Annotated in this window: 207 protein-coding genes, 4 tRNA genes, 2 pseudogenes and 1 riboswitch (2 of these 214 only partly in view); of the genes and pseudogenes, 107 read left to right on the forward strand and 106 right to left on the reverse strand. The window is 63.9% G+C overall.

Translation table 11 applies throughout. From position 1 onward, the window contains the following. Positions 1 to 367, reverse strand: partial view of a DNA-methyltransferase gene (locus tag E3T51_RS03650; RefSeq protein ID WP_134527655.1) — the 5' end (the start) only. Its footprint begins 509 nt before the window's first position; 367 of the gene's 876 nt are visible here — the first part of the coding sequence; its start codon is at positions 365 to 367; its stop codon lies beyond the left edge, outside the window. A gap of 49 nt (positions 368 to 416) precedes the next feature. Between E3T51_RS03650 and E3T51_RS03655 the strand changes: the two genes are divergently transcribed. After that, positions 417 to 755 carry a GNAT family N-acetyltransferase gene (locus E3T51_RS03655; RefSeq protein WP_134527658.1) on the forward strand — a complete coding sequence of 113 codons (339 nt, stop codon included), beginning with the start codon at positions 417 to 419 and terminating at the stop codon, positions 753 to 755. Between the two features lie 41 nt (positions 756 to 796). Here E3T51_RS03655 and E3T51_RS03660 read toward each other — a convergent pair whose 3' ends face one another. Next, a complete protein-coding gene (locus tag E3T51_RS03660) occupies positions 797 to 1,849 on the reverse strand; it encodes a lipoate-protein ligase LplAB (protein WP_134527661.1) in 1,053 nt (350 codons plus the stop codon). A 4-nt stretch (positions 1,850 to 1,853) separates the two neighbouring features. After that, a complete protein-coding gene (locus E3T51_RS03665; protein ID WP_134527664.1) occupies positions 1,854 to 2,702 on the reverse strand; it encodes an alpha/beta fold hydrolase in 849 nt (282 codons plus the stop codon). A gap of 81 nt (positions 2,703 to 2,783) precedes the next feature. Here E3T51_RS03665 and E3T51_RS03670 point away from each other — a divergent pair, with 81 nt between their 5' ends. Together E3T51_RS03670 and E3T51_RS03675 are read left to right on the forward strand one after the other, a co-directional pair. Next, positions 2,784 to 3,284, forward strand: a complete 501-nt coding sequence (locus tag E3T51_RS03670) for a MarR family winged helix-turn-helix transcriptional regulator (protein WP_134527667.1) — start codon at positions 2,784 to 2,786, stop codon at positions 3,282 to 3,284. Beyond that, positions 3,281 to 4,621: an MFS transporter gene (locus E3T51_RS03675; RefSeq protein ID WP_166806374.1), complete on the forward strand. Its 1,341-nt coding sequence runs from the start codon at positions 3,281 to 3,283 to the stop codon at positions 4,619 to 4,621. Before E3T51_RS03670 ends, E3T51_RS03675 begins: the two co-directional genes overlap by 4 nt. A 74-nt stretch (positions 4,622 to 4,695) precedes the next feature. On the opposite strand, the gene E3T51_RS03680 is transcribed toward E3T51_RS03675, so the two are convergent. Then, positions 4,696 to 6,162 (reverse strand): peptide MFS transporter, encoded by a 1,467-nt coding sequence (locus tag E3T51_RS03680; RefSeq protein ID WP_104191457.1) that lies wholly within the window; start codon positions 6,160 to 6,162, stop codon positions 4,696 to 4,698. A gap of 73 nt (positions 6,163 to 6,235) precedes the next feature. On the opposite strand from E3T51_RS03680, the gene E3T51_RS03685 reads away from it, so the two are divergent. Further along, positions 6,236 to 7,156 (forward strand): 2-hydroxyacid dehydrogenase, encoded by a 921-nt coding sequence (locus E3T51_RS03685; protein WP_134527673.1) that lies wholly within the window; start codon positions 6,236 to 6,238, stop codon positions 7,154 to 7,156. A gap of 15 nt (positions 7,157 to 7,171) precedes the next feature. On the opposite strand, the gene E3T51_RS03690 is transcribed toward E3T51_RS03685, so the two are convergent. After that, complete coding sequence (locus E3T51_RS03690; protein ID WP_241989154.1) at positions 7,172 to 8,440, reverse strand: ABC transporter substrate-binding protein; 1,269 nt, start codon at positions 8,438 to 8,440, stop codon at positions 7,172 to 7,174. Positions 8,441 to 8,553: 113 nt separating this feature from the next. Then, on the reverse strand, positions 8,554 to 9,297 hold the full coding sequence (locus E3T51_RS03695; protein WP_134527679.1) for a dienelactone hydrolase family protein: 744 nt from the start codon (positions 9,295 to 9,297) through the stop codon (positions 8,554 to 8,556). 93 nt (positions 9,298 to 9,390) lie between these two features. Between E3T51_RS03695 and E3T51_RS03700 the strand changes: the two genes are divergently transcribed. After that, positions 9,391 to 10,107: a FadR/GntR family transcriptional regulator gene (locus E3T51_RS03700; protein WP_134527682.1), complete on the forward strand. Its 717-nt coding sequence runs from the start codon at positions 9,391 to 9,393 to the stop codon at positions 10,105 to 10,107. Between the two features lie 12 nt (positions 10,108 to 10,119). Beyond that, positions 10,120 to 11,496, forward strand: a complete 1,377-nt coding sequence (locus E3T51_RS03705; protein ID WP_134527685.1) for an alpha-hydroxy acid oxidase — start codon at positions 10,120 to 10,122, stop codon at positions 11,494 to 11,496. A gap of 39 nt (positions 11,497 to 11,535) precedes the next feature. On the opposite strand, the gene E3T51_RS17405 is transcribed toward E3T51_RS03705, so the two are convergent. The 6 genes from E3T51_RS17405 to ddaH form a co-directional block, all read right to left on the reverse strand. Next, positions 11,536 to 12,015 (reverse strand): acetylxylan esterase, encoded by a 480-nt coding sequence (locus E3T51_RS17405; RefSeq protein ID WP_338145141.1) that lies wholly within the window; start codon positions 12,013 to 12,015, stop codon positions 11,536 to 11,538. Positions 12,016 to 12,019: 4 nt separating this feature from the next. Next, the gene (locus E3T51_RS17410) at positions 12,020 to 12,292 is read right to left on the reverse strand and encodes an acetylxylan esterase (RefSeq protein ID WP_338145142.1); all 273 of its coding nucleotides are present in this window, start codon (positions 12,290 to 12,292) and stop codon (positions 12,020 to 12,022) included. 45 nt (positions 12,293 to 12,337) lie between these two features. Further along, entirely contained in the window at positions 12,338 to 12,757 is a 420-nt protein-coding gene (locus E3T51_RS03715; protein ID WP_134527688.1) for a type II toxin-antitoxin system VapC family toxin, read from the reverse strand. Beyond that, a complete protein-coding gene (locus tag E3T51_RS03720; RefSeq protein ID WP_134527691.1) occupies positions 12,754 to 13,023 on the reverse strand; it encodes a hypothetical protein in 270 nt (89 codons plus the stop codon). Before E3T51_RS03720 ends, E3T51_RS03715 begins: the two co-directional genes overlap by 4 nt. A gap of 127 nt (positions 13,024 to 13,150) precedes the next feature. Beyond that, entirely contained in the window at positions 13,151 to 14,416 is a 1,266-nt protein-coding gene (rocD, locus tag E3T51_RS03725; protein ID WP_134527694.1) for an ornithine--oxo-acid transaminase, read from the reverse strand. Positions 14,417 to 14,451: 35 nt separating this feature from the next. Next, positions 14,452 to 15,306: a dimethylargininase gene (ddaH, locus tag E3T51_RS03730; protein WP_134527697.1), complete on the reverse strand. Its 855-nt coding sequence runs from the start codon at positions 15,304 to 15,306 to the stop codon at positions 14,452 to 14,454. Positions 15,307 to 15,531: 225 nt separating this feature from the next. Between ddaH and E3T51_RS03735 the strand changes: the two genes are divergently transcribed. Beyond that, the gene (locus E3T51_RS03735; protein ID WP_134527700.1) at positions 15,532 to 15,969 is read left to right on the forward strand and encodes an Lrp/AsnC family transcriptional regulator; all 438 of its coding nucleotides are present in this window, start codon (positions 15,532 to 15,534) and stop codon (positions 15,967 to 15,969) included. A gap of 9 nt (positions 15,970 to 15,978) precedes the next feature. Here the strand turns inward: E3T51_RS03735 and E3T51_RS03740 are convergent, their stop codons facing one another. Continuing rightward, entirely contained in the window at positions 15,979 to 16,746 is a 768-nt protein-coding gene (locus tag E3T51_RS03740) for an ABC transporter permease (protein ID WP_134527702.1), read from the reverse strand. Positions 16,747 to 17,024: 278 nt separating this feature from the next. Between E3T51_RS03740 and E3T51_RS03745 the strand changes: the two genes are divergently transcribed. Both E3T51_RS03745 and E3T51_RS03750 read left to right on the forward strand, forming a co-directional pair. Then, positions 17,025 to 17,474 (forward strand): FAD-dependent oxidoreductase, encoded by a 450-nt coding sequence (locus E3T51_RS03745; protein ID WP_134527704.1) that lies wholly within the window; start codon positions 17,025 to 17,027, stop codon positions 17,472 to 17,474. Positions 17,475 to 17,503: 29 nt separating this feature from the next. Beyond that, positions 17,504 to 18,760: an MFS transporter gene (locus E3T51_RS03750; protein ID WP_134527707.1), complete on the forward strand. Its 1,257-nt coding sequence runs from the start codon at positions 17,504 to 17,506 to the stop codon at positions 18,758 to 18,760. Between the two features lie 40 nt (positions 18,761 to 18,800). On the opposite strand, the gene phnE is transcribed toward E3T51_RS03750, so the two are convergent. The 12 genes from phnE to phnG all read right to left on the reverse strand — a co-directional run bounded on the left by phnE (position 18,801) and on the right by phnG (position 29,638). After that, positions 18,801 to 20,522: a phosphonate ABC transporter, permease protein PhnE gene (phnE, locus tag E3T51_RS03755; RefSeq protein WP_241989155.1), complete on the reverse strand. Its 1,722-nt coding sequence runs from the start codon at positions 20,520 to 20,522 to the stop codon at positions 18,801 to 18,803. After that, on the reverse strand, positions 20,523 to 21,401 hold the full coding sequence (locus E3T51_RS03760) for a phosphonate ABC transporter ATP-binding protein (protein ID WP_241989156.1): 879 nt from the start codon (positions 21,399 to 21,401) through the stop codon (positions 20,523 to 20,525). A 10-nt stretch (positions 21,402 to 21,411) separates the two neighbouring features. Beyond that, a complete protein-coding gene (locus E3T51_RS03765; protein ID WP_134527713.1) occupies positions 21,412 to 22,359 on the reverse strand; it encodes a phosphate/phosphite/phosphonate ABC transporter substrate-binding protein in 948 nt (315 codons plus the stop codon). Between the two features lie 204 nt (positions 22,360 to 22,563). After that, positions 22,564 to 23,121 carry a phosphonate metabolism protein/1,5-bisphosphokinase (PRPP-forming) PhnN gene (phnN, locus tag E3T51_RS03770; protein WP_134527716.1) on the reverse strand — a complete coding sequence of 186 codons (558 nt, stop codon included), beginning with the start codon at positions 23,119 to 23,121 and terminating at the stop codon, positions 22,564 to 22,566. Beyond that, on the reverse strand, positions 23,118 to 24,296 hold the full coding sequence (locus tag E3T51_RS03775) for an alpha-D-ribose 1-methylphosphonate 5-triphosphate diphosphatase (RefSeq protein ID WP_134527719.1): 1,179 nt from the start codon (positions 24,294 to 24,296) through the stop codon (positions 23,118 to 23,120). Before E3T51_RS03775 ends, phnN begins: the two co-directional genes overlap by 4 nt. Beyond that, on the reverse strand, positions 24,296 to 24,973 hold the full coding sequence (locus E3T51_RS03780; RefSeq protein ID WP_134527721.1) for a DUF1045 domain-containing protein: 678 nt from the start codon (positions 24,971 to 24,973) through the stop codon (positions 24,296 to 24,298). Before E3T51_RS03780 ends, E3T51_RS03775 begins: the two co-directional genes overlap by 1 nt. Then, positions 24,970 to 25,713 (reverse strand): phosphonate C-P lyase system protein PhnL, encoded by a 744-nt coding sequence (gene phnL / locus E3T51_RS03785; RefSeq protein ID WP_198417837.1) that lies wholly within the window; start codon positions 25,711 to 25,713, stop codon positions 24,970 to 24,972. Before phnL ends, E3T51_RS03780 begins: the two co-directional genes overlap by 4 nt. Positions 25,714 to 25,718: 5 nt before the next feature. Beyond that, the gene (gene phnK, locus E3T51_RS03790; RefSeq protein WP_134527724.1) at positions 25,719 to 26,531 is read right to left on the reverse strand and encodes a phosphonate C-P lyase system protein PhnK; all 813 of its coding nucleotides are present in this window, start codon (positions 26,529 to 26,531) and stop codon (positions 25,719 to 25,721) included. Beyond that, positions 26,528 to 27,400: an alpha-D-ribose 1-methylphosphonate 5-phosphate C-P-lyase PhnJ gene (locus E3T51_RS03795; RefSeq protein ID WP_134527730.1), complete on the reverse strand. Its 873-nt coding sequence runs from the start codon at positions 27,398 to 27,400 to the stop codon at positions 26,528 to 26,530. Before E3T51_RS03795 ends, phnK begins: the two co-directional genes overlap by 4 nt. Continuing rightward, entirely contained in the window at positions 27,397 to 28,527 is a 1,131-nt protein-coding gene (locus E3T51_RS03800) for a carbon-phosphorus lyase complex subunit (protein ID WP_134527733.1), read from the reverse strand. The genes E3T51_RS03795 and E3T51_RS03800 overlap by 4 nt, the downstream gene beginning before the upstream one ends. Further along, a complete protein-coding gene (gene phnH / locus E3T51_RS03805) occupies positions 28,527 to 29,156 on the reverse strand; it encodes a phosphonate C-P lyase system protein PhnH (RefSeq protein ID WP_134527736.1) in 630 nt (209 codons plus the stop codon). The genes E3T51_RS03800 and phnH overlap by 1 nt, the downstream gene beginning before the upstream one ends. Next, positions 29,153 to 29,638, reverse strand: coding sequence for a phosphonate C-P lyase system protein PhnG (gene phnG / locus E3T51_RS03810; protein ID WP_134527739.1), 486 nt, complete (start codon positions 29,636 to 29,638; stop codon positions 29,153 to 29,155). The genes phnH and phnG overlap by 4 nt, the downstream gene beginning before the upstream one ends. A 153-nt stretch (positions 29,639 to 29,791) precedes the next feature. Here phnG and phnF point away from each other — a divergent pair, with 153 nt between their 5' ends. Further along, a complete protein-coding gene (phnF, locus tag E3T51_RS03815) occupies positions 29,792 to 30,541 on the forward strand; it encodes a phosphonate metabolism transcriptional regulator PhnF (RefSeq protein ID WP_134527741.1) in 750 nt (249 codons plus the stop codon). Positions 30,542 to 30,798: 257 nt separating this feature from the next. Further along, positions 30,799 to 31,176, forward strand: coding sequence for a GntR family transcriptional regulator (locus E3T51_RS03820; protein WP_134527744.1), 378 nt, complete (start codon positions 30,799 to 30,801; stop codon positions 31,174 to 31,176). Positions 31,177 to 31,444: 268 nt separating this feature from the next. Here the strand turns inward: E3T51_RS03820 and E3T51_RS03825 are convergent, their stop codons facing one another. The 4 genes from E3T51_RS03825 to E3T51_RS03840 all read right to left on the reverse strand — a co-directional run bounded on the left by E3T51_RS03825 (position 31,445) and on the right by E3T51_RS03840 (position 40,131). Further along, entirely contained in the window at positions 31,445 to 32,434 is a 990-nt protein-coding gene (locus E3T51_RS03825; RefSeq protein ID WP_134527747.1) for an NAD-dependent epimerase/dehydratase family protein, read from the reverse strand. 10 nt (positions 32,435 to 32,444) lie between these two features. Next, the gene (locus E3T51_RS03830; RefSeq protein ID WP_241989157.1) at positions 32,445 to 35,327 is read right to left on the reverse strand and encodes an alpha/beta fold hydrolase; all 2,883 of its coding nucleotides are present in this window, start codon (positions 35,325 to 35,327) and stop codon (positions 32,445 to 32,447) included. A 78-nt stretch (positions 35,328 to 35,405) separates the two neighbouring features. Beyond that, positions 35,406 to 36,428 (reverse strand): 3-oxoacyl-ACP synthase III, encoded by a 1,023-nt coding sequence (locus E3T51_RS03835; RefSeq protein WP_134527750.1) that lies wholly within the window; start codon positions 36,426 to 36,428, stop codon positions 35,406 to 35,408. A 121-nt stretch (positions 36,429 to 36,549) separates the two neighbouring features. Next, a complete protein-coding gene (locus E3T51_RS03840; RefSeq protein ID WP_134528532.1) occupies positions 36,550 to 40,131 on the reverse strand; it encodes a proline dehydrogenase family protein in 3,582 nt (1,193 codons plus the stop codon). Positions 40,132 to 40,288: 157 nt separating this feature from the next. Here E3T51_RS03840 and E3T51_RS03845 point away from each other — a divergent pair, with 157 nt between their 5' ends. Continuing rightward, positions 40,289 to 41,248 (forward strand): LysR family transcriptional regulator, encoded by a 960-nt coding sequence (locus E3T51_RS03845; protein ID WP_134527753.1) that lies wholly within the window; start codon positions 40,289 to 40,291, stop codon positions 41,246 to 41,248. 64 nt (positions 41,249 to 41,312) lie between these two features. Here the strand turns inward: E3T51_RS03845 and E3T51_RS03850 are convergent, their stop codons facing one another. Then, positions 41,313 to 45,059, reverse strand: coding sequence for a choice-of-anchor I family protein (locus tag E3T51_RS03850; RefSeq protein ID WP_134527755.1), 3,747 nt, complete (start codon positions 45,057 to 45,059; stop codon positions 41,313 to 41,315). A 106-nt stretch (positions 45,060 to 45,165) separates the two neighbouring features. Between E3T51_RS03850 and E3T51_RS03855 the strand changes: the two genes are divergently transcribed. From E3T51_RS03855 to E3T51_RS03870, 4 genes are all read left to right on the forward strand, one after another. Continuing rightward, a complete protein-coding gene (locus E3T51_RS03855; protein WP_134527758.1) occupies positions 45,166 to 46,734 on the forward strand; it encodes a phytoene desaturase family protein in 1,569 nt (522 codons plus the stop codon). Between the two features lie 71 nt (positions 46,735 to 46,805). Further along, positions 46,806 to 47,312 (forward strand): SRPBCC domain-containing protein, encoded by a 507-nt coding sequence (locus tag E3T51_RS03860; protein ID WP_134527761.1) that lies wholly within the window; start codon positions 46,806 to 46,808, stop codon positions 47,310 to 47,312. A 246-nt stretch (positions 47,313 to 47,558) separates the two neighbouring features. After that, positions 47,559 to 48,485, forward strand: a complete 927-nt coding sequence (locus tag E3T51_RS03865; protein WP_134527763.1) for a DUF222 domain-containing protein — start codon at positions 47,559 to 47,561, stop codon at positions 48,483 to 48,485. Next, complete coding sequence (locus E3T51_RS03870) at positions 48,485 to 48,703, forward strand: hypothetical protein (protein WP_241989159.1); 219 nt, start codon at positions 48,485 to 48,487, stop codon at positions 48,701 to 48,703. Before E3T51_RS03865 ends, E3T51_RS03870 begins: the two co-directional genes overlap by 1 nt. Positions 48,704 to 48,751: 48 nt before the next feature. Here the strand turns inward: E3T51_RS03870 and E3T51_RS03875 are convergent, their stop codons facing one another. Then, a complete protein-coding gene (locus tag E3T51_RS03875; protein WP_104191425.1) occupies positions 48,752 to 49,309 on the reverse strand; it encodes an acyl-CoA thioesterase in 558 nt (185 codons plus the stop codon). A gap of 131 nt (positions 49,310 to 49,440) precedes the next feature. On the opposite strand from E3T51_RS03875, the gene E3T51_RS03880 reads away from it, so the two are divergent. Further along, positions 49,441 to 50,079, forward strand: coding sequence for a LysE family translocator (locus E3T51_RS03880; protein WP_104191424.1), 639 nt, complete (start codon positions 49,441 to 49,443; stop codon positions 50,077 to 50,079). Here E3T51_RS03880 and E3T51_RS03885 read toward each other — a convergent pair. Further along, positions 50,076 to 51,185: an alpha/beta hydrolase gene (locus tag E3T51_RS03885; protein WP_241989160.1), complete on the reverse strand. Its 1,110-nt coding sequence runs from the start codon at positions 51,183 to 51,185 to the stop codon at positions 50,076 to 50,078. The two genes, E3T51_RS03880 and E3T51_RS03885, sit on opposite strands and share 4 nt — an antisense overlap. A gap of 95 nt (positions 51,186 to 51,280) precedes the next feature. Further along, complete coding sequence (locus E3T51_RS03890) at positions 51,281 to 51,802, reverse strand: YbhB/YbcL family Raf kinase inhibitor-like protein (RefSeq protein WP_134527769.1); 522 nt, start codon at positions 51,800 to 51,802, stop codon at positions 51,281 to 51,283. A 106-nt stretch (positions 51,803 to 51,908) separates the two neighbouring features. Here E3T51_RS03890 and trhO point away from each other — a divergent pair, with 106 nt between their 5' ends. From trhO to E3T51_RS03915, 5 genes are all read left to right on the forward strand, one after another. Next, positions 51,909 to 52,835 carry an oxygen-dependent tRNA uridine(34) hydroxylase TrhO gene (trhO, locus tag E3T51_RS03895; RefSeq protein WP_134527771.1) on the forward strand — a complete coding sequence of 309 codons (927 nt, stop codon included), beginning with the start codon at positions 51,909 to 51,911 and terminating at the stop codon, positions 52,833 to 52,835. 82 nt (positions 52,836 to 52,917) lie between these two features. Continuing rightward, complete coding sequence (locus tag E3T51_RS03900) at positions 52,918 to 54,141, forward strand: cysteine desulfurase-like protein (RefSeq protein WP_134527774.1); 1,224 nt, start codon at positions 52,918 to 52,920, stop codon at positions 54,139 to 54,141. 83 nt (positions 54,142 to 54,224) lie between these two features. After that, positions 54,225 to 55,127: an ATP-binding cassette domain-containing protein gene (locus E3T51_RS03905; RefSeq protein ID WP_134527777.1), complete on the forward strand. Its 903-nt coding sequence runs from the start codon at positions 54,225 to 54,227 to the stop codon at positions 55,125 to 55,127. Further along, a complete protein-coding gene (locus E3T51_RS03910; RefSeq protein ID WP_241989161.1) occupies positions 55,124 to 55,957 on the forward strand; it encodes an ABC transporter permease in 834 nt (277 codons plus the stop codon). The genes E3T51_RS03905 and E3T51_RS03910 overlap by 4 nt, the downstream gene beginning before the upstream one ends. Before the next feature lie 133 nt (positions 55,958 to 56,090). Next, complete coding sequence (locus E3T51_RS03915) at positions 56,091 to 60,035, forward strand: LamG-like jellyroll fold domain-containing protein (RefSeq protein ID WP_241989162.1); 3,945 nt, start codon at positions 56,091 to 56,093, stop codon at positions 60,033 to 60,035. Positions 60,036 to 60,056: 21 nt separating this feature from the next. Here E3T51_RS03915 and E3T51_RS03920 read toward each other — a convergent pair whose 3' ends face one another. The 12 genes from E3T51_RS03920 to hemE all read right to left on the reverse strand — a co-directional run bounded on the left by E3T51_RS03920 (position 60,057) and on the right by hemE (position 70,542). After that, complete coding sequence (locus E3T51_RS03920; RefSeq protein WP_104191419.1) at positions 60,057 to 60,407, reverse strand: hypothetical protein; 351 nt, start codon at positions 60,405 to 60,407, stop codon at positions 60,057 to 60,059. A 130-nt stretch (positions 60,408 to 60,537) separates the two neighbouring features. Continuing rightward, positions 60,538 to 61,911 carry a glutamate-1-semialdehyde 2,1-aminomutase gene (gene hemL / locus E3T51_RS03925; RefSeq protein ID WP_241989163.1) on the reverse strand — a complete coding sequence of 458 codons (1,374 nt, stop codon included), beginning with the start codon at positions 61,909 to 61,911 and terminating at the stop codon, positions 60,538 to 60,540. Next, entirely contained in the window at positions 61,908 to 62,891 is a 984-nt protein-coding gene (hemB, locus tag E3T51_RS03930; RefSeq protein ID WP_134527780.1) for a porphobilinogen synthase, read from the reverse strand. The genes hemL and hemB overlap by 4 nt, the downstream gene beginning before the upstream one ends. Before the next feature lie 56 nt (positions 62,892 to 62,947). Further along, positions 62,948 to 63,736, reverse strand: coding sequence for a uroporphyrinogen-III synthase (locus E3T51_RS03935; RefSeq protein ID WP_134527783.1), 789 nt, complete (start codon positions 63,734 to 63,736; stop codon positions 62,948 to 62,950). Positions 63,737 to 63,740: 4 nt separating this feature from the next. Beyond that, complete coding sequence (gene hemC, locus E3T51_RS03940; protein ID WP_134527786.1) at positions 63,741 to 64,694, reverse strand: hydroxymethylbilane synthase; 954 nt, start codon at positions 64,692 to 64,694, stop codon at positions 63,741 to 63,743. Then, the gene (locus E3T51_RS03945) at positions 64,691 to 65,815 is read right to left on the reverse strand and encodes a ferrochelatase (protein WP_134527789.1); all 1,125 of its coding nucleotides are present in this window, start codon (positions 65,813 to 65,815) and stop codon (positions 64,691 to 64,693) included. Before E3T51_RS03945 ends, hemC begins: the two co-directional genes overlap by 4 nt. Then, the gene (hemQ, locus tag E3T51_RS03950) at positions 65,815 to 66,567 is read right to left on the reverse strand and encodes a hydrogen peroxide-dependent heme synthase (protein WP_134527792.1); all 753 of its coding nucleotides are present in this window, start codon (positions 66,565 to 66,567) and stop codon (positions 65,815 to 65,817) included. The genes E3T51_RS03945 and hemQ overlap by 1 nt, the downstream gene beginning before the upstream one ends. Before the next feature lie 84 nt (positions 66,568 to 66,651). Continuing rightward, positions 66,652 to 66,945: a DUF3618 domain-containing protein gene (locus tag E3T51_RS03955; protein WP_241989164.1), complete on the reverse strand. Its 294-nt coding sequence runs from the start codon at positions 66,943 to 66,945 to the stop codon at positions 66,652 to 66,654. After that, on the reverse strand, positions 66,932 to 67,351 hold the full coding sequence (locus E3T51_RS03960; protein ID WP_134527795.1) for a phage holin family protein: 420 nt from the start codon (positions 67,349 to 67,351) through the stop codon (positions 66,932 to 66,934). The genes E3T51_RS03955 and E3T51_RS03960 overlap by 14 nt, the downstream gene beginning before the upstream one ends. 66 nt (positions 67,352 to 67,417) lie before the next feature. Beyond that, positions 67,418 to 67,801 carry a hypothetical protein gene (locus tag E3T51_RS16680; protein WP_166806367.1) on the reverse strand — a complete coding sequence of 128 codons (384 nt, stop codon included), beginning with the start codon at positions 67,799 to 67,801 and terminating at the stop codon, positions 67,418 to 67,420. 116 nt (positions 67,802 to 67,917) lie between these two features. After that, on the reverse strand, positions 67,918 to 69,411 hold the full coding sequence (locus tag E3T51_RS03970; RefSeq protein WP_134527798.1) for a protoporphyrinogen/coproporphyrinogen oxidase: 1,494 nt from the start codon (positions 69,409 to 69,411) through the stop codon (positions 67,918 to 67,920). Between the two features lie 9 nt (positions 69,412 to 69,420). After that, on the reverse strand, positions 69,421 to 70,542 hold the full coding sequence (hemE, locus tag E3T51_RS03975; protein ID WP_134528550.1) for a uroporphyrinogen decarboxylase: 1,122 nt from the start codon (positions 70,540 to 70,542) through the stop codon (positions 69,421 to 69,423). A 72-nt stretch (positions 70,543 to 70,614) separates the two neighbouring features. Between hemE and E3T51_RS03980 the strand changes: the two genes are divergently transcribed. Beyond that, positions 70,615 to 71,988: a glutamyl-tRNA reductase gene (locus E3T51_RS03980; protein ID WP_134527801.1), complete on the forward strand. Its 1,374-nt coding sequence runs from the start codon at positions 70,615 to 70,617 to the stop codon at positions 71,986 to 71,988. Here the strand turns inward: E3T51_RS03980 and E3T51_RS03985 are convergent. After that, positions 71,985 to 73,025, reverse strand: coding sequence for a zinc-binding dehydrogenase (locus E3T51_RS03985; protein ID WP_134527804.1), 1,041 nt, complete (start codon positions 73,023 to 73,025; stop codon positions 71,985 to 71,987). The genes E3T51_RS03980 and E3T51_RS03985 overlap by 4 nt on opposite strands. A gap of 44 nt (positions 73,026 to 73,069) precedes the next feature. After that, complete coding sequence (locus E3T51_RS03990; protein WP_134527807.1) at positions 73,070 to 74,455, reverse strand: glycine--tRNA ligase; 1,386 nt, start codon at positions 74,453 to 74,455, stop codon at positions 73,070 to 73,072. 163 nt (positions 74,456 to 74,618) lie between these two features. Between E3T51_RS03990 and E3T51_RS03995 the strand changes: the two genes are divergently transcribed. Genes E3T51_RS03995 through E3T51_RS04005 form a run of 3 tightly spaced genes read left to right on the forward strand, consistent with a single transcriptional unit; the run spans position 74,619 to position 78,344 of the window. Continuing rightward, the gene (locus E3T51_RS03995; protein ID WP_134527810.1) at positions 74,619 to 76,892 is read left to right on the forward strand and encodes a carbon starvation CstA family protein; all 2,274 of its coding nucleotides are present in this window, start codon (positions 74,619 to 74,621) and stop codon (positions 76,890 to 76,892) included. Beyond that, complete coding sequence (locus E3T51_RS04000; protein ID WP_134527812.1) at positions 76,892 to 77,119, forward strand: YbdD/YjiX family protein; 228 nt, start codon at positions 76,892 to 76,894, stop codon at positions 77,117 to 77,119. The genes E3T51_RS03995 and E3T51_RS04000 overlap by 1 nt, the downstream gene beginning before the upstream one ends. 28 nt (positions 77,120 to 77,147) lie before the next feature. After that, positions 77,148 to 78,344 (forward strand): hypothetical protein, encoded by a 1,197-nt coding sequence (locus E3T51_RS04005; RefSeq protein ID WP_134527815.1) that lies wholly within the window; start codon positions 77,148 to 77,150, stop codon positions 78,342 to 78,344. 10 nt (positions 78,345 to 78,354) lie between these two features. Here E3T51_RS04005 and xylB read toward each other — a convergent pair whose 3' ends face one another. Beyond that, a complete protein-coding gene (xylB, locus tag E3T51_RS04010; RefSeq protein ID WP_104191505.1) occupies positions 78,355 to 79,758 on the reverse strand; it encodes a xylulokinase in 1,404 nt (467 codons plus the stop codon). 88 nt (positions 79,759 to 79,846) lie between these two features. Beyond that, a complete protein-coding gene (locus E3T51_RS04015; protein ID WP_134527817.1) occupies positions 79,847 to 80,233 on the reverse strand; it encodes a hypothetical protein in 387 nt (128 codons plus the stop codon). 220 nt (positions 80,234 to 80,453) lie between these two features. On the opposite strand from E3T51_RS04015, the gene E3T51_RS04020 reads away from it, so the two are divergent. After that, positions 80,454 to 81,917, forward strand: coding sequence for a hypothetical protein (locus E3T51_RS04020; protein ID WP_134527820.1), 1,464 nt, complete (start codon positions 80,454 to 80,456; stop codon positions 81,915 to 81,917). 263 nt (positions 81,918 to 82,180) lie between these two features. On the opposite strand, the gene mmsB is transcribed toward E3T51_RS04020, so the two are convergent. The 7 genes from mmsB to E3T51_RS04055 all read right to left on the reverse strand — a co-directional run bounded on the left by mmsB (position 82,181) and on the right by E3T51_RS04055 (position 90,283). Then, complete coding sequence (mmsB, locus tag E3T51_RS04025; protein WP_134527822.1) at positions 82,181 to 83,074, reverse strand: 3-hydroxyisobutyrate dehydrogenase; 894 nt, start codon at positions 83,072 to 83,074, stop codon at positions 82,181 to 82,183. Positions 83,075 to 83,145: 71 nt separating this feature from the next. After that, on the reverse strand, positions 83,146 to 84,093 hold the full coding sequence (locus tag E3T51_RS04030; RefSeq protein WP_233205760.1) for a serine hydrolase: 948 nt from the start codon (positions 84,091 to 84,093) through the stop codon (positions 83,146 to 83,148). Positions 84,094 to 84,192: 99 nt separating this feature from the next. Then, positions 84,193 to 86,157 (reverse strand): M13 family metallopeptidase, encoded by a 1,965-nt coding sequence (locus E3T51_RS04035; RefSeq protein WP_134527825.1) that lies wholly within the window; start codon positions 86,155 to 86,157, stop codon positions 84,193 to 84,195. A 67-nt stretch (positions 86,158 to 86,224) separates the two neighbouring features. Next, on the reverse strand, positions 86,225 to 87,166 hold the full coding sequence (locus E3T51_RS04040; protein ID WP_134528553.1) for a 5'-3' exonuclease: 942 nt from the start codon (positions 87,164 to 87,166) through the stop codon (positions 86,225 to 86,227). 225 nt (positions 87,167 to 87,391) lie between these two features. Beyond that, positions 87,392 to 88,813 carry an NAD(P)(+) transhydrogenase (Re/Si-specific) subunit beta gene (locus E3T51_RS04045; RefSeq protein WP_134527828.1) on the reverse strand — a complete coding sequence of 474 codons (1,422 nt, stop codon included), beginning with the start codon at positions 88,811 to 88,813 and terminating at the stop codon, positions 87,392 to 87,394. A gap of 2 nt (positions 88,814 to 88,815) precedes the next feature. Further along, positions 88,816 to 89,166, reverse strand: a complete 351-nt coding sequence (locus E3T51_RS04050) for an NAD(P) transhydrogenase subunit alpha part 2 (RefSeq protein ID WP_134527831.1) — start codon at positions 89,164 to 89,166, stop codon at positions 88,816 to 88,818. A 1-nt stretch (position 89,167) separates the two neighbouring features. Continuing rightward, positions 89,168 to 90,283 carry an NAD(P) transhydrogenase subunit alpha gene (locus tag E3T51_RS04055; protein WP_134527834.1) on the reverse strand — a complete coding sequence of 372 codons (1,116 nt, stop codon included), beginning with the start codon at positions 90,281 to 90,283 and terminating at the stop codon, positions 89,168 to 89,170. 361 nt (positions 90,284 to 90,644) lie between these two features. Between E3T51_RS04055 and E3T51_RS04060 the strand changes: the two genes are divergently transcribed. Further along, positions 90,645 to 91,967, forward strand: a complete 1,323-nt coding sequence (locus E3T51_RS04060) for an MATE family efflux transporter (protein ID WP_134527837.1) — start codon at positions 90,645 to 90,647, stop codon at positions 91,965 to 91,967. A 51-nt stretch (positions 91,968 to 92,018) separates the two neighbouring features. Here E3T51_RS04060 and E3T51_RS04065 read toward each other — a convergent pair whose 3' ends face one another. The 4 genes from E3T51_RS04065 to E3T51_RS04080 all read right to left on the reverse strand — a co-directional run bounded on the left by E3T51_RS04065 (position 92,019) and on the right by E3T51_RS04080 (position 97,624). Further along, positions 92,019 to 93,443 carry an amino acid permease gene (locus E3T51_RS04065; protein WP_134527840.1) on the reverse strand — a complete coding sequence of 475 codons (1,425 nt, stop codon included), beginning with the start codon at positions 93,441 to 93,443 and terminating at the stop codon, positions 92,019 to 92,021. 246 nt (positions 93,444 to 93,689) lie between these two features. Next, positions 93,690 to 94,934 (reverse strand): ABC transporter ATP-binding protein, encoded by a 1,245-nt coding sequence (locus E3T51_RS04070; protein ID WP_241989165.1) that lies wholly within the window; start codon positions 94,932 to 94,934, stop codon positions 93,690 to 93,692. Further along, positions 94,934 to 96,523 carry an ABC transporter permease gene (locus tag E3T51_RS17065; protein ID WP_241989166.1) on the reverse strand — a complete coding sequence of 530 codons (1,590 nt, stop codon included), beginning with the start codon at positions 96,521 to 96,523 and terminating at the stop codon, positions 94,934 to 94,936. Before E3T51_RS17065 ends, E3T51_RS04070 begins: the two co-directional genes overlap by 1 nt. Before the next feature lie 63 nt (positions 96,524 to 96,586). Continuing rightward, positions 96,587 to 97,624 carry an extracellular solute-binding protein gene (locus tag E3T51_RS04080; RefSeq protein WP_134527845.1) on the reverse strand — a complete coding sequence of 346 codons (1,038 nt, stop codon included), beginning with the start codon at positions 97,622 to 97,624 and terminating at the stop codon, positions 96,587 to 96,589. Positions 97,625 to 97,860: 236 nt separating this feature from the next. Here E3T51_RS04080 and E3T51_RS04085 point away from each other — a divergent pair, with 236 nt between their 5' ends. The 9 genes from E3T51_RS04085 to E3T51_RS04125 all read left to right on the forward strand — a co-directional run bounded on the left by E3T51_RS04085 (position 97,861) and on the right by E3T51_RS04125 (position 107,751). Beyond that, the gene (locus tag E3T51_RS04085) at positions 97,861 to 98,670 is read left to right on the forward strand and encodes an SDR family NAD(P)-dependent oxidoreductase (RefSeq protein WP_206751172.1); all 810 of its coding nucleotides are present in this window, start codon (positions 97,861 to 97,863) and stop codon (positions 98,668 to 98,670) included. Between the two features lie 95 nt (positions 98,671 to 98,765). Further along, positions 98,766 to 100,013: an MFS transporter gene (locus tag E3T51_RS04090; protein ID WP_241989167.1), complete on the forward strand. Its 1,248-nt coding sequence runs from the start codon at positions 98,766 to 98,768 to the stop codon at positions 100,011 to 100,013. Positions 100,014 to 100,219: 206 nt separating this feature from the next. Further along, positions 100,220 to 100,759, forward strand: coding sequence for a hypothetical protein (locus tag E3T51_RS04095; protein ID WP_166806376.1), 540 nt, complete (start codon positions 100,220 to 100,222; stop codon positions 100,757 to 100,759). Then, the gene (locus E3T51_RS04100; RefSeq protein ID WP_134527854.1) at positions 100,756 to 101,217 is read left to right on the forward strand and encodes a hypothetical protein; all 462 of its coding nucleotides are present in this window, start codon (positions 100,756 to 100,758) and stop codon (positions 101,215 to 101,217) included. The genes E3T51_RS04095 and E3T51_RS04100 overlap by 4 nt, the downstream gene beginning before the upstream one ends. A gap of 146 nt (positions 101,218 to 101,363) precedes the next feature. After that, positions 101,364 to 105,365 carry a GDSL-type esterase/lipase family protein gene (locus E3T51_RS04105; RefSeq protein WP_134527857.1) on the forward strand — a complete coding sequence of 1,334 codons (4,002 nt, stop codon included), beginning with the start codon at positions 101,364 to 101,366 and terminating at the stop codon, positions 105,363 to 105,365. A 38-nt stretch (positions 105,366 to 105,403) separates the two neighbouring features. Next, positions 105,404 to 105,901: a hypothetical protein gene (locus tag E3T51_RS04110; protein ID WP_166806377.1), complete on the forward strand. Its 498-nt coding sequence runs from the start codon at positions 105,404 to 105,406 to the stop codon at positions 105,899 to 105,901. Next, positions 105,898 to 106,278 (forward strand): hypothetical protein, encoded by a 381-nt coding sequence (locus E3T51_RS04115; RefSeq protein ID WP_166806378.1) that lies wholly within the window; start codon positions 105,898 to 105,900, stop codon positions 106,276 to 106,278. Before E3T51_RS04110 ends, E3T51_RS04115 begins: the two co-directional genes overlap by 4 nt. A 9-nt stretch (positions 106,279 to 106,287) precedes the next feature. Further along, positions 106,288 to 106,983: an endonuclease NucS gene (gene nucS / locus E3T51_RS04120; RefSeq protein WP_134527866.1), complete on the forward strand. Its 696-nt coding sequence runs from the start codon at positions 106,288 to 106,290 to the stop codon at positions 106,981 to 106,983. A gap of 99 nt (positions 106,984 to 107,082) precedes the next feature. Further along, on the forward strand, positions 107,083 to 107,751 hold the full coding sequence (locus E3T51_RS04125; protein ID WP_241989168.1) for an HAD hydrolase-like protein: 669 nt from the start codon (positions 107,083 to 107,085) through the stop codon (positions 107,749 to 107,751). A gap of 599 nt (positions 107,752 to 108,350) precedes the next feature. On the opposite strand, the gene E3T51_RS04130 is transcribed toward E3T51_RS04125, so the two are convergent. Beyond that, the gene (locus E3T51_RS04130) at positions 108,351 to 108,731 is read right to left on the reverse strand and encodes a hypothetical protein (protein ID WP_134527869.1); all 381 of its coding nucleotides are present in this window, start codon (positions 108,729 to 108,731) and stop codon (positions 108,351 to 108,353) included. Positions 108,732 to 108,850: 119 nt separating this feature from the next. Further along, entirely contained in the window at positions 108,851 to 110,593 is a 1,743-nt protein-coding gene (locus E3T51_RS04135) for a hypothetical protein (RefSeq protein ID WP_134527872.1), read from the reverse strand. 230 nt (positions 110,594 to 110,823) lie between these two features. Between E3T51_RS04135 and E3T51_RS04140 the strand changes: the two genes are divergently transcribed. Then, a complete protein-coding gene (locus E3T51_RS04140) occupies positions 110,824 to 111,906 on the forward strand; it encodes a hypothetical protein (RefSeq protein ID WP_134527875.1) in 1,083 nt (360 codons plus the stop codon). A gap of 25 nt (positions 111,907 to 111,931) precedes the next feature. Here E3T51_RS04140 and E3T51_RS04145 read toward each other — a convergent pair whose 3' ends face one another. The 3 genes from E3T51_RS04145 to hxlB all read right to left on the reverse strand — a co-directional run bounded on the left by E3T51_RS04145 (position 111,932) and on the right by hxlB (position 114,820). Then, positions 111,932 to 113,362, reverse strand: a complete 1,431-nt coding sequence (locus tag E3T51_RS04145) for an NAD(P)/FAD-dependent oxidoreductase (RefSeq protein ID WP_134527878.1) — start codon at positions 113,360 to 113,362, stop codon at positions 111,932 to 111,934. 191 nt (positions 113,363 to 113,553) lie between these two features. Further along, positions 113,554 to 114,177: a 3-hexulose-6-phosphate synthase gene (gene hxlA / locus E3T51_RS04150; protein ID WP_104191384.1), complete on the reverse strand. Its 624-nt coding sequence runs from the start codon at positions 114,175 to 114,177 to the stop codon at positions 113,554 to 113,556. 58 nt (positions 114,178 to 114,235) lie between these two features. Beyond that, positions 114,236 to 114,820 carry a 6-phospho-3-hexuloisomerase gene (gene hxlB / locus E3T51_RS04155; RefSeq protein WP_134527881.1) on the reverse strand — a complete coding sequence of 195 codons (585 nt, stop codon included), beginning with the start codon at positions 114,818 to 114,820 and terminating at the stop codon, positions 114,236 to 114,238. Positions 114,821 to 114,933: 113 nt separating this feature from the next. Between hxlB and E3T51_RS04160 the strand changes: the two genes are divergently transcribed. The 5 genes from E3T51_RS04160 (at position 114,934) to E3T51_RS04180 (ending at position 121,416) form a co-directional block, all read left to right on the forward strand. Next, positions 114,934 to 115,791, forward strand: coding sequence for a LuxR C-terminal-related transcriptional regulator (locus E3T51_RS04160; protein WP_134527884.1), 858 nt, complete (start codon positions 114,934 to 114,936; stop codon positions 115,789 to 115,791). Positions 115,792 to 115,817: 26 nt separating this feature from the next. Continuing rightward, a riboswitch (TPP riboswitch) is annotated at positions 115,818 to 115,925 on the forward strand. Further along, positions 115,919 to 117,589 carry a phosphomethylpyrimidine synthase ThiC gene (gene thiC, locus E3T51_RS04165; protein WP_134527887.1) on the forward strand — a complete coding sequence of 557 codons (1,671 nt, stop codon included), beginning with the start codon at positions 115,919 to 115,921 and terminating at the stop codon, positions 117,587 to 117,589. It overlaps the preceding riboswitch by 7 nt. Positions 117,590 to 117,734: 145 nt before the next feature. Then, entirely contained in the window at positions 117,735 to 119,171 is a 1,437-nt protein-coding gene (locus E3T51_RS04170; RefSeq protein WP_241989169.1) for an AfsR/SARP family transcriptional regulator, read from the forward strand. 159 nt (positions 119,172 to 119,330) lie between these two features. Next, complete coding sequence (locus E3T51_RS04175; RefSeq protein ID WP_134527890.1) at positions 119,331 to 120,074, forward strand: response regulator transcription factor; 744 nt, start codon at positions 119,331 to 119,333, stop codon at positions 120,072 to 120,074. A gap of 70 nt (positions 120,075 to 120,144) precedes the next feature. Beyond that, positions 120,145 to 121,416 carry a sensor histidine kinase gene (locus E3T51_RS04180; protein WP_166806379.1) on the forward strand — a complete coding sequence of 424 codons (1,272 nt, stop codon included), beginning with the start codon at positions 120,145 to 120,147 and terminating at the stop codon, positions 121,414 to 121,416. An 82-nt stretch (positions 121,417 to 121,498) separates the two neighbouring features. On the opposite strand, the gene E3T51_RS04185 is transcribed toward E3T51_RS04180, so the two are convergent. From E3T51_RS04185 to E3T51_RS04195, 3 genes are all read right to left on the reverse strand, one after another. Next, complete coding sequence (locus tag E3T51_RS04185) at positions 121,499 to 123,187, reverse strand: multicopper oxidase family protein (protein ID WP_134527897.1); 1,689 nt, start codon at positions 123,185 to 123,187, stop codon at positions 121,499 to 121,501. A 106-nt stretch (positions 123,188 to 123,293) separates the two neighbouring features. Beyond that, the gene (locus E3T51_RS17070) at positions 123,294 to 125,978 is read right to left on the reverse strand and encodes an Ig-like domain-containing protein (RefSeq protein WP_241989170.1); all 2,685 of its coding nucleotides are present in this window, start codon (positions 125,976 to 125,978) and stop codon (positions 123,294 to 123,296) included. A gap of 221 nt (positions 125,979 to 126,199) precedes the next feature. Beyond that, positions 126,200 to 131,974 carry a peroxidase family protein gene (locus E3T51_RS04195; RefSeq protein ID WP_166806380.1) on the reverse strand — a complete coding sequence of 1,925 codons (5,775 nt, stop codon included), beginning with the start codon at positions 131,972 to 131,974 and terminating at the stop codon, positions 126,200 to 126,202. 245 nt (positions 131,975 to 132,219) lie between these two features. Between E3T51_RS04195 and E3T51_RS04200 the strand changes: the two genes are divergently transcribed. From E3T51_RS04200 to E3T51_RS04220, 5 genes are all read left to right on the forward strand, one after another. Then, positions 132,220 to 132,948 carry a TetR/AcrR family transcriptional regulator gene (locus E3T51_RS04200; RefSeq protein WP_134527903.1) on the forward strand — a complete coding sequence of 243 codons (729 nt, stop codon included), beginning with the start codon at positions 132,220 to 132,222 and terminating at the stop codon, positions 132,946 to 132,948. A gap of 71 nt (positions 132,949 to 133,019) precedes the next feature. After that, positions 133,020 to 134,204 (forward strand): acyl-CoA dehydrogenase family protein, encoded by a 1,185-nt coding sequence (locus tag E3T51_RS04205; protein ID WP_134527906.1) that lies wholly within the window; start codon positions 133,020 to 133,022, stop codon positions 134,202 to 134,204. Positions 134,205 to 134,258: 54 nt separating this feature from the next. Continuing rightward, entirely contained in the window at positions 134,259 to 135,902 is a 1,644-nt protein-coding gene (locus E3T51_RS04210; RefSeq protein WP_338145143.1) for an AMP-binding protein, read from the forward strand. A gap of 132 nt (positions 135,903 to 136,034) precedes the next feature. Next, entirely contained in the window at positions 136,035 to 138,560 is a 2,526-nt protein-coding gene (locus E3T51_RS04215; RefSeq protein ID WP_134527909.1) for an excinuclease ABC subunit UvrA, read from the forward strand. Positions 138,561 to 138,776: 216 nt separating this feature from the next. Beyond that, positions 138,777 to 140,228 (forward strand): MDR family MFS transporter, encoded by a 1,452-nt coding sequence (locus E3T51_RS04220; RefSeq protein ID WP_134527912.1) that lies wholly within the window; start codon positions 138,777 to 138,779, stop codon positions 140,226 to 140,228. Between the two features lie 19 nt (positions 140,229 to 140,247). Here the strand turns inward: E3T51_RS04220 and E3T51_RS04225 are convergent, their stop codons facing one another. Continuing rightward, complete coding sequence (locus E3T51_RS04225) at positions 140,248 to 140,883, reverse strand: hypothetical protein (protein ID WP_134527915.1); 636 nt, start codon at positions 140,881 to 140,883, stop codon at positions 140,248 to 140,250. Between the two features lie 115 nt (positions 140,884 to 140,998). Between E3T51_RS04225 and E3T51_RS04230 the strand changes: the two genes are divergently transcribed. After that, positions 140,999 to 142,342, forward strand: coding sequence for a hypothetical protein (locus E3T51_RS04230; protein ID WP_134527918.1), 1,344 nt, complete (start codon positions 140,999 to 141,001; stop codon positions 142,340 to 142,342). Positions 142,343 to 142,351: 9 nt separating this feature from the next. Then, complete coding sequence (locus E3T51_RS04235; RefSeq protein ID WP_134527921.1) at positions 142,352 to 143,128, forward strand: EI24 domain-containing protein; 777 nt, start codon at positions 142,352 to 142,354, stop codon at positions 143,126 to 143,128. Here E3T51_RS04235 and E3T51_RS04240 read toward each other — a convergent pair. The 3 genes from E3T51_RS04240 to E3T51_RS04250 all read right to left on the reverse strand — a co-directional run bounded on the left by E3T51_RS04240 (position 143,125) and on the right by E3T51_RS04250 (position 145,470). After that, the gene (locus tag E3T51_RS04240; RefSeq protein WP_134527924.1) at positions 143,125 to 144,078 is read right to left on the reverse strand and encodes a cytochrome b/b6 domain-containing protein; all 954 of its coding nucleotides are present in this window, start codon (positions 144,076 to 144,078) and stop codon (positions 143,125 to 143,127) included. The genes E3T51_RS04235 and E3T51_RS04240 overlap by 4 nt on opposite strands. 128 nt (positions 144,079 to 144,206) lie before the next feature. Continuing rightward, on the reverse strand, positions 144,207 to 145,178 hold the full coding sequence (locus E3T51_RS04245; RefSeq protein WP_134527926.1) for a bile acid:sodium symporter family protein: 972 nt from the start codon (positions 145,176 to 145,178) through the stop codon (positions 144,207 to 144,209). Positions 145,179 to 145,386: 208 nt separating this feature from the next. Next, positions 145,387 to 145,470 (reverse strand) — tRNA-Leu (locus E3T51_RS04250). Between the two features lie 362 nt (positions 145,471 to 145,832). Here E3T51_RS04250 and E3T51_RS04255 point away from each other — a divergent pair. The 7 genes from E3T51_RS04255 (at position 145,833) to pknB (ending at position 154,673) form a co-directional block, all read left to right on the forward strand. Beyond that, a complete protein-coding gene (locus E3T51_RS04255) occupies positions 145,833 to 146,591 on the forward strand; it encodes an FhaA domain-containing protein (protein WP_134527929.1) in 759 nt (252 codons plus the stop codon). Continuing rightward, entirely contained in the window at positions 146,588 to 147,130 is a 543-nt protein-coding gene (locus tag E3T51_RS04260) for an FHA domain-containing protein FhaB/FipA (RefSeq protein WP_134527932.1), read from the forward strand. Before E3T51_RS04255 ends, E3T51_RS04260 begins: the two co-directional genes overlap by 4 nt. A 3-nt stretch (positions 147,131 to 147,133) precedes the next feature. After that, on the forward strand, positions 147,134 to 148,363 hold the full coding sequence (locus E3T51_RS04265; protein ID WP_134527935.1) for a PP2C family protein-serine/threonine phosphatase: 1,230 nt from the start codon (positions 147,134 to 147,136) through the stop codon (positions 148,361 to 148,363). Then, positions 148,356 to 149,741 carry an FtsW/RodA/SpoVE family cell cycle protein gene (locus E3T51_RS04270; protein WP_338145145.1) on the forward strand — a complete coding sequence of 462 codons (1,386 nt, stop codon included), beginning with the start codon at positions 148,356 to 148,358 and terminating at the stop codon, positions 149,739 to 149,741. Before E3T51_RS04265 ends, E3T51_RS04270 begins: the two co-directional genes overlap by 8 nt. Then, positions 149,742 to 151,193: a peptidoglycan D,D-transpeptidase FtsI family protein gene (locus E3T51_RS04275; protein WP_134527937.1), complete on the forward strand. Its 1,452-nt coding sequence runs from the start codon at positions 149,742 to 149,744 to the stop codon at positions 151,191 to 151,193. Beyond that, the gene (locus E3T51_RS04280) at positions 151,190 to 152,902 is read left to right on the forward strand and encodes a protein kinase domain-containing protein (RefSeq protein WP_134527940.1); all 1,713 of its coding nucleotides are present in this window, start codon (positions 151,190 to 151,192) and stop codon (positions 152,900 to 152,902) included. Before E3T51_RS04275 ends, E3T51_RS04280 begins: the two co-directional genes overlap by 4 nt. Before the next feature lie 76 nt (positions 152,903 to 152,978). Beyond that, complete coding sequence (gene pknB, locus E3T51_RS04285) at positions 152,979 to 154,673, forward strand: Stk1 family PASTA domain-containing Ser/Thr kinase (protein ID WP_134527944.1); 1,695 nt, start codon at positions 152,979 to 152,981, stop codon at positions 154,671 to 154,673. Between the two features lie 156 nt (positions 154,674 to 154,829). On the opposite strand, the gene E3T51_RS04290 is transcribed toward pknB, so the two are convergent. From E3T51_RS04290 to E3T51_RS04295, 3 genes are read right to left on the reverse strand one after another with little or no spacing between them, the layout of a single operon-like run. After that, entirely contained in the window at positions 154,830 to 155,468 is a 639-nt protein-coding gene (locus tag E3T51_RS04290; RefSeq protein WP_134527948.1) for an anthranilate synthase component II, read from the reverse strand. Further along, on the reverse strand, positions 155,465 to 155,626 hold the full coding sequence (locus E3T51_RS16685; protein ID WP_166806383.1) for a hypothetical protein: 162 nt from the start codon (positions 155,624 to 155,626) through the stop codon (positions 155,465 to 155,467). The genes E3T51_RS04290 and E3T51_RS16685 overlap by 4 nt, the downstream gene beginning before the upstream one ends. Before the next feature lie 8 nt (positions 155,627 to 155,634). Further along, complete coding sequence (locus E3T51_RS04295; RefSeq protein ID WP_241989172.1) at positions 155,635 to 156,453, reverse strand: class E sortase; 819 nt, start codon at positions 156,451 to 156,453, stop codon at positions 155,635 to 155,637. Positions 156,454 to 156,533: 80 nt separating this feature from the next. Here E3T51_RS04295 and E3T51_RS04300 point away from each other — a divergent pair, with 80 nt between their 5' ends. Next, positions 156,534 to 156,779, forward strand: a complete 246-nt coding sequence (locus E3T51_RS04300; RefSeq protein ID WP_104191795.1) for a cell division protein CrgA — start codon at positions 156,534 to 156,536, stop codon at positions 156,777 to 156,779. 161 nt (positions 156,780 to 156,940) lie between these two features. On the opposite strand, the gene E3T51_RS04305 is transcribed toward E3T51_RS04300, so the two are convergent. Then, complete coding sequence (locus E3T51_RS04305) at positions 156,941 to 157,783, reverse strand: rhomboid family intramembrane serine protease (protein ID WP_134527954.1); 843 nt, start codon at positions 157,781 to 157,783, stop codon at positions 156,941 to 156,943. A gap of 20 nt (positions 157,784 to 157,803) precedes the next feature. Beyond that, positions 157,804 to 158,343, reverse strand: a complete 540-nt coding sequence (locus tag E3T51_RS04310; RefSeq protein WP_104191793.1) for a peptidylprolyl isomerase — start codon at positions 158,341 to 158,343, stop codon at positions 157,804 to 157,806. A 152-nt stretch (positions 158,344 to 158,495) separates the two neighbouring features. Between E3T51_RS04310 and E3T51_RS04315 the strand changes: the two genes are divergently transcribed. Beyond that, positions 158,496 to 159,023, forward strand: a complete 528-nt coding sequence (locus E3T51_RS04315; RefSeq protein WP_134527957.1) for a hypothetical protein — start codon at positions 158,496 to 158,498, stop codon at positions 159,021 to 159,023. Positions 159,024 to 159,220: 197 nt separating this feature from the next. Here the strand turns inward: E3T51_RS04315 and E3T51_RS04320 are convergent. The 9 genes from E3T51_RS04320 to dnaA form a co-directional block, all read right to left on the reverse strand. Next, positions 159,221 to 159,293, reverse strand: a tRNA-Ala gene (locus E3T51_RS04320). An 87-nt stretch (positions 159,294 to 159,380) separates the two neighbouring features. Next, a tRNA-Ile gene (locus E3T51_RS04325) sits at positions 159,381 to 159,454 on the reverse strand. 141 nt (positions 159,455 to 159,595) lie between these two features. Continuing rightward, entirely contained in the window at positions 159,596 to 160,000 is a 405-nt protein-coding gene (locus E3T51_RS04330; protein WP_134527960.1) for a DUF3566 domain-containing protein, read from the reverse strand. Further along, positions 159,993 to 162,608 (reverse strand): DNA gyrase subunit A, encoded by a 2,616-nt coding sequence (gene gyrA / locus E3T51_RS04335; RefSeq protein WP_420898407.1) that lies wholly within the window; start codon positions 162,606 to 162,608, stop codon positions 159,993 to 159,995. Before gyrA ends, E3T51_RS04330 begins: the two co-directional genes overlap by 8 nt. Before the next feature lie 25 nt (positions 162,609 to 162,633). Further along, the gene (gene gyrB / locus E3T51_RS04340) at positions 162,634 to 164,664 is read right to left on the reverse strand and encodes a DNA topoisomerase (ATP-hydrolyzing) subunit B (protein ID WP_134527966.1); all 2,031 of its coding nucleotides are present in this window, start codon (positions 164,662 to 164,664) and stop codon (positions 162,634 to 162,636) included. A 121-nt stretch (positions 164,665 to 164,785) separates the two neighbouring features. Further along, entirely contained in the window at positions 164,786 to 165,325 is a 540-nt protein-coding gene (locus E3T51_RS04345) for a DciA family protein (RefSeq protein WP_134527969.1), read from the reverse strand. Then, on the reverse strand, positions 165,318 to 166,484 hold the full coding sequence (gene recF / locus E3T51_RS04350; RefSeq protein ID WP_134527972.1) for a DNA replication/repair protein RecF: 1,167 nt from the start codon (positions 166,482 to 166,484) through the stop codon (positions 165,318 to 165,320). Before recF ends, E3T51_RS04345 begins: the two co-directional genes overlap by 8 nt. A gap of 5 nt (positions 166,485 to 166,489) precedes the next feature. Next, the gene (gene dnaN, locus E3T51_RS04355; protein WP_134527975.1) at positions 166,490 to 167,647 is read right to left on the reverse strand and encodes a DNA polymerase III subunit beta; all 1,158 of its coding nucleotides are present in this window, start codon (positions 167,645 to 167,647) and stop codon (positions 166,490 to 166,492) included. 461 nt (positions 167,648 to 168,108) lie between these two features. Then, complete coding sequence (gene dnaA, locus E3T51_RS04360) at positions 168,109 to 169,527, reverse strand: chromosomal replication initiator protein DnaA (protein ID WP_134527978.1); 1,419 nt, start codon at positions 169,525 to 169,527, stop codon at positions 168,109 to 168,111. Positions 169,528 to 170,002: 475 nt separating this feature from the next. Here dnaA and rpmH point away from each other — a divergent pair, with 475 nt between their 5' ends. The 8 genes from rpmH (at position 170,003) to E3T51_RS04400 (ending at position 175,154) form a co-directional block, all read left to right on the forward strand. Further along, positions 170,003 to 170,140 carry a 50S ribosomal protein L34 gene (rpmH, locus tag E3T51_RS04365; RefSeq protein ID WP_010204566.1) on the forward strand — a complete coding sequence of 46 codons (138 nt, stop codon included), beginning with the start codon at positions 170,003 to 170,005 and terminating at the stop codon, positions 170,138 to 170,140. Between the two features lie 86 nt (positions 170,141 to 170,226). After that, the gene (rnpA, locus tag E3T51_RS04370) at positions 170,227 to 170,541 is read left to right on the forward strand and encodes a ribonuclease P protein component (RefSeq protein ID WP_241989173.1); all 315 of its coding nucleotides are present in this window, start codon (positions 170,227 to 170,229) and stop codon (positions 170,539 to 170,541) included. After that, a complete protein-coding gene (yidD, locus tag E3T51_RS04375) occupies positions 170,538 to 170,849 on the forward strand; it encodes a membrane protein insertion efficiency factor YidD (RefSeq protein ID WP_134527983.1) in 312 nt (103 codons plus the stop codon). The genes rnpA and yidD overlap by 4 nt, the downstream gene beginning before the upstream one ends. 8 nt (positions 170,850 to 170,857) lie before the next feature. Beyond that, the gene (gene yidC / locus E3T51_RS04380) at positions 170,858 to 171,832 is read left to right on the forward strand and encodes a membrane protein insertase YidC (protein WP_134527986.1); all 975 of its coding nucleotides are present in this window, start codon (positions 170,858 to 170,860) and stop codon (positions 171,830 to 171,832) included. Between the two features lie 86 nt (positions 171,833 to 171,918). Then, positions 171,919 to 172,440, forward strand: a complete 522-nt coding sequence (locus E3T51_RS04385; RefSeq protein ID WP_134528590.1) for a Jag family protein — start codon at positions 171,919 to 171,921, stop codon at positions 172,438 to 172,440. Positions 172,441 to 172,508: 68 nt separating this feature from the next. Next, positions 172,509 to 173,162, forward strand: a complete 654-nt coding sequence (rsmG, locus tag E3T51_RS04390) for a 16S rRNA (guanine(527)-N(7))-methyltransferase RsmG (protein WP_134528593.1) — start codon at positions 172,509 to 172,511, stop codon at positions 173,160 to 173,162. Positions 173,163 to 173,238: 76 nt separating this feature from the next. After that, complete coding sequence (locus tag E3T51_RS04395; RefSeq protein ID WP_134527989.1) at positions 173,239 to 174,192, forward strand: ParA family protein; 954 nt, start codon at positions 173,239 to 173,241, stop codon at positions 174,190 to 174,192. Next, the gene (locus E3T51_RS04400; protein WP_134527992.1) at positions 174,192 to 175,154 is read left to right on the forward strand and encodes a ParB/RepB/Spo0J family partition protein; all 963 of its coding nucleotides are present in this window, start codon (positions 174,192 to 174,194) and stop codon (positions 175,152 to 175,154) included. Before E3T51_RS04395 ends, E3T51_RS04400 begins: the two co-directional genes overlap by 1 nt. A 286-nt stretch (positions 175,155 to 175,440) precedes the next feature. Here E3T51_RS04400 and E3T51_RS04405 read toward each other — a convergent pair whose 3' ends face one another. From E3T51_RS04405 to E3T51_RS04430, 6 genes are all read right to left on the reverse strand, one after another. Further along, entirely contained in the window at positions 175,441 to 176,397 is a 957-nt protein-coding gene (locus tag E3T51_RS04405; protein ID WP_134527995.1) for a D-alanine--D-alanine ligase family protein, read from the reverse strand. Positions 176,398 to 176,439: 42 nt separating this feature from the next. Continuing rightward, positions 176,440 to 177,804, reverse strand: coding sequence for an aminotransferase-like domain-containing protein (locus E3T51_RS04410; protein WP_420898403.1), 1,365 nt, complete (start codon positions 177,802 to 177,804; stop codon positions 176,440 to 176,442). 104 nt (positions 177,805 to 177,908) lie between these two features. Next, positions 177,909 to 178,232 carry a thioredoxin gene (gene trxA, locus E3T51_RS04415; RefSeq protein WP_134527998.1) on the reverse strand — a complete coding sequence of 108 codons (324 nt, stop codon included), beginning with the start codon at positions 178,230 to 178,232 and terminating at the stop codon, positions 177,909 to 177,911. 10 nt (positions 178,233 to 178,242) lie between these two features. Beyond that, on the reverse strand, positions 178,243 to 179,214 hold the full coding sequence (trxB, locus tag E3T51_RS04420) for a thioredoxin-disulfide reductase (protein WP_134528001.1): 972 nt from the start codon (positions 179,212 to 179,214) through the stop codon (positions 178,243 to 178,245). A gap of 189 nt (positions 179,215 to 179,403) precedes the next feature. Further along, complete coding sequence (murJ, locus tag E3T51_RS04425) at positions 179,404 to 181,029, reverse strand: murein biosynthesis integral membrane protein MurJ (RefSeq protein ID WP_134528004.1); 1,626 nt, start codon at positions 181,027 to 181,029, stop codon at positions 179,404 to 179,406. Then, a complete protein-coding gene (locus E3T51_RS04430; protein WP_134528007.1) occupies positions 181,022 to 183,220 on the reverse strand; it encodes a DUF6049 family protein in 2,199 nt (732 codons plus the stop codon). Before E3T51_RS04430 ends, murJ begins: the two co-directional genes overlap by 8 nt. Before the next feature lie 200 nt (positions 183,221 to 183,420). Between E3T51_RS04430 and E3T51_RS04435 the strand changes: the two genes are divergently transcribed. The 11 genes and pseudogenes from E3T51_RS04435 to E3T51_RS04485 all read left to right on the forward strand — a co-directional run bounded on the left by E3T51_RS04435 (position 183,421) and on the right by E3T51_RS04485 (position 192,874). Then, on the forward strand, positions 183,421 to 184,851 hold the full coding sequence (locus E3T51_RS04435) for a CCA tRNA nucleotidyltransferase (RefSeq protein ID WP_134528010.1): 1,431 nt from the start codon (positions 183,421 to 183,423) through the stop codon (positions 184,849 to 184,851). Further along, complete coding sequence (locus E3T51_RS04440; protein WP_134528013.1) at positions 184,841 to 185,722, forward strand: carbohydrate ABC transporter permease; 882 nt, start codon at positions 184,841 to 184,843, stop codon at positions 185,720 to 185,722. The genes E3T51_RS04435 and E3T51_RS04440 overlap by 11 nt, the downstream gene beginning before the upstream one ends. Continuing rightward, on the forward strand, positions 185,709 to 186,539 hold the full coding sequence (locus tag E3T51_RS04445; RefSeq protein ID WP_134528016.1) for a carbohydrate ABC transporter permease: 831 nt from the start codon (positions 185,709 to 185,711) through the stop codon (positions 186,537 to 186,539). The genes E3T51_RS04440 and E3T51_RS04445 overlap by 14 nt, the downstream gene beginning before the upstream one ends. 43 nt (positions 186,540 to 186,582) lie before the next feature. After that, positions 186,583 to 187,923 (forward strand): ABC transporter substrate-binding protein, encoded by a 1,341-nt coding sequence (locus tag E3T51_RS04450; protein ID WP_134528019.1) that lies wholly within the window; start codon positions 186,583 to 186,585, stop codon positions 187,921 to 187,923. A gap of 152 nt (positions 187,924 to 188,075) precedes the next feature. Next, a pseudogene (gene rpsF / locus E3T51_RS16895) lies at positions 188,076 to 188,444 on the forward strand (30S ribosomal protein S6); the annotation flags it as partial. Between the two features lie 255 nt (positions 188,445 to 188,699). After that, positions 188,700 to 189,218: a single-stranded DNA-binding protein gene (locus tag E3T51_RS04460; RefSeq protein ID WP_104191772.1), complete on the forward strand. Its 519-nt coding sequence runs from the start codon at positions 188,700 to 188,702 to the stop codon at positions 189,216 to 189,218. A gap of 47 nt (positions 189,219 to 189,265) precedes the next feature. After that, the gene (gene rpsR, locus E3T51_RS04465; protein ID WP_035835236.1) at positions 189,266 to 189,529 is read left to right on the forward strand and encodes a 30S ribosomal protein S18; all 264 of its coding nucleotides are present in this window, start codon (positions 189,266 to 189,268) and stop codon (positions 189,527 to 189,529) included. A 9-nt stretch (positions 189,530 to 189,538) separates the two neighbouring features. Further along, positions 189,539 to 189,988, forward strand: a complete 450-nt coding sequence (gene rplI, locus E3T51_RS04470) for a 50S ribosomal protein L9 (protein WP_092110565.1) — start codon at positions 189,539 to 189,541, stop codon at positions 189,986 to 189,988. A gap of 513 nt (positions 189,989 to 190,501) precedes the next feature. Beyond that, on the forward strand, positions 190,502 to 191,875 hold the full coding sequence (dnaB, locus tag E3T51_RS04475; protein ID WP_420898408.1) for a replicative DNA helicase: 1,374 nt from the start codon (positions 190,502 to 190,504) through the stop codon (positions 191,873 to 191,875). Between the two features lie 172 nt (positions 191,876 to 192,047). Beyond that, positions 192,048 to 192,608 carry a hypothetical protein gene (locus E3T51_RS04480; RefSeq protein ID WP_166806385.1) on the forward strand — a complete coding sequence of 187 codons (561 nt, stop codon included), beginning with the start codon at positions 192,048 to 192,050 and terminating at the stop codon, positions 192,606 to 192,608. Beyond that, positions 192,605 to 192,874, forward strand: coding sequence for a hypothetical protein (locus tag E3T51_RS04485; RefSeq protein ID WP_134528025.1), 270 nt, complete (start codon positions 192,605 to 192,607; stop codon positions 192,872 to 192,874). The genes E3T51_RS04480 and E3T51_RS04485 overlap by 4 nt, the downstream gene beginning before the upstream one ends. A gap of 42 nt (positions 192,875 to 192,916) precedes the next feature. On the opposite strand, the gene E3T51_RS04490 is transcribed toward E3T51_RS04485, so the two are convergent. After that, on the reverse strand, positions 192,917 to 193,927 hold the full coding sequence (locus E3T51_RS04490) for an AraC family transcriptional regulator (RefSeq protein WP_134528029.1): 1,011 nt from the start codon (positions 193,925 to 193,927) through the stop codon (positions 192,917 to 192,919). 236 nt (positions 193,928 to 194,163) lie between these two features. On the opposite strand from E3T51_RS04490, the gene E3T51_RS04495 reads away from it, so the two are divergent. The 5 genes from E3T51_RS04495 to E3T51_RS04515 all read left to right on the forward strand — a co-directional run bounded on the left by E3T51_RS04495 (position 194,164) and on the right by E3T51_RS04515 (position 199,898). After that, positions 194,164 to 195,510, forward strand: coding sequence for an ABC transporter substrate-binding protein (locus tag E3T51_RS04495; protein ID WP_134528032.1), 1,347 nt, complete (start codon positions 194,164 to 194,166; stop codon positions 195,508 to 195,510). A 73-nt stretch (positions 195,511 to 195,583) separates the two neighbouring features. Next, positions 195,584 to 196,534 carry a carbohydrate ABC transporter permease gene (locus tag E3T51_RS04500; protein WP_134528035.1) on the forward strand — a complete coding sequence of 317 codons (951 nt, stop codon included), beginning with the start codon at positions 195,584 to 195,586 and terminating at the stop codon, positions 196,532 to 196,534. Further along, complete coding sequence (locus E3T51_RS04505; RefSeq protein WP_134528038.1) at positions 196,534 to 197,346, forward strand: carbohydrate ABC transporter permease; 813 nt, start codon at positions 196,534 to 196,536, stop codon at positions 197,344 to 197,346. Before E3T51_RS04500 ends, E3T51_RS04505 begins: the two co-directional genes overlap by 1 nt. After that, positions 197,347 to 198,840 (forward strand): mannitol dehydrogenase family protein, encoded by a 1,494-nt coding sequence (locus tag E3T51_RS04510; RefSeq protein WP_134528041.1) that lies wholly within the window; start codon positions 197,347 to 197,349, stop codon positions 198,838 to 198,840. 53 nt (positions 198,841 to 198,893) lie between these two features. After that, complete coding sequence (locus tag E3T51_RS04515; protein ID WP_134528599.1) at positions 198,894 to 199,898, forward strand: NAD(P)-dependent alcohol dehydrogenase; 1,005 nt, start codon at positions 198,894 to 198,896, stop codon at positions 199,896 to 199,898. A gap of 58 nt (positions 199,899 to 199,956) precedes the next feature. Here the strand turns inward: E3T51_RS04515 and purB are convergent, their stop codons facing one another. Together purB and E3T51_RS04525 are read right to left on the reverse strand one after the other, a co-directional pair. Then, positions 199,957 to 201,339: an adenylosuccinate lyase gene (gene purB / locus E3T51_RS04520; RefSeq protein WP_134528044.1), complete on the reverse strand. Its 1,383-nt coding sequence runs from the start codon at positions 201,337 to 201,339 to the stop codon at positions 199,957 to 199,959. Continuing rightward, the gene (locus E3T51_RS04525) at positions 201,336 to 201,863 is read right to left on the reverse strand and encodes a low molecular weight protein-tyrosine-phosphatase (protein ID WP_134528047.1); all 528 of its coding nucleotides are present in this window, start codon (positions 201,861 to 201,863) and stop codon (positions 201,336 to 201,338) included. Before E3T51_RS04525 ends, purB begins: the two co-directional genes overlap by 4 nt. 127 nt (positions 201,864 to 201,990) lie before the next feature. Between E3T51_RS04525 and E3T51_RS04530 the strand changes: the two genes are divergently transcribed. Together E3T51_RS04530 and E3T51_RS04535 are read left to right on the forward strand one after the other, a co-directional pair. Further along, positions 201,991 to 202,281, forward strand: coding sequence for a hypothetical protein (locus E3T51_RS04530; RefSeq protein WP_134528050.1), 291 nt, complete (start codon positions 201,991 to 201,993; stop codon positions 202,279 to 202,281). Beyond that, positions 202,269 to 203,735, forward strand: a complete 1,467-nt coding sequence (locus tag E3T51_RS04535; RefSeq protein ID WP_134528053.1) for a hypothetical protein — start codon at positions 202,269 to 202,271, stop codon at positions 203,733 to 203,735. Before E3T51_RS04530 ends, E3T51_RS04535 begins: the two co-directional genes overlap by 13 nt. A 22-nt stretch (positions 203,736 to 203,757) precedes the next feature. Here the strand turns inward: E3T51_RS04535 and E3T51_RS04540 are convergent, their stop codons facing one another. Continuing rightward, positions 203,758 to 204,150, reverse strand: coding sequence for a phage holin family protein (locus E3T51_RS04540; protein ID WP_104191762.1), 393 nt, complete (start codon positions 204,148 to 204,150; stop codon positions 203,758 to 203,760). An 89-nt stretch (positions 204,151 to 204,239) separates the two neighbouring features. Between E3T51_RS04540 and E3T51_RS04545 the strand changes: the two genes are divergently transcribed. From E3T51_RS04545 to E3T51_RS04610, 14 genes are all read left to right on the forward strand, one after another. Continuing rightward, positions 204,240 to 205,346 (forward strand): histidinol-phosphate transaminase, encoded by a 1,107-nt coding sequence (locus E3T51_RS04545; RefSeq protein WP_134528055.1) that lies wholly within the window; start codon positions 204,240 to 204,242, stop codon positions 205,344 to 205,346. Between the two features lie 94 nt (positions 205,347 to 205,440). Next, positions 205,441 to 206,532, forward strand: a complete 1,092-nt coding sequence (locus E3T51_RS04550) for a thiamine pyrophosphate-dependent enzyme (protein WP_233205819.1) — start codon at positions 205,441 to 205,443, stop codon at positions 206,530 to 206,532. Next, complete coding sequence (locus tag E3T51_RS04555) at positions 206,532 to 207,536, forward strand: alpha-ketoacid dehydrogenase subunit beta (protein ID WP_134528061.1); 1,005 nt, start codon at positions 206,532 to 206,534, stop codon at positions 207,534 to 207,536. Before E3T51_RS04550 ends, E3T51_RS04555 begins: the two co-directional genes overlap by 1 nt. A gap of 32 nt (positions 207,537 to 207,568) precedes the next feature. Continuing rightward, on the forward strand, positions 207,569 to 208,936 hold the full coding sequence (locus tag E3T51_RS04560; protein WP_134528064.1) for a dihydrolipoamide acetyltransferase family protein: 1,368 nt from the start codon (positions 207,569 to 207,571) through the stop codon (positions 208,934 to 208,936). Positions 208,937 to 208,999: 63 nt separating this feature from the next. Further along, positions 209,000 to 210,046 (forward strand): metal ABC transporter substrate-binding protein, encoded by a 1,047-nt coding sequence (locus E3T51_RS04565; protein ID WP_134528067.1) that lies wholly within the window; start codon positions 209,000 to 209,002, stop codon positions 210,044 to 210,046. Positions 210,047 to 210,053: 7 nt separating this feature from the next. Continuing rightward, entirely contained in the window at positions 210,054 to 210,851 is a 798-nt protein-coding gene (locus tag E3T51_RS04570) for a metal ABC transporter ATP-binding protein (protein ID WP_241989174.1), read from the forward strand. After that, complete coding sequence (locus E3T51_RS04575) at positions 210,852 to 211,757, forward strand: metal ABC transporter permease (protein WP_134528070.1); 906 nt, start codon at positions 210,852 to 210,854, stop codon at positions 211,755 to 211,757. Next, positions 211,757 to 212,605: a metal ABC transporter permease gene (locus tag E3T51_RS04580; RefSeq protein ID WP_134528073.1), complete on the forward strand. Its 849-nt coding sequence runs from the start codon at positions 211,757 to 211,759 to the stop codon at positions 212,603 to 212,605. The genes E3T51_RS04575 and E3T51_RS04580 overlap by 1 nt, the downstream gene beginning before the upstream one ends. Then, a complete protein-coding gene (locus E3T51_RS04585) occupies positions 212,602 to 213,006 on the forward strand; it encodes a Fur family transcriptional regulator (RefSeq protein WP_134528076.1) in 405 nt (134 codons plus the stop codon). The genes E3T51_RS04580 and E3T51_RS04585 overlap by 4 nt, the downstream gene beginning before the upstream one ends. A gap of 221 nt (positions 213,007 to 213,227) precedes the next feature. Then, positions 213,228 to 213,464 carry a 50S ribosomal protein L28 gene (gene rpmB / locus E3T51_RS04590; protein WP_035835252.1) on the forward strand — a complete coding sequence of 79 codons (237 nt, stop codon included), beginning with the start codon at positions 213,228 to 213,230 and terminating at the stop codon, positions 213,462 to 213,464. Continuing rightward, positions 213,464 to 213,631, forward strand: a complete 168-nt coding sequence (rpmG, locus tag E3T51_RS04595) for a 50S ribosomal protein L33 (protein ID WP_035880539.1) — start codon at positions 213,464 to 213,466, stop codon at positions 213,629 to 213,631. Before rpmB ends, rpmG begins: the two co-directional genes overlap by 1 nt. Positions 213,632 to 213,633: 2 nt before the next feature. Beyond that, positions 213,634 to 213,939: a 30S ribosomal protein S14 gene (rpsN, locus tag E3T51_RS04600; RefSeq protein ID WP_092110538.1), complete on the forward strand. Its 306-nt coding sequence runs from the start codon at positions 213,634 to 213,636 to the stop codon at positions 213,937 to 213,939. Positions 213,940 to 214,260: 321 nt separating this feature from the next. After that, complete coding sequence (locus E3T51_RS04605) at positions 214,261 to 214,548, forward strand: HU family DNA-binding protein (RefSeq protein ID WP_035835256.1); 288 nt, start codon at positions 214,261 to 214,263, stop codon at positions 214,546 to 214,548. Positions 214,549 to 214,697: 149 nt separating this feature from the next. Next, a complete protein-coding gene (locus E3T51_RS04610) occupies positions 214,698 to 216,686 on the forward strand; it encodes a bifunctional copper resistance protein CopD/cytochrome c oxidase assembly protein (RefSeq protein ID WP_134528079.1) in 1,989 nt (662 codons plus the stop codon). A 6-nt stretch (positions 216,687 to 216,692) separates the two neighbouring features. On the opposite strand, the gene E3T51_RS04615 is transcribed toward E3T51_RS04610, so the two are convergent. Continuing rightward, entirely contained in the window at positions 216,693 to 217,775 is a 1,083-nt protein-coding gene (locus E3T51_RS04615; RefSeq protein ID WP_134528082.1) for a hypothetical protein, read from the reverse strand. Between the two features lie 137 nt (positions 217,776 to 217,912). On the opposite strand from E3T51_RS04615, the gene E3T51_RS04620 reads away from it, so the two are divergent. Then, positions 217,913 to 219,265: an ATP-dependent DNA helicase gene (locus E3T51_RS04620; protein WP_174844559.1), complete on the forward strand. Its 1,353-nt coding sequence runs from the start codon at positions 217,913 to 217,915 to the stop codon at positions 219,263 to 219,265. A gap of 58 nt (positions 219,266 to 219,323) precedes the next feature. On the opposite strand, the gene E3T51_RS04625 is transcribed toward E3T51_RS04620, so the two are convergent. The 4 genes and pseudogenes from E3T51_RS04625 to E3T51_RS04640 all read right to left on the reverse strand — a co-directional run bounded on the left by E3T51_RS04625 (position 219,324) and on the right by E3T51_RS04640 (position 221,292). After that, positions 219,324 to 219,896: a hypothetical protein gene (locus tag E3T51_RS04625; protein WP_134528088.1), complete on the reverse strand. Its 573-nt coding sequence runs from the start codon at positions 219,894 to 219,896 to the stop codon at positions 219,324 to 219,326. A gap of 58 nt (positions 219,897 to 219,954) precedes the next feature. Continuing rightward, positions 219,955 to 220,365 carry a DUF4383 domain-containing protein gene (locus tag E3T51_RS04630; RefSeq protein ID WP_104191749.1) on the reverse strand — a complete coding sequence of 137 codons (411 nt, stop codon included), beginning with the start codon at positions 220,363 to 220,365 and terminating at the stop codon, positions 219,955 to 219,957. Positions 220,366 to 220,598: 233 nt separating this feature from the next. Further along, positions 220,599 to 220,835 (reverse strand): annotated as a pseudogene (locus tag E3T51_RS17075) (GlsB/YeaQ/YmgE family stress response membrane protein); the annotation flags it as partial. Positions 220,836 to 221,016: 181 nt separating this feature from the next. Then, positions 221,017 to 221,292 carry a hypothetical protein gene (locus tag E3T51_RS04640; protein ID WP_134528094.1) on the reverse strand — a complete coding sequence of 92 codons (276 nt, stop codon included), beginning with the start codon at positions 221,290 to 221,292 and terminating at the stop codon, positions 221,017 to 221,019. Between the two features lie 283 nt (positions 221,293 to 221,575). Between E3T51_RS04640 and E3T51_RS04645 the strand changes: the two genes are divergently transcribed. Further along, the gene (locus tag E3T51_RS04645; RefSeq protein WP_166806386.1) at positions 221,576 to 222,049 is read left to right on the forward strand and encodes a MarR family winged helix-turn-helix transcriptional regulator; all 474 of its coding nucleotides are present in this window, start codon (positions 221,576 to 221,578) and stop codon (positions 222,047 to 222,049) included. Positions 222,050 to 222,053: 4 nt separating this feature from the next. On the opposite strand, the gene E3T51_RS04650 is transcribed toward E3T51_RS04645, so the two are convergent. Continuing rightward, positions 222,054 to 222,917 (reverse strand): NAD-dependent epimerase/dehydratase family protein, encoded by an 864-nt coding sequence (locus E3T51_RS04650; RefSeq protein ID WP_134528100.1) that lies wholly within the window; start codon positions 222,915 to 222,917, stop codon positions 222,054 to 222,056. A gap of 78 nt (positions 222,918 to 222,995) precedes the next feature. Between E3T51_RS04650 and E3T51_RS04655 the strand changes: the two genes are divergently transcribed. Together E3T51_RS04655 and E3T51_RS04660 are read left to right on the forward strand one after the other, a co-directional pair. After that, entirely contained in the window at positions 222,996 to 223,517 is a 522-nt protein-coding gene (locus tag E3T51_RS04655) for a DinB family protein (protein ID WP_134528103.1), read from the forward strand. 94 nt (positions 223,518 to 223,611) lie between these two features. Next, the gene (locus E3T51_RS04660) at positions 223,612 to 224,574 is read left to right on the forward strand and encodes a hypothetical protein (protein WP_134528105.1); all 963 of its coding nucleotides are present in this window, start codon (positions 223,612 to 223,614) and stop codon (positions 224,572 to 224,574) included. Positions 224,575 to 225,120: 546 nt separating this feature from the next. On the opposite strand, the gene E3T51_RS04665 is transcribed toward E3T51_RS04660, so the two are convergent. Then, positions 225,121 to 225,194 (reverse strand) — tRNA-Gly (locus E3T51_RS04665). A 71-nt stretch (positions 225,195 to 225,265) separates the two neighbouring features. Between E3T51_RS04665 and dcd the strand changes: the two genes are divergently transcribed. Then, a complete protein-coding gene (gene dcd, locus E3T51_RS04670; RefSeq protein WP_134528108.1) occupies positions 225,266 to 225,847 on the forward strand; it encodes a dCTP deaminase in 582 nt (193 codons plus the stop codon). A 76-nt stretch (positions 225,848 to 225,923) separates the two neighbouring features. Beyond that, positions 225,924 to 226,445: a hypothetical protein gene (locus E3T51_RS04675; protein WP_134528111.1), complete on the forward strand. Its 522-nt coding sequence runs from the start codon at positions 225,924 to 225,926 to the stop codon at positions 226,443 to 226,445. A 34-nt stretch (positions 226,446 to 226,479) separates the two neighbouring features. Here the strand turns inward: E3T51_RS04675 and E3T51_RS04680 are convergent, their stop codons facing one another. From E3T51_RS04680 to E3T51_RS04690, 3 genes are all read right to left on the reverse strand, one after another. Next, a complete protein-coding gene (locus E3T51_RS04680) occupies positions 226,480 to 227,280 on the reverse strand; it encodes an isocitrate lyase/PEP mutase family protein (RefSeq protein ID WP_134528114.1) in 801 nt (266 codons plus the stop codon). 119 nt (positions 227,281 to 227,399) lie between these two features. Then, positions 227,400 to 228,149, reverse strand: coding sequence for an SDR family NAD(P)-dependent oxidoreductase (locus E3T51_RS04685; protein ID WP_134528117.1), 750 nt, complete (start codon positions 228,147 to 228,149; stop codon positions 227,400 to 227,402). After that, on the reverse strand, positions 228,142 to 229,014 hold the full coding sequence (locus E3T51_RS04690; protein ID WP_134528120.1) for a fumarylacetoacetate hydrolase family protein: 873 nt from the start codon (positions 229,012 to 229,014) through the stop codon (positions 228,142 to 228,144). Before E3T51_RS04690 ends, E3T51_RS04685 begins: the two co-directional genes overlap by 8 nt. Before the next feature lie 108 nt (positions 229,015 to 229,122). Between E3T51_RS04690 and E3T51_RS04695 the strand changes: the two genes are divergently transcribed. Further along, positions 229,123 to 230,409: an enolase C-terminal domain-like protein gene (locus tag E3T51_RS04695; protein ID WP_134528123.1), complete on the forward strand. Its 1,287-nt coding sequence runs from the start codon at positions 229,123 to 229,125 to the stop codon at positions 230,407 to 230,409. Further along, positions 230,402 to 230,686, forward strand: the 5' end (the start) of a protein-coding gene (locus tag E3T51_RS04700; RefSeq protein ID WP_134528125.1) for an aldo/keto reductase. 672 nt of this gene lie beyond the right edge of the window; 285 of the gene's 957 nt are visible here — the first part of the coding sequence; the start codon lies at positions 230,402 to 230,404; its stop codon lies off the right edge, out of view. Before E3T51_RS04695 ends, E3T51_RS04700 begins: the two co-directional genes overlap by 8 nt.

Raw genomic sequence — 230,686 nt, forward strand, 5'->3', positions numbered from 1 at the left:
GCGCTTCGCGGTAATCGAGGTGCAGGTAGAGCGTGCCGTCGTCGGCGAGCAGGCGCCAGGCCTCGATCAGGCGCGGCTCCAGAAAAGCCCAATAATCCTCGAACTGATCGTCGTAACCGAGCAGGTCACCCTTGATGCGCTCGTAACGCTGGCCCTTGAATCCTGTGATCGTGCCGGCCGCGTGCGCGCCGTCCGCGGAGACCGACCGCACGGAGGTGGTGCTCTGCCGTTTCTGCGACCGGCCGGTGTTGAACGGCGGGTCGAGGTAGATCAGGGTGAAGGCGCCATCGGGCAGGCCCGGCAGCACGTCGAGATTGTTGGCGTGGATGACACGGCTCGGGCTGGTTGGTGTCCACGCGTTTGGCATGTGTCTATTCTTTCAGCCTGCGCACCGCTCATCGGCTTAGTCTGTCGGGATGACTGCTGAATCGACGACCATCCACTCGCAGAATCTGGCCGATGCCGGGGCTGTGGAAGTACGCCACGAACCTGAACAGAGCCGCTACACGGTGTGGCTCGACGGCGAGGCCGTGGGACTGACCGATTACACCACCACGTCGACGGCCGTGCATTTCACCCACACCGAGGTCGATCCGGCACAACGCACGCACGGGCTCGCCAGCATTCTGGTCGAGCAGGCGCTCGACGACGTGCGCCTTCGCACCGAGCTCGCCGTCGCGCCGGAGTGCTCCTACGTGGCGCACTGGATCGACACCCACGCCGAATACCAAGACCTGTTGACACGCGGGCGCTAGCGAATAGCGCATGCTCGCCGCCAGCATCCGCTTTTCGCGGTTTAAGGCACCCGGGTCAGCCAGGCTTCTGTGCTGAATTTGTTCGCGACAAGCTCGGTGGCCTTGGCGTATTCCTCGGCGGTGACGTCACCCTCGCTGGCGCCATACAGGGCGGTGAAGGTCTCTTTCATACGGTCGATGATCGCCGCGCGGGTGAGGCCGGTCTGACTGCGCAGCGGGTCGACGCGCTTGGCGGCGCTCGTGATCCCTTTATCGCTGAGCTTTTCGCGGCCGATGCGCAGCACCTGCACCATTTTTTCGCCGTCCATGTCGTAGCTCATGGTGACGTGGTGGAGCACGGCGCCGCTTCCGAGACGCTTCTGAGCAGCCCCGCCGATCTTGCCCGCGGGGCTCGTGATGTCGTTGAGCGGCACGTAGTGCGCGTCAATACCGAGGGATTTAAGAGCGGTGATGACCCACTCGTCGAGAAAAGCGTAGGAGTCGGCGAAGCTCATGCCCTGCACGAGGTCGGTCGGCGCGTAGATGGAATACGTGATGACCGAGCCGGCTTCCATGAACATGGCGCCGCCGCCGCTGATGCGCCGCACCACGGTGAAGCCATACTTGGCGGCATTCTCGGGGTCGACCTCGTTCTTGAGCGACTGAAAACTGCCGATCACGACGGCCGGTTCGTTCCACTCCCAGATACGGAGTGTGGGCTGTCGACGTCCCTCCCCGACCTCGGTCGCGAGTACCTCGTCGAGGGCCATCTGCAGCACGGGCGCGACGGGCTTCTTTGAGTGGATGATCTGCCAGTCGTAATCCCGCCAGGTGCTCGCCTGCGCAAGCGAACGGCGAATCGCCACGGCCACGGCCTCCGGCGAGAAGCCAAGCAGAACAGCACCGCTCGGGAGCGCGCCGCGCACCGTAGCGGCGATTGTGGCCGCCGCACTGCCGGCGGGGAGGCCGGTCACCGCGGAGTCGATGTCTTCAAGGGCATCGTCGGGCTCGAGAAAGAAGTCCCCGGCCAGTCGAAAGTTGGTTATGACATCATCGACGACATCGAGATCGACGACGACCAGTTTGCCGCCCGGAACCTTATATTCACCATGCATACAGTCAGCCTACGGCGGTAAAGCGGTCGTTGAGCCAGTCCACGAGGTCGCCAATGACGTCGTCGCGGTTGATTTCGTTGAAAACTTCGTGCCGACCGCCCGGGTAGACGATCAGGCGCACGTCCCGCAGCCCGGAACGCTGAACGTAGGCGTTCACCAGTTTGAGCGCACTGCGTTCCCCGCCGACGGTGTCGTCACCACCGACGAGCACGAGCATCGGCAGGTCACCGGGCAGGTCGCGCGCCGGTCGGCCGAACAGGCGGGCGGCCTCGCGAATGCCGAACAGCTTCGCGAGCGGCGTCGCCGTGGTGAGCGGGTCGGCCACGAAGGTCGCGGCGACGGCCGGGTCACGGCTGAGCCACTCGACCCCGGTCGTGCCGAGCGTCTTGTGCTTGCGGTTCAGGTCCCCGCCATCGAGATAGCCGGGCCACCGGTAGGCGGTTCCGGAGAGCACGATGGCGTCGTACTCGGCCGCGTGCGCGTTTACGATCATCTGCACCATGAACGATCCCCAGCTGTGTCCGAGCAGCACGAGTGGCAGGGTCGGTTGCTCTGAGCGGATGATTCCACTCAGCTGGTAGACGCCGGCTACTGCCGCGCGCAGCCCCCCGGCGCCGAGCCGACCCAGCTTGGTATGATCGCCGCCGTGCTGGGCGAGTCCGGTCTGGCCGTGGCCGAGGTGGTCATCGGCGTAGACCGTATAACCGGCCCGATTGAGGTCGGCGGCGAGCGCCGCGTAGCGCTGCGCGTGTTCGCCGACACCGTGGGCGAGCTGAATCACGGCTCGGGGGGCAGGGACCGGCCAGACGTAGTAGGTAATAACCAGGCCAGAGGCATCCGTGTATGTGGGCACGAGGCTAGTCTGCTCCGTTGCAGGCCGCACGCTCAAAAAAATAATGTACTTAGCGAGGCTAATTTGCTATGCTAACGATATATGGAATCGCGAATACCCCCGAAGACCGCAGCCCTTGGCGTCGTCAAGGCACAGCCGCCGGTGAGTTCTGACCAGGCGGCGAGTAACACCTCCGAGATCAGCCACGAATTTCGGCTGGCCAATGGGCGCCTGGCTCGGCGATTGCGGCAGGAGAAAGCCGAGAACGAGTTGGGCAGCGGCCAGTTTTCCGCGCTCGGCGTGCTTTACGTGCACGGTCCGCTGACGCTCACTGAGCTCAGCGAATTCGAACGGGTGACCCCGCCATCAATGACCCGCACGGTCAAATGCCTCGTCGACGCCGGCCTCGTGACCCGCACCGACTCCGCGGTCGATGGCCGCAAGATCGTGCTCACCACAACGGATGCCGCGCGCGAGATGATGACCGAAACTCGCAAGCGTCGAGATGCCTGGCTGGTGCACCGCGTCGCCCAGCTCACCCCCGAACAGCACCGCGTTCTCGCCGACGCAACCCTGATAATGAAGGGCCTCGCCGACAGTTGAGTGCAATGTTCCGCTCGCTGAGCGTCGTCAATTACCGCATCTGGTTCGCTGGAGCTTTGGTGTCGAATATCGGTACCTGGATGCAGCGCACCGCCCAGGACTGGATCGTGCTGACCGAGCTCACCAACTACGACGCCACGGCGGTCGGCATCACCATGGCTCTGCAGCTCGGGCCGCAGCTTCTGCTCATGCCCTGGTCCGGGCTGATCGCCGACCGGTTCAATCGGCGCAAGCTGCTCATCCTCACTCAGGCCCTGATGGGGTTACTGGCCCTCGGCCTTGGCATTCTGACCGTGCTGGGGGTGGCCGAGCTCTGGCACGTCTACCTCTTCGCCTTCGGCCTCGGCGTCGTCGCCGCGATCGATGCGCCGGCCCGCCAAGCTTTCGTCTCCGAACTTGTCGCCGAAGACCAGCTGTCCAACGCTGTCGCACTCAACTCCGCTTCCTTCCACGGTGCACGTTTGATCGGTCCCGCCGCCGCCGGACTGCTCACGGTCGCCGTCGGTGCTGGCTGGGTGTTCATGATCAACGCGGTTACCTTCGCAGCGACCGTCTTCGCCATGACGCTGTTGCGCACGCACCAGCTGCGCCGCCAACCAACGATCTCCCGCGAGCGTGGGCAGCTCCTGGCTGGCTTCCGCTATGTGCGCGGTCGTTCCGACATCGTTGTCGTCATGATCGCGGTCTTTCTGATCGGCACGTTCGGCCTTAACTTCGCCATCTTCACGTCGACCATGGCCACGATCGAGTTCGGCCGGGGGGCTGCGGAATTCGGTCTCCTCAGTTCGATCATGGCCATCGGTGCCGTCATCGGCGCCCTTCTCGCTGCCCGGCGGAGCCGCGCCCGACTGCGCCTCATCGTGCTTGGCGCTGCTCTGTTCGGCCTTGCGTGCGCGCTCTCCGCGATCATGCCAACATATGCCACTTTCGCCATATCTCTCACGCTGGTCGGCCTGTCCTCGCTCACCCTGATGACGACCGCAAACGCGTATGTTCAGACCACGACGCGGCCAGAGATGCGCGGCCGTGTCATGGCGCTCTACATGGCCATCTTCGTCGGCGGCACTCCCCTCGGCGCGCCCCTCGTCGGCTGGGTAGCGGATACTTTCGGCCCGCGTTGGGCGCTCGGCCTCGCCGCGATGTCCGGCCTGTTGGCGGCGGCGGCCGTCTTGTTCTGGATGGTGCGCTATCGCCGGTTGCGGGTGCAGCTGCATCCGTTCTCGGCGCCCAGAGTGCGTGTGCTGCATGCCGGCGACGGGCGCGAGGTGGAACGTGACCTGGACCGCGAGACCGCCACCCGGGAGATCGCGATCGTTGAGGCCACCGCCCCGCGCTAGGCGCTGAGTGGACAACTTCTTGTGGTTGCGGCCTCGCAGTACCGCGCAAAGTTGTCGACTGAGCGGGCTGGCAGTTAGCGCACCCCGCCCATCAGGCGCAGCACCGGGCGGGCGATCAGGGCGAGCATGAGTCCGAGCAGGATCGCGATGCCGCCGAGAACGCCGAAATAGAGTCGCTCGGGCGCCGTCGCATACCAAGTGGCGAGTACCCCGGACACGGCAGAGCCGAGGGCGACGGAGAGAAAGAACAGCGCAACCATTTGGGTCTTGAACACCGCGGGTGCGAGCTTGGTGGCGACGGAGAGCCCGACCGGGGAGAGCAGCAGTTCCGCGACCGTGAAGACCAGCAGGATGCCGATCATCGCCAGCAGCGGCGTCGAATTCGCCGCGCCGCCGGCAAACGGTAGGAACAACAGGAAGGCGGCGCCCATGACCGCGGTTCCGACCGCGAACTTCATCGGCGTAGACGGCTGCCGCGAGCCCCACTTAGTCCACATCGCGGCAAAGATGCCGGAGAGCACGATGATGAAGACGGGGTTGATCGACTGCACCCAGGAAATCGGCATCTCCCACCCGAACAAAGCGCGGTCAAGCCGCTCGTCGGAATAGATCGTGACGACCGTGAATTGCTGTTGGTACAGCGACCAGAACGCGGCGCTGGCCACGAAGAGTGGAATGAAGGCATAGACGCGTTTGCGTTCTACCGGGGTGATCTGCCGGTTCGTGAGAATCACCACGAAATAAGCGACCGTAGCGATGACGGTCAACGCAATCACGATCGTGACCAGGTTGCTTGCGGTAATCACACCGGTCAGCACGAGTACGACGATAACGACGACCGTCAGGATTGCCACGAGGAGATAGCCACGCCAGCGAGACCGCGGGAGGGGATCCGGCACCAATCGGACAGCATCCGGCAGCCGCTTGCGGCCGAACGAGTATTGGGTCAGACCGATCGCCATGCCTACAGCGGCAAGTCCGAAGCCGTAGTGAAATCCAACCCTGGTCTGCAGCAGACCGGTGAGGATCGGCCCGGCAAACGCGCCGAGGTTGATGCCGAGATAGAACAACGAGAAACCGGCGTCGCGCCGGGGGTCGTCCGGGGCGTAGAGCGAACCGACGACGGACGTCGCGTTGGCCTTGAGCCCACCGCTGCCGACGGCGACCAGGATGAGGCCGGCTGCGAGACCGCCGATCCCCGGTACAACCGCCAGCGCGATGTGGCCGATCATGATGACGATGGCGCTGTAGAACAGCACCCGCTCGGAGCCGAGCAGACGATCGGCGACCCAGGCTCCGAGGATTGTCGACAGGTAGACGCCGCCGCCGTACGCGCCGACGATGCCGGCCGCCGTGGTCTGGGGAATTCCGAGGCCGCCGTCCGCGGCCGAGAAGTACAGGTACAACAGCAGAATGCCCTGCATGCCGTAGAACGAGAAGCGCTCCCACATCTCGACGCCGAAGATGTTGGCAAGTGTCCGCGGCTGCCCAAAGAAGGCTCGGTCCTCGTGGACGGCAGCGGGGTCGACGACTTTACTCATTAAACAATGGTAACAACCACACGGGCTAGCACCCGGGAGCTGGACTTCGCACCGGGCGAAGTAGGCTCGGGGAATGAGCTCATTGCTGGTCAGCCTGCCCGATTCCCTTCTGCTCGAGGCGGTTGGTGAACTGCCCGCCGGCGTCGAAGTCGTCGAATGGGCGCTCGACGGCCCGGCTCCCCGGCCGCGGTTCGACATTGTCGTCACGCCGTATATGGGCAAGACCGACCGACTCGCGCACCTCGCCGGCGTCGAGACCCGATTGGTGCAGAGCCAGTCCATTGGCTACGACGGCGTCGATCAGGTTCTACCCGCCGGGCACGTCTTCGCCAATGCTGCGAGCGTGCACGAGACCTCGACCGCCGAGCTCACCCTCGCCCTCATCCTGGCCTCCCAGCGCGGCATCCCTGATTTCGTGCGCGCTGCCGATCGGGGCGAATGGGCGCCAGCCCACCACCCGAGCCTCGCCGACCGCACGGTGCTGCTGCTCGGCTACGGCGGTGTCGGTCAGGCCATCGAGAGCCGGCTGCTCGCCTTCGAGACCACGGTCATCCGCGTTGCGCGCACTGCGCGCAGCGATGAGCGCGGCGCGATCTACGGCTTCGATTCCCTCTCCGAGCTGCTGCCACAGGCTGACATCGTCGTTGTCGGCGTTCCACTGACCATAGAGACGACCCGCCTGGTCGACGACGCGTTCCTCGCCCAGATGCGTGACGGCAGCCTGCTCGTGAACATTGCCCGCGGCCCGGTCGCCGATACAAATGCCCTGCTCGCGCACGCGACGAGCGGCCGCCTCCGGCTTGCGCTCGACGTGACCGAGCCGGAGCCACTGCCGGCCGCCCATCCGCTCTTCACGCTGCCCAATGTGCTCATCTCACCACACGTCGGCGGCGCCTCGAGCGCCATGCTGCCACGCATGGCCCTGCTCGTGCGCGAGCAGATAGAACGAATGCTCCGCGGCGAGACCCCGCTCAACGTCGTCCTAACGACGTAGCCGCTGCGCCAACTTTCAGCCGTCGATGGCCGCATTCGCGGTGGCTTGCGCGGTACGCAGGGCCTGGTCGACCGGAATACGACCCAGGAACATTTCGGCGAAGGTCGACTCGAACGCGGCGGAGGCCTCGGCCCACCGAGCGCCCCGCGGCGCCTGCACGGTGCCGTTAGCAAGTACGTCGATGAACGCGGTCACGTCGATGCCCTGCTTCTGCCACGACTCGACGTAGCTGGCCTGTGCCCCGATCACGGCCGGCGACGCTGATCCGTCGGCGCCGATAGCCGCGCTGCCCTCGGTGCTGCCGAGCCACTCGAGCAGTTTGCGGGTCTGTTCCGGATGCTTCGAGTCGGCGTTACCGGCGGCAATGACGCCGTTGGTGACGCTGATCGCGCCGGCCGGACCCGACGGAATCGCCGCGACACCCCACTCGAAGCCAGCGCCATCGCTCACGTTGCTGAGGTTGTAGACGCCGCTCTGAAACAGGGCCATCTTGCCCTGCAGAAACTGGCCAAGCGCGAAGTCGCCGTTGAGGTTGGTGTCGGCGGCCGACGGGGCTACGTGGTATTTGTTCATCAGGTCGATCACGTACTGGAACGCCTCCTGCCCCGCGACCGTGTCGAAGACGAACTCGTCGCCGTCTTGCAGGGCCGCACCATTCGAACCGAGGTAGTTGAGGTAAATGGCGTTGAGGTCGTTGGCGGCGTTGTAGCCGTACTGCACGATTTGCGAGGGGTCGAACGCTGCGCTGTCGGCGGTGTTGCCGTTGACGTCGACCGTGAGCTTTTGCAGCACGGGCAGCAGGGTGTCTTTGCCGGTGGCCGGCTCCCAGTGCAGGTCGCCGACGCTGCCCGGGTCGATACCGGCTTTCGTGAGGAGTTCCTCGTTGTAATACAGTCCGATCCCCGGATCAGCCAGCTGGGGCACCCCCCAGAGCGCACCATCAAGGGTGTACTGGTCGATGACGCTGGGTTGCCAGTTGGCCTGCGCGTCGGAGCCGAGGGCATCCGTTATATTCATCAGGCTGCCATTGACGGCATAGTCGGCGAAGTTGCCGGCGTTCACCCAGAACACGTCGTCGGCGGTCTCGCCGGCCACGTCGACGCGTAGTTTGGTGAAATAGTCTGCCCACGGCACAACGTTGACGGCAACGTCAATGCCCGGATTGGCTTTCTCGAACGCCGTGAACGACTTTTCGTAGGATTTCGCAACCTGTTCGTCCCAGACCCGTACGCTCAGCGTCGTGTCGGAGCCGGTTTGCGGAGTCAGCGCCAGCGCGGTGGCCACGCCGCCGATAGCGACAACGGATCCGACGGTGACAATGGCAATGATAGTTGAGCGTCTGGCGATGGTGTCCCCTGTTCTTGTTGGAGGCTATCAGTCGCACCCCGCCCCCAACGTTACTGTGACGCCCCGAGGTGCTCGCCGAAGAACTCCTCGATGCGCTTCCAGGCGTCGGCGGCAGCCACCGGGTCGGGGCCAGCGCCGAGGAAGCGTGCCAGGACCGGGCGCAGTACCCGCGGCCCGGTCTCGACATCGTTGAGGAAGGCGTGCCCAGCACCTGGGTATTCCTTGACGTCATGCGCGATCTTCAGCCGGTCGAGAGAGGAATCGAGCCTGGCCGCTGCGCCGATGAGCGAACGGTCGGCGCCGCCGAAGCTGCCGACGATCGGGCAGGCACCGAGCAGGTGGTCGTCGAGTTCTTTTGGCAGTCGACCGTAGTTGACCGAGGCTGCGTCGAAGCCGCGCGTGGCCGTGGCGAGCGCAAAACCACCGCCCATGCATAAGCCGAGCACGCCAATGCGTCCGGTGCAGTCGTTGCGCTCGGACAGGAACGTGCGGGCCGATTCGATATCGACGAAGGCCCGGCCGGCGCCGGCCAACAGTGCCCGAAAGGTAGCCACGAGACATTTGCGCGGACCGCCCTCGGTGAATAGGTCGGGCATGAGGGCCAGATAGCCGGCCTCCGCCACGCGGATGGTCTGGCGGCGCATGACGTCGGTGAGGCCGGATGCCTCGTGGACGAGCACGACACCGGGCCACGGACCGTCACCGGAGGGAATCGCGAGCACGGCTTTCAGGCCGGCGCTGCCACCCGGCCCGTCGGGCAGTTTCAGGTCGATGAGCTGGGGCGCAGCGGTCATGGTCTCTCCCGGGTTGGCTGAAACTGTATCCCGTCAACCCCGCAAAGTCGTGTAGCCTGTGGTCAGACCACATCCCGTCGACGAGAGGACCCCATGACCGCGATTAGCCCTCGTGCCTGGCAGGTCGTGCTCGACGCCGTCGAACTCGATCTGCTCGAGGGGCGCCTCAGCCCGGGCGACCACCTGCCGCCCGAGCGCACCCTCGCGGCCGACCTGGGTGTCGGTCGATCGAGCGTGCGCGAAGCGCTGCGGGTGCTCGAGGTCCTGGGCCTTATTCGCACCGCCGTCGGCTCCGGGCCCTCGGCCGGCGCGATCATCGTTGCTCGCCCCGGCGGCGGCATGTCGGCGCTCATGCGCCTGCAGGTCGCAGCCCAGGGGTTTCCGGTAGCCGACGTGGTGAAGACCCGTCTCGTGCTGGAAGGTGCCATCGTCGCCGAGCTGGCCGAGACGTGCCGTGCAAGCTCTGCCGATCTGACCAGCTCCGACCAAATCCTGACCGCCATGGAAAACCAAGCCCTCACCGAAGCCGAATTCCTCGCCCTCGACGCCCAGTTTCACCTCTCGCTCGCCGAAGCGAGCGGCAATCAGGTCATCACGGCGACCATGGCCGGCCTTCGCAGCGCCATCGAGGGGTACGCCCGGGCGGGCGCGGTGGGTCTGGCAAGCTGGCCGCAAACATCCGCTCGTCTCATGCTCGAGCATCGCGGCATTCTCCGTGCCATTCTGGCCGGTCAAGCGGATGCCGCCCGCCTCGCCGTGCAGGCACACATTTCGGGGTACTACGCCGAGACTCACCTCACCGCACACTAGATAAGGACGACCATGCAACGACGCATCCCCAAGATCAAAGACCTTGCCCCGCTGATGAAATTCAAGAGTCCGGAGCTCAACGCGAAGAAGCGTCGCCTGGCTGCCGCACTCACGATCGCCGACCTGCGCGCCATTGCCAAGAAACGCACGCCGAAGGCCGCTTTCGACTACACCGAGGGCGCAGCCGAAGCCGAGATCTCGCTGGGCCGGGCTCGTCAGGCCTTCGAAGACATCGAGTTTCACCCGTCCATTCTGCGCGACGTGTCGAATGTGTCGACCGGCTGGGACGTGCTCGGCGCCCAGGTTTTGCAGCCCTTCGGCATCGCGCCGACCGGCTTCACCCGAATGATGCAGACCGAGGGCGAGATTGCCGGGGCACACGCCGCAGCCCGTGCCGGGATTCCCTTCGCCCTGTCAACCATGGGCACGACCTCGATCGAAGACGTCAAGGCGGCTAACCCGAACGGCCGCAACTGGTTTCAGTTGTACATGTGGAAGGACCGCGACCGCTCAATGGCGCTCGTCGACCGCGCCGCCAGGGCCGGTTACGACACGCTTCTGGTGACCGTTGACGTGCCCGTCGCCGGCGCGCGCCTGCGCGACAAGCGAAACGGCTTTTCGATTCCGCCAGCCCTCACCCTTGGTACCGTCGTCAACGCGTTTCCGCGCCCGGAGTGGTGGATCAACTTTTTGACCACCGAGCCGCTCTCGTTCGCGAGCCTCGATCGCTGGAGCGGCACCGTGGCCGATCTGCTCGACACGATGTTCGACCCCACCGTCGACTTTGAGGATCTCGCCTGGATCAAGGCGCAGTGGCCAGGCAAGGTGGTCGTCAAGGGCGTGCAAAACCTTGAGGATGCCAAGCGCCTCGTCGACCTCGGCGTTGACGGTATCACCCTGTCGAACCATGGTGGTCGCCAGCTCGACCGCGCACCGATCCCGTTCCATCTGCTGCCGCAGGTTGCCCGCGAGGTCGGCGCCCACACCGAGGTGCACCTCGACACGGGCATCATGTCGGGGGCCGATATCGTCGCCTCGATCGCCCTCGGTGCCCGCTTCACAATGATCGGCCGCGCCTACCTCTACGGCCTCATGGCCGGCGGCGAGGCCGGGGTGGATCGTACGATTGCGATTCTGTCGGAGCAGGTGGCCCGCACCATGCGGCTGCTCGGCGTGAACTCGCTCGAGGAGCTGAACCCCGGGCACGTGACCCAGCTATCCCGGCTCATGCCGATCGGCGCGCCGATAGTCGCGGCCGCCGAAGTTGCACCGGCGCAGAAGGCTCCGGTGCGCCGTACGGCAGCTCCCAAGCAGACGGTCAGTGCCGCCGATGCCGTCTCGGGCTCGCCGGTGAAACGTGCGCCGAAGAAGGCGGCGCCAGCAGCGTAGGAGAGAGAGGGCGTCAGCTGACGGGTATCAGCTCTCGCCTCAGGCGAGGTGCTCGCCGAACGCACGCAGCGCGAGAGCGTCGTCCTCCCAGGCGCCCCCCTCGTGCCCGTTATACGGCCAGACCGTGATCTCCTTCGGCCCGGCATAGTTGTTGTAGGCGGCGAACACGGTCGACGGCGGGCAGATCGGGTCCATCAGCGCGGCCGTCATGGTCACCGGCGCGGTGGCGCGCTTGGCGAAGTTGACGCCGTCGAAGTAGGAGAGCACGTCGTGCACCCGCGCCACCTTCAGCCGGTTGGTCGCGAGATACTGGCCGAGCTCGCGGTACGGCAGCGCGTCGGTGATGACGGATGCCCGCGGAAAGTCACACAGAAAGGGAACCCGCGCGACCACGGCGGCCAGGTCGGGTACGAGTGCGGCCACGGCGAGCGCGATGCCACCACCCTGGCTGGTGCCGGTCACGCCCACCCGGGCGTCGTCGACAAGCGCCAGGCTGCGGGCCGCCGCGACAGCGCGCACGGCGTCAACCGTGAAACTGCACGATGGCCGGAAGCGGGCCAGTTGCAGCGGCGGGAACGCGCAACCACGCCTTGATCGACTGCCCGGCGAACCCCGCGAACGTCACGTCGAACACGTCGAGCGTGCGCAGACCGGCGTTGACCGGCGTGACGGTGACATTGAGCGGATGCTGGTCGGCTTCGGCCAGCGTCTCGGCCCAGAACGCGTCGAAGTCAGCGGGGTCGAGTTGACCGCTGCGGTAGGCACGGAGTTCGGCTTCGGGCAGGTCGGTGTACATACCCGCCAGCCTAGGGGTGCCAGGCCTTCAAGCCCCGGCCAGGCGTCACAGACGTCCAGGTGCTTCGGGCAGTACACGCAGGCCAAGCGCCCGCGCGGCGCGGGCGAGCCGAAAATCAAAGGTCGCCAGGGGCGCCGACTGCGCCAGCGCTACGACCAGCACGCAGCAGTCTGGCATTTTCAGGCCGGTCGTTGTGCGAAGTTCGGCGAGCAACAGGGGCTCGTCAGACGGCGAGGGGATCGGCACAATTCCAACGGATCGAAGATCAGCGAGCATCTGGTGGGCGCGGCCATTCCGCACACCGCCAACAAGAATCTCGGCAATGGTGAGGGGATGCAGCCCGAAGACACTCACCGATTCGGCGGATTTACCGAGTTCGTCGACGATCACTGCTTGTGCGGCGTCGTGATGCGCGTCGTTGGGGTCGAGGAAGGCAATCACGACGCTGGCATCGAGAACGATCATTCCGGCCAGTCGTCGCGCAGGTCGGCGAGGTATCCCGCGCCGAAGGCCTGCGGATAGCTGCCGCCGACCCGCGCGGCCGCGCGGCGGCGGGATTCGAGACCTGCCCGAGAGCGTTCCTGCTCGGCGAGCGCATCACCGCCTGCCTGGATGACTCGGACGATGAGGCGCGACCTAGTTTCTGCGGGCCACTGTTTCACGGCCTCATCGAGGGCGCGCTGCACACCGTCGGTCTCGGTGACCTGGTATCGACGGCGTGCCGTTGGCATGCGAAAAGTGTACCACCGTACCTAAATGTGGTACAGATGCAGCGGGGGCGGTCGGCATGGATCAGATACGAGCGGCCAGCACAGGCGCGCACCCGAAACGGGGCGCGGTCACGCGCGAGGCGAAAGCCTACTTCGCGGCGGCCAGGTCGGCGAGCACGAGGCGCAGCTGCTCGACGGCCCAGTCCACGTCTTCCGCCGACACCACGATCGGCGGCGCGAGGCGAATTGTCGAGCCGTGCGTGTCCTTGGCGAGCACGCCGCGGGCCAGGAGTGCCTCGCAGACCGCGCGGCCAGAGGCGAGCAACGGGTCGATGTCGATGCCGGCCCAGAGGCCCACGCCGCGCACCTCGAGCACTCCGTGACCGATCAGCGCGCTGAGCCCGGCGTGCAGGCGCGCGCCGAGCTCGGTCGCACGCTGCTGGTATTCGCCGGTGGCCAACAGGTTCACAACGGCCATGCCGACGGCCGCGGCGAGCGGATTGCCGCCGAAGGTCGAGCCGTGCTCGCCCGGGCGCAGCACTCCGAGAATGTCGGTGTTGCCGACCACGGCCGAAACGGGAACAATGCCGCCGCCGAGCGCCTTGCCGAGCAGGTAGAGGTCGGGTACGACGCCCACGAGGTCGCAGGCGAAGGTCGAGCCGGTACGGCCGAGGCCCGACTGGATCTCGTCGGCGATGAACAAGACGCCCAGCCGCGTGGTGATCTCGCGCACAGCTGGCAGATAGGCTACCGGCGGCACGACGATCCCGGCCTCGCCCTGGATGGGCTCGAGCAGCACAGCAACGGTGTTCTCGTCGATTGCGGCTTCGAGCGCTGCAGCATCGCCGTAGGGCACGGTGCGAAAGCCGGGCGTGAACGGGCCGAAGTCGGCCCGGGCAGATTGGTCATCGGAGAAGCTGATGATGGTGGTGGTGCGGCCGTGAAAGTTGCCGGCGGCCACGATGATGTTGGCCAGGTCGGGGGCAACGCCCTTGACCCGGTAACCCCAGGCGCGGGCCACCTTGATGCCCGATTCCACCGCTTCCGCGCCGGTGTTCATCGGCAGCACCATGTCTTTGCCGGCGAGCTTGGCGAGCGCGGTCACGAATGGGCCGAGCTGGTCGTTATAGAAGGCACGGCTGGTCAGGGTTATGCGGCCGAGCTGCGCGCGGGCAGCGTCGAGCAGCACCGGGTTAGAGTGCCCGAAGTTCACGGCCGAGTACGCGGCGAGGCAATCCAGGTAGCGGTGACCGGCGACATCCGTCACCCAGGCCCCGTCACCGGACGCGACGACAACCTCAAGCGGGTGGTAATTGTGCGCGGCGTGCACGCTCTCCTGCGCGATCAGGGCAGCGGCGGCCGGCGAAATGGATGCGCCGGCTACGGCCTGCGCGTCGGTCACGTTCGTGGTCATGTCGTACTCCTTCAGGTTCGTGTTGATGGGCGCGGTCATCGGCGCAGTTCGAGCGTGCAGCACTTGACGCCGCCGCCGCCGAGCAGTAGTTCGGACAGGTCGACGCCGATCGGGTTGTAGCCGCGTGCGCGCAGCTGGCGTTCGAAGTCCTTGGCGCGGGCGGCGATGACGACGTTGTAACCGTCGGAGTAAGAGTTAAGGCCGAGAATGGCGGCGTCCTCTTCGGTGACGATGACCGCGTCGGGGTAGCGTTCTTGCAGAATGGCCAGGCTCGGCGCGTCGAAGGCGCTCGGCAGGTAGGCGATGTTGGTGTCGTCGAGCACGGCGATGGCGGTGTCGAGGTGGTAGAAACTCGGGTTGATCAGGCGCAGGGTGATGACCGGGCGGCCGGCGATAATCGAGAGTTCGGCGTGACTGTTCGAGTCGCTGCGAAAGCCGGTGCCGGCCAGGATGACGTCGCCGACCAGCAGAAAGTCGCCCTCGCCCTCGTTGGTCTCGATCGGTACTCGCACGTTGAAACCGTTGGCGCCGAACCAGTCCATGTAGGCGGGGCCCTCGGGCTGGCGCTCGACGTGGGTGAATTTAGCGCCGTAAGCCTGGTTGTCGATCACGAAGCCGCCGTTGGCCGCGTAGACCATGTCGGGCAGGCCGTCGATCGGATCGATCAGGTGGACGTCAAAACCAAGGCCGACGTAGGTGTCGTAGAGGGTCTGCCACTGCTGGACGGCGAGCGAGGTGTCGGTGGGCAGGGCCGGGTCCATCCACGGGTTGATGCGGTAGACCACGGTGAAAAACTGTGGCTTGCACATGAGCACGGTTCGCTTGGTGGCGGTGCGCGCAGAGATGGCCGGTTCTTCGGCGCGAACGGGGGTGGCTGAGTCGATCGACATGAGGCTCCTTTGGGGATCCGCGGGCCTTCGGCCGGCGGAGCTCGGGGTGAATGGCGGACCAGGTCGCTCACGAGAGCCCGGAACGACCAACTCTTGATCGGTCCAGGACGCCGCTCTCAGTCTCACACAGCATGATTCAATGTTTCACGCTGATCTGCGCAAGAAATCTTCGAGATCCACGGTCTGAACGCAATTTTACGTAGAATATCCCCCTAGACTCGGCCCATGGACAACCTCGACCACAGCATTCTCGATCTGCTGCGACAGAATGCGCGCGCCGGCTATGGCGACATCGGTTCAGTAGTCGGGCTGTCGGCATCCGCGGTTAAACGTCGCGTCGATCGGCTGGTGGCCGACAAGGTCATTCGCAGCTTCACCATTCAGGTCGACCCGGCCGTTGACGGCATGAGCACCGAAGCCTACGTCGAGCTGTTCTGCCGGGGTACGGTGGCCCCCGACGAATTGCTGCGCATACTCTCTGGCGTGCCAGAGGTCGTCGATGCCGGAACCGTCACCGGCAGCGCCGACGCCATGGTGCACATTCGCGCGCGGGACATTCCTGGCTTGGAGGCGGCGCTCGAAAAGGTGCGCCTGGCCCCCAACGTCGACCACACACGCAGCGCGATCGTGCTCTCTCGCTTGATCCACCGCTCAATCGGATAGCGCGCTTTTTTACCGGGGTACCGGCTTCTGGCGAACCGGAGAGACCAGGTGCAGCAGGGTGACCGCGGCGATCGAACCCGCACACAGGATGCCGGCAAGCACGACGATCTGAAACCGGCCAGCCTCGAGCGGCGAGGCTCCCCCGAAGATCGCACCCACAAACGCACCCGGCAGCGTCACCAGCCCTGTGGTCTTGGTCTGGTCAGTGGACGGAATGATGGCGAAGTAGACCGCCTGGCGGGCGAGTTCCCGCGTGGACTGCCGCGGTGTGGCCCCGAGCGCGAGCCAGCCCTCGACCTCGTCCCAGTGATCGGCGACCGCCTCGTCGAAGCGGCGTCCACTGAGCGTCGCGATCGACATGGCATTGCCAATGATGATCCCGCCGATCGCGAGCACGTAGCGCGGCGAGAACTCAATCGCCCCGGTCGTGAACACGATGGCGAGCGTGACGGCCACGCCGAGCGCCATCGCCGCGGCGACGCGCACCAGATGGGCGCGGCTGAAGCCAATGCGGCGCGTGACGGTACCGACAGCCGCCGCGAACATAACGAGCAGTCCGACGCCGACCCAGAGCGGATCGTTGATGATGCCGCTGAGAATAAGGCTGATCGCGGCCAGTTGCAGAGTTCCGCGCAGCAGAGCCAGAGCCGGGGCGAACGGATGCTGCGTGCGATAGGCGCGCAGAACCATCACGACCACCGCGAGCAGCAGCAGGACCCCGACCAGGGTCGGCAGCAGCCCGGCCAATTCTGCGGGGAGATCGGCCGGAAAAGTCATGGTTCGAGCCTACGCGGCCACGCGATCAGCATCCTCCCCGCAGCGATCAGGCGCCCACGGAGTAGCGCAGGGCCAGTCCAAACTCTTCCGTGGCGCGTTCGAACGGCAGTGACTGCGTGAACGCAATCTGAACAAACTCCCCTTAGATTGACATGTATCGATGCATTGAGCAGACTGAACGTCGATAGGCATCAATCCAACAGAGATGGTTGAAGTCGTGGCGGAGATTGGGCCAGCCTTCGACGGCGTCAACGTGCACTAACGAGAGAACTCAGATCATGACTATTGCAGAACTGCCGGCGCTCATCGTTCCGTCATCAGAAGTACTCGATGACCTCCCCGTTGCCGTTATCGGAGCGGGACCCATCGGCCTGGCCGCTGCCGCCCATCTGCTTGAACGTGACGTCGATGTTGTCGTCGTCGAAGCAGGCCCGACGGTCGGAACAGCGGTCAAGGCCTGGGGTCATACCCGGCTCTTCTCTCCATGGGAATACCTGGTCGACGCGGCTGGCGGCCGCCTGCTGGATACGGTCGGCTGGCATGCGCCCGACGCACACAAGCTTCCGTTCGGCAGCGAGCTCGTCGCAGAGTACCTCTTACCGTTGGCGGCGACCCCGGAACTCTCTCCGCGCATCCGCTATGGCAGCTCTGTCACCGACGTCGTTCGTCAAGGCATGGACAGCACACGCTCCACCGGACGCGCCACCACACCATTCCTGCTCCGATAAAGGCAATCCTGCATACGCGAGGTCAGGCCGTGTCAGGAAATAAGCCTCGGACTCTCGTTGTCGCTGGCCTCGGGCTGGGGCAAATCCTCGCCTGGGGTTCCTCCTACTACCTCCTCGCCATCCTCGCCGAACCGGTCACCGCGGACACGGGTTGGCCAGCCACCCTCGTCGTCGCTGGCCTCTCGATCGGGCTGGTGACCTCAGCGTTAGTCGCGCCTCGGGTTGGATCACGAATAGGTCAGGGGCACGGTCGTCGCCTGTTGGTTCTCAGTGCGGCCCTCCTTTCCGCTGGGCTCGTGCTCATGGCGGTGTCTCCGGCCCTGTGGGTCTACCTGGCCGCCTGGATTGTAATCGGACTCGGCATGGGGACGGGACTTTACAGCAGCGCCTTTGCGGCCCTGGGACTGCTCTATGGGGAATCCGCGCGAACACCGATTACCGCCTTGACTCTCTTCGGTGGCCTCGCCAGCACCATCTGTTGGCCACTCTCGCTGTACCTCGTCTCTGAAATCGGCTGGCGAGGAACCTGCGGCGTCTATGCCGCCCTCCAGCTCCTCGTCACAATCCCGCTCTACCTCTGGGTATTGCCCCAACGACGTCTCAACGAGCCTGTACGAAAGACCATCGGCGTTGCCGTGAGACCCGTAGACGTGCGGTCGCGACGACCAAGCGGCACGTGCGTCGTGCTCCTGACCTCGATTGTGACCCTGAGCGGACTGATCACCACAACGATGTCGGTACACCTGTTCACGCTCCTTGGCGCGGCCGGATTCGGCATGGCCGCGGCACTCGCCCTCGCCACCCTGGTCGGGCCCTCGCAGGTGGGCATTCGTCTCGTCGAACTCTTGTTCGCCAAGGGTTACCATCCGTTGTGGACAATGGCGGCGTCCGTTCTGCTCGTCGGACTTGGCCTCGGTATTCTTAGCGCCGGCCTACCTCTTTACGCGCTCATTATGATTCTCTACGGAGCAGGCATTGGGCTGGCTTCGGTCGCCCACGGCACCGTCCCGCTTGCTGTTTTCGGCGCAGAAGGCTACGCATCCTTGATGGGAAGGATTGCATTGCCCGCGCTCCTCGCTCAGGCTGCAGCGCCACCCCTTGGAACACTCCTCATCAATACCATCGGTGCCAGCGCGACCTCCATGACTCTCGCGCTGGCCGCCGTGGCGAACATCGGACTGGTCGTCTGGATGATGCTTTTGACCCATTTCCAGTCCGTTCGGGTCCGGGCCGCGTCCGTTCTCACTCCCGGTGCCAGCGGTGGGAAACGCGCAATCATCCACTGAATGAATCCGCCGTTCGGCTGGGAGATGATCGGAACGTTGTCTACCTCAGGACCCGCCGCGTCCACACCGCGACCGCCTCGACGGCCAGCACCGTGACGATCACCATCGCGATGATGAACGCGACCACGTCGAACTCCTGCACGCGGCTCGCGTTGATCAGGAAAAAGCCGATGCCGCCCGCGCCGACGATGCCGAGCAGCGTCGCCGAGCGGATGTTGACATCGAGCTGGTACAGCACGTGTGCGATGATCTGTGGCGCGGTTTGCCGCAGCGTTGCGGCAAAGAACACCTGGATGCCGGTAGCACCGGTCGCCCGTACCGCGTCCTGCACCCGCACGTCGGTCTCCTCGAGCGAGTCGGCAATGAGTTTGCCCAGCAGGCCCACGGATCCGATCGCGAGCGCCAGCGTGCCGGGCACGGGTCCGAGGCCGGTGATGACGATGAACACGATTGCAAGAATCAGCTCGGGCAGGCCGCGGATGATGACGATGATCGTGCGAAACAGGTTCGCGACGCCGACGCTCGGGGCGACGTTGCGCGCGGCCAAGATTCCTATCGGCACAGCGAGCACGAGGCCGAGCAGGGTCGCGGCGAGCCCGATCTGGATCGTCACGAGCATTGCCTCGACTAGTACGTCGAGCAGATCCTGGGGCGATGGGGGAAGGAACATCCCGAGTACTTGCGGCAGCGCGAGCAGGTCATCGAAAAGCGTCGAAAAGTCCATGTCGGCGTACACCGTCGCCAGCGCGACAACCGCGATCGTCAGTGCGACGCCCGCGAATCGACGGATGCGCTCGCTGTCCCACTGCGGCGCGATCCGCATGGTGCCGTGCCGCGTGCGCTGCGGCTCGCTCCCGCCCCGGGGCGCGGTGACCCAGCCCGCCGCAATCCGATCGATGAATCCCAGCAGGCCGCTACGCTCCGTTGACACCCGTCCGAGCAGGGTGGCGCGGATGACGCCGGAAAGCATCTCGACCGCGATGCACAGGAGCAGGATGATCAGAGCGAGCGCGATGCCGCGCTGGTATTGCATGGTGCGCAAGGCATTGGCGAGCTCGAGGCCGAGACCGCCGAGACCGACGTAGCCGAGCAGCACCGACGTTCGCAGGTTGATATCGAAGCGATGCAGGGCCGTCGCGATCAGCTGCGGCATGACCTGCGGGATCACCGTGCTCGTAATCCACTGCACGCGGCTGCCACCCGCTGAGCGCACGGCCTCAGCCGGACCGCCATCCATTTGCTCGATCGCATCGGCGTAGAGCTTACCGATCATGCCGATCGAGTGAAGGCCGAGAGCCAGTATTCCGGGGAATGCACCGAGGCCGAAGATACGAAACAGCACAATCGCGAAGATGAGGTCGGGCACAGCTCGGCACACGACGATGATCGTTCGAGCGACGCCACGCATAACGGGGCCGCTCGTCGTGTTCGCCGCGGCGAAGATCGAGACGGGCAGGCTCAGCACCACCGCGAGGACCGTGGCGACAATTACGATTGCGAGCGTCTGTCCGGTCATGACCAGCAGCTCGCCCAGCGGCGGGAAGTCGAGCGGGAACATACGCGAGAAGAAGTTCGCCGCGTTGTCGAGGCTGCGCACCATCGACGCTACGTTGATCTCGAGGGCTGCGACCGACCAGATCGCTGCTGTGAGCAACACGAAAAGCGCACTCCAGGCCGCGATGCGGTTCACGCTCGGGCGGGGACGAGGGGGGAGGGGAATTTCGGTGTTCGTGGTGCGGGGCGCGCCCATGAGGACGGTCACTTATACGGCAATCTTTACGCGCTCGTCCACCGGCACCGGCGCATAGATGCCGTCGACGTCGTTGTGCGTTAGACCTGCGGCTGGACGGTCAAGCACTACGCGGCCGGCGTTCAGGCCGACGATACGGTCGGCGAACTCGAGTGCGATGTGTACTTGGTGCAGGCTGCAGATCACTGTGAGGTTCTCCTCGCGGCTGATCTGGGCGAGCAGCTCGATCACCCCGGCTGACGACAGCGGGTCGAGCGACGCGACGGGCTCATCCGCTAGTAGCACGGTGGGGCGCTGAATGAGGGCGCGCGCGATCGCGGCGCGCTGCTGCTGCCCGCCGGATAGCGTGCCAGCACGTTGAAACGCCTTATCGGCGAGACCGACGCGGGCGAGCTGCTCCATAGCGTTTTCACGCACGTAGCGGGGGTAACTCCACAACCCAAAGCGCGGCCCGCGCAGCGAACCGAGCTTGCCGGTACACACGTTTTCGAGCACCGACATTGACTCGACGAGATGGAACTGCTGGAAGATCATGCCGACATTGTTACGCAGCGCGCGCAACGTAGTCGGGCTTGCTGAGTGCACCGGAGTACCGAGCGTCCAGACATCACCCGTCGAGGGCTTGTTCAGGCCGTTGATGTGGCGGAGCATTGTCGACTTGCCGGAGCCCGACAGGCCAAGCAGTACGTTGATCTTGTTCGCCGCGAACTCCACGCTCACGTTGTCGAGGGCGGTGATGCTTCCGAATTTCTTGGTCACGTTTTCAAATCGGATGGATCCAAGCTCGGGGATCGTCTTATGCGCGGCGGCGGTCATCGGCAGTTCTCGTTTCTTGTCGGTTGCAGGGACGGAGATGCGGAAGCGGTGTGGATCGAGCCGGGCCCGATCCACACCTGCAGGGTCAGACCCTGCAGGCCGCGGCTTCGGTAACCTTGCACACGGCTCGCACGCCGTCGTAGAGCGAGTCCTCCACGGGGATGAAGCCATATTTCGAGGCCTCGGGGAGCTGGCAATCTGCCGCCGACGAGCAGGCACCAGACTCCACCATGGCCGGCACGTTCAGGTCGTTCGCGAAGATTTCTTTGAGCTGGCTGATCAGGTCGGCGGGCAGCTTGTCGCTTGCGACGTAGGGGCTGCCGGCGATGGTCTCCGACTCCCAGACGACTTCGAGGTCGCCCTCCTTCAGGCTGCCTGACTCGATGAGCTCGGTCGTGACCATGGTGTCGTAGGCGAAGCCCGCGTCGCAGGTGCCGTCAGCGACTGTCAGTGCCGAGGCGTCGTGTCCGCCCGCAAAGATCGGCGTAACGTCGGCCTCGGGATCGATGCCAAGGTCGAGCAGCCCGGCGCTCGGGTAGAGAAAGCCCGAGGTTGAGGTCGGGTCCACGAAGCAGACGGTCTTGCCTGTGAAACCTTCGAGATCTGTGATGTCGCTGCCGGCCGGCACGATGCCGAACGACTTGTAGCCGGGTTCCTCGTCGGGATCATCGACCAGGGACCCGAGCGCCTCGACCCCCGCGCCACCATCTTTTGCGACCATGTAGGAGAACGGGCCCATGCCCGCAATGTCGATCTGGCCGGCACGTAAGCCCTCGATGACCGCTGCGTAGTCGGTCGCCTGCTGTATCTCGACCTCAAGGCCGGTTTCTCGCTCGAGCACCCGGATGATCGCTTCGTTGTCGTCGGCGATGCCCTGGGCCGATTCGCTCGGAATCTGCGCGAAGACGAGCTTTTCAGGTGCCTCGGCCGCGTCAGCCGCGGTGGAGGTGCTGGAGCACGCGGTGAGCGCGGTGAGCGTAGCGAAGAGCGCGACACCGGTTAGGAGCCAACTGGTTCGTGTGCGGAGATGCATCGAAGTTTGCCTTTCATGAGGACGGTCCGACGTTTGTCGGTTGGATGGCTAAGCGATTGTTTCTTCTTATGGTGAACAGTTCGGGCCTAAACGGTGTCCCGGATGGTGACGCAGACGCGAACAGCAGACGACTAAATGTCCACCGGAGCATGGAGCCGTGAGTGCGCTGAGGTCGCGGAGGACTTGCCGCCGGCCCAGATCCGATCAGACCCGCGCGGCATCTCGGACGCGCGTCAGGAACTGAACGAGCGCCGCGCTTGCCGCCTCGAGCGTGCCATCGTTGACGATCTCGAGGTCGACGGGATGATCCGGTGCGGGGTCGATACGCGCTACGCGCGCAGCGGCGGCGGCCTCGTCCTCCCGACCTCGCGCGATAATGCGCGCGAGTCGTATGCCCTCCGGCACAGTGACGCGCGCGACCCGCACGTTCACGAACAAGCTGGGCAACCGCTTGAGCACCCCCCGCGAGACGTTGGCCACGACCACTCCTCCCGACTCGGCGACGTCGATCACGTGAGCCGGGATGCCGTAAGCAAGGCCGTGCGCGTGCCAGGTCAGCGCGAAGTCGCCCCGACATTCGGCAGCGTTGAACTCGTCCGCGCTCACGGGGTAGTGATCCTCCCCTGCGCCGGCGGGCCGAGTGATCTGGCGCTGGGGGAAGACGATCCCGCTGTGGCCGGTCAGGGCCGCCCGCGTGTAATCCATGATCGAGTCCTTGCCCGATCCGCTCGGCCCGACGACCGCGACGAAGGTGCCGCTCATGCGACCCGACGTCCCTCGCGCCAGACGGCGCGCACAATCGGTACGGGTGAGCCGAGTGGGTGCTGGTCGGTCGGGGCCCCCTCATAGGCCTGCACGCGAATGACATCAGCTCGCTTGCCCGGTGCGATCACTCCACGATCGTCGAGACCGGCGGCATGGGCAGGGTTGGCACTCACGAGCGCGGCACCCTGCGGCAGCGTGATATCGCCGCGACTGAAGAGGAGGAAGATCGCCTGGAGGGGGCTGCCAGGCACGTAATCGCTCGACAAGATGTCGAGCAGTCCGAGGCGCAGCAACTCGGTGGCCGAGACGTTGCCCGAGTGCGAGCCGCCGCGCACAATGTTTGGGGCACCCATGACGACGAGCTGGCCGGCAGCGCGAGCCGCTCGGGCCGCCACGATTGTCGTAGGGAACTCGGAGATCCGCACGCCAGCATTCGCCGACTCGTCGACGTGCGCCTGTGTCGCGTCGTCATGCGCCGCCATCGTGATGCCGCGCTCGTTGGCCCTCTCCGCCATCAGGCGGCGATTGTCATCGGAGTACTGCGCCGAGAGCACGTGTAGTTCGGCGACGTGCTGGTCGAACTGCACGTTGGTCATGTTGTGCTTACCCACCATATAGGTGCGGAACGCCTCGACGTCGGCGTACTGGCGCTGCCCGGGTGTGTGGTCCATGAGCGACACCATCCTCACCCGGTTATGCCCGCCCACCTCATCGAAAACGTCAACGACGTCCGGCGTCGCGACCTCGCAGCGCAGATGCACATAGTGGTCGGCGCGCAGCAGGCCGGACTCGGCGGCGTGGATCACGGCCTTCACCAGTGTGCGCGCGTCACCGCTGATGCGATTCTCACCCGGGCCACTGCCGATGCGCATTGCGTCCAGCACGGTCGTCATTCCCGAAGCTGCCATCTGCGCGTCGTGCGCGATGACGGCCGGAATCGGGTCCCAAAACCGCTTGGGGCGCGGCTGGTAGTGCGACTCGACCTGGTCGGTGTGCAGTTCGACGAGGCCGGGCAGCAGGTAGTCCGTTCCCATGTCCAGACCGGGCACGCCGTTGACAACCAGGTGTGGGTCGTCGCAGACCTCGGCGATGACACCGTTCGCGATGCGCACGGATCCGTGCACAACCCGATCGGTGAGCACGATATGGGCGTTATTGAGAACGAGGGACATCAGGCGGTCTCCAGAGCGAATTGATGGGCAAAGGAATAAACGGAGAGAATCTCGAAGTCCGCGCCGGGCTGCGGCTCGACGCTGACCGTGATGCCAGTGAGCGGCACGTTGACGCCGGCTACGTCCGCGAAGTGCTGGGCCAACGCGGCGTCGACCTCTGCGGTGCGCTTTGCTGGCAGCGAATCGGTCAGGGTGAGGTGAAAGTGGAACTCGTCGAAAACGTACGGGTATCCCCAGCGGTCGAATAGCTCGCGCTGGCGCGGCGTGAGACGCGGGACGCGGCGACGGAGAACATCCGCTTCGTTCAACGGCGCGCGGAAGCCGTCGAAGTGCCGCACGACCGATGCGGCGAGGTCATTCAGGCCGTCTTGATCACCGTTGGGAAGCAGCGCGCGAAAACTGCCCATCGCCGCCGGGCTCGGGCCGGGGATCACGACCGGGGTTCGCACTGCCGCGAAAGCCGCGGCCGCCGCCAGCAGCTCGGCCTCGGTGTGTCCCTCGGCGAGGTGGAACGGCGCAGCGAGCGTGGCGTGAAAGCCGTAGCGACGCGCGTTGATGGTGAGGCCCCGCATGTCGTCGCGGGCGTACCAGGTGTCGACTTTGGCTTTGAGTCGCTGTGCTGCTGGCGCATTGTTCTCACCGACCCCGGGTACGGCGTAGATGGCGTATCGCCTCACGCGAGCACCTCTTCACGCACCGGTGTGAATGACTGCACATCAACGGTCAGGTCGGCGACGGCATCCCGCACGTCGGCGTCGTGGAAGATCGCCAACATTCCCGTTCCGTGCCCGAGGCTCTCGCGGATCAGGTCGATCACGACACCGCGATTTCGTCCGTCGAGCGACGCGGTGGGTTCGTCGAGCAAAAGGAGCGGCCGCTCGATGATGAAGCCGCGCGCGATGTTGACACGCTGCTGCTCGCCGCCCGAGAAGGTGGCCGGTGGCAGCTTCCACAGCCGCTCCGGGATGCTCAGGCGGGCCAACAGTTCGCCGGCTCGCTCGCGTGCCGCCGCTCGGTTGACCCCGCGCTCAATGAGCGGTTCGGCGACGACATCGAGGGCGGGCACGCGGGGCACCGCGCGCAGGAATTGACTCACGTAACCCACGGTCTCCCGCCGGGCGGCGAGCACCTGGCGCGGCTGCGCCGTGACCAGATCCATAACCGCGTCCTGATGACTGAGTAGGATGCGACCAGAATCGGCGCCGTAGCTGCCGAAGACCATCTTAATGACGGTGCTCTTGCCAGCTCCGGACTCGCCGCCGAGCACCACGCACGCCCCTCGCGGCACGTCGAAGGTCATTCCGCGCAGCACGGGCAGCTGGTGCGAGTCCTGCAGGTGCAGGGTGAATGTCTTGTCGACGTCTTGGACGGACAGGACTGCGTCCTGAGGCATTCGGTTGGTTGCGTCGTATGTCATGAAGATCAGCCCCGGAGGATCGAAGAGACGAGAAGTTGGGTGTACGCGGCCTGCGGGTCATCGAGCACCCGGTCCGTGAGGCCTGACTCGATGACGGCGCCGTCTTTCATCACCAGCGTGCGGTGTGAGATGAGGCGCGCGACGGCGAGGTCATGCGTAACGATCACGACAGCGAGGCCGAGCTCAGATACGAGCGAGCGGATCAGATCGAGCAGGCGCGCCTGCACGGACACGTCCAGGCCGCTGGTCGGTTCATCCATGAAGACGAGGCGCGGGCCGAACACGAGGTTGCGTGCAACCTGCACGCGCTGGCGCATGCCGCCCGAGAACAGCGTGGGCGCGTCGTCCATACGATCGGTTGGGATCTCCACCCGGCGCAGCCACTCCTCGGCTTCGGCCCGGATCTGGCCGAAGTGGCGCCATCCATTTGCCATCAGCGGCTCGCCGACGTTGCCGCCCGCGCTGACGTGCATGCGCAGTCCATCGGCGGCGTTCTGGTGAACGAAGCCCCAGTCGGTGCGCCAGAGCCGGCGCACTTCGCGTTCACTCAGGGTCGACAGGTCGAGCAGGTCTTCCAACGGGTCGTCCTCCCCGCTCGCACTGGTCTGCCGAGCAGTGCGGTACCGGATAGAACCCTCATCGAGCGCGAGTCGCTGGGCCAGCATGCCGAGCAGGGTGGACTTGCCCGAGCCGGACTCGCCCACGACGGCCAGCACCTCGCCGGGCCACAGATCGAAGCTCACGCCGCGGCATCCGTACCGCTCGCCATACCGATGACTGGCACCGGTCACGCTCAGTAGGGGCGTTTCGTCTTTCATGCGTTCACCTCGGTGATGTGGTCGTGGTCGCCTGTCGTCAGAGTGCGCTCGCAGTGGTCGGTGTCGGAGCACACGAACATGACCCCGCCCTGATCATCGATGAGCACCTCGTCGAGGTACACCTCTGTGGACGCGCAAATCTCACAGGATTGGTCGAAGCGCTGGGGTTCGAACGGGAAATCTTCGAATCCGAGGCTCTCCACGTCGGTGTAGGGCGGGATCGCATAGATGCGCTTCTCCCGCCCCGCACCGAACAGCTGAAGTGCGGGGCTCTGGTGCATCTTTGGGTTGTCGAAGCTCGGGATGGGTGACGGTGCCATGACGTATCGGCCGTTCACGAGCACCGGGTAGTCGTACGTCTTAGCGATGTGCCCATATTTCGCGATGTCCTCGTAGAGTTTGACGTACATCAGGCCGTATTCTTCGAGCGCGTGCAGGCGCCGGGTCTCGGTCTCGCGTGGTTCCAGAAAGCGCAGTGGCTCCGGGATGGGCACCTGATACACCACAATCTGGTTCTCGGTGAGCGGAGTCTCGGGAATCCGGTGCCGGGTCTGGATGATCGTGGCATGATCCGTGCGCGTGGTGCTGTCGGCTCCTGCTACCTTCTCGAAGAAAGCCCGGATGGACACCGCGTTGGTCGTGTCATCGGCGCCCTGGTCGATCACTTTCAGCGTGTCCGCCGGACCGATCACCGATGCGGTGAGCTGCACTCCTCCGGTGCCCCAGCCCCGGGGCATTGGCACCTCACGCGAGGCGAACGGCACCTGGAACCCGGGGATGGCGACGCCCTTGAGAAGCGCGCGGCGCACGACCCGCTTGGTCTGCTCGTCGAGGTAGCCCTCGTTGTACACGATCCGCGGGCCGCTCATGCGTTCGCCTCCATCCGGGTGCTGTTGTCGGCCGCAGGCGCCTCGGACGCCTCGGCGGGGTGGCGCTCCTGGAACTCACGGCGCAGGCTGCGGATCAGCCCGAGTTCCGCCTGAAAGTCGACATAGTGCGGCAGCTTCAGGTGCTCGACGAAGCCGGCGGCCTCAACGTTGTCGGCGTGGGCGATCACGAATTCCTCATCCTGCGCTGGCGACACGATGCGCTCGCCAAATTCCTGGTGCCGCAACGTACGGTCCACGAGCGACATCGACATGGCCTTGCGCTCGGCTCGGCCAAAGACGAGCCCGTAGCCGCGTGTGAACTGCGGCGCCTGATCGGCGCTGCCGACGAACTGGTTGACCATCTGGCACTCGGTCAGCTCGATGCGCCCGATCGGCACGGCGTGCCCGATCTCGGGGGCGTGGAACTCGACCTCGACCTCGCCGACGCGCACCTCGCCCGCGAACGGGTGGTTATTGCCGAAGCCTCGCTGCGTGGAGTAGCCCAGCGACAACAGAAAGCCCTCGTCGCCGCGGGTCAGGGCCTGCAGGCGCTCGGCCCGGCTCATCGGGAAGACGGTCGGCTCGCGGGTCAGGTCGCCCGGATCCGGGTCAGTCCATCCCGCGTCTGGCCGATCGCGCTCGATGAGCGCGTCGGCGCCGAGCAGATCGGTCACCCGGGGCATCGGCTCGTCGATCGGCACGTCCGGGGTTGCTACCTCCGGGGTGTGCAGCTCATCGGCGAGCAGGCGGTGCGTGTAATCGAACGTTGCGCCCAGCTGCTGACCGCCAGGAATGTCCTTGAACGTCGCAGACACGCGCCGCTCTGAGGGCAGGCCGACGGTGTCGACCGCGATGGTGACACCAAACCGAGGCAGCGTTGTGCGATAGGAACGCAGGAGCGTGACCGCTTCAAGCACGTCGCCCTGCGCCTGCAGCAGGGCCTTGGCGGCGAGTTCCGGGTCGTACAGCGAACCCTCGGCCATCACCCGCGAGACGAGCACGCCCATCTGATTGCGAATTTGCGGGTAGTCGATGCGCGGGGCATCGGTGCTGCCCTGTCCGCGCTTGGCGAGCAGCGCGTGCGCGTTGGCGATCGCTTTTTCGCCTCCCTTGACGGCAACGTACATCAGGTGTTCCTCTTCTCGTCAGTGTGGGCATTCAGCGCGGTTGTTCTCGGGAGGCCCCGTACCGTGGTCTCGGCCGCGAGGATGAGGTCAATGCCGCGCGGGAAGATCGAGTGGTTTTCTTGCCACTGAGTGAGGAATTCGTTCGGCAGGCCGGCGCCGTCCCAGTGAGCGACGCCGGGGATGCCGGGGCCGGTCGCTTTCAGCGAACCAATGCCGGGTGCGCAGCACGCATCGATCACGAGTGTCGCTGACCGGTGCGGTTCTTCGTCTGTGCCCCGTGCGAGGTCGGCGAGGCGCGGTGCCGTGGACGGCGCTGACGCAATCGCGAACGCCGCGTCATCCACTTGTTCGACGATGCGCGCGCCGGTGTGAAAGGCGATCCAGGCAGAGACCTCGGGGGCGCCGCGCAGCGCGGGGTCGAGCCAGATGGGAGTCTGCTCGTCGCACAGCGCCAGAATGACTGCCCCGACGGTCACCCCCAGCGGCGCGGGGGGCAGCATGTCAACGTTGACGTGCTGCGGTGTGGTCGGGCGTGCGAGCGCCTCGAGCACGGCGCGGAACACCTGCTGCGCATCGCGCACGGGGTTCGCGAATCCGGGCGTGAGGTTCTGGGGGATTGCGATGCTCATTCATGCTCCCTTGCGACGGTGAAGAAGTCGACGACCGTGCTGCGTGCGTCGGCATTGGCCGCCGTGTCGCGTTTGATCTGTTCACGTTCGAGCGGCTCGATGACGTCGGCGAGTACGCGTTCCCGCTGCATCGGTGCGCTCAGCAGCGCGTCGAAAACGGCGGCGAGACCGGCGTGTTCGGGGTGGCTGCCCAGCACGTACGACGTGCCACTCACCTCGTCGGTGCCGACGCCATGGAGCATCACGGTTGCCCGGGTAACGGTCGCCTCTCCCAGGTTGAAGCGGTCGCCGGTACCGCCGATCCGGCCCTGCACCATAACCAAGCCCGCTTCCGGGCCCCGCAAGTATGCGACCTCGGGCGGCTCCCCCCAAGCCGCCCACAATGCGGCCAAGTCGGCGTGCGAAGCTCCTGCGAGTACTCGCGCGGCGCGACGCCGCTCATCAACGGCGCGCTCATCCGCTGTTCTCTCCTGTGCGCTCACGTTCGATCCCTTCACGCCTAACAAGCTCTCAAGTTGTCTATTTATCTAGACAACCCAAAGATTAAGCCCCTAAGGTTGAAGACAGGGGCCTCCCGGTCGACGCGGAGGCCACCACCAGATGAACGTCCGGTGAACCAACGACAAGGACACTCCGTGACGGATCGCGCACCGGTCGCCCGATCGAGCAGCGGATTCTCGGCCTGGCGTCTGATCTCCGAGGAACTGCGCCTGGACATTGACGGCGGCCGACTGCACACGGGCGACCGCCTGCCCACTGAGAATGTGCTCGCCGAGCGTTTCGGTGTCAACCGGCACACGGCGCGTCAGGCCATCGCCGCACTGGCAGAGGAGGGGCTGGTCGAATCTCGGCGCGGCAGCGGCACCTTCGTGACCGGCCAGGCTGTGCGTCTGCACCGGATCGGTCTGCGCACTCGAATGACAACCAGCCTCGGCGACCAGGGACCCTCGTCGACCAACCGTGTGCTGCACAGCGCCATCGAGGACGCGCCAGCAGAGATCGCCCGGCGGCTCAGGCTTGACGGCAGCCGGGCAATCCGAATCGAGACGACGCGCTCCACGGGTGGGCAGCAGATCTCCGTGAGCACACACTGGTTCGACCTCGAACGTCTGCCCGACATCGCGACCCCACTGCGGCGTACCGGATCAGTAACGGCGGCCTTGCACGCGAGCGGTATCGACGACTACGTGCGCGCGTCGACCGTCGTTGGCGCGCGACACGCCACGGCAACGGAGTCCGAGCTTCTCGCGCTTGGGCCGGGCGCGATCGTGCTCGTCACCGAAGCGCTCGACACCCTGCCCGGTGGCACCCCGCTGCAGCACGTTGTGACGCGCTTCGCGGCGCAGCGCGTACGGCTGGATATCGAGCACCCGCGCGCCGACTGACGGATACGGGCGACGGATACGTTTCCTCCGCCCGCTCGTCGATGACGATCAGGTCGATAAGCGGGGGATCGACCTGTGCTTACTCCAAAATTATGCCGAGAATCGACCCACGAATACCGAGATGGCAATCCGCAGAAGTGCGTAAAGCCAGTTCGACCGCTCCGTCGGTATGTTTTGCCGTAGTGTACGCAGGAACGTAGTTGCAGCATCCGTTATAGCGGGGCAAGATTACCCATAGCGTTTGAACGGAGGGTCCCGTGCCCGCTTCCTTTATTGCCATCGATTCCCAGTCGAGTACGCCGCCGTTCGAGCAGTTGCGCAGCCAGGTGATTGCGGCCGTGCGCTCCGGCGAGCTGGCGCACGACGCCCGCTTGCCGACCGTGCGGGCTCTGGCCGCCGAGCTCGGCCTGGCCACGAACACGGTCGCGCGCGCTTATCGCGAGCTGGAGCGGGACAATGTGATTGAAACGCGAGGTCGATTCGGATCCTTTGTCGCCCCCAACGGCGATTCGGCCGAGCGACACGCGCAGGTTGCGGCCGACGAGTTCGCGACGCGCATCGCGCAGCTTGGTGTGGGCCCGGTCGAGGCGCTCGCGCTGGTCACCGACGCCTTGAATCGCCGCTCCGACGCCTGACCAGCGGCCTTACGCCGCGCATTTTGTATTGCTACTCTGGTGCAGAATTCATACAACAGGGATGTTTTGTGGACACGGTCGCACTGATCCTGATGGCGCTGGTATTGGCAGGTCTCGGCATCCGCTTGATGGATTACGCGCGTGCCCGACCCATGCAAGCGGATGCTGCAGATCTACCCCCGGACGGGGCCCGGGCCCTAAACCCGTGCCCGGGCCCCGTCCCAAGTGGTGGCAGGTCGATGACGGCGCCAGGCGGCGCTAGGGGGCGCTAGGGGGCCTGGCGGTAGTGTGCGGCCAGGCGGGCGAAGCCCTCGTCCAGCGAGACCTCCGGGGTCCAGGCCAGATCGGCGCGGGTGCGACGCTGGTCGAACCAGTGCGCAGTCGAGAGCTGCTCGGCCAGAAAGCGGGTCATGGGTGGCTCATCCGTTCCCGGGCGAGTGCGCCAGATGGCCTCGATGAGCGAGCCAGCTGCGCGGGCAGCGGATGCCGGCACCCGCCAGGCCGGCGCGGCCACGTTGGCCGCGCCGCAGATTCCGGCCAGGAGTTCCGCAATCGGGCGCGGTTCACCGTTGGTGATCACGTAGGACTGGCCGTGAACCGAAGAAGCGGCGTCGAGCGCCGCGTGGATGGCGGAGGCTGCATTGTCGATGTAGGTCGTGTCGATGAGCGCCGCGCCGCGCCCGAGCAGCGGCAGCCGCCCATGGCGGGCGCGATCGACGATCCGGTCGATCAGCTGGGTGTCCCCGGGGCCCCAGACCAGATGCGGGCGCACGGCGACGACGCTGAATCCGGGAGCGTCGGCGGCGAGCGCGAGCAGTTCGGCCCGCGCCTTGGTACGGGCATAGTCGCCACGAGCTTGCCCGGGCGCGGCCGGCAAAGCATCGGAGCCCATGATCGAACTGCCGGCGTGGGCCACCGATGGCGAGGAGATGTAGACGAAACGGGAGACACCGGCATCCTGGGCTGCCTGCAGAACGGTACGGGTGCCCCCGACGTTTACCGCCTCGAACGCGGCCGGGTCACCGGCGAGTGAGACCTTGGCGGCGAGGTGCACAACCGCATCCCTACCGCTCACGGCATAGGCGAGGCCGGCATAGGGGGTGTCGGCGGGCGTCGTGATCGAGCCGTGCACATCCTCAACGCCGGGCACGCCGGATGGCCGGCGTTGAAAGGTGCGTACCTCGTGCCCGGCCGCGCTAATGCGTGCAGCGACGGCACGGCCGAGAAATCCGCTGGCACCGGTGACCAGCACTCTCATGGCGCGCTCCTCACGGCTTAGTCCAGCGACCACCAGAAAGGATGCCGGTGGCCCAGCGCGACAACCGGCTGCGGTCGATCTTGGAGTTGTGCCGAATGTCGGTCGGGAGGCCCGGAACCACGAGCACTGCTGCGACCGGTGTGCCGACCATCGAGCGCACGGCGGCGGCGAGCTTTTCGGGGGCCCGGTGCACCCGGCGGGCTGGCGGCACGGTTTCGAGCACGGCGACCTGCTGCTGGGTGCCGAGGGGGCCGACGCCGACGAACGCCGCACGAAAAACGTCGGGCAGGGTTTCGATGCGCTGCTCCGGGCCGACCGGGGTGACCACGCCGTTGGCCGTCACGATGACGTGCGGCATGCGCCCCTCGACCCAGAGGCGGCCTGCACCGTCGAGGTGGCCGACGTCGCCGGTGCGGTGCCAGCGTTCGCCGGCAACGGCGCCACGCCGCGAGGCCCGCTCGGTGAGCCAGAGCCGGTCGTAGCGGTCTTTCACGTGCGGCGCCGACACCACGATCTCGCCGGTCACGTCGGCTTCCTCCGTCAGCTCACCAACGGATGCCCCACTCGCGTCAAGCGCGCTGATGCGGATGCGCGTGGTCGCGGTCGACCCGCCGACGCAGACTCCCCCTGCCGCGTTCGCCGTCGGGGTCACAGTCAGGGTCGCCACCGGGGTCGCCGTCGGGGTCGCAGTCGGGGTCGCCGTGGCGGGCGGCGCGGGGACCGACTCGCCGTCGTTCGCCACGGCACGCACCGCCTTCGACTCTGCGACACCCGCGGCCGCGGCCCGGATGCCCTCGAGCGTGATGTCGGCCATGAGCAGGCCCTCGGTCATGCCGTACGGCGTGTGCGCGGTCGCTTGCGGCATGAGCGCCGCGGCCTGGGCGAGCAGGCTCTCGGAGATCGGCGCGCCGGCCGAGAGAAAGCGCTGCACCCCGGCGAGGGCTGCGTGGTCGGAGGGAGTGAGTGCCTGCGCGGTCGCAACGACGTTTACGAGGGCGGCGGGTGAAAGAAAGACGACCGTCGCATCGATCGCGTCGACCGCGGCAGCGACCGCACTGGCGGTGAGGGTCTTCGGCGCGGTGACGTCCATATCGGGCGTGACGGAGCGCGCACCGAGGGCCGGGCCGAGCAGGGCGAACGGGGCGAAGCCGGCGACGAGGCCGGTGCCGACGCCGACGCCGTACTGCAGAAAGAGCGCGCGGCTCACCGCAGAGAGTTGGCCGTGCGTGTAGACGACCCCCTTGGCCGGGCCGGTCGAACCGGACGTGAACAGCACGGCGGCCGCATCGGTCGGCGCGGGCTGGGCCGAAAGCGCATCGCCGGCGCTGAGTCGGGCCTGGCCCAGGCTGATCAGTTCGGCGAGGGTGTGCTCGACGCCGAGGAGGCGGGCCATCGGAGAGACAAATCCTGCGACCGAAATCTTACGCCCGGGCCAACCGAGCGCACGGGCGGCCAACAGTCCGGGAGCGGCCCCAATGACGAAGTCGGGGCGGGCGCCGCGAACGGCGCGGGTGAGGCCGGCCAGGCCGAGGCCGGCATCCGCAACGACAACGATGGCGCCGATGCGTACGCAGGCGTAGAGCACCGCGGTGAGGTCGGCGCTGGGCGGTACGAGCAGCGAAACCCGGTCGCCGGGCTTCACCCCGATGTGCACGAGGCCGGCGGCTATCTGCCGCACGCGCAGCGAGAGCAGCCGCCAGCTGACGGTGCGAGGGGTCGGCTGCATGTCGACGAGGGCGGTCTCGTCGGAGTCCTGCAGTTCGTCGAGGTAATGCCAGAGCGGATGCGTCCCCGCGGCGTCCCACGCCGCCTCGCTCGGCGCGACCGATGCCGATTCCGATTCCGATTCCGATTCCGATTCCGATTCCGATTCCGATACATCGAGGGGAGATCTCACGACAGCATCGCCCAGCCAGAGCAGCGCGGCGGCGGCGTAGTCCACATCTTCGGCGAGCAGGTGGCCAGCGCCCTCGAACCGGTGCACGCGGGCGTGCGGCATCCGGTCGACCAGGTCGTCGAGGTAGCGGTCGCTGAAGATCGGGTCGCGTGGACCCCAGAGCAGCAGAGTCGGCACCGCGAGCGTGCGCACGCTCTCGGCGATGCGGTCAAGTTCGGGCCGGCTCTCGTGCGCGAGTGCGACCGGAATGTCGGCGACGAAGCCGCCGATTCCGCTGCGGCGAGCGCTCGTTTGATACGGAGCTCGGAAGCCGCGCTTGACCTCGCTCGACAACGGCGGATGCGCGAGAGCCAGCGTCGTGGCCAGGAACGCCGGCGTGGCAACGGTTGCCGGGCCGAGGATGCCGCGCCCGAGTGCGAGCCGAAGCGGCGCTGGAATTTTGTCGCCAGCGGGCTGGTGCACCGCGGTGTTCAGCAGCATGACGCCGGCCAGCAGCTCGGGGTGGTCGATGGCCCAGCCAAGCGAGACGACGCCGCCCCAGTCGTGGCCGAGAGTGATGACCGGGCCGGCCAGGTCGAGCGCATCGGTGAGATCGTCGAGGTCCTGCACCCGTCGGGCGAGGGGGCGGATATCTGCGGTGCGCTCGGAGAAGCCCATGTCGAGCTGATCGACGGCGATCACCCGCCAGGCCGGCGCGCCCGACGCCGCGGCCTCCGAAGCCGCGGCCAGCAGACTGCGCCACAGGTAGGACCATGTCGGATTGCCGTGCACACACAGAATTGTGCCGACCGGAATCACGCCCAGCGCGTCAAGCTCTGGGCCGTTGTCGAGCAGGTGCCACCCGTGGGTCACATCGCCGGAAGCACCGCTCTCCGCGACGTCGATCAGACGCGACCACCCCGGGTTCAGTCCGGACAGGCCTGACGGCGGCAAGGTCGCCGGCGCCGGCACCGCACGTGGAAGTCGGGAAGCTGGGGTTGCGCGGATTTCAGTCACACTCCTCTTGGGCCCGACAATTCATGGGGCCCAAGTTGGCACCCCGCAGAATTCGACGGTGGTGTCGGACACCCACCATTACCAAACGAGTTCCATCATGGCGGTGTTCAGGCCGGAGCCGACGCCCATGAGCAGCACCCGGTTGCCCGACTGCAGCGTCGGAGCCTCCTGCGCGAGCGTGATCGGAATGGACGCCGGGCCAACGTTGCCGAGGGTGGGAAAGGTCAGCGGAATCTTGGTCTTGTCCATGCCTGTGGCCTTGACGATGGCGTTGGTATGCACGCTTGAGACCTGATGCAGGATGTAGCGATCCATGTTTGACCAGCTCCAGTCCCGTTTAGCTTCGGTCCAGGCTGAAACAACGAGTTCCATACCGCCCCGGAGCAACGCTTTCGCGTCGGTGAACATGCCGTCAACACTGCCGACGCACAGGTCGTTGAACTGGGTTGCCGCGCGGGTGACACCGCCGAGGATGCGGTGTCCAGCGGGGTGGGCATCCGCCGGGCCGAGCACCGCTGCGGCTGCGCCGGAACCGAGGGTGAGGCTCGCAAACTCGCTCATGAAGTCTTTGCGCTTGATGCCCGGGCGGCCGAGGCGCTCGATTGTGTTGGCCTGAATCTCATCGGCGTCTTCGCCGTCGATGATCACCGCGTACTTGATCTGCCCGGAGTCAATGAGCTGCGCTGCCAGAGTCATGCCGTTGACGAAACCGAGGCACGCGTTTGCAATGTCAAAGTTGATCGCCGACGACGGCAAGCCGAGTCCGTGGTGGATGCGCACGGCGACCGAGGGTTCAAGGTGTTTGCGAGTGACCGAAGTGTTGATGAGCAGGCCGACATCGCTCGCCTTGATGCCCGCCTCCCGGAGCGCGATCTCACCGGCCTTGACCGCGGCGTCGTCAAAGGTCTCGTTCGGGCCCCAGTTGCGTCGCTCGTAGACACCGGCCACGCGCTGCAGCAACCCGGTGGGCAGCTTGAGCCGCGTCAAAACAGGCTTTAAACGCCGGTCGATTTCTTCGGACGTCGTAACGAGGGGCGCCATGAGACTGGCTACCGACAGCAAAGCGACGTTCCGATGTGTCGTCGTCGCGTTCCCGTTCAAGCGTCAACCCCTGTCAAATTGTGGACAGCGGTAATCATACGTCCCCTATGAGTTTGCCCCATTAAACTGAATGCCAACCGCACGCGGCCTGTGCGCCCAGTGAAGGCGCACAGGCCGTTCCTCAGATCACTCCCTCCGAGAGCGTGCTCGGGTTGCCAAACCGGTGCGCGGTGATCGAGATGGCCTGTTCGCGCAGGAACGGCAGCACCTCGATACGGCCGGCCTGGGTGACAGCGTTGGAATACAGGGCAATGTCCGGGCTGCCGTTCGTTGCCTCAGCCAGAGCGGATGCCGCCTCCGCCGCACCCAGCACCGGGTCACTGCCGATGAGGCGCACGCGGCTGGCCGTGATCGCGCCCGAGCGAGCCCGAGCAAGCCACTCCTCGTCGCTCTCGATGACCACCAAAATCTCGCGCTCGGCGAGGATATTGCGCACGGCCGGTGGCACCGGAATGGTGCTGGACACGTCGAAGCGCGACGTTGACAGGGTCGCGGCGGCGATCACGCGCAGCAGCTGGGCGAGCGTGCCGGTTTCGGTCAGGCGCACGGTGACCGGCAGCGCGCGGTAGCGGAACAGGTTGCGCTCCACGCCGAGGCCGGTCGCGTCGCGCACGACATTGAACTCCTCGCGCCAGGCGAGGGCGTCGCTCACCGCGGAGCGGCGCAGCACGTCGAAGTCGGCGTAGTCGAGAAACGGCTGGCTGGCCTCGATGATGTCGGTGACGCGCTGCTCGAGACCGCGCAGGTGCAGCGTCGAGCTGTTGCGGCCCGGTTCGTTGACCCAGCTGCCGAGACCGAGCAGGTAGTTCGGTCCGCCAGCCTTGGTGCCCGCGCCCACCGCGGAGCGCTTCCAGCCACCGAAGGGCTGACGTTGCACGATGGCGCCGGTGATCCCACGGTTGACGTACAGGTTTCCGGCCTCAACGGTGTCGACCCAAAGGGCCAGTTCGTCGGCGTCGAGCGAGTGCAGCCCCGTGGTCAGGCCATAGTCGACGGCGTTCTGAAAGCGGATGGCTTCTTCCAGATTGCGCGCGTGCATCACGCCGAGAACCGGGCCGAAGAACTCGGTGAGGTGAAAATACGATCCGGGTGCGACGCCGGTGCGAATGCCAGGCGACCAGAGTTTGCCGGTTTCATCAAGCTGCTTCGGCTCCACCAGCCACTTCTCTTCCGCACCGAGGGTGGTCAGCGCGTGCAGCAGTTTGCCGTCGGCCGGTGACATGATCGGGCCCATCTGGGTGACCGGATCGCTGGCCGGTCCGACCTTGATCGAGGTCGCGGCGTCGACCAGCTGGCCGAGGAACCTCTCCGACTTTGCGACCGATCCGACCAAAATGACAAGGCTCGCGGCCGAGCACTTCTGGCCGGCGTGGCCGAAAGCACTCTTGATGACGTCAGCGGCGGCGAGGTCGAAGTCGGCCGAGGGGGTGACGATGATGGCGTTCTTGCCGCTGGTTTCGGCGAGCAGCGGGAGGTCCCGGCGGAACGAGCGAAACAGCTCGGCCGTCTCGTAACCGCCGGTGAGAATGACCCGGTCGACCGCGGGGTGAGCGATGAGCTTGGCCCCGAGGTCCCGGTCAGGCAGGTTGACGAGCGCGAGAAGTTCACGCGGAATGCCTGCTTCCCAGAGCGCCTCGACGACGACGGCACCGGTGCGCTGGGCTACGGTGGCGGGTTTGACGACGACGCCAGCACCGGAGGCGAGGGCGGCGAGCATTCCACCGGCCGGGATGGCGGTCGGGAAGTTCCACGGCGGGGTGACCACGATGAGTTTGGAGGGCACGAAGATGGCGCCCTGCACGCGGTCGAGGTCCTTGGCTCGTTCGGCATAATAGTTGGCGAAGTCGATGGCTTCACTCACCTCGGCGTCACCCTCCGTGATGGTCTTGCCACACTCGCTCGCCATGACCTCGATCAGGCGATCGCGGTTGGCAGCGAGCGCGAGGGCGGCGCGGTGCAGCACGGCAGCGCGTTCGGCGCCGGTTTTCTGCCCCCAGGCGACTCCGGCGGTCAAGGCACCGTCAATGATCGTGTTCAGCGCGGCCTCGTTTGGAACCGCGGCGGCCTCGATGGTGTCGGTGCCGAGAACGGATGCGTCGGCGCGGGCCAGGATGCGCCGGCCCCAGGCCCGGTTTGCGGGCAGTGACGGGTCGGTGTCCGGCTCATTGCGGAAGCTCGAGTGCACGGGCACCGAGCCGCGGGTGATGCCGAGCAGGGCTTCGGTCAGCTGCGGGTCGGCCTCGGGGGCAGCCTCGATGCCCTGGCTGCGGGCATCCGGTTGAGCGGCGGCTAGGCGATCGAGGTCAAAGCTGCTCGAGCGGTCCTGCACGCGATTCGGGGCCGGAACCCGGTCGTCGAGCGCGTCGAGGGAGGCCTGAAAACGGGCCTTTTCGCGGTTGAACAACTCCGGGCTGCTGGTCAGCTCGAACACGGCCGACATGAAGTTCTCCTGGCTCGCGTTTTCTTCGAGGCGGCGAATGAGGTAGCTGATCGCCACGTCGAAGTGTGAGGGATCGACGACGGGGGTATAGAGCAGCAGCTGCCCGACGTCCTGCCGCACGGCCTGGGCCTGGCCGGTGGCCATGCCCAGCAGCATCTCGAAATCGACCCGGTCATCGACGCCACGGGCGACGCTGAGCAGATGCGCCCAGGCCACGTCGAACAGGTTATGGCCGGCGATGCCGAGTTTGACGGCGTCGGTGTTCTGCGGGGTGAGCGCCCAGCTGAGCACCCGCTTGTAGTTGGTGTCGCTGTCCTGCTTGCTCGAGAACGTGGCGAGCGGCCAGTCGTGCACGGCGGCGTCGACGTGCTCCATGGCGAGGTTGGCGCCCTTGACGAGACGCACCTTGATGGCAGCTCCCCCGGCTGCGCGGCGGTTCTGGGCCCAGTGGGTCAGGCCCTGGATGGCGCTCAGGGCGTCGGGCAGGTAGGCCTGCAGCACGATGCCGGCCTCAAGCTTTGCAAGTTGCGGCTGGTCGAGCAGCCCCTCGAACACCGCGATGGTGAGATCGAGGTCGCGGTACTCTTCCATGTCGAGGTTGATGAATTTCGGGGTGCCGGATGCCGCGGCGAACTCATAGAGCGGCGTCAGCCGTTCGATCACCCGGGCGACGGTCTCGTCGAAGGCCCACATCGACAGCTGGCTGGCGATCGACGACACCTTGATCGAGACGTAGTCGACGTCTGGGCGTTCGAGGATGCGCTTGGTGCCCTCGAGACGTTCGAGCGCTTCCTTCTCGCCGAGCACCGATTCGCCGAGCAGGTTGATGTTGAGGCGGTTGCCGCTCTCTTTCAAATGAGCCAGTGCCGGCCCCAGCTTGTCGGGGGTGGCGTCGACGACAAGGTGGCCGACCATTTGGCGAAGCACCGTACGGGCGGCGGGGATGACTACCCAGGGCAGCACCGGACCGAGGATGCCGCCGAGCCCGATGGCCGCGCGCATGGGCACCGGCAGAAAGCCGGGTGCCTTCTTAGCCACTTTCTGTAGGCTGTAGCCGGCGACCATCTTGTCTTCGGGTCGCATGACGCCGTCCACGAAACCGACAGTGAAGTCGAGGCCGTTCGGGTCCTTCAGCACGCCGGCAAGCCGCTCGGCCGCGGCATCCGCTGGGATGGTGGCGCTTTCGTCGAGCCATTTCTTAACGAGCGCAACGACCTCCGTACTGAAATCCTCGTTGGTGGGGCGGGTGGAGGCGTTGGTCATGGTCACGAGACTAGTCTTTCGTTCGCGGATGGGGTGCTCTGGTGTAACAAGTCTGGGACCAGCCTATATTTAGCAAAAGCAATTGTTTATGCAGGGTATTCGTTACAATTTCTAATGGTTCGGTTTTCGGTGGGCTGATGGGTGTAGGGAGTAGCAAATGCTGGATGTCAGGCGGCTGCGGCTGCTGCGTGAACTGAAAATTCGCGGCACCCTGGCCGGGGTTGCCGCAGCTCTGGCGTACAGCCCGTCGGCGGTGTCGCAACAGCTTGCGCTGCTGGAGAAAGAGGCCGGCGTCGTGCTGCTCAAGAAGGTGGGCCGCCGGGTGCAGCTCACACCGCAGGCCGAGATCCTGGTCGAGCACACCACGCATCTGCTGGAGCGGCTTGAGCTCGCCGAGGCCGACCTGCGTGCCAGCACGACGACCGTGTCGGGCACCGTGCGGGTGGCCGTGTTCCAGTCGGCGGCCCTCGCCGTGATTCCGCGCGCCCTGACCTTTCTTGCCGCAGAGTTTCCAGCGCTGCGGGTCGAAGTGACCGAGCGTGAGCCCGAGCGCGGCCTGTTCGAGGTCGCGGCACGGGACTTCGACCTCGTGCTGGCCGAGCAGTATCCCGGCCATACCCGGGCGCACTGGCCCGACCTCGACCGGGTCAACCTTGCGACGGATGCGTTGCGGCTCGCGGTGCCTCCAGCGGAGAACTCCCGCGTTACCGCCGGCACGCTCGAGGACACGGCTGGCCTGCCCTGGGTGATGGAACCGGTCGGCACGGCCTCGCGCCAGTGGGCCACGCAGCTGTGCCGTTCGGCCGGGTTCGAACCCGACGTTCGGTTTGAGACCGCCGATTTGATCGCACACATCCGCTTGATTGAATCGGGCAATGCCGTCGGGATTCTGCCCGATTTGGTCTGGGCCGGTCGCATGCCGGCCGTGCAGCTGCATGATCTGCCGGGCACACCCCATCGCACCCTGTTTTCGGCCGCGCGTCGGTCGAGTGCGCAGCGCCCCGGTGTGGTCGTGGTGCGCAAAGCCCTCGATCGAGCGGTGAGCAAGGTGGCCAAGCTCACCGAATCCGACCCGCTCGAGCCGCCGCGCCCGTTCGAGCCGCTCGCGCCGGTGTGACACGCCCGCTAAATAACAGACGGATGCCCCGGCCGCGAGAGCCGGGGCATCCGTCTCTAGAACGCTAGGCCGACAGGGCCTGGCGCTTGCGACGAACCAGGATCAAGCCGCCGCCGAGCAGTAAAAGTACCGCGGCGAGGCCGGCCGGGGCGAGTGAGGCACCGAGCGCCGGGATGGCGCTCAAGCCACTTGTTCCCGCGCCCGCGGACCCGGCCGCAACGACGGAGACCGCGATGCTGATCGGCTCGAGACCGATGCAGGTGATCACGAGCGTGTGCGCCCCGATCGGCGTGTTAGCCGGGATCACCGCCGAGAACGTGGCAATTCCAGCGGCGTTGGCCGTGAAGGTGCCGAGGTTCACCGGTGTGGAGTAGAGCGTGCCGGTGATCTCCTGGACGGGGTTCAGCCCGGAGACCGTGATGGTCACGCGCTCGCCCGGGGTGAACACGGCGTCGCCGACCTCGACGCTGGCCCAGTCGGTGCCCGCCAGCACTGCGCGGCCAAGCGGTGCCGGGTCGACGAGCGCGTGCTGCTCGAAGTACGAGACAGTCGCCGCGAGGTCGACCTGGCCAGTATCCGTAGCGTTGATTCCGGCGGCGAAGGTCGTGAATTTATCGCCGCCCGTGGCCAGGAATGAGTTTGTCGTGACACGGAAGACCTCGGCCGGGGAGATCGCCACACCGTTCAGGGACATGCCGACAATGTGCTCACCCGGTGCGGCGTCGGGCTCGTAGAGGTAGCTGAAGCCCTCCGAGACACCGAGGTGCAGCTTCGAGCGGCTGGGCTGCCACTGCTCCTCGAGCACCGCGCGCAGCTGGGCTCCCGTGAGGTCCATCGTGACGAGGGTATTGGCGAACGGCTGCACGGTGGCGACCTCCTTGTAGGTCACCTTTCCGTCTTCGCCGAAGCTGAGGTCGGTGCGCACACCGCCGGGGTTCATGAATGCGATCTCGGCCGGCTCGCCGCCGAAGTCCGCGTTCGAGGTAGCCCAGAGCTGAATGTCAGCGACAAGGTTGCCAAGGGTCGATTCTGAACCGCGATCTTCTGCCACCCCCTTGTAGGCCCGGGTGATGTCGGCGCTGATGGCACCGACTTCGACCGAGCCAACGATATCGGCCTGGGCCTTGGCATCCGCTACGATCTGCGCCACGGTCTGGTCGGCCGGGAACAGGCCGGTCGTGCCGTTGTGCAGATCAACGAGGGAGCTGGTCAGCGAGAGGACCGCCTTGCTGGCCGGGTCGACCGCGATGTTCACCCGGTCGAGGTTCATTCCGTACTGGCCGCTCTGCATCACCGGGCGTTCGAGCCCGTCGGTCCAGCCGTCGACCGGGTAGGAGCAGTTGTAGGTGGCGTGGGTGTGGCCGGAAAGGATCGCGTCGATATTCGCCGATGCACCGCGAATCAGACCGCCGTACAGGGTGTCCGCGGCGCCGATCGCGGCGCAGTCGGTTCCGACGCCACCCTCGTGGGTGAGCAGCACTATGACATCGGCTTCGCCGTTGCCCGTACTGCCGTCCTGCAACTGCGCGGCCACCCGGTTGGCGGCTTCGAGTTGGTCGCCGAACTCAATGTCGGCGATGCCGGCCGGGGAGACCATCGAAGCGGTCTGCGCGGTGACGGTGCCGATGAAACCGACCCGTATCCCGTCGACCTCTTTCACCCAGTACTCACTCAGGGCGGGAGTTTTCGTGCCCTTCAGGTAGACGTTGGCGCCGAGCGCATAACGCGGGTCACCAAACGATGACCTGACCCGGTTCTTAAGGTCGTCCCAGCCCGCGTCGAACTCGTGGTTTCCCACAACGGATGCGTCCAGCCCGGCCGCGAGGAGGGCGTCGATGGTCGGTTCATCCTGCTGTGAGAACGACGTGAAGGTGGAGGCGCCGATGTTGTCGCCCGCGGAGACGAACAGTGTGTTCGGGTTTTCGGTCTTCAGCTGCGCGACGGCTCCAGCGAGCACGGCAGCGCCGGCCTCCTGGTTTCTGGCGTTGGCTTCGAGCCGACCGTGAAAGTCATTGATGCCGAGCACCTGGATCTCGGTGGGAATGGTGTTGATCGAGAAGATCGTGGTGGTTCCGGAGACCTCATTGCCGACGGCGAGCATCGGCTCGCCGGTGGGTGAGTCTACTGCGGAGATGAACGTGACGCCCTCTGGACCGAGGTCGCCAGCCAACGGCAGGTCGGTCGCACCGGTTCCGGCCGTGACCGAGTCTTCCATCGACACCGCGAAATTGCGGTTGTTGAGGTAGGTCACGAACTGGGCGTTAGTCGGGTCCGTGATGTCGTAGGCCATGATGCCGCCGACCCGTTCGAGGCCGATAAAGGCGTAGGTGCGGCCGTCGATGGCGCCGATGGCGAGGTTTTCCGGCTCCGGGCCCTTGTCGTCGCTGCGACCCTCGAGGTTGGACTCACTGTGGGTGGAGTTGAAGTACGCGGGGTTCACCGCAGCGGTGATGCGTTCGAAGTCGTCTCCGGAGTCGAAGGACTGCGTGCCGTCGGTGTTCCAGATCGAGAAGGAGCGCGAGCCGAAGGCGTAGAGCTCGTCGTAACAGTTGCCGACAGTGTTGAATCCGTTTTCCTTGGTCACATTCAGGCGACCCAGGGCGGCATCAGTGTTGAGGCCGAACAGCGGGCTATCGGCGCAGATCGTGAGGTTCTTGGCACGATCACCCTCGACGTAGCTGCCCCACTCGCGGGCGTCACCCTCGTTGGCGGTGACCAGGTAGGTCGCGTCGGTGCCGGTAGTGGCATCCGTCGCCGTATAGGCGTTCATGCCGTCGGGCATGTACATGCCCTTGAGGCCTTCGTAGGTCTTAATGTTGACCGTCGGCGCGTCCTCGGGGTCGCGGTCGGAGGCGTCGATACCGTTGCCGACGAGGCCGTGGTCCTGAAAGCCGAGCGCCCGAACGGAGGTGACTGTGGCGGTCAAAAGATCCACGACGGCGACCGCATTGGCCTCCTGCAGCGCTACGTAGGCCGTGCCGCTGTCACCGTCGATGGCGACGTACTCGGGTTCGAGGTTTCTCGAGACGGGAAAGTCCGTGCCGATGGTCGGTCCGAAGACGCGTACGTCGACGCCGAGCGTCTTCGAGCCGCCGGCCTCGAAGTCATTGAAGTCGGCGGTCGCGACGTCCGTCGAAGCGGGCACGGAAATACTTCCGGGCAGTGAAACGATGCTGACTGAGCCCTCGGGGTCGATCCTGAAGTCGTCGCTCGGCTCGCCCTCGTTGGCGGAAACGGCATACTTGCCGTCGGCTGAGATGCTGACCATGTCGGGCAGGGCGCCAACCGTGACGGCGCCGAGAATTTTGGGCGCCGCTGCGGCGGCGTCGAAGAAGACGAGCCAGCCGGCATCCGTTTTGGTGGGCGATTCGATAGCGATGGCACCGAGGCCGTCGGCGCGCACGGCTACCGAGTTGGCAACCGCACCGGCCGGAATGGTTCCACCACCGTCGATAAGCGCACCCACGGCGCTGAGCGCAAACTGTTTGGTCGGCGCAGTCGGGACGGCAATATCGAGCACGTCGACCGCACCAAGTTCGGCGTTGACCACGAAGAGTCGCTCACTGCCGGCGTGGTACGTGACGATTTCGGCGGCCGACTTGTCGAACGTGCCGGTCTCGTAGCTGCCGAGCGGCGCCATCTCGAAGTAGGGGTCGGTTCCGTTCGCGGTGATGGGCGCCGTGACGATGGCAGCGGATGCCGTCGGCACCGCCGACACGAGGGGCGCGGCCGCGAGCGCGGCGCAGGCAGCGACGGCCGCCATGGTGACGATGGGAATTCGGCGTCGTGCGGGGCGTCGAAAGGCGCGCATGCGGTGATCCTCCTGGGAACAGACATTGAATACCTGACTGTGTAGCGGGCACAGGTGTCTCGCAGATGAATGCAGGGTGTCTCTAAGCCCTCGATAGGCTCGGGTCATGAGCGAACCCACACACGACGTCGTGATCATCGGTGGCGGCCACAACGGCCTCGTCGCCGCCGCCTATCTGGCCCAGGCGGGCCGCAGCGTGCTCGTACTCGAGCGCGAGCCACAGGTCGGCGGTGCCGCCATTTCAGCGAACACCTTCCCCGGCGTCGATGCGCGCCTCTCGCGCTACTCCTACCTGGTGAGCCTGTTGCCGACCAGAATCATCCGCGAACTGGGCCTGGATATCGAACTGGTCCGGCGGAGGTACTCGTCCTACACACCGGGGCTCTCCGATAGCGGCCTCCTGGTGGACAACGATAATGCCGAGTCGACCCGAGCAGCGTTCATCGGCATCGGTGCAGCTGCCGATTTCGACACCTGGAACGCCTTCTACGATGACACCTCCCGGCTGGCTCGCTCCTTGTTTCCCACGGTGTGCGAACCGCTGCTCACCCGCTCGGAGGCGAAACGGCTGGTCGACAACGACGCGCTCTGGACCGCACTCATCGAGCAGCCCCTCGGCGGCGTGATCACCCAGCGCTTCACCAACGACCTTGTGCGCGGTGTGGTGGCCACCGACGGCCTGATCGGCACTTTCACGAGCCTCGACGACGAGAGCCTCGATGCCAACCGCTGCTTTCTCTACCATGTGATCGGCAATGGAACCGGGGACTGGGACGTGCCGATCGGTGGCATGGGCGCCGTGACCGGGGCACTTGAACGGGCGGCTCGCGAGGCCGGCGCACGGCTGGAGGTCGGTGCCGACGTCACGTCGATCACCCCCGACGGAGCTGTCGAGTACCGCCAGAACGACCGCATCATGACGGCCAACGGCGCAGTGGTTCTGGCAAATGTGGCGCCGTGGGTGCTTGGGGAGTTGCTGGGCAATGGCGGCGAGGCATCCGGTGGAGCAATAAAGCCGGAGGGCGCGCAGGTGAAGGTCAACCTGCTGCTGACCCGGCTGCCACGGTTGAAAGACGCGAGCGTGTCGCCAGAGGCCGCGTTCGGCGGCACGTTTCACATCAACGAGAGCTACCGGCAACTGCAAACCGCCTACGAGCAGGCGGTTTTGGGCGAGGTTCCCGAGCTGGTGCCGTGCGAGATCTATTGTCATTCGCTGTCCGATCCGAGCATCCTCTCGCCACAGCTCGCCGCAGCCGGAGCACACACCCTCACCGTCTTCGCCCTGCACACCCCGAATCGCGCGCTCACCGAGGAGAACAACGACCAGATGCGGGCGCTCCTGCAGGCGGCCGTATTGCGATCGCTCAATTCGGTGCTCGCCGAGCCGATCGAAGCGCTGTTAGAGACGGATGCCGCCGGTCTCCCCTGCATCGAAACCAAGACCACGCTCGACCTCGAGCACGCCCTGAATCTGCCCGGCGGCAACATCTTCCACGGCAAGTTGACGTGGCCGTTTCTGGAAGACGATGAGCCGCGCGCCACCCCCGCCGAGCGCTGGGGAGTCGCCACCGGGTATCCGCGCATTCTGGTTTGCGGCGCCGGAGCCCGGCGTGGCGGCGGGGTCAGCGGGCTCGGCGGTCACAACGCCGCCATGGCCGTTCTGGAGGGATTCTGACGTATAGCCGGGGCGCGCAAAGTGGCCTAGCCTGAGTTAAGACTCGCGTTTCACTCAAAGTGGAGGTCACCATGTCAGCCAGGCCCACCGGACGTCTCGTTCACCGCGAAGACGGCCTGTATCTCATGTTCAATCGGCTGTTCAACGCGCCCATCGAAAAGGTGTGGGCAAGCATGACCCGTCCCGCCGAACTTGAGAAGTGGATCGGCACGTATACAGGTTCGCCAGCTACCGGCGCCGTTAAATTCAAGATGACGGCGGAGCCCGACGCCAAGTGGGAGTACGTGAGCATTCGGGAATGCCAGGCTCCGCACCGCTTCAACGGCGATTTCGGCGAGGGCGAAGACTCCTGGCGCGCCATGTTCCACTTGGTCGAGGGTGACGGCATGACCAACCTCACCTTCGGGCAGCGGCTTCGTTCGGCGTCCGAGGCCTCCACGGTCGGTCCCGGCTGGGACTACTACCTTGATCGCCTGGTCGCCTCGCGCGCCGGCCTGCCAGTACCGGCGTGGGAGCACTACTACCCCGCGCACGCCCAGTTTTACAAGGACCTCATCATTCCGGTGCGCACCGCCTGATTCGCCGGGACTTGCGCCTCCGTCGACCCGCCGTAGTGCTGGGTCGAGGGAGGAGTTCGTGCTGCGTATTCCCACCTCACACTGACAACAGGGCGGTTCGCCCAGCTTTGCGAGAGTCGGAAATCGGTTGCTTCAGCATGGTTGAAGCGTTCTCTTCCCCGCGCTTGCTGATGAGAAGAAACTTCTGATCCGCATTCACTTCCTACTGAGTTTTTCTCGCTTTCATGAGCGTTTTAGGCTATAATTATGGGTGAAGGAGGCACCGACGCCATGACCCTCACCGCCCCGCCCGCCGCCACCGGCTCTGTGCCGGAACCCGAGGGTTCTCGGGTTTTGGTCATTGGTCAGGCTGGCGCTTTGCTGGGGTCTGTTTTAGACGGAACACGGTTTGGTCAGCTCGATGACTGCGAGGCTGTCGCGGTCCTGGCGGCGTTGGAGGAGCTGGGCCGCAAGGTTGATGGTGCCAGGCTACGAGCCACCACCGACATTGGTGTCCGCGCCGAAACCGACCTCGGCAACGGCTCGCTCGCCTACAAAAACGGATGCCGCAACCGGGTCGAATTCATCACCCAACTCGCCGGCATCTCCGGCCGCGAAGCCAAACGCCGCCTGAAGCTGGGTGAGACCGCGGTGGACCGCACCCCGATGGGCCTGCCCGTGCCAGCGCGTTACCCGGTCATTGCCGACGGCCTCACCAGCGGGGAGCTCGGGGTGGAGTCGGCCGAAATCATCGCCACCACCCTCACCGCGCTGCACGGAAAAGTCATGCAGGACGACCTCGACTACGTCGAACGCGCCCTGGTCGCGTCGGCGACCGGAGCGATCACCCCGGAATCGGCCGGGCTGCCCGGGGCCGGTATCCGCTTCGCGCCCGACCTGCTGCGGGCACAAGCATTGGAATGGCAAGGGCGGCTCGACCCGGACGGTACCGCCCCCACCGACGACCTCGTCGAAGCGAGAAGCTCTCTGACGTTTGGGCTGCTGCGCAACGGGCTCTATCCGCTGCGGGCTGACGTCACCCCGGAACTACGTGGCATCATGGACACCCTCTTCGACACGTACCTGTCGGCCCGGTCCCGCACGCCCCGATTTGAACCCACCGAACCCCCGACGAAGGCTGCATCATCCCCGGCTGCACCACCCCCGCCCGCTGGTGCGAAGTCCACCATGTAATGCCTCACCACCAGGGCGGACCGACCAACATCGACAACGGCTGTCTCCTCTGCTGGTTCCACCACCACACCATCGACACCAGCGGCTGGAACATCCGCATGATCAACGGCAGACCCCAAATACGCGGACCCGTCTTATGGGACCCCACCCAAACCTGGCGGCCAGCCCACACCCACCGGGCCAACACCCCCAGCCCCGAACCGTACTGGCGCACCTAGCACTACGCCTGGCTCGGTTGGGTTACCGTTTTAGCCAGTTCCAGAGGGCTAGTTCCAGATGCTGGGAGCGGGAGCTCGCGTCGCGGGAGAGGCTGCATTGCGGCTCCACTCGAGCAGCCACTCGGGCACCGTCACGTCGTCGGGGGCGACACCGATCGCCGCGAGCAGCTCGTCGATCGTCACGACGCCGCCGGTGCGCTTGAGAAAGCGGCCGCGAATGTAGCCGTGGGAGTAGATTTCGGGTGAGCCGTCGGCATCCGGTCGTACAAAGCGTTGTTCGACGTATACGGCCTTTTCGTCGAAGCCGAGGATGCGCGACTCCACCGTGAACTTCTGCCCGACCGTGAGCGACTTGCGAAAGCTGATGGTCTCGGACACCACAACCGGGTACCAGCCGCGCTCCTGGAAGATGGCCCAGACGCCGGTGCGGTGCAGCATGTCGAAGCGGGCCACGTCCATGATCGACAGGTAGACGCCGTTGTTCATGTGCCGCAAAATGTCCAGGTCGGTCGGCATCGTCACGAAGTTGGTGCGCGCGACGTCGAAGTGGCCGAGCCGGGGGCCGAACTTCGACAGCAGGGCATGGAGGAGGGTTCTGAAGAACATATGCACGACACGATGCTAGCGAAGCGGTCGCGCAGGCGCGTTATCTGTTGTGGTTGTGCGCCAGCATTCGTTACCCCAGCGGGGTGTGCGTGCACGATGTGCCACAGTCGCCGGCGGTCTAACATTCAGACATGGTTTCCCTACCCACCCTGCTGACGTTCGCGCTCGCATCGATCGCGCTCATCGTCATTCCCGGCCCGACCGTGCTGTTCGTGATCGGGCGATCGCTCGCGCTCGGCCGGCTCGGCGGGTTTCTCAGCGTGCTCGGCAACGCCCTCGGGCTGATTCCAGTGATCGTCGCAGTGTCACTCGGGCTCGGCGCCATCGTGACCCAGTCGGTGCTGCTGTTCACGATCGTCAAGTTCGCCGGCGCGGCCTACATCATCTATCTCGGGGTGCAGGCCATTCGCAAGCGGCGTACGGCCGCCCAGCTGAGCGAGGCCCGGGTCACGCGCAAGACCAAGTGGCGACTCGTGCTCGAGGGCTTCGTGGTGGGGCTGAGCAACCCCAAATCGCTCGTATTCTTCATCGCGGTGCTGCCACAGTTCGTGAATTACCGGGCCGGGGATGTGCCTCTGCAACTCGCGGTGCTCGGGCTGGTGTTCGTGGTGCTCGCCCTGCTCGGCGACAGTACCTGGGCTCTTGCCGCCGGCACTGCACGGGCCTGGTTTGCTAAATCGCCCAAACGCATCGAGACCCTGTCGTCGGCCGGTGGCGTGATGATGATCAGCCTTGGCGGGGTGCTCGCCGCGACCGGCGCGCGCTCCTAGCTCACAGCGACCGCACGCGGCGCAACGGCACGCACGAAGGCGCCGAGCCGTCGGTAGACCTCCTGCGATTCGGGATGCGTGTCGTCCTGCTGCCAGGTGTGCTTGGTATTGACGCTGTGCCGCCCGTAAATGAGGGTGTCGACGCGAATCGCGCGCGCCCGCAGCGCCTCGATGAAGTTGAGGTTGGCGCGGTAGAAATAGTCCCGCTCCGAGGTCGTGACGAAAACCGGCGGAAAGCCCCGGTCGAGCCACTCGATAGGTGACATGAACCGTGCTGCCGTGCGCAGGTGCAGGCCGCGGCCACGCTCGGGCAGCAGCATCCGCACAAAGTTGAGGCTCAGTACGAACCCGCGGTCGAACAGCACCGAGAAATCGGCGATGCTGCAGTGCTGCACCAGGCCGCGCAGGTTACGCGCCGCGACCGGCGGGCGAATGCCGTAGTGCTCGGCGAGTTCCGGCGCGTAAGCCGCGGCCGTGAGCAGCGCCGCGATGTGGCCGCCGGCGGAGTCGCCGCCGAGCACGACGCGGGTGGGGTCTCCCCCGTAAGCGGCGATGTTGCGGGCGACCCAGTCGAGCACCGCGTTGCCATCCTGCAACATGTGTTTCAGTTGAAACCGGGTGGCCATGCGGTAGTTTGCGTTGACCACGATCATGCCCGCAGCGGCCTGGCTCGCGCAGTATTTGGTGAGCGGGTCCTTGTCGCCCGAGGTCCAGCCACCACCATGAAAGTACACGTAGACCGGAAGTGGCTCCGCGCCTTGTTCGCGTTTGGGCGCGAGCACGTCGAGCCGGTGAATCTTCTCGCCATCGCCGACGTAGTCGAGGTCCAGGTCATACTCGACCGAATCGATCGGATGCAGGTTGAATTTATGCACCGGGGTCGCCCGTCGCAGCATGAGCGCGCGCCAGGCCCAAACCGGCAGCCGGCGAATGCCCGTCTCCCGATGAGCCGACCGGTCGACGGTTACCCCGTCGGCGTGCAAGCGGATGCCGTGCAGCCAGGCGCGTGCCGAATGTTCAACCCGGGCGGGGCCGGACGAAGTCGGGGGCTCTGCGGGGAGGGGCGTGGGACGAACGGAATTTATCAGTTTACCAGTGCTACTCACTTAATCGAGGCTAAGTCGACTCTCCCGAATGCTCGCTGGGAAGTACCCCATTTGGGGGTAACTCTCGGCTTCAGGTGGCTGGTCTTGCCGTACATTCACGCAGCGGATGCCCCGCCCGCAATCCCGGTCGCTTCCAGCACCGCGCGCGCGAGCGTGTGAAAGTGCAGGTTGAAGCCCAGAACGCCCGGGGTGGACTGCGGGTCGAGGTCGAGCGTTGGCACATCGACGGCGTGCACGATGAACTGGTAGCGGTGAGTGCCGGTACCGGGTGGCGGCGCGGCGCCGGCAAACGAGGTGAGGCGCATCTCGTTCGGGAGCACGAGTGCGCCGGCCGGCAGAGCGCCGCCAGAAGGAAGGCTGGTCACCGCAACCGAAAGGTTCGCCACGGCCCAATGCCAGAAGCCAGAGCCGGTCGGAGCGTCGGGGTCGTATACGGTGAGGGCGAAACTCTGGGTTTCGGGCGGGTACCCCGACCAGGACAGCTGGGGGGAAACATCCGCTCCTCCGGCCTCGGCGCTGTATTGGGCTGGGCGCAGCGGGCCGCCGTCGGTCATGTCGGTGCTCGTGAGTGAGAACTGGAGCACCTCGCCGAAGCGGGCGAGTGGGTCTTTTGTCATGCGTGGCCTCCGGTCGATCTGTTGCGAGACAATCAGTGCGGCCAGCCTACGCGCGCACCTCGTCAGCGCGCACCTCGTAACAATGGTGCCCCCGTAAAATGGGCCCATGGCCATTCCGAAGATTCTGCTCTATTACATCTTCACTCCGCTGGCCGACCCGGAGGCCGTGCGGCTCTGGCAGCGCGACCTGTGCGCCGGACTCGGCCTGCGCGGGCGCATCCTCATCTCGAAGGATGGCCTGAACGGCACGGTGGGCGGCGACCTGCCGGCGATCAAGAAGTACATCCGTAAGACCCGCGACTACCCCGCGTTCAAGAACATTGATTTCAAGTGGAGCGAGGGCACCGGCCTCGACGAGAGCGGCCAGAGTCTGGACTTTCCCAAACTCGTGGTCAAGGTACGCGATGAGATCGTGAGCTTTGGTGCGCCCGGCGAACTGCGCGTCGACCAGGCGGGGGTCGTGGGGGGCGGCATCAAGCTGCAGCCGGCCGAACTCAACGCGCTGGTCGCCGAGCGCGGCGACGAAGTGGTCTTCTTCGACGGGCGTAATCGGTTCGAGGCTGAAATCGGCCACTTTCGCGATGCGGTCGTGCCCGACGTGGAGAACACGCGTGAGTTCGTGGCCGAACTCGACAGCGGTAAATACGACCATCTCAAGGGCAAGCCGGTGGTGACTTATTGCACCGGCGGCATCCGCTGTGAAGTGCTCAGCGGCCTGATGAAGTCGCGCGGATTCGGCGAGGTGTATCAACTCGACGGCGGCATTGTGCGTTACGGCGAGGCTTTCGGTAATGAGGGGCTGTGGTCGGGTTCGCTCTACGTCTTCGACCAGCGGATGTCCATCGACTTCGCTCCCGACGCTGCCGTGCTCGGCACTTGCCAGGTCTGCGCCGCACCGACCACGAACATGCGCAACTGCCGCGACGTCTCCTGCCGGGAACAGCTGGTCGTGTGCGCTACCTGCGTGGCCGCCGCGGCTCCGGCCTGCACCACCCATGCGTCGCGAGCGATCGAGACATCGCCCGCAACCTGAGCGGCCCGATTGCGGGCACGATCAGCACCGAAACATCAGTAGAGAGTTCCGGTGCTGGCACACGCTGTGCTTGGATCGTGGTGTGACCTACGACGCGCTGGCTGTTCGCACCCATTTTCCCGCCCTCTCCACCGGCATCGCTTTCTTCGATGGGCCGGGCGGCACCCAGACCCCGCGGCAGGTCGGCGCGGCGATCGCACTGACCCTCACCCGCCCGCTCTCGAACCGCGGCACAGGCAGCCTGCCCGAACGCAACGCGGACGATGCGGTGACCGGGTTTCGCACCGCCGCAGCAGACCTGCTCGGCGCCAAACCCGACGGCATCGTCTACGGGCGCAGCGCGACAGCACTCACCTACGATTTCTCCCATCATCTCTCCCGCGCGTGGGGTCCCGGCGACGAGGTCGTCGTCTCCCGGCTGGATCATGACTCGAACATCCGGCCGTGGGTGCAGGCGGCCGCCCGCACGGGTGCAACCGTGCGCTGGGTCGACTTCGACCCGTCCACCGGCGAATTATCCGCCGACGCGTTCGCCGCCGTCGTTGGTCCAGCGACGCGCCTCGTTGCCGTCACAGCCGCATCAAACCTGATTGGAACGCGCCCACCGATCGCGGCGATCGCCGACGTGGCGCATGCCGCCGGCGCGCTGCTCTACGTTGACGGTGTGCACTACACACCGCACGCCCTCGTCGACGTCAAGGCGCTCGGCGCCGACTTCTTCGTGTGCTCCCCGTATAAGTTTCTCGGCCCACATTGCGGCGTACTCGCCGCCGCGCCGGAACTCTTGGAAGGCATCCGGCCCGACAAGCTCGCAACGTCGACCGATTTGGTGCCCGAGCGATTCGAGTTTGGCACCCTCCCCTACGAACAGCTCGCCGGCGTAACGGCGGCCATTGATTTTCTCGCCGCCCTCGTGCCGAGCTCGCCCACCGCTGGCGCCGCCGCCCCCACCCGGAGGGAACGCCTCGTGGCGTCCTCGCACGCACTCGAAGCGTACGAAGCAATATTGCTCGCCCAGCTTGAAGTCGGGCTCGCTGCGCTGGCCGGCGTGCTCGTGCATTCCCGCGCCGCGCAGCGCACCCCCACCGTTCTGGTGACCTTCGCCACACATTCGGCCGCTGCCGCCTCCGCGTTTCTCATCGACCGGGGGATTCTGGCTCCGGCGGGTTCGTTCTATGCCCGAGAAGCGAGTCGGCACCTCGGCCTGGGCGATGATGGCGGACTGCGCATCGGTCTCGCCCCGTACACCACGGCGCACGAAGTCGAGCGGATACTCGACGCGCTCAATGATTTTCTACGGCCGTAGCGATGTCGCCGGAAAGCCCGCTCTCGCTGCGGATGCATGGGCGCTGCCGGCCCTAGGCTGGTCTCACTACAGAGGGGAGTCGGATGTCTGCCGGCGCTGTTATCGAATTTCACAACATCAGCAAGCACTTTGGTGGGGTCGCCGCGGTCAACGGCCTCTCCTTCACCGTTGAGCCGGGGCGGGTCACCGGGTTTCTCGGACCAAACGGCGCCGGTAAGACCACGAGCCTGCGCATTCTGCTCGGGCTGGTTGCCGCCAGCAGCGGCACGGCCACGTTCGGCGGCGTGCGCTATCGCGACCTGCCGCATCCACTCAAAACGGTGGGCGCAGCCCTCGAAGCCGCAAGCTTCCATCCGGGGCGTACCGCCCGAAGCCACCTTGGCGTCTATGCGATCGCCGCCGGACTGCCGCGCACCCGCGTTATGGAGGTGCTCACCCAGGTGGGCCTTGCCGCCCACGCCGCCCAGCGCGTCGGCGGCTACTCGCTCGGCATGCGCCAGCGCCTCGGCCTGGCCTACGCCCTGCTCGGGGACCCGGGTGTGCTCGTGCTCGACGAGCCGATCAACGGGCTGGACCCGGAGGGCATCCGCTGGATCCGCGGGTTTCTGCGCGACATGGCCGCCGAGGGCCGCACCGTTCTGGTCAGTTCCCACCTGCTCTTTGAGGTTGCGCAGAGCGTCGATGACGTCGTTATCATCGCCCGCGGTGAACTCGTGCATCTCGGCCCGCTGTCGAGCCTTGACACGGATGCCGCACCCCAGACGATCGTGGATTCTCCCGACCGCGAGAACCTTGCCGCAACCCTGACGGCGGCCGGCATCAGCTTCTCGATCGGCCGCACCGGTCTACTCGCCGCGACGGGCGACCCAGCCCGGCTCGGCCACCTCGCCTTCGAAGCCGGGATCGAACTGAGCGTGCTGCATCGACAGAAGGCCGGCCTCGAAGACTCGTTTCTCGCCCTCGTCGGCGGAAGTCGCTCACTATGACCATGTTCCTGCGGTGCGTTTCAGCCGAATTCGCCAAGATTTTCACGACCCGTTTGTGGTGGATTCTCGCCATCGTCCTGTTTTGCTACATCGGCCTGCTGGCCGGCGGCCTCGCGGCACTGTTCGCCGGGATCCAGACCGGTGTGATCAGCCCGGATGCCGTGAACACCGGTGGCGGATCCACCGATCTCGGCAGCCTCCCGGCGCTGATCTACAGCTTCGCTTCTTCGGTCGGCTACGTCTTTCCGGTACTGCTCGGTGCCCTTGCGACGACCGGTGAATTTCGTCACCAGACCCTCACGCCCACGTTCCTGGCCACACCGCGCCGCGGCCTCGTGCTCGGAGCGAAGACCGTGACGCTGATCCTGGTCGGCGCGGGCCTCGGGGTCGTCGCTCTGGCGGCATCCGTTGGTATTGGTGGTGGGGTGCTGAGCGCGTTCGGGGTAGACGCTTCGCTGCTCGATTCGGAAACCTGGCTGCTCGTCGCCCGCACCCTGCTGGCCATGGGCCTGTGGGCAGCGATCGGCGTGGGCCTCGGAGTGCTTGTGCCAAACCAGGTCGCCTCGATCGTGATCGTGCTGGCCTTCACCCAGTTCGTTGAACCGCTGCTGCGGCTGGCGGCATCCTTTCTCGAGGTCACCGCGACAATCGGAAACTTTCTGCCCGGTGCCGCAAGTGATGCGCTGGTCGGGTCGAGCTTTCTGAACCTCGCGAATCCGTCTGCTTCAATGCCCCTGGACTGGTGGCAGGGCGGCCTGGTACTGCTCGGCTACGCCCTGGTCGCGACCGTGATCGGCTATGCCGTGAGCTGGAAGAAGGACGTCACCTAGCCAAACTCCCTCAAACAGGGGATCGTTCCACCCCCTGTTTGGGGGAGTTTGCTCCTGAGAATCCCTCACTAAGCTCCGATTTGTGCGGTGGCTACCCTATGGCTGCGAAGAAAGCCAAAGTGAGGACTCTCTGGTGAGCGCGATACTTTATGCCCGCAATTGGTTCTTGGCCGTGGTCGCTTCTGCGGCACTCGTTGCGAGCGTCCTCGCAGTGCCCCTAATGGCCATCGCCGATAGTCGCCCCGCGGATGCCGCCGTTCCCGTGACGGTATCGGCCGACTCGCTCCCCACCGCGCAAATCAATGGGGTCGTCTGGGCACAGCTTATTGTCGGTGACACCGTCTACGTCGGAGGCGAGTTCACCCGCTCTCGCCCCGCTGGCGCTGCCGCCGGCGTGAACGAGGTCGTGCGCAACAACCTGCTGGCCTACAACCTCACCACCGGTGTTCTCGTGGCCTCCTTCAATCCCAATGTCAACGGCGCTGTCCGCGCCCTGACCGTCTCGACCGACGGGTCGCGGCTGTTCGCCGGGGGCGCTTTCACGAGCGTCGGTGGCGTCAGCCGGTATCGCGTCGCCGCTTTCGACGTACAAAGTGGCGCTCTTGTTCCCGGCTGGGCGCCGGTTCTAAACGCGGGCGTCAAAGCGCTCACCTACACGGGCAATAGCGTCTACGTGGGTGGCACATTCACGTCGGCTAGCGGTCAGTCCCGCGCCAGGATGGCGGCCTTCAGCGGCTCCACGGGGGCTCTAGTGCCCTGGTCGGGCACGCCGGCCGGCGGCAGTATCAATGCCCTCGTCGCCTCCCCAGACGGCAGCAAGGTCATCATTGGCGGATCCTTCACGACCTATAACGGCGGTTCCAACCCCGGATACGGCATGGCCGCAACCGATGCTACGACCGGCGCGTCCCTGCCATGGAAGATCAACGGCCTGATTCGAAACGGTGGCAGCCAGGCGGCCATCCTCAGCCTGACCGGATCGGCCGAGGGCGTGTTCGGCACCGGCTACGTGTTTGGGAACGGCGGCAACCTTGAAGGAACATTCCGTGCCAGCTGGGAGGATGGCAGTCTGATCTGGGTCGAAGACTGCCATGGGGACACCTACTCTGCGGTACCGGCTGGCGACAAGGTCTACACGACCGAGCATGCCCACTACTGCGGCAACATTGACGGCTTCGAACAAACCGAGCCGTGGACCTACCACCGCACCCTTGCCTTCAGCATGGATGTCGGCGGCGTCATCACTGCCGACAAGCACGGCTACTACAACTTCAAGGGCACCCCCCGACCCAACCTGCTGGCGTTTTATCCCGACATCAACACCGGGAGCTTCACCGGGCAGGGCCAGGGTCCGTGGCACGTGACCGCCGATACCCAGTATCTGCTCTATGGCGGAGAGTTCACGACCGTGAACAACAAACGCCAACAGGGCCTGGCCCGATTCGCTGCGCCTTCCATAGCGCCGAATAAGGAAGGACCGCGTGTTGCCAACGCCTCGTTCGCTCCATCGGCGTTCGTGCCATCGGTCGCCTCGTTTGTGAGTGGAACAGCGCGTCTTAGCTGGAAATCGGCCTACGATCGCGATAACGAGAACCTCACCTATGAGGTGCTGCGCGACGGCGTCGCCGTCACCAGTATGCAGGGACTCTCCTCCGACTGGAACCGGCCGACCCTGTCCTTCTCCGACACCGGACTCACCCCAGGGCAGAGCTACTCCTATCGAATTCGGGTCACTGACCCGTTCGGCAATACGAAAACGGGTGGAACGGCCAGCGTCACCATCGCATCCGGCACTCTCAGCGACTATTCCGCGAACGTCTTGGGGGATTCCCCGCGATCGTATTGGCCGCTAAATGAGGCAACCGGTGCCACGGCCTTCGACTGGACGGGCGGCGCAGACCTGGCCCGAAAGGCCGGGGTCAGCCCCGGCGTCCCCGGAGCAATCGTAGACACTGCCATCACGGCAAGCCGTTTCGACGGCACGGCGACCGGATTCGCCGCCACCAACGACGCCCAGAGCCCGTCAAATTCGTTCAGTGTCGAAACCTGGGTGAAAACCGACACCACACAGGGCGGCAAGATTATCGGTTTCGGCAACAGCAATACCGGCCAAAGCACCGGCTATGACCGGCATGTTTACATGGACACTGGCGGTCGTGTCTGGTTCGGTGTCTACCCCGGCGGAGTGCAGGCGATCACATCGCCCGCGTCCTATAACGACGGCCAATGGCACCACATAGTGGCCAGCCTCGGCAGCTCCGGCATGTCGCTGTCGATCGACGGCAAGAAAGTCGCGCAGCGCGCCAGTGTCACCTCGGGTCAGGACTACCAGGGTTTCTGGCGCATTGGCGGAGACAGTATCAATGGCTGGCCCAGCCAGCCCCTGAGCGCCTTCATCGCCGCCGACATTGCCCAGGTCGCCGTCTACTCCGCGCCCCTCACGCAGAAGCAGATCGTGGCACACTTTGTCGCCTCCGGTCGAACGAGTCCTGTCATCTCGGCTCCTACCGACGCCTACGGCGCGGCCGTCTACAGTGCGGAACCCGATTTGTACTGGCGTCTGGGTGAAGCCAATGGTCTGAAAGCGAACGACTCATCGGCCTCGGAGCAACCCGGAACCTACTTCGACCCGGTCAGCCTGGGCGCCGCCGGACTTCTGAGCGGCACGAGCAACACGGCCGCGTCGTTTGGCGGCGGAATCGTCAGCAGTGACACTCGGATTAATGCTCCCGGTACCTATGCGCTGGAGGCCTGGTTCAGCACAACGACGACGCAGGGTGGCAAGATCATCGGATTCGGCAGCGCTTCCAACGGATTGTCGGACAACTATGACCGGCACGTCTACCTGCAAGACGACGGTCGCCTGGTATTCGGCACCTGGACCGGGCAGTCCAACACCATCGTGACCGAGTCCACCTATAACGATGGAGCGGCGCACCATGTGCTCGCGCAGCAGTCAGCTGATGGAATGGCGCTCTACGTTGATGGCGCTCTCATCGGTACGAATCCGCAAACGGGCGCCCAGGGGTATTCCGGCTACTGGCGCATTGGTGGCGATAACACGTGGAGCTCGTCGAGCCCGTGGTTCGTCGGCACAATTGACGATGTCGCCGTTTATTCCCGTCCGCTCAGCGGCGCCGTGATCGCGCAGCACTACTCGCTGGGATCCGCCACAAGCGTCCCGCAGAACGAAGCACCGACCGCCGCATTCACTGTCACCTCCGACCATCTGGCGGTCTCAGCGGACGCTTCGCCGTCGGCAGATGCCGATGGGACCGTCACGGGATTCGCCTGGTCGTGGGGTGACGGTAGTGTCAGCGACGGCCGTACCGGGCAGCACACCTATGCCGCCGCCGGAACCTATTCGATCGGCTTGACCGTCACCGACAATGACGGCGCCACCGACGCGACTACTCGATCCGTTACCGTCTCAGCACCGATGCCGGTGCCAGCCGGCATCGCTACAGATGCCTTTACTCGCGAAATCAGCCGAGGACTCGGCTCAGCCGATATCGGAGGCGCGTGGACGACGACCGGCACTGCCAGCAACTACTCGGTGATTGCTGACGCCGCTCACCTGCGCGTAGCCGCCGGAGGGACGGCGAACGGCTATCTGGTCGGTGTCTCGTCGGAGAGCACCGATCTAACGGTCACCACGTCACTGCAACAGGCCACGACCGGAGCCGGTACCTACGTTTCACTGATCGGCCGGCGCGTCGCCACCAACGACTATCGGGCGCGGATCAAAGTTCTCGCGACCGGCGCCGTGCAACTGCAGCTCATGCGCGGCGGCACCACCTTGCAGGCGAGCACTATCGCCGGGCTCAGCTACGCCACCAACGATCAGTTGCACGTGCGGTTGCAGGTTTTCGGGACGGCACCGACGACGATTCGGGCCAGGGTGTGGGCTGCGGGCACCACAGAGCCATCGACCTGGTCGCTGAGCCGGACAGACGCAACAGCCGTCCTGCAGCAGGCCGGATCGATTGGTCTCGCCGCGTATAACAGCGGATCAGCCACGACACCGATGACGGTCACGTTTGATGATCTCTCCGCGATCGCGGTGACGGACCCGTAGCCGTAGCGTCGGCCGCCGAAATTAGGCCGGCAGTTTGAGCGAGTCGATGAGATCGGCCGCATGCTGGCTGGTAAGAATGACGCGGGCGAATTCTTCGTCGACGAGGTCGATCACCACGGCAGGGCGGTGACGTTTGATCGACACGAAGTCTTTGCCGCCATGGAACTTCCAGGTTCCCGCGGCCAGGACGAGTGGAATGATCGAGCCGAGAGCACGTATTCCGCGCAGCCAGATCCACGGATCTTGGGTGATGATCACCGAGCGGATATTCTCCCGCTGCACCACGATCGACTCCCTACGCAGCGCGAGGGTTCTTTCCGCGCGCGTCAAGTGGATCTCGAGCCGGTCAGAATGCACGCTCAGGGAAGCCATTGTTCCAGTCTGCCCGCTCGAGGCCGCAAATCTCTTGTTTGAAGCGAACAAAAGCAGTCACGTCCCAGCGCAGGATCTCTCCAACGGCAGCAAATGCCCTCAGCCGGCCATGCTCATCCGCTCACCCGGGTCAGGCCCGCGGCGTCGCCGCAGCGGCGGCCTTGGCCGCAGCGGGCAGGGCTTCGAAGATGCGCCCGATGGCGGTCTGGTCATGCGCGTCGGAGACAAACCAGGCCTCGAACACGCTCGGTGGCAGCGACACGCCACCGTCGAGCATGGCGTGGAAGAACGGTGCGTAGCGAAAGGCTTCCTGGCGTTGTACGTCGGCGTAGGTGCGCGGTGCCGACCCCTGTGCCTCGTCGCCGAACACGAAGCTGAACAGGTTGCCGGCTCGTTGCACCCGGTGGGCGACGCCCTCGGCGGTGAGCGAGGCGGAAACGGCCTCAGAGAGGATTGTGGCGGTGGCGTTGAGACGGTCGTAGACGCTCTCGTCGAGCAGGTTGAGCGTCGCGATGCCCGCCGCAACGGCGACCGGGTTACCCGACAGCGTGCCGGCCTGGTAGACCGGGCCGTTCGGTGCGAGAAAGTCCATCACGTCGGCTCGGCCGCCGAGGGCGGCGACGGGCAGCCCGCCGCCGATGATCTTGCCGAAGGTGAGCAGGTCGGGCGTGTAGAACTCCTCGCCAGCCGACTCCAGACTGCGGGTCTCCAGCCCCCAGAAACCGGCGCGGCTCACCCGAAAACCGGTGAGCACCTCGTCGAGGATGAGCAGAGCACCGTTCGCGTGCGCGATCAAGGCCAGGGCCGCGTTGAAACCGGCATCCGGGGCGACAACGCCCATGTTGGCGGCTGCGGCCTCGGTGATGATGGCGGCGATACGGCCGGGGTGAGCCTCGAAGGCGGCCCGTACGGCTCCCAGATCGTTGTAGGGCAGCACGAGGGTCTGCGCTGCGGTCGCCGCGGTGACTCCGGCCGAGCCGGGCAGGGCGAGTGTGGCGAGCCCCGAACCGGCCTGGGCAAGCAGACCGTCGGAGTGGCCGTGGTAGTGGCCGGCGAACTTGATCAGCAGGTCACGATTGGTGAAGCCGCGGGCCAGGCGGATGGCCGTCATGGTCGCCTCGGTACCGGTCGAGACGAGGCGCAGCTTTTCGACCGCACCGACCCGTTCGGCAACGAGTTCGGCTAGTTCGGTCTCGGCGGGAGTCGAGGCGCCGAAGGAGAGTCCGAGCGCGGCAGCTTCTTGTACGGCCCGAACGACCTCGGGATGAGCGTGGCCCAGAATTGCCGGACCCCAGGAATTGACGAGGTCGACATACTCCCGGCCGTCGGAGTCCGTGACGTAGGCACCCGCAGCTTTGACGAGAAACAGCGGAGTGCCGCCGACCGACCCGAAGGCGCGCACCGGCGAGTTGACCCCCCCGGGAATCACGCGGCGGGCGCGATCGAACAGCTCGTCGTTATGGGTGGCTGTGTGTTCCGTTGACGTTGACATTGTGTCGGTCATGCTTGTTCCTCCTTGAGCCAGGTGGCCAGTTCAACAGCCCAGTAGGTGAGCACGGCATCGGCGCCGGCCCGACGGATACTCAAGACTGACTCTTCGATTGCCCGGCGACGGTCGATCCAGCCCTGCGCGGCGGCGGCTTCGATCATGGCGTATTCGCCGGAGACTTGGTAAGCCCAAACCGGAATATCACTCATGGCGGCAACGGCGGCGAGCACGTCGAGGTAACCGCCGGCCGGCTTGACCATGACGATGTCGGCGCCCTCGTCAATGTCGAGCTGCGCTTCACGCAGGCCCTCGCGCCGGTTGGCCGGGTCGAGCTGGTAGGTGCGGCGGTCGCCAACCAAGGTCGAGGCGACGGCCTCGCGGAACGGACCGTAGAAAGCGGAGGCGTACTTGGCCGAATAGGCGAGCACAGCGGTATCTTCGAAACCGTTGGCGTCCAGGGTCTCGCGCACGGCGGCGACCTGGCCGTCCATCATGCCCGAAAGACCAAGCAGCGCGGAACCGGCCGCGGCCTGGGCGAGGGCCATGTCGCGGTAGCGTTCGAGGGTGGCATCGTTGTCGACGTGGCCATCCGCCGCGAGCACGCCGCAGTGGCCGTGATCGGTGAATTCGTCGAGGCACAGGTCAGTCTGCACGACGAGCGCGTCGCCGATCTCGTCGACGAGAGCGCGAGTGGCCAGGTTGAGAATGCCCTTGGGATCGGTCGCGCCGGTTCCGGTCGCATCGCGTACGTCTGGCACCCCGAACAGCATGATGCCGCCGATGCCGGCTTCAGCCGCCTGCACGACGGCCCGGCGGGCACTGTCGATACTGTGCTGCACGACACCGGGCATCGACGTGATCGGGCGGGCGTCATCGCCCTCGCGCACGAACATGGGGAGCACGAGCTCGGCCGGATGGACACGAATTTCACTGGCCAGGCGACGGAGCGCGCCGCTGGTGCGCAAACGTCGTGGGCGGATAACGGGGTTGGTCACTCTTTCACCCTACGCCGCTCGGCTGTGCGTTTTGTTATTCGGTCGTTACCTGACGATCAGAGTGCCGGTGCGGTTCCCGCCAAAGCGGCATCGACGAGCGCCTCAATGAGGGACTCGGCGCTGCGTTCTGCGGCGATCACATCCACGCGCAATCCGAGGGCCCGGGAATCCTTCGCGGTCTGTGGACCGATGCACGCTACCAGGGTGCCGTCGGGGATGTCACCGAACTGTTCACGCACCTGACGCGCGACGCTGCCGCTGGTCACGAGTACGGCGTGCACGAGGCCAGCCTTGACGTCGGCGACGACCTGGTCACTGACCGGAACGCCGATGGTGCGGTACGCGACGACCGATTCCACGTCGTGGCCGACGCGGCGGAGCCCCTCGGAGAGCAGCGGCTTGGCGATTTCACTGCGCAGCGTGAGCACGCGCAGCGGAATGACGCCGGCAGTGGCGGTCTCCCACTCCTCCAGCAGACCGCGCGCGGAATTGTCTTCGGAGGGAACGATGTCTACGTGGTAACCGGCCGCCACGAGCGCGGCGGCAGTAGTTTCACCGACCGCGGCGATGCGGGTTCCGGGCGCGACCACAGCACGGTGCGATGACAGAACGTCGACGGTCGTGGCGCTCGTGATAGTCATCCAGTCGAAGTCGCCGGCGGCGAGGCGGGTCAGCGCCGCGTCGAGGGCCGGGGCGTCGTCGGTGGCGGCGAAGTTGATCATCGGAGCGACAATCGGATGCGCACCCTTGGCCCGCAGATTCGCTGCGACCTGGTCACCCCAGGGTCCGCCGCGCGGAACGAGAACTCGCCAGCCCGTGAGGGGCTTGGTCGGTCGATTGATCACGTGGTCACTCAGTCACTTTCAGGGGAGCGAACTCGGCCGCGCCACCGGCCAGAAGATCTATGGATACTCGTTCGGCCACGTCGAGCGCGGCTTGGGTGAGGTGGAGGGCGGAGTGGGAATCGGGTGTTGCCGCGTGTGAGCTGGTGATCTTGCGAGAGCCGTCCGGGCTGTACACGGTGGCGGTGAGAAACAGCAGGCCGTCGTCGACGACAGCGGTGGCACCGATCGGTGCCGCGCAGCCCGCCTCGAGGCGGGCCAGTACCGTGCGTTCTGCGGTGGTCGTCGCCTCCGTCGAGGAATGGTTCATGGCCGCGAGCGCAACGCCAAGCAGACGCTCGGGCTTGCCGCTTTGCACCTCGATGGCGAGCGCCCCCTGGCCGGGAGCGGTGGGCCAGGCCGACAGATCGAGAAATTCGGGCGTCAGGGAGTCGAGTCGACCGAGGCGTCCGAGGCCGGCGGCGGCCAGCACGACGGCGTCGAGGTCTCCCTCTGTGACGCGGCTCATGCGGGTATCGATGTTGCCGCGAATGTCGACGACCGTGAGGTCGGGCCGACGCTCAAGCAGTTGCGCGACCCGGCGAGGCGAACCGGTGCCGACTCGGGCGCCCTCGGGCAGGGTGTCCAGGGTGAGGCCGGCGCGTGCTACCAGCACGTCCCGGGCATCCGCTCTCTTGGGCGTTGCGCCGATAACGAGGCCAGGGTGCGCCGCGGTCGGCAGGTCCTTGAAGGAGTGCACGATGACGTCGCACTCGTCGTTCAGGAGGGCTTCGCGCAGGGCACTCGCGAACACACCGGTGCCGCCGAGGCTCGAGAGCGATTCGGTCGAGGTATCGCCGTGCGTGGTAACCCGCACGATTTCAACCTCGACCCCGGCCGAGGCCGCGATGCGGTTGACGATGGTCTGGGTCTGCGCGAGCGCGAGGGCGCTCGCGCGGGTACCCACGCGGATGACGGTCATGGCGCCATTCCCGCGACGGCCGGCTTGAAGCCGAGGCGCACGTTTTCGCAGCAGCCGGGGCGGCACACGTCGTACCAGGGGCCGAGCGTGGTCTTAGCCGGACGGTCGGAGGCGGGGGTGTCGTTCAGCCGCTCCTCGATCAGGTCGACGAGGCCGCTCACGAAGTCGGGCGAGACACCGGGGGTCGGCACGCGCACGGCCTTGATTCCGAACTTCTCGCTCGTCTCCATCGCCTCGTTGTCGAGGTCCCACATGACCTCCATGTGGTCGCTGACAAAACCCAGCGGCACGATGATGACGGCACGGATGCCGCGGGCCGGCAGCAGGGCGATCGCATCGTTGATGTCGGGTTCGAGCCATGGCATGCTGGGCGGACCGCTGCGCGACTGGTAAACAAGCTGCCACTGGGTCTTCAGCGGCGCCTCGGTATCGGACGGTTCCACGAGGGAATCCATGATGACCTGGGCGACGGCGCGGTGCTGCGCTTCGTAGGCGCCACCCTCGCCGAAGCCGCGTTCGGCCGGGCCGCTCTTGTTGGCATCCGTCATGGGGATCGAGTGGGTCGAGAACAGAATCTCGACCTCGGTGTCCATGTCAATGCCGGGGATGGCCTGTTGGACGTCGTGCAGGCCTTTGGTCACACCGGTGATGAAGGGGGTGACGAAGCCGGGGTGGTCGAAGAACTGGCGAATTTTGTCGATGTGCACCGTGTCGTTCAGGCCATTGGCGGTCAGGGCCGCAGCGAAGTCTTCGCGGTACTGGCGGCATCCGCTGTAGGAGCTGTAGGCGCTCGTCGCGATTGCGAGCAGGCGGTTCTGGCCAGCGTCATGGGCGTTTGAGATTGTATCTTTCAGGTACGGCGCCCAGTTGCGGTTGCCCCAGATCACGGGCAGGTCGATGCCGCGACGGGTGAGTTCAACCTGAAGTGCAGCTTTCAGCACACGGTTCTGGTCGTTGATCGGGCTGATGCCGCCGAAGTGGCGGTAGTGGGTAGCGACCTCTTCGAGGCGTTCCTCGGGGATACCGCGGCCGCCGGTCACGTTGCGCAGAAAGGGAATCACATCGTCCTGGCCTTCTGGTCCGCCGAAACCGGCCAACAGAACGGCGTCATACTGCGCCATTACTGCAGCACCTCGACGACCTCAGCGGTGGAGATTCGGCGTCCGGTGTAGAACGGGATCTCCTCTCGCACGTGGCGGCGCGCTTCGGTCTCACGCAGGCCGCGCATCAGGTCGACCAACTCGGTGAGCTCGTCACTCTCGATCGGCAGCAGCCATTCGTAGTCGCCAAGGGCGAAAGCCGAGATCGTGTTGGCCAAGGCTCCACGGTAGGCGGCGCCCTTGCGTCCGTGGTCGGCGAGCATCGCGCTGCGCTCGTCGTCGGGCAGCAGGTACCACTCGTAGCTGCGCACAAAGGGGTAGATCGTGAGCCAGGACTTGGGTTCTACACCGCGCAGAAAAGCGGGCACGTGGCTCTTGTTGAATTCGGCATCGCGGTGCACCCCCATGGCATTCCAGGTGGGCAGCAGGCTTTTGAGCAGGCGGCTGCGGCGCAGCTCGCGGTTGGCCCACTGCAGGGTCTCTGCGTTGTCGGCGTGGGTCCAGATCATGATGTCGGCATCGGCTTTGAATCCGGAGACATCGTAGAAACCGCGAACCGTAACGCCCTCGGCTTCGATCAGGGCTACCACGTCGTCGAGCTCATTGACCGCGTGCGGAACATCGCGGCCGTCGAGGTCATCCGGGTTGTGCGGATCTCGTCGCAGAACGGTAAAGAGGGCGAAACCTTGCGGCGAAGCCGCGGGTACCTCGGAATCGATGGGTGGGGTGGGCTGAACGCTGGTTACTGCCTCTCCGGCAGCCGGGTGAGTCATGGCTCTAGTGTGCTCTTTATTGCGCCCGGCACCAAAATGAACCCTGCGATTCCTGTGAACGGACCCGTTCCGGTTTGACCGGGCCTAGCGGTTCTTGGCCACCGCGGAAGCGCCAAACCAGACGATAACTCCGACAACGGTCGCCGCACCAAGCGCAATTCCCACGAGGGCGGCCGGGCTGTCCTCGCCGAGCTGGCGTAAGGCGTGGCTCAGGCGACGACGATTGATGCGCAGCTGCTTGGGCACATTGAACTTGTACTCGATGGCATCGAGCGTCGAAGCGAGCTCGGCGCGCGCGCGCCGCGCGTCGGAGCGCAGGTCATCGATGCCGCGTTTGTCGTTGCCAGCTTCGGTGAGCTCGGGGTTATTTGTGGTCATATTCGCCAACTCCCTTGAATGCATCGACGTCGTGACGGATGCTCGCGTGCACACCCTCCGGATCGGGTTTCGTGGCCGCCTTCACCCGGTTCACACCGATGAGCAGCAGGATGACGGCGATGAGCACCAGCGCGACCGCCACAATGAGTGTGGCCAGCCAGAGCGGCAGCACGAGCGCCAACGCGATCACGGCGAGGGCGACGAACACCCCGAGGGCGAAAAAGAGGATGGCAGCGGCCACAATGAAGAGGGCGGCACCGACCCCGAAATTCTTGGCCTTGGCAACGAACTCGGCTTTGAAGGCATCCAGTTCGGCTTTGACGAGGGCGCTGATCTGACCGGGCAGTTCCCCGATCAGTGCAAGCAACGGGCGCTTGCTTTTCGGGTTGAATCCACTGCTAGTCACGGATTGCCTTCCCTGTGCTGGGGTGTCGGTGTTTCAGGTGTCTGAATTCTACGAGCTGTTGTGCCCCTAGTGCGCCGTGGAGTTGTCGTCCGCCGTGGAGGGCTTCATGGGAGTCGCCTGGGGCTTTGCTGCGGCAGTGCGGCTGGTGGTGGTGCTGGCCTTCGCGGTCGGCGTGGCGGCGGCGGGGGAACCCGTTTTGGCGGCGGCCTGCTTCTTCTTGGCCGCGGCCTGCGAGACGGCTTTCTTGCCGGCCTTGTACAGGGTGGCGGGAACGTCACCGATCAGTTCGAGGGCGGCGTCGCGCACCTCAGTCACCCGGCGCTGCACGGGCTTGGCGTTCCAGAAATCATTGGCAGCGGCTGCGATCTGGTCGTAGCGTTTGCGGCCGGCACGTGCACCGAGCACATAGCCGACGAGTCCGCCCGTGATGAACAGAAGCTTTCCGCGCATTGAGTCTCCACTTTCGTAAGGTTCCCCCAGAGTAACCCGGTTCGCCGTTTCGGTCTGGGGCGCTCTCGGGCATGTCTCAGTGCGTTCGTACCAATACAGGCAGTGCACAGTTTCGGCTAGGAGTCGGCAGCGGTGATGGTGAGGCCGAGGGCGGCGTGCCGAATGCGGTCACCGGCCTGGAGAGCATGCGGAATGACCGAGGCGAGGCCGGTTCCGGCCAACCAGGCACCGGTGATCTCCAGCCTGGGGGTGGCGGCGACGGCCTCGCGCACCTGATGCGCACGTTCGGGGGCTCCAAGAGTGGCGGGCGACAGGGCATCGCGCCACTCGGTGCGGGCGAAGGCGCGCACCGAACTGGCCGGCAACGGCACGCCGAGCAGGGTGGATGCGTCGTGCAGGGCGAGTGCCTGCAGCTCGTCGTCGCCCAGGTCGTCGGTGGGGTTGGGCTGGCCGGCTCGACCGTACGACAACCGCACGACGTGGCGGCCGGGGCCGGCTGCCTCGGCCACCCAGGCCCACTTCGCGGTGACGTGGGTGAGCGCCTTCGCGGTGACGTCTGGAGCGTCGACGGAAACGAGTACGCCGGTGCCGCGCGGGTGCGAGTCCAGCTCGGGCGCGTCGAGCACGAGCGAGGTGAGCGTGACGGCGGTCGGGGCCGGCCAGTCGAGTTCGGCGAGCGCGTCGAACTGTGCGCCGAGCGGATTGACCAGTCGCAGGGCCTGCGCGCCCTGGGTAGCAACGATGACGTAGCGGGCGGTGAGGGTGTCGGCGGGGTCGGCATCCTCTCGGCGGGTGACGGTAACAGCCCAGGTCGGCGCGTCGTCGGTGCCGGAATGAGCCAGGCTCTCGGCCGTGGTGCCGGTCAGAATGGTCACGCTGTGGTGTTCGAGGGCGGCCACGACGGCGGCGGGCAGGCTGGCCATGCCGCCGAGCAGCCCGCCAACGTTGGAGCCGGCCGGGGCGCCGGCACGCAGGGCCGAGACGGCCCCGGAGAGCGAGCCGGCCGTGGTGAGGGCGCGGTTGAGTCCGGGGGCGACGACGTCAATCTCGAGGTCGACGGCGCTCGTCGTGTAGACGCCGGAGGCGACGGGTTCGACGAGGCGATCGAGCACACGCGCTCCCATGCGCTTCTTTACGAGGTCGCCGAGGCTGTGCTCTCGGCCGATCGTCAGCACGGGCATGAGCCGGTCTCCGTAGGCGCGCAGCGACCCCTTCCAGCCGATGACGCGGCGCACGTCGTCGGCGAGCGGGGAGCCCGGAATTCCGAGCACGCCGGCCTTGGGAAGCGGAACGCTGACCGAGGCATCCGCTGTAGAACCCGGTTTGAGAGCGGGAAGGTGCAACCAGGCACCGGCAACGTTCGGAGCGACGACCTGGTCGGTGAGGCCAAGGTCCTCGATGAATGAGGCAACGGTGCCGCCGCGCACGGCGAAGCTTTCAGCGCCGCTGTCGAGGCTGAGTCCGTCGAGAACGTGACCGGCGACCGGGCCGCCGACGGCATCCGTTGCTTCAATAATGGTGACGCTGAGCCCCACCTGGGCGCATTCGCGGGCGGCGACCAGGCCGGCCACTCCGGCGCCAATCACGAGTACGTCGATCGGTGTGGTCATGTGCTGCTCCTACTCGGCCGCGCTCACGTCGTGCACGAGGCTGACCAGCCGGGTCAACACGTCGGGGTTGGTGTCGGGCGGAACCCCGTGGCCCAGGTTGAGCACGTGCGATGGTGCGGTGCGTCCACGTTCGAGCACGTCGCGCACGTGCGCTTCGAGCACCGGCCATGGCGCCGCGAGCAGCGCGGGGTCGACGTTGCCCTGGAGCGCAACGGCGCCGCCCAGCCGGCGGTTGGCCTCGTCGAGCGGCACCCGGTAGTCCACGCCCACGACGTCGGCGCCGATGTTGTGCATTTCTTTGAGCAGTTCGCCGGTTCCCACGCCAAAGTGCACGATGGGCACGTTGCGGTCGGTCGGTTCGGCTCCTGCGCCCGGCACGGCGTAGGTCAGGTCGCGCACGTGGGCGATCGCTGCGGCCGACGCTGGGGCGACGGATGCCGCATAGTCGGCTAGCGAGAGCGCTCCGGCCCACGAGTCGAACAGTTGGGCAGCGCTGGCCCCGGCGAGCACCTGCGCGCGCAGGAACCGGCCGGTGACGTCAGCGGTCCAGGTCATGAGCTTGGCCCAGGCTTTTGGTTCGGCGTGCATGAGGGTACGGGCGTGGATGTGATCCTTCGACGGACCGCCCTCGACCAGGTATGCGGCGAGCGTGAACGGGGCACCGGCGAAGCCGATCAGCGGGGTCGATCCGAGCTGGGAGACCGCCAGGGACACGGCCGCGCTGATCGGCGCGAGGGCCGTATCGAGCAGGGCAGGGTCGAGGGCGGTGAGTTCGTCGACATCCGCTGGCGTGCGCACGGCCTTGCCGAGAACAGGGCCCTTGCCGGCCACGATCGACACGTCGACCCCGACGAGCTTGAGCGGCACGACGATGTCGCTAAAGAAGATTCCGGCATCGACCTGGTGCCGACGCACCGGCTGCAGCGAGATTTCGCTCGCCAGTTCGGGGTCGAGGCACACGTCGAGCATGCGCGTTCCAACGCGCAACTCACGGTATTCGGGTAGCGACCTCCCGGCCTGACGCATGAACCACACCGGCGTCACGGCGGGCCGAACGCCCTGATAGGCCTGGATCAGGCGGGAGTCGGCGGTGAGGCCGGAGGAGAGTGGATGCTGCGCGTCGAGGATCATCTCGACCATTCTCTCAAACATCTCCGGCGGCGCGCGCCGAAAGCGTACAGCATTGAGTCGTACACTCGTGTAGTGCTAATTCTTTTGTCCGCCAGTCATAAAAACTCCACCTTCGATGTGCTGGAGAAATTGTCTGTGGGCGGGGGCGCATCGGCCACCCGCATGGTGGAGCAACACGGGCCGCTCAGCGGTGCCATCGTTGTCGCGACCTGCAACCGGTTTGAGGCTTACCTCGACCTCAATGAGCCCTACGGCGTGTCGCCCCTTCCCGCCGTCTACGCCGCCATCGAGGCCGTGAGTGCCAGCAGCGGCCTTGACGCAGATACTCTGCGCGACAATCTCACCCTCGTGCACGGCAATGGCGTCGCTGAGCACCTGTTCGCCGTGACGAGCGGCCTCGAATCCGTCGTCGTCGGCGAGGTCGAAATCGCCGGCCAGGTGCGCCGCGCGCTCGAGCAGGCACGCGCCAACGGCACCACGAGCCCCGAGCTCGAGCGCCTTTTTCAGCGGGCTTCCCAGACCTCCCGCGGTGTCAAGAACCGCACGGGAATCGGCTCGGCTGGCCGCTCGATCGTGCGTCTGGCTCTCGAACTGGCCGAAAGCCGGGTCAGCGACTGGTCGAGCGCCCGCGTGCTTCTCGTCGGCACCGGCCGCTATGCCGGCGCCTCCCTCGCCGCCCTGCGTGACCGCGGAGCCGAGAACGTGCGGGTCTACTCGCCCTCCGGTCGCGCCGTCGGATTCGCGGCGTCACACGGTATCGAAGCCGTTCCCACCGACGATTTTGCCGCTGAGGTTGCCCGCGCCGATGTGGTCGTCACCTGCACCCTGCGCGATGACCACGTCATCGATGCAGCCCTGATCACCCGCGGGCGCAGCGAGATCGGCGTGGACCCGTTCGAGATCTCCGGCGCTACCGCCGACGCCCCGGCCCGCCTATGCCCGGCCGATGCCGGCCCCGCAGCTCCGCCGCAGCTCATCATCGACCTCGGGCTGCCCCGCAACGTGGCACCCGATGTCACTCTGGTGCCCGGTGTTGAGCTGCTCGACCTCGAGACGATCAGCATCCATGCGCCGCTCGAAGAGCTGAACGCCACAACGGATGCCCGCGAGATCGTGGGCAAGGCCGCCCGTAAGTTCTCCGACGTCGCCGAAGAGCAAAGCCTCACCCCGGCCCTCGTTGCCCTGCGCAGCTACGTGTTCGAGCTGCGCGACGCTGAAATCGCCCGGGCTCGCAGCCGCGGCGATTCGAGCGAAGCGACCGAGTCGGCCCTGCGGCACCTGACCGGTGTGCTGCTGCACGCCCCCATGGTTCGCGCCCGCGAACTGGCCCGTGCCGGCGAGCAGGAGGCCTACCTCACCGGGCTGGACGCCCTGTTCGGTATCGACGTTACTCTGCCAGCTGCCGGTGTGGCGGACGCCGCCGGCGCCGGTGCGATCGCCTCTTAGCCCAGCTCGATCAGGGTGACGCCGGCGGGCGCACCGGGCGTCGACATGGCGGCCAGTGCCGCTGGCGCTTCGGCGAGGCTGATTCGCTGACTGATCAGGTCTTGCGGTCGCAGCCGACCGCTCAGCACGAGGTCGAGTAGGGCCGGATAATCGTGGGCGGGCATGCCGTGGCTGCCGAGCACGGTCAGTTCGCGCGCGATTACCGTGCCGAGCGGCATCCGCGGGTCGTCGGCCAGTAGGCCGATCTGCACGTGCCTTCCCCGGGTAGCCAGCGAGCGGATGCCGATGGCCACCGTGTTCTCCCGGCCGAGCGCCTCGAGACTCACCTGGGCACCGTCCACGGTGAGCGCTCGAATGCGATCGACCACCTCGCTGTCGCTGAGCCCAGCCGAGTTGACCACGTGCGCCGCCCCGACGCGAGTCGCCGCATCGAGCGCGTCGGCACTGATGTCGACGGCGATGACGGTGGCGCCGAGCGCCTGGCCGATCATCACCGCGCTGAGGCCCACTCCGCCACAGCCGACGACCACGAGGGTTTCGTGCGCCTGAAGGCCCGCCTGGTGTACGAGCCCGCGATACGACGTGGCGAACCGGCAGCCAAGCAGCGCCGCTGCGCCCGCGTCAAGGTCATCGGGGATGGCGATGAGGTTTACGTCGGCGTTGTGCAGCGCGACCCGTTCGGCGTAGGAACCCCAGTGGGTAAACCCGGGCTGGGTCTGGTTGCGGCAAACCTGCCCGTTGCCGGCGTCGCATTCCGGGCAGTCGCCGCAGGCGCAGACAAACGGCACGGTCACTCGCTGGCCCACTCGGAACCGGCGCACCAGCGGCCCGATCGCATCGATCACGCCGACCAGTTCATGCCCGGGAACGTGCGGCAGGCCGATGTCGCTGTCGTGGCCGAGCCAGCCGTGCCAGTCGCTGCGGCAGAGGCCGGTGGCCTCCACCCGCACGATCACGCCGGCCGCGCTCAGCAACGGCTCGGGCAGCTCGCGCAGCACCGGGAGAACACCGAACTCTTCGAAATAGACCGCTTTCATGGTCTCATTCTGCCTGACGGATGCCTGCGCATCCGTTTTGAGCGTTACGCGCCGCGGAGGCGCACCGCCAGGTAGGCCTCGAGGTCGGCGAGCGGCACGCGCTCCTGCGCCATCGTGTCGCGGTCGCGCACGGTGACGGCTTGGTCGTCGAGCGAGTCGAAGTCGACCGTGATGCAAAACGGCGTACCGATCTCGTCCTGGCGACGGTAACGACGGCCGATGGCTCCGGCGTCGTCGAAGTCGACGTTCCAGAGCTGACGCAGGGTCAATGCGAGCTCACGCGCCATTGGGGACAGCTTCTCGTTGCGGGACAGCGGCAGAATGGCGGCCTTCACCGGCGACAGGCGCGGATCGAGCTTGAGCACGGTGCGCTTGTCGACACCGCCCTTGGCGTTCGGGACTTCTTCTTCGACATAGGCGTCAACCAAAAAGGCCATGAGCGAACGGGTCAAGCCGGCGGCAGGCTCGATCACCCAGGGCGTCCAGCGCTCGTTCTTGGTCTGGTCGAAGTACGACAGATCTTTACCGGATGCCTTGGCGTGCGTTGACAGGTCGAAGTCGCCGCGGTTCGCGACGCCCTCGAGCTCACCGAACTCGGTGCCGGTGAAGCCGAAGCGGTACTCGATATCGACGGTGCGCTTGGAGTAGTGCGAAAGTTTTTCAGCCGGGTGTTCGAACAGGCGCAGGTTTTCCGGATTGATGCCGAGGTCGGTGTACCACTTCATGCGGGTGTCGATCCAGTACTGGTGCCAGGTCTCGTCGGTGCCGGGCTCGACGAAGAATTCCATTTCCATCTGCTCGAACTCGCGGGTGCGAAAGATGAAGTTTCCGGGGGTGATCTCGTTGCGAAAGCTCTTGCCGATCTGACCGATGCCGAACGGAGGCTTCGAACGCGACGCCTGCAGCACGTTGGCGAAGTTGACGAAGATGCCCTGCGCGGTTTCGGGGCGCAGGTAGTGCATGCCGGCCTCGTCATCGACCGGGCCGAGGTAGGTCTTGAGCAGGCCGGAGAAGGCGCGCGGTTCGGTCCAGATGTGCCGGTTGCCGCAGTTGGGGCAGGCGATGTCATCGAGCCCGTTCTCGGGCGGGCGGCCCTTCTTCTCCTCGTACTGTTCTTCGAGGTGGTCGGCGCGAAAACGCTTGTGGCAGCTCGTGCACTCGATCAGCGGGTCGCTGAAGACCTCTACGTGACCGGATGCTTCCCAGACCTGGCGAGGCAGAATCACGCTCGAATCGAGGCCGACGACGTCGTCGCGGCTCGTGACCATGGAACGCCACCACTGCTTCTTGATGTTCTCCTTGAGCTCGACACCGAGGGGTCCGTAGTCCCAGGCGGAGCGGGAACCGCCGTAGATCTCACCGGCCTGAAAAACAAAGCCGCGGTGACGGGCGAGGGCGATGACGGCATCAAGATGGGTGGGTGCGGCCACGGTGGCTCCAATGGTCGAAGGCGCAGAATGTGGGCAGGTGCCCGATTATCCATTTTACGTGCTCGACCTCTGCCCAGTTTCCGCTCTGGGTCTGAGCGATTCTCGCGTCGAGGTAACGTAAAGAGGCGGATTCACAGGATTTGCCCTGGCTCAAGGAGGAGAAATGGGCGTCACGTCCAGCACAACCAAAGAACCGACCGCTCTGAAACGGATTCCCCACGACCTCGCTGTCGCCCTGGATCCCGAGGAGCTTGACGCCCACGATCGTCAGTGGACTCCCCTCAAAATTCTTATTTGGTCAGTGATTTCACTGCTCGGTGGCCTCAGTTGGGTCATGCTCGCCGTTGTGCGCGGTGAGACCGTCAACGCCATCTGGTTCGTGTTCGCCGCGATCTGCACCTATCTCATCGGCTACCGCTTCTACTCGAAGTTCATCGAAGAGCACATCGTGCGTCCCGATGACCGTCGCGCCACCCCGGCCGAGTACAAAGCAGACGGCAAGGACTTTGCCTCCACCGACCGCCGCGTTTTGTTCGGCCACCACTTCGCCGCCATTGCCGGCGCCGGGCCACTGGTCGGCCCCGTGCTGGCCGCCCAGCTGGGCTACCTGCCCGGCACCATTTGGATCATCGTCGGCGTCGTGCTCGCCGGCGCAGTGCAGGACTACCTCATTTTGCACTTCTCCATGCGCCGCGGCGGTCGCTCGCTCGGCCAAATGGCCCGCGACGAACTCGGCGTGATCGGTGGCACCGCTGCCCTGATCGCGACCCTGGTAATCATGGTCATCATCGTGGCCATTCTCGCCCTCGTCGTCACGAACGCCCTCGCCGAAAGCCCGTGGGGCGTCTTCTCGGTCGGCATGACCATTCCGATCGCACTGTTCATGGGCTGCTACCTGCGTTTCTTCCGCCCGGGAAAGATCACCGAGATCTCCATCATCGGCTTCGTGCTGCTCATCGCCGCCATCGTCGGCGGCGGCATGGTCAACGGCACCGAATGGGGCCAGACCTACCTGCTGCTCGACAAGGTCACCATCGCCTGGGGCATCATCATCTACGGCTTCATCGCCGCAATCCTGCCGGTGTGGCTGCTGCTGGCACCGCGCGACTACCTCTCGACCTTCATGAAGATCGGCACGATCGGCATGCTCGCCGTGGCGATCGTCATCATCCGCCCCGAGATCAACGTGCCGGCGGTCAGCGGCTTCGCCACTAGCGGTACCGGCCCAGTCGTGGCCGGAACGCTGTTTCCGTTCCTGTTCGTCACGATCGCCTGCGGCGCCCTCAGCGGATTCCACGCCCTCATTGCCTCGGGCACAACGCCCAAGCTCATCCAGAAGGAACGCCAGACCCGGTTCATCGGCTACGGCGGCATGCTCATGGAGTCGCTTGTCGCCATCATGGCTCTCGTTGCCGCGCTGTCGATCGACCGCGGCATCTACTTCGCCATGAACGCCTCCCCCGCCCTCACCGGCGGCACCGTGCAGGGGGCGGTCGCGTTCGTGAACGGCCTCGGACTGACCGGCGTCAACCTCACCCCGAGCATGCTCACCGACATGGCCACCAACGTCGGCGAAGAGTCGATCGTTTCCCGCACCGGCGGCGCTCCCACGCTGGCTGTCGGGCTCTCGCACATCATGCAGCAGCTCGTGGGCGGTACGTCAATGATGAGCTTCTGGTACCACTTCGCCATCATGTTCGAGGCGCTGTTCATTCTCACCGCAGTGGATGCCGGCACCCGCGTTGCCCGCTTCATGCTGCAGGACAGCCTCGGCAACTTCTTCCCGAAGTTCAAGAACACCTCCTGGCGCCCCGGCGCCTGGGCCGCCACGGCCATCATGGTCGCTGCGTGGGGTGCCGTGCTGCTGATGGGAGTGACCGATCCGCTCGGCGGCATCAACACGCTGTTCCCGCTGTTCGGCATCGCCAACCAGCTGCTCGCGGCCATTGCACTGGCGGTGTGTATGGCCATTGTCGCCAAGCGTGGACTGTTCAAGTACCTCTGGGTCGTGGCACTACCCCTCGGTTTTGCCTCCGTGGTCACGATCTCAGCCTCGTTCCTGAAGATTTTCTCGACCACGCCCGGCATCGGCTACTTTGCGCAGAACCGTGCGTTCGCGAACGCGCTGGCCGCCGGCGAGACGAGCTTCGGCACCGCGCCGAACGTTCTGGCGATGGAGGCTGTCGTGCGCAACACGATGGTGCAGGGTGTGCTGTCCATCATCTTCGTCGTGCTCTCGATCATCGTGATTGTGACGGCGATCCAGGCCACCGTGCGCGCGTACCGCCGACGCTCCAACGCCACGAGTGAGGATGACGCCGTGCAGTCGCAGACCTACGCCCCGGCCGGGTTCATCATGACCCCACCCGAAAAGGTGCTGCAGGCCGAGTGGGATGCCCGGCCGGCCGAGAAGAAGATCAAGGTCAAGGGCCACTAATGACCCTGTGGGCGGGCGTCCGGCAGGGCGCCCGCGGCGTGGCCTGGTATTTCAAAGGCCTTCTCGGCGAGGACGCCTACGAGAAGTACGTGGCGCACCACGCGGCCTCCTGCGAAACGGATGCTGCGGGCCTCGACCGCGCGCCGCATCCGCTGTTGACCGAGCGCGAATTCTGGCGGGACCAGACCGACCGCCAGGATAAGAACCCGCAGGGACGCTGCTGCTAGCCCCGTCGCCGGCAGCTAGTCTGAGTCGATGACGAACGGGGGCGGAGTAGAACTGAGCGCGCTCCGCTCCCTCCTCGGCCGCCTACCCCCGTGGGGTCTGGTGCTGGTGATCTGGGCGGCGTCCCGACTGCTCACGACAACCCTGCTGGCGACCCTGTTCGCCGTCGCGATCCGACTCGACTGGAACTTTGCGAGCTACCGCAGCGACCCGACCTTCTTTACCTTCTCGGGATCGTGGGACAGTTCGTTCTACCGGCAGATCGCACTGCACGGGTACCCCACCGAGCTTCCCACAGACTCAGCTGGCAACGTGGAGCCGAATGCCTGGGCCTTTCTGCCGGTGTTCCCCTGGCTCGTGCGCGGCGTGTCTGCCCTGACCGGCCTCGACTTCTACGTCGCAGGGGTGCTCGTGGCCACCCTGTTCGGCGCTCTGGCCGCGCTCGCTCTGTACCGCCTGTTGGCACCTCGGGTGGGAGCTCACTCGGCGCTGTGGGCGGTCGCCCTGTTCTGTTTCGGGCCGCTGTCGTTCATTTTGCAGGCGGCCTATGCCGAGAGCCTTTTTCTGTTCTGCGTCTTTGCAAGCCTCGGCCTGATGATGAACCGGAACTACCTCTGGATGATTCCGGTTGCGGTCGTGGCTGCGTTCACCCGGCCGGGGGTGCTCGCACTTTCGTTGGCCCTCGCGATCATGCTGCTGCTGCGCTGGAGTGAGCGGGACCGGTTTCCCTGGCGCGAGCGCCGGGCCATCGTGACCGCCGGGCTCGTCATCGCGGCGGCGGGGCTGGCCTGGCCGCTCGTGGCTGGCGCTGTCACGGGCGTTCACGATGCCTACCTGGCCACTGAGCTGTCCTGGTGGACCGGCTTCGTCGGTCGGGTTTCGTTCGTGCCGCTCACGCCGTGGTTTTTGATGGCCGGAACATACCTGGGCCTGGCCGGTATCGTGCTTGTTCTCGTGCTTACGGCAGGGTTTGGGTGGTGGTTGTCGCGGCGGGCGCTTTATCCGCTTCGGCTTGAGGTGGTGGCTTATTCGGCAAGCTACGGACTCTATCTAGTAGCTGTGTTCCTGCCGCAGCAGAGCCTGTTTCGTTTGCTGCTGCCGCTCGCGCCACTGCTCGGTGACCCGGCGATCGCACGGTCGAAGCCGCTGCGCCGTGGGCTGCTGGCGGGATCGATCGCGTTGCAGCCGGTCGCCATCGTACTGCTCTGGTTCATCGGCTACCCCTGACGCGCGCCTGCTAGACCGCGTAGATCAGCTCGCGCTGCTCCGCGTAGCGTGCGCGCACGTCGATCGCCCAGTCTCGGGTGGACGAGGGCGCCAGTTCGGTGGCGATCTCGCGCTTCCACAGCGGAAAGTCACCGTCGAGCGCCCACGCAGCCTGCCGGGCAGCCCCCAGGGCCACGTATTCGCCGGGGACTGGCAGCACGACCGGCACACCGAAAACATCCGCAGCAATTTTCTGCACGGCGGGCGACTGCGAGCCGCCACCGATGAGAATGACCTGCCGCACAGGCACACCCTGGCTGCGCAGTGAGTCGAGCGCGTCAGCGAGGCCGCAGACCAGACCCAGAACGGATGCCTGGGCCAGGTTTTCGGGGCGCATATTGGCGCGGCGCATTCCGGTCAGCGAACCGGTGGCATCCGGCAGGTTCGGGGTGCGTTCGCCGTCGAGGTAGGGCAGCATGAGCAAGCCGTCGGCATCGATCGGGGCGGCGAGGGCGAGGGCGCCGAATCGTTCGATGTCGACGCCGAGCATGCCGGCCGTCGCCACGAGGGTACGGGCACCGTTGATGGTCGCGAGCAGGGGAAGCTGGCCGCCGGCTGCGTCGGCGAACCCGGCGACCGAGCCGGAGGCATCCGCTATGCGGGCCACGGTGCTCGCGAACACGGTGCCGCTGGTACCGATCGAGACGACAACGTCGCCCTCCTCGGCGCCGAGGCCGAGGGCTGCGGCCGCGTTGTCGCCGGCGCCGGCGGAGATGATGACTCCTCCCGGCGTGACCCCGGCTTGTTCGAACGGGCCGAGCACGCGTGGCACTCGCGCGGCATGACCCAGGGCGGCCTCGAGCAGATCGTGGCGGTACTCATTGCTGTGCACCGAGAAATATCCGGTGCCGGAGGCGTCGCTGCGGTCGGTCGTGGCCTCGGCGGGCCGCCCGAGAATGTTCCAGGTGAGCCAGTCGTGCGGCAACATCACCTGATCCACGCGCGTCGCGAGCTCAGGACGGTTCTCGTGCAGCCAGGCCAGCTTCGTAATGGTGAACGAGGCGACCGGTACCAAGCCGACCTCCTCAGCCCACATCGACGCTCCGTATTTCTCGGTGAGCGCGGCGGCCTGCGGGGCGCTGCGCACGTCGTTCCAGAGCAGGGCGTCGTGTACGGGCGCACCGACAGAGTCGAGGGCGACCATGCCGTGCTGCTGCGCGCTCACGCCGAGGGCGAGCACACCGCCTTCACCCTGCGCGGCTGCGGCACCGCCGGCTTTCTCGAAGGCCTCCCACCAGCGCTCGGGGTTGATGCTCGTGCCATCGGGGTGGGGGGCGCTGCGCTGTTGTAACAGCTCTCCGGTGTCGGCGTCGACACTGACTACCTTGCAACTCTGGGTCGAAGAATCCACTCCGACAACCACGCGACGATTCAGTGCCAACGCATCTCCTTTGAAACTTATTTGTGATCAGCTTAATCGCCAGCAGCATTGTCGACCGCCGAGGTCGGCTACCGGCGCAGTTTCATTCAGCGAGCGGGAGAGCGATGCCCAGCACAGCGGCGACCACGAGCATCCAGGCACGCGGAGGCACCCTCACGAGTGACCGCAGGAACGTGGGCATCAGCACTGCGCCGACGATCACGACGACGAACATGGAGATTGTGGGCAGGTCAACGCGCACCGCCGCGCCTTGCACGAGCGGCAGCGCTGACAACCTGAACCCGATGAGGCCGAGCAGTCCGAGACAGGCATCGCCGATGGCATCCCCGGGCACTTCAAGCAGGAGCAGTTCCAAAGTGAACTGTTCGAGCCAGGCCGCATTGTCGGTCTCCCGTGCGGTCTCAGCCAAGCGGATACCGGCGGGCGGAACACTGCCGACGGCCTTGCGCTGATCGCGGACCTGCTGCACGCGTCTTCAGGGCGCGCGCACGCATCCGCTCGGTAGAGTGTAGGTCTCGGGTCGTTGAGTCGTTTGAACCGGTTTGGGACCCGCGGCTCGCTGTAATCGCCACGGAACCTGGGCCCGGGTGAAATGTGGCATAATTCCCGAAGATCGTGCGTTGACGGTAGTGGCGATCGACACCGGGGGAACCATGTCACGACATTTCACGTCCACTGCATTGATTGCAATGGCAGTCATTGCCGCTCTCAGCGGATGCTCCGCGCCGGCACCGGAAGCGCCCGCTGCGGCCGATCCCTTCGACCTGACAGCGCCCATCGAGCCGTCCTGGACGGCGGAGGTCGACCTCGTCGGGTACCCGATTTACCTGGATGGCTATGTCGCCTCGTATGTCGCAGCCACGGACGGCGCACTGCACGTCGTCGTCTGGGACGCCGCCACCGGCACGGAGGAATGGCGAAACATAGCCGGTTTGGGAGCGGTCTCGGCGGAAAGCTCAATCACCCTGGCCGGCCTCGAATCAGGCGGAAAGTCGTTCGTCACCTACCTGAGCCCGTCGACGAACCCGGATGACCCGGAGGGCTGGTCCGACCTCATGATTTCGGAGATCGGTACCGCAACCTCGACCGTGGGCTTAGACGACGAAATCTGGGCGAACTCGGTGCCGAGCGTCTGTGCCGACGGAAAGGCAGTGTGCTTTCGCGGATACTCGAAGGAGACTGCGGACGGCGACAGCGCGTGGTTTCGCAGCGCTCCGAATTCAGGCACCATCGTCGCCGACACGACCGTCGCCGTTCCCGATGGTGCCCGCTTGATCGGTACCAACGTCTTTTCGACCAATGACCGGTCCGAGGGTGCCATCGAACAGCTCGGATACAGCGCGGGCGGCGTTACTGTGTGGCAGGTTCCGTACGCTGACGTGTTTGGCGAGGGGTACACGAGCGATGGGGGCTGGAACTGGAGCATTTTCGAGTCCGACGACGTGATCGTGGGCAGCGGCTACTTCGTCGACCAAGACAGAGTCGACGGCGGTGAATTTGTGCACGACTATACGAAGCGAGCGGTGGTCGGGCTCAATCCGGCAACGGGTGACGTGCTCTGGCGTCTCGCCGGTGCCGCGACCTGCGCCGGGTCCCCGAACGAGTACGACCTGGTGGACGGCCTGGTGCCGCTATGTCGCACCAATGCGGGCACGGAAACCGGTGCATTCGGTGCGGACGGCACCACGATCGACCGCAGTCGCGCCGACTATGACATGGACGTCATCGGGGTAGACCCGCTCTCCGGCGATATCGGGTGGACCTACCCGGTGGGCGATGCCGGGCTCAACGAGACTCAAACGGCCGCGCTCTCCTTTCGAAGCTTCTCCCCGACTCGGCCATTCGACATTTCAGGCACAGTGCGCCTGGTCGACATGCTGCGCGGGGACGCCAGAGACGTGCCAGAAGACGCGATTCTCCCCTGCAATGAGGTTCGCGATGCGTTCTCGGCGCCGAAAAGCGGCGCCGAGAACGATTCCGTGGTGGAATACGACGCTGGGAACGACGCGGTACCGTGCACGAGTGACCTGATCGCTCTCGACGGCACCGCCTACTCGGCGGCCGCGGCGCGCATGGCCGGCGTCGAAACCAGCAAGAACACCTTCGTCGTTGGCGGAGCAACGGGACTGTCCTCGTACACCCTGCCGGACTAAGCCGGCCAGGCGCGTGCATCCGCTTGGCGAGGTGTGAGTCTCGGTCCGTTCAAACAATTGAATTGGGCCGGGACTCACGCCTCGGTGGCGCGCTCTGCTAGGTGTACTGCCCAGGCAGGGTGGTTGAGTAAATGTGACGACACGCTGTAGTCATTGAACATGGGTGAGAACTTCCGGTTGTGGAGTGGAACTGTCAAAGGCCAACCACTTTATTGAAGGCTTCCACCGGCCCCTCGCCGACGGCTGGGCGTTCAGCCGTACATCTAGGCCAGGGTGCCGTCGACCAGCTTCACGATCATGGAGCAGTCCTTGCCGCCCTGGCCCTGGTCGATCAGGCGTTGGAACAGCTGCTGCACGTGCTGGCCAATCTCCAGCGGCGTATCGGTGGCGGCTGCGGCCGCGACAGCGAGGCCGATGTCCTTATTGGCGAGCTCGGCCGTAAAAGTCGGCGCGAAGTCGCGGTTCACGGCCGCCGATGGCACGACCCCCGCAATTGGATACCAGGTGCGCAGCGCCCAGCTATCGCCCGACGAAACGGATGCGATGTCCCAGAACACCTGCGGGTCAAGTCCCAGGCGATCCGCCAGCACCGCTCCCTCGGCGGTCGCGGCGAGGCTGATGAACAGCATGAGGTTATTGCAGATCTTCGCGGCCTGGCCGGTCGTCGCGCTACCGGTCGGAATGATATTCGCGGCCATTGGCTTTATGTACTCGGTGGCGTCGGCGACGGCATCCGCAACACCTCCGATCATGAAGGTGAGCGTGCCCTTCTCCGCGCCGGTGATGCCGCCAGAGACCGGAGCGTCGACCAGGCGAAAGCCCGCCGCCGCCGCCGCATCGTGCAGCGCCTGCGACGATTCAATGTCGATCGTCGACGACTCCACGAGCAGGGTTTTCGGGTCGGCCTGGGCGAAGACCCCCTCGTCGCCGAAGTACACCGCGCGGGCATGCTCACCCTTAGGCAGCATGGTGAAGACCACGTCGGCGCCTGCTACGGCCTCTTTGATGCTCGTCGCGCGCGTGACGCCGGCGGCCACCGCCGCCTCAAGGGCAGGGGCGCTCAGGTCGAAGCCGCGTACGCTGTGCCCGGCCTTCACCAGGTTTGCCGTCATGGGGCCACCCATGTGGCCAAGTCCAATCCATCCGATGACCGCCATTGCATCGCTCCTTCGCGTAGGTTTCGGGCCTCAATGCCCGACTACTCCACGATGGCACAACTTAGGGCCAGCTAGTGCACGTACTCCAGCAGGTCGGCCCCGACTGCGCGCATGCCGTCGAGAACCGCGAGCCGGGTCATGAGCTGAGCATCGTCGAACAGCAGCGTCACAGCGTACGTCACGCCGGCCCGGGGACCGCGGAGGACTCCTACCTCGCTGCGCACCCCGGTAGTCGTTCCGGTCTTGTTGACCATAAGCAAACCGTGGTCGCTCTCCCGGTGCGCGAGTGGATCCAGGCCGAAGGCACTGGCCACGAGCGACAGGTCGGTGTTGAGCGACAGCCAGCCAATCACCCGCGCGCTCGTTTCAGCATCCACGATCTCGCCGCGGGCGAGCGCTGTGAATAGCCAGGTGAGTTCCTTGGCGCTGCCCACCGACAACTGTGGCGCGTCATCCGGCCCGCGCTTGGAACGCACCAGATCCAGCAGCGCGGTGCGACTGAGCCCAAGTTGCTCGGTGCGGGTGCGAACCGAGTGCAGTCCGACGGCGCGAATGAGCACGTTTGTCGCGAGGTTATCGCTCGTCGCGCCAACCAGGGCGGCGAGGTCGGCCACGCCGAGCCGCGAAATCTGCAGGTGTTGCCAGACGCCGGAATCGCCCACAGCATCCGCAGTCAACCGCTCGAGCATCGTAGCCAGACCGAATTCGGCGTCGTTCAGGCGTGCGGCCACCTCAATGAGCAGCAGCACCTTGCCAACGCTCGCCGTTGGCATCGACACGTGATCGTCGACCGAGAACAGCACCCGTCCGGTCGCGAGGTCGGTCGCCCGGGCGGAAACCTGCACCCCGTTGAGGGCGAGGTCGCCGAGGGACGCAAAGCCGCGGGTGAAATTCTCGGGCAAATCCGCCGTGCGGTGCTTGCCACCGGCCAGCGCGGCGTGGCGGGAACGGCCGGGGACGGCATCCGCTCGGCTGGAAGCAGCACCGGTGCCGTCGGCGTCGCGCCTGGAAAAGACCACTCGGTTCGATCCTCTCCTCGACAACCGCCCCGCGCCTGCCTCATCCCCGGCTCAGAAGAGCTTATTCCTACACTAACCCCCGACGGGGGGACAATCTTGCTACCAGATGGTGACGCGCTGCTCGGGGGCGAGGTAGAGGGCATCCGTTTCGCCGACCTGGAACGCCTCATAGAACGCGGGAATGTTGCTGACGATCTGATTGCAGCGAAACTCGTTCGGGGAGTGCGGGTCGATGGCCAGCAAGCGGATGGCCTCCGCGTCGCGCAGCTTCATCTGCCAGGCCTGGGCCCAGGAGAGAAAGAAACGCATTTGCCCGGTAAGGCCGTCGATAACCGGGCTGTCTTCGCCGTTCAACGAAAGCAGGTAGGCCTTCCAGGCGATGGAAAGCCCGCCGAGGTCGCCGATGTTTTCACCGATCGTGAGAGCGCCGTTGACGGTGTGGCCGGGGATGGCCTGCGGCGTAAGGCCTTCGAATTGCGCGATGAGCGCGCTCGTGCGCAGCTCGAACGCGGCCTTGTCCTCGGCGGTCCACCAGTCGGTGAGCCGGCCGTCGCCGTCGTACTTGGAGCCCTGGTCGTCGAAGCCGTGACCGATCTCGTGGCCGATGACCGCGCCGATCGCGCCGTAGTTGGCGGCCGGGTCGCGCGCGTCGTCGAAGAACGGAAACTGCAAGATGGCGGCCGGAAAGACGATTTCGTTGAATCCGGGGTTGTAGTAGGCGTTGATTGTCTGCGGCGTCATGAACCACTCGTCGCGGTCGAGCGGTTCACCAATCTTGCCGAGCTCGCGCTGAAATTCGAACTCGCCGGCGGCCTTGACGTTGCTGATCAGGTCGTCGGCAGCGATCTCGAGGCTCGAATAGTCGCGCCACTTTACCGGGTAGCCGATCTTCGGCGTGAATTTACGCAGCTTTTCGAGGGCTCTCGTGCGTGTCTCCTCGGTCATCCAATCGAGCGTGCTGATGCTGTTTTCATAGGCCTGAACGAGGTTGGCCACGAGCACGTCCATGCTCTTCTTGGCGCTCGGCTTGAAGTGACGCTCCACGTAGATGCGCCCGACGGCCTCGCCGAGGGCGCCCTCCACGAGTGAGACGCCGCGCTTCCAGCGGTCGCGCAGCTGTGGGGTGCCGCTCAGGGTGCGCCCGTAGAAGTCGAAGTTCGCCTCCACGAATTCGCCCGACAGGTACGCAGCACTCGAACGGATGACCTGCCAGCGCAGCCAGTCCTGCCACGACTCGAGCCGGTCGTCTGACAGAGCGGTCGCGAGTCCGGAGATGTAGCTGGGCTCCCGCACGACGACCTCCTCGAAGGCTCCGGCGGGGGCATCGAGGCCCGTGAGCCAGAGGTCAACGTCGGCACCCGCTGCGAGCGCCGAGACCTGGCCCCAGGTGCGCAGGTTGTAGGTTTTCTCGCTGTCTCGGGTGGCTACCTTGTCCCAGTGGTGCGAGGCGAGTTCGGTTTCGAGGTCGAAGACGCGCGCTGCACGTTCGGCGGCTCCGGCAAAACCGGCGAGGGTGAACATCCGCTCAAGAAATTGCTGGTACTTGGTGCGAATTTCGGCAAACTTTTCTTCACGGTAATAGGACTCGTCTGGCAGGCCGATGCCGCCCTGCGCGATGAAGACCAGGTAGCGTTCGGGGTTACCCGGGTCATTGTCGACGTAGAGGTGGAACGCTCCGGCCACTCCGCCGCGCTCGAGGCGGCCCAGGGTCGAGAGCAGTTCGGAGATGCTGGTGACCGCGTCGACCGCTTTGAGGTCATTGTGCAGCGGGGTCGCGCCGAGTGCTTCGATGCGTTCTTCGTCGAGGAAGCTCGTGTAGAGGTCGCCGAACTTGCGCTCGAGGCTGCCGGCCGGCGCGGTCTGCGCCTCGACGATAATCTCGCGTACGGCCTTCTCGGCGTCTTCGGCGAGCATCATGAAGGAACCCCAGCGGGCCTTGTCGGCGGGAATCTCGCTGCGCGCGATCCACTTTCCGTTCACGTGCCGAAAGAGGTCGTCCTGCGGGCGCACCTCCGGGTCGAGTTCGTTCTGGTTGATTCCGGATGCAGTCGCCAGCTCAGTCATGCGTTCAGCCTATCCGGGGCCGGTGAGAGGTTGTCTATTTGCCGGGTTGCTCGTGCCAGCCGACTGACTAATCGCTGACTCGTCTGTGCAGCGCCTCACGGGCGCGCGTCATCGAGGCACCGAGCCCCCAGTCCGTGCCCAACCGATCGAGCGCGGCAACCTGGTCGGGCGTGCTCGAGCGGATGCGTGCGTCGAACGCTGGCAGGTTGAGGTCGCGCACCACCCGCACGACGGTCGGGGCAACCCTGAGGTAGTCGGCGGCGGCGGCGAGGATCTTCGCACGAACGGATGCCCCCATAATCGCGCCTGGGTCGGCGGCGGCCGCCACGATGCCGTCAAGAGAACCCCAGGAGGCCAGCAGCGTCGCCGCCGTCTTCTCCCCCACCCCGGCGATTCCGGGCAGCCCGTCGGAGGCGTCGCCGCGAAGGACCGCAAAATCGGCGTATTGCGCCGGGCTGACGCCGGTCTTTTCGGTGAGGGAGGCCTCCGTCAATATTTCGAGCCGGGACATACCGCGGCCGGTATAGATGACGCGCACCTGTCGGGAGTCGTCAACGAGCTGAAACAGGTCGCGGTCACCGGTGACGATGTCGACGGGGATCGATGCGTGCGAGGCCAGGGTGCCGATCACGTCGTCGGCCTCGTGCCGCGCGGCTCCGACGATGGGGATGCCGAGCGCGCCCAGCACCTCGCGGATCACCGGAACCTGGGGAGTGAGCAGGTCGGGCACCGATTCGATCGCGAGGTGGGCATCCGGTGTCGTTGATGGAGTCGGCTCGGCGACGACCCGGTGAGTCTTGTACGTGGGGATGAGGTCGACCCGCCACTGCGGGCGCCAGTCGTTGTCCCAGCAGGCCACGATCTCGGTCGGCTCGAATTCGGTGGCAAGCCGGGCGATCATGTCGAGCAGTCCGCGCACGGCGTTCACCGGCGCTCCGCCCGGGCCGCGCACGGTGTCGGGCACGCCGTAGAACGCGCGAAAGTACAGGGCTGCGGTGTCGAGGAGCATGCGGCGCTCGGGTTGAGGGGTCACGGCGAGCAGTGTGCCACATTCCGCCGAACGGATGCCCGCGCCCCGGTCAGCTTGACGGGGTCATGAGCGGTGGCCGCGGTGGCCGATCCGGGTCGGTGCGCCAGATACGGGCAGCCGCGCCATTTCCAGGTGGCGCGGCCACCCACAGGTGGCGCGGCGACGGCAGCGAGGTACTACCCAGAGCAGCGACGGGCGGACCAGCTACAGCGCCTTGAGTTCCTCGGTCACCTGGGCGACGGACTTCTTGGCGTCGCCGAAGAGCATGGTGGTGTTTTCGCCGAAGAACAACGGATTCTCGACGCCGGCAAAGCCCGAACTCATCGAGCGTTTGAGCACGATCACCGACCGGGACTCGGTCACGTTGAGCACGGGCATGCCGAAGATCGGCGAGTTGGGGTCGGTGCGTGCCGCGGGATTGGTGACGTCATTGGCACCGATGACGATAGTGACATCGGTGCGGGAGAACTCGTCGTTGATGTCGTCCATCTCCTTCATCGCGTCGTAGGAGACATCGGCCTCGGCCAGGAGCACGTTCATATGCCCGGGCATACGCCCGGCTACCGGGTGGATCGCATACTTGACTTCGATCCCGCGCGCCTCGAGTACCTTGGCCATGTCCTTCACGGCGTGCTGGGCCTGGGCGACGGCGAGTCCGTAGCCGGGCACGACGATGACCTGGTTGGCGTAGGCGAGCTTGATGGCGGCATCCGCTGCCGAGGTGGATTTGGCGATCTGGTCGCCGCTGCCCGCCGCAGAGGCGCCCTTGCCGCCGCCGCCGCCGAACCCCCCGGCCACGATCGAGAGGATCGACCGGTTCATGGCCTTCGCCATCAGGTTGGTGAGGATGCTACCCGACGCCCCGACGATCATGCCGGCGACGATCATCGCGATGTTGTTGAGCGCGAGCCCGGCCGCCGCCGCTGACAGGCCGGTGAGCGCGTTCAAGAGTGAGATGACGACGGGCATATCCGCGCCGCCGATCGGGAGCACGGTTGTGACCCCGAGGATGCCCGCCAAAACGAGGATCACGCCGAACCAGACCGGGTCGGCGCCGGAACCGACCGAGCCGATGCCGACGATGACGGCGGCGATGATCGAGCCGAGGAACAGGATCGCGTTCAGTGGCTGTTGCAGTCGGCCGACCGACAGCGGATGCCCGGGCAGAATCTGCTGCAGTTTCATGAACGCCACGATCGAGCCCCAGAACGACAACGACCCGATGATCGCGGCGAAGAGCGAGGCGATCACGAGCGGCAGCACCGGGCCGGAGGCGACGTGCAGGCCGGTGAAGCCGTCGCTTTCAATGAACTCGCCCCAGGCGATGAGGGCGACCGTTCCGCCACCGACGCCGTTGAACAGGGCGACGAGCTGCGGCACCGCCGTCATCTTCACTTTGCGGGCGGGCGGGATGCCGATGATCACGCCCACGACGAGGGCGGCGATGATGATCAGCCAGCTGCTGGTCTCGCGGATGTGAATCAGGGTCGCCACGAACGCGACGGCCATGCCTGCCGCGGCGATCTTGTTGCCGCGCACGGCAGATCTCGGGGCGGTCAGCCCCGACAAACCCAGGATGAACATCGCGAACGCGACGATGTAGAGGGCGTAGACGAGGATCTCCATGATCAGTTCTTCCCGTCGGTTGCGCTCGTGGTGTTGGTGTTGGTGTTGGTGTTGGTGTGCACGGGGCGGGTCTTGAACATCGCAAGCATCCGGTCGGTCACAACGAAGCCGCCGATGACGTTCACGGTTCCGAACACGATCGCCACGAACGAGATGATCTGCAACGGCAGGCCCGGGTTCTCCGCTGTGCCGAGCACGACGAGGGCGCCGAGAACGACGATGCCGTGGATGGCATTGGTGCCCGACATGAGCGGGGTGTGCAGGGTGTTGGGCACCTTGGAGATGACGGCGAAGCCGATGAAGCCCGAGAGCACGAGGATGGCGATGTTCGCCAGAAAGCCGGTGTAGTCCATATCAGATCCTGTTCGAGACGGAGTCACGCGTGACGCAGGAGAGCGCCACCACGTCGTCGGAATAGTCGGGGTCGAGTCGGCCGTCCCGCACGAGCAGATCGAGCAGCGCGGTGAGGTTCTTCGAATACAGCTCACTGGCATGCTCGGGCATCGTCGAGGGCAGATTCAACGGCGACGCAATCGTCACGCCATTGACGATCACGGTCTCACCGGGAACGGTGAGCTCGCAGTTGCCACCGGTCTCGCCCGCCATGTCGATGACGACACTGCCCGCCTTCATGCCGTACACGGCCGCAGCGGTCACCAGTCGCGGCGCCGGACGCCCCGGCACAAGAGCGGTCGTGATGACGACGTCGAACGTGGAGATCGCCGTCTCGAGCGCGGCCTGCTGCTCGGCACGTTCGTCGTTGGTGAGTTCGCGGGCATAGCCGCCGTCACCGGCCGCGTCGATCCCTACCTCGAGCCACTGGGCGCCCACCGATCGCACCTGGTCGGCGACCTCCGGACGCACGTCGTAGCCGGTTGCCCGACCGCCGAGCCGCTTGGCGGTCGCGAGCGCCTGCAGCCCGGCCACGCCGACGCCGAGCACGAGCACACTGGCCGGCTTGACGGTGCCCGCCGCCGTGGTGAGCATCGGAAAGAACCGGGTCGACAGCGATGCAGCGAGGATGACCGACTTGTAACCGGCCACGTTTGCCTGCGACGAGAGCGCGTCCATCACCTGGGCCCGCGAGATGCGTGGGATCGCCTCCATCGCGTAACCGACGATGCCGGCATCCCGCAGTGCGCCGATCTTGTTGTCCGCGTTACGCGGCGCGAGAAACCCGATCAGGGTCGCGCCCGCCGACAGGCGGGCAATCTCAGCGTCGGTGGGCGGAGCAACCTTGAGCACGATGTCAGCACTCCAGGCGTCACCGATGGTGGCACCGGCGCCGAGATAAAGGTCATCTCCCATGAGGGCCTCGGCTCCCGCACCGGGCTCGACAACAACAACGAACCCCTGTGCAACGAGGGACGCGACGGCACGGGGCACGAGGGCAACGCGCCGCTCGTCCGCGCCACTCTCACGCACGACGCCGACACGGGGCGCCTCCGGGGACAGCTGGGGATCAGGCATAGTGGAGCCTTTCAAAGCAATGAGGAAGTCGGCACGCTCAACGATGAGGCGGCAAACCTCCTCGCGGGGAGGGGGCACTCAAGGCTGGGAAGGATACCCCGGCGCGGCAGAGTGTGCCCGGAGCATCCACGGTCAGCAGCAGCTCCTGGGTCGAACATAGCGGGATCGAGCGCGGTGTGCTCCCATTTTGAGTACGCCAATCGTGAAATATTCGGCATTTTTAACAATTTGCGATATCGAGGTCACGACATTGCTAAATCGTGCGCGACCGGAATCCGGTTCGCGGCTGACCGGCTGGTGGCACGCAGGTAATCCTGCGACCGCAACCCGGGCCCCACCGTAGAGTCGAAGCATCAATATTTTGCGGGCACAGCCCATCGACCGCGACATTCTGCGGCTCGCCGTGCCCGCGCTCGGCGCCCTGATGGCCGAACCCCTGTTTCTACTGGCAGATTCGGCCATGGTCGGACACCTTGGCACCACCCCGCTGGCCGGCCTTGGCCTGGCGAGCGCGGTGCTGCAGACCATCATCGGCCTTATGGTGTTTCTCGCCTACAGCACCACCCCGGCCGTGGCCCGCTGGCTCGGCGCCGGTGACACCCGCAAGGCAGTCTCCGTCGGTATCGACGGGCTCTGGCTCGCCATCGGCCTCGGCGTCGTACTCGCGGCCGGCGGCCTGCTCGCCGTCCCGGTACTCGTCGGCGCGTTCGGTGCGGAACCGGCCGTGACAGCGGATGCCGCCACCTACCTCAGCATCTCCATGTTCGGCCTGCCCGCCATGCTGCTGGTGTTCGCTGCCACCGGGCTGCTGCGCGGCCTGCAGGACACCCGCACCCCGCTCTACGTCGCCGGATTCGGCTTCGGTGCGAACATTGCGCTCAACTACGTGTTCATCTACCTGCTCGGCTGGGGCATTGCGGGGTCGGCCGTTGGCACCGTCGTGGCGCAGTGGGGCATGGCCGCCGTTTACCTCGTCGTGGTCATCAGCCACGCCCGGCGCCACCGCACGCCGCTCCGCCCGCACCGGGCCGGACTGCTCCTCGGCGCCAAGAGCGGAGGCTGGCTATTTGTGCGCACCCTCAGTCTGCGCGCCGCCATGCTGCTCGCCGTGTTCGTAGCCGCCCAGCTCGGCTCCCCCGAACTCGCCGCCTTTCAGATCGCGATGACCCTGTTCGCAACGCTCGCCTTTGCCCTCGACGCCCTCGCGATCGCCGCCCAGGCTTTGGTGGGCCGCGGCCTCGGTGCCGCGGATGTGGCGGAAGTGCGAGCAGTACTGCGGCGCTGCCTCGAATGGGGTCTGCTCGCCGGGCTCGTGCTCGCCGTCGTCGTGATCGGCACGAGCGGGGTACTCGGCCAGGTGTTCACCAATGCCACGGCTGTGACGCAGCTGCTGCCGCTGACGCTGATCGTACTGGGGGCATCCGTTCCCCTCGGCGCGGTGGTGTTCGTACTCGACGGCGTGCTCATCGGCGCCGGTGATGCCCGATATCTCGCGCTGACCGGCCTGATCAACCTCGCGGTCTTCGTACCGCTCGCCGGAGCGGTCCTGGTTTGGGCGCCGGCGGGCGCGGCCGGGCTCGCGCTGCTCATGGCCACGTTCGCGCTCGGCTACCTCGGTGCCCGCGCCGTGACCCTCAGCCTGCGCGCGCGCACGATGACCTGGATGGTCATCGGCGCGCGCTGACGTCGCGCATTGAGGGTGGGCCGCGCGCTCGCATCCGCCGCCTGAACGGCGCTAGTGCAGATCGATCGGATGCTCGATGTAGCGCGGGCTCTTCGGGTTCATGACCGAATTGCGGCGACCGTAGAAGAAGTAGATGACCAGGCCGATGACGAGCCAGATACCGAAGCGCAGCCAGGTCTCCCAGTGCAGCTGCGTGATGAGGAAGAAAGAGGACAGCACCCCAAAAACCGGCACCCAGGGCATGAAGGGCAGCTTGAAGGTGCGGGGAACATCGGGGCGGGTGCGCCGCAACACAATCACGGCGACGCAGACCACGACGAAGGCGGCGAGAATTCCGATATTGGTGAGGTCGGCAATCAGCCGGATCGGGAAGACCCCGGCTAGTACGGCCGCGGCAAGGCCCGCAATCCAGGTGACGCGGGCCGGGGTTCCCTTCTTGTCGGTGCCGGAGAACCACTTCGGGAGCAGGCCGTCGCGGCTCATCGAGAACCAGACCCGGCTGACGCCGAGGAGGAAGGTCAGCATGACGGTGAGGATCGAGATGACGGCGAAGGCAGAGAGCACGGTCGCGACGATCGGAAGCCCGACGGACTGGAATGCGACGGCGAAGGCGGCGGTCGGGTCGATATCCTGCCAATTCTGCATGCCGGTGAGCACGAGAGTGGCAAGCACGTAGAGCACCATGGCGATGGCGAGCGAGAGCAAAATCGCCTTCGGCATGTGCTTCTTGCCATCTTTGGCCTCTTCGGCGGCGGTGCTCATAGCGTCATAACCGAAGACGGCGAAGAAGACCGTGGCCGCGCCGGTGAAGACCGCGCCGAACCCATTCGGCAAGAATGGAACATAGTTCTGGGTGTTGATGTAGAAGAACCCAAGAACGATGATTGCCAGGATCAGCAACACCTTGAGCCCGACGGCGACAAGCTCAAAGCGGCCGAAGGTCTGCGTTCCGCGGCTGAGAATGAAGGTCACGAGCACGCAGACCACGATGGCGGGCAGGTTGATCAGGCCACCGTCGAGGGTGTCGGGGGTGCCCTGCATCCAGGTCGGAACGTCGATGCCGATGCCACTCATGAACTCGGTGAAATACCCCGAGATGCCGATCGCAACAACAGCGACGATCGCGATGTACTCGAGCAACAGATCCCAGCCGATGAACCAGCCGACGATCTCGCCGAGGGCGACATAGCCGTAGGTGTACGCCGAACCGGCGCGGGGGATCATCCCGGCGAATTCCGCGTAGCTGAGGGCGGCGGCCGCGCTCGCGAGTCCGGCGATGAGAAACGAGATGAGCACGGCCGGACCGGCGCCTTCGCCGTCCGGGCCGCCGTTTGCAACGAGGCCGGCGAGGGTGAAAATACCGATTCCGATGATGCCACCGACGCCGATCGCGGTGAGCTGCCAGAGTCCGAGGCTCTTGAAGAGACCGTTCTTGGCGGCCTCGTCGCCGATGTCGGCAATGGGTTTGCGCCTCATGACCGAATTCAAATTGTGCTCGTTCACTAGGCCTCCATTGGCTTGGCTTACGTCACTTCATGCGCGCTTGCGCCTGGTTTCGGGCGGGCTCCGTGCACCAGCCCGGAGCTCTCACCATTCCTAAGGGTGGCACATGCGCGAGCCGACGTCGCGCAATTCGCTGAAACAGTGACTTCTCGGGTTGCCTGATGCAGAGGTCAGCGGATGCGGCGATCCACCGACTGCGGCGGGACGGCCGCTACTAAGTCAGCAGTCCAGCGGGTAGGCGAGGGCGTTCTGGCGCACCCCGAGCTTCACCCGGTCGCCGATGCGTGGCAGGTCGGGCGCGGCGACGCGGGCGCGCACGACGAGGTCACCGTCGAGGGTAAAACTCACCAGGGCGTCGTGGCCGGCGTACGCGATGGCGGTGGTAGCCGCGTCCGTTCCCAGCTCGATCGATGGCTCGGCCAGGGTCAGCCATTCCGGGCGAAGCAGCACTCGGACCATTGTTCCGTCGACGGGAGCGGATCCCGCGTCCGGCGCCCCCATCCAGTCCGCCGGAAGCGAGCCGAGGCCGCAGTCGACGCGGCCGTCCTGCCAGATCCCGTCGAGTTCGACGGTGTCGCCGACGAACCCGGCGACCCAGGGATCGACCGGGCGCTCGTAGACATCCGCTGGGGTGCCGAATTGCAGAATCTTGCCGCCGCGCATCACGGCCACGAAGTCGGCGAGGGAAAGCGCCTCTTCCTGATCGTGGGTCACGAGCAGGCTCGTGTTGTGCTGCCCACGCAGCAGGGCAGCGACCTCGGTGCGCAGGGCCGAACGCAGCAGCGGGTCGAGGGCCGCGAACGGTTCGTCGAGCAGCATGAGGCCGGGCCGGGGAGCGAGCGCCCGGGCCAGCGACACCCGCTGGGCCTGACCGCCGGAGAGCTGCGAGGGGGCGCGATCCACGAGTTCGGTCAGGCCTACCATGGTGGCGAGCTCAATGATGCGGGCCGCGCGGCTAGTCTGGCGGCCGCGGTCGGGGCTGATCGGTACGGCGGCGAGGGGGCTCGCGTGGGCCGCTGTACCGGCCAGCCCCGCCGCCGGTCGGGCGCGGTTGGCGCGACCACGCCGGGTGAGTCCGGCCAGCAGTCCGCCGACTCGGCCAGAAGCCTCGCCGGGTTCGCAGTAAAGGTCGTCGTTCTGCTTCGTGCGCGGCAGTCCAAAGCCGATGTTTTCGCCCACCGACAGGTGCGGAAACAGGGAGGCGTCCTGGGGAACCCAGCCCATGCCGCGCTTTTCCGGAGCGCGCTGCACACCGGGGCCGGTGACGAGGCGCCCACCGACCCTGATTGTGCCGGACGTGACCGGCAACAGCCCCGCGACCGCGCGCAGGAGGGTGGTCTTGCCGCATCCGCTTGGACCGAGAACGGCCACGAGTGAGCCGCGCGGGATGCGCAGGCTGACGTCCTCAAGCACATGCGTGTCACCATAAGAGACGCTCAGCGTCTCGATCGTTACCCAGCCCACTAGTTCTCCCTTGCTGTGCCGCGGATGCCGGACAGCAGTACCGCGGGCACCATCGCCACGAGCACGAGCGCCGCCGCGTATGGCGCCGCAGCGCCGAACTCGAACAGGGCCGTGCGGCTCCACAACTCGGTCGCGAGCGTTGATATACCCGTCGGCCGCAGCAGGAGCGTCGCTGGCAATTCTTTCATGGCCGAGATGGCCACGAGCAGTGCGCCGATCGCAATGCCGGGCAGGGCGAGGCGTGCGGTCACCCGCCACCAGGCCTGAAACGGTGAGAGACCGAGCATGCGCGAAACGTCACCGAGGCTCGTCGGTACCGCCGCGATGCCGCTGCGCACGCTGCCGATGGCGCGCGGCATGAATAGAACAACGTAGGCGAAGACGAGCACGAGCGAGGTTTGATAGAACATTGGCACCGCGGCGAGCGCAAAGAATACGAGGGAGAGGCCCACGACGATGCCGGGAAGAGCATGGCCGAGAAAGCCGACGGCCTCGATCATGGCGACCAGCCTTCCGCGGTACCGGGCCGCGAGCGCAGCGATCGGTAGCGCCACGAGCACCGCGATCACTGCGGCCGCCAGGGCCAGCCCGAGGGTCGCGCCAATCGCTTCGATCAAACGTGGCACATCGATAGCGCGCAGGGTTTCGGCCTCGAGCAGGCGGCTGAGCAAGCCGACCACGGGAACCACGACCCCGGCGAGCGGCGCGGCAAGAAGCAGCGTGACGTAGATGGGCCAGGTACGACCGGGTGCGCGCACCGGCATGGTACTGCGACCGGGAACACTGGAGACTTGGCGGCGGCTGCGACGTTCGCCGGCCACGACCACGAGGGCGAGCACGACGAGCACGAGCGCGAGCAGCGCGGCCTGGTTGCGGTCGAAACTCGCACCGTAGGCGGCATTGATTCCCCAGGTGAGCGTCTGAAACCGCAGCATCGAGACCAGCCCGAAATCGCTCAGCGAGTAGAGGCACACCAGCAGTGCCCCGGCGATCGCAGCCGGACGGATCTGCGGCCAGGTCGCGGCCGCGAACGCGCGAAACGGGCCACGACCGAGGGTGCGGGCCACCGATTCCAGATCTGCGGATGCCCCGCGCAGCGACGCAGCGACCGGCAGCGTCACGTAGGGGATGCAGACCATGGTCATGACGAACCAGCTGGCCCAGAACCCATTGAGGTGGGGAAACCAGACCAGCCAGCCGTAAGCGGCCAGATAGCTTGGAACCGCGAGCGGCAGCGCGGAAACCAGCAGCAACGTACGCTGAAAAGGCAGGCGGATGCGCGTGAGCACCCACGCGCAGACCGTGCCAAGCACGAGGCACGACAGGGTGACGGTCGCGGCGAGCAACACCGTGTTGACCGTGAGCTGAAGCACGCGCTGGCGCATCAGGGTGTCCAGCAATTCGGTGAGCCCCGCCTCACTCGTGCGCACAACGAGGTAGACCAGCGGAATGGCGGCGGTCGCCGCGCAGAGCGCGGCAAGCACGAGCAGCCAGGGCGGCGCGCCGAAGCGATACCGGCCCGGCGCGCGGGACGGTGCCGGGGCATCCGTTTCGGGCGGCGGAATAAGCAACTCGGTCACGAGAGGCACCCGGCGCAGGGTAGGGCTCGGCCGCCGACCCGAGCCCGCAACCGCGCCTTCACTACTGCAATGTTAGATCAGGCCGTGCTTGCCGAGCAGGGCCTGGGTGTCAGCGAGGGTGTCGAGGTCGGCCAGATCGAGGTCGGGGTTGACGAGCGAGTCAAGCTCGGGCAAGCCGGCCGGGGCGTCAATACCGGCGATGAGCGGGTACTCGTAGGTCTCGTCGACGAAATACTGCTGGGCATCGGTGCCGACGAGATAGTCGATGAACTCGAGCGCGTCGGCGTCTTCGGCCGCTCCGGCGAGCAGGCCGGCGCCGGCCACGTTCACGATGGATCCAGCGTCCCCGGCTTCCGGGTAGGACAGTTGCGCGCGCATGTTTTCTGCGCCGGTCTCAGCTGCCATGGCAAACCAGTAGTAATGATTGATGAGTCCGGCCTCGATGACGCCATCGTTGACGGCGGCGAGAATGGCGCGGTTGTTGTCGAAGATGACCGGGTCGTTGGCGGCAACGGCGGCGACCCACTCGTCGGCGGCTTCTTCACCGTTCAGCACGCGATAGGCGGTGACGAAGGCCTGAAAACTCGCGTTGGTCGGCGCGATGCCAAACTTTCCGGCCCAGGCCGGGTCGGTGAAGGCATCAACACTGGTAGGCACGTCGGCCGCAGTCATTGCTTGGCTGTCATAGGTGATCACGCGAGCGCGGCCGGTGACGCCGACCCAGGTATCGTCGGTCGAGGTGAATCCGGCCGGGACCTTGTCGGTCGTCGCTGCTGGCAGCGTCGCGAACAGGTCGGCGTTGGCGAGGGCGCCGAGCGCGCCGGCATCTTGCGCGAGAAACACCTGAGCTGGAGTGGCCTCGCCCTCTTCGAGGAGCAGCGCGCCAAGCTCGGCGGTGTTGCCGTAGCGTACCTCGACGCTGATGCCGCTCTGCTCTTCGAACTGGTCGATCAGCGGCTGGACGAGTGCTTCGTCGCGACCCGAGTAGAGGGTGAAGGCGTTATCGCTGGTTTCCGCTGGTGCTGACGGCTCGGCGGCCTGGGTGCAGCCGGCAAGGGCGAGTACAGAGGCACCGGCCAGGAGGGCGGCGACGGGGAAAGGTATGCGCATGGGACTCCAGAGACGTGGCGAACGATTTCTAAGGTAAGGCTACGCTAACTTTGCCGGCGGGGCGAATCGTAGATCCACTCGACAGCGGCAGGCTGCACGGCGTCGCCGATTGCGACGCCCGATCTTTGGCGGAGCGCTCGGGGGGAATAGCCCGCGACAGCAGACCGTTCAACCCACTGAGCGATGCGGTTCAGGCAGTCACTGTCTGTCTCGTCCGATACAAAGGAATGACAATTTTGGATCTAATCAACCGACACGGCATCATCACCGGCGCAGGGCAGGGAATAGGGCGGGGCCTGGCTGTTGAATTCGGATCGCGCGGCGCACACCTGCTTCTGGTGGGCCGGAAAGAGTCAACGCTCGTCGCGACAGCTCGGCTGGTCGAAGCCGCTGGCGGCACGGCCGAAGTCTTGACGCAGGATCTCACCCTGCCTAATAGTGTTGACCGAGTTTCTGAGGCCATCGAGTCGTGGCCCACCGTGGACCTGCTCGTCAACAATGCCGGCAACGTGCGCGCCGGGCGGCTCGAACTGACCAGCGAGGCCGACATCCGATCAATGATTGACCTGAACCTCGTTGCCCCCGTGCTTCTGACCCGGGCACTACTGCCGCGTCTTCGCGCTGGCGCCGACCGAGACAGCATCGTCCTGAACATTTCCAGCGGGATAGCACTCGTTGGCATGCCGTTTTATTCCGTCTATGCCGCCACTAAGGCCGGCCTCGCTCGTTTCGGAGAATCCCTGCGCCGCGAATTGACCGGATTGGGAGTGCACGTCGCGACCGTTTATCCCGGCGCGACGGATACGGACATGATGTCATCGCAGAACGCCGCCGCCTCGCCGGGTTGGGAGCGTCGATCCCTCGACGACGTTATCGCCGATGTTCTGGTCGGGCTGGAGGCTGGCGACCACGAAATCAACACGGCCCCCGAAGGTCGGCGTGGCATGCAGGAGCTCAACGTCTCCGACCCTATGGCCGTCGATGCCGCGATGGCCCCCGGGCTCGCAGATTTGGAATCCGCGGTACGAGACCACCGCAGCATCTAGGCAAATCGTTCGGGTGGAACTCGTTGTACCTTTGATCTATCTGCGCGTCTCGAGTTGAGGCCGTCCGCCCCCGTTCACGAACCGTGAGGCCTTTTGTGGTCACCCCCGCTGACTCCAGTGCCTCTACTCCCGCGGTCGCCATTGCGCCCCCGAGCCGCGCCCTGCTCGGTTGGCGCAATGCCGTATTCGCGGCGTTCTTCGTGTCGGGCCTCGGCCTCGCCAGCTGGATGTCTCGGGTTCCCGCCGTGCGCGACGGGCTCGCCCTCGATACCGCCCGGGTCGGCCTACTCATCTTCGGACTCTCCACCGGCTCGGTCATCGGTCTGTTGATCGCCGCGGGCCTGCTCAATCGCCTCGGTGCCCGCCGGGCCATGCTGCTCAGCGTCTCGCTGTCGGCCTCCGGGCTCGTGCTCATGGGCGTCGGTGTCAGCGTCGTGCCCTCGGCCCCGTTCGTGTTCGCGGCCCTCGCCGTGTTTGGAATCGGCATGGGATCGCTCGACGTCATGATGAATGTCGAGGGCGCCGCAGCAGAACGTGCCATCGGCCGCACGCTGATGCCGCTCATGCACGCCTGCTTCAGCCTCGGCACGGTGGTCGGCGCGCTGGGCGGCGCCGTTGCATCCGCTTGGCAGGTCTCAGTGTTCTGGCACCTCTTGTTCATGGCCGTGCTGATTTTGGGCACGATCGTCGTTGCCGTGCAATTTCTTCCGTCGGTCGTCGAGAACACCGCAGTGGATGCCCTACAGCTCACCTGGCGCGACCGCCTGCGTGACAGTCTCGCCGTCTGGCGCGACCGTAAACTGCTTCTGATCGGCCTGATCGTGCTTGGCATGACCTTTGCCGAGGGCTCAGCCAACGACTGGCTCGCCCTCGCCTCGGTCGATGGCCACGGCTTCAGCAACACCGACGGCGCGATCGTTTTCGGCGTCTTCGTAGCCGCCATGACCGTGGGCCGCGTGATCGGCGGACCGGTGCTCGATCGGTTCGGCCGAGTTCTGGTGCTACGCGCCTGCACCGTTGTGGGCATTGCGGGGCTCGTGTTGTTCATCCTCGCGCCGAACACCCAGCTCATCTTCGTCGGCACCGTGCTCTGGGGCCTCGGCGCCTCGCTCGGATTTCCGGTGGGCATGTCGGCGGCCGCCGACGACACCAAGAACGCGGCCGCCCGGGTCAGCGCCGTGGCCATCATCGGCTACTTCGCTTTTTTGGTCGGGCCGCCCGTACTCGGACTGCTCGGCGAAGCCTGGGGCATTCTCAACGCGCTATACCTGGTTTTGGTCCTGATGATACTGGCCGGGCTGGCGGCCCCGGCGGCGCGGCCAGCGGCATCCGTCATCATTTAACCCGGTGTCCCCCAAAATGCCGACTATTTTCGCCGAATGAAAGCAGACAACCTCGTAGTCAGGTGAGCGTCTACTTTGAGTTCACCTTAAGTCTCCTCAAGGAGATGCCTGAGGTTAGAGCCGTCCCATTTGGCTTGCCACAGGTGCATACCAAACGCGAACACGATCATGTCTGCACGCGCAGCCATGTCAAGTTGGAGGTAGGAATGCGCAAGATTACGAAGACACTTTTGGGTGGCTCAGCCGTACTCGCCACTCTTTTGGCCGGGGTCGGAATGGCCCAGGCATCCGGTGACACGCCCACGTCGATTGAGAGAAATGGGAGCACCTTCTACGCAGAAGACCAGATTGACTCGGTCTGGCAGCAAGTTGTTCAGGATTACCCTGAAAAATTGCCGGCAGGTATCGACTTCCCCGCACTTGCCCCGGCGTTCTTCCACCCAGTCGAAGAGGGCGACCATCTCTTCGAAGAAGGCCTCACCGAGCTAATCGCAGCTCGTTACTGGCGCTGTGCCTGGCTTGATGATTCGATCCAATCGAGTGATCAGCGCAGCATCGCCGGGCAGGCCAATGCTTCCGCAGCGCTTGAAAAATACTCGACACTTCCCGAGGTCAGCGCAGCAGTAGACGTCCCGACCTACCTCGAACAGATAGGAACACACGCCGCGGCCAGTGGAGAAGACATCGCGGCAGCGGAATTCCGACTCGATTGCGGTATCTACGTAGAGACTGAGGCAACGAAATGACGACAACGCCCAATGCTGCACGCTTGAGTCGCACCAGAAGATTGAAAATCGCCGGAATCATGATTGTCGCAGCGTTTGCTTGGGGTGCGTCTGCACAAGCCGCCCAGGCGACGATCGTTGAAATCAGCGGTTGGCAGTCAATGAACGAGGTGGTGCACTACCAAACTCCGCGAACAAATTCATACACACCGGCCCACACCTCGTTCCAGACGATCAGCCCCGGAAACGGCGGAGGCAGTCTTACCCTTGGTCTACGCAATTCCAGCGGCACCCAATTTGCTCGCGCGGTCGGTCAAATGAATTATCCCGTGCCGTTCAGGGGCCCCGATGGAAGCACCGTGACCCAAGGCGGCACGTTCTATATCAACGCCTCGATGTCGGGCATGTGCGGGGGGGACGGCTGCGGAGTTTCGCAATGGCGTGCCAGCCTCGACTTCAACAATCGGGCTATTTACTGACCTGACCTGACGTCTAATGCGGCCCGCAGCCGGGTACGCGCTCGGGGCCTTTTCCCTGCGCGACGGGTCCGGCTGCCGGGCCGCTTCACGACCACCGTAGTTGATGGAGCTGCCAGCTAATCCACGATTGAGGACGAGAGCCACTCATGCAATACCGTGCCCACAAACCGCGTCGATCACGCCAGATCGTGGCGTGCTTTATCAGCGTGCTGATTTGCGCCGGAACTATCTCCAGCGCGAACGCCACCACAGCGACTGCGTCTAGTGACGCCCCGCCGAGCGACGCGCTGCCCGTTGACGAGCTCGCACCCGGCGCTCCCGAGATTCCGGTCGAGGAGCGCAGCGAGCTGCTAGGCGAGGAGTGGGAACACAGCACGGACACACTGGTGGCCAGCGTCGGCGACGGATTCGCATTCCGAGTGCTGACAGCGCGGGAAGATGACGGCTACTCGTGGAACACACTCGCCGCACTTTCCGTCTCGGGAGTGGAAACCGATCGGTGGATCGGAAACCATTGCCTCACCGGCGACGGTGAAACGATCGCTGTGGTGTACGCCCCGAGAACATTTACGAATGATGAAGGTTTATTCAACAGGGGCGCGTTCGCTGCCCTCGTCGATGTAGAAACGGGCGCGGTAACCGATCTCGGCAGCGGTTTCAGTCTGGCGCACTTCAATCCGGGCTGTGGAGCCGGCGACGAAGTGGTCCTGACCGCCTATGCCGGTGAAAGCGCTCAGACTCGCATCACCACTCTGCAGGCCTCGGTACCGGATGTGCGAGCGGTTGTCACACTAAAGACCCAGCTCACCTCCCCCACATTCCACGGGGCCGATGTTATCGGTGCGATCGGCGGGGGCATCGTGCGAGTAGAGGCGGACGCAAGCCTTACGCGGATCGCGGCGGCCAAGGGTGTGCCGTACAGTCTCAACGTGGATGCCGACGGCGGGCTGGCATTTATGGAAGCAGACGGCGAGTCGGCGAGCGTGAAATATATCGACATCGTTGACAGGTTGGCATTGAAGCCGCCGACCGGCAGCACCCTGGCAACGGGTGGCATTACCGCGATAAATCTCACTCGCGACGGTGCGGGACAGACCTATGTAACGGGAGATGCCAGCGTGCCCGACAAACTGCTGGTGCCAGCGCGGGTGACTTTCACCAGCGCACCCGTCGGGTCCGTCGCTTCTTCACAGGGCCATGCTGCGCTCGGCGCCGTGATGTCGGTGGCTGGGCCGAGCAACGATGCTCCGGCGAATCCCGTATCACTCTCCGCTCGAATTCTTCACTCCAATAGGGACGTGACCTTTACCATCAGCCCTAACGACCTCCTGGCGGGTCGAGGGATGGTTCAGTTTGACGCGTCCGGGACCGCCCCCGCTCGCATGACAGCTCAGGCAGCATCTGTCGGATCGGCGTCGAACCCGGTCGAGGCGGAGCGATCTTGCGCGGTGCCCCGCAACGATCCGAGCAGCCAGGCCACGCAACCGAAACCGAGGCAGATCGAGTGGGCCGTAAACCAGGCCGTCTCCGGCAACCTCACCGTTGTGCGCGAGGAAAACTGGAAGAACCTGGGAATGCCCGAATATTCCCCGCAGGGGCTTTTCCCGAAACCGACTCTCGTGGGTGGCGGTGAAATCCCGTCTCAGATCATGCTGGGCATCATGGCCCAAGAGTCCAACCTTTGGCAGGCCTCTCGCTACACGACTCCCGGCGTAGCAGGAAACCCGCTCATCGGTAACTTCTATGGCAACGATCGCAACGCGGGGGAAGACAGCTTCTGGGACGTAGATTTCGGCGAAGCTGACTGCGGCTACGGCGTTGCCCAAGTCACAGACGGAATGCGACTCGCTGGCCACGAAAAGGACGGCGAAACAGCGCTTCCGTATAACGAACAGCGAGCGATAGCGCTCGACTTCGCCGCCAACACCGCCAAAGGGCTGCAGATGCTCGGTGAGAAATGGAACCAGACCAAGCTCGCCGGCCTGACCATCAATGATGGCAGTGCCAAGTACCTGGAGAACTGGTTCTTCGCCGTCTGGGCATACAACTCAGGTTTCTACCCCGACGGCGGTGATGGAACGCCCTGGGGAGTCGGATGGCTGAACAATCCGGCTAATCCCATGTACGAACAATCCCGAACGCCGTTTCTCGACGGTGACTCGTCACATGCGGCCAATCCTCAGCGCTGGCCCTACCCGGAGAAGGTACTCGGCTTTGCCGCTCACTCACTCGTATTGTTTGAGGATGCGACGACCCTGGTCTCTGGTTTCCGCGTCGGGTGGTGGCTGGACAATGACGGCGAGAACGGCGAACTGAATCGCTGGACCATCAAGCCGCCGCGCAACCTCTTTTGCGACGAGAGCAACGCTTGCTCCCCCGGGGCGGAACAGCAATCGATGTACGAGGACGAGGAACCGGGACCCTGCCTGCATCGGGCACCAAATGGAGACTACGACCTTGAGTGCTGGTTTAACAGCAATGCGACGTGGAAATATGACTGCCTAAATGAATGCGGTCGCAGTTTCGACCGTTTCCCGATTGGTTATGCCTATCAGGAGGATGCCGACAGTTTCCCTCCGCGCTGCGGAACCAATGACTTGGGATTTGACACTCTTATGGTCGACAATCTGCCCAATGCCCAACGCTCAACGCGCGAGAACTGCGTCGGCATCATCGGCAGTAACGGATCATTCGCCTTCGATTTTGCCCAAGCACCCGACGGACAGTATCCCTCAAAGATGGACCTGCACCAGCTCGCCGCCGGACTCAATGGGCACTTCTACTTCAGTCATTCACGGTCAGTAGGAGAGGGCGGCAACCTTCACGCCGGCAAACTTGCGGTAACGGGAACGTGGACCCTGGATCGGCCGCTTACCCAATGGACGCGCGTATTGGTGCAAATGCCTGACCACGGCGCTTGGACGCAGCAGGCAGCATACACGGTGAACTTTGGAGACGGAAATAGTTCTCAGCGAGTGGTGGCCCAACGCCATTACGAAAATAAGTGGATATCTCTGGGTGTATTTCCGATGAATGGAACGCCGTCGGTCTCGCTGTCCAACGTCACTCAGGACGGCGACGGGGTCGATGATATCGCCTGGGATGCAGTGGCTTTCGAACCGCTCGACAGCAAGCCGGACGATTTCGTCGTTGCCCTCGGGGATTCCTACTCTTCAGGCGAAGGCGCGTCTGAACCCGACGGATCCAACTATTATTTGGAATCGGATCACCATGGAACAAAGACTGTCGATGGAGAAGACTCGCGGTTTCGAAACGCCTGTCATCGTTCGACCGAAGCTTGGTCATTGAAAGCGTCGCTGCCCGGTAACAGCCAATCTATCGGCGAAGACTTCAACTCCAGAGCAAGCGACCTCGACTACCATCTGCTCGCTTGTTCGGGAGCAGAAGCCATGAATCTCCTCCCGTTCTCTACAGCCACTGAAACCAAGCCAACCGATTATGCCGGTAACGAAGGAAGGGGTCAGTTTGGTGAGGTGAGTCAGTTGGATCGCGGTTTCGTTGACGAGAACACGACGCTCGTCACACTGTCGATTGGCGGGAATGACGCCCGATTTGGTGAGGTACTCAAGGCCTGCATGACAGCCCGGTGGACCAATCGAGACTGCGGAGCCATGGAATTGGAGTATGACGGTGGCGTTTTCATCAAGCAAGCGACGATGAATCGGGTCGCAGTTGATGTCCCTGCATCGGTACAAACAGTGCTGAAGCAGATTCGGGCCAAGGCGCCGACAGCCGTTGTGCTGCTTATGGGCTATCCGCAGATTTTTGAGACCGGTGCGGATTGCGTTCAGATTCATGATGAGGAGATGGATTGGCTCAATGGCATCTCGGATCAGCTCAACGACGCACTGAGGGACTCAGCCTTGGCTCAATCAACCGTCGATGCGCCCGTCGTTTTCGGTGATCCAACAGCAGCATTCTCCGGTCACAATCTCTGCACGGAAAACTCGGCGATCAACGGACTTCAATTCGAGCTCACACCGGGCGACAAGCCGATGATCACTATTCCGGTGCCTGGGCCGAACTTCGGCCTCGGCGTTTCCATGCAATCCGTGCACCCGAACAAATTTGGAACTGACCTCTATGCCAGGGTCATGGAATCGACTTTGACTGGAGTGTACCCTTGATTCTCTGGGGCCGACTATGGGGTGTTTCCACGGCGATTGTGGGGGCAAGTCTCCTGACGGGATGCGTCCAGTTTGCCACCAGCGCCCGCTCGCTGGCGGTCGCCGAGGTCGAATCGATGCTTCCCTACGCGGAATCGTACTTTGGAGAAGTTCTCGCAAGTTTCGTCGACCGGGACGAAGCTCTAGCGGCGATTCGAGCGAACGAAACAGAGTTTCGAACGGCCCTGCTCACAGCCAAAACGCGCGACGACGTTTTGCGCAGTGACTTCGACCGAACCGGGGTGGCTCTGTACGCCACCGGAGCTGACGGGGATCAGCTGTACACGGAAGTGCTGGTTTCCGGTCGGGGAGCGACCTCAGACTGGACCGGGCAGGACTACGAAATCGCCTACCTCTGCGTGCGCCAGCTCGGCACACCGGCACACCCCGAGAATGCTGCGATCGAACAGGTTACCTGCCCGGAGCACCTCATCACGATCACCTTCCCGGGCTCACGTTCCAGAGACGTTTCACTGGATGAGGTGCGCAGCAAATGAGGCCTCCACGCACTTTACTCATGGTCACTGCGCTGGCGGCGACCCTGGCATTGACGGCGTGCGGCCCGTCGTCCACGCCTGAACCCAGCCCGGCCGAAGCGGCCACTACCCAAGCTGGTCCAACGACGTCGACGCCCGTACCAGAACCAATCGTTGATTCCGGTCCCATCCAAGGCGCCATGGGAACAACTGAAACAAATGTCAGTGGCATACTGCGTTACACCGTGGTCGAGGGCGATGTGGGCGGTCTGGTCTGCCAGCGCTTCGGAAGAGCGTACTGGCAGCTGGAATCGGACCTGACCAGCGGTGGATTCAGCTGTAACTCCGTCATCTACCTCGGCGAGATCCTGACTCCCACGAACGACGTGAGGCCGTAAGCTCGACCAGTGCGCCTTGTAATTGCGAAATGCTCCGTTGACTATGCCGGGCGCCTCAGTGCGCATCTGCCGCTGGCTATCCGCCTGCTGATGATCAAGTCCGACGGCAGTGTGCTCGTGCACTCCGACGGCGGCTCATACAAGCCGCTCAACTGGATGAGCCCGCCCTGCTCCGTCACCATTTCCGAACCCGGCAGTGATCAAGCGGATGCCGGCATCACCGCCCTCTGGACGGTCACCCACGCCAAGACCGCCGACCAGCTCGTGGTCAGCGTCTACGAGGTGCAGCACGACTCCGCGCACGAACTCGGCATCGACCCCGGCCTGATCAAGGACGGCGCCGAGTCACACCTGCAGAAGTTACTGGCCGAGCACATCCATCTGCTCGGTGACGGGTTCACCTTTGTGCGCCGCGAATACATGACGGCGATCGGGCCGGTCGATATCCTCGCGCAGGACGCGAGCGGCCGGTCGGTCGCGGTAGAACTGAAGCGCAACGGTGACATCGACGGCGTTGAGCAGCTCACGCGCTACCTCGAACTCATGAACCGTGACCCGCATCTGGCGCCGGTCAGCGGGGTTTTCGCCGCGCAAACGATCAAGCCGCAGGCTCGCAAGCTCGCCGAAGATCGCGGCATCCGCTGCCTGTTGCTCGACTACGACGCCATGCGCGGACTCGACGATACGGCCTCGAAGCTCTTCTAACTCGCCGTATCGCGCAGGCCGACGACCACTAACCGGGCAAAAGCTGAGAAAAAATGGGTAAATGGGGGAAGTCTGTCTGGATCGCCTAGGCTGGTGCGAGTGAATCCCACTCTGACGCGCACCTGGAGCGCCATCCTCTTCGACCTCGACGGAACCATCACCGATTCCGCCCCGGCCATCACCAGCTCTTTGGCCCGCACCTTCACGTTGCTCGGCCGCCCCGTTCCCTCGGCTTCCGAACTGCTCGCCTATGTCGGCCCGCCCATGCTCGACGCTTTTCAGGAATACGCGGGCATGACCCCCGACGAGGCTCACGAGGCCATCGCGGTCTACCGGGCCGAGTACCACGGTGCCGCAGCTCTCGATACCGCGGTTTATCCCGGCATCGCTGGCCTGCTCGAGCGCATCCACGCAGCGGGCATTCCTCTAGCCCTGGCCACCAGCAAGCCGGAACTGAGTGCGATCGCCATCCTCACGCACTTCGACCTCGCGAAGTACTTCACGGCAACGGTCGGTGCCTCCGCTGACGAGACCCGCAGCCACAAGGCCGACATCGTCGCCGAGGCCCTGGCGCGCCTCGGCGCAACCGGCGTCGACACCAGCGGCGCCGTCATGGTCGGTGACCGCAGCTACGATGCCATCGGTGCCCAAGCCAACGGTATTCCCGCCATTTTGGTGGAGTGGGGCTACGGCTCCCCCGCCGAAGCCGCCGCAGCGACCGCCGTCGTGCACTCGACCGATCAGCTCGGTCGCTTGCTGCTCGGCTGAGACCTGGCGGCCCGAGAGGCGGGCCGGGCATCCGCTCTATCGGCAATTTCGGATCGGCTACTTGCGACCGTGATTGTCCAGGGGGCAGTACCCCGTGAGTCGGGGTCCAGACCGAGTGGTCGCAGCAGCCGCGCCAAGACGAGCGCGATGCAACCGCGATGATCTTGTCGAGAAGCGACAGCATCAGGTTCGCAAAAAACACAGCGGCCCAGAGTCCCTCACCGGTGGAGACCAGCGTCGAAACCACCGAGTCGCTGGCGTGGCCGGCAGCCCCGCCGAAGACCAACACGTTGATCGGCACGGCAACCAGCGAGCACGAGATCACGACCGCGACATTTAGAAGCAGAAATCGGACCGGACCACGGTTGCCGCTGAATCGACGGTAGCCATAGCCCCATACGAGCGCCCCGAGCAGATTTGTCAGCACCCCGACGAGCACAGCATGCCACGGGCCCAGAACGATAGCCGCGATGGCCGTTCCGATCATGCCCGACCAAACCGGGAGTTGGAACTTGTCGACAACACCGTCCCCGAACAGGTTGACGCCCACGCAGCCACTGAGCAGCGCGACGACGAGCGCAGTCGTCAGAGCCCGGCGATCAGAGGTGTGCGGGCTGACCGGCAAGACGGGCGGGGCGACCGACGCATCCGGCTCGTCGTGGGCGCGCGAGCCGGGCCTCGAGGAACCGCCGTCGCCACACCTCCGCCGTCGCGTCATCCGCGCCGAGGGCACGGACGATCTCTGCAACGAGCTCGGCATTGATCCGCCGACGACCGGTGCCAAATGCATCGAAAACCGACGACCGGGCTACCCTGGCCGCAGCGGGGCTCATCCCCTGCACCACACGACGCCGAGCAATACGCGCCGCAATCTCCGCGTACGACACATCACCCACCGCCATGCGAAGCCGTTGGAGGTCATCGACCAGCCCATCGAGCGTTGCCGTCGAATTCGCGGCGCGCGCCAACTCCGATTTCATGGTCCCCCTGCCATTTCCTCCGAGTTCCCCGGATTCTCGTGGAGTCCAGAGTATCGGCCCGGCGGGGTGGCACAGCGCGAGCATGACCGGCGAGCAGTACCTCCGGTGGTCGGGCAGGCTCAGCCGCCCATCGCTGCTGCTGCCTCGCCCTCCCGGAACATCGTCGGCGGCTCATAGCCGTTGTAGTACCAGATGCGGTCGAACGCCGGGTTGTCGAGCGTTGGCTGATTCTGGGCTATGAACGGCGCTGTCGGCACCCCCGCCGGGCAGAAGGCGAGAACGCTCCCCGCGCTGCCGTATTCCGGCAGGCTGGCCATCCCGAGAAAACAACCGTCGATCTCACCCTTAGAAGTGATTTCCTCCCCGTACACATTCGTCGGGAGGGTGATCGAATAGGAGCAGTCAGACGCTGAGATCATTCCGCACCAGACACCGTCAATGTCCTCCCACGTTGCCAGTTGGAGAATGATATCGACATACCAGGCATCGTCGGTACGTTCGCCCGCATAGTCGATATTCCAGAGGGCGAGAGTGGCCACATCGAGCCATTTCAATGCGTGAAGTACCGTGCGCAAGACCTTCACTCCCTTTTTTTTGAAGAATTGCTGCACTGCAGGTGGTAGATCCTCGCGTGCGCTCGCTTCCGTGGTGAATGCGTCAAGGTTCTTCTGGAAGCCCTCGTCGTCGACCGCTTTGATGCAGGCGAGCACCCAGCCGATAGCGGCTGCTGCATCCTCCGTGTCCAGTAGTTCGCCAGGGTCACAGTCCCGCAACGCGAGCACCACGCCCATGAACCCAACGGCCTGGCCCTCGATGGAGTCGAAGGCCATCTTGTACACGAGCGAGAGCGCCACCTGTTGCGCATCGGGCTTACCGAACAACACGAGGTGCGCTCCGTCGGGCACAGCGCGCACGTCCTCCTCCGCCACGCTGAAACTCAGCTCGGTGGTGCCGATGAGAAACTCTCGTGGATCAAGAAACGACGGAGTTAGGTTGGTATCGGCGAGGAGTCCCGCGAGTGCGTCGACATCCGCTGTGGCGATGCCTTCCAGTTGAGACCACTGCATGTTCTTCGGCGTTACACCCGCGGCGAATTCGACGGTGAAGCCGTACGCGCGGTTCGCGACTGCCTTGATCTGGATGAGGGATTTGTCATCCGGGTCGACACCGGCGCACCGCAGTACTGATTCGCCGCTCTTCGGCCGGCCTACCAGAAACGAGATCACTTCATCCTGAGCCCAGGACGGCAGCTCTCCCGTACACTCCGGTGCGCCTGCCTGGGTCCCGAGGAGCAGACCGGCGTTGCGGTAGAGCCATCCGTCCCCCTCGCCGTCCCACCACGTAGCAGCGTCGTCGATCACGTCGCCGGTCTGCTCGAGCACGGTCACCACCCCGGCAAGGGTTCCGTCCGTGCCGCTGACGACGAAGGTCCAGGTGGAGAGGTGGCTAACCATCGCAGACGCATCGCGACCATCCATTTCGGTCGCCACCGACGCCCAGACCCCAAGCTCGGCGTCGAAGTAGGCGAATGATCCGGCAGCTCCCTCCGGGAGTGCGGCAGGAAGGGTGAGCCGCAGCTGAACGCCGTCGTCGGAGAGTGGGCCGTTCGCGGTAATTTCCGACGGCCGAAGCATGAGGTACGCGCCAGCAACCGGTAGGGCCGCCGCGGCGTCAATGGCCACGGCGGATTGCTCGTCGTCTGCGGCCGATGGCGCATCCTCGATCGTGAGCGCGACACCCGCGCCCGTCGCCTGAATCTCCGACTGCGCGGTATCGGAGTACGGCACGCAGCCGGACAGCATGAGAACGACGACGAGCACGAAGGCGGGGATGACGCTGCCGAGGGTGCAGTGACGGGCCATGTGGGTCCTTCTCGATAGAGGCAATTACTGATTCAGACGGTAACAGCGCACCCAACGCTCCGGAGGAACTCCGCCCAGACTCGGACATTCCCGCACAGCCGATCGCGCCCCTGGGCGTCCACGATTGTCCGAGTTCTCGACAAAAGTCGTTTCGCTGGGTGCGGCGTCCGTAGCGTGGCTTTCTGTCGGAGCTGCGACAACCCCTCGATTGAACGGAGAACGCTGTGCGCATGCGCAATGCTCGGAGACCCCTGTCGTTTGCCATGATTGCCGCGCTGATCGTGGTCGGGCTCACCGGATGCGGGGCGGCCGGCACCCCGACGACTGTGCTTGCACACTACGTCCAGGCGCTCAATGACGGGGATTACGAAGCTGCCCTCGCCCTCGTCGCAGAACCCGGTGACGTCGTTTCCGCATCGATCACTGCACTCGGCGAGGTCTCGATCCCTGAGCCACTGCAGATCAGCGAGGACTTCGCACCGGAGGTGAGCGCCGGTTCCATCAATTTCCGCATCGGCGACGACCAGGGGCCGACTTCCTTCGTCCAAGTGGATGGCTCCTGGAAGCTGGAAAAGCCACTGTTTTTCACTCCGGTTCCCTTCGATAACAAGTCGCTCAGCGCGCTGGGAATCACCCTCACCGCGTCGAGCGGTTCGAAGGTGGCGACTGACGGCTACCTTCTGATCACCGAGGCGGGCACACACAAGTTCTCTGGCGCCTATCCAGGCAATGACATCTTCGAGCCGGGGACCGAGCAGTACTCCTTCACCTTCGAGAATGCCGGTAACCCTGGCGTTTTCAAGCTCGACGGCTCAGACGCTGTTCGGGACACGCCCGTGTTCACTGAAGCCTTCCGCTCCGACACCAGCGCTGTCGTAGAAGACACTGCGGTGAAGTACGACTTCACAGACTTCGGCTACAGCGTGGGGTTCTTTCGCAAAAATGCCAACCTCGGCGTCTTCGAAGTAACGTTTGGTGGCGTCGACGCAGCCACCTGTGTCGGTGGTCGGTGGGACCTTGCAGACGACCTCCTCGAACTCGGCAGCTGCACACCCGATTCGGCGACCCTCACCTTTACGACCGATTGGAACCAGGAAGGCCTGTCCTGGCCGGATGCGCCGGCAGACTCACTGTGGAACGGCCAGTTCCCGGCTGGCACCACGTTCACCTATCCCGATGTTGCCGAGCTCGTCCGTGCCCGAGGCTCATCAGTTCAAGTCAGTCTCGACATCGATGCCGGCACGTTGACGAGCGTTGACAGTCACAGCACTGGTCACCGGGGCACACACCTGCTCGTGCTCCCCGCCCAGTGAGAGCTTAGGTCCACAAGAACAGCGTTTAGGAGTCGAAGCCGAGCCCCAGCGCGTCAAGGGTCTTGAGCAGGGAATTACGTTTTCCCCGGTTGTGGTCGGCGCGGCCCAGCGCCCACCGGGTGGCCTGGATTCCAGCGGATGCGATCGGCTCCGGCGGAAACGAAAGCGGACGGCCCCGCACCATGGCCAGTTCAGTGCGTTCTGTGGTGCGGTCGGCCAGCTGGTCCAGAATGACTTTGGCCGCGAAGTGGGTGGCCCCCACGCCGAGGCCGGTGAATCCGGCCGCGTAGCTGATGCGTCCTTGGCGTGCTTGGCCGAAGAAGGCGCAAAACTGGGTCGAGGTGTCGATGGCACCGGCCCATTTGTGGCTGAATCGCACGCCGACCAGTTGCGGAAACGTCGTGAAGAAGTGACTCGCGAGCTTTTCGAAGCTTTCAGGTCGGTTCTCGTAGGAACTGCGCACCCGTCCGCCATAGTGATAAACGGCGTCGTAGCCGCCGAACAGAATGCGGTTGTCGGCGCTCAGCCGGTAGTAATGAAACTGGTTGGCCAGGTCACTGAGGCCCTGCCGATGCTGCCAGCCGATCGAGGCGAGTTTGCTCGCATCGAGCGGTTCGGTCATGAGCACGTAGTCGTAGACCGGCACGGTCGCGAGCTTGTTGCGCTTGAGCAGCGACGGGAAAACGTTCGTGGCGAGCACTGTCTTCTGGGCGGTCACGGTGCCGCCCGCTGTTACGATTCTGGTGCCCTGCGCCGGCGTGCGCCCTGCGGTGTCGAGAGCCTGTACGAGCGAGTGCTCGAAAATCTCAATCCCGAGATTGCTGGCCACGCGCGCCAGTTCGGCGGCCAGCTTGCCCGGATGCACGAGGGCGTTGCTACGGCGGTGCCAGACCCCCGCGAGGTAGGTCGGTGAAGCCACCTCGGCCTGCAGTGCCGCCGCATCGAGAAAGACGGTGTTGTCGTCGGTGTTTTCCTCGCGCAGCCACTGAACCTGGTGCTCCTCGACGGCCAGGTCGATGGCCCCGGTGCGCTCGAAATCGCAGTCGAGGCCGAGGCTCGCCACGGCGTGCTCTATCTCGTCGAGATTTTCCTGGCCGAGCTCCGTCAGCCGGTCGATCTCCTCTGGCCAACGGCGGCGCCCGTTCTCGTCGCCGTGGGTGAGACTCGCCTCGCAGAAACCGCCATTGCGTCCAGATGCTGCCCAGCCCACCGTGCGCGCCTCCAGCAGCACTACTCGCGCCGCCGGATTCCGCTGCTTTGCGAGCACCGCGCTCCACAGGCCCAGGTAGCCGCCCCCGACGATAGCGAGGTCGCAGTTGAGGTTGCCCGAGAGGCGGGGATAGTTCGCGCGCGCGGCGAGGTCGTCGAGCCAAAAGGAGCTCTGCCGGGTACCGACGAGCGCATCGGCCACCACGGATGCTGCGGGCCGGGCTCGGTCGAAAATTGTGCTGCTCATGCGTGGTGGCTCGTCATGGTGTCGTCCTCTCCTCCGGACCGGGCCCGGGCCTGGTCCTCGGGCCCAGTTTATAGACTGGGCCCATGGACGGGGCCAGGGCCTCGTCCGGTTTTGCGGGAGAGGTCGGGCATCCGCTTAACGCAGCAGTGCCGCCCCGCAGAAGCGGGACGGCACCAGATTAATCGCTGGGACTAGATGATCGCGGCGCGCAGGGCGGCAGCGGCAGCGGCCGGGTCCTCGGCGCCGTAGATTGCTCCGCCGGCAACGGCGACCGTTGCTCCGGCGCGCTGCACGGAAGAGATGGTCGACAGGTTCACGCCGCCCGCGAGGGAGAAGGGAACCTTGGCGGTCTCGCCCTGGTTGAGCAGCGTTGCGAGCGAGAAGCCGGGCTCGGCCTGCTCGTCGAGACCAGCGTGCATCTCCACGAACTGAGCGCCGAGCGCGGTGACCTCGCGGGCGCGGGTGACCTTGTCGGCGACGCCGATAAGGTCGACAACAATGCCCTTGCCGTGCTTGGTTGCGGCAGCGACGGCTCCGATGATGGTGCTGTCACCGGCCGTGCCGAGCACGGTCACGAGGTCGGCGCCGGCGGCGAAGGCGATGTCGGCTTCGAGCTCGCCGGCATCCATGGTCTTGAGGTCGGCGAAGACGATCTTGTCGGGGTGCGCGGCCTTGATCGCGGTGACGGCGCGCAGGCCCTCTGCCTTGATCAGCGGGGTGCCGAGTTCGATGATGTCAACGTGCGGGGCAACCTGCGCGGCCAGCGTGAGCGCGGCTTCGGTGGTCAATACGTCCATTGCTACTTGGAGCTTCATGGGATTCTGCTTTCTGTTAGTGATGAAGAGTGGAAAGTTCTTGTGGGGGGTACGCGCCCTATTCGAGGTTGGCGTGACGCGGCCAAAGCTGTTCAGCCGTGGCCCCGCTCACCTGCCAGAGCGTGTGAAACAGGGCATCGCCAACGAGCAGCACGGCCTGCTCGAACAGACCGCCCGAATACTGGGCCGACACTTGTCCGGCATGGTCCTGCTTGGTCGCAGCCGGAATGACCACGGTCACCGCAGCAAGCCGCCCTAGCGGCGACTCGGGAGCCGTAGTGAGCGCGAGTATGTTCGCGCCCACACTGTGAGCCGTTTCGGCGGCTCGCACAATGGCGCCCGTCGTTCCGGAGCCACTCGCAACCAGCAGTAGATCGCCCGAGGCGATCGCTGGGCTGGTCACCTCGCCGACAACGTGCACGTCGAGTCCGAGATGCATCAGCCGCATAGCGGTCATCTTCAGAGCTAGGCCGGAGCGGCCGGCACCCAGCACGAAAATTCGAGGCGCCGCAGCGAGCACGGTGACGGCCTCGTCGAGCGATGAAGCGGATGCAGACCGCAGCGCGTCGACGACGTGGCTGTTCTCAGCGAAAATGAGCCCGAGGGCGTCCGCTGCAGTTGGGGTGGTTGTCGTTTCGGTCATAGGTTAATACTCCACTCCTTCGAGCGGGAGTGCTGCCCGCCAAAAGGTTGGTTTAACTACCCAAACGGATGGCTATGAGTGGGCATCGCGGATGGTCCGGGTAGGGTAGACCTATGACGATCTTCGCAACCTCCCCTGAGCCCGGCACTCGCCCTGCCAGTTCCACCGCGCAGACCGCGCGCAGCGCGGCGGCCGAACGCTCCAGACTCATCGCCGACCTGACCGACGCGCACGCGACCACGCTGGAAACCCTGCTCGCAGTGCTGCGCTCGGGTAGCACGAGTGACACGGCCGCCCGCCAGAAAGCCACCGAGCTGGCCGCCGCTGCGATGGTCGCGCTGCGCGCGGTGAGTGACCTGGATCGCAGCCTCACCGAGGAACCCGTCGCTCAGGCCTTCGAACGGCTGCGCGACGATCTGCGCCCGCTCGTGCGTTTCGGTGACCTCGACGTGCAGTTTATCGAGCCACCGGTGAATGGGCGCGCCCTGCCCGGTGAGGTCGCTCACGAAGCCCGCGCCATCGTGCGCGGCGCCGTGCTCGCCCTGGTTGAGCAGACCGGGGTCGCCCGGGTGCGCGTGCAATGGGACTGCGACGGCAGCAACCTGCTCATTCGCATTCGCGACGACGGACCGGGCGACCTCGACGCGGAGGTTCCCAGCGTGCGCCAGCTCGCCGCCCGCGTCGTCGCTCTCAGCGGCACCCTGGGCGTCGAGGCGACCGCCGGCTGGGGGTCCGAGATGGCGGTGTCACTGCCACTCGACGCGCCCACGGCATCCGTTTCTGCCGCTGCGGCCTGGGGGCTCAGCCCACGCGAACGTGGCGTGCTCGAGCTCGTGGCGTCGGGCGCACGCAATAAGGCGATCGCCGAGGCGCTGACCATCAGCGAGAACACCGTGAAGTTTCACGTGGCCAATCTGCTGCGCAAGGTGGGCGCCTCGACCCGCGCCGAGTTGGCAGCCCTCGCCCGCTGACCGCTAGGGTGAAGGGGTCAGAAGACACACACCACCACGGGAGCGCGCACCAGCGAGCTGAGAGGACGGCCAGGGCCGTCGACCGTTGAACCTGTCCGGGTAATGCCGGCGTAGGAAGTTCGATTACATGCGCACAATTGACGAATCAACCATCTCCCAAACCGTCACGACCGGCCCGATCCAGGGCAGCAGTAAACGCTACGAACCGGTGCCACACTGGCCAGGGCTTCACATTCCGATTCGTCGGGTGAACCTCAGCAACGGCGAGCACTTCGACCTGTATGACACTTCGGGCCCGTACACCGACGACTCGGCCACCATTGATCTCGAGGAGGGCCTGCCGCGGGAGCGGGCCGGGTGGGAGCATCCGCTGCCCGTCGACGGCGCTGCGACCCAGCTGGTCTGGGCTCGGGCCGGTATCGTCACTCCGGAAATGGCCTACATCGCCGCCCGCGAGGGCGTCTCCGTCGAGCTCGTGCGCGACGAAGTGGCGCGCGGCCGGGCAGTCATTCCGGCCAACCATAAGCATCCCGAAAGCGAACCGATGATCATCGGTAAGGCCTTCACCGTGAAAATCAACGCCAACATCGGCAACTCCGCCGTGACCTCATCGATCGCCGAGGAGGTCGAGAAAATGGTCTGGGCCGCCCGCTGGGGAGCAGACACCCTGATGGACCTCTCGACCGGCAAGGACATCCACCTCACCCGGGAGTGGATCATGCGCAACTCGCCCATTCCGGTGGGCACCGTTCCGCTCTATCAGGCCGTCGAAAAAGTCAACGGTGACCCGGCACTGCTCACCTGGGAGATTTACCGCGACACCGTGATTGAGCAGTGCGAGCAGGGTGTCGACTATATGACCGTGCACGCCGGCGTGTTGCTGCGCTACGTGCCGCTCGCCGCCAACCGGGTCACCGGAATCGTCTCGCGCGGTGGATCGATCATGGCCGCCTGGTGCCTCGCTCACCATCAGGAGAGCTTTCTGTACACCCACTTCGTGGAGTTGTGCGAGATTCTGCGCCGCTACGACGTGACCTTCTCGCTCGGCGACGGCCTGCGGCCCGGATCCATCGCCGATGCCAACGACGAGGCCCAGTTCGCCGAGTTGCGCACCCTGGGCGAGCTGACGAAGGTCGCAAAATCGTACGGCGTGCAGGTAATGATCGAGGGCCCCGGCCACGTGCCGATGCACAAAATCGTCGAAAATGTGCGCCTGGAAGAAGAACTCTGCGAGGAGGCACCGTTCTACACGCTCGGCCCGCTCGCCACCGATATTGCGCCAGCCTACGACCACATCACGAGTGCGATCGGCGCGGCCATCATCGCCCAGGCCGGCACCGCGATGCTCTGCTACGTCACCCCCAAGGAACACCTCGGGCTCCCCAACCGCGACGATGTGAAGACCGGCGTGATCACCTACAAGATCGCCGCCCATTCCGCCGACCTGGCCAAGCAGCATCCGCGTGCGCAGGAGCGCGACAACGCGCTCAGTCGCGCCCGGTTCGAGTTTCGCTGGACAGACCAATTCGCGCTCTCGCTGGACCCAGACACCGCCCAGAGCTTTCATGACGAGACGCTTCCTGCCGGGCCAGCCAAAGCCGCCCACTTCTGCAGTATGTGCGGTCCTAAGTTTTGTTCCATGCGCATTTCAGCGGATGTACGGGTCTACGCCGAAGAAAACGGCCTCACCAGCCTCGAGGCTATTGAGGCCGGCATGGCCGAGAAATCTGCCGAGTTCACCCGACTGGGCAGCTCGGTCTACCTGCCGCTGCGTGTGCTCGGGACAGACGAGCACTGATTCTGGTTCACCCCGACGACGCCGTGCGGCACGGTGAAAGTACCCGGCAGACGCAGCCGCACCGCACCGCACCCTGATCTAGCGTCGCCGCAGGATCCTGATCCTGCTGGCCGTCGCCTGGCTTGTGATGGCAGCGTTGGCCTGTGTGCTGCTTCTCACCGGCACGAAGCCGAGCACCGCGTTCGGCGACACAGCCGCCACACCGGGCGGGCTGGCCCGCATCAGCGCGGTCATCCCGCTCAAATTCGACGGTTGGGTGCCACCGAGCGCAGCAGACTGTCTGGACAGCCCGGTGCAGCCCGGAGCTCACCGCGTGCGCATTCTGCTCGAGCTCACAGCAGTGGATGCCGCTGGCCTCTCTTTCGACGCCGAATCCGTTCCGGCCACCCTGGTTTTCGAAGTCCCGAATCAGGCCATCCCCCTCGTGCTGGACGGCCCACAGGAGGGCGCGTTTATCTCTGGGAACCGGGCACCACGTCGCGCCGTGAAAATATCCCCGAAATTGGGGGTAAGTGCCTACCTCACACGCGGCTACCCCCGCCCATCGGCAAGCGGGCACCATGAGTGCATTCCAACAATGGAGGTCGTCATGACAACCGGATTCGACACACGAGTACAGCCGACCGCGACAACCATGGCCCACCTGAACGTGCACGTCTTTGGAAACCTCAGCGTTCGACGGGGGTCGACCGTACTGCACGCCCATCAATTGGGCGGACCCAAACCACGACAGATTTTCGAGATTCTGCTTGTGAACCTCGGGCTGCCAGTTTCCAAGGACCGACTGATTGAACTGCTCTGGGGCGCCAATGCTCCGGTCGAGGCGCTGCCCACCCTCGAAAGCTACGTGAGTGTTCTCCGTCGGCATCTGCAGCCGGGTGCGGGAAAATTCGGGCCGCTGCAAACCACGACTGGCGGCTACGTATTGGACCGTGACCTGGTCGACGTCGACCTAGACCAGTTCGACGTTCTGTTACAGCGAGCGCAGAAGACCCTTCCCGGCCTCGCTTACCCTTTGTTGCTGCGGGCTCTGGATCTCGCCGCCGCGCCACTGCTCGGCGACGAGCTCATTCCGGCCTGGGCATCAGAAGCCCGCGACCTGCACGCCGCGCGCCTCACCAGCGCCCGCATTCTCGCCTCGGAAACCGCCGCAGCCCTGCACCGCATTGATGACGCTCTCGATTTCGCGAATCTCGCCCTGACCGACGAGCCGCTGAACGAGCGGGCCTGGACGGCCCTCATCCTCAGCCTGGAGATGAGCGGGCGTCACGCCGAGGGGCTTCAGGCCTATGACCGGTGTCGCCGGGCGATGCAGAATGAGTTGGGCTGCGCTCCCGGCGCGATTTTGCGCGCCGCCCAGCTGCGATTATTGCATGCCACAGCTGACGGGGACGGCGACCTGGCCGACGTACTGTCCGCCCTGCTCACGTTGCACGATCAACTCCGAGCGTCACGCGCCAGAGGCACGGTCTCGCGCCTTGCCACCACTACTCACCCTCGACCAGAGCTGGTCGCGGATTCCCTCCGGGAGGCCACTGATGTTGTCACGTCATTTCTGCGACGCGCCGTCGCTCACGTCTGAGCTGGACGAATCTGCGCCCGCCGCCCTACCACATGGGGGGGCAAAGAGACAGGACTCGACAAAAACTGAGCTTTTATTGATACTAGAGGCGCCAATCGGAAAAGCACGGCGTCCTCCGACGGCACCGAGGCTCACGAACGGGCAGAGAGGTCTCCGCACATGACCGCGCAGGTGTCCCCGATCGAACCCAGCGTGCAGGGGACTACCGCGACCGCCTCCCTAACTGGTTCCGCAGCCGTGGGTAAGACGGTCCTGGGACAAATCCGCATACTCATCGTCGATGACCACACGACCTTCGCCGAACTGCTCATGGGTTCTCTCAATCGTGAACCGGACCTGTGCAGCGTGGGTTCGGTTAACAGCGTGGCCAGCGGCATCGCCGCCTGTTTGGAGCTGCTCCCCGACGTCGTCGTCATGGACTACCACCTGCCCGACGGCAGTGGCCTCGTCGCGGCCACCGCGATCCTCGCCCGCGCGCCTCATACCCGCATTGTCATCCTCACGGGCGACCCTGCTCTCGAGGCCCTTGAGCAGGCCGCCGCAATCGGGGTGTGCGCGTTCCTGCCCAAGGACGGATCGCTCGCAACGGTGCTCGATACCCTGAGGCACGCGCGCATCGGCGGTTTCATTGTGCATCCGTCCCTCGTCAGCCTGTTGAGCGCCCGACGGCGGCAGCGCAGCGAAGAGATCCCCTTTCCCGATCTCACGAAGCGTGAGCTCGCTGTGCTCCGCCTTATGGGCGAAGGCTCCGATGTGCGGGCCAACGCCAAAGTTCTCGGAATTTCCGAGAACACCTGCCGCGGCTACGTCAAAGCGATCCTTGGCAAGCTCGGAGCACACTCACAATTGGAGGCCGTCGTCATCGCCACTCGACTGGGCTTGGTTCCCCCGCAGCATGTCTAATCCGAAGGCGGCGAGACCGAGCAAAATAGACCGAACCCGGTCAGAGGAACGCTCAGAGGTTCGCGCCGCCGTGAGTCGTTTTATTGCTGTCGGCGCCTTCGCAATGATTGTCATCGCCGCGCCGGTCGGCCTGTGGGTTCGAGCTGAATCCCAGAGCAATGCCATGGAGAATGCCATCCAGCAGACCCAGCGCCTCGCCGACTACTCCGTTGGGCCGCTCGTGAGCGACAACCTCATCGCCGGTGTGCCCGGGGCCGCTCAGTACCTCGATGACCGCCTCGCCCCCCGCATCTCCGACGGCTCCCTCGTGCGGGTCAAGGTCTGGGACACCGAAGGTCGCATCGTCTACTCCGATTTTCCATCCCTGATCGGAGAGGTCTTCGACCTTCCCAGCTTTGCTCCAGAGCTACTCGCTGGCGGAAAGGGGCGGGCCAATCTCGGCGTGCAGGACGGCGCAGACGACCTGCACGAATCCCAATCCGGCGAATTGGTCGAGGTGCACGTACGCACCACCGCTGCCAACGGCCAGGCGCTGATTCTCGAGGCCTACTTCAACGACGACGCGGTCCATGACGAGCAGAATGCTCTCGTTGTCGGTCTCATCCCCGCGTTCCTGCTGTCGCTTGGCGCATTGCAACTGGCCCAGCTATTCCCGGCCGTGCGGCTCGCCCGGCGCATTCAGGGCCACCAATCAACCAAGCGCCGACTGCTGCAGTACGCGATCGACGCTTCCGATCTAGAACGACAGCGCATTGCGCGCGACCTGCACGACGAAGTAATCCAGGATCTTGCTGGACTGTCCTATGCCCTCGAGGCCGAGGAACGACACTCACCCCCTGAGAACCAAGCGCTCTTCGGCCAGGCTAAGGCCATCCTGCAAAAAAATGTGCGCACCCTGCGCGCCATGACCACCGAGCTCTACCCGCCCGATCTCGCCGAACTCGGGCTGCCGGCCGCTCTCACTCGGCTGGCCGCACCGCTGCTTGAGCACGGCATCAAGGTCAAATTGCATATCCCCCCCGACTGTGAGCTTGATCGAGACCGAGCCGCCATGTTTTATCGGGTGGCCAGAGAGGTGCTCGCCAATACCGTCAAGCACGCCAAGGCCGGTACTTTGGAGCTGTCGCTCATGCAAGATGCGGGCCGAACTATTTTGCTCATCCACGACAATGGATGCGGCTTCGATTTGTCCGAAGATGCCCCCGAAAATCATCTGGGCCTACGCATTATGCGCGATACCATCGAGGTCGCCGGCGGCACACTTGAGGTGCGGTCCTGGAGGGGCGGTGGTACGTCGGTCATGGCGAGCCTTGAACGGATTGCTCCCGCTCGAATACGGTAACCATGCTCAGCGCGCAAGGGCGGGGAGGTCGGCCTTTTCGTCGGCCTCCCCGTCGACGAAACCAGCCAATTCACGTAAAACATCAGGTGCCCGCCGGTAATCCCGGCCGGTAGACCGGCGGGAACGAGCCCATCGGCGTGCTGTCGACCACGGGAACGTCTGAGCTGATCGGATCGTTCACCCGATAATCGCCCACGGCAAACTGAATCATCATGTCGTGGTCCTCGTGCGAGAGATTGTGACAGTGAATCATGTAACGGCCGCCGGCCTCCTTCCCGGTATCGAACTGCATCAGCACCGTGACGGATTCATTCTCACCGACATAGAAGACGTCCTTCGGCCCCTTCTCCCAGGCGAACGGTTTGCCTCCGTTGGTATTGCGCCCGATGATCTTGCCGTCCACCAGGTGGACGTGCACCGGGTGGAACCAGCCTCCCGAGGAGTTGGTGATGGTCCACTGCTCTACGTCGTAGGGCTGAGGATTACCGAACAGCTTGGTGAAGTTTGACGCCTCCACATCGGCCCAGGTCGTGTCGTTGATTTTCCACAGGCCGTTACCGCGCGCCACCACCATTTTTCGCTTCACCTTGGCCATGTCGGGGGTGAGGCTCATGGTGGCCAGGCCGCCCAGTTCGGAATGGATCGCGCCTCCGTCGTCGAGGGAGGTGGGGATGGCCGAGATGGAACCGACGTTTGAACCGGAGTCGGCTACGACTTCGAATTTCATGATCTTGCCGGTGTTGACGAACTCCACGTTGTTCTTGTTGCTGAGGTTGCGCAGCTCGACTGTTTGCCCCGGCTTGTACCGGCGAAAGTCGATCAGAATCTCGTAGCGTTCGGCCGTGCCCTGACGCCACGATCTCACCGCTTGAACGGTGGGCGTCATACCGCCGTCGGTGCCGACGATGTAAATCGGCTCACCGGTCGAGAGGGTCGGCCGGTAAGAGCGTCCGACTGAGGCGATCAGAACTCGAAACCGGTAAATGCGGGGCTTGACTTTCATCGTGGGCCACGGCACACCGTTGACCATGATGATGTCACCCCACACTCCCTTGTGACCATTGTCGTTGTAGCCGAGGGAGCCGTCGGCTTTGAACATGGCATCCGAGATCATGAGGGGCACATCGAACTCACCCTGGGGCAGTTGCGCCCGTTCGAATGGGTCGTGCAGGGCATAGATGCCAGCCAACCCCCCGTACACATTCTGCGCGGTCTGGTGCATGTTGTGGTCGTGATACCACAGCGTGCGCGCCGACTGCCAGTTGGGGTAGTGGTAGTTCTTGACTTTGCCGACGGCGGTGAAGTCGTTGGCGTACCCGTCGTACTGCGGCAGCGACGCCGAGCCGTGCAGGTGGGTGACGGTGTTGAACGCACTCGGGTGTAGTAGACCGTTGGTTGACAGGGCGTTGCGAATGCGCACCTCGCTCCGGGTGCCTTGGCTCAGCCGGATGGTCGGGCCGGGAAAGATCCCGTTGTAGCCGGCGACCGTCGTGGACAGTCCGGGAACGATCTGGGCCTGACCGAGCTTCTGGGTGAGCGCGTAACGGGCAAAGGGACGAGACGGGTCTCCGTCATCGAATCCTGTCTCATACGGCAATAATTCCGGGGGTCGACGGAACACGCCAGCGTAGGGCACCGGCATGTTCGCAGGTGCCAGCAGGCTTTTCGTCATGAGCGGGGTGGTGGAAACCGAGTCGTCTCCTCCACTCATTCCGATGACGCCGAGAGCACCGAATGCTCCCAGCTGTAACACTTCCCTGCGTGATGTCATGACGTCTCCTGCTGTTTTTTCGAAACACACTGCTTGGTTGGGATGTTGTGGTGACCGGCTGGCGACTCGTAGGTGAGTCGCCAGCCGGGAAATTCGAGTGCCTGTTTTAGTTCACCGCCCCCGTCGTGTACGTCCACGTGCGCGTGACCACCGGGTTGCCGACGAGGTCTCGCACGGCACCCGTACCACCGGTGATGGTCACCGTGTACGTCGTGTTAGCCAGGAGCGTGGCGTTCGGGTTGATCGTCAGTACGCGGGTAGTCGCGTTGAACGACAGGGTCGAAGCGATCGTCACGCCGGGACGGGTGACAGTCACCGACGTTGCGGTGAAGCCAGTGATGGCTTCACTGAAGGTCGCGGTCGGGCTTACCAGCCGTCCAACTGCCGTCGCTCCCGCAGCGGGAGTCTGTGCGGTGATCGTCGGAGCCGGACCGGTGATGAACGACCAGGTGCTCGTCGCCATCGCGTTGCCGGCCGCGTCACGGATATCCGAGAGGGTGGCCGTGTAGGTACGGTCGGCGAGCAGCGTCACGCCCGGGTTCAACGTCGCCACCCGCGTCGTGGCGTTGTACGACACCGCTGCGGCAATCACCGTGGCACCGCGCCGAAGCACGAACGTCGTACCGCTGACCCCGGTGACCGGTTCACTGAACGTGGCCGTCAGGTTTCCGGTCTGGCTGACCGAGCGAGCACCGGAAGCCGGCGTGCGCGTGGTCACCGTCGGCAACACGAACTCCGTGCGCGGCGTGACCACCACCGAACGAGCGGATGCCGCTCCGGTACCGACCGAGTTGATCGCCGCGACATCGAAGGTGTACCCGGTGCCATTCGTCAACGGCCCGATCACCGCGGTGGTCACGTCGGCCACCGTCGTCGTTCCCGTTGCCGTTGCGTCCGCTCCGATGAAGGTGCGAACCAGGTAGCCCGTGATCGCGGCGGCGTCAACCACCGGCGCCGGGGCCGTCCAGTTCACGGACACCGAAGCATTGCCAGCAATCGAGGTTCCGATCACGGGAGCTCCGGCCACGACCTGCACCACCGGTGCGGTCGGGGCCGTCGTGAACGACCAGCTGTCCGGAGCTATCAGATTGCCCGCAAGATCTGCTACACCCGACAGCGTCACCGTGTAGGTCGTGTCAGCCAACAATGTCGCGCTCGGGTTCAGGGTGGCAACCCGAGTGCCGGCATCGTACGACACCGCGGCGGGAACGGCCGTGGCACCGTTGACGAGCACGAATGTGGTGTCGCCGACTCCCGTGACCGCTTCGCTGAACGTTGCCGTCAGGTCGTCGGTCGCACTGACCGCGCTGGCACCCGCCAGCGGTGTCCTCGCCGTCACCGTGGGGGCAACGACATCAGGTTCCGGATTGACCACAGTGATCGTGAATACCGCCTGCCCTGTGGCCGAAACGTTTCCGGCGGGATCGAAGGCATTGAACGTGAGCGTTGTGGAGGTGGCGACGGGTATCGCTCCGCTGTAGAGAGTGGCGGAGTCGGAGATGACACCACCGGCGAGAACCACGTCGGAACCGTCGACGGTGTAGTAGATATCCGCTCCGGTCTCGTTGGCGCTCAGCGTGACCGATTGTGCGGTATCGAACGTGCCGCCGGCCGGCGTTGCCGCGACGGTAGGCGCCGTGTTGTCGGTTGCCGGGATGGCATGAACGGCCGGGAAAGTTTCTCCAACGCTGCTGACCGCGACCACATACACGTCGTAGGTTTCCCCAGCGACCAGAGAAGTGAGGGTGGCGCCGGTTGCACTCTGACCGGTGATGCGCTTTCCGATTTCAATTTGCTCATTGTTCGTGACGGTTTGCCCCACGGCAACGACCCGGTACCCGGTAATAGCTGCTGTTCCGGGGATCGCCTGCGCGGGGGTCCACGTGACCGCGATCCCGTTGCCTACCTTGGTGGCTGCGACGTTCGTCGGTCCGGGAGGGCCCGACAGGAGCGGGCCGTTGGGGCAGCCGCCCATGCCGGGGCCGCCTAGTTCACCGAACTCGGCGATGGTCAAGCCCTGGCGGTTGGCATCGATGTCTTCAGCCTGCCATCCCATGGCACGTTCGCCGCCCGCATCGGCTGCGAGCTGCGCGGCAACGAGCTGGTCGAAAACATAGGTGGCGGTAAAGGTATTCGGCCCATCCAGATCAAATTCCAGGCTGGAGTCATAGCCTCCCTTGGGTGCACGGGTCATCGGACCCGGTACTGCACGCACGTCGCGGCGCTGCACGCTCGTGGGCACCAGTGCCGGCTCGATGATGCGTTGTTCGACCTGTGCCCGGTTGACCGTCGCGCCGATATGGCCGGTAACCGTGACGGTGTTTGCGCTGCGCACAGCGCTGCCGGTCACGAACAGGTCTTGAACGAGCGTGTCCCCGGCAGCGGTGGCCCCGAATTTGACGGATACGGTGTCCGCCGGAAGAATATCGGGGGTTACCTGAAGTCCGGTTCCGGCGCCCCAGCACACGCCGCCAGGATGGTTGATCTCAAAGGCGACATCGCCGGCCTGGACCACAGCCTGGGCTGAACCAATCACACCGACACCGGCGCGGCTGACTTCAACGGTCGCCGTCTCACCCAGATGGTTTTGGTAGCCCTCGAGAACGACGAAGTCCCGGTTAGGAAAGACCACGATATTGTCAGGAAAGGTCGGAACGGCCGCATTTGCCGCAGGCATGGCGAGCACGAAGCTGGAGCACAGCGCTGCGACAGCGAGCCCCACCAACGCGGTCTGGCGCCGATCCGGGAGCCGGGAACTGGTCCATTTCGGTCCGTTTGACAACTTTTTCATGGTGCGCCTTCCATTCCATAAAGTGGAGCACGTTCACGCGTATTCAAACGATGTCAGCCGTAGCTTGTAAAAATACTGGGGTTGGCGCCAGGGTGGCGCGCAGGGGATTGCCTGCCATTCTCGAGGCTCCACTGACGGGAGATCGCCGGCATACACGAACCGGCCGGCAACTCGGGAAGAGTCGCCAGCCGGTCGTTGGGGGGTGGTTCAGGTTCCCTGGCCTAGAGCACGGTGCCGGTCGTGAAGGTCCACGTACTCGTCACCAGGGGGTTCCCGGCGAGATCTCGAACGCTCGTGTTTCCACCGGTGATGGTCACCCGGTATTGCACATTCGAACTCAGGGTCACCGAGGGGTTGATGGTCAGCACATTGGTGGTGGCGTTGAATGCCGCCGCCGATGTGACGACCGCCCCGCTGGAGACCCGGGTGATCTGAACCGTGCCAGCGGCTACTCCGGTGATGTCTTCACTGAAGAGCGCTGTCACGTTGGCGTTCCGGCGCACGGCGGTGGCTCCCGCAGAGGGAGTCCTCGTGGTGATCCTCGGAGCCGGGCCGGTGATGAACGACCAGGTGCTCGTCGCCATCGCGTTGCCGGCCGCGTCACGGATACCCGAGAGGGTGGCCGTGTAGGTACGGTCGGCGAGCAGCGTCACGCCCGGGTTCAACGTCGCCACCCGCGTCGTGGCGTTGTACGACACCGCTGCGGCAATCACCGTGGCACCGCGCCGAAGCACGAACGTCGTACCGCTGACCCCGGTGACCGGTTCACTGAACGTGGCCGTCAGGTTTCCGGTCTGGCTGACCGAGCGAGCACCGGAAGCCGGCGTGCGCGTGGTCACCGTCGGCAACACGAACTCCGTGCGCGGCGTGACCACCACCGAACGAGCGGATGCCGCTCCGGTACCGACCGAGTTGATCGCCGCAACATCGAAGGTGTACCCGGTGCCATTGATCAGCGACCCGATCACCGCGCTGGTCACATTCGCCACCGTTGTGCTGCCCGTTGGCGTCGTGCCCGCACCGATGAAGGCACGAATCACATAGCCACTGACAGCAGGGGCGTTGGCCACAGCGCCCGGGGCGGCCCAGTTCGCCGTCACCTGCGCGTTACCGGCGACCGAGGTTCCGATCACTGGCGCTCCAGGCACGACCAGCACCACTGGCGCGATCGGTGTGACAGTGACCGAACGATCCGAGGCTGCTCCGGTGCCGACCGAGTTGATCGCTGCGACATCGAAGGTGTACCCGGTTCCGTTGGTGAGCGCCGTGATCGTCGCCGTGGAGACGTCGGCGACGGTCGTGGTGCCGTCCGGTGTGGTGCTCGCACCGACGTAGGTGCGAATGCGATAGCCCGTGATCGGGGCCTGGTTGGCCACCGCTGCCGGCGGTGTCCAGTTCACGGTCACCTGCGCATTACCGGCGATCGAAGTTCCGATCGTCGGAGCGCCCGCGACCACCTGCACCACGGGTGCTGACGGCGTCACCGCGGTGGACGATGCCGAGAATGCGCTCGTTCCTTCCGCGTTGGTCGCCGACACCTGGAAGGTGAAGCTGGAGCCGTTGTTCAGCCCGGTGACAACCAGGTTGAATGCGGTTCCAGGTGCGGTACGCAATGCGCCCACCTGGGCTCCGGCCGAGTCGAGCACCTTCACCGAGAAGCTGGTGGCGATGCCGGTCGGTGAAGCCACCCAGTCGACGGTCGCCTGACCGTTGCCGGCGACTGCCGTGACGGCGGTCGGGGTTCCGGGTGCCACTGTGTCGCTGAACTGCAGGCGTTCAATATTGCGCAGGGTGTCGGTGCCGTCGGTACCGCGGTTGTCGAGCACCGTGGTGGTCGATCCCGCCGAACCGAGCGTGCCGTCGCCACCAGTGGTGGTGACCGTGTAATCGCTGGCCAGCCCTGAGAACTGCGCCGAGTCAATTCCGCCAGATCCGGTGAGGATCTCGCGTACCGCCACGATGTTGCCCGGGTCGACGTTGCCGGCGAAGACAGCTTCCTGCAGGGTCGGTCCGGTGAGTCCACCGGCACCGTCAGAGAGGTACTGGCTCGCCATTGCACTCTGGTTCGTGCCGGTGACGCTGGCACTGCCGATCTCCGTCGCCGGGTCGCTCGGGTTGGTCCGAACACTCAGACGAAGGTTCAGGTACGCGTCACCGTCGATGATGTCGTCGGCTCCGCGTCCCTCGATCAGGTCACTGCCGCCGCCGCCGAGGAGCACGTTGCCGGCGCCCCAGACATTCGGACCGGTCAGGATCGGGCAATCGCCCTGTGCCGACAGCGCGATAACGGATGCCAGCGTGGTCGTGAATTCCGGAATCAGCGCGTCGAGGCCCGCGATGCGGTCAACTCCAGCCTGGTCCCAGACGTCGCAGCCGATGAAGCCACCACCACCGACGGCGCTGGGAACAACGTCGTCACCGCGGAGGATGTCATTCAGCTTCCAGCCGGAAAGTGCCTCGACTTCATTGAACTTGTCGCGCACACCGACCTGCAGAATGTTGAGCGGCGGGATTGGAAGGGCCAAATCGGCGTCCTGCGCCTGGGGGTCACCGAGACCGATTTCCCAGTCGTAGCCGGAACCGCCGGCGACCTTTTCAATGCCAGGGCCACCGACGCCAATGTCGTCGCCGCCCTCCATGTCATAGTCGTCGTCGCCGCCCTGACCGATCATGAAGTCGTTCCCGGGCTTTTGTGAGTCGTCCAGGAAGAACAGGTTGCTGCTGTCTCCGATCATGAGGTCCGGCTGGTTGCCGCCCTCTTCCCAGTCGTCGCCACCGTCTCCGAAGGCTGCATCGAGGCTTTCGCCGAGCATGATGAAGTCGTCACCGGCGCCGCCGAAGGTTTCGTTGGCGTTTGCTCCACCGTTCGTGAAGTCTTTGCCTTCGCCACCCATGATGATGTCGAGTCCGGGCCCGGCATCGATCGCGTCGTTGCCAGGACCACCCTTGGGCACATCATCTCCGGCGAGGTCGGTGATGATGTCGTTGCCTTCACCGCCGAGAGCCACATCGGCACCGCCTCCGCCCTCGATGACGTCGTTACCGAGGCCACCCCAGTAGGTGTCGTTGTCGTTGCCACCGTATATCCGGTCAACCTGGCCCGTGCCGTTGTAGACGGCCTGGCCATTGATGCCGGCAGGGTCGACCGTGTTGCGGGCGCGGTACTTGATCGTGCCGTCCGGCATGCGAATCAGCAGGGCCGTCTCATTACACTCAGATTGCGGATCGTTCGCGACGTTGTTGCCCGAAGCCGCGAACCCCGCGACGGTTCCCGCCAGGTTCTTCAGCTCGAACTTGCAGTCGGCCGTGGCGAAGGGGTCGGCCTTGAGGGTGTGCGCCGTGGTGTTGCGCATCATGAGTTCGGCGAACGAGTTGCCCTCCAACTGGGTGCGGAGGTTCATGCCGGGCGTGCGGGCGAGGTAGTACAACCGGTCACCGTTTTGCAGGTCGGTCATCTGCTTCTCGAACACGTAGTTGAAGGTCGTGCCGAGCAGGCCGCCGAACGGGGTGGTCATCTCCGCGAGACCGCCGACCCAGAGGTCGACTGCGTCGAGACCGGTGATCGAACGCGTACCCGAGTTGGCCCACACTCCGGTGCTGTTCATGAACTCCATTGCGCCGTCCGGAGATACTTCTCCGGCCAGACTGTCGGGACTCACGATCCGTCGTGCGGCGTCGCGCTTGCCGTCAAGCGTGGTGGCGCTCGTAATGGTGTCGAACTGCCCGTAGGCGGCCACAAAGTTGATCAGCGATTCCGGGTGCTTGAGGTTCTCCCCGAAGTCGATCCAGTTCGTGTACGGCCTGAGCGCTGCGTCGTTTGTCTTGTTGAACAGGTCACGGCGGAACACGTTCAACCGTGGCACGCCTTCCGAGCGTGCACGGGCCATATTGACCGATGCCAGGTCGAGCGGCAGGCCGAGCAGTTTGTTACGCAGGGTGTCAGTGACGAACTCGTCGAGTTCGTTGCCGACCTGGTCGCTCATGCCCATGATGACGCTGCCCGCTGCCGCTTCAGAGGTCAGCTGTCCCTCTGGTCCACCGTCGGTGTAGGCGGGCGGGTTGAGGAACCCTGCGAGCAACGAGATGTCGTTCTGGCTGCCCAACACGTCGTCACTCGTGCCAAACACGTCGTCAGCGCCAGGCTTGTCCTCGTTGCGACGCGAAATCGTCTCGGTCAGCATGGAGTGACCGAAGCGGTAGACCGCGTGGGCGAACTCCGCCGTGACCGCAGGGTTGAGCTCGGTCTGCGTGAACGCGAATGGTTCGAACGGGTTAATACCGGGCTGCACCTTGCGTGCGAATTCTTCGAACACGAGGTGCTGGTATTCCATTTCGTTCACGAACCGGGCAGCCTGGAACAGACGGTCGCCGTTCCAGCCGCCAGCCCCGCTGGCCAGCTTCCACTCGGCCAGAGCGGCAACACCCCTGGCTGAGGTGTCGTTGGTCAGGGTGTTCTCGATGTTGTTGATAAGGCGGTCGTGCTCCGAGTGGAACACCTGATGAATGGCGGTCAGGCCGATGTTCTCGTTGACGCGACCGTCTCCCGCGATGAAGTGTGCATTGAGCATCTCATCGTCGTAGGTTCCGGCTGGCTGGCCGGCGAAATCAGCGGATGCCGTGGTGTTGGCATCCGGGGTCAGTCCGGCCTTCGGCTCCGCGTTGTGCGCGATGTCGGTCAGGAACGGAGTTTTGAAGTAGAGCACGTCGCTTGGTACGGGTACGGGGTTGGCGGTATCACCCTCGACCAGGCCGGTCGCGGTGACGTACTGCGGCATTCCGCGCAGCGGTCCGGGGATGAACTTGCCGTAGGCATCCGCTGCGAGCATCGGAACGTTGAGCACATCCTTGTCGGCCAGCAGCAGCCCAAGCACGTTCGCGGCCTGGTCCTTGGTAGTGGCCCAGGTGGCCATCCCGCCGGCGGTCGGTCCGGCCGGTCCGCCGAGCAGCTTGCCGGTGGCAACCGGACGCCCGCCCTCGGTCACGTACTCGCGCAGGAAGACCTGGTGCGAGGCGTGCGAGCTGTAGGTCTGGCTCTGGTCGACCCAGGGCGAGTCCGTGTTGAGGGCATCCTGCACGTCGTCGGCGCTCTCGTCGTTCGCCGTGGACGGGTTGTCGCCGGTGATGCCGTCGGCCCCGGGCTGGTTCTGGCCACGGGTCAGCACCATGAAGCGCAGGTTCGGGTCGAGGTCGTCCCCGTTGCCGAAGACGTGGTCCGGACCGGCGACCAATGGGTCATCCGCTTTCAGGGGAACGAAGACCGTGCCGCCTCCCTTGACCGTCTGGTCGATGCCGTGGTCGAAGAACTGGCCGAACAGGGTGAACAGGGAGTTGTACGGCGGCGACAAGCCGACGTCGGTCGTCACGTTCGGCATGAACAGCGTCTCGTGGTTAGGGATACAGCCCGGTGGCGTGCCGAAGGGCACACCCGGGCTCGGGTCGGTCGTGCATGCCACGACGCCCTCATTGCCCTGGGTGCGCACGGGGTTTCCGGCGGCGGCAATGGCGGCCGGGTTGGTGGAGGTCTGATCGACGATCAGGTTGCTGATGGTACGCGGCTCCGAGTCGAAGACCAGGCCCTTTTTCTGGGCATAGGAGGTGGGGTTCGGCGGTCCGAAGCCGGAGGGCGTGACATCCGCTGCGGAAAAGACCGGCTGTGCCAGGCGCGGGAAGACCTGGTCGGCGGCACCGAACTGACCCTGGCCGGGCTGCAGGTTGTTGCAGGAGCCATCAACCGTGCGCAGTCCGAGCGAAAGCAACGGGCTCGCGATCTGGTTGGGGCCGGTTCCGACGAGGGCGCCACACGGTCCGGTGGCTGGGGTGGTGTTGGCCACGTGGGCTTCAGCGATCTTGACCTGCTTGAGGATAAAAGCGAGGTCGCTTGCGGTGACGGAGAAACCCTGGCCGACCGCGGCGACGGCCGCTTGGGCCGGGAGTGCGGCCGTCAGCCCGAGTCCGGCGTAGAGCACCGCGGCCATGCCGGCTGCAATTATGCGCATGGGCTTGCCGAAGACTCTCTGCGATCTTCCGCTGTCCGGTATCGGTGGACTACCTCGCATTCCTGTTGTGCTGCGACTGCTGCGAACGATTCCTTGGTCTTTGAACCTGCTCATGACGCACCGATCTCCTCAGGGTGAGCGAATGCTGCAAGAGTGCGATGTAGGCCTTATGGAAACCTTGGGCATTCGCCAGTCGGGCCGCCCATTGATTTCCCCCGTCGATTTCGTGCTAATTTCTCCTGACCATGTCTGATCCGTCTGCAGCGTCCGCGCGCGCCAATCTCACACTCCCGCCGGTCGCTCGGCTAGCGGATGCCCACAGCCGCGTCAACGTGGCCGACATCGCTGTTCGCCTGTTTCAAGCCCACGGCTACGAAGCCACGAGCACCACCCAGATCGCCGCCGCCGCGGGAGTGTCCCGCAGCACCTTCTTTCGCCAGTTCCGATCGAAAGACGACGTGATCTTTGCTGACCACGACGAACTCCTGGAACAGATCGACATGTATTTCGCGCTCGAACATGATGATCCCTGGCTGGCCGTCTGCGACGCGGCCGCACTCGTGTTCGAGCGGTTTCGGGAACGTCTCGAGATCGTGCGGGTGCGCGATCTGGTCGTGCGCCAGACATCCGTTCTGCGTGATCGCGAAACCGTCATGGTGTCACGCTACGAGAAGGTCTTCTCGGCCTACCTGCGGCGTAGCCTGCCGGGTCTCGAGCCGGTCATCGCGATTCAATTCGCGGCGGCCGTCATCGCCACGCACAACTTCGAGCTTCGCCGCATGATTCGCGCCATTGACGGGGCGGGACTCCTCGATCCGGACGGCCTGGCGGCGCAGTTGCACGCTGTGCGCAATCGCTTTGCAGGCGGCCAAGCAGCCGCGGGCGCCAGCGAGCTGCTCGTCGCGGTGTTCCCCGCCTCAGCCCTGCCGCACGATGTCGCGCGGGTGATCGAGAACCGACTTCGGTCAATCTGACACCAAGTGTCAGTTGACGTGAGACTCAGTGTCAGGTAAAACTGTAATCACACCCGCTACCGCGAAAGGCAATGATGCCCGATTACGATGTCTCCGCCCCGCTCGACACCGACTACTACGGCGTTTTCGCCGATGTCCCGGAGACCGATCGGGCGTTCTGGAGCCGGGCACGTACCTTTGCAGTGGAGACCCTCGACGAACTGAGTGAGGCCTGGGACAAAGCGGAGTACCCGCTGCACCTGGCTCGCCGCCTGGGCGAGCTCGACCTGCTCACGGACGGCGTCGAGGGGCCGGGGCTCACCCCGATGTCGCCGCTTGCCGCCGGCCTGGTGAACATGGAGATCTCTCGCGGCGACGGTTCGATGGGAACCGTCGTGGCCGTGCAGGGTGGGCTCGCCCTGCGCAGCATAGCCATGTTCGGAAGCGACGAGCAGAAAGCCACCTGGTTGGTGCCTCTGGCCCGCGCCGAGAAGCTCGGCGCCTTCGCCCTGACCGAACCCGATCACGGCTCGGACTCGGTGGGCCTCGAGACCACCGCCCACCTTGACGGCGACGAGTGGGTCATCAACGGCGAGAAGAAATGGATCGGCAACGGCTCGGTCGGTGACGTGACCGTGGTCTGGGCGCGCGACGACGACGGCAACGTGCGCGGCTTCCTGGTCGACCAGTCCCTGCCGGGCTACCACGGCGAGACGATGCTCGGCAAGGGCTCGCTGCGCGCGGTGCACCAGGCTCGGATCACCCTGACCGACGTGCGAATCCCATTCGACGCCGTGCTGCCCGGCACCCACACCTTCAAGGACACGGCCGTGATCTTGTTCGCCACCCGGCTCGGTGTGGCCTGGTCGGCACTCGGGCACGCGACCGCGGTGTTCGAAGCCGCCCTCACCTACGCGCAGCAGCGCGTGCAGTTCGGCAAGCCGATCGCCGGTTTTCAGATCGTGCAGGAACGCCTCACTCTCATGCTCTCCGAGCTCACCTCCATGCAGCTGCACTGCATCCGCCTCGCCGAACTCGACGCCGCTGGAACCCTGCGGCCCATTCAGGCCAGCCTCGCCAAGTTTCACAACACCCGCGCGGCCCGCTCTCTCGCCTCGCTCGCCCGCGACATGCTCGGAGGCAACGGAATCCTGCTGGAGAACCACGTCATTCGCCACCTGGCCGATATCGAATCCATTCACACCTACGAAGGCACCGAGAGCATCCAGTCCCTGCTCATCGGTCGCGACCTGACCGGGGTCAGCGCCTTCCACTAGGCTCGACCTGTTTTTTCGCTACAACTATCATCTTTTCGGACAAAGGAGTCCCACGTGATTGAAACGACGAACATACCGCCCGGCTCACCCAACGATTCTCCGCTAACGCCGATGCGGTTTTTGCAGCGCAGCGCGGAGGTATTTCCCCACAAGGATGCGATCGTCTATGGCGCTCGGTGTTACACCTACCGCGAATTCGCGCAGGCGGCGGAGGAGCTGGCCCATGCCATCCGTTCACGCATTACACCGGGTGACCGCGTTATACTCCTCGCGCCGAATATACCCGAGATGCTCATCGCCCACTACGCCGTTCCGCTGGCCGGCGGTGTACTCGTCGCGTTGAATTCCCGGATGGCCGGTCCGGAGGTGCACTACGTCCTCGAGCACTCCGAGGCGACCCTGCTGTTTATCGACGCCGAGCTGGTGAGCGGCGTCGGAGACGCGTTTGCGGCATCCGCTTCGCTCAACGGGATGATCGAAATCGCTGACGGTGAGTTCGGCATCACCGAGAGCGGCCTCGATGTGGGCCAGCAGACTCTCGAGTCTTTTCTGGCCGGAGCCGACAATGACTCCGCTGAGCCACTCGCCTGGGAGGTCACCGACGAACGCGCGGTCATCTCAATCAACTACACCTCGGGCACGACCGGCAAGCCCAAGGGCGTGATGTACTCGCACCGTGGGGCGTACCTCAACTCCTTCGGCGAAGTGTTCCACAACAAGTTCACGAGCGACTCTGTCTATCTGTGGACCCTGCCCATGTTCCACTGCAACGGCTGGTGCACACCGTGGGCGGTAACGGCAGCCGGTGCCACCCACGTCTGCCTGCGCACGGTGCGGGCCGAATCGGTCTGGTCGGCCATCGACACCCTCGGAGTGACTAACCTGTGCGGCGCACCCACGGTCTGCGGCGTCATCGCCAACGCGCCGATGAAGCACGTGCTCGAGACGCCGCTGTCCATCACCACCGCCGGCGCCCCGCCATCGCCGAGTGTGATCGAACAGCTCGACGCGCTCGGAATCACGGTCGTGCACGTCTACGGCCTCACCGAGGTGTACGGTCCGTACACGATCTGCGAATATCAGCGCGAGTGGGACGACCTGCCGGCCGACGAACGCGCCCGCAAGGTCTCCCGGCAGGGTGTCGGCATGGTGCAGGCCGAGTCTGCGCGCATCGTCGACTCGGCCATGGCCGACGTGCCGGCCGACGCCCAAACCATCGGTGAGATCGTGCTCCGCGGCAACAACATCATGCTCGGCTACTTCAGAGACCGCCAAGCCACAGTGGATGCTTTCCGCGGCGGCTGGTTCCACACCGGCGACCTCGGCGTCATGCATCCGGACGGCTACATCGAGATCAAGGATCGTGCGAAGGACATCATCATCTCGGGCGGCGAGAATATCTCGACCATTGAAGTCGAAAACGCGATGCTCACCCACCCGACCGTGCTCGACGTGGCCGTGGTCGGCATGCCGCATCCCAAGTGGGGCGAGCGGCCCAAGGCCTACGTTGTGCTGCGTCCAGATTCCCTGGTGACCGAGGTCGACCTGCTCACCCACACCCGATACCTGATAGCGGCGTTCAAGGTACCCGACTATGTGACCTTCGTCGACGCCCTGCCGCGCACGGCCACCGGCAAGATCATGAAGGTCGTGCTGCGCGATCTCCCGGAAGAGGTCACTGCGTCGGCGGTGACGTAGTGCGGTTAGTGAGACTGCGTCAGATGTGCTCCCTCCGCACAAGGTCAGGCACGTCGAGAAGCTGACCCGAATTCGATTTTTTCCATACCCGGGCGACGCACCACTGAACGAACTACTGTTGCTTGGATGCTGATGGAAGATACGAATGATCCCGCTCCGGTCACCCTGCCCGGCAATGGTTTTGTGCGCGTGCGCGGCGCCCGCGAAAACAACTTGCGCAATGTAGACGTCGACGTACCGAGGGACGCCATCGTGGCGTTCACCGGGGTCTCCGGCTCCGGCAAGTCCTCGCTCGCCTTCGGTACCATCTTCGCGGAGGCGCAGCGCCGCTTCTTCGAGTCGGTCGCCCCCTACGCGCGGCGCTTGATTCAACAGGGGCACACCCCGCACGTTGACGAGATCACCGGGCTGCCACCGGCCGTCGCCCTGCAGCAACGCCGCGGAACGCCGAGTTCGCGCTCGAGCGTTGGCACAGTCACGACGCTCTCCAACTCGCTGCGTATGATGTATTCTCGTGCCGGCATATACCCGGCGGATGCGAACGGTCGCCTCGAGTCGGATTCTTTCTCACCCAATACAGCGATGGGAGCCTGCCCGCGCTGCCACGGCCTGGGTATGGCGCACACCGTCAGCGAGGCATCGATGGTACTCGATGCCACACTGAGTATTCGTGATGGCGCAATTACTGCCTGGCCAGGCGCCTGGCAGGGCAAGAACCTGCGCGACATCGTTGCGGTGCTCGGCTATGACATCGACGTGCCCTGGCAAGATCTGTCCCAGGCCGACCGCGATTGGATCCTGTTCACCGAGGAACAGCCCGTTGTCGAGGTAGTCCCACAGCGCGACCGCATCGCCAAGCCCTACCAGGGTCGTTTCTGGAGTGCGAAGAGCTTCGTGTTGCATACTCTCGCCGACAGCAAGAGCCCAAACGTTCGACAGCGGGTATTGCGCTACGTTGACACCGGACCCTGCCCGGACTGTGGCGGCAGCGGGCTGAAGCCCGAAGCCCTGGCCGTCACCGTGGCGGGGCACTCGATAGCCGCACTCAACGCCCTGCCGATGACGGCCCTCGCCGCCATTCTGCGGCCGCTCGTGTCTGGCGATCCCGGTGCATCGGAGGTCGCCATCACCCTGGCCGGCGACCTGCTCCGCCGCATTAACGTACTGCTTGACCTGGGCCTGGGCTATCTGGCCCTCGGCCGGTCGACCCCGACGCTTTCTCCGGGTGAGATGCAGCGGCTGCGTATCGCCACGCAGTTGCGCTCCGGCCTGTTCGGCGTCATCTACGTACTCGACGAGCCATCGGCCGGTCTGCACCCGGCCGATGCCGAGCCGCTGCTCGATGTGCTCGAGCAGCTCAAACGGTCGGGCAACTCGGTTTTCGTGGTGGAACACAATATGGATGTCGTCGGTCGCGCCGACTGGGTCGTCGACGTTGGGCCACGGGCCGGTGAAGGTGGCGGCGACGTGCTCTACAGCGGGCCGACCGCCGGACTGGCCGAGGTGGAGACTTCCGTGACGCGGCGGTACCTGTTTGCGGACCACCGCAAGCCGGTGGTCCGGGGGGAGTTGCGGCATCCGCTGGGGTGGCTGGAACTGACCAATATCACCCGGCATAATCTGCGCGGGCTTGACGCGCAGATTCCGCTCGGGGTGTTCACCGCGGTCACCGGCGTCTCCGGGTCAGGCAAGTCGACCCTGGTCAGCCACGTGCTCGCCGAGGCCGTTGGGTTGTATTTGCACCCGGATCCCGATGACGCGCCGGTGCTCGACCTCGGCGACCCCGATGCCGCTGGAGAAGCCGCAGCAGAAGCGGCTGCTGATGCGGCATCCGGTGAGCGGATTTCCATCGCGCAGGTTACCGGGCTGGAGAGCATCGACCGTTTGGTGCAGGTCGATCAGAAGCCGATCGGGCGCACACCGCGGTCAAACCTCGCCACCTACACCGGGCTGTTCGATGCCGTTCGGGCAACCTTTGCCGCCACGGACGAAGCGCGTCAGCGCGGTTTCAACGCCGGACGGTTTTCCTTTAACGTCGCTGGCGGTCGCTGTGAGACCTGCCTCGGTGAGGGCTTCGTGGCCGTGGGGCTGTTATTTCTGCCGGGCAGCTACGCCCCCTGCCCCACCTGCGGCGGGTCGCGTTACAACTTTGAAACCCTCCAGGTTACGTACCGTGGCAAGAACGTCGCCGAGGTGCTCGGCCTCACAGTGGACGCCGCGCTGCTCTTTCTCGCCGATGTTGCCGTCGCCGCGCGCAGCCTTGAGACCCTGCGCGAAGTGGGCCTGGGCTACCTGCGTCTTGGCCAACCGGCCACCGAGCTTTCCGGCGGGGAGGCGCAGCGCATCAAGCTGGCGACCGAACTGCAGCGCGCCAGGCGTGGCCACACGCTCTACCTGCTCGACGAGCCGACGACCGGGCTGCACCCGGCCGACGTGGAGCTGCTCATGCAGCAGCTCGGGCGCCTGGTCGACGCGGGCAACACCGTCGTCGTGGTCGAACACGAGATGGACGTGGTCGCCGCCGCCGACTGGGTGATCGACCTCGGTCCCTCCGGTGGTGACCAGGGCGGCCGCATCATCTCCGCCGGCACTCCGGCAACGGTAGCGGCCCATCCCACGAGCCGAACCGCCCCCTACCTGGCCCGCCGCCTCGCCTGACTCCCCCATCTCGCCTGTCGGATTCCCTGCGGCAAATTCCAACTGTAGAGCCCCATCGAGCGGCGGCTCGGCCAATTTTGATCTGACGGAATAATACACACCCTGCAAAACGCGAGACCTGAAGGCGCCCACAGCGAGCCAGCCCGGGGTACTCACGAGGCGGGCTCCCCCCTCATTCTCGCACGTCAACTTTTTGCACGACCGTCAGGACCAGTTATGACCGCAACAGCCAACGCGCCCACAACCAAGGCCGACCTACACCCGGACGCCAAGCGCAACCAGCTGGTAATCCGCCTTCTGTTGATCTCGGCCTTCGTCGTCATCTTGAACGAGACCATTATGGGTGTGGCGCTGCCGCACCTCATGAACGACCTCAACATCACGGCGACCGCCGCGCAGTGGCTGACCACAGCGTTCATGCTCACCATGGCCGTTGTCATTCCGATCACCGGTTTTCTCATTCAGCGCTTCAACACCCGACCGATCTTCATCGCCGCCATGACGCTGTTCAGCACCGGCACCCTGATCGCCGCCCTCGCTCCCGGCTTTGAGGTGCTCCTCATCGGCCGCATCGTGCAGGCCAGCGGAACGGCCATCATGATGCCGCTTCTCATGACCACCGTCATGACGCTCGTCGCGCCCGCTTCCCGCGGCAAGACCATGGGAAACATCTCCATCGTCATCTCGGTTGCCCCAGCCATCGGCCCGACCATCTCCGGCATCATCCTGAGCGTGTTGGACTGGCGCTGGATGTTCATCATCGTGCTGCCGATCGCGATCGGCGCGCTCATTCTCGGTGCCTCGCGCATTCAGAACGTGACGACGCCGCGCACGGTTCCCCTCGACGTTCTCTCCGTCATTCTCTCGGCCTTCGGCTTTGGCGGGTTCGTCTATGGACTCAGTAACCTCGGCGCGGCTGCCACTGCCGGTTGGCTGCCGCTCGGAATCGGCGTGTTCGCACTCATACTGTTCGTGTTGCGTCAGCTGCAGTTGCAGCGCGCCAATCGGGCCCTTCTCGATCTGCGCGTGTTCACTTCACGCACGTTCACCGTCTCGATCTCGATGCTGAGCATCAGCATGATCGCCCTGTTCGGCACCATCATTCTGCTGCCGCTCTACATGCAGAACGTGCTCGGCATGACCGCACTCTCCACCGGGCTGTTGCTGCTTCCTGGAGGGCTGACCATGGGCCTGCTCGCGCCGTTCGTCGGCCGCATCTACGACCGCCACGGCCCGACCATTCTGCTCGTTCCCGGGTCGATCATTGTCAGCGCCGCGTTCTGGGCCATGACCTTGATGGGGCAGACCACCGAACCGTGGATGCTCATGGTCGCCCACATCGGCATGAGCATCGGCCTCTCAATGCTGTTCACGCCGCTGTTCACGTCGGGCCTCGGCTCGCTCCCGCCGAACCTGTATTCCCACGGCAGCGCCGTTGTCGGCACCATCCAGCAGCTGGCCGGCGCCATCGGCACCGCACTGTTCATCGCCGTGATGGCCTCCCAGTCGGCCACTCTTATGACGCAGGGCGTCTCCGAGGGCTTGGCGATGGCATCCGGTATTCACGATGCGTTCCTGTGCGGCGCGATCATCTCGCTGTTCGCAATTCCAGCGGCGTTCCTCGTGCGCCGTACACCGCTCGGTACGCCGGCGCCCATCGGGCACTAGCTGGTGCGGCTGGCTTAGTTCAGCGGATACGCTGGGCCAGCGCTGCGGGGTGATCATCCGGCAGTCCATGCCGTCGACCGGTCTGCAGCAGCGCCAGGTTCTTCTTCTCCCAGTCGCGCAGCGCCTGGCGCAGGGGGTCGATCGCGGCGCTCTCTGCGCAGCTGCCGGCCGTGCGCCCGCAGGAACACTTCTGCGTGGCTGAGTCGTGGTGCAGCGCTTGGATGCGCCAGATGCCGGCCATGGCCCAGTCGAACTGCCGGTGAGCCAACTCGGTGTTGCGTTCGGCCCGCTTGACCAGGTCGTTCTGCAGCAGGCCGCGTACCCCGTCGATCCCCGCCGTGAACTGGCCGGCCACGACGGCGCTGAGCTCGCCGACCTGATCGCGGAGCGCCGTCAGGTCGTTGTCTCTGGCGACGAGTAAGGCATCCGTTTCGATCATGTATTCGGCGTGGGCGGTCTCGGACGCCGCCCACCGAGCAGCCCACAGCCGCACGTGCTCGAGATCGCGACGTTCCGATTTCTCGGTCCCGATGTGGTGCACGCACAGCGAGCAGACCACCTGGTCACTGCGCGAGGTGAAGTGAAAGGGCTGCGGCGCGAGGCAGCACAGGCAGGCCACTTCTACGTCGACGTACAGCGGATGCGCGTGCGTCACGAATGCCCCCTCTCCCTGTGTACCCTCGAGAATACCGGTGCGGGGCACAGAACCGAGGCACGTACCAGCAGATCGGAACACCATCTTCGCACCTGCTCGCCGACACCTGGCCGCGATGGCCGCCGTCATCGTCACGATCACCGTGCTGAGCGGCTGCGGCCCGATCAACGCCGGTAGCGCCGCGGGTGGTGACTTCGAGACCTTCATTATGAGCGAATCCGACGTCGTCGACGTCAGTCTCCTAGTGAACAACACCCTTCCTTTCTCCGGCTCGGTGGACGCCACCGTCACTCTCGACGACGATGTCTCCCACGAACGGCTGCGCGAGCTGACCGACCTTATCGGCCAGTACGTCGATGAGCACAAGAAGCTCGTGCAGTGGTCACCCATCGTGCTCGAAACTGGCGCATTCGGCCTCGCCGTAACGGCCGTGCGCGCCGACAACGACCAGCTACTCGGGTTGTACGCCGACCTCCGCGCCGCCGACACCATTGTCGGCGCAGCGATCGGCGAGTTCAGGGTGCGCGTGACTGCGCTCGGCGCTGACCAGCTCGTCGCGGCCTACGACCAGGCCGACGCCCTCCTGGCCACCTACCCGTTCTTCGACCCAGCAGAATTATTCGCGGCAGATTCAACGGCCGCCTTCGAGATGTCCGGCAGCGACCTGACCAGAGACGAGTTGTACGGCGAGACGGGATCCGAGCCCAGAATCCGGCCCGACGCCGCCATTAGCGCCTTTCATGACGCGGACGTGGCCTTCGACCTTGCCAGCGCCGGCTTATCGCCCCTCGCATTCGGTCTCAAACTGCGAAAGCAAGCGGATGTCGCACCCGCCACCGCCTTCATAGCCGCACGGCCCGACTACGCGACCCTCGGCAACGTCACGATCACCTCGAGCCTGGTCACCCTGCAGGATGAAGGCGATTACTCAGCCACCAATCGCATCGTGGATGAGCTCGGCGACTACCCCGGAATCATCGCGATTGGAGTGTCCCCGAACGGTCTGCGTTTCGTCGTCGACAGGGGCACCACTGCGCAGGCTGTCGACATGATTCTCGCGAACAACGCCGATGTGGCCGCCCTGGATTTTCTCAGCTACGAGACAAGGGTTGCCGTACACTTGTTCTACGTTTCGAACACCGACTACCTTGATCGGCAGAGCGCCATGACCACGGCGAATGCCCTTCTGGCCGACGATTTCGTCACGAGTGTGAGGAGCATCGCCGACGAGCACGAAGTGGTCGTCCAGAATACCGCTGGTCTCGCCGAGTTCGCGCCCCTCGCGAAGCGGGCGATCGCGCACGGAATCACCGTCGACCTGGAGACCAACGACTTTCGGCTGCGGTTTACGGCGACCTCGCCTCTTACCGTTTTGCCGCCGAACAGCGAATTCGATGACACCGACCCGGTCCTTACGGACACCTTCATCGCCGCTTGGAACGCAGCACCGGCAAGGTAGGGTTTTCGAATGCCGCCCCGCTCCTCCTCGGCCCGACCCACCGTTACCCGCGAGTTGCTCGCCGGGGCCGGTTTTCTCGGTCGCGGCCTCAAAATGTGGATCACGTCACCGCGCCTCATGCTGCTCGGCGCCCTGCCGGCGTTCATCGTCGGCATTGCCTATCTCGCCGGCATCGTGGTGCTGCTCATCAACCTGGAGGCCATCGCCGTGGCCATCAGTCCGTTCGCAAGCGGCTGGGGGGAGCCGTGGCGCACGACTATACGGGTGGTGGCAGCCGCGGCGGTCGCGGCTGCCGGCATCCTCTTCCTGGCGTACACGTTCGTGGCCGTGACCCTCGTAGTCGGCGACCCATTCTATGAGCGCATCTGGCGCGCGGTCGAAACCCGCCTCGGCGATGCACCGGTTGAAGCCCCGCGCGGCATTCTGCGGTCCGTGGCCGACGCCCTGCGACTGGTCGGTCTCGCCGTCGGGGTGGCTCTGCTGCTTTTGGTTTGTAGCCTGATTCCCGGGCTCGGCCAACTGCTCGCGCTCGTTCTCGGGGCGCTGTTCGGCGGCTGGATCCTGACGCTCGAACTCACCGGCTTCGCCTTCGACGCCCGCGGCTTTACCGTGAAACAGCGACGACGGATGCTGCGCGCGCGCCGCCCCCGCAGCCTCGGCTTCGGTGTGCTCACCTACCTGCTGTTCCTGATTCCGGGCGCGGCCGTCATCGTGATGCCCGCGGCGGTGGCCGGCGCGGCCATGCTCAGCCGAGACGTGCTCGCGCCTGGACCCGAAGCGGGTTAGCGTTTGCGGTGAATGATGCGGCCGCTGCGAGCCGCGATCGCACGCACGACCGCCGGGCGCGCGCCCGCCCAAATTCCGGCCGTGACCAGCAGTGCGGCGACGAAGATCCAGACGCCGGTCCATCCGTCATCATTGCGCGCGGCGTACATGTGGTTGAGGTTTGCGCGAGCGCCGGTCGTGAGCACGAGCGTCACGTGAACGACAATGAACGCCACGAAGAAGATCAACACGGCGAAGTGCAGCTTGCGCGCCACGGGCAGGGGAAAGACGCGATCAAGGCGTCGGAACCGGGCGGAGAGGCCCGGTGACATGCGCAGGCCGGTCACGAGCGCGATCGGCGCCGCAATGAACACCACGACGAAGTAACTGAGCAACTGCAGGGCGTTGTAGTACACCCAGCCCGAGTCGGTCGGCCAGTCGAGCGAGGCATACTGCAGGCCGGCCGACACCGCGTTAGGAAAGACGTCCCAGTTCGTGGGAACGATGCGCAGCCATTGTCCGGTCGAAAACAGCAGAACATAGAAGAGGATGCCGTTGACTACCCAGAGGGTGTCAAAAACGATGTGCTGCCAGAGGTCGAGTGTGATGCGAATCGGCGGGTTCTTCGTGCGGAACAACCCGGTATTCGTGCGCGTCCAGAAAATTGACGGGCGTTTGGTCGTGCGCACCTGCCAGCCGGTACGAATCACGAAAAGTATGAAGAAGGCATTCAGGCCGTGCTGCCAGGCCAGCCAGGCCGGTATTCCAACCGGGGTGGCAGCGAGATGCGTCGAGACACCGGGGTAGCCACGTGTGAACGATTCGACCGGCGGAAGGTCACGAATCCCATTCGCCGCGAGCACAAGGAGTGCCATCGTGACGAGCACGGCCGGCACGATCCAGGCAAGCCGAAACCACCGGTTCGGCCGACTCGGACGAAACAAGCTCAGCCGGGAGGAACCCGTCGCCATCGTGATCCGTTCTCGTCCGGGCAAATTTCCGGAGCGTCCCCGCAAGGCTACTTGCCCCTCGCGCCGGGATGTCGATCAATGACGCGGTAGGTCACATTGCGCAGCGACACGCGCTCTCGACGGGCAGATCAGGCGCGGGTGGTAACCGGCAAAGATTCGGAAACCTCATCGGAAGGTAGACCCTTGCGCGCCCAATAGCTGGCAAGCACCGAACCCGAGACGTTGTGCCAGACCGAGAAAATCGCCGCTGGCAGTGCGGCAACCGGGTTGAAGTGCGCGACGGCCAGGGCGGCGGCCAAGCCGGAGTTCTGCATGCCCACTTCAAAGCTGAGAGCTCGGCGACTGGCGACCGGAAGCCCGCACAGGCGCCCGATGTAATACCCAAGCGTCAGGCCGAGGGAGTTGTGCAGGATCACGGCGACGACCACGAGCACGCCAATCGACAACAGCGTGGAAGCACTCGCGGCGATGACGGCCACGACCACGACGGTGATGCCAGCTACTGACAGCAACGGCAATACATCAAGAAAACGCTCCACCAAGCGCGGCACGATCATGCGCAGCACGAGCCCGAGCACCACCGGAACCAGCACGATCTGCACAATCGACACAAACAAAGCGCCAGCATTAACGGGCAGGGACTCTCCCACGAGCACCAGCACGAGCAGCGGCGTCAACACAGGCGCCAGCACAGTCGAGACGGACGTCATCGCCACAGACAGCGCGGTATCGCCCTTGGAGAGGTAGACCATCACGTTGGACGCTGTACCTCCGGGCACCGAACCGACCAAAATCATGCCGGCCGTCAGCATGGGCGAAAGCCCCAGCGCGACGGCAATCCCGAAACCGAGCAGCGGCATCACGAAAAACTGGGTCGCAACGCCCAGCAGAAGCGCCCACGGCCGCCTGGCAATAATCGCGAAGTCAACCGGGCGCAGCGTCATACCCATTCCCAGCATGATCACGGAAAGCAACCATGGAATCGCCACGGTCAGGCCCGAAAATGCGTCGGGGACAGCAAGCGCCAACGCCCCCGCAGCCAAAACAATAACGGCGAACCAACGCCCGACGAATGCGCTGACAGTTCTGATGCGGTACATGATGAAACCATACCCACAATGGGCAGAAAACTCGTGTCCGGTACCTGCGATGGTGAGCAGAAACGCGCGATCAGTCGCCCACGATCCTGACCGATTCCATTACAACGAACACCGTTAAAACCGAAGGCCGGCCGAGTATTTCTACTCAACCGGCCGGTTCGCTTGGATTTCATGAAAACGAAACTTCAATTTCCTGAAACACCCACAGTGCGCGAGAGGGGACTTGAACCCCTACGTCCTTTCGAACACTGGCACCTGAAGCCAGCGCGTCTGCCAATTCCGCCACTCGCGCGAACTTAGGAATGCTAACACTGCGAGGGGGGTCAGCGCCATTCGGCGGCGCGTCGGGCGTGCGAATGGCGCCACTCCTGCGTGGCCGCGGCACCTGCCGGTCGCCGCACCAGCTTTAGCGGGCGCGGTCACCGCCACCGCGCGCGGTGACCAACGGATGCCGGAGCGTGGCCCGGCGGCGCCGCACCCGCTTGCCGCGATCCGCCGAAAAAAAGTCCCATGGAATGCCCATAATGGGAGCGGAATTCGGTCAGGGACCCTCCGCAGGTAGTATGGCTGTTCGTGCCGTTTGCGCCATCAAAGTGGGTTGTCACCCGAGACAAGTAACATGCTCATAGCCAAACGGACCGGATCGGGAGACCTGTGGGCATACTGGACAATTTTGAAAAGGGCTTGGAACGCGCCGTCAACGGAGCGTTCGCCAAGACCTTTCGATCGGGCTTGCAGCCGGTGGAAATCACCTCTGCGCTGCGTCGTGAGCTCGACACCAAGGCCGCTGTAGTCTCGCGGGATCGCATCCTTGCGCCCAATCGCTTCACCGTGCGCATGTCCCACGCCGACTATTCCCGCATGAGCGCGCTCGGCGTCACCCTCATCGACGAGCTCACCGCCCTCGTGCAAAAACACGGCGCCGAACAGCGCTACCAGTTCACCGGCGGCATCACGATCACCCTGCAAGACGACCGCGGCCTCAGCGAGGGCATGGTGCAGATCGACTCCAGCTCGGTCAAGAGCACCGTCGCCTGGACGCCAGTGCTCGATATCAATGGCACCAGGCACCCGCTGGTCAAGGCCCGCACCGTGATTGGGCGCGGCTCTGACGCCGACATCACCGTCGACGACACCGGCACCTCGCGCCGTCACGTCGAAATTCTCTGGGACGGCGCCCGTGCCCAAGTGCGTGACCTCGGCTCCACCAATGGTTCCCAGCTCAACGGCGCTCCCGTCAAGCAGGCCATTCTCGAGCCCGACTCGATCGTCACGATCGGCCGCACGCGCATCGTGTTCCGCGTACTCGCCCAGGCCTCGCCAGACTCCCGCGAGTACCCGCGCGCCGCACCAGCGGTCGACCCGGCCACCGAACGCCACGACATGGGCGGATTCTGGGGGCCGAACTCATGAACGTCAGCGAACTAACCCTGCTGGTGCTGCGAATCGGCTTCCTCCTCCTGCTCTGGATGTTCATCTTCGGCATCGTCTACGCCCTGCGCAGCGACCTGTTTGGGCAGCGCGTGCGCAAGATGAAAACGGATGTCGTGCCCGCGGCATCCGCGCTCTCCGCCGCAGTCCCCGTCGCCTCCGCCGAGGCCTTCACTGCACCGGTAGCGCGCGCCAGTCCGACCGCCGACGCTGGACTGGCTACGAGCCAGAACACCACCCGTCTGGTCATCACGAGCGGCCCGAAAGCCGGTACCGAGTTTCCGCTGGGCACCGACACCATCACCATCGGCCGTTCGAGCGACTCCAGCCTGGTCATCCGCGATGACTACACCTCCACGCACCACGCTCGCCTCATGCTCTGGAACGATGAGTGGATGCTGCAAGACCTCGACTCCACCAATGGCACCTTCCTGGCCGGTTCCCGCGTCACCGTGCCGACTAAAGTTCCCCTGAACGCCACCGTGAAGATCGGCGCCACCAGCTTCGAGCTTCGGCGGTAAGTCATGGCGACGGTAAGTCACAGCGCAGCCACGTCCCACGTCGGCAGAGTTCGCTCCAACAACCAGGACTCCGGTTACGCCGGACACTCCCTGTTTGTGGTCGCCGACGGCATGGGAGGCCACGCCGGTGGTGACGTCGCGTCATCAATCGCGACCAAGCGCATCATCGAGGCCGACAAGCCCTACGCGAGCGCCCAGGACGCCGAATTCGCCCTGCAGGCCGCCCTCATCGGCGCCAACGCCCAGCTGGCCGAGACCGTGTTCGAGCACGCCGAGCTCACCGGCATGGGCACCACCGTCAGCGCTATCGTGGTGCTCGAGAACGAGGTCGCGATCGCGCACATCGGCGATTCGCGCATCTATCTGCTGCGCGATAATGAGTTGTCCCAGATCACCATTGACCACACCTTCGTGCAGCGTCTGGTTGACAGCGGCCGCATCACCGAGGCTGAAGCCATGGTGCATCCGCGCCGCTCCGTGCTCATGCGCGTTCTCGGCGACGTCGAGGCGAGCCCCGAGATCGACACGTCCATCCTCGCCACGATCGCCGGCGACCGTTGGCTGCTGTGCTCCGACGGTCTCACCGGCGTCGTCTCACACAACGCCATGGCCTCAGCCCTGGCGAGCGGGGCGAACGCGCAGGATGTCGCCGATCTTCTCGTTAAAGAAAGCCTCGACGGCGGCGCTCCAGACAATGTGACCGTCGTCATCGTCGACATCGGCGAAGGCGTCGCGCGCACCGACAGCCCGGTCATCGTTGGTTCCGCGGCGAATCCACTCGCGTTCGGGGAGGAGCCCAGCCGCAATCGGGCCCTGCGCATCCCGGCCCTCCGCCTGCATCCGGTGCGTGAAACGCATTTCGAGCCCGATTCCCAGGACTACCTCTCCGAGCTGATCGAAGAGGATGCCCGCCGTGCCCGGCGCCGCAAGGTCACCTGGCTGGTCGGTGTGTTTCTGCTGGTGCTCAGCATCGTCACGACCACTGTTCTCGGCTACCAATGGACCCAGACCCGCTACTTCGTGGGCGTTGACGGTTCCAACGTCGCTATTTATCAGGGCGTGCAGCAGGACATCGGCCCGATCAAACTGTCCAGCGTCTACGAAAATACCGACCTCATTCTCTCTGACCTGCGCGTCTACGACCGCCAGCAGGTGGAGCAAACCATCAACGCAGGCTCTTTGACCGACGCGCTGGCTATCGTCGAGCGATTGAAGGGTGCAATCGTTGAATAAGGCATCCGCTCTTCAGACCCAGCCGACGACTGAGCCGGTCCGTCGCCTGCACCTGCCGCAGAAGCTGCGCAACCTCGAGCTTTTTCTGCTGCTGATCGCCTCCTTCATTAATGCCGGCGCGGTCGTGCTGGTGCAGTTGGGCGCGCTCGGCAAACTCGACCCGACCCTCGTGCTGCTCGGCGCTGGCCTGTCCGTTCTGGTAATCAGCCTGCACGTCGTGCTGCGCTTCGTCGCCCGCGATGCCGACCCGTTTATTCTGCCGATTGCCACCGTGCTCAACGGCATCGGCATCGCCATGATCTACCGCATCGACATCGCAGTTAACGACTCCGGGTGGGAGAGCGCCGCCGTACGCCAGACGGTGTGGAGCGCCCTGGCCATCTTCTGCGCCATTATCGTGCTGCTGGTCATCCGTAACCACCGCGTCCTGTTTCGCTACACCTACATCGCCGGCCTCGTCGGTGTGCTCTTGCTTTTTCTACCGCTCGTTCCGGGCCTGGGCAAAGAGATCAGCGGCGCCAGGGTCTGGATCAGTGTTGGTAGTTTCGGCACCTTCCAACCGGGTGAGATCGCCAAGATCGCCCTAGCCGTGTTCTTTGCTGGCTACTTGGTGCGCAACCGCGACAGTCTTTCCATGGTCGGCAAAAAGTTTCTCGGCGCCCGTTTTCCCCGCTTTCGGGATCTCGGTCCGATTCTCGTCGTCTGGGCCCTGTCGATGTCAGTCATCATCTTTCAGCGCGACCTCGGCACCGCCCTGCTCTACTTCGGTCTGTTCCTGGTCATGCTTTACCTGGCCACCGGCCGCCTCAGCTGGGTCATCATGGGCATGAGCCTCTTCCTCGGTGGCGCCGTCATCGCCAGCCAGACCCTCAACTACGTCAACGGACGCTTCACCAACTGGCTCGACGCCCTCAACCCGGCTGTCTACGACGCCAAAGGCGGCAGCTTCCAGCTCGTACAGGGGCTGTTCGGCCTCGCCAAGGGCGGACTGCTCGGCACCGGGTGGGGCCAGGGACGTCCGGAGATCACCCCGGTGCCGCAGAGTGACTACATCATCGCGAGCCTCGGCGAGGAGCTTGGGCTCGCCGGAATCTTCGCTATCCTCGCCCTCTACCTTCTTTTCGTGGCCCGCGGGTTCCGCATCGGCTTCGCCGGGCAGGATGACTTCGGCAAACTGCTCGCTGTCGGCCTCGCCTTTGTCGTGGCCCTGCAGTGCTTCATCGTCATCGGCGGTGTCACCCGGGTCATTCCCCTCACCGGCCTGACCACCCCGTTCCTGGCCGCCGGCGGTTCATCGCTCGTAGCTAACTGGATCATCGCGGCCCTGTTGCTGCGGCTCTCCGACACCGTACGCAATCAACCCCGGCTGGTGGTCTAAGTGAACCGCGAACTCAAGCGCGTCAGCATCGTTGTAATGCTGATGTTCGTCACCCTGCTCGGCTCCACCTCGATCGTGCAGGCCTTCCAGGCCGACAACCTGTCGGCCGACCCGCGCAACACTCGCACGCTCTACGACAGCTACCAGGTCGAACGCGGTGCCATCCTCGTCAACGGCGAGCCGATCGCGCAGTCGATGCCGGCCGACGACGATTTTAAATTTCTGCGCACGTATACCAATCCCGAGCTCTACGCGCCGATCACCGGATACATCCCCATTAACGGCGAACCGACCGGGCTCGAGTTCGCCCTCAATGCCGAACTCACCGGCACGTCAAACTCCCAATTCTTCGACAAGATCAGCGCCCTCGTCACCGGCCAGGACCCGAAGGGTGCCGCCGTCGAGGTGACCATCGATCCAATCGCCCAGCAGGCCGCCTGGGATGCCCTCGGCGACTACACCGGATCCGTCGTCGTTACAGAGCCCGCCACCGGCCGCATCCTGGCGATGGTCTCCAAACCAGGTTTCAACCCGAATCTGCTCACGGTGCACAACAACGCCGAGGTCACTGCAAGTTACGACGCCCTCCTGGCCGACCCGAACGACCCGCTGATCAACCGGGCGATCAATTCGCTCAACCCTCCCGGATCGATTTTCAAGCTCGTCGTCACCACGGCCGCGCTCGAATCGGGCGAGTACACCCCAGAGAGCACCTTTCCGAATCCTTCCGTCTATACGGCGCCCGGCACGACGAGTGAGATCGAGAACTCCAGCGGAGCACCCTGCGGCGCTGGCGAGACGGTTACCCTCGCCACCGCTCTACGACTCTCCTGCAACATCCCGTTCGCTGAACTCGGCGTCGAGCTGGGCGACACGGCCATTCGTGAGACGGCGGAGAAATTCGGTTTCAACAGTAACTACAGCATTCCGATGAACGTCTCCGAGAGCGTCTACCCGCGCGGACTCGACGCTCCACAGACGGCGCAGTCGGCGTTCGGTCAATTCAACGTTCAGGCGACGCCGCTGCAAATGGCCATGGTCAGTGGTGCCATCGCCAATGGCGGGGTCGTGATGGCGCCCAACCTGGTGCAGGAAATTCTCGCGCCCAACCTCAGTGCCATCCAAACCTTCGAACCGGTCGAACTTGGGCGCGTAATGAGCGAAGAAACCGCCGCGACGATCACCGCGATGATGATCAACGGCGTTCAGGATGGTGCGGCAAGCAATGCAAGAATAGACGGGGTTGACGTGGCGGGAAAAACAGGCACGGCGCAAAACGGGTCAACAGATCCGTTCACACTGTGGTTCACCGGTTTCGCACCGGCGAACGACCCGCAATACGCCATCACCGTTCTCGTAGAGAACGGTGGGGGAGAAGGACAAACCGGGTTCGGCAACAAACTTGCCGCACCTGTCGCAAAGAAAGTACTAGAGGCGGTGCTTAACAAATGAGACCCACAGCAGGCCTCACCTTCGGGGGACGATACGAGCTGCAGTCGCGCATTGCGATCGGCGGCATGGGCGAGGTGTGGAAGTCCACCGACCTTGTCATCGGACGAAGCGTCGCCATCAAGATTTTGAAAGACGAGTACCTCGGCGACCCGGGCTTTCTTGAGCGCTTCCGTGCCGAAGCCCGCCACGCCGCGCTCGTCAACCACGAGGGCATCGCGAATGTCTTTGACTACGGCGAAGAAGACGGCAGCGCCTTCCTCGTCATGGAACTCGTTCCCGGCGAAGCCTTGTCCACCATTCTCGAACGCGAACACGTCTTACCGACCGACAAGGTGCTCGACATTGTCGCGCAGACCTCGGCCGCACTGCACGCCGCCCACGCCGCGGGCCTCGTGCACCGCGACATCAAGCCAGGCAACCTGCTCATCACGCCAGAGGGTCGAGTGAAAATCACCGACTTCGGCATCGCCCGCATCGCCGACCAGGTGCCCCTCACCGCGACCGGCCAGGTCATGGGTACCGTACAGTACCTCTCACCCGAGCAGGCCAGCGGCCACCCGGCCTCGCCGACCACCGACATCTACTCGATCGGCATCGTCGCGTACGAGTCCCTCGCCGGACGACGTCCGTTCACGGGTGAGTCGCAGGTCGCCATCGCTATGGCGCAGATCAATGAGATCGCGCCCGACCTGCCGGTAACCGTCTCCGAACCGGTGCGCAACCTGGTCTTCGCCTGCCTGGCCAAGAACCCGGCCGACCGGCCGGCGTCGGCTGCCCACCTGGCACGCGCGGCATCCGCTCTGCGTCGTGGTGACGTGGCCGCGGCTGCAGTGGCCGTGCCCTCGATTTTGGGCGGTCTCACGGCCACCAGTGCCACCATGCTCATGCCTGGTACCGGCTCTGACCAGGCCACGACCATTCTTCCCGCCAGCGGTGCTCCGGTCACCCGCGCATCCGCTGCTGCTGCAGCAGATGCCGAAAAGAAAAAGCGCAGCAAGTGGACCTGGCCACTCATCGCTCTCGTCGCGCTGCTCGTGATCGTACTCACCGGCACGCTCATCGCCCTGTTCAACCAGAACAACGAGACGCCGGTTCCTGCCGAGACGTCGGCGACGCCGTCGACTACACCCTCACCGTCGCCAACACCGACACCGACACCGACCACAACGCCGACACCAACACCGACCAATACGTCGGTCAATCCCGACGACTTCATCGGAAAGCCCAGCGCCGAAGCCGCAGCTTTGCTCGTGGAGATGGGATTTGTTGCTGACGTCGAACCCGGCAATGCGGCTGCGACCGCTGAGACGGTTGACCGGGTGTATCTGGTCAACCCCAGGGGCCCCGTTCCGGCCGGTTCAACGATCACCCTCACCACCTACGCGCCGGTTGCGATGCCGAGCACGCCAACAGCACCTCCGACCGCGACACCGTCACCGGCCGCTCCGGCAGGGACTGTCACTGTGAACTGGAACGCCCAGACCTGCCCGACCGGCCAGACCCTGGCGGGTTATGAGGTTGTCACGGAGGGCGGTGCCGCCGTCATCACCTCGGCAAATCCGACCAACGCGCAAACAACTACGGCTACGATCACCGCCGGTACAGAAAATTTCACGGTAAAGTTTCGATATTTTTGCGGTCAGATCAGTTCTGAATTCTCCCCGGCCGCCGAAGTGCTCGTCACTGGCGACACTGCGCTCGGAGAGTAACTTCCCAAGTCCGTGCGGTAAAGTGGGCGTCACTGTGTCCAACCCGAATACGGTCTGATTGTGGGGGAGTGCGTACGTGGCTGACTCTGGTCGTTTAATCGCCGGTCGCTATCGTGTCGGGGCCCTGCTGGGCCGTGGTGGCATGTCCGATGTGCACATCGGCACCGATTCCCGGCTCGGTCGCACGGTAGCCATCAAGCTGCTCAAGTCGACCCTCGCGGCCGACCCTGCGTTTCGCACCCGTTTCCGCCAGGAAGCGCAAGCCGCCGCACGCATGGCGCACCCGACGATTGTGCGCGTTTTCGATGCCGGCGAAGAGACCGTCACCGACGAGTCTGGCCACGACTCGCAGATTCCGTTCATCGTCATGGAACACGTTGACGGACGGCTGCTCAAGGACATCATTCATGAAGGCCCGATCGAAGCCGCAGAGGCTGTGCGCATCATCGACGGGGTTCTGACCGCACTCGAATACTCCCACCGGGCGGGAGTCGTACACCGCGACATCAAGCCCGGCAATATCATGATCACCAAGTCCGGCCAGGTGAAGGTGATGGACTTCGGCATCGCCCGTGCTATCTCCGACTCGGCCACCACGGTCGCCCAGACCACGGCAATTCTCGGCACGGCTGCCTACTTCTCCCCCGAGCAGGCCAAGGGTGAATCCGTCGATGCGCGCACCGACCTGTATTCGACCGGTGTGGTGCTGTTCGAAATGCTCACCGGTCGACCGCCGTTTCGCGGTGACACGCCCGTGGCCGTTGCTTACCAACACGTCAGTGAGATGCCGGTCAAGCCGTCGGCGCTCAACCCCCGGGTATCGCCCGCCCTCGACTCGGTCGTGCTGCGCGCCCTGGCCAAGGACCGATTCGCGCGATACCAGAGCGCCGTGGAGTTCCGGGGTGATGTCGAGACCGCCGGATCCGGCCAGATTCCCATCCATCATTCCGGCGAAGAGGTCGGCGCAGGACTCTTCGGCGCCGCGCCCACCGCCGTCACCGGTTCGGCCCTGGCGCTCAAGCAGCTCTCCGAAGATACGACGATGGTGCGCACACAGCGACGCCCTCCCGTGATCTGGGTCTGGGCTGGAATAGTCTGCGTCGTCGTCATCGTCGTCGCGGTCATGATCTGGGTCGCGAACCTGCAACCGTCGGTGGAACTGCCCGACAGCTCCCGCCAGGTGCCCTCACTCACCGGCCAGAGTTACGATGAGGCCCAAAACGCGCTCCTCGACCTGGACCTCGCGGCCACCCGCGCCGAGGAATCGAGTACCACAGTGCCCGCAGACCAGGTTATTCGCACCGACCCTCCGGCCGACACCATCGTCAACCCCTCTGACGTGATCAAGGTCTTCGTCTCCACCGGCCCGGTGCCCGTTGTGGTTCCCGACGTCACCAACCAACCCATTGCGGATGCCCAGGCCGCGATCGAAGGCCTCGGTTTCGTTTCGGGATCGGTCACCGCCGAGAACTCGCCCACGATGGCGGCCGACGTCGTCCTGCGCACCGATCCGGCCGCGGCAGCATCGGAGTTTGCCGGCGTCACCGTCAACTACACCGTATCGAGCGGGCTCGTCACCATCGGGGACCTGACCGGCCAGTCCCTCGTAGCCGCGATCGACCTCGTCAGCAATGAAAGTCTCACGCCGCTCTCTGAACCGGATTACACCTGCGCCCAGGAGTCCGGTTCTCCGATCAAGGCCCAGTCGTTGGCGCCTGGCGACATCCCCCAGCGTTCCGAGATCACCCTGACCTACTGCGCCGGCTCCTAGCGTCCGGCGGACGGGGCCCGGGCCCCGTCCGCCGGCCCAGTTTACAGACTGGGCCGGCGGTCGTAAGGTGGGCCCAGCAGATTGGCCCGTCGCCGGCACCACGCAGGCCTCGCCCTCTTTGCTGTCCGGGCTTTGGCCAAAGCACGCGGAGTGGATTCAGGTAAGGCGTAACAACGGATGCAGGGTCTTGGCGGTCTCCTGTGCACCATCCAGGCCAGCCAGGGCCAGCCAGTTGCCGAGCATGAGGTACCCGCCCTCGGTGAGCACCGACTCCGGGTGAAATTGCACGCCCAAAATGGGAGCGGATGCGTGCCGCAGCCCCATAATGACGCCGCCCTGCGTGCGCGACGTCACAACGAGGTCACTTGGAACGGTCGACGCCACGACGGCGAGTGAGTGGTACCGAGTGGCCGTGAATGGCTGCGGTACTCCGTCGTAGAAGTCGCTGCCATCGTGCGTAATGAGTGACGTTTTGCCGTGCATGAGTTCTTCGGCATTGGTCACCGTAGCCCCAAACGCCTCCGCGATGGCCTGATGGCCCAGGCATACGCCGAACAAGGGAAGGTCGGTGGCCAAGGCCGCCTCGACCACGGCAATAGACACACCGGCATCTGATGGCTTACCGGGACCCGGCGAGATCAAAACGCCGTCGAAGTCGGCGATGCGGGAGACGGCATCCGCGTTTTCGAAGGAATCGTTGCGCACGACCTCGGTATCCGCGCCGAGCTCCATCAGGTAGCCGTTGAGCGTATAGACAAAACTGTCGTAGTTATCGATCACGAGAATACGGGTCATGAGCCACCCACCGTCGCTTCCTGATTGTTAATGATGCTGTCAATCCACGGGTACACCCAGGTGGCGAGCACGGCGAGCACGGCGAGCAGCAGGATCAGTACAAGAATAACGCGCACCCAGATTGGTCCGGGAAGAACACGCCACAGTGCTGCGTACATGGAGCCTCCTAGCCCTGTGCTGCGATGATCGGTGCAAGTTCGACGGGAGCGCCGGCCGAGAGCGGCTGCCACGATTCGAGCACGCCGTAAGCGATGATGCGTTCCGCGGTGGAATAGAGCGGGTTGCAACTGGTCAGGGTGATGATGCGGTCCACTGCGGTTGCATCGGGATTGTTTGGAACGGATGCCAGCACCTGTACCTGTGAGGGCGCGACGTACTCGGTATCGCGATACCGGTAGGTGTAGTAGCCGTCGGCAGTCTGAACGTAAATGGCATCCCCAAGCTGAAGTTCGTTGATCAGATGCATACCGCCGCCAAACGCGCTGCGGTGGGCGGCTACGGCGAAGTTACCGACCGCCCCCGGCATTTCCGTGCCTTCATAGTGTCCAATGCCCAAACGGTTGCTGTTCAAGACGTCATGTCCGGTGCCCTCGGCAATGGTGCGGCGATAGTCGGCGCCGAAACGAGGAACGTAGAGCACCGCGAAAGCTGTGGCATTCGCCGGAACGGCAGCCACAATCGGCGCTCCGTAGCCGACTGCGATCGGTTCGGCGCTCGGCTCAGCCGGGTCGACGCTCGGAACAAGTTCCAGCGGTGACGTACTTGAATCGATCCAATCCTGGCTGATCTGACGTGCAGCTGAGGATTGCGAGTTGGCCATGAGCATGTCATTCCACCAGAGCTGCCAGCCTAGAAAGAGCAACACGAGGGCGGCCGAGGTCATGAGAAGTTCACCCAGCACGCCGACCGCGCTGATCCTGCCCGATTTCACCCGTCGCGGGCGCTTGCTGACGATCATGATGGGATCGTCTGCTTGAGGGCACATACTGTGAGTCTACCGACCTGATTGGCAGCAGGACCCCGCGCCCGATCAACTGAAACAGGCGAAGACGCTAGGATCGCAGAATGGCACGTAAGAATCCCCGCACCCGGCCCGCCCGCACCGAAGTCGCCCGCTCAAACGATGACGCGCCCAATGCCGTCTGGTTCAAGCCGGTCATGTTCGGCTTCATGCTGCTCGGTCTGGCCTGGATCATCGTGTTCTATGTCAGTGGCAGCCAGCTTCCCATCGCGGGGCTCGGTGCCATGAACATTCTCGTCGGCTTCGGAATTGCCTTCATCGGCTTTCTCATGACCACCCGGTGGCGCTAACTTTTCACTCGACCGATCACCGGTCTCAGCCCGTTCATCGAACGCTCATCTCCCGGTTACCGGGGCGCTGTATTGAGGGTAATGACACCGGTGTAATTATCCCCATGTGGATAAACCTGTGGATAACTCGAGATGCGAATGGCGAAGTAGCCTGCCGCTGACTATCCCACCGGTGCGAGCAGACTCAAGATTCTGACTACGGCAATAGCCACAAAGACGACAGCAACCGCCGCGATCAGAACGATCTGCAAACCCTTTTGGTTGGGTCGTCGGGTGCGCATGAGCACGAACCCAATCAGTGCGCCCCCGACGATGCCGCCGAGGTGCGCTTGCCATGCAATCCCGGGTATAAAGCTCACGACAACGTTGATACCGAGGAGCACCAGCAGTTGCTTCGAGTTTCCGCCCAGACCTCGTTGAATAATCAGGAACGCGCCCATGAGTCCGAACAGTGCCCCTGACGCCCCAACGACGGAGGTGAACGGCGCCAGAACCAGAACGCCGACCGAACCCGCGAACCCGCTGATCAGATACAGTGCCAGAAAGCGTGCGCGACCAAGCATTCCTTCCAGCATCGGACCGAATATCCAGAGCGCGTACATGTTCAGCAGCACGTGAAACGGCAGTCCACCCTGCGAATGCAGAAAGACACTGGTCAGCATGCGCCACGGCTCGATAATCGTGAAAGCTGGTACGTATGCGAATCGCTGGGTGATCCCGAGGCCCGGGATCCATTGCAGGACGAACACGAATACGGTGAGCGCGATAAGCGCATAGGTCACCGTCGGCTGGCCGCTACCGGTCAATCTGGTGAGTACGGCCGGCTTGGTACGGGGAGCGTTCTTGCGCTGCATTTTCATGCACTCGGGGCAGATGACCCCGACAGCGGCCTGGGTTTGGCACTCGGCGCAAATGGTGCGACCGCAACGCTGACACAGAATGAAGCTCTGCCGCCCCGGATGGCGGTAACAAAAATTCGCCGCCGAGACCGGCAGATCAGTCATTCTCTGTTGAGGGGTACTGGTTAGACGGACTCGACAGAGACACTCTGAATGGAAACGTCTTCGAGGGGACGATCGCGGCCATCCGTGGCGACGGTCGCGAGCTTGGCAACGATTGCGCGACTGTCTTCGTCTTCGACGGCACCAAAGATGGTGTGCTTACCCTGCAGCCAGGTGGTCGGAACGACGGTGATGAAGAACTGCGAGCCATTCGTGCCGTGGCCACCCTGGATTCCAGCGTTTGCCATGGCAAGCACATAGGGCTGGGTGAAGTCGAGGTCGGGGCTGATTTCGTCGTCGAACTGGTAACCCGGGCCACCGGTGCCCTGGCCGAGCGGGTCGCCGGCCTGAATCATGAAGTCTTTGATAATGCGGTGAAAAATCGTGCCGTCGTAGAGCGGCGTAGAGGAGGCAACGCCCGTTGCGGGGTGCTTCCACTCAATATCGCCGGTCGCAAGGCCGACGAAATTCTTGACCGTCTTCGGCGCATGATTGCCGAATAGGTTGACCTTGATCGGTCCGAGGGTGGTGTTCAGGGTGGCGACAGCGGTGTGCTTAGACATACACCGATTCTTGCACAGCAATCTCCGCCGAATCTGACTACCGCCACGCGCTCCCAGTGCATTCGCTGGCAACACGGAGATTGAGTGGCAAGATGGGCACTCAGTGGCAAGATAGATACACATTCGCCACACGACATCGATGGAGGGTCCAGATGAGCCTGTCACGCAAGCGCCGCAAGGAACTCACTCGGCTGCGCAAAAGCGCAGACGAACTATGGAGCCACCAACAAGAGGTTCTGGAGCGAGCCAATGTTCTCGCTCGCCAAGCCGGTCATCAGGCCAGCGTCCTCGCACGCGAAGAAGTAGGTCCGCGCGTTCGCGAGGGTTACGACCACTACGTTCGCCCGAGCGTGAACGCCACCCACGATGCTGCCGACGGTGTGCGACGCCGCGTGGTCAACGAAGTCCTACCCGGTATCGGAACGGCTATTGGAACGGTCATGTCCGTCGGGGACATCGCGCGCGACGCCCGCGTTCGGGCAGCGATCGGCCGCATCCGCTTTCAAAAGCCCGTTGTGGCCGAACCGAAGGGCCCCGGTGCTGGAACGTACTTCGCCCTCGGCCTGGCCGTCGTCGCCGCCGTAGGCGTCGCGTACGCCGTCTGGCAGACTTTTCGCGCCGACGACGAGCTATGGGTCACCGACGATGAGGTCGAGCCGGCCACGGCGCAGGAAGACTAGGGCAAACGCCCACCAGCTCGAGCAGAGCCCGCATCCATCGGATGCGGGCTCTGCTGCGTTAAGCACTGCGCCGGCCACCACGCACCTACTACGGCCTGAGCAATGGATGCGCACCGTTGGCGAACGGTACCGCCGCACACCGACTCCACACGGATACACGAAAGGCCCGTCCGAAGACGGGCCGTGATCCTGAACTGTGGAGCCACGGGGAATCGAACCCCGGACCTCCTGCTTGCAAAGCAGGCGCTCTACCAATTGAGCTATGGCCCCGCGCGCTGGAGCTGTGAGAACCGCGTCAGCGTTTCTGCGACGCTAGCGCTGATGAAGCTGCGCTTCATCAGTACAAACTTCGCAAAGTGGGGATACCGGGATTTGAACCTGGGACCTCTTCATTATCAGTGAAGCGCTCTAACCAACTGAGCTATATCCCCCTCTTGGGCAGATTGAAGACTACCGGAAACTGACCGGAACCTGAAATCGAGTCACCGTCCGCACGGAGAAAAAACGTGAATTTGGCTTGCGAGGGCTGTTTCTTTGGGATAAAAACAGCCCTCAATCGGGCAGAGGGCTGATTAGTTATTAGTGAAGCCGACGAGCAAGCCGCCGGTAATTTTGACGCTCAGGTTGTACAGCACGGCGTAGATGGCGCCTAGGGCGGTGATCACGACCACGTTCAGCACGGCCACAACGACCGCAAAGCCCATGACATTGCCGATCGAGAGGATAGCGGCCAGGTCGGCCGATTCACCCGCTACGGTCGCGTATAGCTCGTCGACCGTGGTCAGTACCGTAGTCTGCACAAGCACTGTGTAGGTGAGGAACGTCGCCACTATCGTCACGATAGCGAGGCAGACCGCCACCAGGAATGACAGTTTTACGCTCGACCAGAAGTCGACGTAGACCAACTTGAGACGAACCTGCTTACTCGCGGTTTTGCGAGTGGACTTCTTGGCGAGTTTTTCGGCAACGCTACTCATTCGGTGTCTCTACTTTCCCTGGATCCGCGTTTGGAACAGCCGCGCCCGCAGCGGTGGTGTCGATGGCACCAGCCGGTACGTCGGCATCCGTCACACTGTCTTCATCGGTGGCGACCAGATTACGTTCGATGTTTTTCGCGATGGAAATGATTCGGTCTTCATCCGCGAACTTTGCAAAGACAACGCCCATCGTGTCCCGACCCTTGGCCGGAACCTCAGCGACGTCAGAGCGTACCACCTTGCCACTGGCAAGAACCACAAGGACCTCATCCTCGGGGTTCACAATCAACGAACCGACCAGGTCACCACGGTCGTCGTTGAGCTTTGCCACTTTAATCCCCAGGCCGCCGCGATTTTGCAGACGGTATTGGTCAGCGGCGGTGCGCTTGGCGTAACCACCCTCTGTCACCACAAAGACGTAGCCGTCGTCGTTGATAACGGATGCGTCCAGCAGGTTGTCCTCGCCGCGGAAATGCATTCCGATCACACCGGACGTGCTCCGCCCCATCGGGCGCAACGCTTCATCGGTCGCGGTAAAGCGAATAGACATGCCCTTACGAGATACCAACAGCAGGTCGGAGTCATCTTCAACCAGCAGGGCGGATACGAGCTCGTCGCCCTCACGCAGCTTGATGGCGATGATGCCGCCGGTGCGGTTGGTGTCGTACTCACTGAGCGGGGTCTTCTTGATCAATCCGTCGCGGGTAGCGAGGGTCAGATACTGGGCCACCCCGTAGTCGCGAATATCGAGGATCTGAGCGATTTCCTCCCCCGGCTGGAGCGCGAGCAGATTGGCGACGTGCTGGCCTTTAGCGTCGCGGCCCGATTCCTGGGCTTCGTAGGCCTTGGCCCGGTACACGCGCCCGGTGTTGGTGAAGAACAACAGCCAATGGTGTGTCGTGGTGACGAAGAAGTGTTCGACCACGTCGTCTGCGCGCAGCTGGGCACCCTTGACTCCCTTGCCGCCGCGGTGTTGGTTGCGGTAGTTGTCGCTGCGGGTGCGCTTGATGTAGCCGCCGCGCGTGACGGTGACCACCATTTCCTCTTCGGGGATGAGGTCTTCGACCGACATGTCGCCGTCGAAACCGAACATGATCTCGGTGCGGCGGTCGTCGCCGAACTTCGCGGTGATCTCCGCGAGTTCTTCACTGATGATCGTTCGCTGACGCGCGGGGCTGGCCAAAATCGACTTGAATTCCGCGATCTGCAGTTCGAGTTCGGCAGCCTGATCGATGATCTTCTGGCGCTCGAGGGCAGCGAGGCGACGCAGCTGCATGGTGAGGATCGCGTCTGCCTGCAGCTTGTCGACGTCGAGCAGGGCCATCAGGCCTTCGCGGGCGTCGTCGACCGTGTTCGAGCGACGGATGAGTGCGATGACCTCATCCAGGGCGTCCAGCGCCTTGAGATAGCCGCGCAGAATGTGGGCATCCGCTTCGGCCTTGTTCAGGCGAAACTGGGTGCGCCGAACGATGACCTCAACCTGGTGAGCGACCCAGGCCGAGATGAACCCATCGAGGGCGAGCGTACGCGGCACGCCGTCGACGATGGCGAGCATATTCGCACCAAAGTTCTCCTGTAGCTGCGTGTGCTTGTAGAGGTTGTTCAGCACGACCTTGGCGACGGCATCGCGCTTGAGCACAATAACCAGGCGCTGGCCGGTGCGACCACTGGTCTCATCGCGGATGTCTGCAATGCCGGTGACCTTGGCGTCCTTGACCAGGTCCGCGATCTTGATGGCGAGGTTGTCGGGGTTCACCTGGTACGGCAGTTCGGTGATGACGAGGCAGGTGCGGCCCTGCAATTCTTCGATACTCACGACCGCCCGCATGGTGATCGAGCCTCGCCCGGTGCGATAGGCGTCCTGAATACCCTTGACACCCAAAATCTGGGCGCCGGTGGGGAAGTCAGGTCCCTTGATGCGTGAAATGAGCGCTTCGAGCAGCTCATCACGGGTAGCGTCGGGGTTCTCGAGATACCACTGGGCACCGGCGGCGACCTCGCGCAGGTTGTGCGGCGGAATGTTGGTGGCCATGCCGACGGCGATACCGACCGAGCCGTTGACCAGCAAGTTTGGAAAGCGAGCCGGCAGCACGGTCGGCTCGAGGGTACGACCGTCGTAGTTGTCTTGAAAATCGACGGTGTCTTCGTCGATATCACGAACCATTTCCATGGCCAGCGGGGCCATCTTGGTCTCGGTATATCGCGGGGCAGCGGCGCCGTCGTTGCCGGGGGAACCAAAGTTTCCCTGGCCGAGGGCGAGCGGATACCGCAGGCTCCACGGCTGAACGAGACGCACCAGCGCGTCGTAAATCGACGAGTCACCGTGGGGATGGAACTGTCCCATGACGTCTCCGACGACGCGGGCGCACTTGGAGAAGGCCTTGTCCGGGCGGTAGCCGCCGTCGAACATGGCGTATATCACGCGCCGGTGCACTGGTTTCATACCGTCACGCACGTCGGGCAAAGCGCGCCCGACGATGACGCTCATCGCATAATCGAGGTAGGAACGCTGCATTTCCAGCTGAAGGTCGACCTGATCGATCTTGCCGTGCTGCACGAGGTGGGCTGCCGCAGCGGCCGCGGTTGCAGCTGTCTCTTCGGGGCTAATCGAATCGGAATTGCCCGTGGTGTCGTCAGATGTCAAGGAACCGCACGTCCTTCGCGTTTTTCTGGATGAAGTTGCGTCGTGATTCGACGTCTTCACCCATCAGGGTGGAGAAGATCTCGTCGGCGGATGCCGCGTCATCCAGGGTGACCTGCAGCAGAGTGCGGGACTCGGGAGACATGGTGGTTTCCCACAGCTCCTTGTAGTCCATCTCACCAAGGCCCTTGTAACGCTGGATGCCGTTATCTTTCGGGATCCGCTTTCCGGACGCTGCTCCGTCGGCCAGGAGCGCGTCACGCTCCACGTCCGAGTACACGTACTGGTGCGCAGAGTTGCTCCATTTGAGACGGTACAACGGCGGTTGAGCCAAATACACGTAGCCCAGGTCGATCAGTGGGCGCATGTAGCGGAACAGCAGGGTCAGCAGCAGTGTCGTGATGTGCTGTCCGTCAACGTCGGCGTCGGCCATCAAGACGATCTTGTGGTAGCGCACTTTATCGGGGTTGAATTCTTCCCCCATGCCGGCGCCGAAGGCCGTGATCATCGCTTGAACCTCAGCATTACCGAGGGCACGGTCAAGACGAGCCTTCTCCACATTGAGGATCTTGCCGCGCAGGGGCAGGATGGCCTGGAATTCGGGGTTACGCCCCTGCACGGCCGAACCGCCGGCCGAGTCGCCCTCCACGATGAAAATTTCGGAGAGCGACGGGTCCTTGCTCTGGCAGTCCTTGAGCTTGCCCGGCATGCCGCCACCCTCGAGCAATCCCTTGCGGCGCGCGGTTTCGCGGGCCTTACGGGCTGCCATTCGAGCGTTTGATGCCTGCAGGGACTTGCGAATGATTTCGCGGGCCGGGTTCGGGTTGCGATTGAACCAGTCAGTGAGCTGGTCGTTGGCAACTTTCTGCACGAACGATTTCGCCTCGGTGTTGCCAAGCTTGGTCTTGGTCTGGCCTTCAAACTGTGGTTCGGCGAGCTTGATCGATACGACCGCCGTCAAACCTTCACGCACATCGTCGCCGGTGAGGTTGTCATCCTTCTCTTTCAGGATGCCTTTCTCACGGGCATACTTATTCACCAGCGTGGTCAGTGCGGCGCGGAAACCTTCTTCGTGCGTCCCACCCTCGTGAGTGTTGATCGTATTCGCGTAGGTGTGCACGCTCTCGGTGTAGGCAGTGGTCCACTGCATGGCCACTTCGAGCGCCATCTTGCGTTCGTGGTCTTCCCACTCGAACGAGATGATCTCATCGTTGACCAGGTCGGCCTTCTTGGCACGGTTGAGGTATTCGACGTAGTCGACGAGTCCCCGGTCATACTTGAAGGTGTTGCTAATGGCTGTGCCATCGTCGGTCTGATGGTCTACACGCTCGTCAGTGAGGGTGAGGCGCAGGCCCTTATTGAGAAAACCCATCTGCTGAAAACGCGCGCGTAGGGTTTCGTAGTCGAACTCGATCGTCTCGAAGGTTTCAGCACTCGGCCAGAACGTGATGGTCGTGCCGGTTTCGTCGTTGGCTTCGCCCTGTTCCAGGGGAGCGTTTGGAACCCCGTTCGCGAAGCTCTGACGCCAGATAAATCCCTGCCGGCGTACCTCGACCTCGAGGCGACTCGACAAGGCATTGACGACGGAACTTCCCACGCCGTGCAGACCACCGGAGACGGAATAGCCGCCGCCGCCGAACTTGCCGCCGGCGTGTAGCACGGTGAGTACGACCTCAACGGTCGAGCGTCCCTCTGCCTTGTGGATGTCGACCGGAATTCCGCGGCCGTTGTCTTCGACCCGGATCGCACCGTCGGGCAGGATTCGAATATCGATGGTGTCGCAGTGACCCGCGAGGGCTTCGTCAACGGAATTGTCGACGATCTCATACACAAGGTGGTGTAAGCCGCGTGGTCCCGTGGAACCGATGTACATTCCGGGTCGCTTGCGAACGGCTTCCAGACCTTCAAGCACCTGGATATCATCGGCACCGTATTCGTGCTCCGGCTCCCGCTCCCCCTGTTGCTGGGACGTGACTGGAGATATATCTGGGGACGTGCGTTCGGGCGTCGGTTCAACTGTCATCTGAAATTAGGCTCCTGACCATCGCACGGGCGACCATTCAGTCTACCAAACGGGGGGAGACCCACCGGCCACAATCGCCGTTTGACGCGTTTTGTTCAAGGGGTTGACCTTAAATGTCGGGTTACCCATAGGTATCGCGTGGACCACGCCCTGGAATTGATCTGGGGCCCTTTTTCCAGGACGGCGCGTTGGGCCCCTGGAATCGAATTGATTGAATACCCGCATCCGGATACCGATTCGCTATGTGTTCCATGATCACATTGCGCATAAGCCGCAACTGGGTCGCCCAGGCCGTAGATTCACAGCGGACCGTGAGCACACCCTCATCGATGCCCACCGGGGTCGAATGATTGGCAGTTTCCTCACCTGCCAGCTCTGCCCACGTCGCGAGAAGTTCGGACTGGGCCAACGGTGAGTTCCATCCCAACTGAAGGGTTAGGGAATTGATCGTGTCGCCGAGACCGCGCGGGTCGCGTCCGATCCCGAACGGGACACTCGAGCCAGCAACCGGCGCAATTCGCTTACGACCGCGAGAACGCCAAGCGTTTGGATCGCCGAAAAGACTTTTGAAGCGCAGGTAGACGTTGGCTGCTTCACTGGTACTGGCTTCCACCGAATCGTAGGCTTCGGTGGTTTCACGTGGAACATTTTCGTCAACCATTGGTGACGACTCCGGCATGAATGTGAATGGTGTGCGCCACGAGCGCTGCGGGAACGTCTTCGAGTACAGCGGCCGTAATTAAAACCTGTTCGAACGACTCGATCGCCGCGGCCAACCGGGCCCGACGGTCTAGATCCAGCTCGGCAAAAACGTCATCGAGAATCAACACCGGGTCACCACTAGCGGACTCTTGCCGCAACAGCGAAGCGGATGCAAGTTTCAACGACAGCGCGAACGACCACGATTCCCCATGGCTGGCATACCCCTTGGCTGGCAGGGCGTTGAGCATGAAGACCAGGTCATCGCGGTGCGGTCCGGCCAGGGTGATACCCCGTTCCAGCTCGCGCTTTCGCAGTCCCACCAGCGCCGCGCGAAAGATCTCACTGGTAGACGACTCCACCGACGCTGCCGACTGAGCGGCGCTGGCGGTGACAGCGCCGAGATCGGCGTCTTCATCGGCACCGAGGATGCTTAAGCTTGCGATCAGTGCCGGACCATGGTCTTCATTGACGACGGCTCGATACGCCGAGCGTAACGGTTCACCGAGCTGCCGCACGAGTTTGGCACGTTCGTCGATGATTTCCGAACCGAACTCGACGAGCCTTTCATCCCAGATTTCGAGGGTTGAGAGCTGGTTGCCGCGCACTCCAGAGGCCCGGGCCGACTTGAGTAGGGTATTGCGTTGCTTGAGCACCCGATCGTAATCGCTGAGCACTGCAGCCAGTCGAGGATTGCGAAGCACCAACAGTTGGTCGAGAAACTTGCGGCGACCCGATGGGTCGCCCCGCACGAGGGCTAGGTCTTCCGGTGCAAAGACCACGCTGGAGAAGTAGCGGGGCAGATCACGGGTCTTAATGACTGACCGATTGACCTGTGCTCGGTTTTGCCCGGTGCGGTTTAGCTGGACCTCGGCCAGAATATCCCGGCCGTTGTATTGGAGTTTGGCCCGAATTATGCCGGCGTCCCGGCCAGCTCGAATCATGGCCTTGTCCGTGGAGACTCGGTGCGATCCAAGCGTACTGAGAAAGCCGAGGGCTTCGACCAGGTTGGTTTTCCCCTGCCCATTGCGCCCGACGATGAGGTTCGGACCCGGGAAAAAACCAACCTCGGCATTCGCATAGTTTCGAAAGTCGGTTAGTGAGAGGTGGGTAACCCGCACCGGCGTTAGCGCAGCAGCAAGTTCGGCTGAAGCAGGTACTTGTAGCTATCCACTCCGGCTTGCTCGCGCGAGGTCTGGCTGGTGATCAACACCGGCCCGGGCTTATTCGGATTCTCTGTTTTCGTGAACGAGATACGCACGAATTCGGAGTGAACAGCGCTGAGTCCGTCCAGGAGAAATTGCGGCTTGAGCGAGACCACGGTCTCAGTGCCGGAGAGGATGGCATCGATGGTTTCTGAGGCCTGCGCCTGCTCGGAGCCAACAGCTTCTAGGGTGACCCCGTCAGTGGCGAAGGTAAAACGCAGTGCGGCTTCACGCTCCAATACGAGTTGCACGCGCCGAGTGGCCTCGATGAGGTCGGCCGTGTTCATCACCGCGTAATTGTCGACGGTGGCGGGGAACAAGCGGCGAACCGGGGGGAAATTGCCCTTAATGAGCAAGGAGGTGACGGTCTTCTGGTTCGCGGTAAACGCGATGAGTTCGCGGTCATCACTGTTGGTGATGGAGACCGAAATGGTTCCACTGTGGCCGAAGGTCTTGCCGACTTCCTGCAGAGTCCGAGCGGGCACGAGGGCCGTGATGGTGCCGAGGGAAGATTCCGAGGTATTACTTCCCGGATCCCAGTCAATTTCTCGAACCGCAACGCGGTACCGATCGGTGGCGACCAGGCTCAGGCTGTTCTCGGTCACTTCAAGCTGCACGCCGGTGATAACAGGAGTGACGTCATCTCGCGACGCCGCAACAGCAACCTGGGCTACAGCCGCAGCGAATTCCTCAGCCGGCACCAGCCCCGATTGGGTTGTTACAACAGGAATGCTGGGATATTCCTCAACCGGCATGGACAGCAGCGTGAAGCTTGCCGAGCCGCAGCTGACCTTAATTCGCGAATTCTCCGTGGAGAAACGAACGGGTGCGTTGGGGAGGCGACTGGCAATTTCGGCAAGTAGACGTCCCGAGACGAGAACCTTGCCGGTCTCTTCGACCTCGGCGAGGATCTCCGTCTGTGCAGAAACCTCGTAATCGAACGATGAGAGGATCAAGCCGGTATCGGTGGCTTCGATGAGCACGCCGCTGAGGATCGGCAGTGTCGTGCGTTGGGGCAGAAGTTTGACCGCGAAGGAAACTGCTTCGCTGAAGACATCCCGATTGGCCTGAAATCTCACGAAACATTCCTTGCGTTCGACGGGCGGGTGGGTGGGCCTCAATGCTAGCTGTGTTCATGGGCTGGTTCGTTACCGTCGTGGTGCTTGGGCCGTGGGAGTCAAGGTTGTCGGCTGGATCAAGGTTAAAGAATTCTTGTTAATCTTCTTAACCGTTGTGGAAACTGTGGATAACTTTGTGAAAACGGTTCAGACATTGGGAACTACACGTTTGTAAGTTGTGGGCGAGTTGTGGAAGTTTGTCATTCGTTTGAGCAAGCGCGCCTCGGGGAAATGACACGTTTCTACAGGCTGGCCCCGAGTTTCTACAGGCGACGACCGGTTGTGTGAGTTAATTCCACAGGGTTATCCACAGGTGTGAAAACTAAAAAAAATTCGGCCCCTCCGGGTCTGAGCAGGTTGCACCTGCTTAAAACCTCCGGAGGAGCCGCGAAATTTCTTTTCTGCTCAGTGCTGCTTGTGCCCTACTTGTACCGGTGATCCTGCTTGATCCGGTTGGTCAGTTCGGTCACCTGGTTGTAGATCGAGCGACGTTCCTTCATTAGTTCGCTGATCTTCTTATTGGCATACATCACCGTCGTGTGGTCCCGATTACCGAACAGCTGGCCGATCTTCGGCAGGGACAGATTAGTGAGCTCACGGCACAGGTACATGGCGATTTGGCGAGCGGTGGCGATCGCTTGTGACCGGCTGGAGCCGTAAAGATCGTCGACAGACAGCTTGAAGTAGTTGGCCGTGTTCGTAATGATGTCCACGGGAGCGATGACGTTGTCCTCATCCAGGGTGATGAGGTCTTTCAAGACCGTCTGCACCAGATCCATATCCACCGGTGTACGGTTTAGGCTCGCAAACGCGGTGACGCGAATCAGGGTACCTTCCAGTTCGCGAATATTAGACGAAACCTTCGATGCCATGAACTCGAGAATGTCGTGGGGCACCTGTAACTTTTCGCTTTGCGCTTTTTTGCGCAGAATGGCGATGCGGGTCTCGAGGTCTGGAGCTTGCACATCCGTGATCAGGCCCCACTCAAAACGGCTGCGCATGCGGTCTTCGAAGCCGGTGAGATGTTTGGGCGGCAGATCACTTGTGATCACAACCTGCTTGTTGTGGTCGTGCAGGGTATTGAACGTATGAAAAAAAGCTTCCTGAGTTTCCGCTTTGTTCTGCAGAAACTGGATGTCATCGATCATGAGGATGTCGATGTTTCGATACCGTGCCTGAAATGCCGAGCCGCGGTTGTTCGCGATGGAGTTGATGAAGTCGTTGGTGAATTCTTCCGAACTGACGTATCGAACGCGAATTCCTGGGTACAGGCTCATGGCATAGTGGCCGATGGCGTGCAGGAGATGAGTCTTGCCCAGGCCCGATGATCCGTAGATAAAGAGCGGGTTGTAGGCCTTAGCCGGCGCTTCAGCCACAGCGACGGCGGCCGCATGGGCGAATCTGTTGGATTGCCCGATCACAAAATTATCGAAACTGTATTTGGGGTTGAGCCGGGTCTCGTGCGGTTGCGGCGCAACTGCGCCCTCAAACACCGATTGGGGTGGGGCGGGTGTGATGACATCGGGCGGGGTCAACGTTTGCTGTACTGGGCGCAACGACTCTTGCTCGAGCTCAGGGTTGACGACGACGTAGAAGGTTGAGACGGCAGTTGCTTGATCGAGCTGGCCCATCGCGGTAAGCAGTGGAACCCTCATCCGCTGGTTGAGCATGCTTGCCGTGAACTCGTTGGGGACCTCGAGATAGAAGGTACCGGCCGCGATGCCCTTCGGCTCGACCAGGCTGAGAAACCCGTACAGCATGGGTGTGATGGTGGCGTCGGATTCCAACGTGGTCAGAACAGACCGCCAGGTTTCGGCTATCGGCGCTTCTACGTCTGCCATTGTTCCTACAATCTGTGCATTTCGAGTTTTTTACTGTTGAGCGACCGGTAGGTGTGGGTGGTGCTGGAAGTAGACAATGACGCGCCCAGTCTCACCGGTCCGCGTGGCGCGAGGTTCGGGGGCCATGTAAGTTCTTGGTCCGTACTCATCGTTAAAGTTATCCACCGCCTGTGTACAAATTCAGCCGAATTCTCAGGTTGATGCTACCAACCTGTGGATAACTTGTCTTTACGGTAGTCAATCCCGCTCAGCGAGGCGAATTCATCGCGGGCGACACGCTTTCTGTTCAGTCTTTGCGTTGGGGTCATTATTGTCGCGAATGACTCGATTCGGGGTCTGAGTTTGACCAGACGTGGCCGAGGCCGTAGTTTTAATCAGTTGACCCCATCCCGCGGGCTTCCGACTTCTGTGCGCGCTGCTGTTTTGGCCGAAGGGAATTTGGCCAGCGGTGATTCAAATACGTGGAGATTGAATTATGAGCAAGAGAACCTTCCAGCCGAATAACCGTCGTCGCGCCAAGGTGCACGGCTTCCGCCTGCGCATGCGCACCCGTGCGGGCCGCGCCATCCTCGGTGCACGCCGTCGCAAGGGTCGCACTGAACTCTCCGCCTAGTCTCTCGTGGTCGCCAGGTTCTCGTGCTCGCTCACGTAAATCGCATCACGAGCGGCAGTGACTATCAAGGCGTGGTTCGGCGTGGTGTGCGAATCGTTGATGCGCACACCGTTCTCTATGTACGAATAAGTGCTGAGATTCATTCTGGTGCCGCCGGTGTTCCGGTTCGCTTCGGCTTTATCGTCGCAAAGAATGTGGGTAACGCTGTGAAGCGCAATCTCGTTCGACGCCGCCTCAAGGCGGTGACGTTCGAATTGCTCTGGCTGGTTCCGGCGGGCACGGATGTTGTAATCCGCGCTTTGCCGGCAGCGCGCGATGTTGACTGGCAGACGCTGCGCGACGAAGTTCACCGTTCCCTCTCCCGCCAGCACCCAGCGCGAAAGCGGAGTGTGAGCCGATGAACCGAGTACTCGCGACGATTATCCTGATACCCCGCAACACGGGTGTCGTAGTTCTTCGCGTGTATCGCGCCCTGATCTCTCCGCTCTACGGAGATGTGTGCCGGTTTTACCCGTCTTGTTCGGCCTACGCGCTGGGGGCCGTACAGGAACACGGACTAGCGTGGGGCTGCGCCCTTGCCGCCCGCAGACTGAGCCACTGTCATCCGTGGTCTGAAGGTGGCATCGATGATGTACCTCTAAAAAAGAAGCGTCGCTTTCGTGTGACGTCGTTCGGTTTTGTCGTCGCACCTAGCCACGGAAAGGGCTAACCCACAGTATGGACCTCATAGGTACGATTCTCTGGCCTCTGAAATGGGTGGTCGAGCTACTGCTCGTCGCCTTCCACTGGCTTTTTTCCAGCTTGGGTATGGGTTACAACGACGGTCTCACTTGGGTGTTGTCTATCGTCGGCCTCGTACTGGTGGTGCGTGCGGCCCTTATTCCTATCTTCGTACGGCAGATCAAGAGCCAGCGTAAGATGCTCGAGGTCGCCCCCCAGCTTAAAAAGATCCAGGACAAGTACAAGGGCAAGAAAGACCAGTTCTCGCGCGAAGCCATGTCCCGCGAGACCATGGCCATGTACAAGAAGACCGGTACCAACCCGCTGAGCTCGTGTTTGCCGCTGCTCCTGCAGATGCCGATCTTTTTCGCCCTGTTCTCGGTGCTCAATGATGCCCAGCGCTCCACCCGCGGTGTCGGCCCCCTCAACCAAAGCCTTGCCGAGAGCTTCGGCAACGCCACTCTGTTTGGCAATGCGCCGCTGCACGATACCTTTGCCTCCCAGTGGTCGCTATGGACTGCCGGTGACCCGTTCAATGGCACCGTCATGATCATCGCGGCCACAATGGTTGTGCTGATGACCGCCTCGCAGTTCATCACCCAGTTGCAGATCGTTTCCAAGAACATGTCGCCTGAAACCAAGGCGAGCCCCATGTTCAAGCAGCAGCGCATCATGCTCTACCTGCTCCCCCTCGTCTTCGCCTTCTCTGGTGTTGCATTCCCGCTCGGCGTCATGTTCTACTGGCTCACCTCAAACTTCTGGACCATGATTCAGCAGTTCCTGGTCATCCGAAACATGCCCACGCCCGGCAGTGAAGCCGCCAAGGCTCGGGAAGATCGTCTGGCGCGTAAAGGCAAGCTCATCGCGACTGACGGTGACATCATTGTGGTGGAGGAGCCAGCCAAGCCCGTTCAGCGGCAGCAGCCGGTCGGCAAGGCCCGTGCAAAAAAACAAAACGGCCCGAAAAAATAGTGGAGATCATCGTGACGGACAAAAACGGCCTCAACGAAGTGGGTACTGTCACTGTTGACAGTGCAGTTGTCATTGCCACCGACACGATAACGGATCCCTCCCCCGCCGTTCCGGAACCCGGGAGCGTTACCGAGACACCCCTGACGACCGATCAGCTCGAGCGTGAAGGTGACATTGCTGCGGACTATATCGAGGAGTTCCTTGATATCTGCGACCTGGACGGCGACATTGACATTGATGCGCGCAACGGTCGGGCCTACTTAGCGGTCAAAGCGTCAGAGGCTGACAGTCTGCGTGTACTTTCCAAGCCGGAAACGGTCAACGCCCTACAGGAACTGACTCGCCTCGCGGTGCAGAACAAAACGGGTTCTTTTTCGCGGCTGATCTTGGATATCGGCGGATCCCGTGAAGCGCGCGAAGCCGAACTCGCGGCCCTTGTGACCCGGGCTATTGAGCGGATTGAGGGTGGTGCGACCGAAGCGGACCTGCCGGCCATGTCATCTTACGAGCGCAAACTGGTACACGACATCGTAGCGGCCAGTGGTGGTTACCGGTCGGAGTCGTCCGGTGAGGGCCGCGACCGACACACCGTCATTACCGCGGCGTAGTCTCGTTGGTCATGTCGCAATCTGTCACGCCGGACCCGAAACGTACCGCGGGAAACATGCCTGCATCGATGGTGGCATCAGGGAGCACGGCCGATCCGGTTGCCGTAGAGATTGAGCCGCTAACGGCGGTCGACCTTTTGGGACCACAGATCGATGTCATGAGAGCCTTTGTCAAGAATTTAGCCGATCAGGGCGAAATTTTGGGGCTAATTGGTCCACTGGAACTCCCACGTCTGTGGTCTCGGCACATCCTCAATTGCGCCGTCGTGGCGCCCCTCTTGCGTCCGGGTCTCGTGGGTGACGTTGGCTCCGGCGCCGGCCTTCCCGGTCTCGTGCTGGCTATCGCCCGCCCCGACGTGGACTTCGTGCTGATCGAACCGATGGAACGTCGAGTCGCCTGGTTGAATGACCAGGTTGCGGCCCTACGCCTGTTGAATGTGACCGTGGTGCGTGCGCGCGCCGAAGAAACACGCCTGGCGCATCCACTTGATCAAGTGACTGCTCGAGCGGTGAGTGCCTTGAGTAAGTTGTTACCATTGACCGCTCCCCTACTGCGCAGCGGCGGTGAGCTCATCCTCATGAAAGGTGAGGGGGCGCAGCGTGAGATTGAGGCAGCGGCCAAACCGATTCGCAAGTATCGTCTGCGTGATGTTCAGGTCATTACACTCGGTGCTGGCGTGCTGCCCGAGGTTACGCGAGTCATCAGAGCTACAGTGGAGTAGTCCCGAATGACACTGAATTTCATGTTCGGGGGTCCCTTTCAGGTGGCTCATCAACCGTCGAGCGTAAAGGTTTCACGTGAAACATCCTGCTGAAGATCAGCGCAACGGTAAGACGGCAGGGTTCGACGGGACAACGCCGCTGGCCCGAGAAATTGCGGAACTCACGCGTCGTCGTCAGGTCATTGCTGCTGGAGATCTGCCGAAACCCGAGAACACGCGAGTATTAACGATCTCCAACCAGAAGGGTGGGGTCGGTAAGACTACAACCGCGGTCAACCTGGCCGCCGCGTTGGCTCGACAGGGAGCACGTGTCTTGGTCATAGACCTCGACCCGCAGGGCAACGCATCTACGGCCCTTGGCGTTGAACACCGTGCTGAGACGCCGAGCGTCTACGACGTCATCATTAACGACATGCCCATGGACGAGGTCGTACAGAAGAGTCCCGAATTTGGTGCGCTGTTCTGTGTTCCCGCGACGATCCACCTTGCCGGTGCCGAGATCGAACTGGTCTCACTCGTCGCGCGTGAGCAGCGCCTTCGCCGTGCACTCGACCTCTACCTGGCCGAGATGGTCGAGCCCTACGATTATGTTTTTATTGACTGCCCGCCGTCACTTGGGCTATTGACCATCAACGCTTTCGTCGCCGCACGTGAGGTACTTATCCCCATCCAATGCGAGTATTACGCACTCGAGGGACTGAGTCAGCTACTCAAGAACATCGCTCTGATCGAGAAACACCTCAACCCCGACCTTGTCGTTTCGACCATTTTGCTCACGATGTACGACAGTCGCACCAATCTGGCAACCCAGGTTGCGAAGGAAGTGCGTGATCATTTCCCCGACGAGGTGCTTAATACCGCAATTCCACGCTCTGTGCGCGTCTCTGAGGCTCCAAGCTATGGCCAGAGTGTCGTCAGCTACGATCTAAACTCGGCAGGATCGCTCTCCTACCTGGAAGCAGCCGCAGAAATGGCCCATCGTGGGGCGCCACGAGCGGAAAATACTTCTCAAACGAAAGAACAGCACTAATGGCGAAAAGAACCGGCCTTGGCCGCGGTATCGGCGCACTCATTCCGGTGCAGGACGATGCCTCCGCTCCGCGCCCGGTCGACGTGTTCTTTCCGCGGGGTGTGACGACTTCAGCGGGCGAGTCGCCCGAAGTCGTCCCCGATGTTCCGCTGACAGCTGGCGCCCGACTGGCACACCTGAATCCGCAAAATATCGTTCCTAACCGTGCGCAGCCGCGTACTATTTTCGACGAAGATGACCTTGCTGAACTTGTGCACAGCATTCGTGAAGTTGGGGTGTTGCAACCCATCGTTGTTCGCCCATTATCCGATGAACCGGGTAAGTATGAGCTTGTTATGGGTGAGCGGCGTTTGCGCGCCACGAAGTTGGTTGGGCTTGACACCATTCCGGCAGTGGTGCGTGAGACCGCAGACGTCGATATGTTGCGTGACGCCTTGCTGGAGAACCTGCACCGCGCCCAGCTGAATCCACTGGAAGAAGCCTCCGCTTATCAGCAGTTGCTTGCGGACTTCGGTATAACCCAGGAGGAATTAGCCAAACGCATTGGTCGATCTCGTCCGCAAATCACTAACACCTTGCGCCTGCTAAAACTACCGGAACCGGTTCAGTTGCGCGTTGCTGCTGGTGTACTTTCGGCCGGTCATGCGCGCGCGATTCTGTCAGTGGGCGACCCGGCCGGGATGCTACGTTTGGCCGACAAAATCGTCGAGGAAGACCTGTCTGTTCGTGCGGCCGAAGCGGCTGCGATTGCCGTTCCGCGGGCAGTGAAGGCGAAAGCACTGCCCGGTCGACGCCAGGGACATCTAGATGAGATCGCAGAGCACCTCGGAGATCGGCTCGACACTCGCGTGAAAATCAATCTGGGAGCTAGAAAAGGCCAGATCACGGTCGATTTTGCGACTATCGGTGACTTGAACCGTATTCTGACGGTCCTCGGAGAGCCGGGCTTCAGCGCAAATTAGTCGGAGGGTCTTTCCGCGCGACGTTTCACGTGAAACAGTCCATGACGGGCGTGGCACGTCAAATGTTCCGGGGTGCGTGCCGGGTCCGTCCGCAGGAAACATTCTTTTCTGGCCGCTCTTGTGGCGGCCCGGCTTTCTTGTGGCGGCCCGGCTTTCTTGTGGCGGCTCAGCAGGCGCCTTGCCACGTTTCACGTGAAACAAGAGTGTCCCTGGGAGAGGCGCGGCGTTTCACGTGAAACGGGATGTGCGCGTAAGGGAAGCGGCGATGTTTCACGTGAAACGTAGCTTATTGGGTGACTAGGGCGTTCGTCGCCAGCGCAGAGTAGGTGGCGCCGAGAGTGTGACGGTCGGCCTCGATGGCCTGGGGAACCAAGGATGTTTCGGTGAGGCCGGGGAGCACATTAGCCTCGAGAAACCAAGGCGTGCCGGCGGCATCGACAATGAGGTCCACTCGGCTTAGGTGGCGCAGCCCCAGAAGAGTGTGTATGGCCACCGCTGCGGCGGCGACGGTCACTGCGACATCGTCAGAGAGACGGGCAGGCGTGTAGAAATCGGTCTCACCAGCGTTATAGCGAGCCTCGAAGCTGTATACGCCGTCGAGGGGAACGATTTCCACGATCGGCAGTGCCTCGGGACCATCTCCGGTGTCGAGGACGGCAACAGTGACCTCGGCCCCGTCGATGTAGGCCTCAACCAAAGCGGTGTCGGCGTAGGTGTACGCGTCGACCATGGCGCGCGGCAGGTCGGCGGGGGCGCGCACAATCGTCACGCCCTGTGACGAGCCGCCCTGGGCAGGCTTGACGACGAGCGGCAGGCCGATCGCCCTCACCAAGTGCTCAAGCACGCTCGTGGCTCCGAGATCGCGGAAGGTTTCGGTCGACAGTGCAATTGCGGGGGGAGTTGCGAAGCCGGCCCGAAGCACCAGCTCTTTGGCGATCGCCTTGTTCCAGGCCAGAGCGGCCGCGGGGCCGCGCGAACCGACAAATGGAATTCCGGTGGTTTCCAGCAGGGACAGAAGGGCGCCATCCTCTCCCGTGGCGCCGTGCAGGGTGGGCCAGATGAGGTCTGGGGCCTGTTCCGCCAGGGTGGTCAGTAAGTTGGCGCCAGGGTCAAGCACGGTGACGAAGTGGCCTTCGTCGGTGAGGGCATCCGCTACGCGTCGTCCCGATCGCAGTGACACGTCACGCTCATGGGAGATGCCACCGGCCAGCACGATGATTCTAAGTGCGGATAATTCGCTCATGATCAGGTTTTTTCCTTGCTGAGTGTCGGTAGTAATGCGCAATTAAGAAATATTCGCCGGTGGGCCACCGAAACGCTGATTGTGGATGCCGGGTCGGTCGGGGGCAACGCCGAGCGGCCCTGTGCCGGCAAAAGTGTCCAGTAGGTCGAGTTCGCCGCGAATCACAGTAGCCAGACGACGTATGCCAAGTCGAATACTGTCGGGGGTGGGATAGCAGAAGGCGAGACGCAGGTTCTGACGCCCATCTCCGTCCGCGTAGAACGCGGTTCCAGGTGTGTACGCAACTAGTTCCTTGACCGCACGGGGAAGCATGGCCTTGGAATCGAGTCGTTCAGGCAGGGTGACCCAAACGTAGAATCCACCGGTTGGATTGGTCCAGCTCAGGTCCGGCAAATACTCATCCAGGGCGGCCAGCATGGCATTTTTGCGCTCGTGGTACACGCCGCGAAACGTGTTGATTTGCGCTTTCCAGTCGGTCGTAGCCAGGTACTCTGAAATGATCATCTGGGTGAGGGAGCTGGGGGAGAGCACGGCCGCCTCGTTGGCAAGCACGAGTTTCTCACGAATAGCATGCGGGGCGAGCGCCCAGCCAACTCGGAAACCAGGCGCGAGCGTCTTCGAGAAGGTGCCCAGGTAGACGACGCCGTCGCGCTCGAGCGAGCGAATGGCATCCGGTGCTGGCTTATCGAAGTACAGCAGGCCGTAGGGGTTGTCCTCAAGCACCAGGATATTGTTCGATCGGCAAATCTCGAGAATCTCCACGCGCCGCTCCCAGCTAAGCGTGACCCCGGCGGGATTGTGAAAGCTGGGGATCGTGTAGAGAAACTTGATGGTTCGTCCGGCGGCCTTCAAGGCAGCGATGTGCTCGATCAGAGCGGCCGGGATCAGACCGTTCTCGTCCATCGGAACATGGTCGACTTCGGCCTGGTACGACTTGAAGATGACCATAGCGGTGACGTAACTCGGGCCTTCGGAGATAACGACGTCGCCAGGGTTCAAAAAGAGCTTGCTCACGAGCTCGAGGGCATGCTGGGAGCCGGTCGTCACGACTACTTCATCGGCGTTGGCCTTGATGCCTTCGAGGGCCATAACGTCGAGAATTTGTTCGCGAAGCAAGGGAAATCCCTGACCAGATCCATATTGTAGGGCGGTAGCACCTTTCTGGTGCATGACTCGGTCCATTGCATCAATGACGAGGTCCTGCGGCAGGGCAGCGACATATGGCATTCCGCCGGCGAGTGAAACCACTTCGGGACGTGAGGCCACAGCGAAGAGTGCGCGCACCTCGGAGGCCTTGAGCCCAGCGGCTCGGTCGGCGTAGTGGTGGTACCACGGGTCGAGATTGTTGCTGCCCTGCGCAGTAGTTGTCTGCACAGCGCCGGTCTGGGGGGAACCCTGAATTGTCACGTCACATCCGTTCTGCTGTCTTCCTTATCGTATGGGGTGGCACCGGGCACGAAAAAACCCGCCCGGCTGATGCCGGACGGGTTTGATCGCGTGTGAACTACTGGTTAGACGAGGAAGTCGGCCAGGTCCTTCTCGAGCTGCGGCTTCGGCTTGGCGCCGATGACGGTCTTGACGACCTCACCCTTCTGGAAGACCTTCATCGCGGGGATGGAGGTGATCTGGTACTTAGCGGCCAGAGCGGGGTGCTCGTCGACATTGAGCTTGACAATGTCGAGCTTGTCGGCGTTCTCGGCTGCAATCTGGTCGAGGATCGGGCTGACAGCGCGGCAGGGGCCACACCACTCGGCCCAGAAATCCACCAGAACGGTCTTTTCGTTGTTGATGACTTCTTGTTCGAAGTTGGCTTCGGTAACGGATCGTGCGGTCATGTAATACTCCTTAGTTGACTGGTGCGAGTTCGGTTTCGCCGGCCTGGGCCAGCAAGGCGGGGGGAAGGGTGCTGAGGTAGTGCTCCGCGTCGAGAGCGGCCGCGCAGCCGGAACCAGCCGCAGTGATGGCCTGACGGTAGCTGGAATCGATTACGTCGCCGGCTGCAAACACGCCAGCCTGGCTCGTAAGCGATGATCGGCCCGCCACGGCAATGGTGCCTTCCGGGGTGAGGTCGAGCTGCTTGTGCACGAGGTGCGTGCGCGGATCATTGCCGATCGCTACAAACACTCCGCCAACGGGCAGACCGGTCTCGGTTCCGGAGACAGTGTCGCGCAGGATTAGACCGTCGACGGCGTCGATACCGGAAATACCGACGACCTCGGAGTTCCAGATGAACTCGATCTTGTCGTTTGCGAAGGCACGTTCCTGCATGATCTTTGACGCGCGCAATTCGCCCTTGCGGTGAATGACGTGCACCTTCGAGGCGAACCGGGTGAGGAAGGTAGCTTCTTCCATGGCAGAGTCGCCACCGCCGATCACGGCGATTTCTTTGCCTTGGAAGAAGAAACCGTCGCAGGTGGCGCACCAGGAGACGCCACGGCCGGAGAGACGTTCTTCATCGCTGAGGCCGAGCTTGCGGTAGGCAGAACCGGTGGCGAAAATGACTGTGAGCGCCTGCTCGACGTCACCGTTGCCGAGGGTGACCGTCTTGACGGGTCCTGACAGGTCAACAGATTCGACGTCGTCGTAGACGACCTCGGTGCCGAAGCGTTCTGCCTGCTCCTGCATTTTGGTCATCAGGTCGGGTCCCTGGACGCCTTCCGGGAAGCCAGGAAAGTTCTCGACGTCGGTGGTATTCATCAATTCACCGCCGGCCTCGACCGAACTGGCAATCAGAAGCGGTTTGAGGTTGGCCCTGGCGGCGTAAATCGCCGCCGTGTAGCCAGCCGGTCCGGAACCGATAATGATGATCTGACGCACGCGCACACTCCTTGCAGTGGTGGGCGAGACGAGCAATATCCCGCCTCACGCTTCGATACAACACATCCTAATCGGCTGCTATTCCATGGCCTCCCAGCTTGGAGGTTCGGCACAGTCTCGGGAACCGATCGGGAAAACCGGGCGAAGCCTTCACCCTGGCGCTGGGGGCTGCTGCGCCCGCCGCGGTGGTTAGCGGCGCAATCGATCACGCAGGGGCGTCAGGAACGCTGTGAGCTCGTCGCTGCGCATGAGCAGCAGCAGGCCGAAGTAGCTCGCGGCCATGATCACACCGGTCAGAGCCATGGAGACCATGGCCGTGAGTCTCGAGGACACCGCGAAGCCACCCTCGACACCGGCCCCCAGAATCACCATGAGGGTCAGGCCCGCAGCCAGGGGCATGATGACCGCGACCAGATATTTCACGAGGCTGCGCAGAATGCGACGCCCGTCGATACCGTGCATTCGACGGCGCAGGAGCAGGGCAGCCAGAATGGCCTGCAGCGTGCCGGTCACGGTGATAGAACCGGCGATGCCCACGGCAATCCAGTCTGTCGGCAGCCACGCGCACGCCAGCACGGCGCAGATCAGCAGAACGACCTGAAACAGGGTGAAAAAGAACGGTGTGCGTGTGTCGCCGAGGGCATAGAAAGTGCGCTGCAGAACGAACAGTACGCAGAACGGCACGAGCCCCAAAACGAACGCGATGATGACGTTGCCGATGGATTGAACCTGGTCGAACGGTGCCACGAAGACGGCAGCGACGGGGTAGGCGCAGACGGCGATCACGGCCGCAGAGAGCACGATTACCAGCGACGTTCCCCGAATCGCGCTCGAAGCATCCGTTTTGACCAGAGTCCAATTACCCAGTGAGGCGTGTTCGCTCATGCGGGTGAAGTATGCCGTCGCGACCGACACGGTGATCACCGAGTGCGGCAGCATGAAGATCAGCCAAGCGGTCGCGAGCACGGCAACGGATGCTTCACCGTGCGCGCGGGTGACGACCTGCGTTTCGACGATTCCCGCGAAGGTCGTGAGCAGAAGCATGCCGAAGGTCCAGCTCGCCATTTTGCCCGCGGCCCCGAGACCGACGCCGCGAAAGTGAAAGTCCGGGCGATAGCGCAAACCGATGCGACGCCAGAAATACAACAGAACGACGGCCTGGGTGATCACGCCGAGGGTGGCGCTGCCTCCCAGCACAGCGACCATGGCCGATGTGATCTCGGCAGCCGATCGATCACCGGTCGGGTCGGGGCTGAACAGCGTTGCGAAAACGATCAGGCCGGCGATGGCTACGAGGTTGTTGAGCACCGGCACCCAGGTGAACGGTCCGAAGGATTTGCGGGCGTTGAGGACTTCGCCAAGCAGCGTGTAGAGGCCGTAGAAGAACATTTGCGGAAGGCACCAGTAGGCAAATGCCACGGCCAGTGCCTTTTCGTTCTCGGGCAGGTTCAGGCCGATGAATCTCGTTATCAGCGGGGCCAACAGGGTAGCCGCGAGCGTCGCCGCCAACAGCACGACCAGGGCTAGCGTGAGCAGCTTGTTGATGTACGCAGTGCCGCCGTCGGCGTGCAGGCTGGCACGAACGATCTGCGGAACCAGAACGGCCGTCAGTATTCCACCGGCCACGATCACATAGATGGTATTCGGCAGCTGATTGGCGATCGCGAAGGTGTCAGCAGTGGCGCCGAACTGGCCGATTATGGCGGCCAGCACAATGACCTTCACGAAGCCGAGAATGCGCGACACGATCGTGCCGGAGGCCAGGAAAGCGCTGGCTCGACCGATTCCGCCGTTGGCGGTCGCGGTGTCAGACATCGGATTCCGTCTCAGTTAACACGACTCTGCCGGGAGTCGCGGGTGCCTCACCGGCACGTTCCCGGCGTCGGCGCACGATGTTCCGCCAGATGCCGAAACCGAAGAAGCCGACGACAAGGATCGCGAAGATGCTCGCACCGACTCCTTCCCAGTCGGCGCGCACGCTGACGTCAATGGGGGCTGGCTGGCCCAGCGGAGTGCCGTTCAGGGTGAACAGGGTGACTCGCAAGACGACGTCGCCGTTACCGACGGCGGCGCTGAGTGGCACGGAAACCGCTTGTGAAGAGTTGGGCTGAATGATGGTCTCGAGGGTGTCACCGACAACGAGTCGACCGTTGGAGGGCACAATCTTGGCGCGCACGGTGACGGCTTGGTCCAGGGCATTGTCGAGCGTGATGCGGAGGTCGACCTTGCTGCCCACCACAATAATTGGTCCGCGAGTGGTGACGGTCACGGCGTGAATCAGGTCGAAGGAGGCAGCCAGGCTCGCCCCGACCTGCTCAGCCCAGGCCGACGTCTGCGAAGCCCAGGTCGTGTCGAAAAGGGCGAGCACATTCAGTCGTGCCGGAGCGGTGAACGCGAGGGGATCAGCCAAAATGGTGGCAAATTCAGAGATCGCCGCCTCGCGATCCAACAGGGAACGGGCGAGTGCGACCCGGTTGCTGTCAATTGCCTGGTCTTGAAAGGTTACCGTGGTGGCCGGGGCGGACTCCAAGGCTGACTGCAGGGGAGCCGCGTTCGACCAAGCCGTAGAATCGAGCGCCGCGAGGGTCTGACTGATCCGGGTGGCACTGGCCGGGCTGCTGCGATCGAAGGTGACCAACATCGTGCGTGCTGAATTGGGGTTTTCCGCAGACACGATCGCCAAAAGCGCAGCAGCCTCGGAGACGTTAACCCGCCACTCATCCTCGGACGTCGCCGCGGCGGCGGCCCGGATGGCGGCCGAGAGCACGGAGTCACTGACGAGGGCCAGCCCGCCCGGAAGGGCGAACGCTGCATTAGGGGTGAAGACGTCGGATTGCTCGACGTTGCCGCTGGAGAGGATAGTCGTCGTCTGGCCGCTCGCGGCAAACACGTCGAGGTCGGTGCGCGCAACACTCCCGGCGACCGGCCAGCCGATCGCGGTGCTCGTGTAATCCCACGCCAACAGGTCGCTGGTCGACGGAATGACCGTTGCGCCGGGTTCCAATGCGGGAGTCGGGGTGGGCGTTGGCGAGGGGGCAGTTTCAGCCCCGGCGCGAGAGGTGATGCTGGGCACAGCGGTCGGGCTGGTCGTGGGCTCAGGGATGGGTGTGGCCGGCGGCACGACAAACAGACTGGCATCAATTGCCGACGAGAAAGAGGTCGGCGTGAGTAGCGTCGTGGCTCCGGCCTGCGCTTGCAACGCAATGTCGGCATCCGCGTAACCGAGCGGAAAGATATCGTTGCTGGCCCCGGCCAGACGGTCGAGCCAGGCCACGGCCGATGCCGGAGCTTTGGTGCCGAGCACGCGAATCGAGGCGATAATCTGCGGATCAAGGGCGATCGCTGCCGTTGGGGTCTCTATGGCGGCATCCAATTGGCGAGAGAGCAGACCGACCGAGCTCGTGTACGACTCGAGCGCCTTCAGGGTGATCAGCCCGGTCGCGCTTTCCGGGGTCGTGATCGGCAGGATGGAAGCGAGCCCGACCGGGGTGATCGCGCTGCCCTGCGACCAGACAAATGTGCCACGGCCCTCTGCCTGAATCGCATCACCCACGCTGAGAATCGCGGCGATCCCACGCGATCCCCACGCGTTTCGGTCGCTCAATCCCACGGCCTCGGCCGAAACCGTGATGCTGAGGTTTGTACTGGCCCGAGCCGGAATAACTTCCGTCGTTGGTACGCTCACCAGCTGGTCGCCAGAATTTGTGTCCGCATCGGGTCGTAGCCAGTCATCGAGCGCAGCTCGCGTGGTCAGCGCCAGCTGCGCGAGGTACACATCAACGCGGCCGATCGGAATGCCTGCGTCTGTGTTGTTGTGCACGGTCACCGTCAGAACCAGATCCTGGCCCGGCGACAATTGCGGCGAAGTGGTCGGAGATACGGTGACGCTGATGGTGTCTTCGGGGGTTGTGGCGCTCGTGACCGCACTGTTCTCCGTAGCGGCCCGGGACAATGGCAAAGAGGAAAGCGGCGCAAAAATCAGGGACGCCAGGGTTAGGAATCCCAACAGAAACGCCGTGATTGGTCGCCATCGCCGATGAGAAAACACGCTTGCGGCCGGGGGCACGGCAGCGCACGCGGCAACCGGGAACGCGGGCCGATGCGCGGGATCTGACTCGGCCACCATAAGGGGATTCTACGGCGTACCAGCGTAGAGCCGCCTGCACCGCGACTGCGCGCCTCAGTATGGCAACTAATATGGGGCTTATGCAGAGCGTCGCGGCAGCCCTCGCACGACTGGGCGACCTGGCTGCCACTCCCACGGTATCCCGTCTGGCGAACGCATTTGCGGTTGCCGGCCACGAACTCGCTCTGGTCGGTGGCCCGGTGCGCGATGCGTTCCTTGATCGTCCACTGCACGACCTGGATTTCACCACGGATGCGACCCCCGACCAGATTCTCGCGCTCGTCAGGCCACTGTCTGAAGCGCAGTGGGACATTGGCCGGGCTTACGGCACAATCGGTGCCAGCCTGGCCGGCGAGACGGTGGAAATCACCACCTATCGAGCTGACAGTTACGACGGCACCACCCGCAAGCCCGACGTCGTGTTCGGACGCCACCTCGAACCTGACCTGATGCGCCGCGACTTCACCGTCAACGCGATGGCACTGCGCCTGCCCCAGTTGACGCTCGTTGATCCGGCCGGCGGCATCGACGACCTGCTGGCCAAGCGCCTGCGCACGCCGAGCACTCCGGAGGTTTCTTTCGGAGACGACCCGCTGCGGATGCTGCGCGCGGCCAGGTTTACCGGGCAGCTGGGTTTCACGCTGGATCTCGACACCGCACTGGCCATGGAGAAGATGCGAGACAGCATCCGCATCGTGTCAGCCGAACGCATCGGTGACGAACTGTCGAAACTATTGGTCTCGAAGGACCCACGCGCGGGCATCGAAGTGCTGATGGAATCCGGCCTGGCCGAGATCGTGCTCCCCGAGATTCCCGGTCTGCAATTGGAGATCGACGAGCACCACCACCACAAGGACGTTTACCAGCACACCCTCACCGTGCTGGAGCAGGCCATGGGCTACGAGAAATCACGCGGCAACCTTGAGTCTCCCGACCTGATCGTGCGCCTCGCAGCCCTGCTGCACGACATCGGCAAGCCGGCCACCCGCAAACTCGAGCCGGGCGGAGTCGTGAGCTTCTACCACCACGACGTGGTCGGGGCGAAGCTGGCTAAGAAACGACTGCGCGCCCTGCGCTTTGACAATGACACCATCAACGCCGTCGCTCGCCTGATCGAGCTGCACCTGCGATTCTTCGGCTACACCGAGGGCGCCTGGACCGACTCCGCCGTGCGCCGATATGTGCGCGACGCCGGGGACCAACTGGAACGGCTGCATATCCTCACCCGCGCCGACGTCACGACCCGCAACCGGCGCAAGGCCGATCGGCTCGGCTTCGCCTACGACGACCTGGAACAGCGCATTGCCGCCCTGGCCGAGCAGGAAGAACTCGGCGCCGTACGCCCCGACCTCGACGGCGAACAGATCATGGCCGTGCTCGGCATGAAACCGGGGCGCGAGGTGGGCGAGGCCTACCGCTATCTGCTCGAGCAGCGGCTGGACGATGGACCCCTCGGCGAGGACGAAGCCACTCGCCGGCTAGTGGGCTGGTGGGCGGAGCGTGTCCAATAGGGGCAGCCTGCGTCGACGCAGGGCGATCACCGGCTATGCCCTGCTCGCGCCCAGTCTGTTCGGCGTGGTCTGCTTCCTCCTCCTTCCGGTGCTCGTCGTGCTCTGGCTCAGCTTTCAGAGCTGGGACCTGATCGGCCCGATCACCTTCGTCGGCCTCGACAACTACCAATCCGTTCTCAGTGACGGCATCTTTGGCAACTCCCTGCTGGTCACGCTCATCTTCACTCTGCTCGTGGTGCCGATTCAAACCCTGATCGGCCTCGCCGCGGCCACTGTGCTCACGCGCGGCCTGCCGGGGTCAGCATGGTTTCGCACGATCTACGTACTGCCGTGGATTTGCGCGCCACTTGCTCTCGGCGTCGTCTGGAAGTGGATCCTCGCGCCCACGGATGGGGCACTCAACACACTGCTCGGGCAGCGCGTCGAGTGGCTCAGTGACCCCGCACTCGCGCTTCCGGCTGTGGCCGCCGTGGTGATTTGGACCAACGTCGGCTACGTAACCCTGTTCTTCATGGCCGGGCTGCTCAACATTCCTGGGCAGATTCTCGAGGCGGCCCGCATCGACGGCGCCGGCGCGGTGAAGATGTTCTGGCATATCAAGCTGCCCCTGTTGCGCCCAACCATGTTCTTCGTGCTGGTCACCACGGTTATTTCGGCCTTTCAGGTCTTCGACCAGGTGTACGCGCTCACCCAAGGCGGCCCGGCACGATCGACGGATGTCGTGGCCGCGCGCATCTACTACGAAGCTTTCGATGCCTTCGACCTCGGCCGCGCGGCCGTGATGGCCGTCGTTCTGCTGGTCATCCTGGTCGTCATCACCCTCGCCCAGCAGCTGTATTTTCGCCGGAGGGTCACCTATGAAATGGACTAGATTATCCTCCACGGTCGCCGTTTACCTTGTGCTCGTGCTGGGCGCACTGTTCACCCTCGGCCCGTTCCTGCTGAGTATCCTGACCGCGTTCAAGACACGGGAGCAGTTCGCGCAGCAGTCAGCGCTGAGCTGGCCTGACCCGTTCACCCTGGAAAATTTTGCGCTCTTGCTGAACGGTCCGGCCCAATTCGGGCGCGCCATCCTGATCACGGTACTCGCGGCCGTGCTGATTCTGGTCGGGCAGTTGATCTGTTCGATTCTCGCCGCCTATGCCTTCGCCCGGGTCGACTTCCCCGGTCGCCAGATACTGTTCTGGGTGTACCTGTCGACCCTGATGATCCCCCCGGTCGTGCTCGTCGTTCCGCTGTACCTCATGATGACCGAGGCCGGCCTGCGCAACTCGTTTTGGAGTCTCGTGCTGCCATTCGCGTTCGCCTCCCCCTACGCGATTTTTTTGTTGCGCGAATATTTTCGCGGCATTCCCCAGGAGCTCATCGATGCCGCCCGGCTCGACGGGGCGAACACCCTCGACGTGTTGGTCGAGATCGTCGTGCCGCTGTCCCGCCCGATCATCGCCACCCTGACCCTCATCACAATCGTGAGCCACTGGAATAGTTTCATGTGGCCGCTCGTGGTCACGACCGGCACCGAGTGGCGGGTCGTGACCGTCGCCACCGCAAGCCTGCAAAGCCAGTTCAACGGCAATTGGACGCTCGTCATGGCGGCCACAACGCTCGCTCTGGTTCCGCTCCTCGTGCTGTTCCTGATGTTCCAGCGCAGCTTCGTCCGGTCGATCACCATTGCGGGTTCTGCGTAGGCTAGTCCCTTGGGGAAGGTTCGATCCGTCAACAGAGGACATCATGGCCAAGCGTTCCACCATCATTGCCGCCGGCGCAGCCGCCGTGCTTCTCATCATCTCCGGGGCCGTCGCCGCACTGAATTTCTCCGACTCCGACACTGGAAACTCCGCGACCACGGTGACCGTGCGACTCTGGGACGAACAGGTCGCTGCCGCCTACGAGAAGTCCTTCACCGCTTTCGAAAAAGACAACCCCGACATCCACGTCGACGTCGAGATCGTGCCGTGGGACGACTACTTCGAGAAGCTGCGCACCGACGTCGCCGGTGACAGTGCCCCTGACGTGTTCTGGGTCGACGGCGGCAGCTATCCTGCCTATGCCGACGCGGGCGCACTGCTCAACATCACGACCGCCATTCCAGCGGATACCCAGGCCGGCTGGGTTCCAGCCGTCGTCGCCCAGTACACCCGGGATGCCACGCTGTGGGGAGTGCCGCAGCTGGCCGACCCCGGCATCGCGGTGTATTACAACGCCGACCTGCTTGGTGATGCCGGTCTGACCGTCGAAGACGTGTCTGCGCTCACCTGGGATCCCACCGGTAATAACGACACCCTCATCAGTGCGCTGCAGAAACTCACCAAGGACTACAACGGGAATACGGCCGACAGCGCAGATTTCGACGGTTCCAACCTGAGTCAATACGGCTACAACGCTGGCTACGACCTGCAGGCGATGGTGCTGAACTATCTGGCCTCCGGTGGCGCTCAGTTCCAGGATGAAACTAACCAGTATGTCTTTGCGTCTGACGCGGGTCTCGCTTCATTCCAGTACCTCGTCGACCTTATGAACAGGTGGCACGTCGCTCCGTCCGCCGCCGATACCAACACCAACGGCGATTTCAGCCGCGAGCAGTTTCTGCAGGGCAAGATGGCTCTGTTTCAGAGCGGGGTGTACAACCTCGCCAATGTGAGCGCTGGGGCGAACTTCGACTGGGGCGTCGTGCAACTTCCCAGCGGTCCCGCCGGCTCGATCAGCGGGGTCGATGGCATCGCTGCTGCCGGAAATGCTTCGTCGGAGCACCCGGCGAAAACCCAGCGGGTGTTGGAATGGCTCGGGAGCGCTGCCGGCTCTGAATTCATTGGCGCTTCCGGCGCAGCGTCTCCGGCCGTCCTGGCCGCGCAGCCCGCCTACGCTGCTTATTGGGCGGCCGAGAAGGTCGACATCAGCCCGTTCTACGACGTTTTGGCCGGCGGAACGGCGCCGGCGCCGCGCGGTGCTGGCTGGCCGGCCGCCGAGAACGCCATGCGGCCACTGCTTGACGAAGTCTTCCTCGGTCGCATTCCGGTGCAGCAGGGTGTGCGCGCAGCCCAGGACGCAGCGAACGCGACCCTGACCGAGTAAACCAGCTGATCGACTGGCGCAACGACAAGGTATCCGGTAGTCTGGGCAGGTTGCCTGCGTGCCGGATTCCCGGCCTCCGCGTTCAGCACATGCACAACCCTCCTGTTGCAGAAAGTCTGTAGCCGTTTTAGTCCGAAGGAGGTGGGTTAGTCATGCATCAGTACGAACTAATGGTTATCCTCGATCCCGAGATCGATGAGCGCACCGTAGCTCCCAGCCTTGACAAGTTCCTCAACGTTGTTCGCAACGATGGTGGAACCATTGACAAGGTTGATGTCTGGGGTCGTCGTCGTCTCGCATACGAGATCAACAAGAAGACCGAAGGCATTTATGCCGTCGTTGACTTTACCGCGAACGCCTCAGCCACGGTCGAGCTCGACCGCCAGCTGAGCCTGTCCGAGGCAGTCATGCGCACCAAGGTGCTCCGCGCCGAAGAGGGCATTGCCCAGGTCGTCGTCGCTACCAAGCTGGCCGCAGAAAAGGCTGCCCGCAAGGCTGCCAACCCCAAGGTCATCGCGGCCAAGGCTGACGCTGCTGCTGCAGCCGCTGCCGCTCCGGCGGCCAAGGTTGCTTCTGCTGCGAAGCCTGCCGTCGCCGATGCAGTCGAGGCTCCGGCCGCTGCTGCTCCGGTTGCCGCCAAGGTAGACGCTTCCGCGCCGGTTGCTGCCGCCTCCACCGCGGTTCCCTCCGCGAAGGTCGCTGCCGCCAAGCCTGCTGCTGCCAAGGCCACCCCGGCTCCGGCCGCTGTTGCCGACAAGGCAAGCGACAAGTAGCCCATGGCTGGCGAGACCGTAATCACCGTGGTGGGCAACCTCACCAGCGATCCGGAACTGCGTTACACGCAGAACGGGCTGGCGGTTGCCAACTTCACCATCGCTTCTACTCCGCGCACATTCGATCGTGCCGCTAACGAGTGGAAAGATGGCGACGCGCTGTTCCTGCGTGCGAGCGTTTGGCGTGAATTCGCCGAGCACGTGGCAGGTTCACTGACCAAGGGGTCGCGTGTCATCGCTTCCGGGCGTCTCAAGCAGCGTTCGTACGAGACGAAGGAAGGTGAAAAGCGCACGAGCATGGAGCTCGAGATCGACGAAATTGGTCCCTCGCTGCGCTACGCCACCGCTTCCCTCACTCGCGCGCAGTCGTCCGGCCCCCGCAGCGGCGCTCCCGCTGTCGGTGGCCAGGGCAATGATGAGCCATGGGCACCCAGCGCCCCTGCCAAGACTGCTGCGCCCGCAGCGTCCGGCGGAGATGTTTGGAACAGTCCAGGCAACTTCAGCGACGAGACCCCCTTCTAAGCCACGCCACGCGCGTAGCTAACACCTTTTGAGAAAGTAAGGAAATCATGGCTGGAAAGTCGAGCGGCGACCGCCGCAAGCCGCTTCGCGGAGCTAAGGGTGGCAAGAACGCCGCTCCCGCGAAGTCGATTCGGGTTGGTGTCATCGATTACAAAGATGTCCCCACCCTGCGCAAGTTCATCTCCGAGCGTGGAAAGATCCGCGCCCGCCGCATCACAGGCGTCTCCGTTCAGGAACAGCGCCTCATCGCCCGTGCCGTCAAGAACGCCCGCGAAATGGCTTTGTTGCCCTACGCAGGCTCAGGCCGGTAAGGAAACCAAATGTCGAAATTGATTCTGACGCATGAGGTCTCCGGCCTCGGTGCACCCGGTGACGTCGTAGACGTCAAGAACGGGTTTGCTCGTAACTACCTCGTTCCCAAGGGCTTCGCTGTGGCGTGGACCCGCGGTGGCGAGAAGCAGATCGAGCAGATCAAGGCAGCCCGCGCAGCCCGCGAGCACGCAACCTTCGAAGAGGCTGAGGCGCTCAAGGTTAAGCTTGAGAACACCAAGGTCACCCTGGTCGTCAAGGCCGGCGCGGGCGGACGCCTGTTCGGTTCGGTCAAGACCACGGATGTGGCTAATGCCGTCGCAGCCGCTGGCCTCGGCACGGTCGACAAGCGCAAGATCGAACTCACCGCGATCAAGCTGACCGGTGAGCACACAGCAACGGTTCGTCTTCGTGACGAGCTGAGCGCCACGATCACCCTCGTGGTCGTCGCCGCCAAGTAACAACGCACCTCGGTAGGTCCGGCGCTCTACGGCCGGCAGCTTTTACCTAGCCACGTAGCGGGAGATTCCTCAGGGAATCCCCCGCTACGTGGCGTTAACGAGCGATTTTGGGGCATTGACCCGCTGCTCTTGTGCACAGGTGAGCATTCGTATCGGCAAGGTTCAAGGGTTGATTGAGGCTACTTTATTCACAACCTATTTTTATACTTAAAGTCCTGATCAAGACAATTTTATTTGCAAAATATCAAAGTTTGTCCACAGGCGAGTGCACAGGTTCTGCACAATCTCCACGGCGTTTCGCGCAGATTATCCACAGCGTTATCCACAGGGGGGTTTGTGGCGGGTGCTGCTGGCTCCTTAGGGTAAATCAGTGTCGGCATCTCGCTCAGGCTGGTGTCTCCCGTCCCGTGTCGGTGGGCCCTGATACACCTATACGAACGACAGAGAAAGAGGTGCCGAGTGTCAATCGCTCACCTGGGCCTGGCAAATCAGCCAGCGTCAAATGAGTACGGTTTGTCAGCGAGTGGTGGGCCTGCCCGCGGAGAGCGGCCCGCTGAAGCCTGGAAGTCGGAGCGAGCACTGCCGCACGACCTCCTCGCAGAACAGAGCGCCCTCGGCGGCATGATGCTCAGCAAGGACGCTGTCGCTGACGTTGTTGAGACCGTCCGAGGCGGCGACTTCTACATTCCCAAGCACGAGATAATTTTTGACGCAATTCTCTCGCTCTATGCCCAGGGCGAGCCGACCGACGTGATCACCGTCACGGATGAGCTCACCAAGGTCGGTGAACTCTCCCGGGCCGGCGGTGCCGACTACCTGCACACCCTGACGAGCCTCGTGCCCACTGCTGCCAACGCGGGGTTCTATTCGACCATCGTGGCCGAGCGCGCGCTGCTGCGCCGTCTGGTCGAGGCGGGCACCCGTATCGCCCAGATGGGCTACGCCGCTGAGGGGGAGGTTCTTGACCTCGTCAACACCGCGCAGGCAGAAATCTATGCCGTCACGGGGGGAACGCAGACGGAGGACTACGTTCCGCTCACCGATGCTGTGACGGCGGCGATCGAAGAAATCGAGGCCGCCAAGCTCAAAGACGGACAAATGAGCGGCGTCCCCACCGGATTTGCGGATCTCGACGAACTGACCAACGGATTCCACGGCGGCCAGCTCATCATCGTGGCCGCTCGTCCGGCGTTGGGTAAGTCCACCCTCGCCCTCGACTTCGCACGCTCGGCGTCCATCCACCACAACATGCCGAGCATCTTCTTCTCGCTCGAAATGGGGCGCAGCGAGATTGCGATGCGCCTGCTCGCGGCGGAGGCTTCCGTACCTCTCCAGAGTATGCGCAAGGGCACCGTTGAGGCACGCGATTGGACCACGATTGCCGCCACTCGCGGTCGCATCAATGACGCACCGCTCTACATCGACGACAGTCCGAACATGACCCTGGTTGAGATCCGTGCCAAATGCCGCCGACTCAAGCAGCGGGTGGGCCTCAAGATGGTCATCATCGACTATCTGCAGCTGATGACCAGTGGCAAGAAAGTCGAGTCCCGCCAACAAGAGGTCAGTGAGTTCTCGCGCGCTCTCAAGCTGCTCGCGAAAGAGCTGCAGGTTCCGGTGATAGCGCTATCCCAGCTCAACCGTGGGCCAGAGCAGCGCGCTGACAAGATGCCGGCCATCTCCGACCTTCGTGAGTCGGGTTCACTCGAGCAGGATGCCGACATGGTTATTTTGCTTCACCGCGAAAGCGCCTACGAGAAAGACAACCCGCGCGCCGGTGAGGCCGATCTCATCGTGGCCAAGCACCGGAATGGCCCGACGCGCACCGTCACGGTTGCCTTTCACGGCCACTACTCGCGTTTCGCCGACATGGTGGCGGGCGGGTAGTTCGGGCCTGCGCCGTCGGCATCAGCGCGTGCAGCGCGCTCGCAGATCCGGCCGGTGTGGCCGCGTAGACTAGGCCTGACAGATTTTGCAACGAAAGAGGTCGTGCGTGGCAAACGCGCAGGTACCATCAGGCGTCGGGCCCCGCTATTGGGCTGTACCCGTTGGGCGCGCCTTGATCGCAGTCATCCCTGCCATCATCATCACGTTCAACCGTGATCACTCCGCGCAGCTGGGTTTGATCGTTTTCGGGGCATTCGCCCTCGCGAGCGGCATCCTGCTCGTGTTGGCTGGACCGCGCACCCTGACCGTTGCTATCGACCGCAGCCTGTTTCTCATTCACGGCATCGTGAGCATGATCGCTGGCGCGCTAGCGCTCGGTTTCCACACCGGTGGACACGGGTTTTTTCTTTTCATCGTGAGCGTCTGGGGTGCCATCACTGGTTTTCTCGAAATCTATGCCGGCATCCGGTTGCGCGCACGTCCTCTACCCGCCAAGGACTGGCTTTTTACCGGTATTGGCGGGGCGGCACTCGCTCTGCTTCTGCTGCTGCTTCCGCCCAACCCGGTGGTCTCGGTCGGACTGTTCGGCGCCTACCTGGTCTTCCTCGTTGTATTCCTGCCGATTGCCGGGCTGTCCCTCAAAGGGGATTCTCCCCGACAGCGTCCTCGCGCCACGGCAACAGCGGACCCCGCCCCCGCGAACACTGCAACCAATGATTCGGACTCCCTGTGACCAAAAAGACTCCTGGTACCCCCAACCCGGCGCACCAGCCGAGCCGCTCCGATCGGTTGAAGCCGGCCGAATTGCTCGGAATTTCCGGCGCGATGTCTCTCTTCGTCGGAGTGACCATTCTTCTCACGACGCGAGAACTCATGCTCTCGGTCATCGGACTCGGGGTGACGTTCATCGTGGCGCTCGTGGTAATTGCGATGCTCGTGCTCGGCATGAAACCGAACGCGTCGGAGCAGACCGACCTGGACGAGCAAAACGGCCACTGACCGGCGCCGGACAGGGCACCTGGCCGGGCTCAGCACTGTGCCCTACACCGTGATCCCTGCGGCCACCTCGAGCACGGACGGATTGCGCCGGGTCTTGAGGTCAAGACTCGGGCTCGTCCCCTTCGGGCGCTCATCGGCATCCAGCCGCCGATAGCGACTCGGGGTCATACCCAGCTCGGCGTAGAACTGGCGATTGAAGTTGGCCAGATTTGAATAGCCAACACCGAGTGATACCGAGGCGATCGGGTCATCGGTCTGGGCAAGCAGCCGGCAGGCATTCGCGATGCGCAGCTTCTTCACCATGGCAGTGAAGGTCAGTCCACTCGCTTTCTTGAAGTACTTCGAAAACGTTGGCTCCGACATGTGCGCGAGCCGGGCGGCGTCGGACATGCGGATGCGGCTCGCGAGGTTGTCAAAGATGTAGGCCAGACCAGCCTCGACCGCGAGTTTGCCGTCGCCTTGCCCGGTGGTGGTAAACCACTCCCGGGCGACGAAGGATTTTTCGTCAGCCGGCGCTTCGGCCAGGGTGGCGAGTACCGCAAACACGTGGGAGATTCTGCGCGCACCCTGCGTGATTCCGATGAGCTCCAGCTCGGCGGCCGCGCGCTCGGCCGTCGACCCGCTGAAAATTATGCCGTGACCCGACGCTTCCAGGAGTGCGCGCACCGGATTGAGTTCGGGCATCGTGCTCGCGCAGCCTTCAAACCACTCGTCGGTGAACTGCAGCACGACGTCACGGTTGTAGACAACCTCGTCGGCCTGCAGGTCGCTCATCCAATCATGCGGAACACCCGGTCCGATAAGCGCTACTTGGCCCGGTCCGAACGGACCGACCTGGTCGCCAATGATGTAGCTGCCCGTGCCGTGCCGGATCAGGTGCAGCTCGTACTCAGGATGGTAGTTCCAGCGTGCGATTTGGCTCGGGTAGTCGTGCTCGAGCCAGCGGAAAGATTCGCTCGGCAGGTGCCGGATGAGCTCGCGGGTCGCGGGTCGTTCGAGGAACCGCGCCGCGATGGCGCCGGGTTGAACGATCTCACCGGGTAACGCTTTCATCACAACTCCGATCAGACCGGGCAGGCAACTACCGTGGAGACGATGTAGCCGCGGCATCCGCTGGAAAGAAAGTATCAGAAACGCAGTCTGCGCGGGATATGAGTGCAGTATCCAACCCGGGTAATTTCAAGCATCGGATGACGGCGGGCACACACTCCGGACAGATCAGCAGCGAATGCGGATTGGTCCTGCCTGCCCCGGCACACGGCAAGAGCAACGACAACAAAGGAGTTCCAATGCTTGGAAAGAAACGTGCGATCACGCTGGGGGCTGGGCTCCTTGTGACCGCCTTCGCGATCACGGGCTGCACCGGTGCCGGCGGAGGTGGATCGGCGTCGGGAGACGTCACCCTCACCCTCGCCACGGTGAACAACCCGCAAATGAAAGACATGGAGCAGCTCAAGGGAACGTTCGAAGAGGACAACCCGGGCATCAAGATCGACTTCGTGCAAATGGAAGAGGGCGACCTTCGCGCCGCCGTCACCGCTGACGTCGCCTCCGGAGCCGGCCAATATGACATCGTCACGGTCGGTGCCTACGAGGTGCCGCAGTGGGGCGCCCAGGGTTGGCTCACCGACCTCACTGCGGACCTCGCCGACGACCCGGCCTATGACGTCGACGACACCCTTCCCGCCGTGCGCACCGCACTCACGGTCGATGGCAAGCAGTACGCCGTTCCCTTTTACGGTGAATCATCGATCCTCATGTACAACAAGGAAATGACCGACGCGGCCGGCATCACGATCTCGGACCACCCGACCTGGCAGGAAGTCGAGACGGCGGCCAAAGCCCTCAACACCTCCGACGTTGCGGGCATCTGCTTGCGCGGCAAGCCCGGCTGGGGCGACCTCTTCGCACCGCTGACCACCGTCGTTCAGACCTTTGGTGGCGCGTGGTACGACGAGGACTGGAATGCTCAGGTGAATTCGCCCGAGTTCGTCGAGGGTGTGAACTTCTATGTCAACCTGCTCAAGGAAGCGGGCGAGCCGGACCCGGTATCGAACAGCTTCACCGAGTGCCTCAACCAACTCCAGTCCGGCAAGGTCGCGATGTGGTACGACGCATCGGTGGCCGCGTCAATCCTCGAAGACCCCGCCACTTCCGCCGTTGCTGGCAAAATGGGCTACGCCCACGCTCCGGTCTACAAGACGGAGGAATCCGGCTGGCTCTGGTCCTGGAACCTCGCCGTTCCAAAGACCACGAAGAACGCCGACGCCGCGACCACGTTCGTCAAGTGGGCCACGAGCAAGGAATACCAGCAGCTAGTCGGCACGACTCTGGGGTGGACCCGCGTCCCCCCGGGAGCGCGCACGTCGACTTACTCGATCCCTGAATATCAGAAAGCCGCTGCGGCCTTCGCCCCGATCACGCTCGACGTCATGAATTCGGTCAACCCGAAGCAGCCCGGGCTCAATCCGCAGCCGTGGGTTGGCATCCAGTACGTGACGATTCCCGAGTTCCAGGACGTTGGTAACCAGGTCGCCCAGTTGGTAGCGGATGCCATCGCCGGACGCACCACTGTGGAGGAGGCCCTCGATAAGGGCCAGGTCATCGCTCAGACCGCGGGCGACAAGCAGAAGTAGCACCGCACAAGAACGTGCTGTCGGGGGTCGGTCAAACGGCCCCCGACAGCACAGCAACGATGAGGAAGAAGCAATGACAACCCTGACGTCAACCCGGTCGCCGGCGCCGGCACCGCCCACGGCGAAACGATCGCACGCCGCCGCACTCTCCCTGCGCACGAAGGCTCGACAGTCACGGGCACTCGTGCTGCCCGCACTCTTCTTTTCGATCGTGCTCACCCAGATTCCGTTTTTGGTCACGATCTACTTTTCGTTCCTCAACTGGAACCAGCTCCGCCCGGCCGAGATCGCGTTCGCCGGGTTTCAGAACTACGCGGTCGTCTTCACCGGCCCAGACTTCTTCCCGTCGCTGATGGCAACCGTCGTCATCACCGGCTCGTCCGTGGTGCTCTCGCTCGTCTTTGGTTTGTTTTTCGCTGTCTTGCTCGATCGTAAGTTCATGGGCCAGGGTCTTGCCCGCACACTCATGATCACCCCGTTCCTGGTGATGCCGGCCGCCGCCGCTCTCATCTGGAAGTGGTCGATGCTCGACGTCAACGTCGGCTTGGTCAACGTGGGACTCAACCTCATCGGTATACCCTCGATCGCCTGGAACACCGACTTTCCGGCGCTCACGATCATTATGATGCTCACCTGGCAATACACGCCGTTCATGATGCTCATCCTGCTTGCCGGGCTGCAGAGCCAAAGTCGGGAAGTGCTCGAGGCCGCGGCCGTTGACGGTGCCGGCCCGTTCCGAACCTTCCAGTGGATGACGCTTCCGCACCTGCGCCAGTACATCGAGATCGCGACCCTCCTCGGGTCGATCATGCTCCTGCAGGCCTTCGACCCGATCGCGATCATGACGAAGGGAACGGGCGGTACCAAGACCCTGTCTTACCTGCTCTATGAGCGGGCGTTCATCGGACTCGACGTCGGGCAAGCTGCCGCCTTCGGAGTCGTCACGGTCATTGTGACGATCGCCGTCGCCACCCTCGCTCTTCGCACCCTCTTCAAAGTATTCATGAATGGAGGTGACCGCTGATGCGCAAGCTCACGGGCACCCTGATCACCGCGGCGACCTGGTTTCTGGTGCTGATGTTCTTCTTTCCCATCGCCTGGATGGTCTTCACTAGTCTCAAGACCGAAGGCGCAGCCGCCTCGATCCCGCCGACCATCTTCACCGCGTTGAGCTTTGACCAGTACGCGCTCGTCTTTGACCGCGGCATGGGAACGTATCTCCTCAACTCGCTCACCGCGAGCCTGTCGTCGACGGCGATCGTGCTTCTCCTCGCCATTCCAGCGGCCTATGGCCTGAGCATCCGCCCGATCAAGCGCGTTCAGGACGTGTTGTTCTTCTTCATCTCCACGCGCTTCCTGCCGGCCGCGGCGTCGATCCTGCCGGTGTTCTTCATCCTCAAGGCCCTCGGCGCTCTTGACAACATCACCGCGATCGGCCTGCTCTACGCGGCCATGAACCTGCCGATCGCCGTGTGGATGATGCGGTCGTTCTTCAATGAGGTACCGCGCGAAATTGTCGAGGCTGCCCAGATTGACGGGGCGAACCTGCGAACCGAACTGATCCGGGTGGTGTTGCCGATTCTGGTGCCCGGCATCGCGGCCGTCGCCCTGATCTGCTTCATCTTCGCCTGGAACGAGTACTTCCTTGCGACGCTTCTCACGACCTCGATCGCTCGCACCACGCCGCCGTTCCTGGCGAGTTTCGTCGACGGTCGTGGTCAGTTCCTCGCGGTGCTCTCCGCCGCGTCAACGATCGCCGTGCTGCCGGTCATCATCGCCGGGTGGGTTGCTCAAAAGCAGCTCGTGCGCGGACTGGCCATGGGAGCGGTGAAGTAAATGACTCAGCCCACACTGTCTAATGCGACACTCGGTAATCTGACGTCCGGGGTTGCCCGGCCTAACTACGACCGCTCGAAACTAACGGCGGGAATCGTGCACTTCGGCGTCGGCGGCTTTCACCGAGCCCACCAGGCCGTGGCGCTGGACGCCCTCATGAACGCGGGCCTCGCCCATGACTGGGCGATTTGCGGCGTCGGCCTCCTCGAGGGTGACCGCAAAATGAAGGAGGTGCTCGACGAGCAGGATTGCCTCTATACCGTCACGCTCAAATACCCGGACGGACACCGCGAGCCGTCGATCATCGGCAGCATCGTCGAGTACCTGTTCGCGCCCGACGATCCAGAGGTCGTACTCGAGAAACTGGCGAGCCCCGCTATTCGCATCGTGTCGCTCACGATCACGGAGGGCGGCTACAACTTCGACCAAGTCACGGGCACGTTTGACCAGACCCACCCGGGAGTGGTCGCCGACCTCGTCGACGGCGCCGTGCCGACGACCGTCTTCGGCTACGTCGCCGAGGCGCTCCGCCGACGCCGGGAACGGGGACTCGAGCCGTTCACAGTGCAGTCCTGTGACAATATTCAGGGCAATGGCGACATGGCCAAACGCATGTTCTCCGCCTTCGCGTTGCTCAAGGATGCCGAGCTCGGCGACTGGATGGTGCATAACGTGCACTTTCCGAACGCCATGGTCGACCGCATCACGCCCGTCACGTCGGCCGACGACATCGTTGAAGCCGCAGCCCTCACCGGGCTGCACGACGGCTGGCCCGTTGTCTGCGAACCGTTTTTTCAGTGGGTCGTCGAGGACGACTTCGGTCTCGGCCGCCCACCGTTCGAGCAGGCCAATGTGCAGCTGGTCGAGGACGTCACGCCATACGAGTACATGAAGCTGCGGCTGCTCAACGCCAGCCACCAGGCCCTGTGCTACTTCGGCTATCTGAGCGGTCACCGATATGCCCACGAGGCCATGGCAGATGTGGCGCTGCGAAGTTTCGTTGAACGCTACATGAATCGGGAGGCGACGCCCACGCTCAAACCGGTGTCCGGAATTGACCTCGACGAGTACAAGGCCACGCTGATCGCGCGGTTCTCGAACCCCGAGGTGCGAGACACCCTCGCCCGGCTGTGCGCCGAATCATCCGACCGAATCCCGAAATGGCTCGTGCCGGTCATTCGTGACCAGCTCGCCAGCGGTGGAGAGATCGAGTGCTCGGCCGCTATCGTGGCCAGCTGGGCACGGTATGCCGAGGGCGCCGACGAGCAGGGTGAGCCGATCACGGTCGTCGACTCCCTGAGCGCCGAACTCGTGGCGATCGCGCAGACTCAGCGGGGCGACCGGCTGGCCTTTGTACGCAACGAGAAATTATTCGGCGACCTCGCCAGCAACGAGCGGTTTGCAGCAGCGTACCTGGCCGCCCTGGATTCGCTCGTTGAACACGGCGCACAAGTCACCGTTGCGTCCTACCTCGCAGGCGGGGAACGCTCGTGACGGATGCCTCACTTACGACACCCCTAACGAAAGAACACCCCGTGACCACGCTGATGAAAGCCGCCCTGCTGCGCGCCCCCGGGGAGGTCACCCTCGACACAGTGCCCGTTCCCCTCCTTGAGCCCGACCAGGTTCTGGTGCGGGTTGCCGCCGTCGGCGTCTGCGGGAGCGATGTGCACTACTACCAGCACGGCCGCATCGGACCGTACGTGGTCGAGCATCCGCTCATTCTCGGTCACGAGTTGTCCGGGCGCATCACCGCGGTCGGCTCGAACGTCGACCCGGCTCGCGTCGGGCAGCGCGTTGCTGTCGAGCCGCAGCGGCCGTGTCGCGTCTGCGAGCAGTGCAAGGCCGGTCGCTACAACCTCTGTCCCGACATTGAGTTCTTTGCGACGCCGCCGATCGACGGGGCATTCTGCGAGTACGTGGCGATTCAAGCGGACTTCGCCCACGCGATTCCCGACAGCATCTCCGACGAGGCCGCGGCGCTCATTGAACCCCTCTCGGTCGGCATCTGGGCATGCAAGCGCGCCGACATTGGTCCGGGAAGTAGCGTACTCATCGCAGGGGCCGGCCCGATCGGCGTGATCATGGCGCAGACCGCGCGGGCTTTCGGCGCCACCACGGTCTACATCACTGATATCGAGGATGACCGGCGCGCGTTCGCCCTGGAGCACGGGGCGACCGTGGCCCTCGACCCGCGGGTCGACTTGATCGAGGGTCTGGAGGTGGATGCGTTCATCGATGCCTCCGGGGTGGCGGCGGCGGTGCAGGCCGGAATCCTGGCGGTGCGGCCGGGTGGCCGCGCCATTCTCGTCGGGATGGGCAACGACACGGTCGAATTGCCCGTCTCTTGGATTCAGAACCGGGAGATCTGGTTGAGCGGCGTCTTCCGATACACCAACACCTGGCCGCTCGGTATAAAACTCGTTGAGAGCGGCGCCGTCGACCTCGATGTTCTGGTCACGAGCACTTTTGTGCTCGCCGACGCTGAGCAGGCCCTCAATGCTGGTCGCCAGCCGGGCCAGATGAAGGTCATCGTCTACCCCGGTCGCTAGGAAGCGGCGTCCGTCCGGCCTAATCCGGGCGGACGCCGCTCAGGCGTGGCCGCCCCAGCTACGGCAGATAGTCGATCAAAGAATCCGCGAGACCGACGTAGCTGGCCGGGGTCAGGGCCAGGAGCCGGGACTTGGCCGCGGCGCCAATGTCGAGGGCCGACACGAACTCGGCCAGGTCGGCGCTCGAGATGCGCTTGCCGCGCGTTAGCTCCTTGAGCAACGCGTAGGGGTCTTCAATCGATGAGCGCCCCGCCGAGACCTCGGCACGAATCACGGTCTGAATCGCTTCGCCCAGGATTTCCCAGTTGGAGTCGAGGTCGCTTGCGAGAAGCGCACGGTCAATATCGATCTCGCCGAGGCCCCGCAGAATATTGTCGAGCGCGAGAAGCGAATGCCCAAAACCGACACCGATGTTGCGCTGGGTCGTCGAGTCGGTGAGGTCGCGCTGCAGACGGCTGGTCACGAGGGTCGACGCGAGCGAGTCCAGGATGGCAGAGGACAGTTCGAGGTTGGCCTCCGCGTTCTCGAACCGAATCGGATTGATTTTGTGCGGCATGGTGGAAGAACCGGTGGCGCCAACCTGAGGGATCTGGCGAAAGTAGCCAATGGAAATGTAGGTCCAGATGTCGGTGGCCAGGTTGTGCAGGATGCGGTTCGCGTGGGAAGTACGGGCATACAGCTCAGCCTGCCAGTCGTGCGATTCGATCTGGGTAGTAAGCGGGTTCCACCCGAGGCCAAGACCCTCGACGAACTCGCGCGAAAGCGCGGGCCAGTTGACGGAAGGCTCCGCAGCTACATGAGCGGCAAAGGTTCCGGTAGCACCGCTGAACTTGCCCAGGTATTCGCCAGCATTGATCTGCCGAACAATGCGCTCGAGCCGGTAAACGAATACAGCGAGTTCTTTTCCCATTGTCGTCGGCGTCGCGGGCTGCCCGTGGGTACGCGCCAGCATTGCATCCGCTCGAAATTCCAGCGCGCGGCTGCGCAGCGCATCAATGACCAAACTCAGTTTGGGTAGCCAGACAGTCTGGACGGCGTCACGAACGGTCAGGGCATAGGAGAGATTGTTGATGTCCTCGCTGGTGGCGGCAAAATGGGTGAGTTCGCTGATGTGATCGAGGCCCAGTGTTCCCAGGCGTCGACGGACGAGGTATTCGATGGCCTTGACATCGTGACGGGTGGTGGCCTCGAGCTCGGCCAGTTCGTCAATCTCGGCCTGACCGAAGTTGGTTACGAGCCCGCGCAGCGCGAGCTTCTGCTCGGCGGTCAGGGGGGCGGAACCAAACAGGCTGCGGTCGGTGAGGGTGATCAGCCACTCCACCTCCACTCGCACCCGGGCGCGGTTAAGACCGGCCTCGGACAGGAACTCGCCCAGATCGGAAACGGCGGCTCGGTAGCGGCCATCTAGCGGGCTTAGAACCTGTACGGGTAGGTGACTCATCGGACTCCCTGTCGAATTGCGGGTGCAAGTTGTTTCACAAGTGCGTGACTTGCCCTCTCAATCATGCCCAATACGGCGTCAAACAACGCATCGTCGGAATAGTAGGGGTCTGGCACGTCGAGCAGGGGGGCCTGCTCGACGTCAAAGCTCAGCAGGAGGCGCACCTTGGCGCGATCGCGATCCTCCAATGCCCAATTCCGCAGGATGCGCTCCTGGCTGCGGTCGAGGACAACGACAAGGTCGTGCTCGGCGAACCACAGCGGGTCAAATTGACGGGCCCGATGGTGACTACCGTCGTAGCCGCGCTTGGCCAGGGCTGTGATCGTGCGACCGTCGGCTTGCTCACCCACGTGCCAGTCTCCGGTGCCGGCTGAACTGCTTGCGATGAGACGACCAAGACCAAGCCTCGTGACGACGTCGCGAAGCACGACCTCGGCCATGGGTGATCGGCAAATGTTACCCGTGCAGACGAAAATGATTCGAAACGGCGTCGACTCATCCGGGGTGAGAGACGCAAAGGGCATGCCTCCCATTGTGGAGCAGTTTTGTCTTCTCCACACGCCCAGTTTTTAGCGTTTGTGCACAGCTTGCGCGACAGGCCACGGGACGGGTCGCTGATCCTGCGACGATCGTCCCTGACTAGGAGGTGTCATGGACCGTGTGGAGGTTCTGCTGTACGGTCAGGATCGCAATGAACGTCTGGCCATGTTGCGCACTCAGCGCAATCTTCTCTTCACGCTGCACGCAGAGATCACAGCGGGCCGCCGACACCTGGGCATGCTTGACCCCAGTGAGGCCTGGAGTTCGCGCTCGCAGCGCGAATATTCGTTCCGAGTGGCCGAAATGCTTGCAGACCTCGATGTGGTTTTGCACTATCTCGATGACGCGCTCGCCAGTGTTCGCAGGCACATTCACGAAGAGGAGCGCATGTGTCTAGCGTGAGTAATGGCTTTGAAGACGGCGACCTGGTTGTCTCGGTGGGTGGCACCGCGATCGTGGCAACGGATGCCATTCTGGCTCAGTCCCAGTTTGTGGATGCACTCCGGGACGATGCCGCCGACTGGGCTGGTCGCGCCTATCGCATTCGAAATTTGGATCCGATGCGGCCGGCGAACTGGCTTGGACAGGATTCCTGGCCGGATCTTCTGCAGGCGGCCGGCAGACTCCATGGACTCGCGACGCTGTGTTCGGAAGTCGCGAGTTATCTCCGGGCAGCAGCCCGAAATTATGGCTATGCGGAGCGGCTGGCGCAAGAACTCGCGCTGCTTAGTGCCGCAGACGTGGCTCACGACCTTGGCCGTCTGGTTCGCGCTTGTTTTTTGGCTCTGTACAGCACGCCGCTCGGTGTCACCCTGACCGGGATTCTCACCCTCGAACTGATGCGCCGTTACGGAACCACGCAATCTTTGTCCGCGGTGCAGAACGGCGCAGCCGGCGGAGTGCAGATCAGCCCTCGCTTGCTCACCAACCCGGCTGTGGTGCTGCTCGTTCGGTTAGCGGCCTCATCAATCGACGACGCCGCCGCTGGTCTTCAAGGGACGCCGCGAATTGTTGGTCGTACATTCGGCGACGAGGGATTGGGACTGGTCGGCGTTTCCCAGACCGCCCTCGGGGTGGTGGCTGCGGCGCGCGTCCTTGGTCTGCTCCAGGAAGGTCCAGTGACGGCGACGGCGGTGGGAGCAGGAACGCGAGCGACTCCACCAGCAGGGGTCGGTGACCTGGCGGCTCGCATACCGAAAGCCGTTCCGGGCGAGTCGCAGGTGCGCATCGAGAGATACGGCACGCTCGAAAACCCTTCCTGGGCGGTCTACATCGGCGGAACTGTCGATTGGAACCCTGTCGCGACGACTGAACCCTGGGACCTCACGGCCAACATTGCTGCGCTTGCCCGCCAGAATGCGGGATCCTTCTCGGCTGTCATCGACTCTATGAAAGCGGCTGGCATTGCACCGTCCGATCCGGTTGTCCTTGCCGGCCATTCTCAGGGCGGGCTGGTCGCAACCCAGGTTGCGGCGTACACCTGGTTCAATGTGGAGGCGGTCGCAACCTTTGGGGCACCCGAATCGCGAGTTCCGGTGCCACCCGGCGTGGCCACGATGACGATAGAGCACACCGATGACGTCGTGACCGCCATGGGCGGCGCCAGCATGATCGATTCCGACGATCGACTTCTCGTTCGGCGCGAAGCGTTCGCTGGGCAGGAGCCGCCAACCGGGACCGTGCTGCCTGCTCACGATCTCGATACCTACCAGGAGACGGCGCGCATGATTGACGCCTCGCCGGAAGATAACCTCAGCAGCTTTCGGTCCACTGTGACCGAAGTCATCGGGAACGAACCGGGCGAGGCCATGCTGTGGCGCGGCATCCGCTTGCCGGGAGGACCTGCGCACGGGTAGGGCGCGCGTGGGTGCGGCCCGATCAGTCGCGCGCGGTGACCGGGCGCAGAATGAGGCCGAGCAGCCAGGAGATAACGCCGAGTACGAGTGCGCCGAGCACGCCCCACCAAAAGCCGTCGACGACGAGGCCGAAGCCCAGAAACCCGGAGAGCCACGCCACCAGCAGCAGGAGCAGTCCGTTGACGATGAGTGAGAACAGGCCCAATGTCAAAATATAAAGAGGAAAAGCCACGACGCGCAGCACACCGCCGACCACCGTATTGACGAAACCGAAGATCAGCGCAAGGAGCAGATACGTGAGCACGCTGGCACCCGGGTCCGGCGCGTAGGGCGTGACATGCACGCCGGTCACAAATAGGGCCGTGAACCACAGGGCTACCGCAGTGACGATCAGTTGGATCAGAAATCTGGCCATGCCTCCACTATCTCACCGGCTTGCAGCGGGCGAAAGTCCAACGAACGTTCATTCGTCATTGCGAATATATCCGGGCGTAGACTCGCCGAGTGAGCCTCTCAGACCGACCCTCCGTCCGCCTGCGCCCGGAGATTATCGCCCTTCCGGCCTACAAGCAGGGCAAACCGGCCGATGCCAGCGCCTACAAGCTCTCCAGCAACGAAAACCCGTTCGATCCGCTGCCCGGCGTCATCGCGGCGGTCACGGCCGAAACGGCCTACAACCGGTACCCGGACGCCTCGGCGCTGGTTCTGCGCGAGCACCTTGCCGCCAAGTACAGCATCGGCGTCGATCAGGTGCACATCGGTTCCGGGTCGGTGGCCCTGCTGGCCCAGCTCATTCTCGCCGCTGCAGGTGCGGGCGACGAAGTGCTCTACTCGTGGCGGTCGTTTGAGGCCTATCCCTCACTCGTAACCGTTGCGGGTGCGCTCAGTGTGCGCGTACCCAACCGCACCGATCACGCCCATGACTTGCCCGAAATGGCCGCCGCGATCAGCGAGAACACCCGGGTCGTCATCGTGTGCTCGCCAAACAACCCCACCGGCACGATCGTGACCAAGGACGAATTCGAGGCTTTCATGGCCGTCGTCCCGACCGACCTGCTGGTCATTCTCGATGAGGCATATATCGAGTTCGTTACCCAGGCGGATGCTGTCAGCGGGCCATTGCTGCTCGCTCGCTACCCCAACCTGGTTGTCCTTCGCACATTCTCCAAGGCGTACGGCCTCGCCGGGCTACGGGTTGGTTATGCGCTCGGCCCGGTAAACGTACTCAACGCCGCCCGATCGACGGCGATCCCTCTCTCCGTGACCGCGCAGGGGGCAGCCGCCGCGATCGCCTCCCTCAACGCGGAGAAAGAGCTGCTAGATCGGGTTCGAGTCATCGCCGCGCGTCGCGATACGACCTGGCGGGCGCTGATCGACCAGGGCTGGAACATCCCTGCACCCCAGGGCAATTTTCTCTGGCTGCCCACGGGCGATGAAACGACCAGTGTCGCCGAGGCACTTAGCGCGGCCGGCCTGGTTGTGCGTCCCTTCGCGCACGAAGGTATTCGGATCTCGATCGGTGAGGAGCAGGCTGTGGCGACACTCCTATTAATAAGCGCGGATCTTGTCGACGCGCTTCCCGCCGACCACCCGGCTCGAAAGATAGGTTAGTACGATGCCAGCCACTCGAAACGACGCGACAGCATCACGCACTGCTGCAGCGTCCACACCTTTTGGTCTCGATGGGGCCGACACCTGCGTGCGCATGATTTCCCCGACCGGAGTATTCGAGCCGAACGCCGCCGCTGAAGAGTTTCTGCCCTACCTCGACCGGATCACCGAGGCCGACCACCGACGTTTTTATCGCGATATGGTCGTGGTGCGTAAGTTTGACACCGAGGCGGCCAACCTGCAGCGGCAGGGCCAGCTCGCGCTCTGGGTTCCGAGCCACGGCCAGGAGGCCGCACAGGTGGGATCCGCCTACGCCACCCGGCCGCAGGACCATGTGTTCCCGTCATACCGGGAGCACGTTGTTGGAATGATCCGCGGCCTTGATGTTGTGGACATTCTGCGAATGTTGCGCGGGGTGACCCTCGGCGGCTGGGTACCCGAAGAGCACGGAAACTTTCACCTCTATACCCTCGTGCTCGCCTCACAGACCCTGCACTCAACCGGCTACGCCATGGGCATGCAACTGGACGGCTCGACCGCGACTGGCAACCCAGAGACCGACCAGGCCGTCATTGTCTACTACGGCGACGGAGCATCATCGCAGGGCGATGCCAATGAGGCGCTCGTTTTCGCGGCGAGCTACCAGACGCCGCAAGTGTTCTTTCTGCAGAACAACCACTGGGCCATCTCGGTGCCCGTCGCCCGTCAGTCCCGCACGCCGCTGTACCTGCGTGCCGGCGGTTTTGGAATGCCCGGCACCCAGATCGACGGCAATGATGTCCTCGCGAGCTTCGCCGTCACGGCAAAGTCGATGGATGACGCTCGCGCCGGTCACGGACCGTCGCTGATCGAGGCACTCACCTATCGGGTCGGCGCCCACACCACCGCCGATGATCCGACCAAATACCGCGACCCAGAGGAACTCGCCTACTGGGTGGCCCGCGACCCGATCGTGCGCTTTCGTAGCTATCTCAAGGGCTTGGGCGTCGAGCAGCACTTCCTCGACGACGTCGACGATGAGGCGGCCGATTTCGCCGCCGACTCCCGTCGTCGTGCTCTCGAGATCACCGGTCCGGAGCAATCGGTGATCTTCGACAACGTCTACGCCGAACCGCATCCGCTCGTGGCTGAGCAAAAAGCCTGGCTGGAACGCTACGAAGCATCCTTTGACGAGGGCAAGAACTGATGACCACTGCACTAGACACCAGCGTGGCATCCGCTTCGCTACCGATGACCAAGGCTTTGAACGCCGGGCTGCGTCGCGCAATGCTCGACGACCCCAGAGTTCTGCTGATGGGGGAGGACATTGGCCCCCTCGGTGGAGTATTTCGGGTCACCGAGGGCCTCATCGCCGAATTCGGGGACAAGAGGGTGCTCGATACGCCGCTCGCCGAATCCGGCATCATCGGCACGGCAATTGGCCTGGCCATGCGCGGGTTTCGACCGGTCTGCGAGATTCAGTTCGACGGATTCGTTTTTCCCGGCTTTGACCAGATCACCAGTCAGCTCGCTCGCATGCGCAACCGCCACGAGGGCGGGCTCATCATGCCGGTGGTCATTCGTATCCCCTACGGCGGACACATTGGTTCGATCGAGCACCATCAGGAAAGCCCGGAAGCCTACTTCGCGCACACTCCCGGTTTGCGTGTGGTCAGCCCCTCTAATCCGCACGATGCCTACTGGATGATGCAGGAAGCTATCGCCAGTGACGACCCGGTGATCTTCTTCGAGCCCAAGAGTCGCTACTGGCCCAAGGGTGAGGTGCGCTTTGACGAAAGCGGAACACCCCTGCACGCCAGCCGTGTGGTGCGGGACGGCACCGACGTCACCCTAGTCGGTCACGGCGCTATGGTCAGCGTGCTGCTCCAGGCAGCTGAACTCGCCACCGCGGAGGGCATCAGCCTTGAGGTCATCGACCTGCGCTCGATCTCCCCGATCGACTATGGACCGATTCTGGGTTCGGTGCAGAAAACTGGCCGCCTCGTGGTCACCCAGGAAGCCCCCGGCTTCGTGAGCGTCGGCAGTGAGATCGCCGCCACAGTCGCCGAGCGATCGTTCTACACGCTCGAAGCCCCCGTGCTGCGGGTCTCTGGCTTTGACACACCGTTTCCGCCGGCCGCCGTCGAGACGCATTTTCTGCCCAGCCCCGATCGGGTGCTCGAAGCCGTGGACCGCGCTCTCGCTTACTAATTGGCACTAATACACTTCAAGAAAGGCACCTTATGAGCGTGTCGAAATTCACCCTCCCCGATGTCGGCGAAGGCCTGACCGAGGCTGAAATCGTCGAGTGGAAGGTCGCGCCCGGCGACACCGTGACGATCAACCAGGTTCTCGTTGAGATCGAAACAGCCAAGTCCCTGGTCGAGCTGCCGTCGCCGTTCGTTGGCGTGGTCGCGGAGATTCTGGTCGCGGCCGGCACTACCGTCGACGTGGGTACCCTCATCATCACGATCAATCCCGATGCCAACGCGAGTGGAGACCAGCCAGCGGCAGCTCCGACAGCGGATGCCGTCGCATCCGCCGTTGACTCTTTGGCCACAGATACGAGCAGCACGATCAGCGATGAGGCGCCGGAACCGGTGCTCGTCGGCCGCGGTGCCGCCGCTACTATGCCGACCCGTCGGCGTCGGCACACCGCCACGAGCGTCGCCCACGAGACGCTCGCGCCAAAAGCCCCGGCGCGCGCGCGCGCGCAGCCGCTGGAACCGACCCGGCGCGCGGCATCCGTTGGACCGGTAATGGCTAAGCCGCCCATTAGGAAGCTCGCCAAAGACCTCGGCGTCGACCTCTCCCTGGTCGAGGCGACCGGGCCGGTCGGCGACGTGACTCGCGAAGACGTGCTGCGCGGCGCGACCCAGGCCAGCGTGTTCCGCAACATCCAGACGCCGGAATGGCCGGTCGATCGCGACGAGCACATTCCAGTGAAGGGCGTGCGCAAGGCCATCGCGCAGGCGATGGTGAAGAGTGCGTTCACGGCCCCGCACGTGAGCCTGTTTGTTGACGTCGATGCCACCCGCACGATGGAATTCGTCAAGAGGCTCAAGGCGTCCACGGACTTCGCGGGCATTCGCGTGTCGCCCCTGCTGATCATGGCCAAGGCCATGATCTGGGCCGTGCGGCGCAACCCCACGGTGAACTCGACCTTCACCGATGAGGAAATCATCGTGCGGCACTACGTGAACCTCGGCATTGCAGCAGCGACCCCGCGCGGGCTGATCGTGCCCAACATCAAGGAAGCGCAGGACATGAGCCTGCTCGAACTCGCGGCATCCCTCGAGAAACTCACCCTGACCGCGCGGGACGGCAAGACCAGCCCGGCCGAGATGAGCAACGGCACGATCACAATCACCAATATCGGCGTGTTCGGCATGGACACCGGCACCCCCATTCTCAACTCACCGGAGGCTGGAATTGTGGCCCTCGGCACGATCAAGCAGAAGCCGTGGGTCGTGGACGGTGAGGTGCGGGTGCGGTATGTGACTACCATCGGTGCGAGCTTTGACCACCGCGTTGTTGATGGGGACGTCGCGAGCCGTTTTCTCGCTGACGTTGCGAGCATCATCGAGGAACCGGCACTGTTGCTCGAGTAGACCTGCCTTTTTCGCCTTCTTAATGGTTTTGACAATCATTATCAGTAAGGCTATTCTCAGGAAATGCCCAAGAGATACTTTGTCCTTCCCGCGCTGCTCGCATCTGCCGCCCTCGCCCTCTCGGGATGTTCGGCCGGAGAGACCGTGCGCGCTGACGGCCCGGCCGCTGACCTCAAGGTCGTCGCCACGACCACCCAGGTCGCCGATCTCACCCGCAACGTGGTCGGCGATGCCAGAGGTGTCGACCTGACCCAACTCATCCAGCCAAATCAGAGCGCCCACAGCTACGACCCGTCCGCGGCCGACCTGACCGCGCTCGGCGCCGCCGACGTGCTCGTGATCAACGGCGTCGGACTTGAAGAGTGGCTCGACGACGCCATTGCCGCCTCCGGCTTTGACGGCGTCACGATTGACGCCGACACCGGCATCGACATCTCCGAGGTTGGGGCTGGCGAGGATCACGCCACCGACGAAGCGGATGCGCACACCGACGACGCCGAGGACGCGAGCGACGACGACGCCGAGCACGCCCACGAGGGCGGTGACCCGCATATTTGGACGGACGTGCAGAACGCCGCGACCATCGTGCAGACGATCACCGACGGCCTCACCGCCGCCGACAGTGCCAACGCAGCAACCTTCCTGGCCAATGCGACGGCGTACGCGGCTCAACTCAATGGCCTCGACGAATGGATCCGCACCAACGTCGACACGGTGCCGGAGAGCGATCGACTGCTTGTGAGCAACCACGACTCCCTGGGCTACTTCACGGCTGCGTACGACATCGATTATGTCGGTTCGGTGATTCCAAGCTTCGACGACAACGCCGAGCCGAGCGCCGCCGAGATGGACTCCCTCGTCGCGGCGATCAGGGTGACCGGCGTCACCTCCGTCTTTTCTGAGGCATCACTCAGCCCGAAAACCGCCGAGACGATTGCGACCGAAGCTGGTGTTACCGTCTACTCCGGCGACGACGCCCTGTACGTTGACTCGCTCGGCCCGAACGGAAGCGCCGGCGATACCTACATCAAGGCGCAGCTGCACAATGCCACGCTTATGCTCGAATCGTGGGGCGTCACACCCTCTGCACTCCCCGTCGACCTGAAATAGTTAACACGTGATCGAGAACACTGCCCAAGTAACACCCACAGCGAACGCTGCCGTTGCACTTCGCGTGGTAACGGCGTCCTTTGCGTACGGCGCAGACCCTGCGCTGACCGGCATCGACTTCACGGTACTGCCCGGCCAGGCCGTTGCCCTGATCGGTCCGAACGGATCGGGTAAGTCCACCCTGCTCAAGGGGATCCTCGGGCTCATCACCCGCACGTCCGGTACCGTGGAGGTGCTTGGACAGTGGCCGGCGCCGGCCGGCTACATCGGCTATGTGCCCCAGACCGACCAGCTCGACCCCCATTTTCCGGTTTCCCTCGAGCAGGTCGTCATGATGGGCCGTTACCGCTCCCTCGGCTGGTGGCGCATGCCAACCAGGGCCGATCGCCGAGCCGTGGCCGAGGCACTGGAGACCGTCAGCCTGGGCAATCGCGCGAAGACACGCTTCGGTGAGCTTTCGGGCGGGCAGCAGCAACGTGGTCTGCTCGCGCGCGCTGTCGCATCCGCCCCGCGCTTGCTTCTGCTCGATGAGCCCTTCAACGGCCTCGATCAGGTCAACCGGGATGCCCTCATCGAAACCGTGAAACGGCTCAAAACTCAGGGCGTCGCGGTGCTCGTGTCGACCCACGACCTCGATCTCGCGCGCGCCGTCTGCGAGTGTGTGCTGCTACTCAACGGCGCCCAGGTGGCGTTCGGACCGCGCGATGCGGTGTTGACCCTCGCCAACGTACAGCAGGCATTCGGCTCCGTTGGCGTGGAAATGGACGAGCACACCATCGTGGTTCCCGGTCACGGAGGTCACTGAGTGGATGTCTTCACGCCGTTAATGAATACCGTGCTGATCACCGCCTTCGACCTGCCGTTCATGGCCAGGGCGCTGCTCGTGCTCGTCGTTCTCAGCCTCGTGGCCGGACTCGTCGGTGTACTCGTCAACCTGCGCGGGCTGGAGTTCATCAGTGACGGACTCACCCACGCGGTCTTTCCCGGTGTGGCCATCGGATTTGTCTGGGGTGGCCGCGACGGGCTGTTCGTGGGAGCCATGGTGGCGGCGCTCATCGCCGCCGTCGTACTCACTATCATCGTCAAGCGTGCGGTCACCTCGGACGCCGCGATCGCCATCGTCTTCACGGCCATGTTCAGCGTGGGGATCATTGTAGTTTCACGGGAAACAAATTATGTCGGTCAGTTGGACGCCCTGCTGTTCGGACGCCTGTTGACCGTCAGCCCGGCCGAGGTCAACCAAACCGTTGTGGTCTGCCTAATCGCCCTGATCATCGCGGGGTTCACCTTGAAAGAGCAGGTCTTTCGGGCTTTCGATCGTGAAGGCGCGGCGGCGGCCGGCTACCGGCCGCTTCTGCTCGACATTCTGCTGAACGTCGCCATTGCCCTCGTCGTCGTGGCGGCAAGCAGCGCTGTGGGCAACCTGCTCGTCCTGGCCGTGCTGATCGTGCCGGGCGCAGTCGCCCGCCTGGTGACCAATCGGTTGTGGCTGCTCTTTCCGGTCGCCGCCGGCTTCGCGATACTGGCCGCCTGGGTGGGGCTGACGCTCGGCTACGAAGCATCCGTCAACGGTGGCGTCGACCTGCCGAGCGGAGCCACCGTCGTGCTCGTGCTCGTCGCGGGCTACGTGTTGGCCCTGGTCGTGCGGCTCGCACTGGAGCGAATCGGCGGCCCGCGTCGACAGCGCAGGGCCGTACCGGTGGCACACTGATGGGCTACTTCGAACAGGCCCTCCTGGCGTCACTGCTGATCGGGGCGCTCAGTGGCCTTGTCGGCACCCTGGTGGTGCTGCGCCAGCGCACCTTCTTCGCCCAGGCACTGACCCACGCGACTTTTCCGGGAGCGGTCAGCGCGGCGATTCTCGGTTTGAGCATTCCACTCGGCGCCGCCGTGGCGAGCGTAGTCATCGTCGGCGTCATGACGTTGATCGGGCGGGTCAAACGCCAGGGAAACCAGGTGGCATCCGGCATTCTGCTCACCGCCGGATTTGCGCTCGGCGTTCTGCTGCAGGGGCTCAATCCGTCTTTGCCGGTCAAGGTCGACTCCTACCTGGTGGGGTCGATTCTCACGGTGAGCAGCAATGATGTGGCGCTCGTGGCCATCGTGCTGGCGTTTGCCGTACTGGCCATTGTCTTTCTGGGCAAGCAGATCATATTCTCAACCTTCGACGTGAACGGATTTCGCGCGGCCGGCTATCGAGAATGGCCGATCGAACTGCTGACTCTGGTACTCATCACGGCCACCGTCGTCACCGCGATGCCCGCAGTGGGGGCCATCCTCGCCATCGCCCTGATCGCTGCCCCCGCCGCAGCCGCTCGGCTGGTCTCGCGCACCACCACGCAGATGTTTATCATTGCCCCCCTGCTCGGGGCCCTGGCCGGACTGGTCGGTGTGCTGCTTTCCCGCTCACTCGACATTGCGGCCGGCCCGGCAATTGCCCTCACTGCGGTCGCACTGTTTTTGCTCGCCCTGCTGTTGCGGCGGTTGGCTAGCGCACGGCTCCCCCGCGAAGCGGATGCGCGCCGGACATCGCGAACATCGCTACGGTTGATGTCATGAAGCGAAACACCTGGCAGCGTGAAGCCGTTCGGGGTGCCCTCGGCGCCAACGACGGCTTCATCAGCGCGCAGGCGTTGCATTCCTCCCTGCACTCGACCGGATCCCCAATCGGTCTGGCGACGGTTTACCGCGCCCTGGCCGATCTAGCGGTCGAGGGTGATGCCGACTCGCTCCAGTCGCCGGAAGGCGAGAGCCTCTATCGCGCGTGCAGCACCAATGACCACCACCACCACCTGATCTGCCGCAATTGCGGTCTCACGGTCGAGATCGAAGCGGATGCCGTCGAGACCTGGGCCAAGGACGTCGCCGCCCAGAACGGGTTCACCCAGGCCGCTCACGTCGTTGATGTGTTCGGGCTGTGCGCCGCCTGCACTGTCCAAGCCGCAGCATCCGCTCGGTGACGCGAAGCGTCTCGATGGTCCGCCGGAGTGCTGGCCGGTAAAAGCACGTGTTCGCGCAATTTCGACGGAGATTCGCGGACGAATTTGCACTGCGTCCCGGGAGCCCGTATCGTAGAGGGCTGCTGCGCCTCTGCGCGCGCATTGCGAGTTGGTCATTTATGAGCAGCTCGCCGACAAGGGATCTTGGGAAGGGCATTCGCCCTTCGGTAATGGAGGAAACCATGGCATCTGTTTGCCAGGTGACCGGAGCTGTTCCCGGCTTCGGACACAACATTTCGCACTCGCACCGGCGCACCAAGCGTCGTTTCGACCCGAACGTTCAGAAGAAGACGTACTACGTGCCGTCGCTTCGTCGCAAGGTCACACTGACCCTGTCCGCAAAGGGAATCAAGGTTATTGATGCTCGTGGTATCGAGAGTGTTGTCAAAGACGTTCTCGCTCGTGGGGTGAAGATCTAATGGCTAAGGCTCATGACGTACGTCCGATCATCAAGCTTCGTTCCACGGCCGGAACCGGTTACACCTATGTGACCAAAAAGAACCGCCGTAACGACCCCGACCGTCTCGTGCTCAAGAAGTACGACCCGGTTATTCGCAAGCACGTTGATTTCCGTGAGGAGCGCTAAACATGGCGAAGAAGAGCATGATTGCCAAGAACAACCAGCGCAAGGTCATCGTCGAGCGGTACGCCGTCAAGCGCCTTGAGCTCAAGAAGGCCCTGGTTGACCCTGCTGGCACCGACGAGTCGCGTGAAGCCGCTCGCAAGGGCCTGCAGAAGCTGCCGCGCAACGCGAGCCCGGTGCGCCTGCGCAACCGTGACGCCGTTGACGGTCGTCCCCGTGGCCACCTCTCCAAGTTCGGCATCTCGCGGGTTCGTTTTCGCGACATGGCGCACCGCGGCGAGCTGCCCGGCATCACCAAGTCCAGCTGGTAACTCCTTCTGGCAACCGCTGAAGCTTGTCTTCAGCGGCTTCTGAATCATCCAAACGGGATGTCGACTTCGGTCGACATCCCGTTTTGTGTACCCTGCTCGGTGGCCCGTTCCGTCCCCGGCGGTTTCGCGGAGAGCGAAAATCGGGTGCCCAGAGGGGAAAACCACCCCGAAATGGCCAAAAAACGCCGTAAATCCGCGGATTTTGGCGGATCAATGCTAGATTTCAACTCGGTCGAACCGACCAGCGGGGCTTCTCTTCGAGGAGCATCCGTATTACGAATATCGCTGTTTTTACAGACGAAGGTCCGAGGAGGACACTCAATGGCTGACAAGTCGCTGAACAAGACCGAGCTCGTTGCCAAGGTTGCCGCTGACTCCGGACAGAGCCAGGCCGCCGTTGACGGCGTTCTGAACGCATTCTTTGCAACCCTTGCTGAGACCGTTGCCGCCGATGGCAAGGTCACCATCCCGGGATGGCTGGGCGTCGAGCGCACCGCAACCGCTGCTCGCACCGGCCGCAACCCGCAGACCGGCGAAGAAATCGCCATCGCTGCCGGCCACCGCGTCAAGCTGACCGCCGGAAGCAAGCTCAAGGCTGCCGCCAAGTAGCTTTTGCTCAAAAAAGGGGCGTCGACCACGGTCGGCGCCCCTTTTGGTGTCTTCTAACTTGTCGAAATACACGACCTCGTGCCCGCCGCCGCTGCGCGTGCGCGAAGAGGCAAGACGGATGCTCAGGGCCGGGCGAATAAGCTGGGTGGGTGCCCCGTATAGTCCGCGTTCTCGGACCGGCAGCCCTGCTGCTGGTCGCTGTGTTGTCCACCCTTGTCGCCCTGGCCTTTGGCGGTGGCGCTTCTGCCCAGCTCCTCGCCGACCCGGGACCGGTGGTGCGCTGGGGACTGCCCATCGCCAAGCTCGTGGTCAACCTCGCGGCCGCCGGCACGATTGGTGCCCTCGTGCTCACCCTGTTCGCGCTCAGTCCCAAGGAACGCGAGTTCGGCACCGCCCTAGACTTCGCCGCAGCGTGCGCGGCGCTGTTTGCCGTCGCATCCGCTCTCACGGGCTTTTTGACCTTTCTGCAGGTCACCAATGTGCCACTCGGCATCAGCGATCAGTTCAGCGCCACGGTCGGCCAATTCTTCAGCCAGATCGAACTGGGGCAGGCCTGGCTCGCGACGACCTTGATCGCGGCCGGCGTCACCGTATTATGCTTCGCCGTACGCAATCACACCGCGCTGGTTTTTGTGACCCTGCTGGCTCTGACCGCCCTGCTGCCCATGGCGCAGCAGGGGCACTCGGCGGGTGCGTCGGGACACAACGCCGCGATCACGGCGCTCGGGCTGCACCTCGTCTTCGTGGCGATCTGGCTGGGTGGCCTGCTCACCATTGTGGTGCTGCGTACCCAGTTGGACGGCGAACGCATCCGCCAGGTGATCGGTCGGTATTCCTCGCTCGCGCTGGTCTCATTCATCGTGGTTGCCGCGTCCGGCTATGTCAGCGCTGAACTGCGCATCGGCAGCTGGGACAACCTTCTCAGCCCCTACGGCCTGCTCGTGCTCGTGAAGGTCGCCGCTCTCGTCGCACTCGGCGGGTTCGGCATTCTGCAACGCCGGTTTTTCATCAGGCGGATGCAGCGGAGCGGGCCAGCGAACGGCCGCTGGTTCTGGTGGCTCGTCGTGACTGAGCTCGGTTTCATGGGCCTCGCGTCCGGTGTGGCCGCCGCGCTCGCCCGCACGGCGACGCCCGTCGTGCAGGTGGTAACAACCGAGATTCCCCAATCAACGCCGGCGCAGATTCTGACCGGTGAACTTTTGCCGCCCGAACTCACCTTCTCGCGCTATTTCACCGAGTGGAACTTCGACCTCGCCTGGATTCTGTTCTGTGCCTTCGGCATCTTCTTCTATCTCGCCGGCGTCTGGCGGTTGCACCGTCGCGGCGACACCTGGCCGATCTACCGCAGCGTGCTCTGGGTTCTGGGCATGCTCACCCTGATCTACATCACCAACGGTGGAGTGAATGTGTACGAGAAGTACCTGTTCTCCACCCACATGCTCGTGCATATGGTGCTGACCATGCTCGTACCCTTGATGCTCGTGCCTGGCGCCCCGGTAACCCTCGCCGCGCGAGCGATCGCCAAACGACAGGACGGCAGTCGGGGCGCGCGCGAGTGGATCCTCACCGCGGTGCATTCGCGCTTTGCCAGCATCGTCGCCAACCCGATTGTCGCGGCCGTGCTGTTCGGTGTCTCACTGTGGGTGTTCTACTACACCTCCATCTTCAGCTGGGCCACCACCGACCACATCGGCCACCTGTGGATGATCGTGCACTTTCTCATTACCGGCTACCTGTTCGTGCAGTCCCTGATCGGCATCGACCCGGTGCCGTACCGCCTGCCGTACGCCTTCCGACTGCTGTTGCTGCTGGTAACGATGGCCTTCCACGCGTTTTTCGGCCTCGCCCTGATGAGCGGAACTGGGCTGCTTCTGGCCGACTGGTACGGAGCGATGGGCCGGACTTGGGGAGTGTCACCAATCGCTGACCAGCAGATGGGTGGCGGTGTCGCCTGGGGAATCGGCGAGCTGCCGACCTTCGTGCTGGCCGTCGTCGTCGCGATTATGTGGAGCCGTGACGACACCAAAGTCACGAAACGGCTGGATCGCACGGCGGACCGCACCGAGGACGCCGAGCTCATCAAGTACAACGCGAATCTGGCCCGCATCGCCGAGCGCGACGCCCGGAACCCCAGCTAGCCGTGCCTAGTGAAGTTGGATAGCGAGGGCACCGCTCGGCTGCACGACAGCGCTGAGCCCCATCGTGAACGGTACGTCTTCGTCGCGGGTGCTGATGTCGCCGTCAAACAGTGACTGCACCTTCACCACGATATGAGCCTGCCCGGGGGTAGCGGCCATCTCAAATGACAGCTCGCCGGCGCTGAGGGCGACAATGGGGTACGCGGTGATCGACCAGGCCGGAGTGCTCTCGATGCGGTCGTCGATTTGGATGCCCCACGGGCAGCTGGTCGGTTGCAGCACCGTCTGCGTGGCGCACTGGTCGAGGAACTTATTCAGCTCGGACTGTACCTGGCTCACCATGGCTTCGTTCGGTAGGGCGGTGACCTCCACTGCGGTGGGACCGCCTTCCGTCACACGCACGGTGTTCTTTTGAGCGGTGAGCATGGCCGACTCGTGTTCGAACGTGTAGCGGTTCGGGGCGAACGCGAGATACGCGGCGGACGTGGAGAACGTGGCGGGGGCATCCGCTGCACTGTGGGCTCGCGTGTCCAGGGTGAGGCCGTTGACCGTGAACGATCGTTCGTGCAGCACCGAGACCTGCAGCACGGCAAGGGGGCTGGTGCTGAACGTCCAGGCGTTAAAAACGCCAGCGAACGAGCCCGCCCGCTCCACAGCGAACGCCATGCTCGACGCGGTGCCGTTCAGATCGAAATCGAACACCACGGTCTGGAGCGTTCCGTCGTCGGTGGCGGGCGTAGCAGTTGCGCTCGCGAGTTCGATATTGTCGAGACCGCTCAGAACAGATGCCCGCAGCAGCGTCTCTGGCAGACCTCTCGCGACCTCGTTGGTGAGCCCCCAGTCGGCCAGGTCAGTTTGGCTGGGCATCACTCCGTCGAACGCGAGGGCGCCGAGCGTGTCGCCGCGGACCAAAGCGTCAAGGTATTGTTCGACAAAACCGCCGGCGCTGTAGACCGTGCGATTGAGGGCACTGATGGTACCCGCGAGGCCGACCGCGAGCAGCCCGACGACCACCACAATGGCGAGAACGGCCCGGAGCAAACTGCCGCGGCGCCCGCTCGCCCGATGCTGTTCGGCCGGAATGGTCACTTCAATATTGTATGGGCAGGTCGCTCGGCCGTGCTGACAAGCCCCGGCTCGTGCCCGTGCGCGCTGCTGGAGGCTACAGTGGAATATTGCCTGTGCCGATTACCCGTGCAGCGCTCGACTGTCAGAGAAAGTGTGCCGTGTCCGAGATTCCGCTCAGTCGTGAACAGGCGCTGGTCTTCGCGGCGATCGAAGGCACCAAACAGAACGTGTTCGTCACCGGTCGGGCCGGAACCGGTAAGTCCACCCTGCTGAACCACCTGTCGTGGAATACAAGCAAGCAGATCGTGATCGCCGCGCCCACCGGCGTCGCCGCATTGAACGTTGGCGGCCAAACCATTCACTCGCTCTTTCGCCTGCCGATCGGTGTGATTGCCGACAGCCCGATTGACCAGAACGACCAGGTACGCAAGCTTCTCAACACCATCGACACCCTAGTCATCGACGAGGTCTCTATGGTCAATGCCGACCTCATGGACGCGATCGACCGCAGCCTGCGGCAGGCCAGGCAACGCCCGTTTGAGGTATTCGGCGGAGTGCAGATCGTGCTGTTCGGCGACCCGTACCAGCTGGCCCCTGTACCGGGCGGCCCGGACGAGCGCGCTTATTTCGCCGACCACTACCGCTCGATGTGGTTCTTCGACGCCAAGGTGTGGCGTGATGCAGAGCTGCGCATCTTCGAGCTCACCGAAATACACCGGCAGCGTGACAACGATTTTAAGCTCATGCTCAATGCCGTTCGCCACGGACAGGTCACTCCTGAGATCGGCGGAGCCCTCAACGGCGCGGGGGCGCGAACGCCGCCGAGCGAGGGTGTGATCACCCTCGCGACCCGCAATGACGCTGTGAACCGCATCAACGCATCCGCCTTAAAAAAGCTGTCAGGTAAGTCGCTCACCGCGAAAGCCGACATCACCGGGGATTTCGGCGGCAGGCAGTTTCCGGCCGACGAGGTGCTCGAACTCAAGGTGGGCGCGCAGGTGATGTTCCTGCGCAATGACTCGCCGCTGGACGGTGGCCCACGCTGGGTGAACGGCAGCATCGGAACGGTGACCAAGGTCACCTCTACCGTGTTCGTGGACATCGACGGCGACGTGCACGAGGTCGAGCCGACCGTGTGGGAAAAGTACAAGTACACCTACAACGCCGCGACCAAGAAACTGAGTCGGGATGTCGTGGCGGAATTCACGCAGTTTCCGCTGCGGTTGGCCTGGGCCGTCACCATTCACAAATCGCAGGGTGCCACTTACGCGCGGGCTATTGTCGATCTCGGTGCGCGGGTGTTCAGCCCCGGCCAGACCTACGTGGCGCTGAGCCGGCTGACCAGTCTGGACGGGCTGTACCTCACCCGTCCACTGAGACCGAGCGATATCATCGTTGATGAAAACGTCAAGCGGTTTATGAACATCGAGGTTGTGCCGCCGGTGGCTGACCTGGCGGGCTTGGATGCGTCGGGCCTCAATGCTGCAGGGCCGGGGCAGAGCCAGCCCTGAAACGGCCACTCGCCTGACATCGGTGCCGGCGGGCCCCTTCCACGCTCTGCTTAAGGCGTCAGTGCGACCCGTGGCCGCCCGATTCCGGCGTAACACCCTCGGTCACTCCGTGCGACCCGTGGGGTACGGCGTGGGAGCCGACTTCGGTGGCAGCGAGGGCCGGGGTGGTGAGCGCCGAGAGCAGGAAGCCTCCCACGACGAGACCAGTGAGAAACCGCCACCCGCTGGGCGTGGCAGCGCCGTGAGTGGCGGTTCCGACGGGTGGCGGGACTGTGTTTGATGCGTGCCGCAGTCCGATGGCCACGGTCGCGGCGAGAAATATGTTGAACAGGGACGCTACGGCCATCGGATACAGCGGCAGCCCGGTTTGGGCGCTCGTGACGCCGAGACCACTTCCGAGGGCGGCGGTTACTCCCCAGATGAAAACCGGGATGAGGGCTGCCCCCACGATGATGCGGGGAACAGTTATGCGGCCCAGGGCAAGGGTGGCGATTCCCCAGCCGAGTTCGGCGACGCCGAACCCGACCAGAAGAACCGACAGTGGAAACGGGGCGGTTACGCCCACGGCCAGGTGGATCAGAGCGGCGCCGAGAGCGGCGAAGCCCATCCAGGTGCGAATGACCGGGGACATGATGCTCCTTGGTGAATCTTCTGCTGCGAAGGGATGGAGTGGTGCTGAGGGCCGGTCGTTACACCGTGGCGTGGTTACGAACCGTCTTGTCGGCGGTGAGGCCAACCCCGAGGAGCACGATCGCGCTGCCGAGGTGCAGGAAGTGGTCAGCGGTGTTGAGCGCCAGAATGTTCAGCGAGGTGCTCGCGATGAAGAATCCAACGATGCCCAGGAGCAAATACACGGCGCCGACGGTGCTGTTGGTTGCCTTAGCGGCCGAGACGTTAGAGAGTCCGGCGATGAGCAGGGCGGCGCCGATCAGAAGGTGCGCAATGTTGTGCAACGGATTGACCTCGAAGATTCCGAGAAGCAATTCGCCCTGTGTGGCAATGAATCCGACGCTGCCGGTGACGGCGAAGCCCAGCAATCCAACGAGAACGTAGACCGCGCCGAAGACGGTAGCGATCAGACGATTAGGTGATGTGCGCATTTCAGGTGCCTCCTGTTTGTTTCACGGCTAACCCGTGCTTGCTATGAATTCGGAGCTCCATCAACTTCGGATTGGTACCAATTGTGCCCCTAATCTCCCCTTTTGGGTGTCGGCGCCTCAACTGATCGGCAACACCAAAAGCGTGGCACCCAATTGAGTGCCACGCTGAGGAAACGGTTGAAACGGTCTGGTGGTCGTATTACGACTTGTCGTGGCGGCGATTCGTGATTGCCCCCGTAGATCAGCAGCACGATAAGAGAACCGACGATCGCGAGGACCCACGTCGTCAGGGAGAAGAACTCGCCCAGCCTGACGTTGAACAGGAGCCCGCCCAGCCACCCACCGAGGAAGGCACCGATCACTCCGAGCAGCAGGGTGATGAACCAGCCTCCGCCCTGCCGACCGGGAAGGATTGCCTTCGCGATGGCGCCGGCGATGAGACCGAGTAAGAGGAATCCGAGAAAACTCATGAGAACTGCCGTTCAGCGGGTCAGGCTGTCAGTTGGTCGGCGGTGCGAGACGGGCACATCCCCGTCCGCGTGAATTTACCCGTGTGCGTGCTCATCGTCAATGGTGCGTAGGTATCGATCCAAACGGACTCACGGAACTGATAACCCAGCGTTCGAGCGAGGAAAATCCGTGAAATTGAATTCAATCCAGCCAGTAATCATCATCGATGTACGAGTGGCCAAGGGTGGGAGTTGACTCGACGGGGTCAGGAAGATCCTCGGCACAGATGGCTTCCAGCTTCACGATCGACTGTGCCGTGATCAGAAGGGAGGTCTGCAAACGCCGGGAGCTAAAAATATCGACGAAGCCGCCGCCGCTGTGAACTGCTGCCGTCATCGCTGCTTTGAGAGCCGAAACGTTGTAATCGCCGGATAAGTAGAACCAGTCGTCGTTGATCGTCAGGCGGTAGCTCTGCATTGCATGGTCCGTTTCGTTAGTGCAGGGTGATGGCCGCTCTCAAGGGGACCTGTCGGCGGCTCAAAAGCGGCCGGTTGCTGGAACCTGGCTGACCCCAGGAGCACATCGATCCGCGAGCGCGCCTATCAATATACGGGAAATAATACAAAGAGCAAACTACTCACTTGGCAAGAAACTCTGGAATTGAGCTACCCGTTAGAATAGGAGGCCAGAGCGGCTGGGACGAGCCGATTTGAGGGCCTGCAGCGCGGGCATGACAATTAGACCAGAGGTCGGAGAACGTATGAAACTCAATATTTCGAGACCCACCGGGGATGGCCTTTCAGCATCCGCCGTCGCCTTTTTTCGAGGAATGGATCGCAACCGCAACCGGGTCGCTTCGGAAACCAGCCTGACGTGCAGCGAGCTGCGAGCCCTGGCCCGCATCGCTGAAGCTGGCAGCATCACGCCGAAGTTGCTCGCGGAATCATTGCAAATGACGACGGGCGCCGTGACCGCCCTTTCAAATCGCCTGGTGGCATTGGAACTGGTCACTCGGGTGGCTCACCCGAGTGATCGACGCAGTTTGCTTTTGGTACTCACGCCCGCCGCAGAAAAGATCACCCAGAAGGTCTACAGCGACTTCCGGGCATTGATCGCTCGTGCCGCGCGTGACGTCAGTCCGGATGATCAGGTGCGTCTGGGAACGCTGCTAACAGCGATGGCTCTCGTGGTGGAGTCGGATGCGGATCTGATCCAGGCCGGCCCTGCCCGGTAGCTGCCTACGGGTGGCGTTTTCCGGCTCCGGCCAGAAGTGCGCGGTAACCCTCTCGATAGGTGGGGTACGTGAAGGTGAAGTCAGTATCTCGCAGCAAGCGGTTGCTGAGGATCTTGTCCCCGCCGCGCTGACCTTCCCGGGTGGAAGCTGGCGGATTTTTCGTCTCCAGAGCTAGTTCGGGAAGGCCGAGCTCAGCGGCCAGAAAGACCAGCACCTCGTTGCCTGGGACCGAGGCATTGTCGACGCCAAGATACAGGGGTGCCGGCTGCTCCGGGCGCAGCAGGAGGTGCACGATCGCGGCTGCTGCGTCGTCCCGGTGGATGCGGTTGGTGTGGCGCGACGTCGCGGAGAGCACGGTGCCATCCCGTACCTGTTTGATCAGTCGTTCCCGACCGGGGCCGTAGATGCCGGCCAGGCGCAGAACGGTGGCGTTGGGTATGCGGGAGTGCAGCATCCGCTCGGCGTCGAACACGATGGAGTCGGTGCCCGGCCTGGGGTTCGCGGGGGTCTGCTCGTCGACCCGGCTGCCGTCGTTGATGTCGTAGACGGCCGTTGATGAGACCAGCAGCACGCGGCGGGGCGTGGCACGGGCATCATCGAGCGCATCGAGCAGGTTGCGCAGGCCGTCGAGGTACGCGGCTCGGTAGGCCTCGATCGTTGGGCTTCCAGCGGAGATCGCGATGACGACGTACTCGGTGTCGGACGGAATGGCGGGCTTCTCAAGGCTCAAGTCGATCGACTGACCGCTGATTTCTGCGGGGAGCACACTCGCGTTGCGACGCACCCCGACCACCGCGTGCCCTAATTCGGCCAATCGTAAGCCGACCTCGGTGCCGAGGTCACCGCATCCGGCGATTACTATCGTCATCTGTCTCCTTGTCCGTATTCACGCTATCGGGCGCACCGTGACAGTTTGCCGTGCCCAAGCGGCCGATAGCATAACGACATGCCTATTGTTCCTGACACGTCTGACTGGACCTGGGTGCTTGACCGCCCCTGCTCCGCCTGTGGATTTCGAGCGAGCGAGGTGGACTTCGAGGACCTACCGGGCCTGATTCGCGAGAACGCCGCCGTGTGGCCTACCGTGCTGGCGCGAGCGAATGTCGCGGTGCGGCCCGACGATCACACCTGGTCCCCGCTCGAGTACGCGGCCCATGTGCGTGACGTCTGCCAGCTGTTCGAACAGCGCTTGCGCGTTATTCACGACCAGGACGACCCCCTACTCGCCAACTGGGATCAGGACGCCACCGCGATAGAGGAGCGGTACGACCTGCAAGTGCCGGCGAACGTGGCCCGGGAGCTCGCCGCGGCTGCGGCATCCGTGTCGGATGCCTTTGCGTCGGTGCCGCCGGACGCCCGCTGGCGCACCGCGCGCCGCAGCGACGGTCCATCGTTCACCGTGGAGACGCTGGGGGCGTACTTTCTACACGACATTGTGCACCACCGGCACGACGTTGGTGCTGACTAACCTCGTCGTTAACTCGACAACGTTGTATCGCTAGTGCCCGATATCACTAAGCAAAGTTGTCCAGCGACGTTCGGCAATGGTGACAGACTTACCAATGCATAAGTTAAACAAAAAAACAGAGACAGAAGAAGGCGCTGGTGGCATCACCAGCAACTATGACGACGCGAGAAGGAACCTCATCAAAACGCTTGGATCAATTCTTCGTAAACCCGTGCTCGCCGTCGTCATAGCGGGAACAATGAGTCTCAGTTTCGGGGGCTGTGCCGCGAACGGCGAGGAGACCGACGCTGAACCTCTTGTCACACCAACCGATGCTGTGCAGGAGCCCGTTACCGCATTTGCTTTTGGGGATGTTGTATCTCTCGCCACGGTAACTGACGATCTCGGAACTTACACTCATATGACTATCTCACCAGAGGCTGAGGCGATGTCCTTAAATACGGCAATCATCGACCCGACCGTAGCAGAGACCGGTTACACCGATGCTGACACACTGAGCGCCCAAAAGTTTATTGTCACGTTTTCCATAGAAGAGGTTTACGACAGCTCAACTATCGATACTCACCGCACTGTGGGGTGGGAGGCGTGGAAGGAGAAGAATAGAGAGAAGTATATTCTCGAATCACAAGTTTCCATATTGGACAATAACGACGGAGTCGATCGCCCAGGCTTAATCAACAACAACGATTTAGATAGGAATCCTGAGTTTATTCGTGACGGTGGGGCTCGCATGCAGGATGCAACCATCGATGTCACAAGCATTACGGCAACGGATGACCCGACATGGGGCAAATTTTTCGGTTTCACCATGACGGGCAGCGCAGATTACCGGGTCACTGATGCAGCGGCAATTGCGGCTGCTAAAGTGGAGTTTCCGGATTGGTCTGCTGAAGACCTAGAAGCCAAACTTGAAACTGACCTGCTCGATAACACGGGAACGAACGTCTGGCGGACTACGTATAGTCTCAACTTCACAGTTATGAAAGAAGATGGACGCTGGAAGATTGGTGGTTACGACAACCAGTTCTCTTCGAATGGCAATTTGTGGATTCGGTGATATAAGAGCCTTTCAAGAATGCACCTTTACACCGGAACCGGTGGTGTCAGCTCTTGAGATAATCGAGACTGCTTGACCTAAACGAGATCAGGTCTTCATTGTGGATTTAACGTCCCCGGTAATTAGGGTCCGGTCATTCATGGCGAGACCATTTTGAGGCTGAGATAAACAAAGAAACGATCAGCGCGAGCTTTCGTGGTCGTCGCCCGTGCGGCAATTCATATTAACAGCGGTCACTTATCCCTTGGACGCCAGCGCCGCCCGATTGTTGACGCTGGCGATCTGTTCCATCGGTCAGGAATGATTAGTTCACATTCGTTTTTCCCCGCTTGCGCCCGCGGCTGCGATACGCCCGAGCTACTCCGCAGATCGCGAAGATGGGTATGAGCTTCTAGCCGAAAACCAGAGCATTCCATCATTTGATTTTCATGTCCCGGTAATACCCATTCCAGCTGTCGGTTGCAACCCCTGTCCTGACGGTAAGCGCAAAAAAGAAGCTCGTGCTGTATGGAATGGGAGGACACTCACCGATGCCTGAGAACACTGTGGAGCGGATGACGGGAATCGAACCCGCGCTATCAGCTTGGGAAGCTGAAGTTCTACCATTGAACTACATCCGCGTGCCCGACCGTGAGTGAACAACAATCGGAACGGTGCCAGCATATCAACCCCGCGGCGCTAGGCTGGCACCGTGCTGCTCTCCGATCGCGATATCAAGGCTGAACTGAACGCTGGACGAATCGGTTTGGAGCCGCTGGACCCCGCGATGATCCAGCCATCGAGCATAGATGTGCGCCTCGACCGCCTATTTCGGCTGTTCGACAACCACAAGTACGCCTACATCGATCCGGCCGAGGACCAGCCAGAGCTGACCCACTTGATTGAGACCAAGCCTGACGAGCCGTTTATCCTGCACCCGGGCGAGTTTGTGCTCGGCGCCACGTACGAGCAGGTCACCCTGCCGGACGACGTGGCGGCTCGGCTCGAGGGTAAGAGCTCCCTTGGTCGTCTCGGACTGCTGACCCATTCCACGGCCGGCTTCATCGACCCCGGCTTCTCTGGCCACGTCACCCTCGAGCTCAGCAATGTCGCGACACTGCCGATCAAACTGTGGCCCGGAATGAAGATCGGCCAGCTGTGTTTCTTCCAACTCAGCTCTCCGGCTGAGAAACCCTACGGCTCCAGTGAATACGGCTCCCGGTACCAAGGCCAGCGTGGCCCGACTGCTTCGCGCTCGTTCCAAAACTTTCACCGCACCAGCATCGATCGCTGAGAGACCTGAGCGGACGCCTGCGGGCCGGGCAAACGCAGTACGTCGAACGCGACCTCACGTCGGGTAAAATTCAGGTATGACCCCCCTGCCGACCCGATTCGACGAAGCGCTCATCGCGCACGGCCCAACGCTGGAATACCCCGGACGCATGCACCGCTTCGGCCAGATGGTCGGATCCTGGGCCGCCAAAGGCTCCCGGCTCGATGAGACAACGGGCGAATGGATCGAGCGCGACTTCATCTGGATGGTCGAATTCATCCTTGACGGCCGGGCCGTTCAAGACGTCGAGATCGTCGCGAGCACGACGCATCCGTCTGGATTTGAAACCGTCGCCACGACGGTGCGCGTCTACGACCCGTTCGCTGGGGCCTGGCGCGTGAGCTACTTCGCCCCGGCGCTGGGTGAATACTGCCAGCTCGTTGCCACGCCGTACCGGCACGGCGTGCGGCAGGAAGGCACACGCACCGACGGCCGTCCAATCCGGTGGAACTTCACCGCCATCACCCCCAACAGCTATAAATGGGAAGGTTGGGTCTCCGGCGACGAGGGCGCGACCTGGCAACTCATTGCGCACAACGAGGCCACCCGCATCCGCTGAGAAACGGATGCTGATGGCCTCGATGCGTGGGCGGCTACAGGGCGAACTTGAACCCGAGGTCGTCGGGGTAGTCGCCAAGTGCGGTGAGGTTCGTGGCTGCGGCCTGCAATGCCGCGAGGGTCAGGGCGAGGGTGCCAGGGCCGAAGCTGACTCGGCTGATGCCGAGCTCGGCGAGGCGCCGGAGCGGAACGAGTCCGGGCGCGCCGATCACGGAGATTTTACCGTTGACCTGCTCGATTGCGCGTGACACCTTGTCTTCGTCCGTGAGGCCGAGAAAGAAGATGACGTCGGCTCCGGCTCCGAGGTAGGCGTTGGCGCGGGCGACGGCTTCATCCCAGTTTCCGCCGCCGGCGAGGGTGTCGACGCGCGCGTTGATCACCAGTGGAATGCCGCTCTGGTCGGCTCCGGCCCGGGCGGCCGCCACGCGGGCGGTGGCGGTCTCGATGTCGAACTGCGGGGCCTTTGTCGCGCCGACGGAGTCCTCGATGTTGATGCCGACGATGCCGGATTCCTCGATCAGGCGACGCACGTTGCGAGTCACGCCAACGGCATCGGTTGCGTAGCCCTTCTCGAAGTCGGCCGAGACCGGAAGGTCGACGGCGCCGGCGATGATCGTGGCGGCGATGATGGCCTCGTCGAGCGAGAGTCCCTCGCCGTCTTGCAGGCCGCGTACGTTCGAGATGGAGTGGCTCGCCGTCGCGAGGGCTTTGACGCCGGGCGCGTCGGCCACGATCTTGGCGGTAATGGCATCCCACACGTTGGTCACGATGAGAGGCTCGCCCGGAACGTGCAGCGAGAGCAGGAGTTCGGCCTTTTGGAGCTGGGTAAGTGTCATGCGTTCGAGTCTGACCGGCTTGCTCCCTGTAAGCGAGCGAACAGCCTTATTTCAGCGGATACTCAGGCAAAGGCCGGTGAGCGCCTAGCCGGCGACCCGGCGCTGGTTCGCCGCGACCGCTATTGGGCGCGCAACCGCAACTGCTGCATTCCGCCGTCGACTGCTAGCGAGATGCCCACGGTGGAACCGGAACGCGGGCTAGCCAGATACGCCACGGCGTCCGCGACTTCCTGAGCATCGACGAGACGGCCGTGTGGTTGCCGCGCGTTGAGCGCGGCTCGTTCCGCTTCGGGGTCGGCGGACTGTGCGAGCAGCCGGCCGATCCAGGGAGTGTCTGCGGTGCCGGGGCTCACGCAGTTCACCCGAATGCCGTTCCGGAGATGGTCGGCGGCCATCGCACGGGTAAGCGCCAGAACCGCCCCCTTGGATGCGCTGTATAAGGCCCGCTCGGGAAGTCCCGCGGTGGCCGCTATCGACGAAGTATTGACGATCGCTGCCGACGGGGACCGAAGCAGCCAGGGTAAGGCTGCGCGAGTGACGCGGGCAATGCCGATCACATTGATGCTGAGTACCCGCGCCCACTCCGCGTCGTCATTGTCTGCGATCGTTCCCTGCGCACCGATGCCGGCATTGTTGATGACGATATCAATGCGTCCAAATTTCGCGGCCACTTTAGCGATCGCGGCATCAACTGATGCGGAATTAGCGATATCGGTCTGCACCGCGAAGTGAGTGACGGCAGCGTCGTGCGGGTTCAGATCGAGGACGGCAATTCGGGCGCCGCCGGCGTGCAGGCGGTCGGCGATCGCCGCGCCAATTCCGGATGCACCACCCGTGACGACAGCGACGAGGTTTTCGAACTCATGCATTCTGGTGCCTTTCAATGGAGGCCGGGACGAAGCTCTGGCGCTGGCGTCCGAGGCCGGCAATTTCGATTTCGCACGTGTCGCCTGCGGCCAGGTAGGGAAAACGTCCGGAGAGCGCCACTCCCTCCGGCGTGCCGGTGAGCACAAGGTCGCCGGGTTCCAGCGTCAGGTACTGGCTGAGATGCCAGATCACAAAGTCCACGCTGAAGATCTGGTCAGCGGTGCTCGAATTTTGTCTCGGTTCGCCGTTCACCCAGCTGCGTAAGGCGAGGTTCTGGTACTCCACCTCATCGGGAGTGACCAGCCAGGGACCGGTCGGGTTGAAACCCGGTGCGCACTTGCCCTTCGACCACTGTCCGCCTGAGACGTTCATTTGAAAATCACGCTCGGAGAGGTCGTTGGCCGCGACGAATCCTGCAATGTGACGGATGCTCTCGGCCGGGCTGGCCAGATAAGCGGCCCGTCGGCCGATCACCACGCCGAGCTCCACTTCCCAATCAGTTTTAGTGCTTGTTGGGGGGATCTCGACAGTGTCATTAGGACCCACCACGGTGTTGGGTGTTTTGAGGAACATGATCGGAATTTCGGGTGGGAGAGCGCCGGACTCTGCGGCGTGAGCGGCATAGTTCATACCGATGCAGATGACCGCGCTCGGCCGGGAAATGGGCGCGCCGATCCGCAGGGATTCGGCGTGCTCCAGTTTCGGTAGATCTCCGGCCAAGAGGGCGGCGCGGGCCGCTGCCGGGCCGCCGGTGGAGAGGAATTTTCCGTCGATGTCCGGAGCGATCGTCGACAGGTCGAAATAGGTGCCGTCGTCCAATACTGCGGGTTTTTCGTGGCCGATAGGGCCCAGTCGTGCAAACTTCATGCGCCAACTCTCGTCGATAAGTGTTCGGTGACTTCCGAATCAGGTTCTCGATTGACATTCTATACATCCGATGTTTAGGCTCAGGGTGCCAAACAAGGAGAAAATTCTGTGAGTATTATTCTCGCGCTGCACACCAGTGATATTCGATTTCCCACGTCGGCGTCGCTCGACGGCTCGGATGCGATGAATCCCGATCCGGACTACTCGGCTGCCTATGTGCGTATTGTGACCGATGCCGACGACGGCCTTGAGGGCCACGGGTTCGTCTTCACCATTGGTCGCGGCAACGACGTGCAGGTCGCGGCGATCAAAGCCTTAGCCGGGCAGGTGGTCGGTCGCAGTACAGAAGATCTGCTCGAGCACATGGGGGCTACCTGGCGCGAATTTGTCTGGGATTCGCAGCTGCGTTGGCTGGGCCCGGAAAAAGGCGTCATGCACATGGCTATCGGGGCTGTGGTGAACGCCCTGTGGGATCTCAAGGCGAAACGCGCCGGCCTGCCGCTGTGGCAGCTTCTTAGCCGGATGACACCGGAGCAGCTGGTCGAGCTCGTCGATTTTCGCTATCTGACGGATGCGCTCAGTCCCGAAGACGCCTTACAGATCCTGCGGGCCGCGGTACCGGGCCGCGCAAAACGTGAAGCTGAGCTGCTCGCTTCGGGATATCCCGCCTACACGACCACACCGGGCTGGCTGGGCTACAGCGATGACAAACTGGTGCGCTTGGCCACCGAAGCCGTCGAAGAGGGCTTCGGCATGATCAAGCTCAAGGTGGGGGCAAACATCAACGATGACATCCGTCGGATGCGCCTGGCCCGAGCGACGGTCGGTCCGGATATTCTGATCGGCGTCGATGCGAACCAGCGCTGGGGCATTGCCGAAGCCATCGAGTGGATGTCGCGTCTGGCCGAATTCGATGTGGCATGGATCGAAGAACCCACGAGCCCCGACGATATTCTCGGGCATGCGGCGATTGCCCGCGGCGTGGCGCCGATACCCGTTGCCACGGGCGAACATATGGCCAATCGCATCATGTTCAAGCAGTTTTTGCAGGCCGACGCCCTTCAGGTGCTGCAGATTGACGCCACCCGCGTAGGCGGGGTCAACGAAAATATCACCATCCTGCTGCTGGCGGCTCAGTTTGGCGTGCGCGTCTGCCCCCACGCCGGCGGGGTCGGTCTCTGCGAGGCCGTGCAGCACCTGTCCATGTTCGATTTCGTCGCCGTCTCCGCGACCAGGGAAGGCCGGGTGATCGAATTCGTCGATCACCTGCACGAGCACTTCCTGACCCCCGTCGTGCTTGATCGCGGCGCGTACCGGGCTCCGACCATACCGGGTGCTGGTACCGAGATGCTCGCCACCAGCCGGGACGAGTATTCTTTTACCGCACATGAGTGAATTCATCCCGGGGCGCCTCGGCTACGGAGCTGCCAACGTCGGCAACCTGTATCGCGCGATGACGGATGCCGACGCGCGCGACGTGCTCGACGCCGCCTGGAACAGCGGAATTCGCTACTTTGACACGGCTCCGCACTATGGGCTCGGCCTCTCTGAACGCCGCCTCGGCGAGTTTCTGGCGGACAAGCCGCGGAATGAATACGTCGTCTCAACCAAGGTCGGACGTCTGTTGCGACCGAATCCGCTCGGCGCGGGACACCTCGATCTGGACCAGGAT

Origin of the sequence: Cryobacterium serini (genome assembly GCF_004404025.1) — a bacterium.
GTDB classification, from domain to species: Bacteria; Actinomycetota; Actinomycetes; order Actinomycetales; family Microbacteriaceae; genus Cryobacterium; species Cryobacterium serini.

Bases quoted from the DNA above. Each gene is read 5' to 3' on its own strand.
- E3T51_RS04105 (WP_134527857.1), top strand. From the start codon at position 101,364: ATGCAATACCGTGCCCACAAACCGCGTCGATCACGCCAGATCGTGGCG.
- E3T51_RS04515 (WP_134528599.1), top strand. From the start codon at position 198,894: ATGAAAGCCGCCCTGCTGCGCGCCCCCGGGGAGGTCACCCTCGACACA.
- rpmB (WP_035835252.1), top strand. From the start codon at position 213,228: ATGGCATCTGTTTGCCAGGTGACCGGAGCTGTTCCCGGCTTCGGACAC.
- E3T51_RS03695 (WP_134527679.1), bottom strand. From the start codon at position 9,297: ATGACCGCTGCGCCCCAGCTCATCGACCTGAAACTGCCCGACGGGCCG.
- E3T51_RS04175 (WP_134527890.1), top strand. From the start codon at position 119,331: ATGACCGCGCAGGTGTCCCCGATCGAACCCAGCGTGCAGGGGACTACC.
- E3T51_RS04500 (WP_134528035.1), top strand. From the start codon at position 195,584: ATGACAACCCTGACGTCAACCCGGTCGCCGGCGCCGGCACCGCCCACG.
- ddaH (WP_134527697.1), bottom strand. From the start codon at position 15,306: ATGTCGATCGACTCAGCCACCCCCGTTCGCGCCGAAGAACCGGCCATC.
- purB (WP_134528044.1), bottom strand. From the start codon at position 201,339: ATGAGTCACCTACCCGTACAGGTTCTAAGCCCGCTAGATGGCCGCTAC.
- hemE (WP_134528550.1), bottom strand. From the start codon at position 70,542: ATGATCCTCGACGCGCAGCATCCACTCTCCTCCGGCCTCACCGCCGAC.
- E3T51_RS04445 (WP_134528016.1), top strand. From the start codon at position 185,709: ATGAAATGGACTAGATTATCCTCCACGGTCGCCGTTTACCTTGTGCTC.
- E3T51_RS04235 (WP_134527921.1), top strand. From the start codon at position 142,352: ATGCCGCCCCGCTCCTCCTCGGCCCGACCCACCGTTACCCGCGAGTTG.
- E3T51_RS04135 (WP_134527872.1), bottom strand. From the start codon at position 110,593: ATGGCCCGTCACTGCACCCTCGGCAGCGTCATCCCCGCCTTCGTGCTC.
- E3T51_RS04265 (WP_134527935.1), top strand. From the start codon at position 147,134: ATGGCGACGGTAAGTCACAGCGCAGCCACGTCCCACGTCGGCAGAGTT.
- E3T51_RS04055 (WP_134527834.1), bottom strand. From the start codon at position 90,283: ATGCCTGATCCCCAGCTGTCCCCGGAGGCGCCCCGTGTCGGCGTCGTG.
- E3T51_RS04565 (WP_134528067.1), top strand. From the start codon at position 209,000: ATGCCCAAGAGATACTTTGTCCTTCCCGCGCTGCTCGCATCTGCCGCC.
- hemC (WP_134527786.1), bottom strand. From the start codon at position 64,694: ATGACCGTCATCCGCGTGGGTACCCGCGCGAGCGCCCTCGCGCTCGCG.
- E3T51_RS04080 (WP_134527845.1), bottom strand. From the start codon at position 97,624: ATGCGCATACCTTTCCCCGTCGCCGCCCTCCTGGCCGGTGCCTCTGTA.
- E3T51_RS04240 (WP_134527924.1), bottom strand. From the start codon at position 144,078: ATGGCGACGGGTTCCTCCCGGCTGAGCTTGTTTCGTCCGAGTCGGCCG.
- phnK (WP_134527724.1), bottom strand. From the start codon at position 26,531: ATGAAAGACGAAACGCCCCTACTGAGCGTGACCGGTGCCAGTCATCGG.
- hemQ (WP_134527792.1), bottom strand. From the start codon at position 66,567: ATGACTCACCCGGCTGCCGGAGAGGCAGTAACCAGCGTTCAGCCCACC.
- phnL (WP_198417837.1), bottom strand. From the start codon at position 25,713: ATGACATACGACGCAACCAACCGAATGCCTCAGGACGCAGTCCTGTCC.
- E3T51_RS04660 (WP_134528105.1), top strand. From the start codon at position 223,612: ATGCATAAGTTAAACAAAAAAACAGAGACAGAAGAAGGCGCTGGTGGC.
- E3T51_RS04215 (WP_134527909.1), top strand. From the start codon at position 136,035: ATGGAAGATACGAATGATCCCGCTCCGGTCACCCTGCCCGGCAATGGT.
- E3T51_RS03670 (WP_134527667.1), top strand. From the start codon at position 2,784: ATGGAATCGCGAATACCCCCGAAGACCGCAGCCCTTGGCGTCGTCAAG.
- E3T51_RS04690 (WP_134528120.1), bottom strand. From the start codon at position 229,014: ATGAAGTTTGCACGACTGGGCCCTATCGGCCACGAAAAACCCGCAGTA.
- E3T51_RS03920 (WP_104191419.1), bottom strand. From the start codon at position 60,407: ATGGCTTCCCTGAGCGTGCATTCTGACCGGCTCGAGATCCACTTGACG.
- E3T51_RS04460 (WP_104191772.1), top strand. From the start codon at position 188,700: ATGGCTGGCGAGACCGTAATCACCGTGGTGGGCAACCTCACCAGCGAT.
- E3T51_RS04305 (WP_134527954.1), bottom strand. From the start codon at position 157,783: ATGACTGATCTGCCGGTCTCGGCGGCGAATTTTTGTTACCGCCATCCG.
- phnH (WP_134527736.1), bottom strand. From the start codon at position 29,156: ATGAGCATCGCAATCCCCCAGAACCTCACGCCCGGATTCGCGAACCCC.
- E3T51_RS03795 (WP_134527730.1), bottom strand. From the start codon at position 27,400: ATGAGCGGCCCGCGGATCGTGTACAACGAGGGCTACCTCGACGAGCAG.
- hemL (WP_241989163.1), bottom strand. From the start codon at position 61,911: ATGACCGACACAATGTCAACGTCAACGGAACACACAGCCACCCATAAC.
- E3T51_RS04630 (WP_104191749.1), bottom strand. From the start codon at position 220,365: ATGCGCACATCACCTAATCGTCTGATCGCTACCGTCTTCGGCGCGGTC.
- E3T51_RS03880 (WP_104191424.1), top strand. From the start codon at position 49,441: ATGGTTTCCCTACCCACCCTGCTGACGTTCGCGCTCGCATCGATCGCG.
- E3T51_RS04220 (WP_134527912.1), top strand. From the start codon at position 138,777: ATGACCGCAACAGCCAACGCGCCCACAACCAAGGCCGACCTACACCCG.
- rpmH (WP_010204566.1), top strand. From the start codon at position 170,003: ATGAGCAAGAGAACCTTCCAGCCGAATAACCGTCGTCGCGCCAAGGTG.
- E3T51_RS04200 (WP_134527903.1), top strand. From the start codon at position 132,220: ATGTCTGATCCGTCTGCAGCGTCCGCGCGCGCCAATCTCACACTCCCG.
- murJ (WP_134528004.1), bottom strand. From the start codon at position 181,029: ATGTCTGACACCGCGACCGCCAACGGCGGAATCGGTCGAGCCAGCGCT.
- E3T51_RS04205 (WP_134527906.1), top strand. From the start codon at position 133,020: ATGATGCCCGATTACGATGTCTCCGCCCCGCTCGACACCGACTACTAC.
- E3T51_RS04330 (WP_134527960.1), bottom strand. From the start codon at position 160,000: ATGAGTAGCGTTGCCGAAAAACTCGCCAAGAAGTCCACTCGCAAAACC.
- E3T51_RS03735 (WP_134527700.1), top strand. From the start codon at position 15,532: ATGGACAACCTCGACCACAGCATTCTCGATCTGCTGCGACAGAATGCG.
- E3T51_RS04490 (WP_134528029.1), bottom strand. From the start codon at position 193,927: ATGAAAGCGTTACCCGGTGAGATCGTTCAACCCGGCGCCATCGCGGCG.
- E3T51_RS04145 (WP_134527878.1), bottom strand. From the start codon at position 113,362: ATGAGCAGCACAATTTTCGACCGAGCCCGGCCCGCAGCATCCGTGGTG.
- E3T51_RS04020 (WP_134527820.1), top strand. From the start codon at position 80,454: ATGGCAGTCATTGCCGCTCTCAGCGGATGCTCCGCGCCGGCACCGGAA.
- E3T51_RS04435 (WP_134528010.1), top strand. From the start codon at position 183,421: ATGCAGAGCGTCGCGGCAGCCCTCGCACGACTGGGCGACCTGGCTGCC.
- E3T51_RS04400 (WP_134527992.1), top strand. From the start codon at position 174,192: ATGGCGAAAAGAACCGGCCTTGGCCGCGGTATCGGCGCACTCATTCCG.
- E3T51_RS04290 (WP_134527948.1), bottom strand. From the start codon at position 155,468: ATGACCCGTATTCTCGTGATCGATAACTACGACAGTTTTGTCTATACG.
- E3T51_RS04625 (WP_134528088.1), bottom strand. From the start codon at position 219,896: ATGTCCCCGGTCATTCGCACCTGGATGGGCTTCGCCGCTCTCGGCGCC.
- E3T51_RS04315 (WP_134527957.1), top strand. From the start codon at position 158,496: ATGAGCCTGTCACGCAAGCGCCGCAAGGAACTCACTCGGCTGCGCAAA.
- E3T51_RS04540 (WP_104191762.1), bottom strand. From the start codon at position 204,150: ATGGCCAGATTTCTGATCCAACTGATCGTCACTGCGGTAGCCCTGTGG.
- E3T51_RS04685 (WP_134528117.1), bottom strand. From the start codon at position 228,149: ATGCATGAGTTCGAAAACCTCGTCGCTGTCGTCACGGGTGGTGCATCC.
- E3T51_RS04525 (WP_134528047.1), bottom strand. From the start codon at position 201,863: ATGCCCTTTGCGTCTCTCACCCCGGATGAGTCGACGCCGTTTCGAATC.
- E3T51_RS03840 (WP_134528532.1), bottom strand. From the start codon at position 40,131: ATGACCAACGCCTCCACCCGCCCCACCAACGAGGATTTCAGTACGGAG.
- hxlA (WP_104191384.1), bottom strand. From the start codon at position 114,177: ATGAAGCTCCAAGTAGCAATGGACGTATTGACCACCGAAGCCGCGCTC.
- E3T51_RS04115 (WP_166806378.1), top strand. From the start codon at position 105,898: ATGAGGCCTCCACGCACTTTACTCATGGTCACTGCGCTGGCGGCGACC.
- E3T51_RS03985 (WP_134527804.1), bottom strand. From the start codon at position 73,025: ATGAAAGCGGTCTATTTCGAAGAGTTCGGTGTTCTCCCGGTGCTGCGC.
- E3T51_RS03865 (WP_134527763.1), top strand. From the start codon at position 47,559: ATGGGTGAAGGAGGCACCGACGCCATGACCCTCACCGCCCCGCCCGCC.
- mmsB (WP_134527822.1), bottom strand. From the start codon at position 83,074: ATGGCGGTCATCGGATGGATTGGACTTGGCCACATGGGTGGCCCCATG.
- E3T51_RS03855 (WP_134527758.1), top strand. From the start codon at position 45,166: ATGAGCGAACCCACACACGACGTCGTGATCATCGGTGGCGGCCACAAC.
- E3T51_RS04310 (WP_104191793.1), bottom strand. From the start codon at position 158,343: ATGTCTAAGCACACCGCTGTCGCCACCCTGAACACCACCCTCGGACCG.
- dnaA (WP_134527978.1), bottom strand. From the start codon at position 169,527: ATGGCAGACGTAGAAGCGCCGATAGCCGAAACCTGGCGGTCTGTTCTG.
- E3T51_RS16680 (WP_166806367.1), bottom strand. From the start codon at position 67,801: ATGCGCGGAAAGCTTCTGTTCATCACGGGCGGACTCGTCGGCTATGTG.
- E3T51_RS03655 (WP_134527658.1), top strand. From the start codon at position 417: ATGACTGCTGAATCGACGACCATCCACTCGCAGAATCTGGCCGATGCC.
- E3T51_RS04505 (WP_134528038.1), top strand. From the start codon at position 196,534: ATGCGCAAGCTCACGGGCACCCTGATCACCGCGGCGACCTGGTTTCTG.
- E3T51_RS03775 (WP_134527719.1), bottom strand. From the start codon at position 24,296: ATGTCCCTCGTTCTCAATAACGCCCATATCGTGCTCACCGATCGGGTT.
- phnN (WP_134527716.1), bottom strand. From the start codon at position 23,121: ATGAGCGGCACCTTCGTCGCGGTCGTCGGGCCGAGCGGATCGGGCAAG.
- E3T51_RS04555 (WP_134528061.1), top strand. From the start codon at position 206,532: ATGACCACTGCACTAGACACCAGCGTGGCATCCGCTTCGCTACCGATG.
- E3T51_RS03740 (WP_134527702.1), bottom strand. From the start codon at position 16,746: ATGACTTTTCCGGCCGATCTCCCCGCAGAATTGGCCGGGCTGCTGCCG.
- E3T51_RS03720 (WP_134527691.1), bottom strand. From the start codon at position 13,023: ATGCCAACGGCACGCCGTCGATACCAGGTCACCGAGACCGACGGTGTG.
- yidC (WP_134527986.1), top strand. From the start codon at position 170,858: ATGGACCTCATAGGTACGATTCTCTGGCCTCTGAAATGGGTGGTCGAG.
- E3T51_RS04185 (WP_134527897.1), bottom strand. From the start codon at position 123,187: ATGACATCACGCAGGGAAGTGTTACAGCTGGGAGCATTCGGTGCTCTC.
- E3T51_RS04040 (WP_134528553.1), bottom strand. From the start codon at position 87,166: ATGCTCCTCGACACCGCAGCCCTGTACTTTCGCGCGTTCTACGGCGTG.
- E3T51_RS04260 (WP_134527932.1), top strand. From the start codon at position 146,588: ATGAACGTCAGCGAACTAACCCTGCTGGTGCTGCGAATCGGCTTCCTC.
- E3T51_RS04550 (WP_233205819.1), top strand. From the start codon at position 205,441: ATGATTTCCCCGACCGGAGTATTCGAGCCGAACGCCGCCGCTGAAGAG.
- E3T51_RS03995 (WP_134527810.1), top strand. From the start codon at position 74,619: ATGGGCGTCACGTCCAGCACAACCAAAGAACCGACCGCTCTGAAACGG.
- E3T51_RS03970 (WP_134527798.1), bottom strand. From the start codon at position 69,411: ATGACCACACCGATCGACGTACTCGTGATTGGCGCCGGAGTGGCCGGC.
- E3T51_RS03955 (WP_241989164.1), bottom strand. From the start codon at position 66,945: ATGACCACAAATAACCCCGAGCTCACCGAAGCTGGCAACGACAAACGC.
- E3T51_RS04160 (WP_134527884.1), top strand. From the start codon at position 114,934: ATGACGATCTTCGCAACCTCCCCTGAGCCCGGCACTCGCCCTGCCAGT.
- E3T51_RS04300 (WP_104191795.1), top strand. From the start codon at position 156,534: ATGGCACGTAAGAATCCCCGCACCCGGCCCGCCCGCACCGAAGTCGCC.
- E3T51_RS04580 (WP_134528073.1), top strand. From the start codon at position 211,757: ATGGGCTACTTCGAACAGGCCCTCCTGGCGTCACTGCTGATCGGGGCG.
- E3T51_RS03875 (WP_104191425.1), bottom strand. From the start codon at position 49,309: ATGTTCTTCAGAACCCTCCTCCATGCCCTGCTGTCGAAGTTCGGCCCC.
- E3T51_RS03905 (WP_134527777.1), top strand. From the start codon at position 54,225: ATGTCTGCCGGCGCTGTTATCGAATTTCACAACATCAGCAAGCACTTT.
- E3T51_RS04050 (WP_134527831.1), bottom strand. From the start codon at position 89,166: ATGGACTACACCGGCTTTCTGGCGAACATCGCCATCCTCGTGCTCTCG.
- E3T51_RS04605 (WP_035835256.1), top strand. From the start codon at position 214,261: ATGGCTGACAAGTCGCTGAACAAGACCGAGCTCGTTGCCAAGGTTGCC.
- rpsN (WP_092110538.1), top strand. From the start codon at position 213,634: ATGGCGAAGAAGAGCATGATTGCCAAGAACAACCAGCGCAAGGTCATC.
- E3T51_RS03705 (WP_134527685.1), top strand. From the start codon at position 10,120: ATGCAACGACGCATCCCCAAGATCAAAGACCTTGCCCCGCTGATGAAA.
- rocD (WP_134527694.1), bottom strand. From the start codon at position 14,416: ATGACCACGAACGTGACCGACGCGCAGGCCGTAGCCGGCGCATCCATT.
- E3T51_RS04130 (WP_134527869.1), bottom strand. From the start codon at position 108,731: ATGAAATCGGAGTTGGCGCGCGCCGCGAATTCGACGGCAACGCTCGAT.
- E3T51_RS04495 (WP_134528032.1), top strand. From the start codon at position 194,164: ATGCTTGGAAAGAAACGTGCGATCACGCTGGGGGCTGGGCTCCTTGTG.
- E3T51_RS03765 (WP_134527713.1), bottom strand. From the start codon at position 22,359: ATGCATCTCCGCACACGAACCAGTTGGCTCCTAACCGGTGTCGCGCTC.
- E3T51_RS04280 (WP_134527940.1), top strand. From the start codon at position 151,190: ATGAGACCCACAGCAGGCCTCACCTTCGGGGGACGATACGAGCTGCAG.
- E3T51_RS17070 (WP_241989170.1), bottom strand. From the start codon at position 125,978: ATGAAAAAGTTGTCAAACGGACCGAAATGGACCAGTTCCCGGCTCCCG.
- E3T51_RS03715 (WP_134527688.1), bottom strand. From the start codon at position 12,757: ATGATCGTTCTCGATGCCAGCGTCGTGATTGCCTTCCTCGACCCCAAC.
- E3T51_RS04560 (WP_134528064.1), top strand. From the start codon at position 207,569: ATGAGCGTGTCGAAATTCACCCTCCCCGATGTCGGCGAAGGCCTGACC.
- E3T51_RS03910 (WP_241989161.1), top strand. From the start codon at position 55,124: ATGACCATGTTCCTGCGGTGCGTTTCAGCCGAATTCGCCAAGATTTTC.
- E3T51_RS04035 (WP_134527825.1), bottom strand. From the start codon at position 86,157: ATGACTGAGCTGGCGACTGCATCCGGAATCAACCAGAACGAACTCGAC.
- E3T51_RS04100 (WP_134527854.1), top strand. From the start codon at position 100,756: ATGACGACAACGCCCAATGCTGCACGCTTGAGTCGCACCAGAAGATTG.
- E3T51_RS03680 (WP_104191457.1), bottom strand. From the start codon at position 6,162: ATGAGTAAAGTCGTCGACCCCGCTGCCGTCCACGAGGACCGAGCCTTC.
- yidD (WP_134527983.1), top strand. From the start codon at position 170,538: ATGAACCGAGTACTCGCGACGATTATCCTGATACCCCGCAACACGGGT.
- E3T51_RS04585 (WP_134528076.1), top strand. From the start codon at position 212,602: ATGAAGCGAAACACCTGGCAGCGTGAAGCCGTTCGGGGTGCCCTCGGC.
- hxlB (WP_134527881.1), bottom strand. From the start codon at position 114,820: ATGACCGAAACGACAACCACCCCAACTGCAGCGGACGCCCTCGGGCTC.
- E3T51_RS16685 (WP_166806383.1), bottom strand. From the start codon at position 155,626: ATGTACGCAGCACTGTGGCGTGTTCTTCCCGGACCAATCTGGGTGCGC.
- E3T51_RS03870 (WP_241989159.1), top strand. From the start codon at position 48,485: ATGCCTCACCACCAGGGCGGACCGACCAACATCGACAACGGCTGTCTC.
- E3T51_RS04645 (WP_166806386.1), top strand. From the start codon at position 221,576: ATGAAACTCAATATTTCGAGACCCACCGGGGATGGCCTTTCAGCATCC.
- E3T51_RS03850 (WP_134527755.1), bottom strand. From the start codon at position 45,059: ATGCGCGCCTTTCGACGCCCCGCACGACGCCGAATTCCCATCGTCACC.
- trxA (WP_134527998.1), bottom strand. From the start codon at position 178,232: ATGACCGCACGATCCGTTACCGAAGCCAACTTCGAACAAGAAGTCATC.
- E3T51_RS03890 (WP_134527769.1), bottom strand. From the start codon at position 51,802: ATGACAAAAGACCCACTCGCCCGCTTCGGCGAGGTGCTCCAGTTCTCA.
- E3T51_RS03860 (WP_134527761.1), top strand. From the start codon at position 46,806: ATGTCAGCCAGGCCCACCGGACGTCTCGTTCACCGCGAAGACGGCCTG.
- E3T51_RS04675 (WP_134528111.1), top strand. From the start codon at position 225,924: ATGACCCCCCTGCCGACCCGATTCGACGAAGCGCTCATCGCGCACGGC.
- E3T51_RS04005 (WP_134527815.1), top strand. From the start codon at position 77,148: ATGACGAACGGGGGCGGAGTAGAACTGAGCGCGCTCCGCTCCCTCCTC.
- E3T51_RS03660 (WP_134527661.1), bottom strand. From the start codon at position 1,849: ATGCATGGTGAATATAAGGTTCCGGGCGGCAAACTGGTCGTCGTCGAT.
- E3T51_RS03700 (WP_134527682.1), top strand. From the start codon at position 9,391: ATGACCGCGATTAGCCCTCGTGCCTGGCAGGTCGTGCTCGACGCCGTC.
- rplI (WP_092110565.1), top strand. From the start codon at position 189,539: ATGTCGAAATTGATTCTGACGCATGAGGTCTCCGGCCTCGGTGCACCC.
- thiC (WP_134527887.1), top strand. From the start codon at position 115,919: ATGCGCACAATTGACGAATCAACCATCTCCCAAACCGTCACGACCGGC.
- E3T51_RS04095 (WP_166806376.1), top strand. From the start codon at position 100,220: ATGCGCAAGATTACGAAGACACTTTTGGGTGGCTCAGCCGTACTCGCC.
- E3T51_RS04345 (WP_134527969.1), bottom strand. From the start codon at position 165,325: ATGGTTGACGAAAATGTTCCACGTGAAACCACCGAAGCCTACGATTCG.
- E3T51_RS04680 (WP_134528114.1), bottom strand. From the start codon at position 227,280: ATGACACTTACCCAGCTCCAAAAGGCCGAACTCCTGCTCTCGCTGCAC.
- E3T51_RS04195 (WP_166806380.1), bottom strand. From the start codon at position 131,974: ATGCGCATAATTGCAGCCGGCATGGCCGCGGTGCTCTACGCCGGACTC.
- E3T51_RS04640 (WP_134528094.1), bottom strand. From the start codon at position 221,292: ATGCAGAGCTACCGCCTGACGATCAACGACGACTGGTTCTACTTATCC.
- E3T51_RS03685 (WP_134527673.1), top strand. From the start codon at position 6,236: ATGAGCTCATTGCTGGTCAGCCTGCCCGATTCCCTTCTGCTCGAGGCG.
- rpmG (WP_035880539.1), top strand. From the start codon at position 213,464: ATGGCTAAGGCTCATGACGTACGTCCGATCATCAAGCTTCGTTCCACG.
- E3T51_RS17410 (WP_338145142.1), bottom strand. From the start codon at position 12,292: ATGTACACCGACCTGCCCGAAGCCGAACTCCGTGCCTACCGCAGCGGT.
- E3T51_RS03745 (WP_134527704.1), top strand. From the start codon at position 17,025: ATGACTATTGCAGAACTGCCGGCGCTCATCGTTCCGTCATCAGAAGTA.
- E3T51_RS04405 (WP_134527995.1), bottom strand. From the start codon at position 176,397: ATGAGCGAATTATCCGCACTTAGAATCATCGTGCTGGCCGGTGGCATC.
- E3T51_RS04230 (WP_134527918.1), top strand. From the start codon at position 140,999: ATGGCCGCCGTCATCGTCACGATCACCGTGCTGAGCGGCTGCGGCCCG.
- E3T51_RS04650 (WP_134528100.1), bottom strand. From the start codon at position 222,917: ATGACGATAGTAATCGCCGGATGCGGTGACCTCGGCACCGAGGTCGGC.
- E3T51_RS04295 (WP_241989172.1), bottom strand. From the start codon at position 156,453: ATGTGCCCTCAAGCAGACGATCCCATCATGATCGTCAGCAAGCGCCCG.
- trhO (WP_134527771.1), top strand. From the start codon at position 51,909: ATGGCCATTCCGAAGATTCTGCTCTATTACATCTTCACTCCGCTGGCC.
- E3T51_RS04140 (WP_134527875.1), top strand. From the start codon at position 110,824: ATGCGCAATGCTCGGAGACCCCTGTCGTTTGCCATGATTGCCGCGCTG.
- E3T51_RS04530 (WP_134528050.1), top strand. From the start codon at position 201,991: ATGGACCGTGTGGAGGTTCTGCTGTACGGTCAGGATCGCAATGAACGT.
- E3T51_RS04245 (WP_134527926.1), bottom strand. From the start codon at position 145,178: ATGTACCGCATCAGAACTGTCAGCGCATTCGTCGGGCGTTGGTTCGCC.
- rpsR (WP_035835236.1), top strand. From the start codon at position 189,266: ATGGCTGGAAAGTCGAGCGGCGACCGCCGCAAGCCGCTTCGCGGAGCT.
- E3T51_RS04065 (WP_134527840.1), bottom strand. From the start codon at position 93,443: ATGAGGCGCAAACCCATTGCCGACATCGGCGACGAGGCCGCCAAGAAC.
- E3T51_RS04000 (WP_134527812.1), top strand. From the start codon at position 76,892: ATGACCCTGTGGGCGGGCGTCCGGCAGGGCGCCCGCGGCGTGGCCTGG.
- E3T51_RS03825 (WP_134527747.1), bottom strand. From the start codon at position 32,434: ATGAGAGTGCTGGTCACCGGTGCCAGCGGATTTCTCGGCCGTGCCGTC.
- E3T51_RS04045 (WP_134527828.1), bottom strand. From the start codon at position 88,813: ATGGAGATCCTCGTCTACGCCCTCTACATCGTCGCGTTCGCGATGTTC.
- gyrB (WP_134527966.1), bottom strand. From the start codon at position 164,664: ATGACAGTTGAACCGACGCCCGAACGCACGTCCCCAGATATATCTCCA.
- E3T51_RS04510 (WP_134528041.1), top strand. From the start codon at position 197,347: ATGACTCAGCCCACACTGTCTAATGCGACACTCGGTAATCTGACGTCC.
- rsmG (WP_134528593.1), top strand. From the start codon at position 172,509: ATGGTGGCATCAGGGAGCACGGCCGATCCGGTTGCCGTAGAGATTGAG.
- E3T51_RS04655 (WP_134528103.1), top strand. From the start codon at position 222,996: ATGCCTATTGTTCCTGACACGTCTGACTGGACCTGGGTGCTTGACCGC.
- E3T51_RS03845 (WP_134527753.1), top strand. From the start codon at position 40,289: ATGCTGGATGTCAGGCGGCTGCGGCTGCTGCGTGAACTGAAAATTCGC.
- E3T51_RS03945 (WP_134527789.1), bottom strand. From the start codon at position 65,815: ATGGCGCAGTATGACGCCGTTCTGTTGGCCGGTTTCGGCGGACCAGAA.
- E3T51_RS04450 (WP_134528019.1), top strand. From the start codon at position 186,583: ATGGCCAAGCGTTCCACCATCATTGCCGCCGGCGCAGCCGCCGTGCTT.
- E3T51_RS03800 (WP_134527733.1), bottom strand. From the start codon at position 28,527: ATGTACGTTGCCGTCAAGGGAGGCGAAAAAGCGATCGCCAACGCGCAC.